Here is a 181198-nt window from a genome sequence, read left to right on the forward strand (position 1 = left end):
CCGGGGCGGGGGCGGGGGTTTCAGCCATCGGAGCCGCCGGCTCGGTCACCGTGGTGGTGGTTTCTTCGGTCTTCGTCTCGGCCGGCTTGCCGCAGGCGGCGACGGACAGGGCGGCGAGGGCCGCGCTGACGATGAGGAGTTTACGCATTCCTGGTAGTCCCCTTTGAGGTTCTCGTTGGCGCGCCCTTGATGGGCGCTGGGGGGACTATGGACCGGCGATCACGGCGCGCAAGCCGGATTCTCACGCGGACGTGATCACGAATTCTGTCCGGTGGCCGACACTGGAGCGCAACCCCTTGCTTCGTCAGCCCTCGGCGGGAATTGCCGACAGGGCCTCTTCCAGTTCCAGGAAGCTGGGCTGGGCGCCGCTGGGCACGCTGCCGCGGCCGATCTCAACGCTGATCTGGGCGGCGTTGCCGTGCAGGTGGGCCACCAGCACCGACTGGATGATTCGGTAGAAGGCCCCCTCCTCGTTGACCACGTCGCCCAGGCGGGCGGCCAGCGGTCCGACGATGCCGTAGGCCAGGAACACCCCCAGGAAGGTGCCGACCAGGGCGCCGCCGATCATCCCGCCCAGCACTTCCGGCGGCTCGGTGATCGAGCCCATGGTCTTGATGACCCCCAGCACGGCCGCGACGATGCCCAGGGCGGGCAGGGCGTCGGCCAGGTTCTGCAGGGCGTGGGCCGGGGCGTGGGCCTCGTGGTGATGCTTCTCCAGCTGCTTTTCCATGGCGTCCTCGACCTGGTGCGGGTCTTCGAGGTTCATGGTCATCATCCGCAGGGTGTCGCAGATGAAGTCGACGGCGAAGTGATCCTTGGTGATCTTCGGAAAGCGGCTGAAGATGGCGCTCTCGCCCGGCTTTTCGATGTGGCTTTCCAGGGCGATCACGCCCTTGGACTTCATCGTCTTGGTCAGCAGGAACAGCAGGCTGAGCAGGTCCTTGTAGTCGCTCGCCTTCCATTTCGGCCCCGCGAAGGCCTTTGCCAGCCCGCCGCCGGAGGCCTTGATGGTGGTCATCGAGTTGGAGATCAGGAAGGCCGCGATGCCGGCCCCGCCGATGGCCATCATCTCGTGCGGCAGCGCGTGCATGATCACGTTCATGTTGCCGCCACTGATGATGTAGCTGCCGAACACCAGCGCAAAGAGCAGCACGAGGCCGATGATCTGGAACATGAAGGGTCGCCGCGAGGAATGAGAGTCTCGGGTCGAAGATGGCCGTTAATGCTTAATGGGGCGTGAGGATTGCGAACCCAACCGACGCGCCTTAACAGCGTTCAGATGCCTCGCCGCCCGGATCAGGATCCGAAACTGACGCTGGAGCCGCGCTCCTTTTACATCCTGTTCGCCGTGTCGATCGTGGTGGCGATCGGCAACACCGGGCTGATGGCGGTGCTGCCGGCGATCGCGCGGGAAACGCGGATCGCCGACTGGATGATCTCGGCGGTGTTCGGCCTCTCGGCCCTGCTGTGGGCGATCATGAGCCCGATCTGGGCGCGGGTTTCGGACCGGCGGGGGCGCAAGCCGCTGATCATCCTGGGACTGGCCGGGTTCGCGGTGTCGATGCTCCTCTGCGCCTGCGTGGTGACGCTGGGGCTGTATCACCTGATCCCGCCGCTGGCGGTGTTCCTGCTGTTCCTTGTCTGCCGGGCGCTGTTCGGGCTGATCGGCTCCTCCTCCAACCCCGCGACCCAGGCCTATCTGGCTGAGCGGACATCCCGAGCCGACCGCACCCAGCAGATGGCGGCCCTGGCCGGCGCCTTTGGCTTGGGCACCGTGGTCGGACCCTTCCTGGCGCCGCTGCTGATCGTGCCGTTCGTCACCCTGGCCGGGCCGATGTTCGCCTTCGCCCTGCTGGCGGGCGGTATGCTGCTCGTGGTGCGGCGGATGCTGCCCGAGGAGTGGACGCCGCCGGTCAAGGCCCGGGCCTATCCCAAGGCGGTGGGCAAGCCCGCCTGGCGCAAGGCCCGCGGGCGGGGAATCCTGATCTGGCGGTTCATCAGCGGTCTGTTCCGCCTGCCGCTGCGGCCGTTCCTGATCTACGGCTTCCTGGTCGCCTGCTGCCAGACGGCCCAGGGCTACACGCTGGGCTTCATGATCATCGACAAGCTTAAGGTGGAGCCCACGGCGGCGCTGGGGCCTACGGCGGTGGCCATGGGGGCAGGCGCGCTGTCGGGCCTGCTGGCCCAGTGGGGGCTGATCCGGGTGTTCCAGATGGGGCCGAGGGCCCTGCTGCGCTGGGGGGTGGGCCTGGCGGCGCTGGGCAACGTCGTGACGGTGTTCGCGCCTGACTACATGACCATGGTGGCCGGCTTCGCCATCTCCTCGCTGGGCTACGGGTTCGCCCGGCCGGGGTTCACCGCCGGCGCCTCGCTGACGGTGAAGATGAGCGAACAGGCGCGGGCCGCCGGGGCGATCGCGGCGGTCAACGGGCTGAACGTGATCCTGGCGCCGCTGTTCGTGGCCCTCTACGGCCTGATGCACGCCGCGCCCTTCGCGCTGAATGCGGTGATCTGCTCGGCCCTGCTGATCTACGCCTTCAAGAACGCCATCCTGCGCGACGCCGGCGAAACCCCGCCCGACGACGAGGAAACCGCTCAGGCCCTGATGGGCCGCCGCGACGAGGGCGGGGGGTAGAGGGGCGCCGAGCGTGGGGACCGGTTCGCCGCTCGCGGCGTACCTCTCCCCGATCTGCGCAGCGGGTGGATCACAGGCGCGGTCCAGCCGTCGCGGAAACCGTCTGGAGTAAGGGCTACAGAAAGGCTGGCGCTGATCGGGGACAGGTACGCCTACGGCGAACCAGTCCCCCGCGCCTGCGCCGCCAGTCGCTGGATCAGCGCGGGCGTCAGGTAGCCGTCCGCCGGCAGGCCGCTGGCCTTCTGCCAGGCGCGGATGGCAACGCGGCTCTTCGGGCCGATGGCGCCGTCGACCCCGCCGGTGTCGTAGCCCAGCTTGACCAGGCTTTCCTGGGCCAGGATGCGATCGGCGCGGGACAGGGGCGTCTCGGCCGGCCAGGGGGTGACCACCCCGTCCTCGCCCTGGAACCGTTGGGCCAGGCCGCCGACGCCCAGCGCATAAGCCGTGGAGTTGTTGTAGCGCATGATGGCGCTGTGGTTCGGGAAGATCAGGAAGGCCGGACCATTGGCGCCCGACGGCAGGATCAGGCTGGCGGCGCTGGCCTGGTCGGCCGTGCTCCAGGGCAGGCCATCGGCCCGGCGAACGCCCCGCTGGGTCCAGACGGACAGCGGCTCGCGGTCCTGTTCCGACAGGCTGTAGTCGAAGCCCGGCGGCAGCCGAACCTCGCGCGACCAGCTCTCGCCCTTCCGCCAGCCGGCCTTGGCCATGTAGTTGGCGGTCGAGGCCAGGGCGTCGTGGGTGCTGCCCCAGATGTCGGGGTGCCCATCACCGTCCGCGTCGATGGCGGTGGAGAGATAGACGCCCGGCAGGAACTGGGTTTGGCCCATGGCTCCGGCCCAGCTGCCTTTCAGGCCCACGCGGGTCTGCTTGCCGCTGGCGATGATCTTCAGGGCGCTGATCAGCTCGGCCTCGGCCCAGGCGCGACGGCGGCCGTCGGCGGCCAGGGTGGCCATCGAGCGGACCACGTCCTTGTCACCCTGGATGCGGCCGAAATCGCTCTCCATGGCCCAGATGGCCAGGATGATCTCGCGCGGCACGCCATAGGTCTGTTCCAACCCGGCGAGGTAGGGCAGCGAGGTGCGGTACTGGCGGCCCTGCTGGATGCGCCGGTCGCTGACCACCCCCTTTACGTAGTCGCCCACCGGCTTGGAGAATTCCGGTTGCCGGCCATCCGACGTCACCACGCCGGTGTCGGGCGTCAGCCCGGCCAGCTCGCGATCGAGGAAGGCCGGGTCCAGGCCGGCGGCAATGGCCTTGGGCCGGAAGCTTTGCAGCCAGGCGTCGAAAGCCGGATCGCCGGAGACCACCGGCGGCGGGGTCGGGGCGGCGTAGACCGGCGGAGGCGGCGCCGGCTGGGCGGTCCCCAAGGCGGCGTTGAGGGTCGGCTCGATCTGCGGATCGGCGCAGCCGGCGAGGGCCAGGATGATGAGGGCGCGGTAATGCATGGCGGCGAAGCTAGCGGGCTAAGCATGAAGGCTTCAATCACAAGCGTGCGACCCGCCGGAGACATTGACTCACAGGCCGTCCGCCCCTATAGCCGCGCGCTCAATTTGAATAAGGGCCTCGCGTGCGCGGGTTCCCCGCAACGCCACGGTAGAGACCATGAAGGTTCGCAGCTCCCTCAAGTCGCTCAAGTCGCGCCACCGCGACTGCAAGCTGGTGCGCCGCAAGGGCGTGCTCTACGTGATCAACAAGACCGATCCGCGCTTCAAGGCGAAGCAGGGCTGATGACTAGGCCCGTCGGTGTCCTCTGGGACGTCGGCAATGTGATCGTTCGCTGGGATCCACGAACGCTCTACGCGAAGATTTTCCAGGAACCGGCCGCTTGCGACCGGTTCCTTTCGCATGTCTGCACTATGGCCTGGCACGGGGAAACCGACCGGGGCATTCCGGCCGAGGAAAACACCCGCCGGCTGGTTGAGCAGTTTCCAGAGCACGAGGCGGAAATCCGCGCTTGGTGGGACCGCTGGGACGAAATGTTCAGCGGCCGCATCGAGGAAACCCATGAGGCCATGGAGGCCTTGGCGGCGCGTGGCGTGCCGCAGTTCGGCCTGACCAACATGGCCGGCCCGGTCTGGCCGACGGTCGAGCCGATGGCGCCGGCGGTGCGCCATCTGAAAGCTGTGGTCGTCTCGGGCGACGAAGGGCTGATCAAGCCCGACCCGGCCATCTATCGCCTGGCCTGCGCGCGGTCCGGGCTTAAGCCCGAACAGCTGCTGTTCGTGGACGATAGCGCCGCCAACATCGCGGCGGCCGACGCGCTGGGCTTCCATACCCTGCATTTCACCGACCCGGCGATGCTCACCCCGACCCTGAAAGCGCACGGCCTGTTGTAGCCGCCGGTCGGGAGGGCTAGAGCATCGCCCTTCCCGTTTCCGCCATCCCGTGAGAGCCTCCAGCGTCATGTCCGACGAGCAAGCCACTATCGACGTCCTCAACGCCTCGGCCCAGACCCAGCTGCGCACCATCATCGAGCGTATCGAGCGGCTGGAAGAGGACAAGGCCGGCGTCATGGCCGACCTCAAGGAGGTCTACGCCGAGGCCAAGGGCAACGGCTTCGACACCAAGATCCTGCGCAAGGTCGTGCGCATGCGCAAACAGGACAAGGCCAAGCTCAGCGAGGAGGAAGCGCTGATCGACCTCTACCTGTCGGCGATCGGCGGGCTGTAGTCCGTGGCGGGTCTTTGAAACGGAAGGACCCTCCGGATTTCAAGGCGCTGGCCAAGAAGGCCGCGCAGCGCTCGGCGCTGAATGCGTTGCGCAAGACAAGGCGCGCGGCCGACAAGGCCGGCGTCAAGCTCAGCGACTGGGAAGGCGAGTTCCTGGGCTCGGTCGAGGACCGGGTGAAGACCTATGGCCGCGCCTTCGGCGACCCGGAGCTGGGCGGGCCGGGCCAGGCTCTGTCGGCCATGCAGAACCGAAAACTCAAGGAGATCGCCGCCAAGGCGAAAGGGGAGGAACCGCGCAAGCGGTTCCCGACCCGTAAGAAACCCTAAGGAACTCGCGCCGAAGCCACGAAGCTGTGGATGGTGTTCAGGTCGGCCGTGTCGAAGAAGAAGCCGGCGCTGGAGGTGCAGACCGCCACAAAGCGATGGTTGGCGCTCAGCATCGAGGCGGCGTTGATGGCCGTCTGGTTGTTCTTGGTCGCGCCGTTGGTGCGGTCGTACCAAAAGAAGTAGCCGGCCCAGCCGGCCCGCGAGCTGAAGGGGCGCGACCCGCCGAACTTCAGGAAGGTGTGGCCGGCCCGCTCGGCGGCGCCCTTGGCCTCGCCCGCCGGATCGTCGTTGTAGGTCTTGGCCACCTGGGCCCAGACGTCCTGCGTGACCACGGTTCCGGGCGTGGCGGCGCTGGCCACGCAGATGCCGACATCGGTGGTCCCGCGGCGAACCACGAACTGGCCCTTGTCGGCGTTCACCGCACCCAGGGGGTGAGTGGCCATGTTGGCCGGCAGCGTCACGGTCCAGCCGCCGGTCGGATGGCTGAAATTGGTCTGGGCCGCGGCCGGCGCGGCGATGGCCAGGACAGCGACGGCGGCGGCCGCAGCGACGAAACGCAGGATCATGAGACAGCACCCCTCAATGTGAGGAGCCCAGGCTAGGACCTGGCGCGGCCGCTCGCGCCCTCAGGAAAGGGGGGTCAGTCCGCCCGCGCCGATGTCGCCAGCGCCTTGAACCGGACATAGTCGGCAGGCTCGAGGAGATGGCCGGCGGTGGAGCTGCAGGCCAACGACAGACGTTGGGTGGGGCTGAGCATGGTGCTGGCGAGGTAAGCGCTCTGCAGCTGTCCGCTGGTCTTGTTGGTGCGCTCGTACCAGAAGCTGAACCCGCTCCACCCCGCCGCGCTGCGGATCGGCGCCGAGCCCAGATGGCGGATGAAAGCGTGGCCGCTGCGGGTCGCCGCCTCCCGTCCTTCGCCTTCCGCATTGGCCAGGAAGCTATTTGCGGTGCGATCCCAGACCGTGGCCGTAAGCGCCGTCGGCTGGGTGTTGACCGTGACGGAGCAGGCGCCGGCGGCTGTGTTTCCGCGAACCAGCATCAGGGTGATCAAGTCCCCTTGGACGGCATTGGGCGCGGCCCGCATTCCCGCCGGCAGGGTGACGCTCCAGCCCTTGGGGTGCCTCACCGATGCCGGCGCGCCGGCGGGCTGAGCCATGGCGGGGAGAGCAAGCCCGAAGGCGAGCGTCAGGGACAGCAGAAGGCGACGGGCCACAACAGATCTCCGGATGAAAGGCTTCCAGTCTAGCCCTCACCCTTCGAAAGGCTTCCCCAAATTGGGGGGCTGTCCGGTTTGCTTAGCCGACATCCTTCAAGTCGACGTCGATCCCCTGCTCGCGGACCTTGCGGTAGAGGGTCGAGCGGCCGATGCCCAGGCGCCGGGCGACCTCCGACATATGGCCGGCATAGACCTCGATGGCGTGCTGAATGAGGTCGCGCTCGATGTCTTCCAGGGTGCGCAGATGGCCCTTGCCGTCGAGGATGCGCACGGGCGCATCGGCCGGCATCTCGGCCAGCAGCTGCTGAGCCGTCGGGATGGCCTGGGGCAGCTGGCCGGCGACGGGTTGGACAACATCCTCCATCGGGGGGGCCTTGACCCCGCTGATGGCCGGGAAGTCATGCGGCTGCAGGTAGGGGGCGTCGGCCAGGACGATGGCCCGGTAGACGGCGTTCTCCAGCTGGCGAACGTTGCCGGGCCAGTCGAAGGCGGTGAGGAAGTTCAGGGTCTCCGGCGCCGCTCCGACCACCCGCTTGCCTTCCTCGACATTGAACCGCTTGATGAAGGCTTCGACCAGGGCCGGAATGTCCTCGCGCCGTTCGCGCAGGGACGGGGCCTCGATGGGGAAGACGTTCAGGCGATAATAGAGGTCCTCGCGGAAGCGGCCTTCCTTGATGGCGTCCTGCAGGTCACGGTTGGTGGCCGAGACGATGCGGACGTCGACCTTGACCGAACGCTTGGCGCCGATCGGATCGATTTCGCTCTCCTGCAGAGCGCGCAGCAGCTTGACCTGGACGTCGAGGGGCAGCTCGCCGACCTCGTCGAGGAACAGGGTGCCGCCGTTGGCCTCCTGGAACTTGCCCAGGTGCTTGTCGGACGCGCCGGTGAAGCTGCCCTTCTCGTGGCCGAACAGGATGCTTTCGACCAGGTTCTCCGGAATGGCGCCGCAGTTGACCGCCACGAAGGGCTTGCCCGCCCGGTCGCTGCTGCCGTGAACGGCGCGGGCGATGACCTCCTTGCCGACGCCGCTCTCGCCGGTGATCAGCACCGGGATGCCGGACTTGGCGGCCCGCTCGCCCATGCGCTTGACGATCCGCATGTGGGGGCTCTCGCCGATCAGGTCGGCAAAGGTGGTCTTGCCGTTCGAATGCTTCTTGAGCCGCTCGACCTCGCCCTTCAGTTCCCCGAGGGACAGGGCGTTGCGGACGGAGGCGATGATGCGCTCAGGGCTGGCCGGCTTGACGAAGAAGTCGCAGGCGCCGGCCTGCATCGCCTTGACCACCGTGTCGACGCCGCCGGACGCGGTCAGCACGATCACCGGCTGCATCAGGCTGCGGGCGCGCATCTCCTTCAGGGCGTCATGGCCCGACAGGCCGGGCATCTGCAGGTCGAGCAGCACCACGTCGGCGGGCTTTCCAGCCTGCAGATGGCTCATCGCCACGTCGCCGCTCTCGGCCTGGGCGACGGCGAAACCCTCGCGCTCCAGAACCGCCTGGATCAGCCGCCGTTGAGTCGGGTCGTCATCGACGACCAGGACCGTCTTGGTCATGTTGAAGTCATCCCACCAGAACCGGCGTGCGGCCATCGTGGGCCGCCGCTCGTTGATCCGTATTGAAACAGAGGTGGGTAAAGGTCGGGTGTAGGAGACCTGAGTCGGGGGTTAATTTTGGCCGCCGTCAGGCGACCACGGCGCGGTCCGGTTGGCGGTCGGCCAACCCCGCGATCTCGGCCATCAACACCGAAACCTGCACCGGCTTGCTGACCTGGCCATCGAAACCCAGACCCATGAAGCCATGGCGATCGTGGGTCAGGACGTCTGCGGTGACGGCCAGGACGGGGACGTCCCGGTTGGGGCCGGGCCGGCGGCGCAGCTGGCTGAGCGCCTCAATGCCGGTCATGCCGGGCATCTGGACGTCCATCAGCACCAGGTCGAAGGGGGTGATGGCGAGGGCCGCCAGGGCTTCGGGACCGCTGGCGGCGGTGCTGATCCGGTGGCCGAAGGCGGCGAGGATCTGTTCGAGAACCAGCAGGTTCACCGGGTTGTCGTCCACCGCCAGGATCGACAGGGCCGCGTCCAGTTCGCCAGGCCGGGCGACGGGGGCCTCGTCGTTGGCGGCGGACGGCTCGCAGACCGGCGCGGTCAGGGCCAGGTGGAAGACCGAACCTTCGCCCGGCGTACTCTCGGCCCACAGGCGGCCGTCCATCAACTCGCTGAGCTGGCGGCAGATCGACAGGCCCAGGCCCGCGCCGCCGAAGGCCCGCTCGGAGGACTCGTCGGCCTGGGTGAAGCTGTCGAACAGGGTCGGCAGCACGGCCGGGTCGATGCCGACGCCGGTGTCGCGGACGCTGAACCGTGCGCTGATCTGGCCGCAGGGTTGCGTCTCGCAGGCCAGGGTCAGGGTCACCCCGCCGGCCGGGGTGAACTTGAGCGCATTGCCGATCAGGTTGAACAGCACCTGACGCACCCGCCGGCCGTCGATCATCACCAGGGCCGGCAGGTTATCGGCCAGCTCCAGGGTCAGGCTCAGGCCCTTGGCCTGGGCGGTCGGGTCCCAGAACCGAACCAGCTCCTCGGCCAGGGCCCGCGGGTCCTGCGGGGCGGCGACGATACTCATCTTGCCGGCGTCGATGCGGCTGATGTCGAGGATGTCGTTGAGGATCGACATCAGGAATTCGCCGCTCTGGATCAGGGTGTCGACCTGGCCCTTCTGCTGTCCCCGTGCCGAAGCCTTGAGCAGCTGGGCCATGCCCAGAACCCCGTTCATCGGGGTGCGGATCTCGTGGCTCATGGTGGCCAGGAAGCTCGACTTAGCCAGGGTGGCGCGGCGGGCCTCCTCGCGGGCGGCCTCCGCCTCGGCGCGCTCGGCGCGCAGCCGCTCGATCAGCCGGTTGTTGCGCTCGCGCATCTCCGCCCATTCGCCCAGCATTCGGGCGACCCCGCCGCTCATGAACGACAGCAGCGTGGCCAGGAGGCCGATGGCCACCAGCAGGCCGGCCGCCGCCTGGACCGGGAAGGCGGCGATGGAGACTACCGCCATGCCGACCAGGATCGGCCCGGCCGACATCCAGTATAGCCGCGGCGACAGGCTGCCCTGGGCGACCCCGACGCTGATCAGCATGGCCGCGGTGACGCCGAAGAACATCAGGTCGGCCGGATCGCCACGCACCAGCACGGCGGCGACCGGCCAGATGATGGCCACAAGGGCGCGAAGGGCCACCACCACGGCGATCCCGCGCTCGAGTGGCCCCGGGTCCGCATCGGCGGCGTCGGGCGCCCAGCGGCGGTAGAAGCTCTGGGCCAGGGCGTCGGCCAGCATATTGGTCAGGACGGAACCGACCCCCAGGATCGGATGGCCGAGCACGGCGAACACCACCCCGAACGGCAGGGTCACCAGCCAGAGACCGGCCAGGGGCGCGATCAGGATGTTGAGCAGCACCTGAGGCACGTTGATCGTCGGCACCACGCCATCTTCGTCCGCGGCCAGGCTGGGGCCGGGCGGGCTGGCGGTGACAAAAAGATGCGACGACAGCTTCATGGCTCCCCATAGTCGGCGCCAGGACTTAACGTCGCCTAACCGCGTTCTGAGCCCATCGAGAGTGCCCCCATGCTGAGCCGCCGCCGCCTGGTCCAGATCGCCGCCGCGACCCCCTTGATCATGGGCTCCGCAATCCCCCGGATGGGGTCGGCGACGCCTCTGTGGCCGGGCCGGCCTCCGGGCGGGGCGGGAGTCACCGTCACCGAGGAGGAGGTCGAGCGATCTCCGCCGCCGTCCATCTATCGCGACCGCATCGTCAAGGGCGTGCGCAACCCGACCCTGACGATCTTTCGGCCGGATGCCCCCAACGGCGCCTCGCTGCTGATCGCCCCGGGCGGCGGCTACAAATGGGTGGTCCGCGACAAGGAGGGCTATGAATGCGCCAACCTTTTCGCGGCCGAGGGGCTGACGGTCTATGTGATGAGCTACCGGCTCCCCGGCGACGGCTGGGCGGCCGGGCCGATGACGCCCCTGCAGGATGCCCAGCGGGCCCTGCGGCTGGTGCGGCGTGAGGCTGGGCGCAAGGGCTCCGGCCTGGACCCGGCGAAGGTCGGGGTGATGGGCTTCTCGGCCGGCGGCCATGTGGCCGGCTCGCTCAGCCTGATGTGGGACGAGCCGGCCTATGAGCCGGTCGACGCGGTCGACAAGCTGTCGGCCCGTCCGGACATCTCGGCGCTGATCTATCCGGTCGTCACCATGCGCCCGCCGCTGGCCCATGCCGGGTCACGCACCCAGCTGCTGGGCGCTGCGCCCACGTCGGACCTGGAGGCGCGCTGGTCGCTGGAAACTCGCGGCCGAGCCGACGCTCCGGCCACCTTCCTGCTTCACGCGACCGACGACACATCCGTGCCGGTGGAGAACAGCCTCCAGCTCGAGGCGGCCCTGCGGGCGGCAAAGGTCCCGACCGAGATGCACGTCTTCCAGGAAGGCGGCCACGGCTTCGGCCTGCGGTTCGCCAAGGACAAGCCGGTGGAGGCCTGGCCCGAGCTGGTGCTGGCCTGGTGGAAGCGGCGCGGCTTCATCTGAGGGCCTACCCTTCGCCACATCGCTGGCCTACATGCCGGCCATGACCGCGCTTTCCAAGATCACCGCCGACCTCCCCGAGTGGAGCCTCTCCGACCTCTATGCCGACCGGGCCGACCCGCGCATCGAGGCCGATATCGCCGCCGCCCGCGCCGCCAACGACGCCCTGGCGGCGCTGGAGGGCCAGTTCATCGCCGCCCGCGCCGAGCCGGCGAAGCTGGGCGAGCTGATCGATCGGGGGATCGTGCTCTACGAACAGGCGACCGACGGGCTTTGGTCGGTGGGGGCCTATGCCTCCCTGGCCGCCTCGACCTCGCGGGACGACCCGCGCTGGGCCAAGTTCGAGGCCGACTTCCGGATGAAGAGCGCCGAGATCGCGTCCAAGAGCCTGTTCTTCACCCTGGAGCTCAACCAGCTGGAGGACGGCGAGATCGCCGCCGCGCTTGAGGCCCATCCGGCGGCTGCCCGCTGGACGCCCTGGCTGCGGCGGGTGCGGCTCAGCCGGCCTCATGAACTGTCGCAGGAGCTGGAAAGCCTGCTGCTCGACCGCTCGCCGGCGGTGGCCAACTGGAGCCGTCTCTATGACGACACCCTGGCCAAGCTGCGCGCCAGGATCGGCCGCGAAAACCTGACCCTGCCCGAGACGCTGAACCGCCTGTCGGACCCCGAGGTGAAGAAGCGCAAGGCCGCGGCGAATGCCCTGGCCGACGCCCTGGCCGAGCGGAGCGAGACCCTGGCCCTGTGCCTCAACACCATGGCCTTGGAAAAACAGGTCGAGGATCGCTGGCGCAAGTACGAGAGCCCGGCCCACGGCCGCCACCTGAGCAATGAGGTCCACGCCGAGAGCGTCGCGGCCATGGTCGAGGCGGTCACCGACGCCTATGCGACCACCTCGCACCGCTATTACGCCCTGAAGGCGCGGGTGCTGGGCAAGAAGACCCTCGACCACTGGGATCGCAACGCCCCCCTGACCGCCGCCCAGCCCCGGCTCTATGACTGGACCGAAGCGCGCGGCATCGTGCTGGAAAGCTTCAGCGCCCTGGCGCCCAAGTTCGCCGACGGCGCGCGGGTGTTTTTCGACCGGCCCTGGATCGACGCCCGGCCCCGCCCCGGCAAGCAGTCGGGCGCCTACAGCCACCCGGTCACCGCCGGTCGCCACCCCTATGTATTCATGAACTACATGGGCGAGCGGCGCGATGTGCTGACCCTGGCCCATGAGCTCGGCCACGCGGTGCACCAGACCCTGGCCTCCCCGCTCGGCACCCTCTTGGCCGACACCCCGCTGACCCTGGCCGAGACGGCGTCGATCTTCGGCGAGGGGCTGGTGTTCGAACGGCTCCTGGCCGAGGCCAAGCCGGAGGAGAAGCTGGGCCTGCTGGCCGGCCGGATCGAGGATGGCCTCAACACCGTGGTCCGCCAGATCGCCTTTCACCAGTTCGAGACCCGCTTCCACGACGCCCGTCAGCAGGGCGAGCTGAGCCCCGAAGAGCTGGGCGGCATCTGGCTGGAGGTGATGGGCGCCAGCCTCGGCCCCGCCGTGCGGCTCAATCCGGGCTATGAACACTACTGGGCCTACGTCAGCCACTTCGCCCACGCCCCCTTCTATGTCTACGCCTACGCCTTCGGGGACCTGCTGGTCCGGGCGCTGATGGAAAAGCGCCGCGAGGACCCAGCCGGCTTCGCGCCCGTCTATGAGCGGCTGCTGGCCGCCGGCGGCACCCGAACCTACGTCGAGGCGCTTGAGCCGTTCGGCCTGGATCCCCGCCAGAAGAGCTTCTGGGCGGCCGGCTGCGCCGGCATCGAGCGGCTGGTCGACGAGTTCGACGCCCTGGTGAAATAAGAAGGCGCTGGCTAGAGTCCCTTCGTGGACAAACCCATCGTCGACATCCTGATTGAGGAGCGGGCGCCGAAGCTGGCGGCGTCCTGGGCATGGCCGGTGTTGCGCCCGCCGCTGTACCGGGCGCTGCACTATCCTCAGGCGCGGGCGATGGCCGACGCCATCGCCCCGATGGGCGGGGCCGATGCGATGGAGCATATCTCCGCGCTGCTGGCGCTCGACGTGGCGGCGCGGGGGCTGGAGCATGTGCCGACGTCGGGCCGACTGATCGTGGTGGCCAACCACCCCACCGGGATTGCCGACGGCATCGCCCTGTATGACGTGCTGAAAGGGCCGCGCCCGGACCTGCTATTCTACGCCAACTCCGACGCCCACCGGGTCTGCCCCCGTTTCGACGAGGCCCTCATTCCGGTCGAATGGGTCAAGGCCAAGCGGACCCGCGAACGCACCCGCCTGACGCTGCAGATGACGCGCGAGGCCATGGAAGCCGAACGCTGCCTGGCCATCTTCCCGGCCGGGGTGCTGGCCCGGCGGGACGCCCAGGGCTTCCTGACCGACAAGCCCTGGATGCCCACCGCCATCTCGGTGGCCCAGAAGTACCAGGCGCCGGTGGTTCCGGTGCATGTTGACGGACCCTGGTCGACCCTCTTCCACTTCTTCAACGGCTTCTCTCCCGAGCTGAGGGACATCACCCTGTTTCACGAGCTGCTCAACAAGAAGGGCCGGCGCTTCTCCCTGACCTTCGGCCGGGTGATCCCTCCGGGCCGGCTGGCGGGCGAGGCCGAGACCGTGAGCGACGCCCTGAAGCATTTCGTCGAGCGTGTGCTGCCGACCGATCCGGAGGCGGTATTCTGAACGCTTCGGTGATCCTTCCCGACGAGCCCGCCACCCAGGCGCTCGGCCAATCCCTGGCGGCGCTGATCCGCCCCGGCGAGGCCATCTGCCTGTCTGGACCGCTGGGGGCGGGGAAGTCGACCCTGGCGCGGGCTCTGGTGCGGGCGCTGACCACGCCGGACGAGGAGGTGCCGAGCCCGACCTTCACCCTTGTCCAGTTCTACGACACTGCCGCCTTCCCCCTAGCCCATTTCGACCTCTACCGATTGAGCGACCCGGACGAAGCCTATGAGATCGGGCTGGACGAGGCGCTGGACGGCGGGGCGGCGCTGATCGAATGGCCGCAGCGGCTGGAGGGTCGCCTTCCGCCCGACAGACTGGATATAGAGATCGGGATGGATGGAGAGGGCCGCACCGCCCGCCTCACCCCCCACGGCGCCTGGAAGGACCGACCGCTTGAGTTCTGATCGCGACGCCCTGAAAGCGGATTTCCTGGCCGCCAACGGTCTGGGCCAGGCGCGGCGCCAGCCGCTGACCGGCGATGCCTCCACGCGCGCCTATGAGCGGCTGTTCCCGATCACCGGGCCCAGCCTGATCTTCATGGACCAGCCGCCCAAGGCCGAAACTGCCCCCTGCCCGCCGGACGCCACCGTCGAGGAGCGGAGGGCGCTGGGCTTCAACGCCGCCTACCGGCTGGCGGCCGGCCGGGTGGACGCCTTTGTCGCCTGCGCCCGGCACCTGACGGGGCTGGGCCTCTCCGCGCCCCGGATCGTGGCGTTCGACGCCGGCGCCGGGCTGGCGGTGCTGGAGGACCTGGGCGATGGGCTGTTCGCCAACGCCATTGCCGATGGGGCGGACGAGGCGGCGCTTTACGACGCTGCCGTCGACGCCCTGGCGGTTCTCCACGCCTCGCCGCCGCCGACGGTCCTGGGCGGCGAGGACGCCCGCTGGCCCCTGCTGACCTACGACGGCCTGGCCCTGACCTCGGCGGCGGAGCTGTTCGTCGAATGGCTGCCGAAACTTCGCACCGAACTGGCGTTCGACGCCGCCGCCCTCGCCGAGTGGGAGGCCGCCTGGGCGCCGGTCCTGCGCACCGCCGAGGACGGCGCCGAGGTGTTCTGCCACCGCGACTATCACGCCGAGAACCTGATCTGGCTGCCAGAGCGCGACGGTCCGGCGCGGGTCGGGATGATCGACTTCCAGGACGCGGTGAAGGCCCACCGCGTCTGGGATCTCTCCATGCTCCTCCACGACGCCCGCCGGCAGGTGACGCCGGAGCGGGAGGCGGTCGCGCTGGATCGTTATCTCGCCGCCCATCCCTGGCTGGAGCGGGAGCGGTTCCTGGCCGACTACCATGCGCTGGGGGCGCTCAATGTCGCCCGTATCATCGGCATCTTCGCCCGGCTGGTGGTCCGCGACGGCAAGCCGAAATACGAGGGCTTCCTGCCCCGGCTCTGGGCCTATCTGGAAAGCTGCGTGGCCGACCCGGCGCTGGGGACCCTGAGGGACTGGTTCGACCGGCATGTCCCGGCGGAGGCGCGTCGATGAAAGCCCCGAATACCGCCATGGTGCTGGCCGCGGGCCTGGGCACCCGGATGCGGCCCCTGACCAACGACCGGCCCAAGGCCCTGGTCGAGGTCGGCGGCCAGGCCCTGATGGACCATATGCTGGACCGCCTGGCCGCCGCCGGGGTCGAGACGGCCGTGGTCAACGTCCACTATTTCGCCGACCTGGTTGAGGCGCATGTCGGCAGGCGGACCGCCGCCCCGCGCATCGTCATCTCCGACGAACGGCCGCAGGCCCTGGAGACGGGCGGCGGGGTCAAGCAGGCGCTGCCCCTGCTCCCCGACGGCCCCTTCTTCGTGGCCAACATCGATTCGGTGTGGATCGAGGACGACGCTTCGGCGGTGGAGGCGGTGGCGCGGGCCTGGGATCCGGCGCGGATGGACGTCTGCCTGATGCTGGCCCCCACCGCCACCTCGATGGGTTTCCACGATACGGGCGACGTCTTCCTCGAAGCCGATGGCCGGGTGCGGTTCAAGGCGCCGGGCGAGACGGCGCCTTACGTCTATGTCGGGGTCCACATCACCAAGCCCTCCGTGGTGGCGGACGGGCCGGAGGGGCCGTTCTCCCTGCTGCCGCTGTGGAAAGCCCTGGCCGAACAGGGCCGGGTGCACGGGGTCAGCCCTCCGGGCCTGTGGATGCACGTCGGCGACCCGGTCGCCCGCGACGTCGCCGAGGCGAAGCTGGCCGGGTAGCGACTCATTCGACGTGTCATACTGACCGCGATGTCCGAGCCCTCCGCCAACTGGTTCTCGATCCCCGCCCACCGGCCGTTTCTCGACGACCTGGCGGCGGGGCTGATCGATTCCCTCCCTGGGCCGGAGGATACGCCGGGCGCCCTCTTGCTGGTGCCGACCCGGCGGGCGGCGCGGGCGCTGGGCGAGTCCTTCCTCAAGGCGGCCGGCGGCCGGGCCGTGCTGTTGCCGCAGATCCGGGCGCTGGGGGACCTGGACGAAGGCGAGCCGCCGTTCGAGCCGGGGGACGCGGGGCTGGACCTGCCGCCGGCGATCGACGCGATGCGGCGGCGGTTCGAACTGGCGGCGATGGTCGATGGCCTGTCGAAGGGAAAACTCGGGACCCTGCATGCCCTTGACCTGGCCGACGCCCTGGCCGAGTTCATGGACGCGGCGGCCATCGAGGAGGCGCCGGTCTCCGAGCGGATCGGCGAGCTGGTGGCGATGGACCAGGCCCGGCACTGGGAGGTGTCGGCGGCGGTGCTGAGCGTGGCGGTCGAGGCCTGGCCGGAGCGGCTGAAGGCGCTTGGGCTGATGGATGTGGCCGAACGGCGGGTGCGGCTGCTCGATCACCTGACGAAGAGCTGGACCGACCGTCCGCCGCAGGGGCCGGTCATCGCCGCCGGCTCGACGGGCGCCCAACCGGCGACGGCGCGGCTGCTGGAGGTGGTCGCCGGCCTGCCGCGCGGGGCGGTGATCCTGCCCGGCCTCGACCAGGACCTGGCCGACCGGGCCTGGGCCGAGATCGAGGACCAGCATCCGCAAGCGGCGATGAAGCGGCTGCTGGAACTGGCCCGCGTGCCGCGGGCGACAGTGAGGCCCTGGCGGACGGAGGTGACGCCCGGCGAGATGAAGGGCCGCTGGCGGCGGCGGGTGATCAACGAAGCGCTGAGGCCGGCCGAGGCCACCGCCGACTGGCTGGACGTCATTGCCGACCTGCGGGCTGAGGGCGCGGCGGCGGGAGTCGATCCGTTCGAGGTGGGGCTGGAAGGACTGTCGGCGGTGACCGGCGCCCATGAGGAGGAGACGGCCAGCCTCTGCGCCCTGCTGCTGCGCGAGACCCTGGAGACGCCGGGCAAGACCTGCGCCCTGATCACTCCCGACCAGACCCTGGCCCGGAGGGTTTCAGCCCGGCTGGCCCGCTGGGGCGTGACGGCGGACAGCACGGCGGGGGTCAGTCTGGCGCTGAAACCGGCCGGCGCCCTGGCGATCACCCTGGCGGAACTGGTGCTCGACCCGGCTGACCCCGTGGCGCGGCTGTCGTTGCTGAAGAGCCCGCTGGCCCGGCTGGGGCGGGCGCCGGAGGCGCTGGCCGCCGCCGCCGAACTGCTGGAGGCGCGGGCGCTGCGGGGGCCCCGGCCGCTGGGACCTGAAGCGGTGATCGCGCGGCTCGCCAAGCGGGCCAGGCCGGAAGAGGCCGAGGCGCTGGCGGCCGCGCGGGCGCTGTCGGAGGCGCTCGACGAGGTCATCGCCCTGGCGACAGACCCGTTCGCGGACGGAGAGGCCGATCCGGCCTCCGCGGCGGCCGGTCTGGCGGCGGCCCTGGAGCGACTGGGCGAGGGCGGCGAGCTGTGGGCCGGGCCGGAGGGAGAGGCGCTGTCGCGGCTCCTCGCCGGGCTGATCGCCGAGGGTAGGCGGCTGGTTCCGGTGAATCCGCTCGGCTTCCGCACCCTGATCCACAGGATGGTCTCGGCGGAGAGCGTGCGCGGCGGGGAGGCGACCCATCCGCGCCTGCTGATCATGGGAACCCTGGAATCGCGGATGACCCGCGCCGACCGGCTGGTGCTGGCCGGTCTGGAAGAAGGGGTCTGGCCGCGCGGCGCGCCAATCGATCCCTTCCTGTCGCGGGCGATGCGCAAGACCTTGGGTCTTCCGAGTCCAGAGCGACGCATCGGCCTGTCGGCCCATGACTTCGCCCAGGCGGCCTGCGCGCCCGAGGTGGTGCTGGTCAGCTCGGCCCGGCGCGAGGGGGCGCCGGCGACCGAGAGCCGCTGGCTGTGGCGGCTGCGCACCCTGGCCAAGGGGGCGGGTAAGGCGCTGCCGGGACGGCCGGACCTGCTGGATTGGGCGCGGAGCCTGGATGTCGGCCATGGCGACCGCTGGATCGGCCGGCCGGAGCCCAAGCCGCCGGTCGAGGACCGGCCGACCCGGCTGGCGGTGACCCGGTTGGAGACCCTGACCCGCGATCCCTACGCCGTCTGGGCGCGGGATATCCTCAAGCTGTTCCCGATGGAGCGGCCCGACCAGCTGGTCGAGAACACGGCGCGGGGCACGGCCATCCACACCGCCTTCGAGGCCTTGGCGCGGCAATGGAACACCGCGCAGCCAGCCGATCCGGTGGCTGTCTTCGAAGCGCGGTACATCGCCGAACTGCAGGCGCTGGGGTTGTCGGAAGCTGCGCTGACCCGCGAGCGGGTGCTGGCGCGGGAGACGGCCGCCTGGGTCGCCGATTTCGAGCGCCGGCGGCGGGCCGGCGGGGCCAGGGTGCATGTCGAGGCCTCGGGCGAGATGAGCCTGAACGCCGGCGGCGTTCCTCATACCCTGACCGCCAAGGCGGACCGCATCGAGATCGCCCCAGACGGGACGGGGCACATCCTCGACTACAAGACCGGCGCCGCCCCCACGGCCAAGATGATCGACACCGGCTTCTCGCCGCAGCTGACCCTGACCGCCGCCATCCTGGCCGCCGGCGGCTTCGATAACTTCAAGGGCGGGTTCGGCGACCTGGCCTATGTGCGGATCACTGGCCGTGATCCGGCCGGGGAACTGGTGGTGCGCAAGACCGCCGGCGACGAGAGCAAAGAGGCCGCCGATGCGGCGGTGGAGGGGGCGATGCGGCTGCTGGCCGCCTACCAGAACCCCGACCAGCCCTATGCCAGCCGCACGGCGCCGCAGTTCGTGAAGACCTACGCCGGCGACTACGACCACCTGGCGCGGGTCATGGAATGGTCGACCGGAGCGGACGGGGAGGAGGGAGAATGAGCCTCCAGCTCGACACCGCCCAGGCGCTCGCCGCCGATCCGGAGATCAACGCCTTCGTCACGGCCAACGCCGGTTCCGGCAAGACCAAGACCCTGATCGACCGGGTGGCGCGGCTGCTGCTGGCCGGGGCGGCGCCCTCGGCCATCCTCTGCGTCACCTACACCAAGGCGGCGGCGGCGGAGATGCAGGGGCGGCTGTTCGGCCTCCTGGGCGACTGGGCGGTGACGCCGGACGCGGCCCTGTCGGCGGCGCTGGACCGGCTGCTGGGCGAAGGGCATGGGCGCGACCTGGCCGACGCCCGGCGGCTGTTCGCCCGCGCCCTGGAGACGCCCGGCGGCTTGAAGATCCAGACCATCCACGCCTTCTGCGAACAGCTGCTGCGGCGCTTCCCGATGGAGGCGGAGGTCTCGCCCCGGTTCACGGTGATGGACGACGCGGCCGCCGCCCTGGCGGCGCGGGACGCCCGCGAGCGGCTGGCCGGGGCGGCAGGCGAGGATGGGACGCCGGTGTCTTTGGCCTATGCGCGGCTGGCCATCGGCCTCGACTACCTCAGTTTCGAGGGGCTGTTCCGCACGGTGCAGGAGCGGCGGGGGGCGATCGGCGACTACCTGGCCGCGGTCGGGGGCTACGAGGGGGCAGAGCGCGATGTCTGGGCGCGCGTCGGCTTCCCGGACGGGCCGGCCAGCCCCGACGACATCGCGCGGCGGGCCGGGATGGAGACCGATGTCGCCCTCTGGCGGTCGGCGGCCGCGGTGCTGGGCCAGGGCGGCAAGACCGACATGAAGTGCGCGGAACAGATGCTGGGCGCTGTGGCGGAGGCGCCGGATCTTTCGCGGATGCTGGCGGCGCTGTTCACCCAGGGGGGGGCGGGGACGCCCGCCGCCTGGGTCGGCAAGACCAGTGGGCTGAGGGCCCGCGAGGACCTGCGCGAACGGCTGCTGGAAGAGCAGGATCGCCTGGCCATCGCCCGCGAGCGGATGCGCGGCGCGGTGGTGGCGCAGGACACCCTGGCGGTGCTCTGCCTGGCCCAGCAGTACGCGCAGGCCTATGAGGCGGCCAAGCGGGACCGGGGCGTCCTCGACTTCGCCGACCTGGTGGCCAAGGCCCGCGACCTGGTGGCGGCCTCGGAAGGCGCGGCCTGGGTGCTGTTCAAGCTGGACGGCGGGCTGGAGCACATCCTGATCGACGAGGCGCAGGACACCGCGCCCGAACAGTGGGCCATCGCCGAGGCCCTGACCCAGGAGTTCTTCTCTGGCGCCGGGGCCGTGCGCCCGGCCGGTGGGCCGCCGCGCAGCCTGTTCGTGGTCGGCGACGAGAAACAGTCGATCTACAGCTTCCAGGGGGCGGACCCCGACCGGCTGGTCTCCGAGACCGACCGCTACCTGGCGCTGATCACGGCGGCCGAGCGGCGGGCGGTTCGGGCTCCGCTGAATACCTCGTACCGCTCGGTGGCTACAGTGCTGGCTTTCGTCGACAGCCTGTTCGAGGACCCGCGCACCCAGGTCGGGGTCAAGCCGCCGGCCGGCGAGGACCGGCTGGTCCACCGCGCCTTCCGCGAGGGCCATCCCGGCTGTGTTGATCTCTGGCCGCTGGAGGTCGAGACCCCGGCCCAGGAGCGGGAAGCCTGGAGCGCCCCGCTCGACATCGAGTCGGAAGAGAGCGCCAACCGCCGCCTGGCCCGCCGCATCGCCCGCGAGATCAAGGCGCTCGTGACGCGCGGGGACACGGTCTACGACAAGGGCGGCCAGGCGCGCGCGGCCAGCTACGGCGACGTCATCGTGCTGGTCCGCCGCCGGCGGGCGCTGTTTGAGGACATCATCCGCGAGTTGCGCCGGGCCCAGGTCCCGGTGGCCGGCGCCGACCGACTGACCCTGTCGGAGCACATCGCCTTCGATGACCTGATGGCCCTGGCCCGGTTCGTCCAGTTCCCCGCCGACGACCTGAACCTGGCGGCGCTGTTGAAGAGCCCGCTCTGCGGCCTGAACGACGAAGACCTCTACGGCCTGGCCCTGCGGCGGAAGGAAAGCCTGTGGGCGCGCCTGCGGGCGTCCTGGGACCCGGCGGCGATCGCCGCGCGCGGCTGGCTGGAGACGGCCCTGGCCTTGGCGCCGGGCCGGCCGCCGTTCGAGTTCTACAGCCGGATGCTCGGCCTGCGCGACGAGGCTGGCCGCACGGCCCGCGCCCGTATGCTGGAGCGGCTGGGCTCGGAGGCCGGGGACGTGATGGACGAGTTCCTCGCCCGCACCCTGGAGGCCGAAGGGCGCGGGGTGCTGGACCTGGAGCGGCTGGCCGGCGCCTTCGAGGGGCTGGAGATTTCGGTCAAACGGGAGATGGAGGCCGGGGCCGGCGAGGTGCGGGTGATGACCGCCCACGGCGCCAAGGGGCTTGAGGCGCCGATCGTCTTCCTGCCCGAGACGACGGTGAAGACCGGGGCGCGGGGCTCGGCCCTGCTGGACACCGGGCCGGTTGGAGACCTTCCGAACGGCTTCCTCTGGGCGCCGCGCCAGGCCGACGATTGCGTGGACAGCGCGGCGGCTCGCGAGAGGCGCAAGCTGCGTGACGAGGGCGAGAGCTGGCGGCTGCTCTATGTCGGGCTGACGCGGGCCCGCGACCGGCTGGTGCTCTGCGGCCGGGCGCCGGCGCGGCTGAAGGAGGGGACGGTCCCGGAGGGCTGGTACGGGGCTATGGCCGGGGCCTTCGACCGGCTGGCGGCGGACGGCAAGGTCGAGACCGTGGCCGACGGGGACGTCCTCTTCCGCCGGTTCGGCACGGCCCCGGCGCCCTTCCGGGGCGAGGCGGCGGCTCTGGCCCCGGCGGCGGTCGCGGGGCCGGACTGGCTGGGAGAGCCGGCGCCGGTGGAGCCGCCGGCCACCGCCTGGTCCTCGCCCTCCCAGGCCGCCAGCCGCAGCCGCATGCCATCCCCGTCGCCCCTGGCGCGGCAGGGGGGGCTGGACCGGTTCCGGCGCGGCGACCTGATCCACAGGCTCCTGCAGTTGTTGCCGGATGTTTCCATCGCCGACCGGCGGGAGACGGCGCGGCGTATGCTGTCTCACGAACCGGACCTGACCGACGCCCAGCGCGGCGAAATGGCGGCGGCGGCGCTAGGGGTGCTCGAGCATCCGGACTTCGCCGAGGTGTTCGGACCGGGCTCGCGGGCCGAGGTGGCGCTGGCCGGCTCGGCGGCCAGCCTGCCGGCCGGGCTGGCGATTTCCGGCCGGGTCGACCGGCTGCTGGTGACCCCGGAACGGGTGCTGGTCGTCGACTACAAGACCAACCGGCCCGCCCCGGCCTCGGTCGAGGGGGCGGATCCGACCTATGTGGCCCAGCTGGCCATCTATGCGGCCGTGCTGGGCGAGGTGTTTCCCGGCCGGCGGATCGAGGCGGCCCTGGTCTGGACGGACGGTCCTAAGCTGATGCCCGTTCCAGAAAAGATGATGCTCGAAGCCCTGGCCGGACTGCCCGGCGCCCGTTGACGGGACTTGGGGGGCGCCTACATGGTGGGCTCAAACAAGGAGTATGCCATGAGCACCGTGAAGGTCACCGACGACACCTTCGAACAGGATGTGCTGCAGGCCGACAAGCCGGTCCTGGTGGATTTCTGGGCCGAATGGTGCGGCCCCTGCAAGCAGATCGCCCCCGCTCTCGACCAGATCGCCGAGGAGCTGGCCGACCATGTGACGGTCGCCAAGGTCAACGTCGAGGACAGCCCGATGGCCCCCTCGCGCTACGCGGTGCGCGGCATCCCCACCCTGATGCTGTTCCGCGGCGGCCAGATGGCCTCGATGATGCGCGGGGCGGTGACCAAGCAGAAGATCGTCGACTGGCTGGCCGAGGCGGGCGTCAAGGCGGCGTGATCGCCGAAAGACCGTGAGTTTGAAAGGGCGTCGTCCGAAGGGGCGGCGCCCTTTTGCTTAGAACGGCACTTCGGGCTGAGGGTCTGCCGGGGCGGTCCTTTCCTGGACCAGGTCGCCGATCGGGTCGGCTTTCGGCGCAGGGGTCTTGGCCGCAGGGGCTTTGGCGGGCGGGGTCGCCGGCTTGGCGGCGGGGGCCGCGGGCGTGCGCTCGGTGATGTCGGCGGTTTCGACAGGCGCGGCTTTCGGCGGCTCCTCGGTCTTGGCCTGGGCCTTGGGCGCGGGCGCCGGGGCGGGCGAGGTCAGCTTCACAGCATCGGGGTCGTAGGGCTTGGCCTCGGGCGGGCCAGACGTGGCGGCGACCGGGGCCGGGCCGCCGCCGGTCCAGTCCGGGGCGTCGCGCCGCAGGGAGCCGTCGAGCCCCATCCAAAGGCCGACCACGGCGCAGGCGCCGAGACCCAGAACGACAAGCCGCAGGGAGGAAGGGGATATCCGGTCCATGCGGCGACACTACCGGCAGTCGGCCAAACGGAAAAGCGCTGAGCGTGGATTGAAAACTGGACCCGTGCGTCCATTTATCTCTTGCGACGCGCTCGGCCCGGCGATAGGGCATTTTCGGACGCCGCCGTCCAATTTTGTCATTCGCGTCTCGGGGCTCTCCCTCCATGCCGTCCATCTCCAGGCAGAAACTCGTTCCCATGGCTGTCGCGGGGGTGGTCGGCGTCGCCATCCTGGTTGGCGGCGTCTTCTGGTGGCATGGCAAGCAGAGCTTCGAGGGCACCGACAACGCCTTCGTCCAGGCCGACACGGTGCAGATCAGCCCGCAGGTTTCCGGCTATGTGCTGGAGGTGCTGGTCGCCGACAACCAGCGGGTCGAGGCCGGCCAAGTGATCGCTCGCATCGATCCGGCAACCATCCAGGCCCGGCTCGACCAGGCCATCGCCAACCAGCAGGCGCTGGAGGCCGACGTCCAGGCGGTGGATGACCGGGCCATCCTCGAACAGGCGATGATCGCCCAGAAGGCGGCCGGGGTGCAGAGCGCCCGCGCCGACGCCGGCCGCCAGGCGGTCGATTCCAAGCGCTATGGCGAGCTGGCCGAGAAGGGCTGGGTCTCCGAACAGAAGCTGCAGCAGGTCAAGGCCGGGGAGACCCAGTCCAAGGCCTCGGTGGAGGCAGCCGAGGCCGCCCTGGTCGCCGAACAGCGCGCCGCCCAGTCGCTGGGCTCCGCCCGCGCCCAGAAGGTGGCCCAGGTCCAGGCCGCCCGCGCCCAGGTGCAGCAGGCCAGGCTCGATCTCGAGCGCACGGTGATCCGCGCCCCCGTCGCCGGGGTGGTCGGGGCCCGCTCGGTGCGGGTCGGCCAGCTGGTCCAGCCCGGTCAGACGATGATGGTCGTGGTGCCGCTGGGCGAGACCTATGTGCTGGCCAATTTCAAGGAGACGCAGCTGGCCCGCCTGCGCATCGGCCAGCCGGTGGAGATCAAGGCCGACGCCTTCGGAAAACAGGCCATCAAGGGCCATATCGACAGCTTCGCTCCGGCCACCGGCGCCGAGTTCGCCCTGATCCCGGTCGAGAACGCGGTCGGCAACTTCACCAAGATCGCCCAGCGGGTGCCGGTGCGGATCGTCGTGGACAAGGACCAGCCGATGGCCGGCGCCCTGCGCCCCGGGCTGTCGCTTGAGGTCAAGGTGGATGTCCGTGTCCGCTCGGGCCAGAGCTTCGCCGAGAGCGGCGCGGCCACGCCCCAGCTGGCCGCCAAGCCCGAGACCTCGGCCCCGCAATGACCGCCGCCGCCCTGACGGGGCCGGCCTCCACCGCCGAGCAGCCAGCGGTCAACTGGACCAAGCTGTTCCTCGGCTTCGGGGGCATGGCCATCGGCCAGTTCATGGCCATCCTCGACATCCAGATCGTGGCCGCCAGCCTGCCGCAAATCCAGGCCGGCATCGGGGCCAGCGCCGATCAGGTCAGCTGGATCCAGACCGCCTACCTGATCCCCGAGGTGGTGATGATCCCGCTGTCGGCCTACCTCAGCCGGCTGTGGGGCACCCAGAAGGTGTTCATGGTCAGCTGCGCCGGCTTCATCGTGATGAGCGTCATCGCGGGGATGTCGACCAGCATCGAGTTCATGATCGTGTCGCGGGCCCTGCAGGGGTTCATCGGCGGGGCCATGGTGCCGACGGTTTTCGCCATCGCCTTCACCGCCTTTCCCCCCGAAAAGCGGATCATGGCCAATGTCGCCACGGGGATGATCGTCACCCTGGCCCCAACCGTCGGCCCGACCATAGGCGGCCACCTGACCGAGGCGCTGAGCTGGCACTGGCTGTTCTTCATGAACGTCGGGCCGGGGTTGCTGTCGCTGTTCCTGGTCGGGCGCTACGGCAATTTCGACAAGGGCGACCCCAGCCTGTCCAAGGGCTTCGACTGGACGGCCCTGGCAGCCATGGCCGTCTTCCTGATGACCCTGACCTACGTCGTCGAGGAGGGCTCGAAGGATAATTGGTTCGCCGACGACATCATCCTCTGGCTGAGCGTGCTGTCGGCGGTCACCGGCGCGATCTTCGTCTGGCGCTGCCTGACCTACTACAAGCCGTTGGTGCAGCTGAAAGCCTTCAGCGACCGCAACTTCACCCTGGGCATCATCATGACCACGGTGTCGGGCGCCGCCCTCTATGGCGGCACCTTCCTGATGCCGCTCTACCTGGGGCGGGTGCGCGGCTACAATTCGGCGGAGATCGGCACGACGATGCTGGTCTCCGGGCTGGCGATGTTCATCACCGGACCGCTGGTCGGCAAGGTGGCGCGCACCGTCGATCCGCGCATCCCGATGTTCATCGGCTTCTGCATGGTCGCCTGGGGCATGTGGCTGGGCCACGACATAACCGGCGAATGGGGCTTCTGGGAGTTCGCCTGGCTGCAGGCCTTCCGCGGCTGCGGGGTGATGATCGCCATGATCGCGACCACCCAGATGACCATGTCCACCCTGCCGCAGGCGATGGTCAAGGACGCCTCGGGCCTGATCAACCTGTCCCGCAACACGGCCGGGGCCATGGCCATGGCCGCCCTGTCCACAACCCTGACCACCCAGACGGCGGTGCACTTCTCCAACCTGACATCGAAGATCGGCGTCTCCTCCCCCGACGCCCAGGCGATGATCGCCGCGCTGAGCCAGCGGATGGCGATGGGCGGCAGCCCCGACCCGGACGGGGCGGCGATGAAGGCGTTCCAGTATTTCATCAACCAGCAGGCCTCCATCCTGGCCTTCGGCGACGGCTTCACCCTGCTGGCCATTGCTGGCGGGATCGCCGCCTGCCTGGCCCTGCTGGCCCGGCCGGCCAAGGCGCCGCCGGACCCCGCCGCCCTCGCGGAGGCCCACTGACATGCCCCGTCTCGTCGGCCAGATCGACAGCAGCAAGACCGAAGCCATCCTCGACGCCGCCGCCGAGGTGCTGGCCGAACGCGGCCTGGCCGCCCCGATCGAGGAGATCGCCCGCCGCGCCGGGGTGTCGAAACAGACGATCTACAACCGCTACGGCGGCAAGACCGAGCTGATCCAGGCCCTGGTCGAAAAGCGGGTCGACAGCATCACCGCCCCCCTGCGCTCGCCCGGCGCCGAGGAGCATCCGGAAGAGACCCTGGCCGCCTATGCGCGCAGCCTGCTCGTGGTCATCGAGAAGGGCGGCTACAGCCTGATGCGGCTGACCATCCAGAGCGCCGGCGAGCTGCCGGAACTTGCGCGGGAGGTCTATGCCAATGGCCCGATGCGTTCCCGCGGCCAGTTGGCTGAGTATCTGGAGCTGGAAACCCGCGCCGGGCGGATGAAGGTCGAGGACCCCATGCAGGCGGCCGAATTCTTCGGCGGCATGGTAATGGCCAACCGCCAGATCCAGGCGTTGCTGCGGTTGCCGACCGGGCTGACGGAGGCGGAGATCGACCGGCTGGCGACAGAGGCGGCGCGGATATTCATGCGAGCGTATTCGGTTTAACGGGGGACTGGATCGCGGCGAAGCCGTGTTCCCGTCCCCGGCTTGCGCCGACCTTGAGCGCAAGCGCCCTCCGACCGAGTCCGGAACCGGTCGCCGGCGCTGACGGGGGACAGGTAGGCCGCAGAGCGGCCAACCAGTCCCCAGGTAGCTACCCCGCCTGGTTCGCGAACTCGTCCGGCAGGCCGATCATGTGGAAGCCGGCGTCGACGTGGATGACCTCGCCGGTGGTCGAGCGGCCCAGGTCCGACAGCAGCCACAGCGCGCAGCCGGCGACCCCCTCCATCGAGGTGTCTTCCTTCAGGGCGCTGAACATCCGGCCCTGGCTGAGCAGGCCGCGGCCACCGCTGATGCCGGCCAGGCTCAGGGTGCGCATGGCCCCGGCGCTGATGGCGTTGACCCGGATGCCCTTGGGACCGAGGTCGCGGGCGATGTAGCGGGTGGCCGCTTCCAGGGCCGCCTTGGCGACACCCATGGTGTTGTAGTTGGGAATGACCCGCTCGGACCCCAGGTAGGTCAGGGTGACCATCGCGCCGCCCGGCTTCATCATCTTGGCGGCGCGGTTGGCCGCGTCGACGAAGGAGAAGGCGCTGATGTTCATCGCGGTCAGGAAGCCTTCCCGCGTGGTGTTCTCGACGAAGCTGCCCTTCAGCTCGTCCTTGTTGGCGAAGGCGATGGAGTGGACCAGCACGTCCAGTTCGCCGAACCGGCTCTGCAGGTCGGTGAAGGCGGCGTCCATCGAGGCGTCGTCGGTGACCTCGCAGGGGATGAAGTCCTCCACCCCGATGGCTTCGCCCAGGGGCCGGACCCGCTTTTCCATATCCGGCAGGTAGGCGAAGGCCAGCTTTGCGCCCTGGGCGGCCAGCTGGGAGGCGATCCCGTAGGCGATGGAGTTGTGGTTGGCCACGCCCATGATCAGGGCCTTTTTGCCCGCCATCAGGTCGCCCTTGGGGAAGCTGTAGTCTTCGGCCATGCGCCGCGTCTCCTCGAAGCTTTCGGCGGGTTATAGGGCCTTGAACGCCGGAGGCTAGGCCTTGGGCGCCTCGAAAAGAGGGGCGATGGTGCGGATGGAGGCTTCCGCCTCGGCCAGGTCCGGCGTCTCGTCCTCGGAGCCATAGCCCCACATTTCGCTGTCGCCGCCGTACTGGACGACGATCCCGTCCGGCCGGGGCAGGACATTCACATGCCGATAGTAGAGCCCGTAGCGGACCTCCGGCTGGGGGGCGAGCCAGGTGATCTGGCCGCGCACGGGGATGACGGTCTCGTCTCTCCACAGGGCGCGGGCGCCGTAGCCGGTGCAGTTGACCACCACCCTTTCCTTCAGCCGGCCGAGATCGGCAGGGGTGTTGAAGGTGCGGGTCTCGATCCGGCCGCCCTCCAGCAGGAAGTCGCTGGTCAGCAGGTGGGCCAATTCGGCGACGTTGAACTGCATCGAGGTTCCGTGCCGGGCGCGGGCGACGGGGAAGGGGTGCTGCGACGGCTCCAGGTCGTTCCAATGCGGGGCGAGATTGCGCAGGGGCACGCCGAAGAAGCGGATGTCGGGGACGGTGGTCGGGCGCTGGGGGAAGGTGACCCCCGGGTCCGGTCCGTCGAACAGGGTGTATCGGTCGGTCCAGGCCACCGGCTCGCCGGGCAGTCCCAGCAGGGTCTGGAAGGCGGCGTAGGAGGTGCGGGCCATCTGCTCGTAGAGGGCGGGGAAGGCGGCATCCACCTTGGCGGCGTCGGCGACGCGGCTGTCTGGGCTCCAGGTGCCGGTGGCGCGGGCCGAGCGGGTGTAGGGCGCGCGGTCCTTGGCGTAGATGGTCACCTTGGCGCCGGCGCGCAGCAGGGTGAGCGCGGTGGTCAGGCCGATGGCCCCGCAGCCGATGACGGCCACCTCTTTGACCCCGCCTTCCAGGGCCTTGCCGGCGGCGATCTGGGCGCTGCCCCAGGAGAGGGACCAGCCGCTGCCGCCGTGGCCGTAGTTGTGAACCACCCGCTTGCCGGCGACGCGCTCGACGTCGAGGCGGGGGCCGGCGGCGCGGAACGGCCGGACACAGACGGTGATCTTGGTGATCCGGTCGACCTCCATGCGCAGCGGCGCCAGCGGCGGGACGACGAAGCGGGGCTGGGCAAGGACGCGGGGCGCGAGGCCGGCGGCGCCGAGGCCAAGCAGCAGGGTGCGACGATCAGGAGCGAGGCGCATGAGCGGAGGCTAGCGCGATATCGGTCCTGATAGGGAGTGCGGAGTTGATGCAGTTCGCTCTCCGCCCCCGAGAGGGGGCGGAGGACGGTTCGGAGCGCGAGCGACGGACCAGGAGGCGGGGCAGCGCCGGCGGTCAGGTATTAACGGTCCACCGGCGGTGGGGACCCCCTCGGTTTGGCTCGCTTGCAGCGCTCGCCAAATCCACTCCCCCATTTCATGGGGGAGAGCAATGAGCTAGCCGCCGCCTACACCCGGCTCATGATCAGGCAGCCGTTGGTGCCGCCGAAGCCGAAGCTGTTGCTCATCACCGTTTCCAGCGGCTTGTCCGACCGCGCGGTCAGGATCGGCAGGTCGGCGAATTCCGGGTCGAGGTTTTCGATGTTGGCGCTTTCGGCGGCGAAGCCGTTGTTCAGCATCAGGATCGAATAGATCGCCTCCTGCGCCCCGGCGGCGCCCAGGCTGTGGCCGGTCAGGGACTTGGTGGAGCTGATCAACGGGGCGTTCTTGCCGAACACGTTGCGGACCGCGGTGGTCTCCTTGGAGTCGCCGACCGGGGTCGAAGTGCCGTGCGGGTTGAGGTAGTCGATCTTGCGGTTGCCGGCGGTTTCCAGGGCCAGCTTCATGCAGCGCTCGGCGCCCTCGCCCGAGGGGGCAACCATGTCGAAGCCGTCGCTGTTGGCGGCATAGCCGACGATCTCTCCATAGATCTTGGCGCCTCGAGCCTTGGCCCGCTCATATTCCTCGAGCACCAGGATGCCGGCGCCGGCCGAGATGACGAACCCGTCCCGGTCCTTGTCGTAGGCGCGGCTCGCCGTCTTCGGCGTGTCGTTGAACTTCGAGGACATGGCGCCCATGGCGTCGAACAGGTTGGACAGGGTCCAGTCCTCCTCCTCCGTACCGCCGGCGAAGATGATGTCCTGCTTGCCGAAGGCGATCTGCTCGTAGGCCGAGCCGATGCAGTGGGTGGAGGTGGCGCAGGCCGAGCTGATCGAGAAGTTGAGGCCGCGAATCTTGAACCAGGTGGCGAGGACGGCCGAGGGGCCGCTGCTCATTGCCTTGGGCACGGCGAAGGGGCCGATGCGCTTGGGACCTTTTTCGCGGGTGATGGCCGCCGCCTCGACGATGACCTTGGTCGAGGGGCCGCCCGAGCCGACGATCAGGCCGGTGCGCTCATGGCTGATCTCGCCCTCTTCCAGGCCGGCGTCGGCGATCGCCTGTTCCATGGCGATGTGGCCATAGGCGGTGCCGGCGGCCAGGAACCGGGCGGCGCGACGGTCGACCATGGCTTCCCAGTCGATGTCTGGCACCGCCTTGACCTGGCAGCGGAAGCCCAGCTCGGCATAGTCCGACGCAAAGGTCGTGCCGGGTTTGGCCTCGCGCAGGGAGGCGAGCACCTCGTTGGCGTTGTTTCCGATCGACGAAACGATGCCGATGCCGGTGACGACAACACGCCGCATGCCTGCTCCTTAAGTTCCCTAAGACGACTGAACGTTCGTTCTTCTGTTTTGGACGCGTCAGACCATGGTCGCGGGGTCGAAAAGCCCCACGCGCAGGTCCTTGGCCTCATAGATAGGCTTGCCGTCGGCTTCCAGAACCCCGTCGGCGATCCCCATGACCAGTTTCCGCATGATCACCCGCTTGAGGTTGATGCGGTAGACCACCTTCTGGATGTTCGGGGTCACCTGGCCGGCGAACTTCACCTCGCCGACGCCAAGCGCCCGGCCCTTGCCCGGGGCGCCCGACCAGCCGAGGAAGAAGCCGACCAGCTGCCACATGGCGTCCAGGCCCAGGCAACCGGGCATCACCGGGTCGCCGATGAAGTGGCACTTGAAGAACCAGAGGTCCGGATTGATGTCGAGCTCGGCGACGATCTCGCCCTTGCCGTAGTGGCCGCCCTCGTTGGTGATCAGGTTGATCCGGTCCATCATCAGCATGGGGGGAGCCGGAAGCTGGGCGTTGGCGGGACCGAACATCTCGCCGAGGCCGCAGGCGATCAGGTCGTCGTAATCGAAGGAAGACTTGCGGTCCTGGGTCATGAACATCCAAAGCCGCGCCTGTGGCGGCGGTTCCTCAAAACAGACTGTTGGGGGCGCGGGGTAGCACGGCGCCCTTCCCGTCTCAACCTGCCGGAACCTTGACGCCCTCGCAGCCGGGTTCCGGCCCGCCGCCCCAGACCTCGCCCTCGGGGGCCCAGCCCTTTTCGCCCCCGGCCTGCAGCCGGCTCCAGCCCTTGGCGTTCTTGAGCTGCAGCGCCACGGCGCCGGATCGCAGGTAGGCCACGACCTTCGCCCCCGGCTTGGGCTCGGCCAGCAGCGGCAGCTCCCCCGGTTTCACCCGCATGACCGAACGGGCGGTATCGACCATCTGGGCCTTGACCCAGGCGGTCCCGCCCTGCGGGTCGCGAACCTTGCGCCATTCGCGGCTCTCGGCGACCACCAGCAGGGGCAGATTCTTCACCCGCCAGGTCCACAGGATGCGGTGATCTTCTCCGGGACCATTGCGGGCGTTGACCTCTCCGGACTTCAGGGAGACGAACCGGGGCACCGGAAAACCGGACTTGGTCTTGCAGCGGGTCGCCTGGGCCTCGCCGCAGCCGGCCAGGGCCAGGGCCAGGGCGGCCAGGGCCGCCAGAACGGCCGCTGCGCGCGGCTTCAGCATCGCGTCTCTCCGGCAATCGATGGTCCGCAAGTCGCTTGGCCCTCCCGGCCCCCTTTGATAAGGGTCAATCGACGCCCGCCCGGGCGGCGCCCCTTGCCTTCCAAAAGCGTCATGCCCGCCAAAAGACTCAAAGTCATTGTCACCCGCAAGCTGCCCGATCCGGTGGAAACCCGGATGCGGGAGCTGTTCGACACCGAATTGAACGTCGATGACAAGCCCATGGGCGGCGAACAGCTGCTCGATGCGCTCGGCCGCGCCGACGTGCTGGTGCCGACCATCACCGACCGGCTGGATTCGCGCCTGCTGTCGCGGGCCGGCGAGCGGATGAAGCTGATCGCCAATTTCGGCGCGGGCGTGGACAACATCGACGTGGCCACCGCCAACCAGCGCGGCATCATCGTGACCAACACGCCCGGCGTGCTGACCGAGGACACGGCCGACCTGAACATGGGGCTGATCATGGCCGCCAGCCGCCGGGTGGTGGAGGGCGCCAACGTTGTCCAGTCGGGGGATTTCCACGGCTGGTCGCCGACCTGGATGCTGGGCCGCCGGATCTGGGGCAAGCGGCTGGGGATCATCGGCATGGGCCGCATCGGCCAGGCCCTGGCCCGCCGCGCCAAGGCCTTCGGCCTGTCGATCCATTATCATAACCGCAAGCCCGTCAGCCCCCGGATCGCCGAGGAGCTGGAGGCCACCTACTGGGAAAGCCTCGACCAGATGCTGGCCCGGATGGACGTCATCTCGGTCAACTGCCCGCACACCCCGGCCACCTATCATCTGCTGTCGGCCCGCCGGCTGAAGCTGCTGCAGAGCCATGCCATCGTGGTCAACACGGCGCGGGGCGAGGTGATCGATGAGGGCGCCCTGGCCAATATGCTGGCCCGCGGTGACATCGCCGGCGCCGGCCTGGACGTCTATGAGCACGAGCCGGCGATCAATCCCAAGCTCCTGAAGCTGCCCAACGTCGTGCTGCTGCCCCACATGGGGTCGGCCACGGTCGAGGGGCGGATCGACATGGGCGAGAAGGTGATCGTCAACATCAAGACCTTCATGGACGGCCACCGGCCCCCGGATCGGGTCATTCCGTCGATGCTGTAGCGCCGATCGCGCTCCGCGCTTGACGGCGGACATTACAGAACAGCAATCTTCGCTCCCAGGGTATCGGGAGCGCCCCCTTGCAGCTCACTCGCCGCCAGCTCGCGGCCGGGATCCTCGGCGCGGGCTTTGCTATTCCGCCTCTCAGCCTGGAGGGCGTGAGGGCGGCCGAGCCCATGGCGGCCGCGCCGTCCGCATCGGCCAAGCCGCCGGAACTGGACGAGCTGTTCAAGCCGGCCGGCCTGCTGGACGTGGCCCTGTCGCCGGACGGGACCCAGATCGCCTCCCTGCGGGTGGTGCATGAACAGGTTCCCAACCCCAACACCGCCCGGGGCGAGCCGAAGACGATCCGCAAGAACACCGCCTTCGTTCTGCTCAACCGCTCCGCCGACCTGACCGCCAAGCCGACCTATGTGCGGGTCGGGGAATTCGAGGTGGAACAGGTCGAATGGGCCAGCAACGCGCGGCTGTTGATCTGGGTGGTCATGCGGCATGACCAGAAGGGCAACCTCTACGGCCTGCAGTCGGGCTCCTACTTCTATCCGCTGCCCGTCCGGCGGGTGCTGTCGGTCGGGGTCGACGGCGCCTCGCCGGTGGTGCTGTTCGGCAACCAGCCCAAGGCGGTGAGGCGGGAATTCGACCTCGGCAACCTCGTCGACCGCCTGCCCAAGGAGGACAACTACGTTCTGATGCAGAAGTGGGAGTCGGGTCGGGGGTGTTATGGCCTCTACCGGGTTAATGTGATCACCGGCGAGGCCCAGCTGTCGGAGCTGGGCGTGAGGGCGACCGACGGCTGGTACATCCAGGATGGCGCCCCGGTGCTGCGCTTCGATTCCAACACCCGGGGCACCAGCTTCAGCGTCTACGGCCGGGCGCCGGGCGAGGAGCACTGGAAGCTGATCCGCAGGACGCGGCGCAACGAGATGCAGCGCTATACCGACATCGACGTGGTCGGCTCAACCCAGGAGCCGGGGGTGCTGCTGGTCTCGCACCGGGCGGAGGAGGAGGAGTTTTCCTCGATCAAGCTGTTCGATATCCGCACCCTGGCCATGGGCAAGCCGTTCAAGGCCATCGAGGGCGCGGACGTCACCGGCGTGGCGATGGACGAGGCCGATCGGCTGATCGGGGTGTCCTACAAGCGGGACCGCCAGGAGTACGGCTTCCAGGATCCGGACCTGGCCCGCCACTATCGGGCGCTGAACCGCTTCTACAAGGACGAGTGCAACCTGGCCCTCTACGACGCCAGCCTCGACCACAGCCACTTCCTGTTCCAGGTCACCGGGCCGCGCCAGCCGGGGCAGTTCGTCTACTACAACGTCAAAACCCGCCACGTGGACGTGCTGGGCGACCAGTATGAGCACCTCAAGCCCGAGCGGCTGGCGCGGATGGAGACGCTCCAGGTCGCCTGCCGCGACGGGGCGAAGATCACCGCCTTCCTGTCGCATCCGATCAATACGACCGGGCCGGCCCCGATGGTGGTGATGCCGCATGGCGGGCCGGAGGTTCGCGACTATTTCGACTACAACGTCTGGGTCCAGGCGCTGTGCGCCAAGGGCTGGCTGGTGCTGCAGCCCAACTTCCGGGGCTCGGGCGGCTACGGAAAGAGCTTTGGGGAGGCCGGCCGCAGGAACTGGGGCGACCGGATGCAGGCGGACGTCGAGGATGCGGTGGCGCAGGTGGTGGCTTCGGGCGTCGCCGACCCGAAGCGACTGGCGATCATGGGCGCCTCCTACGGCGGCTATGCGGCCATGATGGGGGTGGTGCGCCAGCCGGCGCTCTACCGCTGCGCCGTGGCCATCGCCGGGGATTTCGACCTGATCGACTCCCTGGCCTTCTCCCGCAAGGAGGACGGGGCCGACTCCGAGACCTATGCCTACTGGGTGTCCAGCATGGGCGACCCCAAGACCGACCAGGCGCTGCTGCGCGCCCACTCGCCACGGCAGCGGGCCGAGGAGATCCAGGCTCCGGTGCTGATGATCACCGGCACGGACGACACCATCGTGTCGCCGGAACAGTCGCGGGCCATGGCCAAGACCCTGAAGAAGGCCGGCAAGCTCTACGAACTGATCGAGCTGGAAGGCGAGGGCCACAGCGGCTGGTCGGAGAGCAACCGCAAGAAGGTGCTGGCCGAGTCGATTCGGTTCATCGGCAAGGCCTTCAGTTGAGGCCACAGTTGTAAATCTCCCCGGTTGACGACACCGTGCGGTGCGGGGCAACCTCGCCGTCGGATTCCTCGATGGCGTCCTGAAATAGTCAGGGCCTGGCCACGGGCAGCGCCTTGAGCCAGGCGTCCAGATCGGCGGCGGAGCGGTCGGGGATCTGTTCCATGGGAACGTGGCCGACCTTTTCGTAGACGATGACCTTCGATCCGGGGATGGCCTCGCCGAACTTGCCGGCCGCGGCGACGGGGATCAGCAGGTCGGTGTCGCCGTGGAGGACCAGGGTGGGGACCGTGATCTTGGACAGCTCGGCCTTGGTGGCGTAGCGACGGCGGTCGGGGCCAGAGTTCATGCCGATGATGATCTCCTTGTGGCCGGGGGCGCGGGACATCTCGACATAGCGGGCGACCATGGCGTCGGTGGCCATGTCCGGGGTCGGCTCGAAGGCCGAGCGCAGGCCCTGGCGGGTGATCGAGGTGGTGTCGATATCCTTCAACAGGAAACGACCGACCGGATTAGCGAGGATCTTGAAGGCGATGGGCGAGCCCTTGCGGTCGCCCTCGGCAGGCCAGCCGGCGGCGTTGACCAGCACCAGGCCATTGAGCCGCTCAGGGTGGTTGAGAGCGTACTGCCAGGCGACGCCGCCGCCCATCGAGTTGCCGGCCAGGGTGAACTTGCCAAGCTTCAGATGGTCGGCGACCCCGGTGACCGCGTCGTCGAAGGCGGTTTCGGTGAGCAGGTAGCCCTTGGGCGATCGGGTCAGGCCGAAACCCGGCAGGTCGAGGGTGACGATCCGATAGTCTTTGCCCAGCCGCGCCACCCAGGGCTCCCAGGTCTCCAGGTTGGCCGCGAAGCCGTGGACCAGCACCAGCACCGGTCCGTCCGGATTGCCCTGGTCGCGGTAGTGGACCCGGTGGCCGCCGGGCAGATCGACCCATTGGCTCTCGGCGTTGGCGTACTTCTTTTCCAGCGTCTCCCAGGGGATCTCGCCGCGCCGCAGGCTGAGCCAGCCGACAACGGCCACCACGAGGATGAGGGCGACGAGGCCCAGCAGGATCCTGCCCAACAGTTTCATGGCTCGCCCTCCCCAGAGCATTGGTTTGGCGGGAGGGTATGTCGGATGGCGATTGTCGGGTAGCCGCTTTCGCCGGAGGCGATGTGCCGATAGGTTGTCGCCAGGCCCCTTTGGCGCGAGCACCTCCCTGTCCGACCCCTCGAACGATGCGCGTCTGGAAGCGGTGCTGGAGGCGATCTCCGACGCCTTCTACGCGGTCAGTCCGGACTGGAAGTACGTCATCTTCAACGGCGCGGCGGAGGCCTATTTCGGGGTCTCGCGGCGGGATGTGCTGGGCAAGGACATGTGGGAGGTGTTCCCGCAAGGCGTCGGCACACCGTTCGAGATGGTCTGCCGCCGGGCCATGGACCAGCGCAAGAAGGCGGCGTTCGAGAGCCCCTCACGATGGCGCCCCGACAGGACGGTGGAGATTCGCATCACCCCGATGACCGACGGCGGCATCGGCGTGTCCCTGCACGACATCACCGAGCGCAAGCGGGCGGAGGAGGCGCGGGAGCTGCTGGCGCGGGAGGTGGACCATCGCAGCCGCAACGCCCTGGCCGTGGTGCAGGCCATCGTGCGGCTGACCGACGCCCCGGACATCGAGAGCTACAAGGAGGCGGTGTTCGGCCGGGTGGCGGCGCTGGCGAGGGCCCAGGGGGCGCTGGCCGACCGGCGCTGGGAAGGGGCGCCGCTGGACATGCTGGTCGGGGAGTCGATGAGCGTGCTGACCACGCCCGAGCGGTTCAGCATCGCCGGGCCGGCGGCGCATCTGCGCCCCCAGAACACCCAGCCGGTCAGCATGCTGATCCATGAGCTGGCCACCAACGCCAGCAAGTATGGGGCGCTGTCGACTCAGGACGGCCGGGTGGCGATCAGCTGGGCGGTCGACGCGGACGGAGCCCTGACCCTCGACTGGATGGAGACCGGCGGGCCGCCGCTCAGCGGTCCGGGCCAGCCGGGGTTCGGCTCGCGGCTGATGACCCAGCTGGCCCGCCAGATGGCGGCGAGTCTGACCCAGACCTGGGCCCCGGAGGGCTTGCGGGTGCGGTTGGCGATTCCGGCGCCCCAACCACGGGATTGAGAGCCGTCCGGGTCACCACGGCCCGTTCGCGCGGCAGGCCATGGCCGGTGTCCGGCGCCTCGCCGCCGGGCGAGCGGTCGTCGAGCATCCGCGCCTGTTTCCAGCGGCCGGCCTTGTAGTAGGCGGCCGACAGGGCCAGGGCCACCGCCGACCCGAAGGCGAAGCTCCACCAGACCGCGTCCGCCCCCCAGACCGGCTCCAGCAGGTAGGCGAAGGGGATGCGGACGAGGATGATCGACAGGGCCAGGATGACCAGCGGCGGCCAGACATCGCCCGTCGCCCGCACGGTGGCGAACAGCACGATGGTCACGCCGAAGGGAATGAAGGTCCACACCGCCAGGGCGTTGATATGGACGGCGATCGCCACCGCCTGGGGGTCGGTCGGCAGGAACAGGCTCATGGCCGGACCGGCCACCGCATAGAGCACAGCCACCATGGTCCCGGTCAGCAACAGGTTGAAGCCGATCCCGGCGCGGGTGACGCGGGCCACCCGATCCCAGCGGCCGGCGCCGACATTCTGGGCCGCCATCGAGGATACCGCCGCCCCGATAGCCAGGGCCGGCATCTGCACATAGGTCCACAGCTGGGCCGCCACCCCGTAGGCGGCGGCGGTGCGCGAGCCGAAGCTGTTGACCAGGCTCATCACCACCAGCGCCGAGGCGGAGATGACGATCATCTGCAGCCCCATCGGCAGGCCCTTGGCCACCAGGGTGCGCAGCAGGACGGGATCGGGCTTGAGGTAGGCGAGGTCGGGGCCGACCAGCCGCAGGGGGTGCTTGCGGACGTAGAGCAGGATCAGGAGGGCGACGAGCGCGATGGCCTGGGAGATCAGGGTGGCCATGGCGGCGCCGGCGATACCCATCTCCGGGAAGGGCCCAAGGCCCAGGATCAGCACCGGGTTGAAGGCCAGGTCCAGCACCACCGACAGGCCCATGAACTGGAAGGGGGTGGTGGAGTCGCCGGCCCCCCGCAGGATGGTCATCAGCAGGGCCGAGAAGTTCATCAGCGGCAGGGCCAGGAAGATGACCCGCAGATACGCCCCGGCCAACGGCAGGGCGTCGTGCGGCGTGCCCATCAGGCTGAGGATGGCGTCGGTCCCCAGCCAGCCGCCGACGGCGAAGATCACCGAGATGGCGAAGAAGAAGGTCAGGCTGGTCCCGACCACCCGCCGGGCCAGCACCTCGTCGTCGCGCCCGTAGGCCTGGCCGACCAGGATGGTGGCCGCCATGCCGATGCCGAACACTGTGCCCAGCAGCAGGAACAGCACCAGGTTGGCGTTGGAGGTCGCGGCCAGCGCCGCCTCCCCCAGGAAGCGCCCGACCCAGACGGCGTTGATCGAGGCGCTGAGCGACTGGAGGACGTTGGTCCCCAGCACCGGCAGGGCGAAAACCGCCAGGGTCCGCGCGATGGGACCCTCGGTCAGGTCTCCGGCGCGGTGGTGGGGAGGGGGCATCCTTTCCCAATACGCCGCATCGGTCCGAAGTTCCTACCCCCTGGCGGGCTTGATCCGCACCTGATGGGCCAGGATCAGATCCGTGGCGTTGAGGCGGCCGAGACCGTCGCGGCTGATTTCCAGGTGCACATGGTCTGTGATGCCGGGGTAATGGGACTGCAAGCTGACCACCGTGCCGATGCGTTCCCCCAGCCGCAGGGCCTGGCCGACGGTGACCGTCGGATCGACGTAGAAGGCGCGGGCGACATAGCCGAGTGCGGGGTTGCTGATCTCCACGAACCGCAGGGAGTCATCGCCGGCGTAGGCGAGGCCGATCTTGGTGACGAAGCCGCTGATCGGACTCAGCACCGCCTGGCCGGCGGTGGCCGCATAGTCGACCCCCTCGTGCTGGCGAACGCCGCCGTCCCGCGAGGCGCCGAAGCCGCCGCCGCCGAAGTCGTCATGGCCGCGCGGGGCCATGCCGGTGGGGTTGGCGAAGTCCGGGGCGCCGTCTCCATCGATATCGAGACCGCGCCAGACGATCTTCATGGCGGGCTGGGTGACTTGTGGTGCGGTCTTCTTCATCAGTCGCTTGACCGGGGCGAGGATCCCGCCGTCCTGGCGGGCCAGGGCGGTGGGGGCGCCGGCCAGGGCGAGCGCGGCCACCGGGCTGAAAATCAGCGCAAGGCCGATCACCTGGGCCGGCGCAGAGCGCCAGCCCTTCGAGATATTACGCGGCACTGGAAATCCAATTCTCGGGGGAGGGGAAGGATGATGCAAGGCGGCCAATACCCCCAAATTGAGGCGCTCATCCGGCCACATTGTTGCGACCTAACGCCGCTTTCCGAGTTAGATCAGCGGTTTAGGTGTGGTGAGGCGTCGCGGACGATGGCCACGCCGGCGATCCGGTCGCCCTCGTGGAAGACCCTTGCGGCGGGGTGATGGCGCAGGCGGAGGGTGCGCGGTCCGATCCATCGCATCTCGACCTCCGGCCCGCCCCAGGCTTCGGTCGGCGCGGCGCCATGGTCGGCGTCAATGACCAGAGCGTTCCCGCCTACGGGATCGAGCGCGGCGCCGGCGGCCAGAATGGACACCTGGCTGCTGAAGCCTGTTGTCGCGCCGCAGTTTCGCTCGAACAGAACCGCCTCGAGCCGCCCGTCCGGAGACGCCAGACGCCGGATTTCCGTGTTGACGCAGAGGCCCGTCTCGCCGCAACCGGCGGTCAGAACCAGTGCAAGAAGACAAAGGTATCGCATCGCCCACCCCTTTTCCGGCTGAAAGGATGCGCAATGCCGAAGCAGGCGCGGTCGGCCGACCGGCGCCGATCCCGACTACCTTTGATGCAGCATCGCCATCCCGACCACCGGGCTGCGGGCCTTCAGCACATAGGGGGCGCGGATCGAGCCGATGTAGAGGTCCTTCAGGTCCGCGCCGCCCCAGGTGACGTTGGTGGGGTGGTTGATGACCTGGCCGGAGGGGTCGTGGCACACGGTTTCGACCGCGCCGGAGGTGGTGATCGCCACCACCTTGTTGGCGGCGGGCAGGCAGACCCAGAGGTTGCCGTCGGCATCCATGCCCACTCCGTCGGTATAGCCGAGATCGTCCTCGTGACCGCTGGAGGCGGCGGCGTCGACCACCGCCTCGGCGCCCAGCAGGCGGCCGAGTTGGGGACCGTAGCGCTTGCCCTCGCCCAGCCAGCCGCCGGGCAGGACCTCGAAAGCCATGACGTCGGCGGCGCTGGTCTGGGCGCAGTAGAGGGTGCTGTCGTCGGCGCTCAGGGCCAGGCCGTTGGGGAATTTCAGCCCCTCGGCGACCACGCTGGCCGAGCCGTCCGGGCGCAGTACGAACAGGAAGCCGTCGGCGCGGCCGTCCAGCGCCTGGGGCCAGGTTTCAGCGTGGGTGGAGTTGGCGCACCAGATGTTTCCCGCCCGGTCGACGACCGGATAGTTGGCGCTGGTCAGTCGTCGGCCCTCGACCTCGGTGAGCAGGGTTTCGTGGAGGCCGCTGACCGGGTCGAACCGCTGCAGCGGGCCGTCCTCGCGGTCATAGATGCCGAAGTTGGCGATCAGCACCCGGCCCTGGGCGTCCAGGTTGATGCCGTTGGGGGCGCCCCCCTTGGGGCCCAGGCGGGTGAAGGACCCGTCTGGGTGGATCTCAGCGACCGCGCACTGGTGGTCGGAGGCGAAGATGCGGCCGTCGTGAGAGACCACCACGTCCTCGGGCCGGTCGATGCCCTCGGCGATCCTGCTGAAGGCGGCGGTCTCGATCCAGGCCATGCGGCGCTCCCTGTGTGGTCCGCCTCTGCGGGCGGCGGCGGCGGCACTATTCCCGCTGGGCGCAGTGTTCACCAGAGGTCTTCGACCGGCCGGTCCAGCAGGGCCTCTTCCACGCGGCGGCGGTGACCGGGCTTGAGCCCCTCCGGCAGGGCGTCCAGCGCGAACCAGCCGACCTGCGAGACCTCGCCCCGGCTGGTGGCCAGGCAGGGTTCCCAGTCGGGGCAGCGGTAGACCAGGACGTGGTCGTTGGGATGGTGGGCGTGGTTGGAGTGCAGCGACAGCAGTTTCGGCGGCCCGGTGAGGCGGACGCCCGCCTCCTCGACCAGTTCCCGCTTCAGGGCCGTGATCGCCGTCTCGCCCTTCTCCACCCCGCCGCCGGGCAGGTACCAGCCGTGGACATAGGTGTGCTCGATCAGCAGCACCCGGCCCTCGGCGTCGGTGACTACGCCGCGCACGCCGAGGGTCAAGCCACGCGCCAGCTTGAACCAGGCGTAGACGAAGGGGCGGAGGAAGGGCTCGACCGTGCGGCGCCAGGACATCGGCGCAGCTTGAGGCAGGCGGCCGGCGCGCGCAATTGCGCTCTGGCGGTCCGGCTTGCCCTGGCGGTCTGGCGGGGCTAGGACCGCCATAACAGACTTCGGAGTTCTCCATGACCGGCTACATCGCCATTGGCGTGATCGTCCTGTTCATCGCCGTCCTCGGCGCCCTGAACCTCTACGAGTTCGGCAGCTTCGACTGAGCCGACCGTGCGGGGCGTCGCGCTCGTCACCGGGGCGGCCCGGCGTATAGGCCGCGCCCTGTCCCTGGCCGCCGCCGAGGCCGGCTATGACCTGGCCCTGCACCACCGCGCCGCGGCCAAGGACGCGGAGGCCCTGGCCCGCGAGTGCGCTGAGCGGGGGGCCAACTCTGTCATCCTGCCGGCCGAGCTGACCGAACCGGGCGCGCCGCAAGCCCTGATCGAAGCGGCGTTGCGGCTCGGCCCCCTGACCCTGCTGGTCAACAACGCCTCCCTGTTCGAGGACGACACCGCTCACAGCGCCACGGTCACGAGCCTGTCGGACCATATGGCGGTCAACCTCAACGCCCCCGTGCTGCTGGCTCAAACCTTCGCCGCCCGCGCCCCGGCCGGCAGCCTGATCGTCAACATCCTCGACCAGCGGGTCCTGCGGCCTAATCCGCAGTTCTTCAGCTACAGCCTCAGCAAGGCCGCCCTCTGGCGGGCTACGCAAATCATGGCCCAGGCCTTCGCCCCCGATATCCGCGTTAACGGCATCGGGCCGGGGCCGACCCTGGCGTCGATCCACCAGGCGCCGGGGGAGTTCGAGCGTGAGGTCGAGGGCACGCCGCTGGGCCGCGCCGTCGATCCGGGCGAGATCGCCGCCGCCCTGCGCTATCTGATTGACGCGCCCTCGGTGACCGGCCAGATGATCGCCGTGGACAGCGGCCAGCACCTGGGCTGGCGCACCCCCGATTTCCTTGACTAGAGGGGCCGTGATGGCCTTGACGCCCGCCAGCATTCCGACCGAACCGTCCGCCACGCTTTCCGGAAAGGTCGTGGTCAGCAAGATCTTCGTCCACGGGGTGCGCCTCGAGGCCGAGGTCGGGGTCTATCCCCATGAGCGGGGCCGCACCCAGCCGCTGATCGTCGATGTCGAGCTGGACGTCGCCTGGGCCGGCGCCGACCGGCTGGCCGACACCGTCAACTACGAGACCATCGTGGCGGCCGCGCGCGCCGTGGTCGCCGAAGGCCATATCGAGCTGGTCGAAATCTTCGCCGAACACCTCGCCGGCCGCTGCATGACCGATCCTCGGGTCACCCGAGCCCGCATCCGGGTGGAGAAGCCCGAGGCCTTGGCCCCGCACGCCGCCGGGGCGGGGGTCGAGATCACCGTGGTGCGCGGCTGAGCGGGCCACAAACAACAGGGTTGATCCATTCGGCGAAGCTGGGGCCGATCCAGCCGACAACCGTCTGGCGGCTCGAGGCCGGCGTGCTTGTCGAGGAGCAGGGCCGCCGCAGCCGACGCATCGACCTTTCCACCGTTCGCCGCCTGCACCTGACCCCGGCGCGGGGCCGGCTTGCGGCGGGCGCCATTCTCGGCCTTCCGCGTGGCAACCTGGGCGTCTATTCGGGCCAGGCCCTATCGCTGCGCCCCGGCCCGGCCCCGGACAGCTACGCCCCCTTCATCGCCGCCCTGGCCCGTGAGGTGGCGGAGGCCAGCCCCACGGCCCGGTTCACCGTGCCCGCCGTGGCCACCCAGGGGACGGTGGTCGGGGCCGCCGCTTTGCTGGGCGGCGGGGTGCTGGCGGTGGGCGGGTTCGCGGCGGCCGCGGGACAGCTGGACATTGGCCTGACCCTGGCCAGCCACATGGCCTTCGTCGCCATCCTGGCCCTGGCCCTCTTGCCCTGGCTGGACCGGGGCGCGGGGCGGTTCGATCCGCTGGCGATCCCGAAGGGGTTGCTGAGCTAACAGGGTTTTCATTTGCGGAACGGGTCCGCGCACCCAACATTCAGCTCATGCGCCATTCCGGCGCCGGAAGGACAAGAACCACAATGACCGACAGCGTCACCGTCGCGCGCCCGCACGAAGATCGGGTCGTCCCGGCCGTGATCTACGGCCTTTACCTGTTCGGGGCGTTCAGCGTCCTGCTGACCGTCTTCATCGGCCTGATCGTCGCCTATGCCCAGCGCGGCTCGGCGGGAGAGCGGATGGAAACCCACTACACCTTCCTGATCCGCACCTTCTGGCTGACCATCTGGTGGTTCGTCATCGGGATCGCCCTGATCCTGTTCGGCATCCCGCTGCTGATCGTGCTGATCGGCCTTCCGATGATCATAGTCGGCGGGGTGATCGTCAGCGTCGTGGGGATCTGGTTCATCGTCCGGACCTGCGTCGGCCTCTACTACCTGAGCCGGGACGAAGCCTATCCTCGCCCCATGAGCTGGCTGTTTTAAAGGCATATCGGCCGTCCGGCGCCCGTCGGACGGTCTTGCCTGACGCCCCCGTTCCCCCGACAGTTGTGGGGTTTTGACGTTGGCCTTCCGGCGCCGTCCGGATCGCCCGTCGGGACCCCTTCACGGGGAGCGGGGAGCGCTGGGTCATGGTTTCACGATTGATCGGACTGATGCTGGGGCTGCTGATCGCCGCCGCCGGCTGGATCATCGTCCGCCCGTTGGGCGAGATCGGGCCGGCCCTGCCGGTCGTCGACCTGGCGCAGTTCGAGGGCTTGCGCGCCCTGATCGGCTGGGGCGCCCTGGCGCTCGGCGGGCTGGCGGTGGTGGTCAACCTCTGGCCGGGTCGTGATAAGCCGCGCCGCCGGGCCGCATCTGGACCCTCCGCGACCATCACCTTCGCCGACGACCCGCCCGCGCCGCAGCCGGTCGCCAACCCGGCGCCGGAGCGACCGCTGCAGTTGATCGCCACGCCGATCGTCACCCCGACCGCCGCGACGGCTACGGCCGAACCGCTGGTGTTCGCGCCCGGCGCGCCGGCTCCGACGCTCGCGCCGGTTCCGCCCGCGCCCGTCACTGTCGCGCCGGTCGCCCAGAAGCCGCTGGCCGACGGCCCGGCCCAGGAAACCTTCGGCCAGCTGCGGGAGATGCTGCGCGGCAAGGTCCGCGCCGAGGCGTGGGGCGAAGCCGGCCAGATTCTCCAGCGCCTGCCCAAGCTGGCCCTCACCCACCGCGACCGCATGGCCGCCGCACAGGATCTGGGTGACTTCTGCCGCAGCCAGGGCCGGGTCGAGGACGCCTCCGAGGCTTATGGCCAGGCCCTGTCCTACGCCCGGCTGCTGCACGAGATCGAACCGGCCGACCCGGTCGGCGCCTCCGACCTGGCCGGCGCCCTGGTCAGTGTCGGCGACATGGCCGCAGACGAGGGCCGGCTGGACGCCGCCCTGGGGGCCTATGAGGAGGCGGTGTCCCTGCGCCGCCGCCTGGTCGCCGACCATGGCGCGCGTCGTCTCGACCGCCGGGCGCTCAGCCTCGCCCTGGAGCGCTTGGCCGACGCCCGCGAGGACCGCGGCCACCGGGTGAGGGCGCTGGACCTCTACCGCGAGAGCGCTGAGATCGCCGGCGCTCTGGCGGCGGAGGACCCGCAGCGCTACGGCGCGGATCTGCAGGGCACGCGGACGCGGCTGAGCGAGCTGGAAGCGCGGTTGAGCGTGTAGACGCGAACAACCCCAAAGCCCGTCATCCTCGGCCTTGTGCCGAGGACCCATTGGTCCGCGTGATGGAACGGTCGGGGTGCGTCTCCGGCCCGCGTGCAATCCCGCAGGCTCGTGCGAGCTGAACAGTGGGTCCTCGGCACAAGGCCGAGGATGACGGAGTGTGGGGGTGGATTGGGGTAGGGGAGGGGCGCTGGGCGATCCCTCCCCTAGTTTCACGACCTAGGCCGCCGCGGTCGCCAGGGCTTCGCCGCGCACCAGGCGGGCGTAGTCGTCCATCAGGGTCAGCGAGATCGTGCCCGGGGTGAAGGTGAACTCGCCCACCTCGGCCACCGGGGTCACCTCGGCGGCGGTGCCGGTGATGAACAGCTCGCTGAACGTGCCCAGCTCCTCGAACGGGATGTGCCGCTCGATGATCTGGTAGCCGCGCTGCCGGGCCAGCTTCATCACCGTGCGACGGGTGATGCCGTCCAGGAAGCAGTCGGGGGTGGGCGTATGGATCACCCCGTCGCGCACCAGGAAGACGTTGGCGCCGGTCGCCTCGGCGATATAGCCCCGGTAGTCCTGCATCAGGGCGTCCGCATAGCCGTCGCGCTCGGCGGCGTGCTTGGAGATGGTGCAGATCATGTAGAGGCCGGCGGCCTTGGCGTCGGTCGGGGCGGTCTTCGGGTCCGGCCGGCGATAGAGGGCGTGCGCCAGGCGAATGCCCTTCTTCTTCTGCTCGGGGTCGAAGTAGCTGGGCCAGTCCCACACGGCGATGGCCACGTGGATCTTGGTCTGCTGGGCGGAAACCCCGATCATCTCGCTGCCGCGCCAGGCGATGGGGCGCAGATAGCAGTCGGTCAGGCCGTTGCGGGCGCAGGTTTCCTTGCAGGCGGCGTCGATCTCCGCCACCGTGTAGGGGATTTTGAAATCCAGGATCTCGGCCGACTTGAACAGACGCTCGGTATGGGCCGTGAGCTCGAAAATTTCCCCGTTGTACATCCGCTCGCCTTCGAACACGGCGGAGGCGTAATGAAGGCCATGGGTCAGTACGTGCACCTTCGCGTCGCGCCAGGGCACGAATTGCCCGTCAAACCAAATGACGCCGTCACGATCGTCGAAGGGAACCAGGGACATAGGGTTGTTTTCTCCTGTTCAGAAACGTCTTATCCCGGACCTGGCCCAGGGGTCCAAGGAAAAGCGCGGGGCCTCATAGCATGAATTCGCCCGCTGATCCCCGGCTGATCCTCAGCGAATCTGAACTCGATCTGGGGCTGGAGCTGGTGCTGCTGGCCCAGACCGGCATCTGGACCGCGGTCGATGCAGCCCTGGAGGGGGAGGCCAAGGGGCTGGGACGCGGCCATTGGCGAGTGGCCTTCCTGGTCCGGCGACGGCCGGGCGTGGGGGTGAAGGAGCTGGCCCGGCTCACCGGCCTGACCAAACAGGCGGCCAGCAAGACCCTGGCGGACCTGGAGGCGCTCGGCCTGGTGGAAAAGACGCCCGGCGAACTCGACACCCGCCGTCGCCCGGCCAGCCTGACCGCCGAGGGATTGGCCTTCGAGGCCCGGGTCGGCGAGCGGCTGCGGGGGCTGGTGGCGATGGCCTATCGCGACGGGGGCCTTGACGGCGTGGGCGCGGCGCGGCGCATTCTGGCCTCCCTGGCCGGGCCTCGCCTGACCGTGCGGCGGGAGGAGCCATGAGCGACAGACATCTCCTCGTCGTGGATGACGATGACCGCATCCGCGACCTGCTCAAGCAGTTCCTCAACCGGGGCGGCTTTCGAGTGACCACGGCGGCCAATGCGGAAGGCGCCGAGCGGCTGCTGGGCACGCTCGACTTCGACCTGGTGATTCTCGACGTGATGATGCCGGGCGAGGACGGGATGAGTTTCGCCCGCCGGCTGCGCGCCACGCCCGGACCCACGGCCAAGGCGCCGATCCTGATGCTGACCGCCCGGGGCGAGACCGCCGACCGCATCGAGGGGCTGAGCGCCGGGGTCGACGACTATCTGGCCAAGCCGTTCGAGCCGCAGGAGCTGATGCTGCGGATCGAGGCCATCCTGCGCCGCGCCGGTCCTCGCGCCAGCGGCGAGGCGCCCCTGTCGCTGGGCCGCTGCAAGTTCGACCCGGTGCGGGGCGAACTGACCCGCGACGGCGCCCCGGTTCGGCTGACCGAGGCCGAGGTCGACCTGTTGCGCACCCTGGCCAAGGCCCCGCATGCGCCGATCGACCGCTACACCCTGGCCCGCGATGACGCCGACGCGGCCGGCCGGGCGGTGGACGTGCAGGTCACCCGCCTGCGCCGCAAGATCGAGGATGACCCCAAGACGCCGCGCTACCTGCAGACGGTGCGCGGCGTGGGCTACCTGCTGGCGCCCGATTGATGGCCACGCAGCACGACTTTCCCCTCTCCCGCGAGGGAGAGGGAGGGGCCCGCGACGCGAAGCAGCGTGGGAGGGAGAGGGTTTACGAACGCCAACCTTCGACCCTCCGTAAACCCTCCCCCTACCCCCTCCCTCAGGGAGGGGGGCGCCTAGGCCTGCCAACGGCGGATGTGGCCGCATGAAAATCCGCGCCCTTCGCATCTTCGTGCCGCGGGCCATCAAGCGGTGGCTGCCGCAGTCGCTGTTCGCCCGCACCCTGCTGATCATCGTGCTGCCGGTGGCGATCATGCAGGGGCTGATCACCTGGATTTTTTTCGACCTGCACTGGCAGGCGGTGTCCTCAGGGCTGACCGACAGTCTGGCCGGCGACGTGGCCTGGATTACCGAGACCTATGAGGGGGCCCCGGCCGACCTGCCGCGTCTGGCGGCCCGCGCCGAAAGGAACCTGTCGCTCTCAGTCGCCTTCAAGCCGGGCGAAACCCTGTCGACCAATCGCAAGCAGGCCTACTTCGCCCCGGAGGACCGGGCGCTGGAGGCGGCGCTGGACCGGCGGCTGGACCGGCCCTTCTGGTTCAACAACCGGTCCTACAACAGCTGGGTCCAGATCGAGGCGCCGGTGCGCGGCGGGGTGCTGCGCATCTATGCGCCGCGTGAGCGGGCCTTCGCGGCCTCGGGCTGGATCTTCATCATCTGGATGAGCAGCGCCACCCTGCTGCTGACCGCCATCGCCATCCTGTTCATCCGCAATCAGGTCCGCGCCATCGAGCGGCTGGCCGAGGCGGCCGAGGCGTTCGGCAAGGGGGTGGAGGGGCCCGAACCCTTCAAGCCCTATGGCGCCAAGGAGGTCCGCCAGGCCGCCCAGGCCTTCCTGTCGATGAAGGCTCGCATCCAGCGCCACCTGGAGCAGCGCACCGTGCTGCTGGCCAGCGTCAGTCACGACCTGCGCACGCCGCTGACCCGGCTGAAACTGGAAATGGCCCTGGCCGAACCGACCAGCCAGACCGAGGCGATCAAGCGCGACCTTTCCGAAATGGAGCATATGATCGACGAATACCTCGACTTCGCCCGAGGCGAGGGGACCGAGGCGGTCGAGCCCACCGATCTGGCCGCTTTGCTGGCCCAGGCGCGGGACGATGCGGCGCGCGGCGGGGCGAAGGTGACCTTGACCGTCGAGCCCGGCCTGATGGCCGAGGTGCGACCCAATGCGATTAAGCGGGCGCTGGACAACCTGGTTTCGAACGCCGCGGGCCATGGGACGACCGTGGCGATTTCCGCCGCCCGCACCCCGGCCGGCAGCCTGGAGATCGCGGTCGAGGATGACGGGCCCGGGATCGCCGAGGACAGGTACGAGGAAGCCTTCAAGCCGTTCAGCCGGCTGGACGAGTCGCGCAACCAGAACCGCAAGGGGGTGGGCCTGGGTTTGGCCATCGTCCGCGACGTGGCGCGAAGCCACGGGGGCGAGGTGTTCCTGGCGCGATCGACGCTGGGCGGCCTGAAGGCGACGATCCGGTTGCCGGGGTAGGATGTCTCACCCGCTTGCGGGGGAGGACGAGGACTACTCAGGCCAGAGGTCGGTGACGCCGCCTTTGCGGTTGAGCATGTGGGTGGCGCGTTTGATCACCGTCAGCAGGCGTTCGATCCGCGCATCGCCATCATAGCTCAGGTCGGCGCGGGCCAGGCCCTCGAGCATGAAGCGGGCAAGGTCGCGGCTGGCCTGGAAGCGGGGGCCGGCGCCGGCGTGGAGCATCTTCAGGAAATGATCGCCGATCTGAGCCCGGTCGAACTCGGCACGGGCCGGAGCGATCAGGGCGGCGACTGTCGGATCCGTCCGCGCCGCGGCCTCCAGCTCCATGAAGGCGGTGAAGGCCGGGTGGCGCAGCAGCTCCCAATAGCTGTCGATGGCGTGCTCGGTTACGTCTGCGCCGGACGGAAGGTCCTCGGCCGCGCGACGGAACAGCTCGGCCCGCTCGGCCTGGAGGTGTTCGATCACCGCCTCCAGCAGGTCCTCGCGGGTGGGGAAGTGGTAGAGCATGGCGCCGCGCGTGATGCCGGCGGCCTCGGCCACGGCGGCATTGGTCGCAGCCGCGTAGCCGCCGGCGGCGATCACCGCCACCGCCTCGTCGAGAATTCGCGCCCGGGTCCGACGCGACTTTGGCGTGTCCCGATCCTTACGCAGTACTTCCATGCGCTCGATCTAGGTAACCGCTGTTCATGTCGCAATGCACAATCATCCCACTGCAACCGGTTTCATTGCAGTGACACGAAATCAGCCTACCGGCCGGGCATTTCAGGCGGATTGCAGTGGATCAAAAATGAGCAGCCCGACCCCGGTTCGCCGCTATCGCAGCCTGTTCATCAGCGACGTCCACCTGGGCACGGCCGGCTGTCAGGCCGAACTGCTGCTCGACTTCATCCGCCATGTGGAGTGCGACCAACTCTTCCTGGTCGGGGACATCGTCGATGGCTGGAAGCTGAAGGGCGGCTGGTACTGGCCCCAGGCCCATAACGACGTGGTCCAGAAGATCCTGCGGATGGCCCGCAAGGGGACGCAGGTCACCTACATCCCCGGCAACCACGACGAGTTCGGGCGCGACTTCTGCGGCGTGCACTTCGGCGGGGTGGTGGTGGCCCGCGACTGCCTGCATGAGACGGCCGACGGGCGGCGATTCCTGGTGACGCACGGGGACGAGTTCGATGGCGTCGTGCAACACGCCCGCTGGCTCGCCTTCCTCGGCGATTGGTCCTATAGAACGCTCCTGATGCTGAACACCCTGCTCAACCGCGCCCGGCGCCGGATGGGTCTGGGCTACTGGAGCCTGTCGGCTTTCCTGAAGGTCAAGGTGAAGAACGCCCTGCAGTTCATCGAGCGGTTCGAAGAGGCCGTTGCCGAGGAGGCCCGCAGGCGCGGCGCCGACGGCGTCATCTGTGGCCATATCCACAAGGCCGAGATGCGGATGATCGGGGACATTCTCTACATCAACGATGGGGACTGGGTGGAAAGCTGTACCGCGCTCGCCGAGGATTTCGACGGGACCCTGCACATCATCGACTGGGCCAAGGAGCGGTCCTGGTCCATGATCGAGCGGGCGAAGATCGAATCCCTGCCGGAGCCTGCCGCCGCCTGATGCGAATTCTGTTGGCCACCGACGCCTGGGAACCCCAGGTCAACGGCGTCGTCCGCACCCTGACGCGGACGATCGCCGAGCTTCAGGCCATGGGCCATGAGGTCGAGGTGATCAGCCCCGACCAGTTCAAGACCATCCCCTTGCCCACCTATTCGGAAATCCGCCTGGCCATCGGGGCGGACGAGGCGGTGCGGGAGAAGTTCAAGGCCTTCGAGCCCGAAGCCATCCACATCGCCACCGAGGGCACGCTGGGCCTGGCCGCCCGGCGGGTGTGCCTCGAATGGAAGCTGCCGTTCACCACCAGCTACCACACCCGGTTCCCCGAATACGTCAGCGCCCGGCTGCCGCTGCCGCTGGCGGCGGGCTATGCCTACATGAAGTGGTTCCACAAGCCGTCGGGCCGGCTGATGGTGGCCACGCCGACCATGCGCGACGAACTGTTGGCCCATGGCTTTCGCAACATATCGCCCTGGTCGCGGGGGGTGGACACAGAACTATTCCATCCGCGCCTGCGCGAGCAGGACATCTTCAAGGACCTGCCGAAGCCCATCTTCCTGAACGTCGGGCGGGTGGCGGTTGAGAAGAATATCGAGGCCTTCGCCTGCCTCGACCTGCCCGGCACAAAGGTGGTGGTCGGCGATGGGCCGCAGCGCGAGGAACTGGCCACCAAGTATCCCGAGGTGGTCTTCGCCGGCGCCAAGTTCGGCGAGGAGCTGGCCGCCTATTTCGCCTGCGCCGATGTCTTCGTCTTCCCCTCGCTGACCGACACCTTCGGCCTGGTGATCCTGGAGGCCATGGCCACCGGCACCCCGGTGGTGGGTTTCAGCGCGCCAGGGCCCATCGACATCATCCCGGGCTCCGGCGCGGGCGCCCTGGCCCCCGGCAAGACCGACGGGCTGAAGGAGGCCTGCTTGGCCTGCCTTGAGCTGGACCGAGCCGAGGTGCGGACCTTCGCCGAGAAGTTCAGCTGGCGGGCCTGCGCCGAGGAATTCCTGAAGAACCTGCAGCCCTATCCCGAGCCGGAGAAGACGCGGTTCTGGCGGCGGCTGCGGCGGCTGGCGCGGCTGCGGCGGCGGGAAAAGCCGGCGGCCTGATCCAGCCGTGACGGGCGTCACGCCCCGGGATGGACTCACCCTGTTAAGACGCGAACACTGTTCGCTCACAACACAGGGTGGAATCCATGTTCAATTCGGATGTGCTGGAGGTCGGCATAGGCCTCATCCTGTTCTTCCTACTCGCCAGTCTGATCGCCAGCGCCGTGCGGGAGATCATCGAGACAAAGCTGAAGACCCGGGCATTGGACCTGGAGCGGGGCATTCGCGAACTGCTCGACGATCCGAAAGGCCAGGGGTTCGCCAAGGCCTTCTTCGAGCATGCCAACATCTTTTCCCTGTTCGCCGGCGCCTATGAGCCGGCCAAGCTGGTCACCCGGGGCGGCGCCCTGGAAATGCCGCTAGAGGGAAGAGCCAGCCTGCCGACCTATATCCCGGCCGGCCAGTTCGCTACGGCGATCATCGACCTGGTCGGGCGCGGGGTCGATGCGACAGGCAAGATCGACAGCGCCCCGATCACCCTGACCACGCTGCGCGCCCGCGCCGCCGAGCTGCCCAGTCGCCGGCTGCAACAGGCGGTCCTGTCGGCTATCGATCACGCGGGGGATGATCTGGGTCAGGTGAAGAAGAACCTGGAGACCTGGTTCAACGGCACGATGGATCGGGTATCGGGCTGGTACAAGCGCCGCACCCAATACTGGCTGATGGTCATCGGCGTCCTGGCGGCGGTGCTTTTCAACCTCGACGCCCTGACAGTGGCCGACCGGCTGGTCAACGACCACGCCCTGCGCGCCGCGGCGGTCGGCTATGCCGAGAAGATCAGCGGGGACGACAAGCCGCTGCCCGCCGCCGACCTGACCCAGCTGCGCAAGGATCTGGGGTCGATGGGCTATCCGGTCGGTTGGCGATACGACGTCTGGAGGAAGGCGGACGGCCAGCCGGTGGTGACCCTATGGAACTACGATCTTCAGGTGCCGCTCCCGGCCCCGCAGAGCTGCCTGAAGTCCGCCGGCAACGGCTGCGAAATCCAGCGCTACGTCGGGTTTGGCGAGATTCTCAGCATGATCACCGGCTGGCTGATCACCGCGGCCGCCATCTCCTTCGGCGCCCCCTTCTGGTTTGATGTGCTCAACAAGATCATGGTCATCCGCTCGACCGTGAAGCCCCGCGAGAAGAGCCGCGAAGAAGGGTCGGCGGACGCCAAGTAGTGACGCCCCCCCGACCGCGCCTCACCTCGGCGCGGTCGTGGAGCGGTCGAACAGTTCTTCAAGGATCATGATCTTCTGCCAGACCTCGCGGCCCAGGTCGGTGCAAAGGTTTTCCACGTCGCTGGCGGCGGCCACGATCACATGATCGTCGGCCTCGCCGGCCATCACCGCGGCCAGCTTGCCGGTCAGGGCCAGCATCTCGGCGCAGTATTCCAGGTAGCGAACCAGCTGGAACTTGGTCATCGTCCGCTCCGGCGAGGCGCGGGTGCGCTGTTCCGGTGGGGTCAGGATCACCGTCGGGTCCTTGGTCAGCTGGTGCATGTCGATGACATGGGCCAGGGCGCGCAGCTGGTGCAGCCAGGCCTGCACCCGGCCCCGCCGCACCCGCTCCTCCAGGGTCAGCAGGAACCACACCCCGCCGGCCACCAGCAGCAGGATGTTCAGCGCCGATTCCAGCACCGGGGTGAATTCCAACGGGTCGTCGGCGTCCTTCAACGCCGACCAGTCCACGAGGGTGAAGCCCCAGACCTGGGCGGCTATGCCCCCGAAGATGATCAGGAAGACCAGGGCGCGAAGACCGTAGTAGGGCCGGGTCAGGGCGCGGGTCCGCTTGCCGGCATCCTCGGCGGTCAGGGCCAGTTCGGCCGCCACCCGCGACAGGCCGGAGTCTGGGAACCGCTCGCTGATGCGCTCGAACAATCGGTGGGCGGTCTTGGCCACCAACCCCGAGTCCAGCCTGCGATAGATGTCGTCCCGCTCGCGCTCGGCCACAGCCCCCTCCGTTGACCCGATCAGATCACGGAAGGGGCCGGGCCGTCCATGCTCAGGCGCCGGTGTCGAGGGGCGGCGGCCTGGCGGCGCGGGCCGCCTTGGCCTGACGCGACCGGCGCATCAGCCACCAGACGACCGGCGCGGCGACCAGGCCGAGCGGCAGCAGGAAGGAGAGGATGGTCACCAGCCCGGCCAGGACAAGCAAGACATTGCCCAGGAAGCCTTCGAAGGCTCCCGCCAGGGGCGAGGCCACATCGTCCGGAGCGGCCACCCCGCGCGAGACATAGTCGATGGTCAGCTTCGAGGTCGCCACTCGGCCGCGCATGACCTCCAGGGACGAGCGGGTGGCGTCGATCGTGCCGCGCACCCGGGCCAGTTCCTGCTCGATGGCCAGGGCGTCGGCCAAGGTTCCCGGCCGTTCGGCCAGCAGCCGCTCGAGCCGGTCCTGCAGCGCCGTCTGGGCTCGCAGCGCCGCCTCGGTGTCGACCATGGACCGGGTCAAATCCTCTGTCTCCAGGCCGCTCTCCAGCACCTTGCCGCCGGCCCCGACGGTCTCACCCTCCAGCCGTTCGCGGAACCGTTTCAGCCAGGCCGGCTGAGCGCGAATCTCCAGCCGGCCGCGCGCCTGGTCGCGGCCCTCGGCGCTGCTGGTCGAGGCGACGACCTGGCACAGGCCCGGCCCCGCCGCCTCGCAGGTTTGCTGATGGGCGTTCAGCATCCCACGCGCCTTGTCGGCCGGCAGTTCAAGGCGATAGCTGTAGGCATAGGCCAGCATGGGGGCGGCCGGCGCCGGCGCCGGGTCCGCCTTGGAGGGTTCGCCGGCCTTGCTGGGCGCCCCAGGCTGGTCCACCCGGCCTGCCATCACTTGTTGGGGCTGCGGCGAAGCCGCTTCACCGACCGCATTGCCGTCGACGGCCTGGTTGCAGGCGGCCAGCAGCAGCGGGATGGCCGCCCAGACGACGAACTTGGCGCGCATCGATGTCCCTCACGATTCTCACGGTTCTGTGAGGGATGGTGACGTCGGCGTGATGGTCTAAATGTGGCCCACCGGTGTTCGCCCAGCGGCGGCCGGTTAGGTTTCCTCTTCCTCGTAGCCGACCAGCGCCAGGGCCCGCGCCGGCTGTCCGCGCAGTTCGCACCAGCGCAGCAGGCCTTCCTCCCGCCCGTGGGTAATCCACACCTCGCCGGGCGAGACCTCGGTCAGGGTGGCGGTCAGCTCGTCCCAGTCGGCGTGGTCGCTGATGATCAGGGGCAGTTCCACCGCCCGCTGCCGGGCCCGTGCGCGGACGCTCATCCAGCCGGAGCAGAAGGCGCTGACCGGGTCGGCGAACCGGCGGCTCCAGCGGTCGGCCAGGGCCGAGGGCGGGCAGATGACGATCTCGCCGGCAAAGTCCCGGCCCTTTTCGATGGTCGCCGGTTCCAGGGGGCCAAGGTCGACGCCGTGGTCCTCGTAGAGCCGGTTTAACCGCTCCAGGGCGCCGTGGACATAGATCGGCCGCTCCCAGCCGCCCTCGCGCAGCAGGCGGATCACCCGTTGCGCCTTGCCCAGGGCATAGGCGCCCAGCATGTGGGTCCGGCCGGGAAACTGGACGAGGCTGGCCAGCACCTTGCCGACCTCGCCGGCGTCGTCCGGATGGCGGAAGACGGGCAGGCCGAAGGTCGCTTCGGTGATGAAGACGTCGCAGGGGACCGGCTCGAACCCCTGACAGGTCGGGTCGCGCCGCCGCTTATAGTCCCCGCTGACCACCATGGTCAGGCCGTTCCAGCGCACCACGGCCTGGGCTGAACCCAGCACATGGCCGGCCGGGACGAGGCGGATCTCCACCCCGTTGTGCGTCACCGTCTCGCCATAAGGGGCGGCTTGGCGAGTCGCAGTGAACTCTTCACCATAGCGGGTGGCCATGATGTCCAGGGTCGCGGGGGTGGCCAGCACCGTGCCGTGGCCGGAGCGGGCGTGGTCGGCGTGGCCGTGGGTGATCACCGCCCGGTCCACCGGGACCACCGGATCGACATAGAAGTCGCCCGGCGGGCAGTAGAGCCCTTTCGGCGTCGGGCAGAGCAGCTGTTCGGGTCTGATCACGAAGGACCTTACGTTTGGCGCGCGGGAAGGCTCCCCCACACTGGATATAGGGCACTGGATATAGGGCGTTCGCCGCCGTATGACCGAGGGATGAGCGACAAAGACGCCGTCATGCACAACATCGCCCAAGGCATGAGCCAGGGCAGCCCCTACGCCCGCGAGATGGGGTTTGAGCTGGTCAGCATGGAGGGCGGCGCCGCCCTGATGCGGGCGCCCTACAAGGAGATCATGGTCGGCGACCCGGACACCGGGGTGATCGCCGGCGGGGTGGTCACCGGCCTGCTGGACCATTGCTGCGGTTCGGCGGTGCACCTGTCGATGACCGAGTTCAAGATCATTGCCACCCTCGACCTGCGGATCGACTACATGCGGGCGGCCAAGCCCCGGATGCCGATCTTCGCCAGGGCCGAATGCTACAAGGTCACCCGCTCGGTGGCCTTCGTACGGGCCGTGGCCTACGACGAGACGCCGGACGATCCGGTCGCCTCGGCCGCCGCCGCCTTCATGCTGGACTCCAGCAAGGGTCGGCCGTTCATGGCCAACATGAAGGCCGGCCAATGAGCGGCGCCCAGACCGAAGCCCAGGCCGCGCTGTCCGCGATGCTGGAGCGGATTCCCTACGCTCGCTTCCTGGGTGTTCGGGCCGAGCTGGCCGGCGACGAGATGACCATGGTTATGCCCTTCGGCCAGCACATCATCGGCAACCCCACCCTGCCGGCCATCCACGGCGGGGTGCTCGGCAGCTTCATGGAAATGACCGCCCTGGCCCAGCTTCAGGTCAAGGAAGGCGCTGCGCGCCAGCCGCGGGTGATCGACGTGTCCATCGAATACCTGCGATCGGGCCGGCCGCTGACCACCTATGCCAGGGCCGAGATCAAGAAGGTCGGGCGGCGGATCGCCAACGTCCACGTCGAGGCCTGGCAGGAACAGCGAGCCTCCCCGATCGCCGCGTTGAGAGCGCATTTCCTGTTGGCGCAGGGAGAGAGCTGATCTCCCTCGCCGTCATCCTAGGCCTTGTGCCTAGGATCCATTTGTCCGCTTGCAGGAATCGTAGGGTGGAGGCGCGGCGCGCCTCCAAGGCAGTCGCTCGCGGCGAGCCGCACCATGGATCCTAGGCACAAGGCCTAGGGTGACGGAAGTAACGAGCAGGTCGAGCCTTAATTACATTTCCGTAACTTCCTTACACCTGAGTTATTCTCTTAAAAGCACGTCATGACGCAGGCTTAACAAGCATTATCCAAGCAACCGGCCTACACCTCTAATCACAGGCCGCGGACATCTCCGCCGCCAAGCAAACCTAGAGGGACAACTTCGATGACCACCCGTTTCGCCAACCTGGCCAGCCTCATCCTGGCCGCCCTGCCGATCGTCGCCATTTCCGGCATCGCCCAGATGGAAACCGCCGCCCGCGCGATCGGTCTGTGAGCCGCCGCGCCATGCTTCACCGGGTCTAGTTCTTCCCCCAGCAGGCCCGGTGGAGCCGATGCGCTCCAACCGAATGTTCGACAGAGGCGCCCTTCGGGACGCCTTTTTCGTTTGGCCACAACCAGGTTATGCAAGGCTCATGATCGCTCCTGGCCCCACCCTGACCACCGCCCGCCTGATCCTGCGCCCGACGGCGAGGGAGGATTTCGACGGCTGGGCCGAACTGATGGCGGACGAGGAGAACAGTGGATTCATCGGCGGCCCGCAATCACGGCCTGCCGCCTGGCGCGGGATGATGAGCATGGCCGGCGCCTGGGCGCTGGAGGGCTATGCGATGTTCAGCGTGCTGGACAAGGAGACCGGCGAGTGGCTGGGCCGCATCGGCCCTTGGGTTCCCGAGGGCTGGCCGGGCACCGAAGTGGGCTGGGCCCTGCTGAAGAAGGCCTGGGGCAAGGGCTATGCGGTCGAGGCCGCCGAGGCGACCATCGACTGGGCCTTCGACACCCTGGGCTGGACCGAGGTCATCCACACCATCGACCCGGCCAATACGGCGAGCCAGGTTGTTGCTAAGCGCCTCGGCTCGACCAACTGGGGGCCGAGCAAGCTTCCGCCGCCGTTTGAGGACAAGCCGGTCGACGCCTGGGGACAGACCCGCGAGCAGTGGCGCGCGCGGGTCCGCTAGACCTTAGGCCCACGCCCCGTAAGGATCCACGAACGGCTTGCCCAAGGCCTCGGCCACGGCCGGGTGGGTCAGCTCGCCCGTCAGGACATTGAGCCCCTTGGCCAGGTGCTTGTCCTTGGCCAGCGCCTCCAGCCCATGGTCGGCCAGCGCCAGGCCGAAGGGCAGGGTGGCGTGGACCAGCGCTTCCGAGGACGTGCGCGGGGCCGCGCCCGGCATGTTGGCGACGCAATAGTGCACGACGCCGTCGACCGTGTAGGTCGGCTCGGCGTGGGTGGTCGGGTGGCTGGTCTCGAAACAGCCGCCCTGGTCGATGGAGACATCGACCAGCACGCTCCCGGGCTTCATGCGGGCAAGATCGCCGCGCTTGATCAGCTTCGGCGCGGCGGCGCCGGCGGTCAGTACCGCTCCGATGACCACGTCGGCTTTCAGGATCTCTTCCTCGATGGCGTCGAGGGTCGAGTATCGTGTCAGCACCCGGCCCATGAAGATGTCGTCCAGCTCGCGCATCCGGGGGATGGAGCGTTCCAGCACCACCACCTCGGCGTTGAGGCCCATGGCCATGCGGGCGGCGTTCATGCCGACCACGCCGCCGCCGAGCACGGCGACGCGGGCCGGGGGCACGCCAGGGACGCCGCATAGCAGCAGGCCCATGCCGCCGTTATGCTTCAGCAGGGTTTCGGCCGCCGAGAAGACGGCGATCCGGCCGGCCACCTCGCTCATCGGGGCCAGCAGCGGCAGGCCGCCCTTGGCGTCCGTGACGGTCTCATAGGCAATGGCCGCGCAGCCCGAGGCGATCAGGCCCTCGGTCTGGGCCGGATCGGGCGCGAGATGCAGGTAGGTGAACAGGATGTGGCGCGGCTCCAGCCGCTCCCACTCAACCTTCTGGGGTTCCTTGACCTTGACGATCATGTCGCTGCCCGCGAACACCGCCGCCGCGTCGGGGGCGATGGTCGCGCCGGCCCGCATATAGGTCTCGTCGCTGTAGCCGGCGCCGAGGCCCGCGGTGGTCTCGACCAGCACCTGGTGACCGCGCGCGACATATTCACGGACCGCCGTGGGCGGCAGTCCCACGCGGTGTTCGCCAGGTTTGATCTCCTTGGGCACGCCAACGCGCATGAGCTTTTCTCCCTATGGCCGTTTCGGGGGCCGTTTGCCCCCTCCCTACCGCAAGGTCAAGAACGCGTCTTGCGCGAATTCGTCTACGGACGCAGGTCGGCCGCCTCGCAGACGGCCACGCGCGACTCGCCGATGGCGGCCCGCTTGGTCCGGAATTCGCGCATCAGCCCTTCCAGGGTGACCTGATCCTGGCCGCCCAGCGCCAGGCCCTCGCAGACGGTCAGGTTGCGGGCGTGGTCCGCCAGCGCGGTCTCATGGCTCTTCATCTTGCCGCACAACGCCGGATAGTCGGCGCCCGGCTGGTCCAGGGTCGCGCCCAGGGCCATGGCGGCCTCGGCCTCGTCCAGCGCGGGCTCGACGATCTTCAGGCATTGAGCTTCGCGGTCCTGGGAAAAGGCTGGGGCCGGGACGACCGTCATCGGTCCGCCCAGCCCCGCCAGTGCGATCCCCACGGCGGCCAGCCCCAACAGGTTCCGACCCGCCATTTTCGCCTTGATCATCCGACACCTTTGCCAAGGCCCAATCCGATGACCGGGACCCACTCTATCCAAGGGTGGCCCAGCTTGCGTCCCATGAAAAGGGGGCGTCGAAGCCCTTGGGATTCCCCGGAAAAGAGAATTTGAACGGGCTCATTGACCGCCGTTCGTAACTGGCCTCATCCTGTGGAAAACCAGCCTAATTTCGGGGAGACCGGCCATGGCGCCGAGCGACGAAACCTCCGGTGAACCCGGCGCGGAGACGCGCGCCAAAAGCTCCCCCTCCCGGTTCAATTTCCAGATGCCCAAAGGCGTCTCTCCGTCCGTGGCGATCGTCGCGGCGGCGGCCCTGGCGCTCGGTTTCGGCGGCGGTTGGGTGGCGGCCAGCGGCGGCCTGCCCTTCCTGGGCGGCACGGGCCCCAACACCTCCGTCGCCAGCGCGTCCAAGGATGGCCGCACGCCCGGCGCCCTGCCCTGGAACCTGTTCGGCAAGCCGCGAGGCGCCAATGCGCCCCGGCGCGGCATTCCCAAGCCCGAAGGCTTCGCCGTGTGGCGGACCCGGCTGGACACCAGCGCCGCCGAGCCCAAGGCCTGCGTGGAGCTGTCCCGCCCGCTCGACGAATCGAAATCCTACAGCGACTTCGTGCTGGTCTCGCCGGACCTCGGCGGCACCCCCGCGGTCAGCGTGAACCCGAAGAACAAGGCCGAGCTCTGCATCGCCGGCATGGGCTTCACCGACCGCCGCGTGACCCTGCTCAAGGGCCTGCCCGGCCGGGGCGGCGACAAGCTGGCCGCCAATTCCGACGTCGACTTCACCTTCGGTGAGAAACCCCCGTACGTCGGCTTCGCCGGCAACGGCGTCATCCTGCCCCGCCAGGACAGCGACGGGGTCGGCATCGAGACGGTCAATGTCTCCAAGCTCTATGTCGAGGTCTGGCGCGTGTCGGACCGCAACCTGGTCCGCAAGTCGATCAGCGCGCCGGATCCGACCGGCGAGGGCGACTGGCCGGGCGACTATGGGGATGACAGCCCCAATGACGAGGGCCGGGTGGTCTGGAAGGGCGAGGTGCCGGTGCGCGGCGGCCAGGGCGACCGGGTCACCACCGTCTTTCCGCTGGGCGCCGTGCTGAAGGAAATGAAGCCGGGCGGCTATGTCATCAAGGCCCGCGACGCCTCGGCCGGAACCCGCAACGAAGACGACGAGAGCGAGGGCGTGCAGCCCGCCCAGGCCCGCCGCTGGATCATGTTCACCGACATGGCCCTGGCCGGCTACGACGGGGCCGAGAGCCTGGACGTGGTGGTCCGCAGCCTGAAGTCGGCCAAGACCATGGCCGGGATGCGGGTGGTGCTGGTCGCCGCCAACGGCGAGGACCTCGCCGAGGCCAAGTCCGACGCCAGCGGCCGGGTCCGCTTCTTGCGCCCGCTGCTCAAGGGCGAGAACGCCATGCGGCCGAAGATGGTCATGGCCTATGGGCCGCAGGGGGACCTGGCGGTGCTGGACCTCGACCGCTCGCCGGTGGACCTGTCGAAACAGGGCGTTGGCGGCCGCAGCGGCCCCGCGCCGGACGAGGATGAGACCGGCGGCCGGGTGGCCGGCTCGGAGGTGGATGGCTACCTCTACGCCGACCGCGGCATCTACCGTCCCGGCGAGACCGTCCACCTGACCGCCATGGTCCGCGACCTGCAGTCGAAGGCGGTGAAGGACCGCAAGGGCGAGATCATCATCCGCCGCCCCTCCGGCGTGGAGTTCAAGCGCTACGGCTTCGACGGCGCGCCCAAGGGGGCGGTCAGCATCGATGTGGCCCTGCCAAAGAGCTCGCCGCGCGGCCGCTGGACCGCCGTGCTCAAGATCGAGGGTCTGGAGGGTGACGCCGGCAATCTCTCCTTCTCGGTCGAGGACTTCGCGCCGCAGCGTCTGGCCGTCGACACCAACGGCAATGACAAGGTTCCGGTCGCCGCCGGCGAGACCCGCCAGGTGGCGGTCACCGCCCGCTTCCTATACGGCGCGGCCGGCGCCGGCCTGCAGACGCAAGGCGAGGCCCGGCTGGCGGCGGACACCAACCCCTTCCCGGCCTTCAAGGACTTCCGCTGGGGGAACGAGAAGGACGGCTTCCAGGAGAAGTTCCTCGAGCTCGGCTCCTCGGTCACCGACGGCGAGGGCAAGGCGATCCTGTCCCTGGCCTCCAGTGAGGCCGGCGAGACCACCGCGCCGCTGAAGGCCACGGTCACCGCCAGCGTTTTCGAACCCGGCGGCCGGCCGGTGCGCGAAAGCCTGTTCCTCAAGGTCCGCACCAAGCCGGTCTATCTGGGGGTCAAGGTCGATGAAGGTGAGGGCGGCGGCTCGAAGCCTACTGTCGGGATCGATGTGATCGCCGTGGACGCGGCCGGCAATCGCATCGCCGCGCCGGGGTCCACCTACACCCTGATCTCCGAGAACTGGGACTATGACTGGTTCCAGCAGGACGGCCGCTGGCAATGGCGGCGCACCAGCCGCGACGCGGTCATCGTGCGCCAGACGATCAACATCGGCGCCGGCGCCCCTGCCAAGATCGGCCGCCGCCTCGACTGGGGCGACTACCGCCTGGAGATCGAGGGCCCGAGCGGGGCCAAGACGGTGATCCGCTTCGCCGCCGGCTGGGGCAGCCCGGCCCGCGACGGCGAGGCGCCCGACTTCGTCCGCATCGGCCTGACCAACAAGGCCCCGGCTCAGGGTGACACCGTCGACCTGACCATCAAGAGCCCCTACGCCGGTGAGGCCCAGGTGGCGGTGGCCACCGACCGGGTGATCGACTTCAAGACCTTCAGCGTGCCGGAAGGCGGCACGACCCTGAAACTCAAGACCAACCCCGCCTGGGGCGGCGGCGCCTATGTGCTGGTCAGCGTGGTCCAGCCGCGAGATCCGGTCGCCACGCCCAAGCCCCGCCGGGCGCTCGGCCTGCTCTATGTCCCGCTCGATCCCAAGAACCGCAAGCTGACGGTCGAGCTCGGCACCCCTGAGAAGCTGCACGCCAAAGCCGCCGTCGAGGTGCCGGTGGAGGTCAAGGGCCTCGGCGTCGGGCAGCGTGCCAAGGTGACGGTCGCGGCCGTCGATGAAGGTATCCTGCGCCTGACCAAGTTCTCCAGTCCCGATCCGGCCAAATGGTATTTCGGCAAGCGGGCCCTGACGCTCGACTACCGTGATGACTACGGCCGCCTGCTCGACCCCAACCTCGGCGCCCCCGCCAACGTCAACTTCGGCGGCGACCAGCTGGGCGGCGAGGGGCTGACGGTCACCCCGATCAAGTCGGTGGCCCTGTGGAGCGGCATCGTCGAGACCGACGTGTTCGGCAAGGCCCGCATCAAGCTGCCGGCCGCCGACTTCAATGGCGAGCTGCGGGTCATGGCCGTGGCCTGGACCGACGAGGCCGTCGGCTCGGCCTCCAAGCCGATGACCGTGCGCGAGCCGGTGGTGGCCGACCTCAACCTGCCCCGGTTCCTGAGCCCCGGCGACAAGCCGGTGGCCACTCTCGAACTGCACAATGTCGAGGGCAAGCCGGGCGACTACGCGGTCGAGACACGGGCCAGCAACGGCATCGTCATGACCTTCAAGAAGATCTTCCGGCTGATCCTCGGCCAGCGGATCGCCGAGCGGATTCCCTTCCTGGCGCCGGACCGCATCGGCGTCGGCGAGGTCGGCTTCAAGGTCACCGGTCCCGACTTCTCGACCGACAAGACCTATCCCATCCAGAGCCGCCTCGGCTGGGGACCGGTCACCCGCACCTTCACAGCCGAACAGGCGCCCGGGGCTGTCTGGACCCCGTCCGGCGACCTGCTGGCCGGCATGGCGGCGGGCGATGTGACGCTCCAGGTCAGCTACTCGCCGTTCCGCGGCTTCGACCCGGCGGCCATCGCCGCAGCCCTGTCGCGCTACCCCTATGGCTGCACCGAGCAGACGGTGTCGGTGGCCTATCCGCTGCTCTACGCGGCGGAGGTGGCCCCCGACCCGAAGCAGCGCCGCTCCAGCGCCGCCCTCAACGAGGCGGTGGGCAAGCTGCTTGACCGCCAGACCCTCGACGGCGCCTTCGGCCTCTGGCGGGTCGGCGACGGGGAGGCGGACGCCTGGCTCGGCGCCTACGCCACCGACTTCCTCTGGGAAGCCAAGCAGCGCGGCGCCCCGGTGCCGGACGCGGCCATGGACAAGGCGCTGAACGCCATGAAGGCGATCAGCCGTCCCGACGGTTGGGTCTCGGTCGGCTACCGCACCGAATACCCCGCCTGGTGGGGCCGCAACGAGGACGAGGCCAAGGCCGCGACCCAGCGGATGCGGTCCCGCGCCTCGGCCTACGCCCTCTATGTCCTGGCCAAGTCCGGACGTGGCGATCTGGCGCGGCTGCGCTGGTGGCACGACGTCCAGATGAAGAAGGACGACAACCCCATCGCCCGCGCCCAGGTCGGCGCAGCCTTGGCCCTGATGGGCGACAAGGCCCGGGCCCGCTCGGCCCTGCGGGGCGCGGTGGCCAAGCTTGGCTACCGCGACGAGCAGGACTGGTACCAGAGCCCGCTGCGCGACATCGCCGCGGTCATCGCCTACGCCTACGAGGCCGGCGAGCAGGACCTGGCCCGGCCGCTGATCGAGCGGCTGGACGGGGTGGTGCGTGATCCGGACGCCCTCAACACCCAGGAACAGGCCCAGCTGCTGCATGCCGCCTCGGCGATCATGAAGCGGACCGGCCCGGTGAAGATCCAGGCGACCGGGGTCACGGCGCTTGAGCCGGCCGGCGGGGTTCCGCGCTGGGCGGTGGGCAAGCTGGCCGACGCCCGCTTCACCAACAACGGCGGGGCGCGCATCTGGCGGACGGTGACGGTGCGCGGCACGCCCATCGCCGCCCCCGGCGCGGCCAGTAACGGGGTCAGCGTCGACAAGCGGCTGTTCACCCTGCAGGGCGGCGGCGTTGATCTGGCCAACATCCGCCAGGGGGACCGGGTCATCGTGCTGCTCTCGGGCCGCTCGGCCCAGGGCCGCACCATCAGCCTGGTGGTCGACGACGCCCTGCCGGCCGGCTTCGAGGTGGAGACGGTGCTGTCGCCGGAAGACGCCAAGGACGGTCCGTTCAAGTTCCTGGGCGAACTGACCGGCGCGGACATCCAGGAGGCCCGCGACGACCGCTTCATCGCGGCCATGGACCTGGGCGGCAACCGCCCCTACGCGCTGGCCTACATCGCCCGCGCCGTCACCCCCGGGGACTTCTTCTTCCCTGGCGCGGAGGCGAGGGACATGTACCGCCCGGCGGTCAACGCGCGCGGCGGGGCGAGCCGGGTGGTGATCGGGTATCAGTGAGCGTTCGTGATTGGCCGCCAGTGGTCCCTTCTCCCCTTGCGGGATAAGGTGGCCCGAAGGGCCGGATGAGGGGTCGATGACTCTCAAAGCTGCGTGGAGGCGGAGAGTTCGGGCTGTGTCCGGGCCGGTGCGACCCCTCATCCGTCGCCTACGGCGACACCTTCTCCCGCAAGGGGAGAAGGGAACCCTCACGGCGGCTGAAACGCCATGACCTTCTCCGCCACCCTCGGCGCCTGGCGGTCCCGCCTGCCGCCGCTCGACCGCCACATCCCCCTTCTCGTCAAAGCCCTGATCGTCCTGGTCGCCGTCCAGGCGGGGCTCACTGTCCTCGACCTCGCCCTTCCGCCGGACCTCGGCCGCGCCGAACGCTCCTCCCCCGTCGCTCTCGACCGCAGCGGGGCCTGGCTGCGCGCCCTGCCGGTGGAGAACGGCCGCTGGCGCATCCGCGCCGACCTCGAGCGCACCGACCCCAGCTTCCGCAAGCGGCTCATCGCCATCGAGGACAGGCGGTTCTGGCTCCACCCCGGTGTCGATCCGATCTCGCTGGTCCGCGCCACCGGCGGCGCCATCGTGCGGGGGCATGCGACCAGCGGCGCCTCGACCCTGACCATGCAGACCGCCCGGTTGCTGGAGCCCCGTCCCCGCACCATCGGCTCGAAGCTGATCGAAATTCTCCGCGCCTTCCAGCTCGAAGCGCGGATGTCCAAGCGCGAGATTCTCGCCCTCTACCTGACTCTGGCCCCATACGGCGGCAATCTGGAGGGCGTCCGCGCCGCCAGCCTCTCCTACTTCGGCCATGAGCCCGAAAGCCTGACCAACGGCGAACAGGCCCTGCTGATCGCCCTGCCCCAATCGCCGGAGGCCCGTCGCCCCGACCGTTTCCCCGACGAGGCCCGCCGCGCCCGGGCCCGGGTGCTGACCAAGATGATCCGCGCCGGCCTGATCGCCGAGCCCGGCGCCATGGAGGCCGAGGGCGAGCCGCTGCCCGGCCGCGCCGTCTTCCCCGCCCGCGCCTGGCACGCGTCGGGCGAACTGGCCCGCAACGCCCCCGGCGACGCCGCCACCGTCCACTCCACCCTCGATGCAGGCCTGCAAGCCAGGCTCGAACCCCTCGCGGCCGCCTACGCCAAGACCCAGGGGCCGGAAGCCACCGCCGCCATCCTGGTGGTCGAGATCGAGGGCCGGGCCGTGCGCGCGCTGGTCGGGTCCGGCGGCCTGGACCGCCCCGGCGGCTGGATCGACATGACCCGCGCCGTCCGCTCGCCGGGCTCGGCGCTGAAGCCCTTCATCTACGCCATGGCCTTCGACGACGGCTCGGCGGCGCCCGACACCAAGATCCAGGACGTCGCCACCCGCTTCAAGGACTACCAGCCGGAGAACTTCGACCGCGTCTTCCGGGGCGAGGTGACCGCCGCCGAGGCCCTGGCCCACAGCCTTAACGTCCCCGCCGTGGCCATGATGGAGAAGATCGGCCCGCGCAGTTTCATGGGCCGGTTGGAGAACGCCGGCGTCACCCTGGTCCGCCCCCGCAGCGCGCGGCCCGACCCGGGCCTGGCCATCGCGCTCGGCGGCGAGGGCATCACCCTGCGCGACCTCGCCGTTCTCTACTGCGCCCTGGGTGACGAGGGCCTGGCCAAGCCCCTGGCCTTCACCCGCGAGGCGGAGCAGCGCAACCAGCAATCCTCCGGCCGCCGCCTGGTCGGCGCCAAGGCGGCCGGCGAGGTGCTCGACATCCTGCGCGACGCCCCCGGCCCCAAAGGGCGCATTCCCAGCGCCCTGACCCGGGGCGGGCCGGGCCTGGCCTTCAAGACCGGCACCTCCTACGGCTTCCGCGACGCGGTCGCCGCCGGGGTGGCCGGCGGCTATGTGATCATCGTTTGGACCGGCCGCGCCGACGGCGGCGCACGTGGGGGGCTTACCGGCCGGGAGGCCGCTCTGCCCCTGCTGTTCGATGTCGCAGACCTGGTCTCCTCCGGCCCCAGCGCTCCACCGCCGATCGCCCCCAAAGCCGCCCCAACGGCCTTGCAGCGGCTGGAGCGGGCGGAGGCCGGCCCCCGCCTGATCTTCCCGCCGGACAGGGCGACGGTCCAGGTCGACGCCTTCGGACCGGGCTCGCGCGGCCTGGTGCTGGCGGCCGGCGGGGAGAATTTGAGCTGGTACGTGGATGGGCGGCCCGTGCCGCTGGAGCCGGTGAGCAACCGCCCGATCTGGCGGCCGGAGGCGCCGGGGTTCTATGCGGTGACCGTGATCGATGCCGAGGGTCGCGAGGCGAAGGCGCGGGTGCGGATCAAGGGGGGCTAACCGATCCTTCTCCCGCTTGCCGGGAGAAGGAGCATCAAAGCAAAAGGGCCGCCCCGAGGGACGGCCCTTTCGAACTTCAGCAGAAACCTAGACCTACCGGCCCGGCGGCTTCTTCGGCGCGGCGATCAGGCCTTCACGCTGGGCGCGCTTGCGGGCCAGCTTGCGGGCGCGACGGACGGCTTCCGCCTTCTGGCGGGCGCGCTTTTCCGAGGGCTTCTCGTAATGCACGTGACGCTTCATCTCCCGGAAGGAGCCTTCGCGCTGCATCTTCTTCTTCAGGGCCTTCAGCGCCTGGTCGACGTTGTTGTCGCGGACGAAAATCTGAACCAGGGGTATCTCTCCTTCGGCTGCCCGCCGCACGCCTGCGCGGCAGGGCGGTCGAAAACAAATATCGGTGTCCCCGACAGGGAGACCCTGGCGGAGCAAGGCGCGCGGGATAGCAGAGGCGGCCTGGCTTGTCCACCGCTCCGCCATCACAAGATGAATCGGATCAACGGCTTGGCGCCGAACCCTGTCGCCGGTGTAGGATGAGGTCATGACCGATTGGGCCGAGACCACCGAACAGGCCGTCCTCGATGAGGCTCTGGCCCTGAGCGCCCACATGGGCTGGACCCGCCCGATGACGCTGGCCGCCGCCCGCAAGGCCGGTCTCACGCCCGGAGAGGCGGACCTGCTGCTGCCCCACGGCGCCCGCGACCTGGCCGCCCTGCTGTCGCGCCGCCATGACGCCGCCGCCCTGGCCGCCCTGCCCGATCCCGCGTCCCTGAAAATCCGCCAGCGCATCCGCGCCGCCGTCGAAGCCCGGCTGGAGGCCGCGTCCGCCGACCGCGAGGCCCTGCGCCGCTGGGCCGGCTTCCTGTCCTTGCCGCTGAACCTGCCCCTGGCCCTGCGTCTGGTCTGGGAGAGCGCGGACAAGCTGTGGCGCTGGGCCGGCGACACAGCCACCGACGAGAACCACTACTCGAAGCGTGCCATCCTGTCGGGCATCCTGGTCTCGACCACCGCCATCGACCTGGCCTCGGGCCGGGAGGCGGCGCTGGCCCACCTCGATGCCCGCATCCAGAACGTCATGGACTTCGAGAAGTGGAAGGCCGGGATCAAACCCGCGGACTTCCCCCGCGAAATCGCCGGCGCCCTGGCCGCCATCCGCTACGGACGGGCGTGAGGCTTGGGGACCGGTTCGGCGTGAAACGCCGTACCTGTCCCCGGTCAGCGCCGAAGGTCGAGAAAGGCTCGGTCCAGACGGTTGGCATTCCGGCTGGACCGGGGTGGCGGAACGGTCCGCGCTGACCGGGGACAGGTACGCCGCAAGCGGCGAACCAGTCCCCAGCTAAACCGGCCCCCTAAGCCGGTTCACATGCCCCATCTTGCGGCCGGCCACCGTCTCCCGTTTGCCGTACAGGTGAATCTTCGTGTCCGGCTCCGACGCCAGCTTCGCCCAGGCGTCGGCGTCCTCGCCCAGCAGGTTGAGCATCTCGACCCGCCGCAGGGCGTCGGTCGGGCCCAACGGCCAGCCGGCCACGGCGCGGATGTGTTGCTCGAACTGGTCGGTCACCGCCCCGTCCTGGGTCCAGTGGCCGGTGTTGTGGACGCGGGGGGCGATCTCGTTGACCAGCAGGCGGCCGTCGGCCAGCTCGAACAACTCCACCCCCATCACCCCCACATAGTCGAGGCCGGTGAGGATCTGGATGGCGATGCGTTCTGCCTGCTCGGCGGTGGCGCGGGAGACCTCGGCCGGCGCCAGGGTGCGGCGCAGGACGCCGCCCTCATGGTGGTTGTCACTCAGGGGATAGAGGGCGATCTCGCCGTCGCGGCCGCGGGCGGCGATCACCGACAGCTCGCGCACGAAATCGGCCCGGCCCTCCAGGATGGCCGGTTTGCCGCCGATGGTGGAGAAGGCGTCCGTCTCGCCTTCGGATCGCTCGATCCACACCTGACCCTTGCCGTCGTAGCCCTCGCGGCGGGTCTTCAGCAGGGCGGGGTGGCCGAGCGCCTTGGCGGCGGCGGGAATGTCGCCCGCCCGGTCGATGGCTTCGAACGGTACGGTCGGGGCGCCCACCGCATTGAGGAAGGTCTTTTCCGACACCCGGTCCTGGGCCACGGCCAGGGCCATGGGACCGGGCGCCACCTCGGCCCCCAGGTCCATCAGGGCGTCAACCGTGTCGGCCGGCACGTTCTCGAACTCGTAGGTGATCACGTCGCAGGCGGCCGCGAAGGCCTTCAGCGCGACGGGATCATCATAAGCGCCGACGATCGTCTGCTTCACCACCCGCGAGGCCGGGCTGTCCTCGTCCGGGGTCAGCACCACGACATCGAGGCCCAGTCGCGCGGCGGCGAGGGCCAGCATCCGCCCCAGCTGTCCTCCGCCGAGGATGCCGACCGTCGAGCCGGGGGGAAGGGGCGTGGCCATCAGTCTTCCACTGTTTCGGCGACCGCGCTGGTCTGGCGCTCGCGATAGGCGGCCAGCCGCTGGGCCAGGCCGTCATCCGACAGGGCGAGGATCTGCGCCGCCAGCAGGCCGGCGTTCTTGGCCCCCGCCGCACCGACCGCCAGGGTCCCCACCGGCACCCCGCCCGGCATCTGGACGATCGACAGCAGGCTATCGAGCCCGTTCTGCAGCTTGCTCTCCACCGGCACGCCCAGCACCGGCAGGTCGGTCATCGAGGCGGTCATGCCTGGCAGGTGCGCCGCGCCCCCGGCCCCGGCGATGATCACCTTGAATCCCGCCGCCTTGGCCCCCTTGGCGAAGGCCCATAGCCTGTCGGGCGTCCGGTGGGCGGAGACCACCTTGGCCTCGTAGGCGACGCCCAGGGCATCCAGGCTTTCGGCCGCGCCCTTCATGGTCGGCCAGTCGGATCGACTGCCCATGATGATCGCAACCGGCGCCGCCATGCGGGAATCCCCTGTGTCGGAAAGGCGCGGAGTATAGGCGCCACTTGTTGCGCCGCAACCGATGGGCAAGAATCACCGTTGGGTGGGTAGCGAGTGATTCTGACATGAAGATATCCGGCGCCAGAGCGGAGGCTTTTTCGGCCATCCGGCGCCGTGCGCTCACGGCGGCGGGCGCGCAGGCCACGGGTCAGGCCAGCGCCGCCGACAAGGCTGGCTTCCTCGGCCTGACCGAAGCCGAGCTGACTCCCCAGGTGCAGGGCGCGCTGAAGACCCTGCTGGGTGAGATAGACGACCTGCGCGGCGAAGTCGCCAAGCTGAAGGCCCAGTTGACTGAGATGGAGGGCCTGGCCGACCGCGATGTGCTGACCCCCGTGCTCAACCGCCGCGCCTTCATGCGCGAGCTTGGCCGCATCTCCACCTTCTCGGCCCGGTACGGGGCGTCCGCCAGCCTGGTCTATCTCGACCTCGACGGCTTCAAGAGCGTCAATGACCGCTTCGGCCACGCAGCCGGCGACGCGGCCCTGCGCGCGGTGGCGGAGCGCCTGGTCGCCAACGTTCGCGACAGCGACATCGTTGGACGAATGGGCGGCGACGAGTTCGCCGTGATCCTGGTCCAGGCCGACCTGGAAACGGCGAAAGCCAAGGCCGACAGCCTGGTCCGACTGATCGAGACGACGCCCGTCCAGTGCGGCGACTGGTCGGTGCCCCTGCATATCAGCGCCGGCGTCCGCGCCATCGACCCCGGGGCCGATCCGGAAACTGCCCTGGCCGAGGCCGACGCTACCATGTTCGTGCGCAAGCGCGACCGCTCGGCCCCCTAACGCCTTTCGGGGTCGAGCAGTACGATCCGGTTCGAAAGTTCGTTCGGATTGTCGCCCCGTGGCGGCGCATGCTGGCGGAGCACCTGCCCAGCTCGATCGACGGCCGCCAAGAATCCGCCAGCCGCGTCGCCGCGCCTCAGGCCTTCGGTGAGCCGATCGACCACCTCGATCCAGACCTGCGGCGGAACGGCGGCGTGCAGGCCCTCGTCGGCGATCACCTCCGCCCAGCGTTCTTCCAAGGCGGCGAAGATCAGCACCCCCGTGCGGTCCTTCGTCAGGTGCAGGCCGTGCGCCAGGAACTGGTCCATCGCCGCGCGACGCACCCGCTCGGCCTTCAGCCCAGGCGGGGTGGCCAGCCGCCGGACGGCGGGCAGGGAGACCAGCAGCAGCACCGTGACCAGCACCACCGCCTGGATCAGGATGTAGACCAGCAGGGCCGAGAGGATGGTCCCGCCCGTCGCCCCGTCCTGGCCGATCGTCCATCCGCCGAACAGGGCCTCCAGACCGCGCGGCCGGAACCCCAGCAGCAGGGCCAGCGGCGGCAGCGCCAAGGCGCAAAGCGTCGCCCAGGCCAGGGGAACCTCGCGATAGTCGGAGGCGCGGGGCGACAGCACACAGTAAATCTCGCCGGCGGTGTTCGCCTCGGCCGCCGCCACCGCCTGGGCGATGCGGGCCTGGTCCTGCGTATTGAGCATTGGGGTCACCATCGGCCGGTCGCGCCTCCGCCGCCGAACGAGCCGCCGCCGCCCGAGAAACCACCCCCGCCGGAGAATCCACCACCTCCGCCGCCGCCCCAGCTTCGCCCGGCGCCGCTCATCAGGATCCAGGGCAGGGCGCTGGCCAGGCCCGAGCGTCGCCGGCGCCGGCCGCCCATCCGACTGAGCAACAGGAACACCACGATCAGGATGATCGGTATCACCCAGGCCGGGAATCCGCCCCCCCTGTCGGCCACCGGGGCCTGCTCGGCCTGGCGCACCCGGCCACGGGCCTCGGCCACCGGCAGGCTGAGCTGGGTGATCAGTTCCTCGGTCCCGGCCACCACCCCGGCCTCCATCTCGCCGTCCCGAAACTTCGGCAGCACGGCGCTTTCCAGGATCACCCGCGACAGGGCGTCGGTGAGGAAGGGCTCCAGGCCATAGCCGACCTCGATCCGCACCGCCCGCTGGTTGGGGGCGACGATCAGCATGGCGCCGGTGTTGGCCTTGGCTTCGCCGATGCCCCACTTGCGACCCAGCCGGTAGCCGTAATCCTCGATCTCCAGCCCCTGCAGATCGGTCAGGGTTACGACCACCAGCTGTCGGCCGGTCGAGGTTTCCAGCGCCTCGAGCTTGGTCGTGAGTTGGGTCTCGGTGACCGGCGACAGCAGATTGGCCTGATCGACCACCCGGCCGGTCAGCGGCGGGAAGGTCGGCTCGGCCGCCGCAACGGCGCCCGTCCACAGGAACAGAAACGCGAGAGCGGTCAGCAGTCGCCGCGCCGAACCGATCATCAGGGGTTCACGACCGGCGGGGCCGGGGTGTCGAAGTTGACGCTCGGCGCGGTCTGGGCCGACGGGGCGGCGTTGAACGGCAGGGCCGGCTTGGACCCGCCATGGATGGTCTTGGCCCAGATCACCGTCGGGAAGGTGCGCAGGGAGGTGTTATAGGTCTGAACCGCCGCATTGTAGTCTGTGCGGGCCACGGCGATCCGGTTCTCCGTCCCCTCCAGCTGGCTCTGCAGGGCCAGGAAGTTGGCGTTGGATTTCAGGTCCGGATACTGCTCCTGGATCATCATCAGCCGCCCCAGCACCCCGCTCAGATTGTCCTGCGCGGCCTGGTATTCGGCGAACTTCTGCGGATCGGTGATGGTCGAGGCGTCGACCCGCACCTGGGTGGCGCTGGCCCGGGCCTCGGTCACCGCAACCAGCACCTCGCGCTCCTGCGCCGCATAGCCCTTCACCGTCGCCACCAGGTTGGGGATCAGGTCGGCGCGCCGCTGGTACTGGTTCTGCACATTGCCCCAGGAGGCCTTCACCGCCTCGTCCTGGGTCGGGATGGTGTTGATGCCGCAACCGGCCAGCGCTGCGGCGAGCAAGGCGACCGGCGCCAGCCGGGCGATGGACTTCAGTAGTTTCATGGTGCGAGCCTCCCAGGCCGACGCGATCGGCGCCGGCGACCATACAGCATCAAACGCCGATCCCCGACTTGCGCTGCATCAAGCGCGGCGGCTTTCCGCCGGGGCGGCGCGGCGGTATGAAGAGCCATGGCCGACGGCGAAGCCCCCAAATCCCAAAAAGCCCCGCCGACGAAGTTCGGGACCGGCTTCCTGCGCGACATCTGGTACTTCGCGGCGCTCGCGACCGACGTGAAACCGGGGGCGATGGCCCGACACGAACTGCTCGGCGAGCCGGTGCTGATCGGCCGCGATCGAAAGGGCGGTCTGTTCGCCCTACGCGACGTCTGCCCTCACCGGGCCGCGCCGCTTTCGGCGGGGAAGATCGTCTCTGAACCCGACGGCCGCCCGTCCGTCGAATGCCCCTATCACGGCTGGCGGTTCGGCAAGGATGGAGGCTGTACGGCCATTCCCTCGCTGGTCTCGGACCAGGCGATGGACGTCTCCCGCATCCGGGTGCGACGCTACCCGGTGGCCGAGAGCCAGGGGATGGTGTTCGTTTGGGTCCCCAGCGACCCCCGCTTCGACGGCGAACCGCCCGAGCCGCCGCCGCAATTCCCCGGCGTGGTCGGCGGCGGTCCTAAAATCGTCGACCGGATGGTGTTCGACAGCCATATCGACCACGCGGTCGTCGGGCTGATGGACCCCGCCCACGGCCCCTATGTCCATCAGCAGTGGTGGTGGCGTTCCAGCGGCAGCCAGCACGACAAGGCCAAGAAGTTCGAGCCGCGCGAGGCCGGCTTCTCCATGGTCCGCCACGAGCCTTCGAAGAACTCCAGAGCCTACGCCATCCTCGGCGGCGAGCCGCTGACCGAGATCACCTTCCGCCTGCCCGGCCTGCGCTGGGAGCACATCACCATCGGCCCGCGCCAGGTGCTGTCGCTGACCTGCCTGACCCCCATCCACGACACGGCGACGAAGATCACCCAGATCGTCTGGTCCGACCACCCGGCCTTCCTGTTCCTGCGGCCCTTTGTGGCGGCGGGCGCCCGCGCCTTCCTGCGCCAGGACGCCGGCATGGTGAACCTGCAGAACGAGGGGCTGAAGTACGACCCTTCGCTGCTGTGGATCGACGACGCCGACACCCAGGCCAAGTGGTACCAGCAGCTGAAGAAGGAGTGGGCCGCCGCGACGGCCGCGGGCCGCCCCTTCGCCAATCCGGTGCAGCCCGTCACCTTGCGCTGGCGCAGCTAGCGGCGGGTCTTCACCGCCGCCACGGTCTGCGCCAGCATCTCATCGGCCGGGGTCTGGACGATGGGCGAGCGGATCGGAATGTCCGGCGTCACCCCGCGCGAGCGCCGGTCCCCGTTCGGGCGGATGATGCGCGCCTTGGGAAAGCCGACCGACAGGCCGGTGTTGGCCAGGGTGAACCGCTCCATCGCCCCATAGGTGCTGGCCATGTCGCTGGTCGGCTCGCCCAGCACCTTGCCGAAACCATAGTCCTGAACCAGGGCCGCCACCGAGACGGTGTTGGAATAGGACTGCCGGTCGATCAGCAGCCAGACCCGGCCCTTGAACCGCCGCCCGGTTCTCGGCTGGGCCTGGGGCATGGGGAAGTCGACGATGTCGCCCGGCTTCGCGCTGGCATAAAGCCGGGCGTAGATCTGCGAGACATCCCCGGCCGTGACCGGGTCGTGGTCGATCCGCGCCTGGTTGGCGGCGATGGCCTCGAGGCTGACCTTGACCTTGAAGCTGGAGAAGAAGCGGAACGGCCGGTCGGCGAACCAGGCGATCATCGGGTCGCTGAAGGCGTTGTCGCCGCCGGGATTGCCGCGCAGGTCGATGATCAGGTCGGTCGCCCGCGCCGCAATGAAGTCCTCGAAGGCCTTGTCGGTAAAGGCGATGAAGCCACGGGCGTCATACATGTCCGCCTCGACCTGGGCCTCGGCGTTGTAGAAGGGCCCCGGCCGCAGATAGGCGATGCCGCCCCGCAGCATTCGCGCCTGACGCATGGGCGTATCGAGGTCCAGGGTCGGTGGCTGGGCGGCAGCGAAGGCGGCGGCCTCTTCCCGCGTGCGGGCGGCCAGCGCCACATCGAAGGTCCGGTCGCCTCGGCGCAGGGTGACGGTGAACCGGTCCTTCTGGCCGATCTCCAGCCACAGCAGCCGGGCGAAATCGAACTCCAGCAGGGAGTCGCGCATGTAGGTCGTCTCGGCCGAGACATGCCGGCCAGTGCGGGAAAGCCAGGCGCCGATGGGCTGGCCCTCCAGCGCCAGCAGTTCGTCGCCGCGCGCCACCTGGTCCGAGCCGCTCATGTTGCCGCTGACCCAGACGCGGCTTCCCACCGGCCGGATGACCAGGGGAAAGGCCTTGCCGCCCCCGGCCCGAAAGGCCGACCAGGCCTGATGCGGGAAGTCGATTCGCGTGTGGCCCATCCGCGCCCTGGCCAGGAAGGTCTGGAACAGGACCTGCGCCTGCATTTGGGTCATCGGCCTGTCGAGCCGGGCCAGGGTCGCCGCATAGGCCTGGTCCATCTCGGCCTTGGGGGTGAAGGCGTAGAGGTCGACGTGCGCCCCCTTGAGCCGGCGGTACATCTCCTCGAAGTCCGCCCGCAGCGCCGCCGGCTGATAGAGCTGCGAATCCGGCGAGGCCGGCGGCGCGGCCGCCAGCAGCAACAGCCCGATCAGCGCCAGCGCCACCGTTCGAATCCCCTTGATCATCTCTCACTCCAAAACGTCCTGGCGGCCTCGCCTTGTGGCTAGCGTGGCGGGCGCTAGAGTTGAACGACGCAATCCTCCCGCCTTCCTGACTTTTTCCTGACCAGGCTCCCAATGACCGCCGCCGACCAGCTGACCGTGGGACCCTGGCGGGCGTCGCGCATGAGCGGGCGGATCGAGCGGCCCGGCCAGGCCCGCGACGTCGAGCCCAAGGTGATGGACCTGCTGTTCCTGCTCGCCGCCCACCGGGGCCAGGTGGTTGGCCGCGACGACATCCTCGCCGCTGTCTGGCCGGGCGTCACGGTCGGCGAGGACGCCCTCTCCCGCTGCGTGTTCAAGCTGCGCCGCGCCCTGGACGACGATCCCAAGGCGCCCCGCTTTATCGAGACCGTCCCCAAGCGCGGCTACCGCCTGATCGCCGAGGCCGACGCGCCGTCGCGTCGGCAAACCCGCCCACTGGTCTATGTCGGCCTGGTCGCCCTGCTGGTCCTCGCGGCCATCGCTGCCGCCCTGCTCACTGCCCGCGCGCCCCGCGACAGCGAGGCCGACCGCCTGGTCCGCCGGGCCGACGACCTCTATTTCCAGTTCGACCGCCGCAACAATGAGGCCGCCGTCACCCTCTACGAGCGGGCCATCGAGGCCGAGCCGGGCTCGGTCGCCGCGCGGGCCGGCCTGGCCAACGCCCTGGTCCAGCAGGTGATCCGCTATATCGGCCCGTCACCCCCGCGCACCCAACTGTCGGAAGCCCTGGCGCGCGGCGTGGGCAAGACGCCGGAAGGCGCCGACCGCCTGGCCCGCGCCCGGGCGGTGGCCGAAGGCGCCGTGCGCGACGCGCCCCAGGATCCGGTCGCCCTCAAGGCGCTCGGCTTCGTCCTCGCCGCCCAGGGCGACCTTGCCGCCGCCGAGGCCGTCTATCGCCGGGCCCTGGCCGCCGACCCCGACGCCTGGGGGGTGATGATCAACCTCGGCGAAACGGTCGAGCTGCGGGGCGACCGCGCCGCCGCGCTGCCGCTGTTCGAACGGGCCTACGCCGCCATGAGCCGGCTGTACGGACAGGAGGCGCAGCGGATCAGCCCCTGGCAGTCGGAACTCGGCGTCGAGATCGCCCGTCGCCAAGCCACCGCCGGTCGCCCCGCCGAGGCGCAGACATGGTACCGCCGTGTCCTCGCCGACACCCCGCTGCACCCGGCCGCCACCGCCGGCCTGGCGGTCCTGTTGGCCCGTCAGGGCGACCGCCCCGCCGCCATCCGCCTGTGCCGCGAACTGGTTGAGCGGGCGGGGCCGTCAGCCGGTTGCGCGCCCTTCCTCTAGGCCCGCTGGCTCCACAGGTCGGCATCCTCCTCCGCCCCGATCAGCGCCAGGCCGGTGGCGATCGACACCAGTTCGGCGCCGCTCTCCAGCTTGGCCGCGCCGAACCGCCGCTCGAAGATGGCCCGCACCGCCGGCACGAAGGACGAGCCACCGGTCAGGAACACCCGGTCGACCCCCGTCTCCGACAGGCCGGCGCGGGACAGGGCCTCGTCCACGGCGCCCTCGATGGCGGCCAACTCCGGGGCGATCCAGCCGTTGAAGTCGGCCCGCTTCACGTCCTGCTCCAGCCGGATCGAGCCGGCCTCGAACAGGAACCGAGCCTCCTCGTGGGCCGACAGGGCCTCTTTCAACCGCGAGACCGCCTGGTAGAGGCGGTAGCCGTGGTTGTCGTCGAGCATCTCGACCAGCCGCTCGATCTTCTCCGGCTCCTGGGCGGTGCGGACCAGGCCGCGGATGTCGCGCATGTCGCGGCTGGCCCTAAGGATCGCCAGCTGCTCCCAGCGGGCGAAGGCGGTGAAGTAGCGGTTGGGAATGGGCAGCAGGTTGTCGAAGGCCCGGTAGCTGGACCCCTTGCCGAGCGCAGGCGAGACCAGATGCTCGATGATCCGATAGTCGAAGGCGTCGCCCGCCACCCCGACCCCGCTGTTGGCTAGGCCCTGGGAGCGGATGCGCCCGCCCTCCCGCTCGAACCGCACCAGGGAAAAGTCGCTGGTGCCGCCCCCGAAGTCGGCGACCAGCACGGTGGCGTCCTGCTTCAGCTGGCGGGCGAAGAAGAAGGCCGCCGCCACCGGCTCAAAAGCATAGCGGATGTCGGTGAAGCCCAGCCGCCCGAAGGCCTCCTGATAGCGACGAAGCGCCAGGTCCGGATCGGGCCGCAGCCCCGCGAAATTGACCGGCCGGCCCACAATGACCCGGCTGGGCAGGTCGTCGAGTTCACCGCCGGCATGGTCGCGCACCTTCAGCAGGAAGGCGCTCAGCAGGTCCTCGAAGGCGAACTTCTTCCGTAGGATCTCGGTGTCGGTGAACAGCGGGCTGGCCGCATAGGACTTGAAGGACTGGATGAACCGCGTCTCCAGCGGCTCCTCCAGATAGGTCTCGATCGCCCAGGGCCCGGCCTCGACCTCGCGACCGGCCGGGTCGTGAATCGGGGCGTGGAAGCTGAGCGCCGAGCGGAAGGCGACGATCTCCGCGTCGTCTTTGGGGAAGTGGATCAGGCGGGCGTCGCCGTCCCCTGTGGTGATCGAGACGACCGTGTTGGTCGTCCCGAAGTCGATTCCGAGTACGGGTTGGGTGGGCATGGTGTGGTCCAACGCAAAATGGCCCCTGCCTGAAAAAGGAAGGGGTGAGTTGATGGGATGAGGATGCGCGTCACGGGCGTTGGGCCGTGAGGAGCACGGCTAGGCCTGGCGCAGGATGTCCATGATCATGAAGCCATAACCCTCATCCTTCCCCTCATCAGCTCTCTTGGGCCGCGGGCTGCTCGTAAGCCGCCATCATGGCCATGTTCAGAATCCGCGAAACCGAAGCGCTCAGCGGGCAGATCTGCACCGACTTCGACATCCCCAGCAGGATCGGCCCGATCACTGTCGCCCCGCCCAGCGTCTGCACCAGCTTGGTGGAGATCGAGGCGGAGTGGATGGCCGGCATGATCAGCACATTGGCCGGGCCGGTCAGCCGCATGAACGGGTAGTTGACGTGCTGGTCGGGGTCGAGGGCCAGTTCGGGCGGCATTTCGCCCTCGTATTCGAAGTCGACGCCCATGGCGTCGAGCATGGCGACCGCCTCGCGCACCTTCTCCGACCGCTCGCCCATCGGGTTGCCGAAGGCCGAGTAGCTCATGAAGGCCACCCGCGGCTTGAAGCCCAGCTGCTTGACCGACCGGGCGCTCTCCATGGCGATCTCGACCAGATCGTTGGCGTCGGGCATCTCGGTGACGTTGGTGTCGGCGATGAACAGGGTCCGGCCCTTGGTGAGAAGGATGCTCATCCCCAGCACCCGGCCGTCCGGCGCCGGATCGATCACTCGCATCACGTCATCCAGCGCCTGGTCGAAGCTGCGGGTCACCCCGGTGACCATCCCGTCCGCATCGCCGAACGCCACCATCGAGGCGGCGAAGCTGTTGCGGTCCTGGTTGATCAACCGCTGTACGTCGCGGCGCAGATAGCCATCGCGCTGCAGCCGTGCGTAGAGGGCGTCCACATAGTCCGGATTACGATCCGACAGCCGGGCGTTGACGATCTCCAGCCCCGACTCGGCCGGGTCCATCCCGACCAGCCGCATGTTGCTGTGCACCAGCTCCTCACGGCCGCAGAGGATGGCCGTGCCCAGGCCCTGCTGCTGGAAGGCGTAGGCGGCGCGGATGACGCTGGGCTCCTCGCCTTCGGCGAAAACGATGCGCTTGGCCGGCTGGGCCTGCACCCCGTCGCTGATCCGCTGCAGGAAGGCCGCCGTCGGGTCCAGCCGCTGGGCCAGGCTGTCCTTGTAGGCGTTCATGTCGATGATCGGCCGGCGGGCCACGCCGGTGTCCATCGCCGCCTGCGCCACGAACGGCGGGATGTACCAGATCAGCCGGGGATCGAAGGGCGTCGGGATGATGTATTCCCGTCCGAACTTGAGCTGCCGTCCATGATAGGCGGCGGCCACCTCATCCGGCACGTCCTCGCGGGCCAGGGCGGCCAACGCTTTGGCGCAGGCGATCTTCATTTCCATGTTCACCCGCCGGGCCCGCACGTCGAGCGCGCCCCGGAAGATGTAGGGAAAGCCCAGCACATTGTTGACCTGGTTGGCGTAGTCGCTGCGCCCCGTGCCCACAATCGCGTCCGAGCGCACCTCGGCCACCTCTTCCGGGGTGATCTCAGGGTCGGGATTGGCCATGGCGAAGATCAGCGGATTGGGCGCCATGGTGGCGACCATCTCCTTGGTCACCGCCCCCTTGGCGCTGAGGCCGATGAACACGTCCGCCCCGACCATCGCCTCGGCCAGCGTCCGGTGCGGCGTGTCGGTGGCGTGGGCGCTTTTCCACTGGTTCATGTCCTCGGTGCGGCCCCGATAGAGGACGCCCTTGCGGTCCACCGCGATGACGTTCGACGGCGTCACCCCCATGGCCTTGATCAGCTCCAGGGTGGCGATGCCCGCCGCGCCCGGGCCGTTCAGCACCACCTTGACGTCCTTCAGCTCACGCCCGCTGATCTCGCAGGCGTTGATCAGGCCGGCGGCGGTAATGATCGCGGTGCCGTGCTGGTCGTCGTGGAACACCGGGATGTCGAGCAGCTCCTGCAGCTCGGTCTCGATGCGGAAGCACTCGGGGCTCTTGATGTCTTCCAGATTGATGCCGCCGAAAGTCACCCCGATGTTCTTGACCACTGTGATGATCTCGTCGGGGTCCTCGGTGCTGACCTCGATGTCGATGGCGTCCACGTCGGCGAACCGCTTGAACAGCACCCCCTTGCCCTCCATCACCGGCTTGGAGGCCAGGGCGCCCAGGTTGCCGAGACCCAGGATGGCCGTGCCGTTGGAGATCACCGCCACCAGATTGCCCTTGGAGGTGTAGTCGTAGGCCAGCTCCGGATTCTCGGCGATGGCCAGCACCGGCACGGCGACGCCCGGCGAATAGGCGAGCGACAGATCCCGCTGGGTGGCCATCGGCTTGGTGGCCTGGATGGCGATCTTCCCCGGCGTCGGAAACTGGTGGAAGGCCAGCGCCTCCTCGTCGGTGAAGGTCTTCTTCTCGGATTCGTTCATGGGAGCCTTCGGGCTGGCCGTGGCGCACGCGCGGGCGCCGTTATGTCGGAAAGGCGCGCAACCTAGCGACCGAGGGTCGCGGGAACAACCGCCTGCGGTCGATCGCAAAAATTAGATTTGTAGTCTGTTTACGGTTGGGGCGGATGGTGCCCTATGGCTCGTGTGCTCCGGCTCCTCCTTCCGATCCTGCTGTTGCTCGGCTGTGAGCCCCCTAAGCCGACTCCGGACACGCAGCCGCTTGTGGACGGGGCTCGAAATGAGAGCTGGCGAAAGCAGCCCCGGCCGATTTCCAAACCGGACTCCGAGACATGCGAGCATGGGACCGAGGGACGTTTGGCGGCAAAGGAGGCGGATAGGTCCCGTCTCACTGAGCGGCTGGCGCGGGGCGAGGCGGATGCTGAACGCGAGGCGCGCGAAGCCGCTTCGAAGGGAGCCTTCGGCCTGATCTGGCTCCGTCGTTGGGGCGACAGCCAGCCCAGCGGCATGCTCTGCCGAGGACCGGATAACGCCCACATGGGACCCGACATGCCTCTGGAGCGCTTCGGGCTGCACATCGACCACAACCCCTTGCCGCCCGGACACGCTCCGCCGAAGACTGAGGCGGCGATGGCCGACTACGCCCTGCGCTACAACCGGGCCATGCTGGCCGATCCCCGGTTTCCCTATGCTGACATCTGCGCCCAGGCGAAGCCGCGCCCGCAGTTTACGCAGAACGATATCCGCCAACCCGATGAATGGGCGGGCCCGCCACCCGCGCCGCCGACCAGCCGCCCGCTCAGCCTGGGCGAAGCCGCTCGGCATGGAACCCCCGCCTCTCTGGATCAGTGGATCGCTCGCCGAGCCGACCGGCTCGACGAGCCCGACGACTTTGCCCTGACGCCGCTGGCCTGGGCGGTGCTCCATGACCGGCCGGAGGCGGTCCGCAGCCTGCTGGCGGCCGGGGCTGACCCTTATCCCACCCTCTGCAACCACCATCCCGAGGCCCCGGCGCTGGTTCTGGCCATGCGGCTGCGGCGGCCGTATGTGATCGAGATGGCGCGCGCCGGCGGCTTGGGAACCCGGCGCCCCTGGCCCCGTCGGCTGATGGTGATCGCCGTGGAAACTGATCAGGTCGCTTTGGTCCGCCTGATGCTGAGCCAGCCCAACCAAGCTGGCGACGGCCCCCTGCACCGTCGAGACGAGCCGCTTTCACCGGCCATGAAACGGGCGCTCGACGCCCGGAGCAAAGACTAGGCTTCCGCCTTTGCCCGCGCCGCCACCTTGGCGATGGCATCGACAATCTCATCCCAGAACACCGCCGGCACGTCGTGGCCCATGCCGGGGATGACCATCAGCTCGGCGCCGGGGATGTTTTCCGCCGTGTCCTTGCCGCCGGCCAGGGGCACCAGCGGATCGACCTCGCCATGGATCACCACGGTCGGCGCCCTGACGCCCGCCAGCTTCGGCCGCCGGTCGGGCGAGGCCAGCACGCCGACGTACTGGCGCAGGAACCCGGCCGGCGCATAGGCGCGATTGAAGTCTCCGGCGATCCGCTCGCGCAGGGCGGCCTCGTCGATATGGCCCGGCGAGCCGACCACATGGCCCATCTTCACCCCATGGGCCAGGAAAGCCTCGAAATCCTCATGCGGGTTCGGCGCCGGGGTGCTCAGCGCCGCCATGGCTTCGGGCGTGCCCGGCGGCAGCGTGCGGTTGCCGGTGGTCGACATGATCGATGTCAGCGACAGGGTGCGCTCCGGGAAATCGGCCGCCACCAGCTGGGCGATCATCCCGCCCATCGAGGCCCCGACGATATGGGCCCGGTCGATGTCCAGCGCGTCCAGCACCCCGACCGCGTCCCGCGCCATGTCGTCCAGGGTATAGGCGGACGGAACCGCCGTGCCGCTGACAAAGGCCGTCAGGGCCGCGGCCATGTCGGCGGGCCCGGCGGCGTCGAACTTTTCCGACAGCCCGACATCCCGGTTGTCGAACCGGATCACCCGGAAGCCCCGGCCGGCCAGCCGGTCGCAGAACCCCTCCGGCCACCGCGTCATCTGGGCGCCCAGCCCCATGATCAGCAGCAACGGCTCGCCGGCGCCTCGCTCGTCGTACTCGATGGCGATACCGTTGGCGGTCAGCTGGGGCATGGGTGTTTCCTTCCGTTTGTTGACCGCACTGTCGGCGGGCGGCGCTGGGTCCGTCAACGATCTGTGCTCAGATCGCACGGGCTCTCCCTTGATTCCCCGCCCGTCTGTGCTTTTCTCCGCCCCCGTCTCCAGGAGCCGCCCGTGACCCAAGCCCCCGTCCGACTGGCCATAGCCGGCGCGCTGGGACGCATGGGCCAGGCCATCGCCCGTTCCGCCGAGGACCGTTCCGATATCACGGTGAACGCGCGCTTCGACCGACCGGACGCCGGCGATCCCGCCCTGGTCACCGCCGCCCAGGCTCTCGCCGCCGCCGATGTGGTCATCGATTTCACCGTGCCGGAGGCGTCCGTCGCCCTGGCCGAGCAGGCGGCCGGGCGTGGGGGCGTGGCCCTGATCATCGGCTCGACCGGCTTCTCACCCGACCAGCTGCGCCGCATCGACCAGGCGGCCCAGCGGATCGCCATCGTCCGCTCGGGCAACTTCAGCCTGGGGGTCAACATGCTGCTGGGCCTGGTCGAGCGCGCGGCGCGCGGCCTGCCCCCCGAGTTCGACATCGAAGTCTTCGAGGCCCACCACCGCCGCAAGGTCGACGCCCCCTCGGGCACCGCCCTGATGCTGGGCGAGGCCGCCGCCAAGGGGCGCGGAACGCCCCTCTCTGAAGCCCGCCTGCCGCCGCACGACGGCATCACCGGTCCCCGGCCGGACGGCATCGGGTTTTCGGTGGTGCGCGGCGGCGGGATCGTCGGCGAGCACAGCGTGATCTTCGCCGGCGAGGAGGAGGTGCTGACCCTGTCGCACAGCGCCCGCGACCGGGGGCTGTTCGCGCGCGGGGCCCTGGCCGCGGCGCTCTGGGCGGCCGGGCGGCCAGCGGGCCTCTACGACATGCAGGATGTTCTGGGCCTGAAGGACTGACGTTTGAAAAAGCTGGGGAGCTTAAAGAGTTGAAGAAGATCGTTTTGCTGGCGGCCGCCGCCGCCCTCGGTTTCGGCCCCATGGCGACGGCCCAGTCCTCGCGCGGCTTCACCCCCGCCGACCTGTTCACCCTGGAGCAGGCCACCGATCCGCAGGTCCGCCCGGACGGCAAACAGGTGGTCTATGTCCGCGCCAGCGCCGACGTGACCACCGACCGCACCCGCCGCACGATCTGGATCGTTGACGCCGCCAGCGGCGCCCAGCAGCCCCTAGTGGCCGGGCCCGGGGCCCACATGTCGCCCCGCTGGTCGCCAGACGGCAAGCGTCTGGCCTATATCTCCACCGCCGAGGGCGGCTCGCCCCAGCTGTTCGTCCGCTGGATGGAGACCGGCGCGACCAGCCGCATCGCCACCCTGGAGTCGGCGCCGGACGCCATCGCCTGGTCGCCCGACGGCCGCTCCATCGCCTTCCTGGGCTTCGTCGGCGCCGACGGGCTGAAGCTCAGCTATGGCGCGCCGCCGACCAGGCCCGAGGGGGCCACCTGGGCCGAGCCGCTGAAGGTGATCACCGGCCTGCGCTACCGCACCGATTCCGAAGGTCTGCTGTCGCCGGGCGCGTCGCAGATCTTCGTGGTCTCGGCCGAGGGCGGCACGCCGCGCCAGCTGACCACCGGCGCCTTCGACACCATCGGCCAGCTGAGCTGGACCCCGGACGGAGCGAAAATCCTGTTCGGCGGCTCGCGCGAGGTCGGCTGGGAGCATGACCCGGGCCTCGTTGACCTCTACGAGGTGGCGGTGGCCGACGGCGCGATCCGGCGGCTGACCGATCGCTATGGCCCGGACGCCTTCCCGCGCGTCTCGCCGGACGGCAAGCTGGTCGCCTACCTGGGCTATGACGACAAGAAGACCGCCTATCACGACGTCCACCTCTATGTGGCCAATGTCGATGGCTCCAATCCGCGCCGGCTGGCCCCGGCGCTGGACCGGTCGGTGGACGACCTGCGGTGGTCGGCCGACAGCCGCTCGATCACCTTCCAGTACGTCGACCGGGCGGTGACCCGGCTGGCGCGGGTGGACCTGACCGGCAGGATGACCCCGATCACCGCCCAACTTGGCGGCGGCGGGCTGGACCGGCCCTACAGCGGCGGCGCCTTCGACATGGCCGGCGGCACGCTCGCCTACACCGGCGCGAACGAATACCGCCCCGCCGACCTGTTCATCAGCCGGGGCGCCGCGGCGACCCAGGTGACCCGCCTGAACGAGGACGTGCTGGCCCACAAGACGCTGGCCAAGGTCGAATACCTGCCGGTGAAGTCCAGCCTAGATGGCCGCGAGGTGCCGGCCTGGATCGCCTACCCGCCTGGCTTTGACCCAGCGAAGAAGTACCCGCTGATCCTCGAGATCCATGGCGGGCCGAACACGTCCTACGGCCCCTACTTCGCCACCGATGTGCAGCTGTATGCGGCCGCCGGCTACATCGTGCTCTACACCAACCCGCGCGGCTCGACCTCGTATGGCGAGGAGTTCGCCAACCTGATCGACAAGAAGTATCCGGGCCCCGACTACGATGACCTGATCAGCGCCGTGGACGCCGCGATCGCCACGGGCCATGTCGATGAGCGCAACCTGTTCGTCACCGGCGGGTCGGGCGGCGGGGTGCTGACCAGCTGGATCATCGGCAAGACCGACCGCTTCCGCGCCGCCGCCACCCAGAAGCCGGTGATCAATTGGACCACCGAGGCCCTGACCAGCGACATCCCCACCGTCACGGCGGGCTATTGGTTCGCCAAGATGCCCTGGGAGGACCAGGAGAGCTACTGGGCCCGCTCGCCCCTGTCGCTGGTCGGCAACGTCAAGACCCCGACCCTGGTCGTGGTCGGCGAGAAGGACTACCGCACCCCTGTCAGCGAGAGTGAGCAGTACTACCAGGCGCTGCAGCTGCGGCAGGTGCCGTCGGCCCTCGTGATCGTCCCCGGAGCCAGCCACGGCGGCATCGCCGCCCGGCCCAGCCAGTCGGGGGCCAAGGCCGGGGCGATCATCGCCTGGTTCGAGAAGTACCGGGTCAAATAGTGCATCCCTCGCCGATCTTCCGGCAGGACGACGAGGCGGCCCTGGCCGCCCTCGTCGCCGCCCACCCCTTCGCCCTGATTGTCGGTGTGGTGGAGGGGCGACCGGTGGCGGTCCATGCGCCGGTGCTGCTGCGGGGGCGCACCCTGCGGTTCCATGTGTCGCGGGCCAATGCTCTCGTCCCCGCCCTGGTCGGCGGCGGCCGGGTCCTGGCGGTGGTCACCGGCCCCCACGCCTACATCAGCCCCGACTGGTACGGCCTCGACGACCAGGTCCCGACCTGGAACTACCTGTCGGCCGAGATGGAGGGGCCGGTCACGGTCCTTGACGAGGCTGGCGCCGCCACCTTGGTCGACGAGCTTTCCGACCATTTCGAAGCCGACCTCGCGCCTAAGCCGGTGTGGAAGCGGAGCAAGATGACGCCCGGCCGGTTCGAGGCCCTGCTGCGCGGCATCGTCGCCTGCGAGGTGGCGTTGGACCGTTTCGAAGGCATCTGGAAGCTGGGCCAGCACAAGCCCGACGCCGCCCGAGAGGCCGTGGCCGACGCGTTGGGGGATCACCAGTTGGCTGAGATCAGCCGTCCGCCCCGATGAGCACGTCGTCGATCTGCGGTGGCGGGACGGCCTCGACCCTTTCCGGCGGCGGGGGCGTGCGACGGTCCACTTGCCAGGTGCGGTAGGGCTCGTAGCGCGTGCCCGTCCATTGCTGGGCGGTCACCGTGACAGACCCCGCCTCAATGTCGATGGCATTGAAGCTGGGCGCCACGCCCCGCTCGCGGATCGAGAGCGTTCCCGCCCCCACCGCATAGGTGCGGCCGTCGCCGAACGGGTAGGGCTGGACAAAGGGGGTGTGGATGTGGCCGGTCAGCACCAGATCCACCTTGGAGGCGGTAAAGGCCTCGGCCGCGCCGGCGCCGCCCCAGACATTGCCGGTCATTGGCCCGCCGAGCACCTCGACCAGCGGGTGGTGACATGTCACGAGCCTCAGTGTCCCCTCCGGCCCAGTGCTGATCCGGGCGATGGCGCGGCGCACCTGGGCGCGGCTGATCTGGCCCTTGGACCAGTTTGCCCGGGGTTGCACGCCGCGCGCCGTGTTGACCCCGGCATAGGCCAGGCCCTCGACCGGCGGCGGGGTCACCAGGTGGCCCAGCCAGCGCTTGAAGCGGGTCCAGGGCATCAAGGCGCGGTAGGGGATGTTGAAATAGGGGACGTCGTGGTTGCCCGCAGTCACCACGACGGGGACGGGCAGGGCGTCCAGCCAGGCCCTGGCGGCGGCGAATTCCTTCGGCATGCCTTCGCGCGTCAGGTCGCCGCTGATGATGGCCAGGTCCACAGGATTGTCGACCAGCCACCGGGCCGCGCCGGCCACGGCCGCCTCGTTCTCTCCGCCGAAATGAATATCGGAGGCGTGGAAAAGCCGGAGTGGCCTCATGCGGTCGCCTTGGAGGCCGGGTCTCGGGGGACCAGGGCGCGGAAGGCGTTGGGCTTGAAGCGCACCAGGGCGGTGCGGCCAAGCTTCACCGACTCCCCGTCGAGGATGGCGGGGATCTGACCGCCAGCCCAGCAATAGGCCTGCCGCGCCAGGGTCACCTGCACCGACTGGTCCTGGCGCCACTGTCCCGCCGCCGCGGCCAGGGCCAGGCGAAAGACGTCGATGGCGCCGCTGGGATCCAAAGCGGCGGCCTCAAGGCCGGCGGCGTCGTTGTCCAGTTCCTTGGAGACGATCGGGCACATGAAAGTCAGGGCTTCCGACTTCAGCCGCGCCCCGCCGTCCAGGGTGAAGCGCAGCCGACCGCTGAAAGCCTGGCCCCAGGCTCGCTTGGCCCGGGCGATGGCCAGCCACAGCCGGCCCATTCGCACCGCCTCCCGCGCCCGCGCCCAGAGTGCCGGCGAGCCGAGGATGGCGGCCACATAGAAGCTGTGATTCTCCACCGTGCCGCCGGAAATCCGCTTTTCGACCCCGTCGGTCAGGATGGCCTCAAGCGCCTGCGGCCAGGTCGTCTGGCCGTAGATCGCGAAGGGCAGCATGTTCATCGTGCCGCCCGGCAGCGGCGCGACCATCGGCCCATCCGGCCCGGCCGCCTCGGCCACGGCGCGGGCGGTTCCGTCGCCTGCGATCACGATGATCAGATCCGGCTTGGCGTCCAGGGCGTTACGGATGATCTCGCCCAGCTTGCCGGCCTGGCAACGCTGGACATTGGCCTCCAAGTCGTAACCCTCCAGGATGGCGGTGACCTCCTCGCAGGCGTTCGGCCCGACGCTGCCCGACAGGGGGTTGGCGATGACCTCCACCTTGCGAACACCGTCGACCTTGCGTTTCGGCGAGGCGGTTTCAACGGCCGTCTCGGCCGTCGGTTTGCTCTTCACGGGTGTCTTGCCCCCCACCATGCGTCAGCCCGCCGGCTGGCTGTTATCGACCGGTTCGGCCTCGGTGGACAGCGTGTCCTGCACGGCGGCGGCGCCCTTCTTCAAGGTCGGCACGGCTTCGCGCGCGGCGGAGGAGACGCCGCGGTCCATCAGGGCGCCGCCCTCGCTGAACGAACCCTTGTAGGCCGCCAGCGCCAGCGACGTCCCACCGATCAAGGCCACAGCCACAAGGGCCAGCGCCATGAACGGGGAGCGCTTGTGACGAGCCCTCTCCTCGCGGCGTCCACGCTCATAGGCTGCCTTCAGCTCGGCGTCGGAATGGCCGTGGTGGCCGGCGTCATGGACGGCCGTCGGACTCTGCTTGGGGCGAAAAAGGGTAACCATGGCTTGCCTCTGGACGATGGCGGGTTCGCTGGCAGAACGGAAGGGGGCGACGGCGGTTCCGAACCGGTTCCACGAGGGAACTTTTTAACGGGTAACAACGTTGCCTGACGGTAGGGGTTCGCCGTGTGGGCGAATCCCGGCGCTTGCCTGGAGGCCTCCTTGCGCAGTCTGCCGGCCTTGCTGATCGCCGCCACCCTGGTGGGGTGCGCCAGCGTTCCGCCGCCGCCCCCGCCACCGCCTGGCGAGACTATGCGGTCGGCGCCGAAGCCGGTCTCACGGCCAGGGGTCAATCGGCGCCAGTACTTCGACCAGAAGACAGGTCGCTACTATTATTTCGACACAAGCCGCGGCGCCTATTTCTGGGAAAATGGCCAGCCGCGGAGTTGAGGTTCAGCCCGAAAACGGGCCAATGAGGGGTGAGGTCATGAAGACGAGAATTCTGATGGTCATGCTGGCGGGGGCCGCCCTGGCCGCCTGCGCCAGCACCAATACGCCGAAGACGCAGGTGGCGCGGTTCACGCCCTGCGAGGACATCAATGTCGCAATCTACTTCGACAGCGGGTCCGCGGCGGTGAGCCGCGATGGTCGCGCCGTGCTGCGCGGGGCGGCCAAGCAGGCCGAGGGCTGCAAGGTCAATGGCGTCGACGTGATCGGCCTTGCCGACGCGGTCGGGGCCCCGGACGCCAACCTGGCCCTGTCCGAAAAGCGTGCGGCCAGCGTGACCAAGACGCTGCAGAGCTACGGGCTGACCAATGTGCGGGTCGCCGCCGCCGGCGATGCTGGGGCGGTCATCCCGACCGGTTCGCAAACGACCGTCGCCGCGCCTATGCGGCGCCGGGCCGACGTTATCCTGCGCCTGTCTGCCAATCCGTAGGAGAGAGGGCGGCCCGGTCACCTCACAGCGGCCGGGCGGTTTTCCACAAGGAAAGGGCGGGTCCGAATTTTCGGACCCGCCCTTTGAAGTTTGCATCATCGAGAATTGGGGTGCGGAGACGGCAGGCTGACTGTGGTCAGCCTCAAGTCGGGGGGGGCGTCGCCGCCTCCGCAAAGAGAAAATGCGGAAGGCGAAAACGCGTTCCCGCTATTGGCGATTTTTTTCTGATTCTTTTGCCCTAAGACTCATCATGTCACGAAGTCGTTGATCCATCTGCCATTTTGCCGGGAACGCGGGCGCTGTTCGGCACGTTTTCGAATCGATGGCGCGCAACCGCGTCTGCCGATTTCGTAAGGAGCCCTCTCATGGCCGAAGTGATTCACGACGCCGATGGCGATCACACCACCATCCAGACCACCGAGGCTCGCCAGGGCCGGTGGGGTCGTCATGTCTTCTGGGTGTTGGTCGTCTCGACCCTCCTGGCCGCCTTGGTGCTGTTCGTCAGCTGGGGCATGCGCTCCGGTGACCTGGCCGCCGCCGACGCCACCGAAACCAACCGGGTGACCCAGACCACCCCGCAATCGCCGCCGCCGGCGGCCGACCCCGGCCCGACCTACACCGCGCCTTAAGCCGCGTCGGACATCAAAAAAAGGGCCGCCCGAAAGGGCGGCCCTTCTTCTTTGTTCGTTGGTCCGGCCTGAGCGGCAATCTGAGCCGTCAGCCCGGAGATCGCCTAAGCGGCGATCTTTTGGCGACCCGGATGGAAGAACAGCGCCTGGCCGATCGCCGCCTTCACCGTTTCCGGCTGGAAGGGCTTGGTGATCAGGAAGGTCGGTTCCGGGCGCTCGCCGGTCAGCAGCCGCTCGGGGAAGGCGGTGATGAAGATCACCGGCACGTTGAACTGGCCCAGGATGTCCTTGACCGCATCGATGCCGGAAGACCCGTCGGCCAGTTGGATATCAGCCAGCACAAGCCCCGGCTGCTTCTTGGCAATGGCCTCGACCGCCTCAGTGCGCGTGGCGGCGATATCCACCACGTTGTGGCCGAGCTCGCGGACCAGCGCCTCGATATCGGCCGCGATCACCGGCTCGTCCTCGATGATGAGAACGTCGGTGGCCAGTTCGGCGTCAATGTCGGCCTGGGCCTGGGCGATCAGCCGCTCGACTTCCGGATAACCGGTATCGAGGATCTGGGCCGCCTCGCTGGGGGTGAAGCCCTCCAGCGCGGTCAGCAGGAAAGCCTGCCGAGAGCGCGGGGTCATCCGCATCAGCCGGTCGGCGGGCGCGCCGCCACCAACGTCCTCGGGATTGCGGTCCTCCAGCCGGGCGCCCGAGGACCCCCAAATGGCATGGAATACATGATACAGCGCCACACGCGGCGACAGCTGGTCATTCAGTGACTGTTCGCCGGCCGCCAAGGCTTCCAGCGCGATGCGCACATACTGGTCGCCGGTCTGCTGGCTGCCGGTAAGGGCGCGCGCGTAGCGGCGAACATAGGGAAGATGCGGCGCCAGTCGGGCGAGAAGACTCATGACCCCTCCGTCTCAATCGGTCTTCGGTGCTATGTCTCAAGGACATTCTTAAGGGCGCACCGGTGGGCGCGCGGAAACGCGCACACATGTGAACCTGGGCATGCAACGCGCGGAACGCAAGCACGGTTCCCTGCGTTCGGAGATGGCGCCATGATGGGCGTGGGGAAGGTTCCATTCATCGGGAACCGGAAGGGTCACACTGCGTTGAAGCGGGACAGAACCACCAAGTACGGGGAAGAGGTGCGTCCGCGCGCCGATGGCATGATCGATCAGCAACAAAATTCCGCCGGGCAGCGGCCCGCCGAGGGGCTCGATGAAGCTCGTCTTCGCCAACGCGCCATTGGCGTGAAACTGCGACAGATGTTCGACGAGGTAGTCAACGAGCCGGTGCCCGACGAATTCCTCGAAATCCTGCGCCGCGCCGATGGCGGCCAGAGCGGGGAGCGCTGAGCTTGAGCGCCGTCGATGACGTCAGCGGCCTGACTGGGCCCGCTCGCGACAAGGTGTTCCAGAAGGAACTGGTCACCTTGATCCCCCACCTGCGCGCCTTTGCCCGCACCCTGACCGGGGATGCGACCCAGGCCGACGACTTGGCTCAGGACGCCCTGATCAAGGCCTGGGACGCTCGTCTGTCCTTCCAATTGGGCACGAATATGAAGGCTTGGACCTTCATGATCCTGCGCAACCAGTTCTATTCCGACAAACGCCGGTCCTGGCGCTCGACCCAGCTTGATCAGGAAGCGGCCGAACGCACCCTGATGGCGGTGGATGATCCGGAATCGCCGGTCGCCCTGGACGAACTGCGCCAGGCCATGGCCGTGCTGCCCGCCGAACAGCGGGAAGCCCTGATCCTGGTCGGCGCCGGCGGCTTTGCCTACGAAGAGGCGGCTGAGATCTGCGGCTGCGCGGTCGGCACGGTGAAGAGCCGGGTCAGCCGGGCGCGCAAGGCCGTGCAGGGTATCCTGGAGGCCGGCGCCTATGACCGTGACGGCCGGGCGGCCGGCGAGGCGATGGGCCACATCCTCGGCGAAGCGGAACGGCTGAGCGCTTCCGTCCGGTGAAGCGGTTGTTCAGGGGGCGGCTCGGCCGGAAGGTCGGAGCCGAAGACGCCGCGTCGGGCCAGAGCGCGGGTGGCGGCACGATCCGCGCCCGCCTGGCCGGTGCGGTCACGCTCGCCCTGTTGCCCGTGCTGGTGCTCGGCGCCATTCAGTCAGCCTTGTCCTTCCGCGCCGAGGCCGCCGACCAGCGGGCAGCGCTTCAGGGCGCGGCCCAGCGCAGCGTGGCCAGCGCCAAGGCGCGGATGGCCGCCTCCAGCATCCTGCTCGAAACCCTGGCGCCCGGCGTCATCCAGCTCGACTGCGCCCAGCGGCTGGCCAGCGTCCGCGAGCGGGTCCAGGGCTATGCCAACCTGATCCGCTTCGACGCCTCCGGCCGGGTCGTCTGTTCTGCGGCCAGCGTGCCGGCCGACCTGCAACGCGGTCAGCGCGCCTGGTTCAAGGCCGCGGCCGGGTCGGATGAGGTGACCGTCACCACCAACCCCGGCGGCCCAGCCTACGCCTCCGAGCCCGCCCTGCTGGCTTCCGTCGCCGCCGGAGACAGCGGCCATGTGCTGACCGCCGTCATAGCCCTGAGCAGTCTGCGACCCGAGACCGCCGATCGCGCCCTGCCGCGGGACGCGGAGGTCGCGCTGGTCGACGGCCAGGGACGCGTCCTGACCGTCACCGACCCCAAGGCTTTCCCGACGATTCCCGCCGACTGGCTGAGCCGCTCGCGCGGCGGCGAAGGCGCCCTGATCACGACCGGCGGCGCCAGGGACGGCGAGCGGGTCTATTCCATCGCGCCCCTGCTGGGGGATGTCTATGTGGTGCTGTCGGCGCCGTCGGGCAGCCTGCTGTCGAGCAACTGGCTGGATCCGCTGTCGGGCCTGCTGTTCCCGCTTCTGGCCTTCAGCGTCACCCTGATCGCGGTTTTCATGGCCGCCGATCGGGCGGTGCTGCAGTGGATCGGCTACCTGCAGAGGGTGGCCGACCTCTACGCCCGCGGCCGGTTCTCGGTCCGATCTGTGCAGGCCGAATCGGCTCCGGTTGAAATCCGCATTCTGGCCGAGACGCTCGACCAGATGGCCGGCGCCATCGTGGCCCGCGACACCACCCTGCAGGACAACCTGGCCCAGAAGGATGATCTGCTCCGCGAAATCCACCATCGGGTGAAGAACAACCTGCAGGTCATCTCCTCCCTGCTGTCGATGCAGGAGCGGGCCCTCACCGACCCCGGCGCCCGCCAGGCGATCAACGACACTCGCCAGCGGATCACCGCCCTGGCCCTCATCTATCGCGCCCTCTACCAGGGCACGGACCTGCGCCACGCCGACCTGCGCCCCTTCCTCGAGGAGCTGTCCGCCCAGCTGCTGATGAGCGAGACCGCCCAGGGAACGGTGAAGCTGGAGGTTCATGCCGAACCCCTGATCATCGATCCCGACAAGCTGGCGCCCGTGGCCCTGTTCGCCGTCGAAGCCATCACCAACGCCCAGAAGCACGGGCTGGCGGCGCGGGGCGGCGCCCTGACCGTCACCTTCCGCATCGAGGGGCCCGAGGCCATTCTGGACATCGCCGACGATGGGGGCGGCCAACGCCCGCCCGCTGAGACTCTGGAGGCCAAGGGGGTCGGCCGCACCCTGATGAACGCCTTCGCCCGCCAGCTGCGCGGCCGCACCGAGATGGCGGTCAATCCCGAGGGCGGCCTGACCGTGACCCTGGTTTTCCCCACCCCCGAGGCGCAGGCCTGATTTGATCCTCGTGGCGCGGAACCGGCGACCCGGACCGACGTTGTTTGCGGGCTAGTTATCCCCGTCGCCCGCGTATCGAGGGGCGCCTCAAAGGAGAAGTCCGTATGCGTAAGCTGATCGTCCTGGCCGCCCTTGCCGCCGCCCTCACCACCACCGCCGCCTGCAACACCGTCAAGGGCGCCGGCGAAGACGTCTCGGCCGCCGGCGACGCCGTGTCCGACACCGCTGAAAAGGCGAAGCCCAACTAAGGTTGGCGCAGACCCTGACGAAGGCGGCCCCGGAGCGATCCGGGGCCGTTTTTCTTTTGGGGTAATGCCGGAGGGGGCGAGCTGTGGCCTTGGCCGATCACGCCATCTCGTACTTGATCGGCAGGGTCTTGGGCCCGCCGACGAAGCTGGCCTGGGCCAATTTCGGCTCGCCGTTAAGCGCAAGGCATTTCAGGCGCGGCAGCAGTTCCTCGAACAGAATCCGCATCTCCATCTTCGCCAGGTGCTGGCCCAGGCACAGGTGGGCGCCGTAGCCGAAGGCCAGGTGCTTGCCTTCCTTGCGATCGACGCGGAATGCATCGGCGTCGGTGAACACCGCCTCGTCGCGGTTGCCGGACGGATAGGCCAGCCACAGCCAGTCGCCCTTGGCGATCTTGCGTCCGCCCAGCTCCGTGTCGGCGGTGGCCGAGCGCATGAAGTGCTTCACCGGCGTCATCCAGCGGATCGCCTCGTCCACCAGGCCAGGGATCAGCGAGGGGTCGGCCTTCACCTTGGCGAACTCGCCGGGGTTGGCGGCCAGGCCCCAGATCGCCGCGGCGGTCGAGGAGGAGGTGGTGTCGTGGCCGGCCGTGGCGACGATCACATAGTAGCTCATCGCCTCGAAATCGTTGATCGGTTGGCCGTCCAGCTGGCCGTTGGCGATCACACTGGCCACGTCGTCGCGCGGGTTGGCCTTGCGGTCGTCGGTGATGCCTTTGAAGTACATGAAGAAGTCGGCGATCACCGCCTGGATGGCGGCCATCGCCTCTGGGGTGCCCATCTCAGCCTGCTTGTTACGGTTCAGCTCAGGGTCCTGGGCGCCGAACAGCTCCTGAGTCAGCTTCAGCATGCGCGGCTCGTCCTCAGCCGGCACGCCCAGGATCTCCATGATCACCCGCAGCGGATAGTAGAGGGCGATCTCGTTGACGAAGTCGCATTCGCCGCCCAGCGCCGCCATCCGGTCGACGTGGTCGCGGGCGATCTGGCGGATGCGATCCTCCAGCTTGCGGATGTTCTGAGGCAGGAACCAGGCCTGGGTCATCACCCGGTACTTGGGGTGATCGGGGGCGTCCATCTGCACCAGGGTGCGCACCAGGTGCGGGCTGCCGCCAGTCATGCTGCGAACCTTCTCGTCGGCCTCTTTGGTCGTGAAGGTGGTCGGCATGTCGCCGGAGTGGAACAGGTCGTTCTGGCGGCTGACCTCCAGGATGTCGGCGTGCCGGGTCACCAGCCAGAAGGGATAGACCCCCTCCAGTTCCGCCTTGCCCAGCGGGTTGTTGGCCCGCAGCCAGCGAAACGCCTCATGCACGCTGTCGTCGGCATAGGCCTTGGGGTCGATGGCCTTGAAGGCGATCTCGTCCGGAATCCTCACGCTGTCGGTCATGGCCGCCTCTTCTCCCTATTGAGGTCAACATGCGCCGGTTACGTGGCGGAAGAAAAGGGACCGGGCGGTCCGAAAACTTCTCCCCTCGCAAGAACCCGAATGATCCGGTCGGCGTTAAATCCGATGGTGCGCAAGGGGACTGGAGGGGCAATGATAGACCGTGAAGCAGGCTTGAGCCGTCGCCGACTGCTGGCCGGGACGGGGGTCGCCCTGGCAGGGTCCGCCATGGCGTCCGTGGCGCGCGCCCAGGCCCCGGCCGAGCCGCCGCCCGAAAGCGACCCCGACTTCGCCGGGCCGGACCACCATCCGCCCGAGGCGACGACCCCCGCGCCCGAGACGCTGAAGGCCGTCGACTGGAACTGGGTGCGCGGCCAGTGGGCGCTGGACTGGAGCTGGGTCAACCTGTCGGCGATGCTGTTCGCCTCCAACCCCCGGCTGGTCCGCACCGCCATCGCCCGGCACCGGGACGGCTTGGACGCCAACCCGGTCACCTATCTGGAGGCCAACAACCGGCCTCTGCAGAACGCCGCCCGCCAGGCGGCCGGTCAGTATTTCGGGGCGGCCTGGGAGTCCATCGCCCTGGTCGAGAGCACCACCAGCGGGGTGGGGCTGATGTATGCCGGCCTGCTGGTCGGTTACGGCGACGAGATCCTCACCACCACCCACGACTACTATGTCACCCACGAGGCCCTGCGGCTGGCGGCCCAGCGCAACGGGGCGATGGTCAAGAAGATCAGCCTGTTCGACGAGGCTCGCACCGCCACCATTCCCCAGATCGTCGGCCGCCTGATGGGGGCGGTGACCGACAAGACACGGGTGCTGGCCCTGACCTGGGTGCACAGCTCCACCGGCCTGAAGATGCCGATCGGGGCCATCGCCCAGGCGCTGAAAAGCGTCAACGCCACCCGCGAGCCTCATCGCCGGGTGCTGCTCTGCGTCGACGGAGTCCACGGCTTCGGGGTCGAGAACGAGACCCTGGAGAGTCTGGGCGCCGACGCCCTGGCGGCCGGCTGTCACAAATGGCTGTTCGGGCCGCGCGGCACCGGGGTGGTGTTCTTCCGGCCGGACGCCATCGGTCGGTTCGCCCCGACCATCCCCAGCTTCCTGGCCCCGAACGCCTATGGCGCCTGGCTGGGCAACTACGATCCCGGCGCCAATACCGGCGCGCGGATGACGCCGGGCGGCTTCAAGGCCTTTGAGCATGTCTGGGCCCTGACCGAGGCCTTCCAGTTCCACAACATGGTCGGCAAGGCGGCCATCGCCGCCCGCACCCGCGCCCTGGCCGGTCGGCTGAAGATGGGCCTGTCCCAGATGCCGCACATCGCCGTACGCACCCCCATGGACCCCAACCTGTCGGCCGGCATCGTCAGCTTCGACGTGGTGGGCCAGTCGGCCGACGCGGTGGTCCGCAAGCTGCGTGGGGCCCGGGTGATCGGCTCGGCCGCACCCTACGCTCGCCGCCACGTTCGCCTGACCCCCAGTTTCCGCAACACCGAGGCGGACGTGGATTTTGCCCTCCAGGCCCTGTCCCAGATCAAGGGCTGACCCAGGCGAGCCGACGTTGTCTTGCCAAACTGCGACGTTACTCTGGCCGGGAACTGGGAGACCGCCATGCACCGCCGCACCGTCCTGACCGGCCTTGCCGTCCTGTCCGCCTCTCCTGCCTTGGCCCAGACGGGCGCGCCGGGGGTGGTGAAGGTCGAGCTGACCACCCCGGAGGGCCGCTTCCTGCTGGAGCTGGCCGGGGACAAGGCCCCCCTGACCGTGGCCAATTTCCTGAAATACCTCGACGCCGGCCGCTACACCGGCGGCAGCTTCTATCGCGGCGTCACCGTACCGAACGCTCCGCAGTTGGGCCTGGTGCAGTTCGGCCCCAAGCCCGGCAGATACTTCGCCCCGGTCCAGCATGAGCCGACCACCCAGACCGGCCTCAAGCATCTGGAAGGGACAATCTCGCTGGCTCGGGGCGCTCTCAACAGCGGCACCTGCGATATCTTCATCTGCCTGGCGGACTCGCCCTACCTCGACGCCAACCCGGCCGCGCCGGGCGACAACCAGGGCTTCGCCGCCTTCGGCCGGGTGGTGGAGGGGCTCGACATCGCCCGCCGCATCCAGGTGATGCCGAAATCGGCCACCGCCGAGAACCCCACGATGGTCGGCCAGATGCTGGAAAAGCCGGTGCCGATCCTGACCGCGAAACGGGCCTGAAAAAACTTCGCGAAAAAAATGTCGGCCCTTGTCGGCGCCGGCCGTCCTTGGGGCGAACCGGCCGCCCGCCTTGGCGGCCCCTTAGGGAGATGAGACCATGCGCGTTCTGATGATCGTCAAAGCCAACGCCGAGACCGAGGCCGGGGTCATGCCCACCACCGAACAGGTCGAGGCGATGGGGGTCTACAACAACGAGCTGATCGCCGCCGGCGTGCTGGTCGACGGCGCAGGGCTGCACCCCTCCAGCAAGGGCGCTCGCCTCAGCTATCGGGGCGGCAAGCCGGTGATCACCGACGGGCCCTTCACCGAGACCAAGGAGCTGATCGCCGGCTACTGGGTGCTCAACGTCAAGGACTGGGACGAGGCGCTGATGTGGCTCAGCAAGGTCCCCCGCCCCGACTTCAAGGACGGCGACGTCGAGGACATGATCGAACTGCGCCGCTTCTTCGAACCGGAAGATTTCGCCGGCATCGCCTCGCAGGAGATGATCGACCAGGAGATCGGCTGGCGCGAGGAGCAGCTGGGGAAGGCGCCGAAGGGCTGATCGCGGGACGGGCCGCCCCCAGTCAGCTCTTGCGCGGGCGGCGTGGCCTATCGAGGTAGGCCAGCCGCTTGCGCGGCCGACCGGTCTCTACAGCGGCCCGCTCAGTTCCTGCACTTCCTCGAAAGTCCTCAGGCCCGGCTTCTGGGCGCAGACCAGCACGGCCATGTTGCCGGGCGGGTGCTTGTTGGCCAGCATCTTCTCATGGGCGTCGGGGATGGCGTCCCAGGTGAAGACTTCCGACAGGGCCGGATCGACCCGGCGATCGATGACCAGCTGGTTGGCCGCGCTGGCCTGGGCCAGGTTGGCGAAGTGGCTGCCCTGCACCCGCTTCTGGCGCATCCACAGGAAGCGGGCGTCCATGGTCAGGTTGTAGCCGGTGGTGCCGGCGCAGATCACCACCATGCCGCCGCGCTTCACCAGGAAGACCGAGACCGGGAAGGTCGCTTCGCCCGGATGTTCGAACACCATGTCGACGTCGCGCTTGCCGGTGATGTTCCAGATCGCCTTACCGAATTTGCGGCTTTCCTTCATGTAGTCGTCGAACTCGGGCCCGTTCACCGTCGGCAGCTGGCCCCAGCAGTTGAAGTCGTTGCGGTTCAGCACCGCCTTGGCGCCCTGGCTGAGCACGTAGTCGACCTTGTCCTCGCTGGAGACCACGCCGATGGCGTTGGCCCCGGCGACGGCGGCCAGCTGCACGGCGAAGACACCGAGACCCCCCGAGGCGCCCCAGACCAGCACGTTCTGGCCAGGCTTCAGCTCATGCGGCTTGTGGCCGAACAGCATCCGGTAGGCGGTGGCGAGGGTCAGGGTGTAGCAGGCGGCCTCTTCCCAGGTCAGGTGCATGGGACGCGGCATCAATTGTCGGGATTGAACCCGGCAGAACTGGGCGAAGCTGCCGTCCGGGGTCTCATAGCCCCAGATCCGCTGGCTGGAGGAGAACATCGGATCGCCCCCGTTGCACTCCTCATCGTCCCCGTCATCCTGGTTGCAGTGGATGACCACCTCGTCGCCGACCTTCCAGCGCTTCACCTTGGCGCCGACCTTGTAGACGATGCCCGAGGCGTCGGAGCCGGCAATGTGGATTGAATTCTTGTGCCCGTCGAAGGGACTGACTGGGGTGCCCAGGGCCGCCCAGACGCCGTTGTAGTTCACGCCGGCGGCCATCACGAGCACCAGCACCTCGTCCTCGCCGATCTCCCAGGTGGGCACCACCTCGACCTGCATGGCGCTGGACGGGGGCCCGTGGCGCTCCTTGCGGATGGCCCAGGCGTACATCTTCGAAGGCACGTGGCCGAGCGGCGGGATTTCGCCGATCTCGTACAGATCCTTCAGTTCGGTCTTGTCGAGGGTGTCGGTGGTCATCGGCGGGTCCCCATAACGTTCTGCTGCAATGCGGCAGCCACCGCCTCCGTTCCAGGCGGGCCGCCGTGCAATCTTGATGACGGATCGTGTAACGGCCGCCGGAACCTGGCAAGTGCTTTTTGTGCGCCGCAACATGGGCCGGTTGCTGATTTACACACTGGCGCGAAGACCGCAGTTTCGCCGGATGCCCGTCCACAGCTCCAGGCCCTCGCCCAGCGTCGCCCTGCTCGAACTCGACCATCCGCCGGTCAACGCCCTCAGCCTAGCCATGCGAGCGGAGCTTGAGGCGGCCCTGACCGAGATCGACGCCGACCTCGCCATTCGCGCCGTGGTTCTCACCGGACGTGGCCAGGCCTTCTGCGCCGGCGACGACCTGATCGAAGCGGCGGGCCGGGGCGAGGCGGGGCTGGAGGCCATCTTCGGCTTCAACGCCCTGATGAACCGCGTCGAGGCGACCCGTGTCCCGATCATCGCGGCGATCAACGGCTTCTGCCTGGGCGGCGGGCTGGAACTGGCGCTGGCCTGCGACATCCGCCTCTCCAGCCCGGACGCCATCTTCACCGCCTCGGGCGTCAACGTCGGCCTGATGGCCTCGGTCCGCCGCCTGCCCCGCCTGATCGGCGAGGGCCCGGCCAAGGCCCTCCTGCTCACCGGCGCCCCGGTCGATGCCGAAACGGCCCTGATCCGAGGCCTGGTCACCGGCCTGCACAAATCGGTCGTCAAGGACGCCCTGGCCCTCGCTGACCGCATCGCCACCCGCGCGCCGCTGTCGGTCGAAGCCGTCAAGCGCGTCGTCGGCCGCCCCTTCGACGAGCGGGCGGAATTGACGGCCCTATTCCACAGCGAAGACCACCAATCGGCGCTAAAATCGTTCGCCGTGAAGCAGACGCCGAAGTTCGAACGGCGCTAGGCGGTGGGGACCGGTTGCGCGCAACGCGCGCTACCTGTCCCCGTTCAGCGCCGAAGCTGGCCTTCCCTCCGCTCCAGACTGCTTCCGCAACTGCTCTAGAAACTCCCGGTCCCCAACCGGCTCGTTCCCCTTCACCGCCGCCCGGATCGCCGCAACCTCCCGCGCCCATCGCGCATCGATCCTCTCATCCGGCGCGAAAAACCCCTCAACATCGACAACCCGATTCAGCAGCGGCGACACGCGCACGAGTCGGCCATCCCGCCGCAACAGGTGCGCGTGCACGCTCGACCATGGCCAATCCTGAGCTCGACTGACCAAACCGGCTCTCACTGGATTCATCGCCACGTATCGAAACGCGGCGATGAGGTGCCGCTCGTCCATCACGCTCGATGCAAAGCGGTCCTGAAAGAGATGGCCCCGCCACTTCTCTCGGCCGTTGATGAAGCTGGTGTACTGGCGGTGTGTCTCGCCGATAACCTTGGCCAAACTGTTCTCGCACTCCGGCGCCATCACCAGATGCACGTGGTTATGCATCAGACAGTAGGCCCAGACTTCCACGCCTGCCTCGAGGCATCGCTCCCTCAGCATGTGCAGATACTGGGTTTCATCGCCTGCCTTCAGGAAGATTGGCTGGCGGCGGTTGCCACGTTGGGTCACGTGGTGCGGCAGGCCGGGGATGATGAGGCGGGCGGTTCTGGGCATAGCGACCATGGAGAACAAATAAAGAACATTGTTCGTGCGGCTGGATCGAGTCAAGCCCAGCCGCCGGCGCTGATCGGGGACAGGCAGCTCGCCGCGCGAGCAACCGGTCCCCATTCCGATATTGCGCCGCACAAATCCCGCGCTCATGATCCCCGCCCGATGAGCCAGACCCCTTTCCAGCACGCCCCGGACGCCCCGTGGATCTTCCGCACCTATGCGGGCCACTCGACGGCGGCCAAGTCCAACGCCCTCTATCGGCGCAACCTCAGCGCCGGGCAGACCGGCCTGTCGGTGGCTTTCGATCTGCCGACCCAGACGGGCTACGACGCCGACCACATCCTGGCGCGGGGCGAGGTAGGCAAGGTGGGCGTGCCGGTCGGGCATCTGGGCGACATGCGGACCCTGTTCGAGGAGATTCCGCTCGACCGGATGAACACCTCGATGACCATCAACGCCCCGGCCGCATGGCTGCTGGCGATGTATGTGGCGCTGGCGGACGAGCAGGGGGCGGCGCGGACCAAGCTTCAGGGCACCACCCAGAACGATCTGATCAAGGAATACCTTTCCCGCGGCACCTACATCTTCCCGCCGGAACCCTCGCTCAAGCTGATCGGCGACATGGTCGCCTGGTGCTATCGGGAGACGCCCAAGTGGAACCCGATCAACGTCTGCAGCTACCATCTGCAGGAGGCCGGGGCGACGCCGGAGCAGGAGCTGGCCTATGCGCTGGCCACCGCCATCTCGGTGCTCGACACCGTGCGGGCCGGCGGCCAGGCGCCCGAGGCCGACTTCGAGATCGTCGCCTCGCGGATCAGCTTCTTCGTCAATGCCGGGGTGCGGTTCGTCACCGAGCTTTGCAAGATGCGGTCGTTCACCCAGCTGTGGGACGAGATCCTGAAAGACCGCTACGGCGTTCAGGACCCCAAGGCCCGCCGCTTCCGCTATGGGGTGCAGGTAAACAGCCTGGGCCTCACCGAGCAGCAGCCGGAGAACAACCCCTACCGCATCCTGCTGGAGGCCCTGGCGGTCACCCTGTCCAAGGACGCCCGCTGCCGCGCCCTGCAGCTGCCGGCCTGGAACGAGGCCCTGGGCCTGCCCCGGCCGTGGGACCAGCAATGGTCCCTGCGGATGCAGCAGGTCTTGGCCTATGAGACCGACCTGCTGGAATACGAGGACCTGTTCGCCGGCAGCCATGTGGTCGAGGCCAAGGTCACCGAACTGAAGACCGGCGCCCTGGCCGAACTGGCCCGCATCGACGAGATGGGCGGGGCCGCCGCCGCCATCGGCTACATGAAGGAACAGCTGGTCGGCTCCAACGCCGTGCGGTTCCGGGGCATCGAGACTGGAGAGATGACGGTGGTCGGCGTCAACCGCTGGACCGATACCGAAGAAAGCCCCCTGTCGGCCGGCGAGGGATCCATCGAGACTGTCGATCCCCGGCTGGAGGCCGAGGTGGTGGGTAAGCTCAAGGCCTGGCGGGCCGAGCGCGACCAGGGCGCCGCCGACGCTGCCCTGGCCGAGCTGAAGGCCGCCGCCGCCGAGGGCCGCAATATCATGGAGCCCTCCATCGCCGCCGCCCGCGCCGGCGTCACCACCGGCGAATGGAGCTTCGCCCTGCGCGAGGTGTTCGGCGAATATCGCGGCCCGACCGGCGTGGCCGTGGCGGTCGCTTCCGGCGACGCCGAAGACATCGAGGCGGTGAAGGCCGAGGTCGAACGCGTGTCCCAGGCGCTCGGCCGCACCCTCTCCTACCTGGTGGGCAAGCCCGGCCTCGACGGCCACAGCAACGGCGCCGAACAGATCGCCACCCGCGCCCGCGCCTGCGGCATGGAGGTGGTCTACGACGGCATCCGCTCGACCCCCGAAGAGATCGTCCGCCGCGCCAAGGAGGCCAGGAGCCACGTTGTCGGCCTCTCCATCCTTTCGGGCTCCCACCTGGACCTGGTGCAGGAGGTGGTCCGGCTGATGCGGGCCGAGGGCCTCGGCGACATCCCCGTGGTGGTCGGCGGCATCATCCCGCCGGAAGACGCGCTGATCCTCAAGCAGATGGGCGTGCGCCGGGTCTATACGCCCAAGGACTTCAAGCTGACCCAGATCATGGCGGACGTCGTCAGGGTGGTGGAAGAGGGCCTGCTCGCCGAGACCCGCTAGGCATCTTGGGAAATGCTCGCTAGGGTCGCGCCATGAGCGAGGCCGAGACGAAGACCGACTGGCTGGGCCTGGTACGCGCCTGGTTCATCGCTCTGCTGATCATTGGCCTGGCCGGGGTCGGAATCTGGTATCTGATCGAAGCGCCCTATCCCGTCGAGACGCCCGACTGGTTCTACGGGTCGTTCGGACTGGTGATCGTCGGCCTGCTGGTCCTGTGCGTGATCGCTGGCAGCTCCTCGATGATCGATCAGTTCAACTGGCATGGACTAATTCCGGCCGACGTCCCGGAGGGCTATGCCTGGCGACGCTCGATCCGTTCGCGTCTGGAGCGCCTGGGCAACCTCGTCGGCTTGGTGCTGTCCTACTACTTCGTGTTCACCGCCATGGCGGCCTGGCAGCACCAGGATTGGGGGCGACTGGCGGTGACAAGCCTGTTCCTGGCGATGACCCTGTACGTTGCGGCAACGCATCTGCTCTCCGCGATCAGCGGCAAGATCGTCCTGACCATCGACCGTGAGGGCATGCGCGGCCTGGGGCTACCCAAGGGCGGCCTCGCCTGGGACAGCATCGAACGCCTGGCGATCGGCGACCGTCCGGAGGCGCCGCACGTGACGGCGTTCATGGTGGGAGCTGACGGCCGATCGGGCCGCGCCCATTCCATCGGCCTCGACGCCGCGGGGATTTCGGCGCGCCGTTTCGCCGAAAAGGTCTCGGAGCTGGCGCCGCAGGTGGAGATCAGCTGGCCGACCCCCCGCTTCGCCGACTTCAGCGCCGCGTGAGAGCATGATCGCCGAGATGTCCGTCTGCAGGCCTACTCGAGATTGTCGGCAACGGTTGGCGCCATGAGTGAGACTGCCGCCCCGCCCGCAAAGAAGTCGCTTCTGAGGAAGGTTGGCCGCTGGGCCGGCTTTGCCGTCTTTATGGTCGTTGGCTTGGCCGCCTGGGATTATCTCAAGGACGGCCGCGAGCCGATAGACGTGGGGGTCATTCCCGGCGCCGGGTGGCTCACGATCGTCGCCGGCATCTGTATCTGGGTGGGCGTTCTTCTGCTCAACACAAGGCTCTTCGATCTCATCCCCCGGCACGGCCCCTTGTCATTCCCCTACGACGCTGGCCTCGCCTGGACCTATTCGATCGCCTACCGAATAGCGTTTATGCTCTTCGGCCTGGGAGTCCTAGCAACCGCCGCCGCCTGCGCCGGCATGGCGTTCCAGGCGGGGCTACTGGCTGACTGGGGGAGGTTGGCGATCGGCGTCGTGTTCACAATCCTCGCCGCCGCCACAGTCGCAATGTTCGGCTGCCTCATCTTCCTTCGCATTCCCGTCCTGGGTTTCGACCCCGAGGGGCTGGAGAACGACGACCATCGCCTGGAATGGAGCGAGATCGAGAAGATCGGTGTCAAGCGACGCCTGTCCGACCGGCGGATCGAGCTGTTTCTCGTCGACGGCCATCCCCTGGGGCCGATCTACCGTTTCTCTCTGAAGGAGGTTGGCCTGACTGCTGGTGAGTTCCTGGACAAGGTCGAGGCCATGGCGCCCCAGGTCAGGATCGAACGTCCAGCCAACTGACCGGCGCCTTCAGCCTTAGGTCGTCACCCGGCGCCCCAACCGCCAGGCCGCGGCCCACCCGATCACCGCAAGCGGCGCGAACAGGGCGAACAGCCAGAGGCCTCGGGTCTGCGCCACCGCCGGGTCGATCCCCTCGCCGAAGCCCAGCGCATTGGCCGCCGCGCCCACCGCCGCCGAACCGACCGCACCCCCGATCAGCTGGGCTGTCGGCACGGCCGAGGAGGCCAGGGCCTGTTGTTCCTCGTCGAGACCCGAGAGGATGCGGCGGGTGGCGAAGGCCCAGCTGAGGCCGAAGCCGGCGCCGATGACCAGCATGCCCAGGGTGATAGCGACCAGGCCGCCGCGTGGCATGGCCCAGATGCTGAAGAGGATGCCGACCAGCAGGGTCGCCGCCCCCAGCCGGATCATCAGCCCGTCGCGGTTCTGAACCCCCGCCACGGCCAGGGCCGTCACAGTCCAGCCGCCGGCAATGGCTGTGATCACATAGCCGGCGACCAAGGGGGTGACCCCGTGGCGGGCCTGGATCAGGGCCGGGCCATAGACGGTGAAGGCCACCGAAGCCGCCTCGAAAGCGAAGATCATCAGGTAGCCGGCTGCCGCCACCCCGGCGATGTCGCCGATCGCCTTGGGCAGCAACGCGCCGGGCGTGCGGCCGTTGACGGCGATCATCCAGGCCAGGGCGGCCACGCCGCCGACCCCCAGCGCCGCCGCCTGCCAACCCTCGCTGACGACCCCGGCCAGGGCGATGCCGCTGACCGCCAGGGTCAGGGCGATGAGCTGGCTCCAGGCGATGGGGGCTGGCGCGGCGTCCGCTTTCGGCTGGCGGGCGATCATGGTCAGGGCGGCCAGGATGAAGACCATGGCCTGGCCCGCGAACAGCCAGAAGGTCCAGCGCCACAGGCCCGGCCCCGCCAGCAGGCCTCCCAGCAGCGGCCCGATGATGGTCGCCACCCCCCAAACCCCGGCGATGGCCCCGAACACCCGCGCCCACAGCCGCTCGGGGAACAGGGCGGTGGTCGCCACATAGCAGAGCGCCATGATCGCCCCGGCCCCGAACCCCTGGATCAGGCGGCCGGCCACGAAGATCAGGAAGTCGGGCGCCACCGCGCTCATCACGCAGCCGGCCGAATAGACGATGGCCGAGGCGGTCAGCGCGCCGCGCAGGCCGAGCCGCAGCGATAGTCGCCCCGACACCGCCCCTGACAGGATCGAGGCCAGAAGGAAGGCCGCCACGCTCCAGGCGAAATAGCGGAAGCCGCCGATGTCCTGGGCGATGCTGGGGGTGATGGTCACCGTCACCAGGCTGTCGGCCGCGTTCAGCCAGACCCCCAGGCAGAGGAACAGGAACCGGGTCAGGTACTGCGGCGCCAGGATCTCGCGCCAGCCGGGGGCGCTTTGGGCGTCGTCTGTCATGGGCCCCACTTGGCCACCGCCACCGGCCGGGTCAAGCCGGCGATCTGAACCGTCAACGTTCCCACCCGTTGCTGTCAGTCGTGAAGCTCACCCTCCCAACTCTTCCACCCGCCACGCCGGGCCAACTGGCCTGGGCGGCGTTTGGCTCAGCCCTGCTGGAGCTCAGCCTGGCGGCCATCCTGCTGGCGGCCTTCGTCGAGAAGGCCGCCCCGCCGCAGGACCTGCCCTGGAAGCCGTTTTCGCTGAACCATCCGCTGGGCCTGGCCACCGACGCCAAGCTGGCGCTGATCACCGCCGATCCCGCCCGCTGCCGCGCCGTGCTGCTGGCCGAGGATGTGGGATTCGCCGCTGCTCCCGACCGTACCGAGGGCTTCTGCACCACGGCAGGCAGTGTTCGGCTGGGCGATGCGAAGCTCAGCCCCAACGGGCCGGTGATGCGGTGCGACCTGGCGCTGACCTACGAGGTCTGGCGTCGCCACGTCGTCGAGCCGGCAGCGCGCAAAACCCTGGGCTCCGACCTGTCGCGGGTCGAGCATCTGGGCACCTACGCCTGCCGCAACATCTATGGAAAGTCCGACGCCCGGCCGAGTAACCACGCCACCGCCTCGGCCCTCGACGTCGCCGGCTTCCGCCTGGCCGACGGACGGCAGGTCAGCGTGCTCCGCGACTATGATGGCGAAGACCCCGAGGCCGCCTTCCTGCAGGAGGTCCGCCGGGGCGCCTGCCGCCTGTTCGGCGCCACCCTGGGGCCGGACTACAACGCCGCCCATGCCGATCACTTTCACCTGGACATGAGCCCCTACAGCCTTTGCCGGTAGGGGGCCGGTAGGGGAAAGGGGCGCCGGACAACGCCGACCCGTGCTATGGGCCGTCAACCCTTGCCCCTGTCGACCTCATGGCCGGATACCGCGTACCCCACCCGGACAAGCCGCACATCGCTCACCACGCCCGCCGCCAGACCATCGCGGCGCGTCTGGTGGGGGTGGCCTTGCTGTGGTCGCTGGTGGCGGTCATGGCCTTCGTCGCCGACCGGGCCGTGCCGCGCCAGCACCTGCCGTGGAAGAAGCTGACCCTGGTCGATCCGGTGGGCGCGGCGACGCGGGTGAAGGCCGCCCGCGCCGGCGCCGATCCGGCCGCCTGCCGCGCCGTGCTGGCCGCGGGCGGCATCGCCTATGCCGAGGCGCCGGCCAGCACCCAAAGTTGGTGCGTGGTGAAGGACGCGGTGCGGATCACCTCCGGCATGGCCCCGCTGAAGCCCGCCGACGCCCAGATGACCTGCAAGCAGGCCCTGGCCGTCGCCCTGTGGGAGCGGCAGGTGGTGCAGCCGGCCGCCTTCGCCGAGCTGGACCAGGCGGTGGTCGGGATCGATCACTACGGCAGCTACAGCTGCCGCCGGATCTACGGCCAGGACGAGGGCCCGGTCAGTGAGCACGCCCTGGCCAACGCCCTCGACGTCGCCGGCTTCCGACTGGCCGACGGCACCACCATCTCGGTGCTGAACGACTGGAAGGATCCGGGCCCCAGGGGCCGCTTCCTGCGCAAGGTCCGCGACGGCGGCTGCAAGGTGTTCCTCACCGTGCTCAGCCCCGACTACAACGCCGAGCATGCCAATCACCTGCACATGGACATGGGCGGCTGGCCCAAGTGTAGCTGACCTGAACTTTCCCGGCCGGCGCCCTTGGGTAAGCCGGTTGTCGCCGCTCCCCGCCCTGACTTAGGGTCGATCCAACCGGCGAGAGACCGGAACAGGGAGGGCCGCATGGCCGATTTCAGCGCCTTCGCCGGCCGGCCGGTTCCGGACTGGTATGCCGAGCCGCAGTTCGGCATCTTCATCCACTGGGGCATCTTCTCCGTGCCGGCCTTCGCTCCGGCCGGGGCGTCGATCACCAGCCTGTTCGAAACCGACTACGACCGCGCCTTCATCCTCGGCCCCTACGCCGAGTGGTACCAGAACGCCCTGCGCGACGAGACCAGCCCGACGGCGATCCGCCACAAGGCGCTCTATGGCGATGCCCCCTACGACAGCTTCCGCCAGCCGTTCGAGGAGGCGTCCCGGAGTTTCGACGCCAACCTCTGGGCCGACCTGTTTCAGTCCGCCGGGGCGAAGTACGTGGTCTTCGTCACCAAACATCACGATGGCTATTGTTTGTGGCCCACCGCCGTGGAGAACCCCCACAAGCCCGGCTGGCACAGCGAGCGCGACTTCGTCGGCGAACTGGCCCAGGCGGTGCGGGCACGCGGCATGCGGTTTGGGGTCTACTACTCAGGCGGCCTGGACTGGACCTTCCGCGACAGCCTGATCGGCAACATGGGCTCGATGTTCGCCGCCGTGCCGACCGATGAGGACTACCGCGCCTATGCCCTGGCCCAGGCCAAGGAACTGATCGACCGCTACAAGCCCTCGGTGCTGTGGAACGACATCGCCTGGCCCAGCGCCGAGGACCTGCCCGACCTGTTCGCCTACTACTACGACGCCGTTCCGGACGGGGTGATCAACGACCGCTGGCTGGGGATCACGCCCCTGTTCGAGGGCCTCCGCGAGCCGGCCGCCTGCGCGGCGTTCAACGACCGGATCAAGGACAGCATCCAGAAGAACGGAGTCCACTTCAACGGCGGCTCGCCTCCGCCCCACTGCGACTTCCGCACCGTGGAATACGGCTCGGGCGCGCACCTGAAGGGGGTCAAGTGGGAGTCGACCCGGGGGCTGGGCCTGGCCTTCGCCTACAATACCGACGAGCCGACCGACAACTACATGACCGGTCCGCAGATCGCCGCCCTGTTCGAGGAGGTAAGGGCCGATGGCGGCAATCTGCTGCTCAACGTCGGGCCGCGCGCCGACGGCTCGATCCCCCAGGTGCAGTCCAACGCCCTGCTCGACTTCGCCAGGATCACCTCCGCTTGACGTAAGGCCAGTCGCCGGTCAGTTTCGCTTCAAACAACTGTTTGAGAGGGAAACAACATGGCCGCCGAAGGCACGCTGTTCGATCTTACCGGCAAGGTCGCCGTCATTACCGGCTCGTCGCGCGGCATCGGCAAGGCCATCGCCGAGCGCATGGCCCAGCACGGCGCCAAGGTGACCATCTCCTCGCGCAAGGCCGGGCCTTGCGAAGAGGTCGCCGCCGAGATCAACGCCAAGCACCCGGGTTCGGCCATCGCCGTGCCGGCCAACATCTCCTCGAAGGAAGACCTGCAGCGCCTGGTCGACGAGACCCGCAAGGCGTTCGGCAAGGTCGACATCGTGGTCTGCAACGCCGCCTCCAACCCCTACTACGGCCCGATGGCCGGGATCGAGGACGACCAGTTCCGCAAGATCCTCGAGAACAATGTGATCGCCAACCACTGGCTGATCTCGATGTGCATCCCGGAGATGAAGGAGCGCAAGGACGGCTCGGTGATCATCGTTTCGTCCATCGGCGGCCTGCGCGGCAGCCCGGTGATCGGGGCCTACAACGTCTCCAAGGCGGCCGACTTCCAGCTGGCCCGCAACCTGGCGCATGAATACGGCCAGTATGGCATTCGGGTGAACTGCATCGCCCCCGGCCTGGTCAAGACCGACTTCGCCAAGGCCCTGTGGTCCAACCCCGAGACCCTGCGCCGCGCCACCGAGCCGGTGCCCCTGCGCCGCATCGGCGAGCCGGACGAGATCGCCGGGGCGGCGGTCTACCTGGCCAGCGCGGCGGGTAGCTTCATGACCGGCCAAGCGCTGGTGGTGGACGGCGGGGCGACGATCTAGGCCCCTGTTCCTCAGCCGATGGGGACAGGTTCGCCGCCACGCCGGCGTCACCAGACCTGGCGTAGTCTTTTCCCGGCGTACCTGTCCCCGACCGGACCTGGCCGGACCGTCGGGGACAGGTACGCCGGGGGGCGATTTTGCCCAGACCTTTGGCGTCAGCGACGCGGCGAACCAGTCCCCTTTGCCCGCGCCAGTCGCTCGATCCCCGCATCCAGCGTCTCGTCCCGCTTGGCGAAGCACAGGCGGATCAGGTGGATCGGGGCTTCCGTCTCGTAGAAGGCCGAGATCGGGATGGCGGCGATGCCGTGGTCCTTGACCGCCCGCAGGCAGAAATCGGCGTCGCCCTCGTCGATGCCGGAGGCGGCCAGGTCGACGTTCAGGAAGTAGGTGCCGGCGGCGGGCAGCACCTTGAACCCCTCCGCCTCCAGCCCCGAGGCCAGCCGATCCCGCGAGCGTTGCAGGTCCACCGGCATTTGCGCGAACCAGTCCGGACTGTTGTCCAGCCCCCAGGCCACCGCCGCCTGCAGGTTGGGCGGGGTGGTGAAGGTCAGGAACTGGTGGGCCCCGGCCAGGGCCTTCATCAACGCGGGCGCGGCGCAGAGGAAGCCGACCTTCCAGCCGGTCAGCGCGAACATCTTGCCGGCCGAACCGATCTTCACCGTCCGCTCGCGCATGCCGGGAAAGGCCATCAGGGGCTTGAACCGGCGTCCGTCGAAGGTGATCTGTTCCCAGACCTCGTCACAGACCGCGATGGCGTCATGTCGCACGCAGTACTCGGCCAGCAGCGCCAGATCCTCGTCGGCCCACAGGGTGGCGGCGGGATTGACCGGGTTGTTCAGCACCACCAACTTCGTGCGTTCGCTGAACACGCCGTCCAGCATCGGCCGGTCGATTCGGAAGTGCGGCGGCTGTAGCGTGGCCAGGCGGGGAATACCGCCGCAACGGCGCACCATCGGCAGGTAGGCGTCATAGAGCGGCTGGAACAGCACCACCTCGTCGCCCGGCGAGATCAGCGACAGGAAGGCCGCCGCCAGGGCCTCCGTCGCGCCCGAAGTGACGGTGATCTCCGCCAGGCCGTCGAGATCGAGGCCCTGAAACGCCGCGTAGTGACGGGCGGCGGCTTCGCGAAGCTGCGGCAGGCCGCGCATCGGCGGATACTGGTTGTAGCCCTCCACCGCCTCCAGCGCCGCCCGTTCGCGCACTGCCCGTGGTCCCGGTTCGTCGGGAAATCCCTGGCCCAGGTTGATCGCGCCATTGTCCCGCGCCAGTCCGCTCATCACCTCGAAGATGGTGGTCGGCAGGTCGGCGTAGACGGGATGGACCATGGGACTCTCGGGACGTTGCAAGCACGGCGGCGGGCGCCCATGCTTCATGCCATGCGCATCGTCGATTTCGAACCCCGTCACGCCGAGGCCTGGAAGGCGCTCAATGAAGCCTGGATCGGCCGCCACTTCGCCATCGAGCCCAGCGACCGCGAGGTGCTGGACGACCCGGTCGGCAAGGTGATCGGCATCGGCGGCGTCGTGCTGATGGCCGAGGACGCCGAGGGCGAGGCCATCGGCTGCGCCGGCCTCAAGCCCGTGGCGGCCCAGCAGGGCGGCGGGCTGGAAGTGATCAAGATGACGGTCAGCGAGGCGGCGCGGGGCTCGGGGCTGGGCCGGGCCTTGATGCAGGCCTGCATCGACCGGGCGACGGCCATGGGGGCGCGCCGGCTCTACCTGGAGACCAACAGCGCGCTGGGGCCCGCGCTCGGCCTCTATCGGGCCATGGGCTTCGAGGACCTGCCGGCCCAGGCGACACCCTACCAGCGCTGCGACGTCTGGATGCAGCGGCCGCTTCCTTGACGTCGCCGACGCCGCTAGGAAGAACCGTGGCGTAGAGGGGCGAGCTTTGGGGGCCTGGGAAACACTCGGGATAGAGCGGACCCGCGAGGAGCGAGACATCCGCCGCGCCTATGCCCGCAAGCTGAAGCTGACCAATCCGGAGGACGATCCGGCCGGCTTCCAGAGCCTGCGCGAGGCCTATGAGCAGGCCCTGAGCTATGCCGAACGCGGCTTCGAATTCGCCGACGGCATGTTCTTCAGCGACGGCTCGGAAGACGCCGGGGACGAGGACGTGGACGAGACGGAAGAGGCGCCGTTCGAGCCTGCCGCATCGCTGCGTCGCCCGCCCGCGCCTCGGCCCGACATGCCGGCCCAGCCCATCGATCCGGTCGCCGAGGCCATCGCGCGGGAGATCGACGAAGCCCATGCGGCCCTGGCGCGGTTGGCCGAACTGGTCGCGGCCGACCCGCCGGCCAGCGACGCGGCCCTGGCGCTGGGGCTGGAGGCCCTGGTCGCCGCCCCGGCGATGCAGAACCTGGACATGCGCGCCCGCGTCGAGCGGCGCCTGGCGCAGCTGATCCTCGACAATCCCCCGCGCGCCGACGGCCTGATCCCGGCCGCGATCCGGGCCATGGGCTGGAAACCCCATGGGCGCGGCCCCCTCGCCTCGACCATCGACGAGGTGTTCGATCGCCAGGCGGCGCTGGGCTACCTGCGGGAGTTGAAGCTCAAGCGCCATCCGCACCATGACGGCTATCGGGCCCTGCAAGCGCCGCCGCCGAAATCGGTTCTCGCCTTCACCTTCCGTCCCGGCTCGCTGAAGTCGGCGCGGTTGATCATCGAGCGGCTGGAGAACGAGTTTCCGGCGCTGGAAGACGATTTTCCGCATCTGGCGGCCTGGAGCGACTGGCTGGAGACGCCGAGGCTCAGTCCGATGGCGCTGTGGTTCGCCGCCGTGGCGGCGCCGGTAATCGGCGCCATGGCCATGGTCTCTCTGGCCGGTCCCGGACCTTGGGGCTTTCCAGCCGGCGCCGTGGCCGGGGGCCTCGGAACCCTCCTCCTCGCCTTCGCCCATCTCTACCTGATTCTCTGGCCGCGCCGTCTGTGGCGCACGCGGTGGTCCTGGCGCCTGCCGGGTTGGCTGGGGCTGGGTTGGATCGTCGGCGGCAGTTTCCTGGTCTGGGCCTCGCCGTTGGCGGTGGACGCTCCGGTCTTCTTCTGGGGGTTGATCGGCCTTGGCGTCCTAATGGTGCTCTGGACGGCGGTCACCGGCGATATCGACCGGCGCGAAGCCGGCCAGGCCTGGTGGCTGCGCCTGCCGATGCTGCATGGCTACTACCTGGTCTGGCTGATGGCCATGGCGATCCTCGCCCCGGCGGTGATGCTGCCCATGGGACCGGTCCTGCTGCTGGCCGGACTGGTCGCGCTGCTGGGGTCGGGGTCCCTGGCGGAGTTCTGGCTGTACCGGCTCAGCGCCAGCGCGCGGATCATCGGCGCGGGACTGTTGCTTGGGGTGACGTTGCTTGGGCTGGTCTTTCTGTGGGGACTGTTCCGCTCGCTGGAGCACCTGCCCATGGTCGCGGCGCTGGCGGCCATGGCCACGATCGCCGCCCGGCCGATGGCTGACACCTTGGGCGATGGAATAACGCGGGTGCGCCACTGGGTCGGCTGGATCGGGCTGATCGGGGTGACCAATCTGGGCCTCGCCGGCTCCCCCTTCGGCGTCCAGGCTTTTTGCGCCTGGCTGCTGGCGGGCCCGCTGATCGTCGGCGTCGGCGCCCTGATCTCCGCTAACCAGGACCGCCGCGGCCTCTGAAACACGAAAGAGCCCCCGAGGCGTCCGCTCCGGGGGCTCGATCATTCGGCTTTGTGACTCGGTCTATTCGAACAGGTCGAAGACGACCGAGGCGATCAGGCCGGTGGCGATGGCCGTCAGGATGACGTCATCCCCGTGGCGATAGTAGCCGTAGCCGCGCGGGGGCGGGGGCAGGCGGTAGGCCCGGTAGTCGACGTAGTAGCCGCGGCCGCGGTAGGCCGGCGGCAGGTACTGGCCACGAGCCCAGCGACGGTTGGCCTGGTATCCACGCGGGGCGTAGTAGCGTCCGGCGCTGTAGCGACGGTCGGCCCGGCGCTCCCAGCGGCTGTCGCGGCGGTCGTCACGGCGGTCATACCGGTCGTCGCGACGGTCATCCCGGCGGTCATACCGGTCATCCCGGCGCTCGTCGCGGCGGTCGTAGCGGTCGTCACGGCGTTCGTCGCGACGGTCGTATCCACCGCCACCGTAGGGCTGGGCCGCGGCGGCGCCGGCGGTCCCCAGGACCGACAGGGCAATGGCGGCGATCAGGAACTTCTTCATGGGTCACTCTCTCCTCGGCGGGTGAAAGGACGATCCCGTCCCCGACGTTGGAGAGGGTTATGAAGGGCGCCGGCTGATCCCAACCTGAACGGCTTTGGTCATCCGCCGTTCATCTTCGCAAACACCAGGCTGAGATTGTTGGCCGGCATGGCGATGCGGGCTCGCAAGGCAAGGCCGTACCGGTCCGCCAACGCCTCGACATCCTCGCGCCGGCGCAGGCCCCAAGCCGGGTTCCGGCTCTTCAGGCTGTGGTCAAAGTCCAGGTTTGACGGGGCGGTTTCGACCAAGCCCTCCAGATAGGGACCGTAGAGATAGAGCACGCCACCCTTGGGGAGGACGGCGCCGGCCCCCGCCAGAAGGCCCTCCGTCGCCGCCCAGGGCGAGATGTGGACCATGTTGATGCAGACCATGGCGTCGGCCGCCTGAACCGGCCAGTCGTCCGGACGCGAGGCGTCCAGGCGCAAGGGCTCCAGCAGGTTGGGCAGGCCGGCCTCGGCGCGCCAGGCGGCGATGCTGGCTAGGGCGGTCTCGTCGGGATCGGTCGGTTGCCAGGTCAGGTCCGGCAGGTGGCCGGCCATGTGCACGGCGTGCTCTCCGGCCCCGGCGGCGATCTCCAGGACCAGGCCGGTGGCCGGCAGATGTTCGCGCAGCACAGCCAGGATCGGATCGCGGTTGCGGGCGGTGGAGGGCGAGGTCCGGGCGGTCATCGGGGCAAGCTAACCCATTCCGCCAAACGGGGAACACGGGTTAGGGTCGTCGCATGGCCGACCCCTCCGCGATCGACTTCGACACCGTCTCAAAGGCCTACGCCGGTCGCGCGGCGGTGGATGGCGTATCGCTGGCGATCCCGGCGGGACAGTTCGTGGCGGTGGTCGGCGCCTCTGGCTCGGGCAAGACCACCCTGCTGAAGATGGTCAATCGCCTTGCGGAGCCTTCCCAGGGCGGGGTCCGGATCGAAGGCCAGGATGTGGCGGCGCAGGACGCCGTCCAGCTGCGCCGGCGGATCGGCTACGTCTTCCAGGGCGTCGGGCTGTTTCCGCACATGACCGTGGCCGAGAACATAGCCATCACCCCCCGCCTGCTCGGCTGGGTGAAGGCGGACATCGCCGCGCGCGTGGATGAGCTGCTCGACCTCGTCGCCCTGCCCAGGACCTATGCCGAACGGTTCCCGGACCAACTGTCCGGCGGCGAGCGCCAGCGGGTCGGGGTGGCGCGGGCCCTGGCGGCCCGGCCCTCGATCCTGCTGATGGACGAGCCCTTCGGGGCGCTGGACCCGATTACCCGCGAGGCGCTGGGCCAGGCGACGCGCGCGCTGCACGACCAGCTGGGCCTGACCACCCTGATGGTCACCCATGACGTACAGGAGGCGGTGCTGCTGGCCGACCGGATCGTGGTGATGGCGAACGGGAAGGTGCTGGCGGACGATACGCCCCGCGCCCTGCTCGCCGGCCATTCCGACCCGGACGTGGCGGCCCTGATGGCCACGCCTGCCCGCCAGGCGCGGGCCATCGCCGCCCTGATGGAGGCCCGGTGATGGAGGGGCAGGTCGCCGCCGCCTGGGCCTTGCTGCCCGACTATCTGGCCCAGCACGTGCTGCTCAGCGCCGCCGCCCTGGCGCTCGGGGTGGCGATCAGCCTGCCGCTCAGCGTGCTGGCGGCGCGCAACACCGTGGTGCGCTGGCCGCTGGTGACCCTTGCCGGGATGGTGCAGACCATTCCGGGCCTGGCCCTGCTGGCGCTGTTCTATCCCCTGTTGCTGGCCCTGTCGGCGGTGACCGAAGGGGCCTTCGGCTTCAAGCTCCAGGCCCTGGGCTTCCTGCCAGCGCTGCTGGCGCTCACCCTCTACGCCATGCTGCCGATCCTGCGGAACGGGGTCGCCGGATTGACCGGCATCGATCCGGCAGTGCGCGAGGCGGCCGACGGGGTGGGGATGACGCCGGCCCAGAGGCTGCTGCGTGTCGAGGCGCCGCTGGCCGCGCCGGTGGTGATGGCCGGGGTGCGCACGGCTGCGGTCTGGACCATCGGGGCGGCCACCCTGTCGACACCAGTCGGTCAGACGAGCCTGGGCAACTACATCTTCTCGGGCCTGCAGACCGAGAACTGGGTGTTCGTGCTGTTCGGCTGCGCGGCGGCCGGCGGACTGGCCCTGATCGTCGACCAGCTGCTGGGCCTGATCGAGTGGGGGGCGGGCCGCCGGCGCCTGCTGCCGGCGGCCGCCGGGCTGGCGCTGCTGGGCCTGGGGACCGCGGCGGCGGCGGTTCCACCGCTGCTGGCGGCCACGGCGCCGGCCTATGTGGTCGGGGCCAAGAACTTTTCCGAGCAGTACATCCTGGCCGAGTTGATCTCCGGCCGTCTGACGGCCCAAGGCGCCGACGTCGCCCGCCGCGACGGCCTGGGTTCGGCCATCGTCTTCCGCGCCCTCGAGGCCGGCGAGATCGACGTCTATGTCGACTACAGCGGCACCCTGTGGACCAACGTCATCGGCCGTAAGGACAACCCGCCCCGCGCCCAGCTGCTGGCCGAACTGACCCGCTGGATGAAGGACGAGAAGGGGGTGGTGGTGCTGGGCTCGCTCGGCTTCGAGAACGCCTACGCCCTGGCCATGGAGCGCAAGCTGGCCAACTCACTGGGGGTAGCCAGCCTCGACGACCTCACCGCCCGGGCGCCGCGCCTGACCCTGGGCGGGGACCTCGAATTCCTGTCGCGCCCGGAATGGGCGGCGATCGAGGGCGCCTATGGCCTGCGCTTCGCCAGGGAAAAGTCGTTCAACCCGACCTTCATGTACCGCGCCCTGTCCAGCGGAGACGCCGACGTCATCTCCGCCTTCTCGAGCGACGGCCGGATCGCCGCCCAGGATTTGGTGGTTCTGGCCGACCCGCGCGGGGCGGTGCCGAGCTATGACGCGGTCATCCTGATCTCACCCCGGCGGGCGAAAGACCGTCGACTGATCGAGGCGCTGACACCCCTGATCGGGGCAATCCCCGTGGAGCGGATGCGCGAGGCCAACTACGCGGTCGACCGGGATGAGGGGAAGGTGTCGCCCGCCGAGGCGGCGCGGATGCTGGGAGTTGGGTCGAAGCCATAGACATTGACCCCAATCGGTTCAGCCGCCGTGAGTGTCCCTTCTCCCCTTGCGGGAGAAGGTGGCGCGAAGCGCCGGATGAGGGGTCGATAGGTCTTCAAGCTGCTTCGCGAGGGATGCTACAGGCTGAGTTGGAGGACGGTGCGCCCCCTCATCCGTCGCCTTCGGCGACACCTTCTCCCGCGAGGGGAGAAGGGCGCCCAGAGGCGAATTCCCAAGCACCGGCTCGTTAGAAAGGCACCTCTTCAGGCGGTCTCGCCGGCTCCGGTGCGGGCGTCGGGGCCCTCGGCTGTGGTTCCGGCGGCTCTTCCCCACCGATGCCAATTCCCGACAGGATATCGTCGATCGGGCCCTGGTTTTCCGGCTCGGGCGGGGCGATGCGGCCGCCCGGGATGGGGCCGGCCTTCAGCCTCGGCAGGGCCTGGCCCATGAACCCTTTCCAGATCTGGGCCGGGGCGCCGCCGCCGGTGACCCGGCGCATAGGGGTGTTGTCGTCCTTGCCGGTCCAGACGGCGACCACGAAGCCGCCGGTGTAGCCGACGAACCAGGCGTCGCGATAATCGCTGGTGGTGCCGGTCTTTCCGGCGATGTCGAAGCCGGGCACGCGAGCGGCCGTGCCCGTGCCGCCGGTCACCACGGTGCGCATCATCTGGTTCATGTAGGGCAGGGCCGGGCTGCCGATCACCGACTGGCGGCCGCGCTTTTCGATGTTGTGGTCGTAGAGCACCTTGCCCGAAGCGGTGCGGATACGGCTGATGCCCCAGGCGCGGGCCCGGAAGCCGCCGTTGGAGAAGGGGGCATAGGCCTGGGCCATCTCCAGCGGACTGACCTCCACGGCGCCCAGCGCCATCGAGGGGTCGAGCTGGATCTTGCTGCTGATCCCCAGGCGTCGGGCGGTGGAGGCGACGTTGCCGGTGCCGACCTCGTTGGCCAGCCGGGCGGCCACTGTGTTGGTCGACTTGGCCAGCGCCGTCTCCAGGGTCATGGCGCCTGCGAAGCGGCCGTCGTAGTTGCGCGGCTCCCAGTTTCCGATCTTTAGCGGCTCGTCGACCACCACCACGCCGGGATTGCGGCCCTGCTCCATGGCGGTCAGGTAGACGAAGGGCTTGAAGGCGGAGCCCGCCTGCCGCTTGGCCACCGAGGCGCGGTCGAACTGGCTTTCGCTGTAGTCCACCCCGCCGACATAGGCCCGCACCCGGCCCTCGGCGTCGAGGGCGACCAGGGCGGCCTGCTGCACCCCGGCGGCCTTGTTCCGGGCGACGCCGGCCCGCACCGCCTGTTCGGCGGCGGCCTGGATCGGCAGGTCCAGGGTGGTTTCGACGTAGAGGTCCTCGGTCGGTTCGCCGACCAGGGCGCGGACCTGGCCGTCCATCCAGTCGGTGAAATACTGCGCCCGCTGGTTGGCCAGCACGGCGCTGACCCGCACGGGGGTCTTGACCGCGGCTTCGCGTTCCTCCGGCGTGATCGCCTTGGTGCGCACCATCTCGTCCAGCACGATGGTGGCGCGGCGGGCGGCGCGTTCCTTGGCCGAGACCGGCGAATAGCGCGACGGGCCCTTCATCATCCCGGCGAGCAGTGAGGCTTCGCCGAGGGTGAGTTTCGAAGCGGGCTTGTTGAAATAGCGCTGCGAGGCGGCCTCGATGCCGTAGGCGCCAGCCCCGAAATAGACCCTGTTCAGATAGAGGGCGAGGATCTCCTTTTTGGAGAACTTGATCTCCAGCCAGACGGCCAGAATCAGCTCCTGCACCTTGCGCCGCCAGTTCTGGTCCAGGGTCAGGAACAGGTTGCGGGCCAGCTGCTGGGTGATGGTCGAGCCGCCGGCCACCACCTTGCCGGCCTTGACGTTGGCGACCCCGGCTCGGGCGATGCCGATCGGATCGAACCCCGGATGCCAGTAGAACCGCCGGTCCTCGATAGCCAGGAAGGCCTCGGGCACATATTCGGGCAGTTTCTCCAGATCGACGGGCGGCGCGTACTGGCTGCCGCGCACGGCGATCAGCGCCCCGGATCGGTCCAGATAGGAGATCGACGGCTGGCGGGTGACGTCGTTGAGCTTGGAGACGTCCGGCAGGTCGATGGCGAACACCGCCAGGAAGGCGACCAGGAAGATCAGCCCCCAGACGCCGATGACCGTTCCCCAATAGAGAAAGGCTTGCAGCGGGGTGCGTCTGGCGCCGGTTCCGCCCGCCTGTGGGTTGGCCATCTCGTCTTTACCCTGTTCGCACGCTTGCGCGCCGTGTGTAGCGCAGCCGCCTGTCTGCCTCCATCCCGATCAACGGGGGATGAACGCGGCCTTTTCTGGGCCTCGATGTCGTAACGCCGTGCAGGTCGCTTGGGGCCCGCGGCAAGCCTGACGAAAAGGCCATGGTTTTCATTCATGCGCCGGTCAGCTTGGCTCTGGCGAACTGCGTTCATCGACAACCTAGACCGTCAGGGAGGACGGGGATCATGAGCGCGATGGATTATGCGGGATCAGCAGGGGCGGCTCCACGGGGTCGTAGGGCGCCGATCGGGATGGCCCTGGAGCGATTGCGTGCCATGCTCGTCAGCCGAAGCGCCGACAAGCGTCAGCGGCAGATGAATGAGCGGCGGGCCCGTGACATGGAATTGGAGATCGAGCGGCTGCGGGCCGTGGGTGGCTTTTAGCGGTTGCCGATTTCCATCGTCGGAATCGACGAGGGCGCCGGCTGCGAACGGGCGCCGGGGACGGGCAGCACGATCGCCAGGGTGATGGCGAGCAGGGCGGCGGCGGTGAGAAGGCCTTTGAGGGCCATGGCGGTCGGTTCCGTTGTACGCAGGCGCCACAATGGCGCCCACACCCTTAACGGTACGACAACGACCGGGTTCCAGATGCGGTGTTCGATGAATTTAGTTTGGTGAATCCGAGCAGGATTCGCAGACTTTCCAGGTATCCGGGCTGTCGGATGACCGACAGCCCGGTCCCCGACGGCCTTAGTTGAAGACCTCGAAGAGGCCTGCGGCGCCCATCCCGCCGCCAATGCACATGGTGACCACCGCATGCTTGGCCTTGCGGCGCTGGCCTTCCATCAGCACGTGGCCCACGCAGCGGGCGCCGGTCATGCCGAAGGGGTGGCCAATGGCGATGGAGCCGCCGTTGACGTTGTACTTCTCCGGATCGATGCCCAGCTTGTCGCGGCTGTAGAGGCATTGCGAGGCGAAGGCTTCGTTCAACTCCCACAGGTCGATGTCGTCGACCTTCAGGCCATGACGCTCGAGCAGGCGGGGGACGGCGAACACCGGGCCGATGCCCATCTCGTCCGGCTCGCAGCCGGCGACCGCGAAGCCCTTGAAACGACCCAGCGGCTTGAGACCCCGGCGCTCGGCTTCCTTGGCTTCCATCAGCACCACGGCGGCGGCGCCGTCCGACAGCTGGCTGGCGTTGCCGGCGGTGACGAAGTTGCCTTCGCCCATCACCGGCTGCAGCGAGGCCAGGCCTTCGAGCGTGGTGTCGGGGCGGTTGCATTCGTCGCGATCGACCACGTAGTCGACGAAGCTCTCTTCCTTGGTCTCCTTGTTGACCACCTTCATCTTGGTGGCCATCGGCACGATCTCGTCCTTGAACAGGCCGGCGGCCTGGGCGGCGGCGATCCGCTGCTGGCTGCGCAGGGCGTATTCGTCCTGGTAGTCGCGGGCGACGTTGTAGCGCTTGGCCACGATGTCTGCGGTGTTGATCATCGCCATCCACAGGGCCGGCTTGATCTCCATCAGCTTCTCTTCGGTGATGTGATAGCGGTTCATGTGGCCGCTGGCGTTGACCAGGGAGATGGATTCCACCCCGCCGCCCACGGCGACATCAGCGCCTTCGTTCTTGATGTAGTGGGCGGCCGAGGCGATGGCCTGCAGGCCCGAGGAGCAGAAGCGGTTGATGGTCGTGCCGCTGGTGGTCACCGGCAGGCCGGCCCAGATGGCGGCGTTGCGGGCCACGTTCATCCCGGTGGCGCCTTCGGGCCCGCCACAGCCGATGATCACGTCCTCGACCTCCGCGCCTTCCAGCCCGGCGCGCGACACCGCGTGCTGGATGGCATGGCCGGCCATGGCCGCGCCGTGGGTGTTGTTGAAGCCGCCGCGGACGGACTTGGCCAGTCCGGTGCGGGCGTAGGAAACGATGACGGCGTCGCGCATGAGGGTCCTCAGGGAAGGTTTCAAACGGTGGTTTGAAAATCGCGGGCGACCCTAGGGCAACCTTCGCGCCCGCGAAAGATCACGCGCGCGTCAACCAGGGTCCGGCCATTGACGAAGTCGAAGGCCGGGGCGACGGTCTGCCCATGAAACGCCTGCTGCTTGCCGCCGCCCTGGTCGCCCTGCCCCTGCCCGCCGTCGCCCAGAAGGCGCCCGAGGGCGGAAGCTGGACCGAATGCATGGTCGGCGAGATCTTCGCCGATCGTGACCGGCTGGAGATCGGATGCGCCGGCAAGGCGGGGGGTCCAAGTCGCTTTGCCATAGAAAGCCGCGATCCGCTGGCGGAGTCGCTGCTGCGCCTGGCCCTGACGGCCAAGGACAGGGCCCGGCCCCTCGGCGTGCTCTACGTGATTGCGCCGGAGGCCAATCCCGAGGGGTGCGATCCGGCGGTCTGTCGGCGGCTCGCGGCCGTGAGCCTGAAATAGGCTGACCCAGCGTCGCCCTTGACGCCCGCGTCATCGAGTCCGACCCTTGGCTTAACAACGATAAGTCAGAGGAACGGCCATGGCGGACTACGATCTGGTGCTGCGCGGCGGCACGGTGGTGGACGGCACGGGGGCGGCGCCCTTCACGGCGGATGTGGCGATCAAGGACGGGCTGATCGCGGCCGTTGGGCCGAACCTGGGCGCTGGCGCCGACGAGATCGACGCGACGGGCCGGCTGGTGACGCCGGGGTTCGTCGACATCCACACCCACTACGACGGCCAGGCGACCTGGGACAACCGGCTGAACCCCTCCAGCGGCCATGGGGTGACCACGGTGGTCATGGGCAACTGCGGGGTCGGATTCGCCCCCTGTCGGCCGGAGGATCACGACCGGCTGATCAAGCTGATGGAGGGGGTGGAGGACATTCCCTTCCCGGTGCTGACCGAAGGCCTGCCCTGGAACTGGGAAAGCTTCCCCGACTATCTCGACGCCCTGGACAAGCGATCCTTCGATATCGACCTGGCGGCCCAGCTGCCGCACGCGGCCCTGCGGGTCTATGTGATGGGCGAGCGCGGGGCCAACCGCGAGCCGGCCACGCCAGAGGACATCGCCCAGATGGCGGCCATCGCCGAGCGGGCGATGCAGGCCGGCGCCATCGGCTTTTCGACCAGCCGCACCCTCAACCACCGCACCAGCGACGGCGAGCCGACCCCGACCCTCAATGCGGGCGAGGACGAGCTGACCGGCATCGCCATGGGCATGGCTGCTGCGGGCAAGGGGGTGCTGCAGCTGGTCAGCGACTTCGCCCCCGACCCGGCCGAGGAGGTGGCGATGTTCCGCCGCATCGCCGAGGCCAGCGGCCGGCCGTTGAGCTTCACCCTGGCGCAAAGTCCCAAGGCGCCGGAGCTGTGGAAGATGCTGCTCGGCAAGGTCGAGGCGGCGGTTGATGACGGGGTGGCGATGAAGGCCCAGGTCTGCGGCCGCCCCGTCGGGGTGCTGTTCGGGCTGGAGCTGACGCTCAATCCGTTCAGCGGGTCGGAGACTTACAAGGCGATCGCCCACCTGCCGCTGGCCGAGCGGGCGGCGGCGATGGCCGATCCGGACTTCCGCGCCCGGCTGCTCAGCGAGACTGGCGCCGCCAAGGGGCCCTTCGGCGGCAGCATGCTGCAGGCCTGGGACCGGATGTGGCTGCTGGACGAGGTTCCCGACTACGAGCAGCCGGCCAGCAAGACCATCGCCGCCCTGGCCGCCGGCCGAGGCATCTGGCCGGAGGACCTGGCCATCGATCACATGCTGAGCAATGGCGGACGCGGGATGCTCTACCACCCGTTCCTCAACTACGCCGACAACAGCCTGGACCCCAGCTACGCCATGCTCGGCCATCGCGACACCGTGCCGGGCCTGTCCGACGGCGGGGCGCATGTGGGGATGATCTGTGACGGCTCCTTCCCGACCAGCATGCTGACCCACTGGACGCGGGATCGCACGCGGGGGCCGAAGTACCGCGTCGAAGAGATTGTGCGGATGCAGACGCGGGATACCGCCGCGGCGGTCGGGTTGATGGATCGGGGGACGATTACGCCGGGCCTGCGGGCGGACCTCAACGTCATCGACTACGAGGGGCTGAAGCTGCATGCGCCGGGGGTGTCGTACGACCTGCCGGCCGGCGGGCGGCGGCTGACCCAGAAGGCGGAGGGCTATGTCGCGACGGTGGTGGCCGGGGTGGTGACCTATCGCGACGGGCAGCCGACCGGGGCCTTGCCGGGGCGGCTGGTGCGCGGGGCGCAGCCGGCGCCGGTCGCGATGGCGGCGGAGTAGGCGAGCGAGCGAGGCTTCGCTCTCCGCCCCCGAGAGGGGGCGGAGGACGGTTCGGAGCGATAGCGACGGACCAGGAGGCGGGGCAGCGCCGGCGGTTTAGAGGTTCCTCCTTCACCGGCGGTGGGGACCCCCTCGGTTTGGCTCGCTTGCAGCGCTCGCCAAATCCACTCCCCCATTTCATGGGGGAGAGCGAACCACTTATGACCGGCTCGCCTTTTCCTCGACCCCTGAATTTCCCTCGCGGGCCTTCAGCGCCGCCGCCACCTCATCCGGTGTCACCCCGCTCGCGGCCAGCACGGCCAGCAGGTGGTACAGCACGTCCGCCGCTTCTGCCGTGAGCGCTGCCTTGTCGCCGACAGCTGCGGCAATCGCCGCCTCCACCGCCTCTTCGCCCAGCTTCTTCGCCGCCAGCTTCGGATCGGCCAGCAGTTTCGCCGTCCAGCTCGCCGCCGGATCTCCGCCGCGCCGGCTGTCGATCACCGCCCACAGCCGATCGAGGGTGTCGCCAAGCTCGCTCATGCCGCCTCCTGCCGCACCGGCACGCCGGCCGCCGCCATGGCAGCCTTGGCCTCACCGATACTGACCTCGCCGAAGTGGAAGATCGAGGCGGCCAGCACGGCGTCGGCGTGGCCATCACGAACGGCCTCTACCAGATGCTGAACGTTGCCGGCTCCGCCGCTGGCGATTACCGGCACGGAAGCCGCCGCCGTCACCGCCCGCAGCAGGGGCAGGTCATAGCCGGTCTTGGCGCCGTCGCGGTCCATGGACGTCAGCAGGATTTCCCCCGCGCCCTTCTCCACCGCCAGGGCGGCGAATTCCACGGCGTCCTTGCCGGTGTCGGTGCGGCCGCCGTGGGTGAAGATGTTCCAGCCGCCATTGCCGGTCGATTTGGCATCGACGGCGCAGACCACCGCCTGACTGCCGAAGGCGTCGGCCAGGCGCGATAGGAGATCGGGGTCGTTCACAGCCGCCGTATTGACGCTGACCTTGTCGGCCCCGGCGCGCAGCAGGCGCCGCGCATCGTCAACCGAGCGCACCCCTCCGCCGACCGACAGGGGCATGAAGCAGACGTCGGCGGTGCGGGCGATGACGTCGAGGATCAGGCCGCGGTTGTCGCTGCTGGCGGTGATGTCGAGGAACATCAGCTCGTCGGCCCCGGCCGCGTCATAAGCGGCGGCCTGTTCCACCGGATCGCCGGCGTCGCGCAGGGCGACGAAGTTGACGCCCTTCACCACGCGGCCGTCCTTGACGTCCAGGCAGGGGATGACGCGAACCTTCAGCATTCAGCCCGCCGCCAGGGTCAGGGCGCGGGCCGGGTCAATGGCCCCTTCATAGAGCGAGCGGCCGAGGATGCAGCCGGCGATGGCCACGCCCTCCCGGGCCTTCAACGCCTCGATGTCGGCGACGCTGGCCACCCCGCCCGAGGCGATCACCGGGATCGACACGGCGTCGGCCACCTCGCCGACCTGGGCGACATTGACCCCGGTCATGGCCCCGTCGCGGCCGATGTCGGTGACGATCAGGGCGGCGACCCCTGCGTCCTCGAACCGTCGGGCCAACTCAACGGCCTCCAGCTCGGAGGTTTCCAGCCAGCCCTGAGTGGCGACTTTGCCGTCGCGGGCGTCGATGCCCACGGCGATCTGTTCGGGCCACAGCCGGGCGGCCTTCTTCACCAGTTCGGGCTCGCGCACCGCCACGGTGCCGAGGATGACCCGGCTGACCCCCGCCTCGATCCAGGTCTCGATCTGCGCCAGGGTGCGGATGCCGCCGCCCAGCTGCACCGGGATCGACACGGCCTGGAGGATGTCGGCGACCGCCTCGACATTGACCGCCCGGCCCTCGACGGCGCCGTTGAGGTCGACCACGTGCAGCCAGGTGAAGCCCTGCTTCTGGAACTGGTCGGCCTGGTCGGCGGGGGAGGCGTTGAACACCGTCTCCTTGGCGAGGTCGCCGTGCAGCAGCCGCACGCAGCGGCCGTCCTTCAGGTCGATGGCCGGGTAGAGGATCACAGGGCAAGCTCCAGGAAGTTGGCCAGCAGCCGCTGTCCGGCCCCTTGGGATTTCTCAGGGTGGAACTGTACGCCCATGACGTTGTCCCTCGCCACCGCCGCGACGAACGGGCCGCCGTGGTCGCAGGTGGCGGCGATATCGCCGGGATCAGCCGGATCGAAGGCAAAGCTGTGGGTGAAGTACATGTGCGGCGCAAACCCCAGGCCGGCGAACAGCGGGCTGGCCGGGCGCACCGTGTTCCACCCCATGTGGGGGACCTTGGCGGCCGGGTCGCGCGGTTCGAGCCGGCGGACCTGGCCTGGGATCCAGCCGAGTCCCGGAGTGACGCCGAACTCCAGGCCGCTGTCGGCCAGCAGCTGCATGCCTACGCAGACGCCGAGGAAGGGCGCGCCACGGGTCTGGGTCGCCTCGGTTATCGCCGCGACCAGGCCGTCACTGGCCTTCAGCAGGCCCATGCAGGCGGCGAAGGCCCCGACGCCGGGCAGCACCAGCCGGTCGGCCTTGGCGACCACGTCGGGGTCGGCGGTGACCGTGATCGTCGGGGGGGACTTCAGGGTGAAGGCGGCCTTGAGCAGCGCCTTCTCGGCGGAGCGCAGGTTGCCTGAGCCGTAGTCGATGAGGGCGACGGTAGACATTTTCGACCCTCCTCTCTGTTCGGGGTCAATCCGCTAGTGGTCCCTTCTCCCCTCGCGGGAGAAGGTGTCGGCGAAGCCGACGGATGAGGGGGCGCACCGGCTGATGGGGAAGGGCGAGGGCCGCCAGCGATGGCAGCGTCTTCTGTCTTCGACCCCTCATCCGGCACTTCGCGCCACCTTCTCCCGCAAGGGGAGAAGGAAGCCCCGAGGCGAACCCGGCTAGAGAACGCCTTTCGTTGAAACAGCCTGGCCGCCGGCCTTGGGATCGATCTCCACCGCCGCCCGCAGCGCCCGCGCCAGGGCCTTGAAGCCGCTTTCGGCGATGTGGTGGGTGTTGTCGCCGTAGAGGGTTTCCAGGTGCACGCAGGCGCCGGCGTTCATGGCGAAGGCGTGGTGGAATTCCTTGAACAGCTCGGTGTCCATCTCGCCGACCTTGGGCCGGCTGAAGTCGACCTTCCAGATCAGGTAGGGGCGATTGGAGAGGTCCAGGGCGCAGCGGGTCAGGGTCTCGTCCATCGGGATGTAGGCGCTGCCGAAGCGCTTGATGCCCTTGAAGCCGTCCAGCGCCTGCTTCACCGCCTGGCCCAGCACGATGCCGGTATCCTCGACCGTGTGGTGCATGTCGATATGCAGGTCGCCCTTGGTCTCGACCTTCAGGTCGAAACCGCCATGGCGGGCGAAGCTCTCCAGCATGTGGTCGTAGAAGCCGATGCCGGTCGAGATCGTCGAGGCGCCGGTGCCGTCCAGGTCGATCCAGACCTTGATCTGGGTCTCCTTGGTGTCGCGGGTGATTTCCGCAGTGCGGTTCATTTCAGCAAACCCTTGGAGATGGCCAGGTCGCGCAGGTTGACCTCCGGGCGCGGGCCATAGTGGGTGATGACCTCGGCCGCCGCCATCGAGCCCAGCCGCCCACAGATGTCGAAGCCGAGGCCCTGGGACAGGCCATAGAGGAAGCCGGCGGCGTACTGGTCGCCCGCCCCGGTGGTGTCGACCACCTTGTCCACCGGATCGGCGGCGATGCGGTGGCTGTCGGTTCCGGCCAGGATCAGCGAGCCCTGCTCGCCCCTGGTGATGGCAGCGATCTTGGTGATCGCGCCCAGCTTGGCGGCGGCGGTGTCGAAGTCGTCAGTCTGGAACAAGGCCTTCACCTCGTCCTCGTTGGCGAAGACGATGTCGGCCTGGCCTTCGATGAAGCCGAGCAGCTCGCCCCGGTGCCGCTCGACCACGAAGCTGTCCGACAGGGTGATGCCGATCAGCCGGCTGGAGGCATGGGCCAGGCCGGCGGCCTTGGCGAAGGCGCGGCGGGCGTCCGACGGGTCGAACAGATAGCCTTCCAGATAGACGATGGCCGACTGCTCGACGATCTCGGCGGGCACGTCCTCGGGGGTCAGTTCGGTGGAGGCGCCCAGATAAGTGCACATGGTCCGCTGGCCGTCCGGGGTTACGTTGATCAGGCAGCGGGCGGTGGCCGGCCCGCCCTGCAGCGGGGCCGTGTCGAAATGCACCCCAATGGCGCGCATGTCCTTGGCGAAGGTGTCGCCCAAGCCGTCCGGGGCCACCTTGCCCAGATAGGCTGCGCGCCCGCCCAGGCTGGCGATCCCGGCGATGGTGTTGCCGGCCGAACCGCCGCTGGTCTCCAGCCCCTTGGCCATGCGGCCATAGAGCTCGACCCCGCGGGCCTCGTCGATCAGCTGCATCGAGCCCTTCACCAGGCCTTCGGCATGCAGAAAGCCTTCCTCCGCCGGGGCGATCACATCGACAATGGCGTTGCCGATCGCGGCGACGTCGTACTGGGCGGTCATGAGCGGTCTTTCAGTTGGGCAAACGCGTGGGTCGTTACAGGAGGCGGGGTCAAACGCCAATCCCCACCGGGTCTCGGAAACTGTGGGAGGCGCAGAGGGTACCGAAAAGCGGCGAGGCGGCTTAGACCCTGCCTCATGCAAGTCGCCATCCTGACCCCCGCCGCCGACGAGGCCGCCTACCTGCAGTTCGCGCCGGAATGGTTCGCCAAGCTGGAGGCCGGGCTGGCCGCCGCCGGCGTGACCGCCACGGCGCATGACTGGACCCAGCCGCTGGAGGCTAAGTTCGACGCCGTCCTGCCGATGATCGCCTGGGGCTATCACAAGAAGCCGGAGCAGTGGCTGGCCAGGCTGGACGCCTTCGAGGCGGCAGGTCAGCGGATGATCAACCCGGCCCAGGTGCTGCGCTGGAACACTGACAAGGCTTATCTGGCCGAACTGGGCGCCAAGGGCGCGCCGGTGGTGCCGACAATCAGTGTGGAGACGCTGACCGCCGACGACATCGCGGCGGCCCGCGAGACCTTCGGCGTCAAGACCGTGGTCGCCAAGCCGCGGATCAGCGGCGGCTCGCACCAGACCTTGAAGTTGACCCCCGGCGACGAGCTCGGCGAAGGGGTCGACGGCCCGGCCCTGATCCAGCCCTTCCTGCCGGCGGTCGGCAAGGAGGGGGAAATCTCGCTGCTCTATTTCGCCGGCAAGTTCAGCCACGCGGTGACAAAGGTCGCCGCCAAGGGCGACTTCCGGGTGCAGCCACAGTTCGGCGGGCAGGTGTCTCGGGTCAAGCCGTGGGACGGGGCCGAAGCGGTGGCCCAGGAGATATTGGCCGCCGTACCGCCGCTGGCCTATGCGCGGGTCGACCTGCTGCGGGGGTTGGACGGGACGCTTCAGCTGATGGAGCTGGAGGCCATCGAGCCGGACCTGTTCCTGCAGTACGCGCCGAAAGCCGGCGGCCGGTTCGGGGCGGCGGTGCGGGACGCGCTGGAGGGCTAATCCTCATGCCGCATCGGGACGGCGCTATTGAGATACATGTAGGCGTCGAACAGGGCGTCTTCCAAGGCCACCCCCGGACAATAGCGCGTTCGTTCGAACCGACCCTCCCGGTCTCCCAGCAGCAGCCGGTACAGGCCATCACGCTCCACCGCATAGCCTGCAAGCCCTGGGAAGTTCAGGTCGTGCGGGACGAAATTGAACCGGGCCGCCATCTCCACCACCTCGAAGGGCTCGTCGCCGTGCATATGCTCGTCGATGAGGCGAAAGGCCTCGGCGTCCGGCAGGTGGTCAAGGGCATCGTCGAATCGACGACCGCCGTCTTTAACGATGGAGACAAATTGCGAGACCATCGAGAGAACCTCGACGGGCTGTAGAGGGTCTCCGAACGGCTCGCCGTCGATCCAGTAGAAGACGCGGCAGTCCCGGATTTCACTCTCGACTTCCAGGTCGACCTGGACGGCAAAGGCCTGGGGATTGCCGAACATCATGGTCTCAGCCGCCCATGAATAGTTCGCGCGAGGGACAGAGGTCGGCCACCTGGCAAATCTCGCACTTCGGCTTGCGGGCCAGACACACATAGCGGCCGTGCAGGATCAGCCAGTGGTGGGCGCGGGTCAGGTAGGGGGCCGGGACGATGGCCATGAGGTCGTCCTCGACCGCGTCCGGCGTCTTGCCGGCCGACAGCTTCAGCCGGTGGGAGACGCGGAACACATGGGTGTCCACCGCTATGGCCGGCTCGATGTCCAGTTCGTTGAGGACGACCGAGGCGGTCTTTCGGCCAACGCCGGGCAGGGCCTGCAGCGCTTCGCGATTGAGCGGGGTTTGGCCGCCGTGCTCCTCCAGGATGATGCGGGATAGCTCGATGACGTTCTTGGCCTTGTTGCGGAACAGGCCGATGGAGTTGATCCAGGGGATCAGGCCCTCGACGCCCAGCTCGTAGATCTGCCGGGGCGTGTTGTAGACCGCGAACAGCTTGTCGGTGGCCTTGTTGACCTGCACGTCGGTGGCCTGGGCCGACAGGGCCACGGCGACCACCAGGGTGTAGGGACTGGTGAAGTGCAGCTCGGTCTTTGGATTGTCCGACAGGGTCGAGAACCGCTCGAACAGCGCCTCGACCCGCGCCCGCTCCTTGGGAGAGAGGCGTTTCCTGCGGCCGGGCTTCTTCGGAGTCGGCATTGAGGCGCCGGCCCTAGCCCAGCTTCTCGTCGATCAGCGCGATCGTGCGCGGCAGGGTGAAGATCGCCGCGAAGGAGCCGAACCTCGGCCCCTGGCTCTGGCCCAGCAGCACCTCGTACAGCGCCTGGAACCAGGACCGCAGCGGCTCGAACCCGGCCTCGTTGCCGGCCGAATAGACCTCGTTCTGGATCAGCTCGGCGTCCTGGCAGTCGGCCGGCAGGGCCGCCAGCCGCGCCCGCAGATCGAGCATCGCCGCGCGTTCCTTCTCGTCGGGCGCGCGGAACGCCTTATGCGGCTTCACGAAGTCCTCGTAGTAGTTCAGCGCATAGCCGGCCAGTCGGTCGAGCAGGGGGTGGCTTTCCGGGGTGGCGCCGGGGACGTAGCGGCTCAGGAAACCCCAGAGGATGGCCTTCTCCGAGGCGTCCGCCGCCGAGACCACGTTGAGCATCAGCGAAAAGCTGATCGGTGAGCCCTCCTGCGGCGGGCGGCCGGTGTGGACGTGCCAGGCGGGGTTGTTCAGCCGCTGGGCCTCGTCCTGGCGCTGGTAGGCGTCCAGCTGCTGCAGATACTCGTCCGTCGCCTTGGGAATGACGTCGAAATACAGCTTCTTGGCCGACTTGGGGCTCTGGAACATGTAGTAGGCCAGGCTCTCGGGCGCGCCGTAGCGCAGCCACTCCTCCATGGTCAGGCCGTTGCCCTTGGACTTGGAGATCTTCTGGTTGTTCTCGTCCATGAAGAGCTCGTAGTGGAAGGCCTCGGGCGGCGTGCCGCCCAGCACCTTGCACACCTGGTTCGACACCCGGACGGAATCGATCAGGTCCTTGCCGCTCATCTCGTAGTCGACCTCGAGGGCCGTCCAGCGGGTGGCCCAGTCGGGGCGCCACTGCATCTTCACATGGCCGCCGGTGACCGGGACCTCGGCGATGGAGCCGTCCTCGTCGTGGAAGGTGATGGTCCCCTTCTCGAGGTTGCGACCCAGGGTCGGCACCTGAAGCACCCGGCCGGTCGTCGGGCTGATCGGCAGGAAGGGGGAATAGGTGGCGCGGCGCTCTTCACCGAGCGTGGGCAGCATGACCTTCTGGATGGCGTCGAACCGCTCCAGCGCCCGCAGCAGCACGGCGTCGAACACCCCGCCCTTGTAGCAGGCGGTCGAGGACATGAATTCGTAGTCGAAGCCGAAGCTGTCCAGGAAGGCCAGCAGCCGGGCGTTGTTGTGGGCGCCGAAGCTGTCGTACTCGCCGAACGGGTCGCGCACGTCTGTGACCGGCTTGTCGTGATCCTCCTCCAGGATATGGCGGTTGGGGACGTTGGTCGGGATCTTGCGCAGGCCGTCCATGTCGTCGCTGAAGACGATCAGACGGGTGGGCAGGGCGTCGTCGGTCAGGGCGCGCAGGGCGGTGCGCACCATGGTCGGTCGGGCCACCTCGCCGAAGGTGCCCATGTGCGGCAGGCCCGAGGCGCCATAGCCGCACTGGAAGGTCACCGGCTTCGCCAGCGCCGGGAAGGTCGCGACCGCCTCGGCCGCCTTGCCGGAGTTGATCAGGGTGGACGCCAGATCGCGCTCGGCGTCGGTCAGGCGGACGCGCAGGATGCGGCCCAGCAGGTTGCGGGCCTGCTCGAACGGCCAGGCCTTGGCGTCGCGGGCGAGGGGGGAGAGACCTTCAAACATGCCGGGGCGATTAGGCGTCGCAGGCCTTGGGGTCAATGTTGGAAGGCGTGGATCAACCGCTCTGCCTCGCCCCAATCGGCCACCACCCGCGCCGCCCCGGCGGCCAGCAGGCCCGGCGCATAGCCGTCGTCCAGATGGGTCCCGCCGGTGAAGCCCCAGACGGTCATGCCGGCCGCGACGGCGGCGCGCACGCCGTTGACGCTGTCCTCGATGGCCAGGCACCGGGTCGGATCAACGCTGAGGGCGTCGGCGGCGTGAAGGAAGATGTCGGGATGCGGCTTGCCGTGGGGAACCAGGTCGGCGGAGTAGATGTGGGGGTCGAACAGGGGCGCCAGTTCGACCTTGGTCAGCTTGCGGCGCAGAGCCTCGGCGTCGGAACTGCTGGCCACGGCGCGGGGTGTCTTCACCGCCATCACGGCGGCATGGGCGCCGGCGACGCATTCCAGCCGCTCGTCACAGGCGATGCGCGACAGGCCTCGGACGGTGGGCAGGAAGTCGGCCGGGAGCGGGGTCCCGAGCTTGGCGCGATGCTCTTCGTCGAGAGCGGCGACATAGGTCCGCTCATGCATGCCCATGAACCGGCCGCGATAGTCGCGGGGGTCGTAGGTCAGGCCGTAGCCACCCAGCACCTCCATCTCGATGACATGATAGATGGCCTCGGAGTCGAGCAGCACCCCGTCGGCGTCGAAGATGACGGCGTCGTACATGGCGGGGGTTTAGCGGCGCGCGCGTGGACCGCAACCCAAGTCCGGTTGCCGATTGTTAGCGGGCCCAATCATGGAGCAGTCGCGGGACCTCGCCGGCGATTTCCCGCGCCAGGAAGCCGAGGGGACCGACGGTGCCGCTCAGCCGCCGGCCGGCGGCGCCGTGTATGGCCACACCCCAGCAGGCGGCCTGAGCCGGCGCCGCGCCTCGGGCCAGCAGCCCCCCGATCAGACCGGCCAGGACGTCGCCAGAGCCTGAGGTTCCAAGACCCTCAACCCCGCCCTCGTGGACCCAACAGCGGTCGGGGGCGAGGATGTGGGTGACCTGCCCCTTCATGACCACCACGGCGCCCAGGGCATCGGAGAGGCGGCGGCCGGCGTCGATCGGATCGGCCAGCACCCGGTCCTTGTCGATCTCCAGCACGGCGGCCATCTCGCCGGCGTGAGGGGTCAGCACCAGCTGCTCGCCCTTGCCGGCCAAGCGGGTCAACAGGGGCGCAAGCCCGGTCACCGCGCCGGCGTCGAGCACGAAGGCGGCCAGCGGCGCGGCGGCCACCATCCGCGCGGCCAGCGGGCAGGCGACGGCATCGTCCATCATGCCGGGGCCGACCACCACCGCATCGGAGCGCGCTGCCAGCTTGTTCAGCGTTCGGGCGGCGCCGGCGGCGATCTCGCCCTCCGCCGTGGCGGCCACCGGCACCACCCTCGCCTCTGGCAGGGCAAAGGCCAGCGCCTGGGCCCAGGGGGTCGCCGCCGCCATCTGCAACTTTCCGGCCCCAGCCCGCAGGGCGGCGATCCCGGCAAGCACCGCCGCGCCGGGGGTCTGGGCGCCGCCCGCCACGACCAGGGCGCGGCCCCGCGCATCCTTGTCGGAGCCCGGCGGCGGGGCCGGCAGAGGCCAGCCGGCCAGCAGGTCCGGCGTCAGAGGGGTCGGCGTCATCGGGCGGCGACGTTGGCGTCGGGGGCGCTGGTCACCGGGGCGCCGGCCTCGCGCAGCGGGGCAACGAAATTGTAGCGGACCAGCCGCATGGAGCGCCGGGAGTCCGGGTCGATCTCGTATTCCGTCACGCCGCAGTTGGAGACGTCCTTCTCCGCGTCGATGGCCAGGATCGCCGTCTCGTCGAGGTTCTCCAACAAATAGCGCAGGCAGAGCACCACCACCTGGTGACAGACGATCAGCACCCGCTGGCCCTCGTGGTGGAGGCTGAGGGTGTCGAGCATGCTCCGCAGCCGCAGAATGACGTCGGCCCAGCTCTCCCCGCCGGGTGGGCGGTGATAGAACTTGCCCAGGAAGGTCCGCCGCTCAGCCTCCTCCGGGAAATGCTCAAGGATGCCGGCGCGGGTCAGCCGGTCCAGAACCCCGAACTCCCGCTCACGCAGCCGCTCGTCGATGCAGGGGGCGAAGGTGTCGGCAACCACGCCCCCGGCCTCGGCGATCAGCTCGGCGGTATGCCGGGCCCTAAGGTAGGGCGAGGCGAGGAGCACCTGTGGCCGCCGGTCCTCCGGCTGGTCGGCGAGCCAGGCGCCGAGCGCGAGGGCCTGGTCACGGCCGGCGTGGCTGAGCGGCACCTCCACGTCGCGCATGGCGATATCGATGCGGCCCAGGCCCGCGGCGTCGGCCCTGTCGCGGGCGACGTTGCCGGCGCTCTCGCCGTGGCGGACGATCCAGAGTCGGGCGGGCCAACGGTTGCTCATGCGCCCCAAACGCGGGGCGTGGCCTGGGGTTCAGGCCTTGGCGGCGTTGAGGCATTCCTTCCGCAATCCCTTGAGGGCGCGGATCATGTCGCTCTTCAGCGCCTCGCGCGTCAGGGCGTTGGGCAGGCTGGGGAAGGGGGAGGAGGCGCGGTTGGTGTAGTGGACCCGAGTGCCGCCGCCGGGCAGGGCGACCAGCCGCCACTCGCCCTCGCAGACCTTCACGTCGCCGCTGGTGCATTTGAACGTGATCCGCTTCAGCGGATCGTAGCTGGAGCGGAAGACCGACCGCACCTTGGGCACCAGCGGCGGGGCCACCACCATCTCGCGCACGTCCCAACTGCCATCACCGGCCCGGTCCAGCACCTTGCAGCTCTGGACGTTGGGGGCCATCCGCCGGGCGCGGCTACAGTCGAGAATGACCTTCCACACCACCGCCGGCGGGGCTTCGATATCCACCCGGCCGCGCACGACGCCGGCCGTGCCGCCGGGGTCCGGAGACACCTCGGCGTACACGCTGCTGGCCAGCGCAAGGATGAGAACGGCCCACATGGTGGTTAACGCTAACCCCTTTTCAAAGAAGGGAAACCTCCTTTTGTGGGGGTAACGCGGGGTCGCCTCAGCCGATCCGGTTCTTCACCAGGTCGTCGACAACCGCCGGGTCGGCCAGGGTGGTAGTGTCACCCAGGTTGGAGACGTCGCCCTCGGCCACCTTGCGCAGGATACGGCGCATGATCTTACCCGAGCGGGTCTTGGGAAGGCCGGGCGCCCACTGGATGGCGTCAGGCGCGGCGAAGGGGCCGATCTCCTTGCGCACCCAGAGCACCAGCGCCTTGCGCAGTTCTTCGCTCGGCGCCGTGTCGGCGTTGAGGGTGACATAGGCGTAGATGCCCTGGCCCTTCACATCGTGCGGCCGGCCGACCACCGCCGCCTCGGCCACGTCATGGTGGGCGACCAGGGCGCTCTCGACCTCCGCGGTGCCGAGCCGGTGGCCGGAGACGTTGATCACATCGTCCACCCGGCCGGTGATCCAGTAGTAGCCGTCCTCGTCGCGGCGGCAGCCGTCGCCGGTGAAATACTTCCCGGGATAGGTCGAGAAGTAGGTGTCGAAGAACCGCCGGTGGTCGCCATAGACGGTGCGCATCTGGCCGGGCCAGCTGTCGGTGATGCAGAGGTTGCCGCTGGTCGCGCCCTCCAGAACCTGGCCTTCGGCGTCGACCAGCTGCAGCTTCACCCCCGGCAGGGGCTTGCTGGCCGAGCCGGGTTTCAGGGCCGTGGCGCCGGGCAGGGGGCTGACCAGGCAGGCGCCGGTCTCGGTCTGCCACCAGGTATCGACGATCGGGCACCGGCCCTCGCCGACCACCCGGTGGTACCAGAGCCAGGCCTCCGGATTGATCGGCTCGCCGACGCTGCCCAGCAGCCGCAGGCTCTTGCGGGACGTCTTCTTCACCGGCTCCTCGCCCTCGCGCATCAGAGCCCGCAAGGCCGTGGGGGCGGTGTAGAAGATCTCCACCTGATGTTTGTCGATCACCTCCCAGAAGCGGGAAGAGGTCGGATAGTTGGGCACTCCCTCGAAGATCAGGGACGTTGCCGCATTGGAGAGCGGGCCGTAGACGATATAGCTGTGGCCGGTGACCCAGCCCACGTCGGCGGTGCACCAAAAGATCTCGCCGGGCCGATAATCGAACACCAGCTCATGGGTCCAGCTGGCCCAGGCCAGATAGCCTCCGGTGGTGTGCAGGACCCCCTTGGGCTTCCCCGTCGAGCCGGAGGTGTAGAGGATGAACAGCGGATCCTCGGCGTTCATCGGTTCGGGCGGGCAGTCGGGGCTGGCGGCGTCGCGCAGCGGCTCATAGGCGACGTCACGGCCATTGTGGGTCAGCCACTTGGCCCCCGTGCGGCGCACGACCAGCACCTTCTCCACCTGCGGGCAGTGGGTCAGGGCCAGGTCGACGTTCATCTTCAGCGGAATGATCCGGCCGCCGCGCAACCCTTCGTCGGCGGTGATCACAAAGCGGCTGTCGCAGTCCTGGATGCGGCCGGCGATGCTGTCGGGCGAGAAGCCGCCGAAGATCACCGAATGCACCGCCCCGATGCGGGCGCAGGCCAGCATGGCGTAGGCGGCTTCCGCGATCATCGGCATGTAGATGGTCACCCGGTCGCCCTTGCGGACCCCCAGGTCCTTCAGGACGTTGGCCATCCGGCAGACCTCTTCATGGGCCTCCCGATAGGTGATCCTGCGGCTCTCGGACGGATCATCCCCCTCCCAGATGAAGGCGACCTGATCGCCGCGCTCGGCCAGATGCCGGTCCAAGCAGTTGACGCTGACATTCAGCACCCCGTCCTCGAACCAGCGGATGCGGAAGTCGTCCTTGGCGAAGGAGACGTCCTTGATCTTCGTCGGCGGGGTGATCCAGTCGAGGCGGGCGGCGACGCCAGCCCAGAAGGCGTCCGGATTCTTCTCCACCGCCTCCCAGGCCGCTTCGTAGCCGGCGGCGTCCATGTGCGCCCGGGCCGCCCACTCGGCCGGGACCGGAAAAATCTGTTCCTCGCTCATGGCGCACTCCCTCTTTTGGCCGGGAGTATGCGGATGGAAGGGGGCCGCGCAAGGCGATCACAAAGGTGACGCCGCCGTCATTTTTTGTTGACGTAAGGGCGCTAAGTGAGCAGTGTTCACATTGCAGAGGCCCGGCACAGGGTCCGCACCCCTTTTGGCCGGAGGATGAAGCTGATGACCGACAAGAACATCACCAAGGACGCCATGTACGACGCGGTGGCGCCGAACGACTTCGAGTCGATGCTCGAACTCGACCGCTACAACAACCGCTCGACCGCCTTCGACAAGATCATCAGCGCCACCCACGACCACTTCTGGGATCCGCTCGACAAGGCCTACATCGACTTCGACGAGCCCTTCGACATGGAGAACCAGGCCCTGGTTCCCGAGGAATTCGTCGTCGCGCTGCAGACCGAATACGTCTCCAACCACCTGTCGGACCCCAAGACCCGCATCCGCTTCATCAACGACAGCACCCTGCGGATCTTCTCCTCCATCCTGCACGGCGAGCAGGGCGCGCTGAACCTGTCGGCCAGCCTCTGCCACGTGCTGAAGGACCAGGGCGCGCAGGAATACGCCGCCAACCAGACCCGCGAAGAAGCCCGTCACGTCACCGCCTTCGCCAAATACATCAAGGCGCGCTGGGGCCGTCCGGTCGAGTGCGGCCCGACCCTGAAGGCCCTGCTGGTCGAGATCATCGACGCGCCGGAGGTCTACAAGAAGATCATCGGCATGCAGATGCTGGTCGAGGGCCTGGCCATGGGCGCCTTCGCCAGCCTGTTCAACGCCATCAACGATCCGCTCGGCAAGAAGCTGCTGCAGCTGGTGATGACCGACGAGGCCTTCCACCACAAGTTCGGGAAGATCTGGGCCGACCGCACCGTGCCCAAGCTGAGCGCCGAAGAGCATGCGATCATCGAGGACTGGGCCGCCCACTGCTTCCAGGCGGTGCTGTTCAACCTCGTCGGCCCGACCCAGCAGCGCGACCTCTACGAGGCCTACGGTCTGGACCCGGAAAAGGTCATCGCCGAGTTCGCCCAGATCATGACGGACGACGCCCGCCGCGAGAACATGAAGGAACAGACCAACATCTTCCGGGTGCTGGTCAAGACGCTGCTCAACGCCGGCATCATCACCGAGCGGACCAAGGCCTTCTACGGCATGTATGTCGACCTGGAAGAGCTGAAGGCCGAGGGCGACCGGATGGTCGGCGACGATATTGCCGAGGACGGCATCCGCTATCTGCAGGCGATCAACTTCAAGGACAACCCGCGCCCGGTCAGCCTGGCCGCCGAGTAACATCCTCTCAGGCCACGACTTTTTGAGCGCCCCGGCGAAAGCCGGGGCGTTTTCTTTTTCGGCGTCCGGACTAGATTGCCGACCATGAAAACCGCAATCGTCATTTCCGGCGCCCTGCTGCTCGCCGCCCTTCCGGCGGTCGCCGCCGCGCCCCAACCGACCAAGCCCATCTCCGCCAGCTTCTATTCCGGGACCTGGTACGAGGTCGCCCGCACCCCCAATGGCAACCAGAAGGACTGCCACGCCCCGACCAGCCAGTTCTCCTCGGCCAAGGGCGGCAAGTACCTGATGACCCAGACCTGCCGCCGGGGCTCGCCTGCCGGCCCGACCAAGGTGTGGAAGGCCGAGGGGCAGATCGTCCCGGGCAGCGGCAACGCCAAGTTCAAGGCCAGGTTCTTCGGGCTGGTGAACCAGGAGTACTGGATCCTCGACACGGCCGGCGACGGCAGCTGGGGGATCATGGCCACTCCGGGGGGCAACTACGTCTGGCTGATGAGCCGTAAGGCGGTGATGACCCCGGCGGCCAAGGCGGCCGCGATCGGCCGGATCAAGGCGCTGGGCTACAATACCGCGAAGCTGGAACAGCCCAAGCAGCCGCCGGCCTGACCCGGCGAGTCTTGACCCGGAACACAACCGGAACATAAATGGCGGCCATGGAGGCCGTGCTCACCCTTGTCACCCTGACCCGCCCGGAGACCACCTCGGTGGTGACCCGGGGCGCGGCGCGGCTGCTGGTGTCGATGGGCTATGCGCCGCTGGCCGAGGTGGGACTGCCGAACGGACGGCGGGCGGACCTGATGGCGCTTGGGCCGAAGGGCGAGATTGTCATTGTCGAGGTCAAGTCGAGCCCCGAGGACTATCTCTGCGACCGCAAATGGGGGGACTACCTGCCCTATTGCGACAGCTTCTTCTTCGCGGTCGGGCCGGAGTTTCCGCAGACCCTTCTGCCGGAGGAGCCGGGACTGATGGTGGCCGACGGGTTCGGTGGGGCGGTGGTGCGGGACGCGCCCTGGACGCCCCTCGTCGCGGCCCGGCGTAAAGCCTTGACCCTGGCCTTTGGTCGCCTGGCGGCGATGCGGGCTGGGAGCCTGTAGAACCCGGCAAGTGGCCCCCTCCCTTTCGAGAGGGAGCACCGCAAACCCTACTCGTCGATCTCGACTTCGAGTTCGAGATCCTCACCATCCAGCAAGGCCAGCTCGTCCGGCCCCTCCATCATGACGATCCGGTCCTCGCCCGGCGCGCCGCCGGGACCCGGACGGCCCGGTCCGCCCATGCGCATCACCTTCATGCGGCGATGCCCCGACCCACCGACGTGCAGCACGTCGAAGGCCTTCTGCTGGCTGGGGCTCAACGAGGCGTAGAAGGCGCGGGTGGCGGCGGCGCGTTTCTGGAAGGCGGCCTGGTGGTCGGCCATGCGTCTGGCCTGGAGGTCGAGGCGCTCGGGCGTGGTCAGCATCCTGGGTTTTTCAGGCGGGGCGCCCTCCTGGCCCGGTCCGACCTTGCGCTCGATCTTGACGATCTGCGGCTTGGTCGCCTCAAGATAGGCCTTCAGGGCCGGCTCCTGGTCGGGACGCAGCTGCAGGGTGTCGCGCAGGTGCTGGGCGCGGGCTTCGGGGTCGTGATGCCGGCCCATCGGCCCGCCGGCCCGGTGGACGATCACCTTGCGCTCGACCTTGACCTCGCCCTCCTTCCTGGCGGCGGGCTCGCCCGCGACGGCGGCGCCGGCGGCGGTCAGGACGAAGGCGGCGCTGGCCAGAAGGCCGGCGTGGCGGAGGATGAGTTTCATAAGGGGTCCCTTCCCGAGTGTGACGATGGAACCTTGCCCGGCGCTTGTGGCCGCCGAATGTCGGAAAACCCCGGATTTGTTGCGGGACTGTAGCGTTCAGCCAACAGCGTTACGGCAAGCGGCGCCCATGGCTAGCGGCGACAGCCCAACCGCCGCCAGGGTCCAGCCGAGCAACAGCAACAGGCCGCCAGAGGCGCCCGAGCCCAACGCCGCCGCCTGCAAGGCCGCTCCCCCGAAGATCACGGGCGGGCTGAACAGCGGCAGGACGATCATCGCAACCAGCAGGCCCCCCCGCCGCGACCCCAGCGCCAGCGCCGCCCCGATCCCGCCGACGAAGGCGAAGGCCAGCCCCCCGGCCAGGGCGCAGGCCAGCACCAGGGGCGCGGTCTCCAGCGGCGCCCCCAGCATCACCGCCGCGACCGGCGCGGCCAGGGCCAGGGGCAGGCCCGTGGTCACCCACTGGGCCAGGCATTTGACCGCGCAGACCAGCTCCAGCGGCGCCGGCCCGGTCATCAACAGGTCCAGGCCGCCGTCCTCGTAGTCACGCTCGAACAATCGCTCCAGGGACAGCAGGCTGGCCAGGGCCAGGGCCATCCAGGCCACCCCCGCCGCCACCGGCGCCAGCCGGCCGGTGTCGGAGCCGCCGGCCAGGGGCAGCAACACGGTGATCGCCGCATAGAAGCCAAGGGCGGGGAGCGGCCCGCCGCCCCGACCCCAGCCGAGCGCCAGCTCCCGTTCGATCAGGGCGATCAGCGGCCTCATGCCCCGATCTCCAGCCCGGTCGCGTCGATGGGCAGGGGATCGTGCACCGCCGCCACGATCAGACCGCCGCCGCTCAGGTGCTCACGCATCATGCCCGCCAGCAGCGTTCGCCGGGCCGCATCGAGCGGCGCCATCGGCTCGTCCAGCAGCCACAGGGGCCGCGGCGCCGAGACCAGCCGCGCCAAGGCCAGCCGCCGCCGCTGACCGGCCGACAACCGCCGCACCTCCAGGTCCAGCAGGGGCTTCAGCGCCAGCGTCTCGATGGCCGCCGCCACCCCATGGTCGTCGCCGCCCAGCCAGGCGGCCTGGAACCGCAGTTCCTCCAGCGCCGTGCGCCCGCCCTTGAGCCCGTCGGCATGGCCGATCAGATGCACCGCCTCATGCCGCGCCGCGTCGGCGTCGACCGCCCCCTCGAAGGCGATCCTGCCCGCCTCCGGTCGCAACAGCCCGGCCAGGGCCCGCAGCAGGCTGGTCTTTCCCGACCCGTTGGCCCCGGTCAGGGCCAGGGCCTCGCCGGCCCCCAGCCGGAATGCCAGATCCCTGAACAGAACCCGCTCCCCGCGCCGGATCGCCAGCCCTTCGACCCTCAGACCCGTGATCACAGCGCCACCCCGCTTGAAATTCCTCGAGGGGGCGAAATGTCCATGGCGCCTGCATGGACGTTTGCGCCGACCGGGAGTAGACACCCCCCGACCGACCTCCCGCGCCCGCGCGGGATGGTACGCGGCGCCGTCTGGGACCCTGTGTGTCCCCTACGAGTTGCGCGCGATCCCGGGAGCGGTTCTCGGGCGGTCCTGAACAGAAAGGTAACTCCCCAAAATGGCGTCCATCGACAGCCTGCAAACCCGCCGGACCCTCTCGGTCGGCGGCAAGACCTACGTCTACTACAGCCTGCCCGTCGCGGAAGAGGCTGGTCTGGCCGGAATTTCGCGCCTGCCCGTCTCGATGAAGGTTCTGCTCGAAAACCTGCTGCGCAATGAAGACGGCGCCGAGACCGACGCCGAGGACTTCAAGGCCATGGCCGCCTGGGTCCAGAACCGGGGTTCGGTCCAACACGAGATCGCCTTCCGCCCCGCCCGCGTCCTGATGCAGGACTTCACCGGCGTGCCCGCCGTGGTCGACCTGGCCGCCATGCGCGACGCCATGACCGCGCTCGGCGGCGATCCGACCAAGATCAACCCGCTGATCCCCGTCGACCTGGTCATCGACCACTCGGTCATGGTCGACCACTTCGGCAACGCCAAGGCCTTCGCCGACAACGTGGCCATCGAGTACCAGCGCAATCTGGAGCGCTACAACTTCCTGCGCTGGGGCTCCTCGGCCTTCAATAACTTCCGCGTCGTGCCCCCCGGCACCGGCATCTGCCACCAGGTGAACCTGGAATACCTGGCCCAGACCGTATGGACCGCCAATGACGCCGGCCTCGACAGCGAAGTCGCCTATCCCGACACCGTGGTCGGCACCGACAGCCACACCACCATGGTCAACGGTCTGGCCGTGCTCGGCTGGGGCGTCGGCGGCATCGAGGCGGAAGCCGCCATGCTCGGCCAGGCCATCCCGATGCTGATCCCCGAAGTGATCGGCTTCCGTCTGACCGGCGCCCTGCCGGAAGGCGCGACCGCCACCGACCTGGTGCTGACCGTCACCCAGATGCTGCGCAAGAAGGGCGTGGTCGGCAAGTTCGTCGAGTTCTTCGGCAACGGTCTGGCGAACCTGACCATCGAGGACCAGGCGACCATCGCCAACATGGCCCCCGAATACGGCGCCACCTGCGGCTTCTTCCCGGTGTCGCAAGCCACTGTCGACTACCTGAAGGCCACCGGCCGCGACGCCGCCCGCGTCAACCTGGTGGAAGCCTATGCCAAGGCCCAGGGCATGTGGTTCGATCCGGAAGCGCCCGAGCCGGAATTCACCGACATCCTCGAACTGGCCCTGGACGACGTCCTGCCCTCGCTGGCCGGCCCCAAGCGCCCGCAGGACAAGGTGCTGCTGTCCAGCGCCGCCTCGGCCTTCGCCGAATCCCTGGCCGGTGAGTTCGGCAAGAAGGAAGGCGCCGATGTGCGCGTTCCGGTCGCCGGTGAGAAGTTCGACGTCGGCCACGGCGACGTGGTCATCGCGGCGATCACCAGCTGCACCAACACCTCCAACCCCTCGGTGCTGATCGCCGCCGGCCTGCTGGCCAAGAACGCGATCGCCAAGGGCCTGTCGGTCAAGCCCTGGGTGAAGACCTCCCTGGCGCCCGGCTCGCAGGTGGTCACCGACTACCTGGCCAAGGCCGGCCTGCAGAAGCACCTGGACGCGCTGGGCTTCAACCTGGTCGGCTACGGCTGCACCACCTGCATCGGCAACAGCGGCCCGCTGCCGGAAGCCATCTCGGCGGCCATCTCCGAGGGTGACCTGGTCGCGGCCTCGGTGCTGTCCGGGAACCGCAACTTCGAAGGCCGGGTGAACCCCGACGTCCGCGCCAACTACCTGGCCAGCCCGCCGCTGGTTGTGGCCTACGCCCTGGCCGGGTCGATGAAGATCGACCTGCTGACCCAGCCGATCGGCCAGGACAAGAAGGGCAAGGACGTCTTCCTGAAGGACATCTGGCCGACCAACGCCGATATCGCCGCCCTGCAGAAGAAGTCTGTGACCAGCAAGATGTTCGCCGAACGCTATGGCGACGTGTTCACCGGCGACAAGAACTGGCAGGCGATCAAGGTCGCCGGTGGCCAGACGTACGCCTGGGACATGGGCTCCACCTACGTGCAGAACCCGCCCTACTTCGAGGGCATGACCATGACCCCCTCCCCGGTGACCGACGTCATTGAGGCGCGGATCCTGGGCGTGTTCGGCGACAGCATCACCACCGACCACATCAGCCCCGCCGGTTCGATCAAGAAGGCCTCGCCCGCCGGTGAGTATCTTCTGAGCCACCAGGTCCGCTTCGAGGACTTCAACGGCTACGGCAGCCGCCGTGGCAACCACGAAGTGATGATGCGCGGCACCTTCGCCAACATCCGCATCCGCAACAAGATCACCCCGGACATCGAGGGCGGGGTGACCAAGCACTTCCCCTCCGGCCAGACCATGCCGATCTACGACGCGGCCATGCGCTACCAGCAGGAAGGCCGCCCGGCGGTGGTCTTCGCCGGCAAGGAGTACGGCACCGGGTCGTCGCGCGACTGGGCGGCCAAGGGCGCCAAGCTGCTCGGCGTCCGGGCGGTGATCGCCGAGACCTTCGAGCGCATCCACCGCTCCAACCTGGTCGGGATGGGCGTCCTGCCGCTGCAGTTCCTCAACGACGGCTGGCAGCGCCTGGGCCTCACCGGTGAAGAGATCGTCTCGATCCGCGGACTGCAGGACCTGGCGCCCCGCAAGCAACTGATCGTCGAACTCTACCGCCCGTCGGACGGCCGCATCGCCCGCTTCCCGGTCCGCTGCCGCATCGATACCCCGACCGAGCTTGAGTACTTCAAGAATGGCGGCGTGCTGAACTACGTGCTGCGCAACCTGGCCAAGCCGGCTGCCTGAATCGCGACCTGACCTGCGGAAGCCCCCTCCATCGGAGGGGGCTTTTGCTTGTCCGCGACGGTTTCACGGCCTCGTGAAGCCCCTTATCGCCTGGGTTCCGCTTAAGTGCGCGCCATGAGGCGCATCCTGTTGTTTCTCGCCCTGGCGGCGCTTGTCCCAGGCATGGCCCCGATCGCGGCATCGGCCGCCCAGCCGTCCAGGCCACCCGTGGTGGTCGAGCTCTTCACCGCCCAGGGCTGCTCCTCCTGCCGGGCCGCCAACGACCATCTGGCTGAGATTGCCGACGATCCGGGCGTGCTGGCCCTGACCTTCGCCGTCGACTACTGGGACTACCTCGGCTGGCGGGACACCTTCGCCCAGCCGGCCTTCGTCGAGCGCCAGCGGGCCTATGCCCGAAAGCTGGCCATCCGCGAGGTCTACACCCCCCAGGTGGTCGTCGACGGCCGCTATCAGACCGGCGGCGGGCGCGCCGACAAGGTCGACGCCCTGGTGACGCAGGCCGCCAAGGCGCCGCGCAATCCGCCCGACATGCAGTTCCTGGGAACCACCAGGGTCGCCGTCGGCTCCGGCCCGGTCCCGCGCGGCGGGGCCGAGGTCTGGCTGATCCGCTATGATCCCCGCGCGCAGGAAGTCACCCCCCGCAAGGGCGACAACCGCGGCGAGACCCTGGTCCACAAGAACGTCGTCCGCCAGGTCGCCCGCCTCGGCGGCTGGGCCGGCCGCCCGACCGCCTACCGCACGCCCAAGGCGACGGAGGACGGGCTGAAGACGGTGGTCATCCTGCAGGCGGCCAAGGGCGGCCGCATCCTGGCCGTGCTGACCGAGCCGGCCTCTTAGTTTGTCGCGCGTTTGATCCGATAACCGGTTCCCACTTACCGGAACGCGCTTCACACCCTGAGCATCAACCCGCCATCGACCCCGAGCGCCTGGCCGGTGACGAAGCCACCGTCTTCGCTGGCCAGGAACAGGGCCGCGCGGGCGATGTCGATCGGCTGGCCCAGACGCTTCAGCGCCGCCTTCTTGGCCCAGACGGCCTGGATGTCTTCGCGTTGGAAGCTGGCGGCGGTCATGCCGGTGGCGATCGCGCCGGGCAGGATGGCGTTGCTGGTCACCGCGTGGCGACCGAGCTCCAGGGCGAAGGTGCGCATCATCCCCACCACCCCGGCCTTGGCGGCCGAATAGGCGACCAGGCCGTTGTCGGTGTGGCGGGCCATAATCGAGGCGGTGAAGATCAGCCGGCCGTGGCCGGACTTCACCAGATGCGGGACCGACTGGCGGGCGATGCGGAAGGCGGCCCGCAGGTTGACGGCGATCTGGCGGTCGAACTGATCGTCGGTGGTGTCGGCCACCGGGGCGCTGAAGCCGACGCCCGCATTGTTGTAGACGATGTCCAGCCCGCCGAAGGTCTCCACCGCCTTGCAGACGATGGCGTCCGGGGCGGCGTCCTCGGTGATGTCCTGGGCCAGGGTCAGGATGGCGGGGTTGTCGAAGGCGAGGTCCGCACCCGGCCGGTCGACGGCCAGCACCTGGGCGCCTTCGCCTGCGAACAGTTGGGCAGTGGCGCGGCCGATACCGCTGGCGGCTCCGGTGACGATGGCCCTGCGGCCGGACAGTCTTCCCATGGTCTGCTCCCTTTTTTCCTATGGAAGCAGGCCACCCCAACGTCATGCAAAGAAAAGGATCGGGCAAAGAAAAAGCCCGCGTCGCCAGGGGGGGAGGGTGCGACGCGGGCTTCATTTTAGGTGTCGGCCGATCCAGGGGACCCCACGAATCCGGGGGGGGGCTGGGGGGCTGTTCAAGTCCGAACCCGCTGGGCCCGTCGATCAGCCGACACTCAGGTTATCGTTGGGGAAACGGGCGGCGGTTGGACCCAATCGCGGTCATTTCGGGGCCTGATGTTTCGGCGTTCGCACAATCGCTGCTCCCCTCTCGCCAAGCTCTGGAAATTGGGGCAGGCTGACGATTGTCGATGAGCCTCGATCCGACATACCCGTCCCCGCCCGGCGTGCAGGTCTTCTTCGAGCGCCGGGAGCTGGACCAGCTGATGCGCCTGTACGGCCGCATGGTGGCGGCGGGCGAGTGGCGGGACTACGCCATCGCGGGCCTGAGCGACAAGGCGGTGTTCTGCGTCTTCCGCCGCGCCTCCGAACAGCCGCTCTATCGCATCGAGAAACAGCCTGACCTGGCGCGGCGCCAGGGGGCCTGGTCGGTCAAGGGCCAGGGCGGGATGATCCTGCGGCGGGGCCATGAGCTGGCCCAGGTGCTGCGGCTGTTCGAGGCCAAGAAGTTTCAGGTAGTGGAATAGCAAAAGGCCCCGGCGAACCGGGGCCTTCCACTTTTTCAGCCTGTCGCTGACCGCTATTCGCGGCGGCCGCCGAACAGGGCGAGCAGGAACTGGAACATGTTGATGAAGTCCAGGTACAGGCTCAGGGCGCCGTAGTTGGTGGCCACGGCCAGACCGTTCTGGTCGCCGCCCATCTCATAGTAGGTCATCTTCAGGCGCTGGGTGTCGTAGGCGGTGAGGCCCGCGAAGATCAGCACGCCGATGATGTTGAAGCCGAAGAAGAAGATCGGGTTCGAGCCCAGCCCCGGCAGCAGGAAGGTGGCCAGGCCGGCGGCGATCAGACCCCACACGCCCATGATCAGGAACGAGCCCATGCCGGACAGGTTCTTCTTGGTCGTGTAGCCGAACAGGCTCAGCGCGCCGAAGGCGGTGGCCGTGATCAGGAAGGTCGAAGCCAGCGAGGGCAGGTTGTAGCGCAGCACCCAGACCGCGCCGCTGACGCCGATCACCGAGACGATGGTCCAGTACAGGCCGGCGGCGGCCGCCGGGCTGGGGTTCTTCATCACAAAGCCGGCCACCAGAAGCAGGACCAGGGGTGCGAAGGACAGGACCAGGCCTAGGATGGTATAGCCCGCGAAGGCTCCCGAGGCGGTGGTGGCGTACAGCAGGTCGCGCATGGGCGGGAAATTGGCCACGCCAAAGGCCAGGACGGCCGACAGCAAGAGGCCCAGGGCCATCTTGTTGTAGACGCCGAGCATGAAGGCGCGCAGTCCAGCGTCGACCGACATGTCGCCGGTGTGCGGGATCGAGCGCGCGTAGCCGCGTTCGAAGTCGCTCATCGTAAATCTATCCTTTCATGGCCCCGAAATGGGGTCGTGCGGCTGAATATCGGGTGCGCGACCGGATGACGCAAGTACTTCGGGCGACTCATTCGGTGCGCAGCACGGGCGCCGGTCGCCGCGACAGGGCCTGGGCGGCGGCCAGCAGCCCACCGACGGCCGCCAGCCCGGACGCGCCGCCGACCAGGGCGGCGACGCCGCTCCAGTCGACACTCCAGCCGGCCTCGAAGATCAGTACCACCACCGGCCACGCCGCCGCATAGCCCAGCGCCACCCCGCAGACCCCGGCGATCAGGCCCACGGCGCCATACTCCACTGCATAGGCCGACAGGATCTGAAGGCGCGATCCGCCCAGCACCTTGAGCGTCGCCGCCTCGCGCGCACGGGCCCGCGCCCCGGCCGCGATGGCCCCGGCCAGCACCAGCAACCCGGCCAAGGCGGCCACGGCGGCGGCCCCCTGCACCGCCAGCTTCAGGCGATCGAACATCTCCACCGCCTGGGCCAGGCCTTCGCGGACGCTGATCACGTTGACCTCTGGAAAATCACGTCCGAGAGCCCGTGTCACCGCCCGCTCCTCGGTCGCCCCACCCTTGGCGATCGCGATGTAGCGGAGACCCGCGCCCTCCAGGGCCGACGGGTTCATGATCACGGTAAAGGCGGGACCGAAGCTGCCCCACTCCACCTTGCGCAAGGCGGCCAGACGGGCGTCGATCTCGCGGCCGAGGATGGAGACGGTCACCATGTCGCCGACCTTCAGGCCCGCCCCCTTGGCGGAATCGACCTCCATGACCAGCTGCGGCGGACCGCGATAGCCGGCCGGCCACCAGGCGCCCTCGACGACGCCCGCGTCGCTGGGGGCGGCGTCGAACACCGACATCTGCAGGTCGTTGTCATAGGCCCAGCGCTCGCCGGGGCTGACCTTCTCCAGGTCCACTGGCTCGCCCTTCAGCCGCACGATACGGCCGGTGACGAACGGGAATCGCCGGTAGGCATCCTCGGTCAGGGGGCGGCCGAAGGCGGCCTGCACCGTCCTGTCGAAGTCGGCGATCCGTTCGCCGGGGACGTCGAGGAACACCATGGAGGGGGCGGTGCGGGGGGCGACCTCGCCGATCTGGGCCAGCAGGCTGGACTGGATCAGCACCACCGAGGCCAGCAGGGCGACCCCCAGGCCGATGGCGGGGGCAGCGGTGCGGGCGGCCGAGCGCGGCCCGGCGAGGTTGGCCAAGCCGATACGCAGGGGCCCCCTGGCAAACCGGCGCAGGCGTCCGGCGCCCCAGGCCGCCCCGCGTCCGAGCAGGGCCAGCAGGCCGAAGGCGACGGCCACCCCGCCGATCATGATCACCGCCGACAGCGGCGTCGGGGCGGTAACCACGGCCAGGGCGGCCAGGCCCAGCCCCGCCGCGATGGTGACCCACAGCTCCAGCCCCCAGCCGACCCGGCCAGCCAGATCGCGCCGGAACAGGGCCGAGGGCGGGGTCGAGCGGGCGCGGGCCAGGGGGATCAGGGAGAAGGCGGCCGCCGCCAGCAGGCCGAAGGCGGCGGCTTTCAGCAGCGGCATTGGATAGACGGCGAACAGGGCCGGGATCGGCAGCTGGTCCCTGGCAATCTGGCCGAGGATCAGCGGAGCGACGGCCCCGACCGCCAGGCCGATGGCGACGCCCAGCGCCGCCAGCACGGCGATCTGGATCAGGTAGAGGTTGCGGATCAGCACCCCCTCCGCGCCCAACGCCTTGAGGGCGGCGATGGAGGGCTTGCGGGCCTCCAGATAGGCGCTGACCGCCCCGGCGACGCCCAGGCCCCCCGCGACCAGTGAGGCCAGGCCGATAAAGCCAAGGAAGTATTCCAGCTGGTCGATCAGCCGCTTGATGCCGTTGGCCGCCTCGTTGCGGGTGGCGATTTCCAGCCCGTTGGGGGGACGGGCGATGCGGCGCTGGCCCCGGGGCTGGTCGCCGTCCCGCTTCACGCGGGTCGGGTCGAGGCCGCGGGCGGCGCCGTCTACGTCCGCGCCGGCGGGCAGGGCGATGCGAGCGGTCTCACCCCGGTCGGGCAGGCCCTCGGCCAGGAAGCCGCCCTTCTCGACCGCCTCCAGGCTGGTCAGCACCCGCGGTGACAGAGCGAAGCCGCGACCCAGGCGATCCGGCTCGCTGAGCAGGACGGCGCGCAGCACGAAGGGCGCCTCGCCGACCAGGAAGCGGTCGCCGATCTTCAGGCCCAGTTTGTCGATCAGCGCCTGTTCAGCCACCGCGCCGGCGACCTCGCCGTCCCAGCGCAGGGCGGCGGCGAGATCCGGGGCGCCGGAGAGTTCGACCTTGCCGAGCAGGGGATAGCCGGGGCTGACCCCGCGCAGCTCGGTCAGGGTGCGCTCCCCGTTGGGAGCCTCGGCCATCGCCCTCTGGCCGGCGGAGAACACCACCTTGCCAAGCGCGGCGAACCGGGCGCGCTCGGCGTCGGTGAACCGGCGGTCCTCGACATTGACCCTGAGGTCGCCGCCGAGGATCTCCCGGCCCTGGGTCGCCAGCCCGGCGCGGAAGGCCTCCGCCGTAGAGCCGGCGGCGGCGATCGCCGCCACCCCCAGCGCCAGGCAGGCCAGGAAGATGCGGAACCCGGCGACGCCGGAGCGCAGCTCGCGGGCGGCGAAGCGGAAGGAGAGGGGGCTCACCCCACCACCTTGCCGCTGCCCATGGTCACGGTGCGGTCGGCCCTGGCGGCCAGGGCGGGGTCGTGGGTGACCAGCACCAGGGCGGCGGTCGTCTGGGCCACCAGGTCGAACATCAGGTCGGCGACGGCGCCGGCGTTGGGGCCGTCGAGGTTGCCGGTCGGCTCGTCCGCGAACAGCAGCTTGGGTTGGACCGAGAGGGCGCGGGCCAGGGCCACGCGCTGCTGCTCGCCGCCGCTGAGCTGGTGCGGGTAGTGGGTCAGGCGGGAGGAGAGGCCGACGCGGTCAAGCCACTGGCGGGCCATGGCCGTGGCGTCCGCACGGCGGGCGATCTCCAGCGGGGCGGAGACGTTTTCCTCGGCGGTCATGTTCGGCAGCAGGTGGAAGCTCTGGAACACCAGGCTGACCCGCCCGCGCCGCAGTTTTGCCCGACCGTCTTCCGACAGTGGGCCCATGTCCTGGCCGAACAGCCGAACCGTCCCCGATGTCGGCCGCTCCAGCCCCGCCGCCACGGCGATCAGCGACGACTTGCCCGACCCCGATGGCCCGACCACCGCCACCCGTTCGCCCGGCCCGACGGTCAGGTCGACGCCTTTCAGGATCTCCACCGGCCCCGCCGCCGAGGGCAGGGTCAGGGTCACCCCCTGGAGGGCCAGGGGGGCGGTCTCTGCTGAGGTATCGAACATGCTTGGGCGGCTCGGGAAATTTCAGGGGGAGGAAGCGTTTGTCGCGGCGATCTCCTCACCTACATAGGGCGCTCGAATGGCAATGACACCTGAACGATTCTTAAGCCGGCGCGCGGTGCTGGCCGGGGCTGTGCTGGCCGCGCCGGGCGTGGCGCTGGCGCAGCCGAAGCCGCGCATCGTCACCCTGCTGGGCGACAGCATCACCGCGGGGCTGGGCCTGCCCTCGCGGTCGGCGCTGCCTTTCGTGCTTGAGACCGAACTCAACCGGCTGGGCGGACGGGCGCGGGTGCGCGGGGCGGGGGTCAGCGGCGATACCTCGGCCGCCGGTCTGGCGCGGGTGGACTTCTCGGTCCAGGCTGACACCACCGTCTGCGTCGTGGCCCTGGGCGGCAACGACCTGCTGCAGGGGCTGGACCCCCGGCGCACCAGCCAGAACCTCGACCGGATCGTGGCCAGGCTGAAGGCCCGCCGCATCAAGGTGGTGTTGGCCGGAATGCGGCCGCCGCCGGCCCTGGGCCGCAGCTATGCGAGGGACTTCGCGGCCATCTTCCCGACCCTGGCGCGCAAGCATGGGGCGGTGCTGTATCCGGACCTGCTGGCTGGTGTCGCCGGGGTGCCGCGCCTGAACCAGCGCGACGGCATCCACCCCAACACCGAAGGGGTGAAGATCATCGCCCGGGGCCTGGCGCCGACGGTGGTGCGGGCGCTGGGGTAAGAAATCAGGGGACTGGTTGCTCGGTGTGCTGACGGAACAGAATGAAACTCGGTCTGGCCCAAGCTACCTGTCCCCGATCTGGCGCCGGTGGCCCGTCGGGGACAGGTAGCCCGGGAGAGGGCATAGAGAGTTCGGAACGAGCGGCGCGGCGGGCAACCAGTCCCCGGCTGAAGAGGGGACGGAATGCAATATTCAGAGTTGGGCCGGACCGGCATCCGGGTGTCGCGCTGCTGCCTGGGCACCATGACCTGGGGCTCGCAGAACAGCGAGGCGCAGGCGCACGAGCAGATGGACTACGCCCTCGAGCGCGGGGTGAATTTCTGGGACACGGCCGAGATGTACGCCTCGCCGCCGACGCCGGAGACGCAAGGGGCGACCGAGCGGCATATCGGCTCCTGGTTCGCCAAGACCGGCCGTCGGGCCGAGGTGGTGCTGGCCTCCAAGGTGGCGGGGCGTTCGCCGATGAGCTGGCTGCGGGCCGACGGCTCGCCCACGCGGCTGACCAAGGGCCAGATCGACGAGGCGGTGGAGGCCTCCCTCAAGCGTCTCAACACCGACTATATCGACCTCTACCAGCTGCACTGGCCTGACCGATCGGTGCGCATCTTCGGCGGCATGACCTTCAAGGACTATGACGCCGACTACGAAGGCTTCGAGGCCATCCTCTCGGCGCTCGACACCCATGTGAAGGCCGGGCGGATCCGGGCTGTCGGGGTGTCGAACGAGACGCCCTGGGGGGTGATGAAGTTCGTGGAGGCGGCCGACCGGTTGGGTCTGCCGCGCATGGCCTCGATCCAGAACGCCTACAGCCTGGTCAACCGGGTGTTCGAATACGGCCTGGCCGAGATCGCCATGCGCGAGGATGTCGGCCTGCTGGCCTATTCGCCGCTGGCCCAGGGGGCGCTGACCGGCAAATACCTGGATGGGGCGCTGCCGCCCGGCGCGCGTAAGACCCTGTACAATCGCATGCAGCGCTATGACGGGCCGGGTTCGCAGGAGGCCATCCGATCCTACGTCGACCTGGCCGCCGCGCATGGGCTGACCCCCGAAGGTCTGGCTCTGCGGTTCTGCGACAGCAAGCCGTTCGTGACCGCCACCATTATCGGGGCGACCACCATGGACCAGCTGAAGAGCGACATCGACGCCTTCGACATCGACTGGACCGAGGCGCTCGACAAGGCGGTGGACGAGCTGCACGTTCAGCGGCCCAACCCCTGTCCGTAAGGCCCATGCTTCGCCTGTTCGCCGCCATCGGTATTCCCTGGGACATCGCCCAGGGTCTGAAGTCTCACCAGCAGGACCTGCCGGGCGCTGGCTGGCGGACGGAGGAGCAGCTTCACATCACGCTGCGGTTCTGCGGCGAGGTGCGGGAGGATGTAGCCGACGACCTCGACGCCGAACTGTCGGCCATCGCCCCGCCGGCCTTCGACCTGGAGCTGACCGGGGTCGGCCATTTCGGCGACGGCCAGGATATCCACGCCATCTGGGCGGGCGTTGCTGAGAGCGAGCCGTTGCGGGCGCTGGCCAAGCGGTGCGAGGCGGCGGCGCGGCGGGCCGGGCTGGCGGCGGAGACGCGGGTCTACCATCCGCACGTGACACTGGCCTATCTGAACCGGCCTGATCCCGGCCGGGTGATCGCCTGGGAGCAGGCGCACAACCTGCTGCACTCCCCGCCGTTCCGGGTGACGCGGTTCGGGCTCTATTCAAGCCACCGGACGCGGGACGGGTCGGCCTATCGGCTGGAACGGGACTACCGGCTGGAGTGAGAGGCCTCAGGCCTCCACCGCATAGTCCTTCAACACGCCAAGCGGGACGATGGCCAAGGTCTCTTCATGGGTCGATTCCAGCACCAGCTGGGGCGCGCAACCCTCGTCCAGCGCCTCCTTCCAGCGGGGCGCGCAGAGACACCAGCGGTCTCCGGGCTTGAGGCCGGGGAAGGCGAACTCCGGGCGCGGGGTGGACAGGTCGTTCCCCTGGCGCTGGCTGTAGGCCAGGAAGTCGGCGGTCATCACCGCGCAGACGGTGTGCAGGCCAAGGTCCTGTGGCCCGGTCTCGCAGCAACCGTTGCGGTAGAAGCCGGTCACCGGGTCGAGCGAACAGGGAATGAGCTCGCCGCCGAGGACGTTCTTCGCGGTGGGATCGTAGCGGGTCATACGGCCATCCTGACGCCAACCGGGCGCACGCGCCAGTGCGGCGAGCCGGCTTGGCGCGAGGCGGGAATGTTGCCACCATGGCTGACCATTCCATGGAGCCACGACCGTGAAGACCCTGACCCGCGCCCTCCTGGCCCTGACCCTAGCGGCCGCGCCCCTCGCCGCCCTGGCCCAGGACGGCGGCAAGCCCAAGCCGCTGATGGCGCGGCCCGCCATCCATTCCGTCGCCGACTGCGATACCCCAGCCAAGCGGACGGAGATCGTCGCCCGCTCCGAGACCACCCTGGAGGGGGTGATGGCCTATATGGAGGACTACAATCGCCATGCCCAAGCCACCGCCAGGTGGCGGATGGACCAGATGGTCGCCAAGGGCGCCTGGACCCAGCAGGAAGCCGGCGCCTTCGCCTCCGGCATGCTGAAGGACCCAACCTTCGAGGCCCTGGGCAAGGACAACATGAAGTCCCTGGAAGGCCTCATGGCGGCCATGGCGCCGTTCATGGAGGCGACCAAGAGCCAGGACGATCTCAAGACCTGCCGCGCCATGGCCGACTTCGTGGGCGCCGCCTTCGGGGTGATCGACACCACCGAAAAGCAGTGGCGCTACATGAACGGCAGGATCGACGCCGCCGCCAAGGCCGAAGGCGTGACGCTCGACTGATTTCCGCCGGGCCGCTATCACCGCGCCTTCCCCTGCCCTCGCCGGAAGACCATGACCGACATTCCCCGCCCCCGCCGCAGCGCCCTCTACCTGCCCGCCTCCAACGCCAAGGCGCTCGACAAGGCCCGCACCCTGGCCTGCGACGTGGTGATCCTCGATCTGGAGGACGCGGTGGCGCCGGAGGCCAAGGAAGCCGCGCGGGGCCAGGCGGTGGAGGCGGTGAAGGCCGGCGGGTTCGGGCGGCGCGAGCTGGTCATCCGGACCAACGGGCTGGACACCCCCTGGGGGGCCGAGGACCTGGCGGCGGTGGCCCTGGCGGGGCCGGACGCCATCCTGGTTCCAAAGGTCAGCAGCGGGGCCGATGTCGCCGCCTACGACGCCGCCATCGAAAAGGCGCCGGCGACCACGAAGCTGTGGGCGATGATCGAGACCTGCGCGGCCCTGTTCGCCCTTGATGAGATCGCCAAGGCGGCGAAGACCACCCGCATGACCACCTGGGTCATGGGCACCAACGACCTGGCCAAGGAGATGCGCTGTCGCCAGACGGCTGACCGCGCGCCGTTCTGGGGTCCCTTGAGCCTTTCGGTGGCGGCGGCGCGGGGCGCGGGGCTGACCATTCTTGATGGGGTCTACAACGACATCGAGAACATCGAAGGCCTGGTGAACGTCTGCGAACAGGGGGTCGACTTTGGCTTCGACGGCAAGACCCTGATCCATCCCAAACAGGTCGAGCCCTGCAACCTCGTGTTCAGCCCTGCGCCGGGCGAGGTGGACTGGGCCCGCGCGGTGATCGCCGCCTTCGCCCTGCCCGAAAACGCCGGCAAGGGCGCGATCCGGGTCGAAGGCCGGATGGCCGAACTGCTGCACCTGGCCCAGGCCGAGCGGCTGGTGGCGGTGTCCGAAGCCATCGCGGAGGCGCAGGCCGCATGAGGCGTCTGGCGATCCTGTCCGGGGCCGCGTCGCTGGTGCTGCTGGCCGGGCCGGCGCTGGCTGAACCGACCCCGCCGCCCACCGAGGATCCGATCGCCGACCTGCTGTCGGGCGTGGCGGCCGAGCAGGGAATGGATGACGATGCGGCCGAGTCCGCGCCGGCCAGCGAGAGTTTGATCGGCGGCGAGGTCGAGCCCGCCGAGGCCGACGAGGCGGTCGATACCGGGGCGGCGACGGCCGACGGGGATGACGAGGCGCCGACGGAGACGGCCGCCCCGACGCCTCGGCCCGCGCCGCCTCCGGCCTCAACACCGAGCTATGTCGCCCCCGCCCCCTTCATCCCGCCGCCGCCGGTCTCTCGCCTCCCGCAGCTGGACCGGCCGGTGATGATCGACGAGCTGTGGCGCACGCCCGAGGCGCCGCCCACGGCCAGCGAGCAGAGCTACGAGAGCCGGATCCGGGGCGGGTCCAACTCCGCCCAGGGCCTGCAGGGTCCGCTGGACGGCGGCTGGGTGCTGCGCGGCGCGGACGGCGGCACGCTGTATGGGCTGCAGCTGGTGGACAAGGGAAACGGGCTGGTCGAGGGCGGCGCCTTCCGCAGCCTCCGCCAGGGCAAGGGGGCGGGCCAGGTCGGGCTGATCGACAGCGTCGACCGGATGGTCGACGGCAGCGTCCAACTGCGCTTCAGACTGCGCGGGCAAAGCCAACCGGCGGTGATCACCCTGCGCCCCGCCGGCGGCGGCTGGAGCGGCGAGATCTGGGAAGGCGGCGCGACCCGCCAGGTGACGATGCGGCGCCAGTGACGGCGGGCGGCCGGCTAAGCCGTCCGCTTCCCGAACAGCGCCTGTGCACCGGTCCCCGCCGCCAGGTACAGCGCCACCGTCAGCCCCACGAACCAGAACGGGTGCGGGATCATGAACATCGTCGCGACGCTCATCGCGAAGAGCACCCCCACAGCCACCCATCCGGCCGCCAGCCGTCCCTGCGCCACGATGTTCGCCACACTGGCCCCGCCGAACGCCGCCAGCCCATAGGCCACCGCCACCCAGGCGACCGCCATCACCGGCATCTTGCCGATCAGGCCCTTCACCTGTTCCGGATCGTGGGTGTCCACCCCGGCCGGCAGCGGCCAGATCGCATGCCCCAGCATCTGCAGTCCCCAGACCAACGCCACCCCGACCACCAGCCCGGCGACGATTCCCAGGATCAAACGAAGCATTTCGAAGGCCTCCCCGCTTTCGATCTGGCCCGACCCTAACTAGATTGATCCCATGCTCAAGACCGCCACGCGCCGGGTCGCTTCAGGAGCGGGCCGGGCGAGCGCGGCCCTGGTCCTGTTTCTCGCCCTTGCCATCTCCCTGGGATCCGTCGTGACCGCCATCGCCTCCGCCCATCCGCCCGGTCGCCTGGTCGATATCGGCGGCCGCCGCCTGAACCTGGTTTGCGCGGGCCCCGCCGACGCGCCCGGGCCCCTGGTGGTGTTCGAGGCCGGCGCCTTCGGGCTGTCGGCCGACTTCGGGGCCGTGCAGGAGGGGCTTGCCGCCAAGGGTGTGCGCAGCTGCGCCTACGACCGGGCGGGCCTGGGGCGCTCAGACCCCGGCCCGGCCCCGCGCGACAGCGCCGCTATTGTCGGCGACCTGGAAAAGCTGCTGGCCGCCTCGGGCGAGGCCGGCCCCTATGTGATGGTCGGCCATTCGATGGCCGGGCTGCACCTGCGGCTGTTCACCGCCCGCAACCGCGACAAGATCGCCGGCCTGGTGCTGCTCGACGCCGCCCCGCCGGAAGCCGCCGACCTGCCGGTGGCCAAAACCTGGATCGGCCGCTTCGCCGCGGTCTCAAACGTCGCTGGCGTCGGCGCCACCCTGGGCCTCTTCGCCCCGCTGGGCCCCACCATCGGCGACCGCATCGGCCTGCCGCCCGAGGCGGCCAAGGAAAAGCGCCGCGCCTTTGCCTCCGGCCGCCACAACCGCTGGGCCGCCCGCGAGGTCTCCGCCTGGCTGGCCAGCTCGGAGCAGGGCAAGGCGGTGGCGCCCTACGATCCGGACCTGCCGGTGGGAGTGGTCACCGCCGGGCCGCAGCGCCAGGGCGCTCTGTCGGACTGGAAAAAATTCCAGTCGGCTCCGGCGCGGGTCAGCAAGACCGGCTTTCACATCAACATCGACGAGGCCGGGCACGCGAACATGCTGGGGCTCAAGCACCGCGATGTGATCGTGGACGCGATCCTGCGGGTGCGGAGCGCCGCGGATTAGGCCGGGTCGGCCTCAGCCTCGTCCGCGTTGAACTCATCCGCCGGCACGAAGCCGGCGCCGTCCTCGTCCAGCACCCAGGCGCCGACGAAGGCCGGGTGGGTCGGATCGAGTTCCTCATCGATCAGGTCGCCTTCGTAGAGGCCGATGGTGCTGTAGTCGAAGTCCAGGGACAGCTGGCTCGCATAGCCCACCATCTCCTCGGCCATGCGGCGCGAGTAGCCGAGGGCCTCGCTTTGATCGGCGAAGTCGTCGGCCAGGGTACTGACCTCCGCCGCATCGCTGCCCTGGGTGGCGCTGGTCGTGACGATGGTGAATGCGGGCATGGTCGCCTCTCTTGAGTCAGGAAGCCCACCCCTAGCCTGTTCCCCGGCGGAAGCGGCCCAGTTTCTTCAAAAAAAAATCGGTTCAGTCCCCGTCCCGGTCCGCCTGCTTGCTGGCGCGGTGCTGCTTGCGGGCGCGGCGCTGGGCGTCCTTCGCCGCCTGGTCGGCCTTGGCCTCGACCGCCGCCAGCTCGAGGCCCAGCTTCTGGAAATGCGCCCAGCGGGCCGGATCGAGCTCACCGCTCTCCAGGGCGGCGCGGACGGCGCAGCCCGGCTCACCCCCATGACCGCAGTCGCTGAACCGGCATTGCCCGACCAGCGCCTCGACGTCCTCGAACACCGCGGTGACGCCCTCGTCCTCGCCGATCAGCCCCACTTCCCGCATGCCGGGGGTGTCGATGATCAGCCCGCCGCCCGCCAGCCGCACCAGTTCGCGGTGACTGGTGGTGTGGCGGCCCTTGTCGTCGCCTTCGCGCACCGCCTTGGTCGCCATCCGGGCCTCGCCCAGGAAGGCGTTCACCAGGGTCGACTTGCCCGCCCCGGACGAGCCGATCAGTACGCAGGTCTCGCCAGGCTCCAGGTGCGCCAGCAGGCCCTCCAGCCCCTGGCCCTGGCGCGCCGACACCACGACCACCGGGCAGTCCGTCGCCAGGGCGGCGATCTCGGCGGCTCTTGCCTCGGGGTCGTCGCAGAGGTCGGCCTTGGTCAGCACCACCACCGGCCGCGCGCCGCTCTGCCAGGCGGCGGCCAGGTAGCGTTCGATGCGCCGGGGATTGAGGTCGGCGTTCAGCGAGGCGACCACGAAGGCCACGTCGATGTTGCTGGCGATCACCTGCACCGTCGCCGCGCTGGCGACCGCGAGGCGCACGAAGGCGGTGCGGCGCGGCAGGATGGCGTGGAGGGTCGCGGTCCGCTCGCCGGGGTTCAGCGACAGGGCCACCCAGTCGCCGACCGCCGGCCGGCCGTCCTCGACGGTCTCATGCATCAGCCGGCCGGAAGGCTTGGCGCGCAGCTCGCCCTGGTCGGTGACCACCAGGTATCCGTTGCGCTGCTGGACGACGATGCGGCCCGGCATGTGGCCGGCGCGGGCGTGCGGCGTGAAGCTCTCCGCCAGCAGGTCAGACCATCCGTAGTGGGCGATCAATGTCCCGGCCGCCGGGCCATCGGCGCCTTAAGCACCCGTCTCGTCCACGACGATGGCCACGGTCTTGCCCCGCGAATGCGGTTCCCAGCCGACCGCCAGGGCCGAGGCGATGGCCCTGGCCACCAGCGCCGGATCGATCTGCTCGGGCTTCAGCTGAGGCGCGCCATAGCGGGGTTGAGGCCCCGCCGGGAACTCCACGACCGCCTCGCGCTGGCCCTCGCTGTGGCGCACGGCGATCGCCATCCCGCGAAACGCGTTGGCGTCGCTCGACCACTGGGGCCGTCGCTGGAGCCGCCAGATGTAGGGGTCACCATCGACCTCGATCTCGAACTCCGGGCCTTGCTTGGTCTTTGCCATGGGGAGGGAATTAGCCCGCCGCGCCCGGCGAGGCCACCCTCAGCGTGGGCCAGGGCCTTGACGACATCCCCTGCAGACTAACTTAACCCTACCCCGCCCATCCTCTACCGCTGTACGGGAGACCGCATGCAAGCCGCGTTAGAGCTCGAGCGGGTGACCAAGCGCTATGGCGCCTTCACCGCCGTCGACGACCTGTCCTTCTCCGCCCGCCAGGGGCGGATCCTGGGGTTCCTGGGACCGAACGGGGCGGGGAAGACCTCGACCCTGCGGATGGTCCTGGGGCTGAGCGAGCCGACCTCCGGGCGGCTCAGCGTGCTGGGGGCTCCGGATGGGCGCAGCGTGCGGGACCGGATCGGCTTCCTGCCCGAGGAGCGCGGGCTGTATCGGCGGATGACGCCGGTGGAGGCCATCGTCTTTCTGGCCGGCTTGAAGGGGCTTCCCGCCGGCGAGGCGCGCAAGCGGGCGCGGGCGATGCTCGAGCAGCAGGGGCTGGGCGAGGCCCAGAACCGGCAGATCCGCCAGCTGTCCAAGGGGATGGCCCAGAAGGTGCAGCTGATCGCGGCCATCGCCCATGAGCCGGAGCTGGTCATCCTCGACGAGCCGTTCAGTGGCCTCGACCCCGTCAACCAGCAGGCGCTGGAGGCGATGATCCGGGGGCTGGCCGAGCGCGGGGCGACGGTGGTGTTCTCCACCCACGTCATGCAGCACGCCGAGCGGCTCTGCGAACACGTCGTCCTGCTGGCCAAGGGCCGCAAGGCCTTCGACGGCACGGTCAGCGAGGCCAAGGCCCGCGCGCCCCGCGCCCTGGTCCTGGAGGGCTCGCTCGAGGCCGCGGACGCCGGCGCCCTGCCAGGCGTGGCCGAAGTGACCAGCCAGCCGCTCGACAGCGGCCATGTGCGGCACAGTTGCGCGCTCAAGCCCGGCGCTTCGGGCCAGGAGGCGCTCAAGGCCGCCTTCGCCCAGGGGCTGGACATCCAGCGGTTCGAACTGCGCGAGCCCAGCCTGCACGACGCCTTCATCGTCTTGACCGGCGAGTCTCTCGATGAGGAGGCCGCCGCATGAGACGCCTGCTGCGCATCGCCGTTCGCGAGTATGTCGCCTATGTCCGCACCGTCGGCTTCTGGCTGTCGATGCTGGCCCTGCCACTGGGCATGGGCCTGGTGATGGCCGCCAGCGGCTGGATGGAGGCCAGCGCCCCGCCGCCGGCCCTGGTGGTGGTCGATCTGACCCCGGACCAGGGCTATCTGCCCGCGGTCAGCGAGGCGGTGGAGACCCGCAACAGCCTCGGCCGGCTTCGCAATGAGATCGTCCCCTCCCCGGTCGCCTTGCCGCGCGACCCCGCCGCCATCGGGGCGGCGCTGAAGCCCTGGCTTAGCGGCGAGGCCAGGCTGGAGGGCAAGCGCCGTCTGGCGGGCGCCCTGGTCATCCATGGGGCCGGCGAACGGGTGGCCCTCGACGTGTGGACCGACAGCCCCCTGCTGGGCGCCAGTGAGACCGTCCGCACGACGATCGCCACGCGCATGCAGCGGGAAAAGCTGGTCGCGGCCGGAGTCGACCCGAGTCTCGTGACCGCCACCCAGGCGCTCCAGCCGACGGTCACCGACTATTCGCCCAAGACCGCCGGCAAGGCTTCGCTGCTCACCCGGCTACCCGGGCTGATCGGCTTTGCGGCGGCCATGCTGCTGTGGAGCGTGATCTTCACCGGAGCCGGCATCCTGCTGAACGGGGTGATCGAGGAGAAGTCGTCCAAGGTGCTGGAAGTGCTGCTGTCCTCGGCCACGGTGCCGGAAATCCTGTTCGGCAAGATTCTGGGCGTGGCGGGGGTGACCTTCACCGTGCTGGGCGTCTGGGGCACGGTAAGCACGGTGCTGCTCAACGTCTTCGCCCCGGCCCAGGCGGCCGGCATCGGCCAGGTGTTGTTCAGCGGCGGGCTGGTCTTCTACTTCGCCTTCTACCTGATCTGCGGCTACCTGATGTACGCCAGCATCTTCACCGCCATCGGCAGCTTCTGCGAGACCACGCGGGAGGCCCAGACCCTGCTGGGGCCGATCATGATCCTGCTGACCATCCCGGTGATCTTCCTCAGCCAGGCCCTGCGCCGGCCAGACACCCCGGCCCTCGACATCCTTTCCTGGGTGCCGCCCTTCACCCCCTTCATGATGACCGCCCGCGCCGCCTCCAACCCGCCGATATGGCAGGTGGCGGGCACGGGCGTTCTGATGCTGGCGACCGTGGCCCTGGTGGTGTGGATCGCCGGCCGGGCGTTCCGCGCCGGGGCGCTCTCGACCGGCAAGGTCGACTTCAAGGGGCTGGTGGCGAAGCTGCGAGGCGGGGAGTAGCGGTCAGAAGTCGCCCAGCACCTCGGGAACGTCGTCGATCTTGCGGACGGTGACGTTGAGGTCGTTGGCGATGCCGTTGCTGAGCGAATAGACCCAGCCGTGCACCGACAGCGCCTGGCCGCGCGCCCAGGCGTCCTGCACGAAGATGTCGCTGGCCACGTTCTTCACCTGGCGGATGACATTCAGTTCGACCAGCCGGTCCCAGCGCGCCCGGTCGTTCTCGATGGCCTCCAGCTCGCCGCGGTGATGGGCATGCACCTCGCGGATCGGGTGCAGCCAGTGGTCGATCAGCCCGCGCCGCTGGCCGTCGACCGCCGCCGCCACCCCGCCACAGCCGTAATGGCCGACCACCATGATGTGCCGCACCTTCAGCACATCGACCGAATACTGCAGCACGCTGAGGTAGTTGGCGTCCTGGGGCGGGGCCAGGTTGGCGACGTTGCGGTGGACGAACAGCTCGCCCGGATCCAGGCCGACGATCTCGTTGGCCGGCACGCGGGAGTCGGAGCAGCCGATCCACAGGTATTGCGGGGCCTGCTGGTTCTCCAGGCGGGTGAAGAAATCCGGGTCGACCTGGGTCTTGCGTTCCGACCAGGCGCGGTTGTTGGCCTTGAGGTGATCCAGCACGTCAGATGATCTCCTTGGCGTCGGGATGGTGGTTGGGGTGGGCGGCCTCGAAGGCCGGATGGGCGCGGGCCCGCATCGCCACGGCGGAGAGACGGGGGAAGGGCGCCAGGTCCACGCCGAAGCGGGCGGCGTTGTAGACCTGGGGGACCAGCAGGCAGTCGGCCAGGGTTGGCGTTTCGCCAAAGGCAAAGTCGCCGCCATGGCGGGCGATCATCGCTTCAAGGGCGGTGAAGCCGTCGCCGATCCAGCGCCGCGCCCAGTCGTCCCGCGCCGCCTGGTCGGCGCCGAGGGCGGTCAGGGCTTTTAGGATGCGCAGGTTGTTCACCGGATGGATGTCGCAGGCGATGACGCCGCACATGGCCCGCACGCGGGCCCGCGCCAGGGCGTCGCCGGGCAGCAGGGCCGGCTCGGGATGGGTCTCCTCCAGCCATTCGAGGATGGCCATCGACTGGGTCAGTTCGGCGCCGCCGACATCCAGGGTCGGAACCAGGGCCTGGGGATTGTGGGCGCGGTAGTCTTCGCCGCCCTGTTCATTGGCCAACAGGTCGATGGGGACTATCTCGAACGGTAGGCCTTTGAGGTTCAGGGCAATACGGACCCGGTAGGGCGCCGAGGCCCGCCAGGCGCTGTAGAGCTTCAGCATCAGACGATCTCGAAGCTGAGCGAGCCGATCCCCTCGACCGACCCTTCGACCAGGTCGCCCTTCTGCAACGGGCCGACCCCTTCGGGCGTGCCGGTGAAGATCAGGTCACCCGGCTGCAGGCTCCAGAGCAGGCCCGCCTGCTCGACGATCTCCGGGACCGACCAGAGCATGTCGCCGATGCGGGCCTTCTGGCGCACTTCACCGTTGACCGACAGGCTGATGGCCGCGTCACCCAGGCTGTCCAGCTTGCTGATGGCGCTGATCGGGGCCGACTGGTCGAAGCCCTTGGCCGCGTCCCAGGGCTGGCCCTTGTCCTTGGCCGCCGATTGCAGGTCCCGCCGGGTCAGGTCGACGCCGACCGCGTAGCCGAAGATGCCGTCCGGCCCGATGGCCACCACCAGCTCGATCTCATGGTGCAGGTTGGCCGTGGCCGACGGATAGGCGACGTTCTGTCCCGGCGGCACGATGGCGTCGGCCGGCTTGGCGAAGAAGAAGGGCGGATCGCGATCGTCCCCGCCCATCTCGGCCCGATGGGCGGCGTAGTTGCGGCCGACACAGAGGATGCGGCGCACGGGAAACGGCTTGTCCCCATCGACCGGAACCGTGGGCGTGGGGCGGAGGGGAAAGGCGTGGTCGGGCATGGCGCTTGAGTTAGCGCCGCGGGGTCTCGCGCGCCACCCCTACCTTTTTCGTCTCAGCAAGATGTCCGAAGGGTAGTAGTCCGTGACTTCCCTCAAGGGGCCCGATCCGGCCCTTACTTCCTCCAGGCTGCGCACAAGCCAAGGAAAGGCCTTCTCCGGCCTGCCGGTGTAAATCCGGTCCCGGGTAAGCTCGATCGTCACCTTGAGAACCATGATGCCGTCGACGCCGGCACTCGCGAGAACTTCGGGGTCGCGAACGATCCCGGTCGACTGCCGCCGATCCGGGAATTCGATGAACATGGGCTGACGCGGGGCCGGAACGTCAATCGGCCCAAGAGACCGTCGCCCTGCTATGTGGGCGTAGGCGGGGTTCTGGCCATCTACCCATTTGTTCGCGCTGTCAGACGGCCCTGCCAGCGCGCTCAACGAAGACCAAGCATCGTAGCTGGGGTGGCCATCATGAAAGCCCCGAAGGCCGGCCACCAGGACACGATCGCCGCCAAGCATCAGGATTACGCCTTCCCCCCGGACCCGTGAGCCGACCCCGCCAGCGGTCGGCAGCCACCCTGGTTGGTCGGAAGTGACCTGTTCCCGCACCGCAGAGGCGGTGACCTGGCGGCCATCGACATTGGCGGTAACCGTCAGGCGGCAACGGGCCTTGTACGTCGGCGGCATACACCCAGACAGGCCTGCTGACGCCAGGCCAATCAGTGCCGCTCGTCGAGAAAAGCTGTTTGGAATCACGACGCCCTATCCTGCAGTCAGAGTGTAGGTGCGGACCGTGTACTGGGCGTTAGCGCCGCGTCCCCTTGCGTCAGCATAAGGAGCGCCAGCGCTAAGGCCGAGTGATCCCCAGATGCAAAGCGACCCTCCCTCCGTTTCCGGAAGGAGGGTCGCTGAAAACGCTCAAATCGACCAGTCAGCTCAGGCCAACGAGGTCTCGATGCCCTTGCAGGCTTCGATCAGGCCCTGCACGGACTCGACCGACTTCTTGAACATCGCCTTCTCCTCGTCGTTGGTGGAGAATTCGATGATCTTCTCGACGCCACCGGCGCCGATCACCACCGGCACCCCGACGTAGAGGTCGTTCAGCCCGTACTGGCCATTCAGGTAGGCGGCGCAGGGCAGGACGCGCTTCTTGTCCTTCAGATAGCTGGTGGCCATGGCGATGGCGCTCTCGGCCGGGGCGTAGAAGGCGCTGCCGGTCTTCAAGAGGGCGACGATCTCGCCGCCGCCGCCGCGGGTGCGCTTGACGATGCCGTCGAGCTCTTCCTGGGTCATCCAGCCCTGGGCGACCAGGTCCGGCAGCGGCAGGCCGCCGACCGTGGAGTGGCGCACCATCGGCACCATGTCGTCCCCGTGACCGCCGAGGGTCCAGGCGTGGATGTCCTCGACCGAGACGCCGGTCTTCTCGGCCAGGAAGTAGGCGAAGCGGGCGCTGTCGAGAACGCCGGCCATGCCGACCACCTTCTCGTGCGGCAGGCCGCTGAACTCGCGCAAGGCCCAGACCATGGCGTCCAGCGGGTTGGTGATGCAGATGACGAAGGCGTTGGGGGCATGGGCCTTGATGCCCTCGCCGACGGCCTTCATGACCTTCAGGTTGATGCCCAGCAAGTCATCGCGGCTCATGCCCGGCTTGCGCGGCACACCGGCGGTGACGATGCAGACGTCGGCGCCGGCGATGTCAGCATAGTCGCTGGCGCCCTTCAGCGAGACGTCCTTGCCGAACACCGAGGAGGCCTCGGCGATGTCCAGAGCCTTGCCCTGCGGCGTGCCCTCGGCGATGTCGAACAGGATGACGTCGCCCAGCTCTTCGCGCGCGGCGATGTGGGCCAGGGTGCCGCCGATCATGCCGGCGCCGATAAGGGCGATCTTGGCTCGGGCCATGGATGCGTCTCTCGTGCTGTGAAAAAAGGGTCGGGCGCGGTCTAGACCCGCAGCCCCCGGCCCTCAAGCCCCCTTTCGCAGATGCGAAGGGCGCGGCATTACGATGATCAGCCGAACGCGGGGAGCCAAGCCATGTCCAAGACCGATCCGGGCAACTACTTCGAGGACTTCCGCCTCGGTCAGGTGATCCGCCACGCCACCCCGCGCACGGTGACGGTCGGCGACGTCGCCCTCTACACCGCCCTGCACGGCCCGCGCTTTGCCCTGTTCAGCTCCGACGAGTTCGCGCGGTCCTGCGGCCTTGGCGGCGCGCCGGTCGATCCGCTGATCGCCTTCCACATCGTCTTCGGCAAGACGGTGCCGGACATCAGCCTCAACGCCGTGGCCAACCTGGGCTACGCCGAGGGCCTGTTCCTCAGGCCGGTGTTTCCCGGTGACACCCTGATCGCGACCAGCGAGGTCATCGGGCTGAAGGAAAACTCCAACAAGAAGACCGGGGTCGTCTACGTCCGCACCACCGGCGAGAACCAGCACGGCGAGCCGGTGCTGAGCTACGTGCGCTGGGTGATGGTCCGCAAGCGGGACGACGCCGCCGAGATCCCCGAGCAGAAGGTCCCTGACCTGAAGTCGGCCGTCGCCGCCTCCGACCTGCTCATTCCGAAGACCCTGGACTTCAGCCGGTACGACTTCGCCCTAGCCGGCGCCCCGCACGCCTTCGAGGACTATGCGGTGGGCGAAAAGATCGACCATGTCGACGGCATGGCCATCGAGGAGGCCGAGCACCAGCAGGCCACGCGCCTCTACCAGAACACCGCCAAAGTCCACTTCAACCAATATGAGAGGGCCAAGGACCCGTCGGGCCGGCGGCTGGTCTACGGCGGGGTGGTGATCTCCACCGCCAAGGCGCTCAGCTTCAACGGGCTGCAGAACGCCGGCCTGATCATGGGCATCAACGGCGGCCGCCACGTGAACCCCTATTTCGCTGGCGGCACGGTGTTCGCCTGGAGCCAGGTGCTCGACAAGGCGCTGCTGGAGCCGGGCATCGGCGCGCTGCGGCTGCGGCTTGTGGCGACCAAGGACCGGCCCTGTACGGACCTGCCGTACAAGGACGACACCGGCGCCTATCCGCCCGAGGTGATCCTCGATTTCGACTACTGGGCGGCGGTTCCGGCGCGCTCCTGAACCACTTCCTCCGTCATCCTCGGGCTTGTCCCGAGGACCCATCGTTCAGCCCGCAGGACAGGCGAAGGTTGGCCGGGCGGCGCGACGCCCCCTAAAGTCTGTGCGGCGGATGCATGGGTCCTCGGGACAAGCCCGAGGATGACGGGGATTGGGGGTTTGGACGGTGTTTCAGCTTCACGAGGCGTTCGGCCCCACAAGCCACCTGGTCGGCGACCTGCCCCTCTGCCATGTCCGCCTGCAGGACGATGCCCGTTATCCCTGGCTGGTGCTGATCCCGCGCGGCCCGGAGCTGGTCGAGATCGAGGACCTCTCCCCGGCCGACCGCGTCCGGCTCGTCGAGGAGACGGTGATGGCCGGCCGGGCGGTTCACGCCCTGGGGGCCGTGCTCGGCTTCGAGGTGGCCAAGCTGAACATCGGGGCGCTCGGCAACGTCACTCCGCAGCTGCATGTGCATGTGGTCGGTCGCCGACCGGGCGATCCGGCCTGGCCGGGTCCGGTCTGGGGCCACAGCGCCGGGCAACCCCATGGCGATCGCGCGGCGGAGCGGGTGCTGCTCGCCCGGATTCAGCTGGGGCTATAGATAGCGGCGCCCGGCTTTAAGCCGCCGGGGTAGCCGTGCGGACCGGGCCGTCCTCGTCATCCGCGGCCTTCGCGGGCGCCGCCGCCTTCGGCTTGTTGACTTCCTTGACCATCAGTTCGGGCCCGCCGGCCTCCTGCATGGCGCGGAGCCTGGCGCGGGCTTCGGCGGCCTTGACCGGGTCGCGGGCGACGATCTCGATGGGGCCGGCCGGCTGGATGACGGCGCGGACGCGGCCGTCGGCGGCGGGCGTGACCGTGACCCCGGCGGCGGGCTTGGCGGTGGGCTTCACCGAGGCGGGCCAGTTGGCGACCACGGCCACCCGGGTCCGGCCTACCTTGGCCGCGTCCTTGAGCGGCAGCTGGTCGGCGGAGGCGAAGGTGCGGCCGATGAACATGGCCGGGTTCAGCGGCTTGTCGTGGCGGCGGATCTCGAAATGCAGGTGCGAGCCGGTCGAGCGGCCCGAGTTGCCGACGAAGCCGATGTGCTGGCCGGCGGTGACCATCGACCCGGCCTTGATGCCTTTTGGCCAGCCACCAAGGTGGGCGTAGAAGGACACCAGGCCACCCTCGTGCTGCACCTCCACATAGCGGCCGTAGGAGAAGCTGAGGCCCGTCCGCGTCACCGTGCCGGGCAGGGTGGCGGCCACCTTGGCGCCCGCCGGGGCGGCGATATCGACGCCCTCGTGCAGCCGGCCACCCTCTTCCCAGGGCATGCGGCGCATGCCGAACGGCGAGTTGATGGCGAAACCGGGCACCGGCATGTTGAACGCCAGCATCTTCAGGGCCGGGTCCTGCGAGGCGGGCGCCAGGTGGGCGGCCACGGCGGTGGCGGTCTGGGTCTTGGACGGGGCGGCGATCGCGACAGGGCGGTCCGGACGGCCGGTCGCCGTCATGGCGAAAGCGGCGCTCATCGCGAAGGCGCCGCCAACGACGCCAACGATCACGGGAACGGCCGCGCCGTATGGGCCCTTGAGGGCCGGAAAGCTGTTTTGCACTAGTCAACCTCGTAGGGGCCGCGCCGGGGGGAGTTCGATCGCCGAGGTTGGACGACCGGGGACGCGGACTTTGACGCTTACTCAGAACCGGAGACGGGCATTAGCCTCGCCAATCGGGCGATAAGAGGGCGGCGTCTTACGAGGTTGATGTCGGGAAGGCAACCTTTCGGCCCGCGGCGCATTGCCCGCGGGCCTCAAGGGGCAGGGGTTCAGTGCACCGAAACCGGGGCCAGTTCGTGGGCCAGGGCGGCGGCCACGGCGGTGTCGTAGTCGCTCATCACGGCCAGCCGCTCACCGTCCGCGCGGTGCACGGCATAGAGAGTCTGTTCGGGGTCGAGCTCCACATGGGCCAGGGCGGCGGCCGGGGACGAGGCGATGATCTCTGCGCCCGACACGGGGCGCACATAGACCAGGCTCGGTCCGCCCAGGGCGGCGAAAGCTTCGTTGGTCAGTCTCACGGGCGTCATCATTGACCACCTCCTTCGATAAGCGAACGCAGGACGGGCGCTAAAAGTTCAGCCGCCAGTCCGGATGGGAATACGCTGGACGATCCGCTCGGGCCGGGGCCGGGACAGGTCGACGTGCAGAAGGCCGTGTTCGAGGGTCGCCCCCTCGACCACCATGCCGTCGGCCAGGACGAAGGCCCGCACGAACCCGCGCGCGGCGATGCCGCGATGCAGGAAGGCGCGATCCTGGCCCTCGGGCTCGCCGCCGCGCTTGCCGGCCACCGTCAGCTGCTCGCCCTCAACGGTCACCTCCAGCTGGTCCGGCGAGAAGCCGGCCACCGCCAGGGTGATGCGCAGGCCGCCGTCTTCGCGGGCCTCGACGTTGTAGGGGGGATAGCCTTCGGTCGCCGCCCTCTGGGCCCGTTCGATCAGACCACGGGTGTGATCGAAACCGAGCAGGAAGGGGCTGTCGAACAGCAGGGCGCGGGTCGTCATATCTTTGCCTCGAGTCCTTTCAAGCGACTCCCGCAAAGCCTGGCCCGAGATCGGCGCCACCCCTTGCGGCTGTGCCATTAGGTGGCGATTGTGGGGGCAGTTCGCAAGACGGAGTTGGGCTATGCGCAAGGTGGCGATTGCAGTGCTGGCGATGCTGGCCCTGAGCATGGGGGCGGCGGCGGCGGCCCAGCCGGTCAAGCCCGAGGTTGAGGCGACCCTGAAGCGCCACGACACCGACCCGGTCCGCGCCGCCCGCGACATGGGCGACCTGGCCGAGGACGGCGATCCCGTCGCCCAATGGTACTACGGCATGTACCTGCTGAACGGCGACGGCGTGGACCGTGACCAGCAGGCGGCCTGGATCTGGGTCAAGCGGTCGGCCGAAGGCGGCTTCGTCAACGGCCAGATCAGCGCCGCGGTGATGCTGGCCACCGGCGAGGGCGTCGCCGAGGACGATGTCGCCGCCCGCGAATGGTACCGCAAGGCCTCCGAACAGCCGTCGGCCCACGCCCTGCGGGGCCTGGGCACGATGCTGCTGACCGGCGAGGGCGGCGCTCAGGATCCGTTTCGCGGCTATGCCTATATCGAGATGGCGCGGGACGGCGGCGACCGGAACGCCGGCCTGATCATGCAGCGGCTGCCCGCGCTGACGTCCGAAGAGCGGCAGAAGGTCGAGGCGATCAAGGTCGAGTGGAAGCGGGCGTTCGGCGACCCGCGCTGAGACCCCCGACGAGGCCTACCCGGCGTGCACCACGACCACCTGTCCATCTTCGCCGTGCTCGCCGTCCTGGTGGCGGTGTTCGGCTCGTGGACGGCGCTGGACCTGTTTCGGCGGGTGCGCAGTCATTCAGGCAGCGCCCGGCTGACCTGGCTGATCATTGCCGCCCTGGCGATGGGGTCCAGCGTCTGGTCGATGCATTTCATCGCCATGCTGGGGTTCGATCCGGGGTCGGCGGTCAGCTACGACCTGGCGTTGACCGCCCTGTCGCTGGTGCTGGCCGTGGGCGGAACCGGGGTGGCCTTCCTGGTCGCGGCCGGCGGCGACGGCGGGCCGGCGCGCGTGGTGGTCGCCGGGGCCAGCATGGGGATGTCGATCTGCGTCATGCACTATGTCGGCATGGCGGCGGTGCGGACGTCGGCGGCATTCGGCTACGACCCGGTCCTGGTCGGGGTCTCCTTCCTGGTGGCCATCGGGGCGGCCACGGCGGCCCTGGTGGCGGCCAGCCTGGACCGCTCCCCCCTGTGGCGAGCCGGGGCGGCCACGGCGCTCGGGCTGGCCATCGTCGGCATGCACTACATCGCCATGATGGCGCTCAGGCTGACCCCGCTGCCGGGGTCCGAGGCCCAGGCGCCCGGCGCGCCGCCGGTGGTGCTGGCCTTGGCGGTGGCGGCGGGAACCTTCTTCATCCTGATCCTGGCCCTGGGGGCGGCCCTGCACGACCAGCGCGCCAGCGTCCTGGCCGCCCTGGACGCGGGCGGGGCCGGCTATTGGGAACTGACCCTGCCGGGGCGGCAGCTGATCGCCTCGCCCGGCGCCAAGACCCTGCTTGGCCTGCCCCCCGACGCGCCGGTGACCCAGGCCGACGTCGAAGGCCGGCTGTCGCCGGAGGCGCGCGAAGAGCGGCGTAAGGCGCTGGAGGCCGCGCTCAACGGTGAAAGCGACTATGATGTCGAGTACGGCCTCATCGACGGCCGCTGGCTACAGGTGCGCGGCCGGATGTTCCGCAGCCGCACCGGACGGCCGCTCAAGCTGGCCGGGGTGATCCTCGACGTCACCGACCGTCACGGGGCCATCGCCGAGCTGAACGCCGGGGTCCGCCGCCAACAGCTGTTGATGAACGAGCTGAACCATCGGGTGAAGAACACCCTGGCCACCATCCAGTCGATCGCCGCCGCCACCGCCCGACAGAGCCAGGACATCCCCGACTTCCGCGCCCGCTTCGAGGCCCGGCTGATCGCCCTGTCCAAGACCCACAACGTCCTGACCGCCCAAGGCTGGGACGGGGCCGCCATGCGCGACCTGCTGAACCAGGAATTCGCCCCCTACGCCCCGAACCAGGTGGCGCTGTCCGGGCCGGAGGTGCAGCTGAACGCCCAGGACGCCCTGGCGCTGGGCATGGTGTTCCACGAACTGGCCACCAACGCCGCAAAATACGGGGCGCTCAGCCGCGCCGAGGGAGTGGTGACGGTGGACTGGGCGAGGACGGAAGATGGGACCGTCGCCATGACCTGGACCGAACGGGGCGGCCCGCCGGTCTCGCCGCCCGCCCGCACGGGCTTCGGCTCGCGGCTGATCCGGATGAGCCTGGAGAGCGGGATGAAGGGGGCGGTGGAGATGAGCTATGCGCCGGAGGGGCTGACGGCGCGGCTGCGGTTCGAGACGGCTTAGCCGACGACCCGCTTCAAGCGCCTGCGCCGCTGGTCCGGCGGCCGAGGCCGCCTTTCGCCGAGGCCACAAATGGAAAGGCCCGCATCCTCGTCGGATGCGGGCCTTATGGTGGAGCTAAGCGGAGTCGAACCGCTGACCTCTTGAATGCCATTCAAGCGCTCTACCAGCTGAGCTATAGCCCCGAAGTTCGGGATCGCGTCCGGCGGGCCGGAAGCGAGGGCGGGGTATTAGTCCGTCGGCTTTCGCCGATCAAGCCTCCCCGCCGGTTTTTTTACCGCCTCGCCGAAGCGGGGATCACCCCGCCCCGGCGCGCCGGCAGTCATCAGACGTCCTCGTCGCCCTCGCCGGGCAGACCGTCGATCTCGTCGTCGGGGAAGTCGTCTTCGTCCTCGTCCTCAAGGAACGGCACGTCGTCGGCTTCGTCTTCGGCCAGGTCCTCGTCTTCGGCGAAGTCGACGCCCAGGTCGTCGGCCGGAGCGGCGGGGGCGGCGTCGCCTTCCTCGTCGTCCGTCTCGATAGGCTCGGCGGCGGCTTCGTCGTCGATTTCCGGGGTCAGGTCCGGTTCTTCTTCGAAGCCGTCCTCATCCTCGGTCGCGACCTTCTTCTTGGTGTCGACGGCGTCTTCGTCCTTCTCGTCGTCGGTCTCGTAGTCGGCCGGGGCGGCGCGGGCGCGGACGCGGCGGTTACGGACGGCCTCTTCGGGGTCGAAGGATTCCCCGCATTTGGGGCAGGTCGCCGGGCGGCGGTTGAGATCGTAGAATTTCGCCGAGCAGTTCGGGCAGAGCTGCTTGACGCCAAGTTCTGGGCTGGCCAAGGCGGGCGGCCTCTCTATGAGAAGGGTGTGGAAAAGCGGCGGCTCCCTTGCCACGCGCCAGGGGCGCTGTCAAAAGGCTTTCCCCCAAACGACCCCGCCAATCGGAGCCTGTCGCCCCGGCATGTCGACCGCCGACCTTTCGGCCCGCCCCGGCGCGGCCCTGACCGGAACGATCCGCGTCCCCGGCGACAAGTCGATTTCCCACCGTTCGCTGATCCTCGGCGCGCTCGCCAACGGCGTGACCACGGTCGAGGGTCTGCTGGAAGGGGACGACGTCCTGGCGACCGCCGCGGCCATGCGGGCCTTCGGCGCCAGCGTCACCCGCACCGGCCCGGGCGCCTGGACCATCGAGGGCCAGGGGCGGTTCGTGGAGCCGGGCGACATCGTCGACTGCGGCAACGCGGGCACCGGGGTGCGGCTGATCATGGGGGCGGCCGCCGGGTTCGATCTCAAAGCCACCTTCACCGGCGACGCCTCGCTGAAGAAGCGGCCGATGGGCCGGGTGCTTACCCCCCTGGGCCTGATGGGCGCGACATGGCTCAGCCGCGAGGGCGGCCGGCTGCCTCTGACCCTCAGCGGCGGGGGGTTGAAGGGCGTCCGCTACGTCCTCCCGATGGCCTCGGCCCAGGTTAAGTCGGCGGTGCTGCTGGCCGGTCTCAATGCCTCGGGCGAGACGGTGGTGGCCGAGCCGGAAGCCACCCGCGATCACACCGAACGCATGCTGCGCGCCTTCGGGGCGAGCGTGGACGTCACCGACGCCAGCGAAGGCCGCACCATCCGGCTGCAAGGCGGCCAGTCGCTGACCGGCTGTCACGTGGCCGTGCCGGGCGATCCCTCCTCGGCGGCCTTCCCGCTGGTGGCGGCCCTGATCACCCCCAGCTCGACGGTGACGGTCGAGGGGGTGATGCTCAACCCCCTGCGCACCGGCCTGTTCGACACCCTGATCGAGATGGGCGCCGACCTGACCATCGCCAACCGCCGCGACGCCGGCGGGGAGGAGGTCGGCGACATCACCGCCCGCTACTCCCCCCTCAAAGGTGTCGTGGTCCCGCCGGAGCGGGCCCCGGCGATGATCGACGAGTACCCCATCCTGGCGGTCGCCGCCGCCTTCGCCTCGGGCTCGACGGTGATGCGCGGCATCGGCGAGATGCGGGTCAAGGAAAGCGACCGGATCGCCTTGATGGCGGCCGGTCTGTCCGCCTGCGGCGTGGGCGTCGAGGAGGAGCCGGAGGGCTTCACCGTGGTCGGCACGGCCGGTGGCAACCATCCGGTGCGCGGCGAAACGCGCGTCACCACCCACGGCGATCACCGTATCGCCATGAGCCACCTGGTGCTGGGCTTGGCGGCGCAGGGCAGCGTGACCGTGGACGAGCCCGGCATGATCGCCACCAGTTTCCCGGGCTTTGTGGAGCTGATGCAGGGCCTGGGAGGGGAGATCGGATGAATCCCGCCTCTCTTGCATCAGCGGATAATAGCGCGCCCCTCCCTGAGGGAGGGGGTAGGGGGAGGGTTTACGGTGCTGGCAGCGTAAATCCTCTCCCTCCCACCGCTGCGCGGCGGGTCCCTCCCTCTACCTCGCGGGAGAGGGTCAAGATGGTTCGCTCCGGCGGCGACGCCCCTTCAATGTCGCGTGGGGTGTAGGATGGGCTTCGTGATCGCGGTCGACGGCCCCGCGGCCTCGGGCAAGGGCACCATCGCCACCAAGCTGGCGGCCCTCTACGGCTACCCCGTCCTAGACTCCGGCCTGCTCTACCGCGCCGTCGGCATGCGGGTGCTGGCCGAGGGGGGCGATCTGGGGGATGCCGAGCACGCCACCCGCGTGGCCCGCACCCTTGATCCGGCCAGTCTGGAAAACCCCGAGGTCCGCACCCGCGCCGCCGGCGAAGCAGCCAGCCGGGTGGCGGCCTACACCCCCGTCCGCGAGGCCCTGCGCGACTTCCAGCGCACCTTCGCGGCCCAGGAGCCAGGCGCGGTGATCGACGGCCGCGACATCGGCACCGTCATTGCGCCTCAGGCCCCCGCCAAGCTGTTCGTCACCGCCACGCCGGAGGTCCGCGCCACCCGGCGTTGGAAGCAGCTGACCGGCCAGGGCGAGGCGGTGAGCTTCGAGGATATCCTCGCTGACATTCGCATCCGCGACGAACGCGACAGCGGCCGCAGCGACAGCCCGATGGTCATCGCGCCCGACGCGGTCTTGCTCGACACCACGCAAATGGATATAGACCGCGCCTTCGATGCGGCCCGCCGCATTGTCGAAGCCGCGCGCGCCTCACGCCCCTAACCGGGCAGGGCTAATCCAACCGCGCGGCAAGCGGGCCAACCAAACAGCTGAAAATCAACCGAACGCCCGGACTCCGCACTCGCGCGTCCTCGTTCCCCAACAGAGACGTAAGTAGCCACATGGCTGATGATATGAACTTCAACCCGACCCGCGACGATTTCGCGGCCCTCCTCGACGAAAGCCTCGGCGGCGCCAGCGACTTCGCTGAAGGCACCGTGATCAAGGGCCTGGTGGTCGGGGTCGAAAAGGACGTCGCGATCATCGACATCGGTCTGAAGACCGAAGGCCGGATCGACGTTAAGGAATTCGGCGTCGACGAAGCCGGCAAGCCCACCGTCAAGGTCGGCGACACTGTCGAAGTCTTCCTCGAGCGCATCGAGAACGCGCTGGGCCAGGCTGTCATCAGCCGCGAGAAGGCCAAGCGCGAAGAAGCCTGGACCCGTCTGGAAGAAGTCTTCGCCCGCAACGAGCCGGTCAACGGCGCCATCGTCGGCCGCGTCAAGGGCGGCTTCACCGTCGACCTGGGCGGCGCCAGCGCCTTCCTGCCGGGTTCGCAGGTGGACATCCGTCCGGTCCGCGACGTCGGTCCGCTGATGGGCAAGGAACAGCCCTTCGCCATCCTGAAGATGGACCGTCCGCGCGGCAACATCGTCGTTTCGCGTCGCGCCATCCTGGAAGAAGCCCGCGCCGAACAGCGCACCGAGCTGGTCAGCCAGCTGCAAGAGGGCGAAATCCGCGAAGGCGTGGTCAAGAACATCACCGACTACGGCGCCTTCGTGGACCTGGGCGGCATCGACGGCCTGCTGCACGTCACCGACATGAGCTGGAAGCGCGTCAACCACCCGAGCCAGGTGCTGGCCGTGGGCGACACGGTGAAAGTGCAGATCGTCAAGATCAACCCCGACACCCAGCGCATCAGCCTCGGCATGAAGCAGCTGCAGTCGGACCCGTGGGACGGCGTCGAAGCCAAATACCCGGTCGGCGCCAAGTTCACCGGCCGCATCACCAACATCACCGACTACGGCGCGTTTGTTGAGCTGGAAGCCGGCGTTGAAGGCCTGGTGCACGTCTCGGAAATGTCCTGGACCAAGAAGAACGTCCACCCCGGCAAGATCGTCTCCACCAGCCAAGAAGTGGACGTCATCGTGCTGGACGTCGACAGCTCCAAGCGCCGGGTCAGCCTGGGCCTCAAGCAGGCCGCGGCCAACCCGTGGGAGAAGTTCCTGGCCGATCACCCGATCGGTTCGAACGTCGAAGGCGAAGTCAAGAACGCCACCGAGTTCGGCCTGTTCATCGGCCTGGACGGCGAAATCGACGGCATGGTCCACCTGTCGGACCTGGACTGGGCCGTCTCGGGCGAAGAAGCCCTGGCCAAGTACAAGAAGGGCGATGTCGTGAAGGCGCGCGTCCTCGACGTCGACGTCGAGAAGGAACGCATCAGCCTGGGCGTCAAGCAACTGGCCGGCGACCCGCTGGCCGGCGACACCTTCCGCCGTGGCCAGACCGTCACCTGCACCGTCACCGAGGTCACCTCGGGCGGCATCGAGGTGAAGTTCGGTGAAGACGACGCCCCGATGACCGCCTTCATCCGTAAGTCGGACCTGTCGCGCGACCGTCAGGAGCAGCGTCCGGAACGCTTCGCCGTCGGCGACCGCGTGGACGCCCAGGTGACCACCGTCGACAAGGCCGCCCGCCGGGTGTCCGTGTCGATCAAGGCCCTGGAAATGGCCGACGAGAAGGAAGCCATCGAGCAGTACGGGTCTTCGGACTCGGGCGCCTCGCTGGGCGACATCCTCGGCGCGGCCCTGCGCGAGAAGGCCAAGAACGACTAAGTCCTTCTGAGCCACTGACGAGACGAGGCGGCGGCCGGGGTGACCCGGCCGCCGTTTTCGTATGTGGCGGGTGGGAACCGGTGTCGCGCAAAAGCAAACACCGGCGCTGAATTTGCGGGCGCCGGGCCCGCAGTTCGGGCGCAAACCTCATGCAACCCCTTGAAGACTCAAGGCGAGTTGGGCAAAGGTCGCGGCGCCGAAAGGCGGGGTTCCCCGGGGATAGAGAATGATCAAGTCCGAGTTGATCGCCAGCCTGGCGGCCGAAAATCCCCACCTGACCCAGAAGGACGTCGAGCGTGTCGTCGGCGTGATTCTCGAAAAGATGATCGTGGCGCTGGAAGAGGGCGGCCGCGTCGAGCTGCGCGGCTTCGGCGCCTTCTCGGTGCGTTCGCGCCCGGCCCGCTCGGGCCGCAACCCGCGCACCGGCGAGACGGTGGACGTGCGGGCCAAACATGTGCCCTTCTTCAAGAGCGGCAAGGAACTGCGGGCCCGGCTGAACGCCGACTAAGCTCCGACCGCCAAACCACAAGCGGAGCTCGGCCAATGAGTGTCGTCAGCGAATTTCGTCAGTTCATCTCACGCGGCAATGTCATCGACCTCGCGGTCGGGGTGATCATCGGCGCGGCCTTCGGCAAGATCGTAACGGTGCTGGTCGATGGCATCATCATGCCGCCGATCGGGTTGATCCTCGGCAAGGTGGACTTCTCCGACCTGAAGCTGGTCCTGGCCCCCAAGGTCGGCGACACCGCCGAGGTGGCCATCGCCTATGGCGCCTTCATCAACACCATCATCCAGTTCATGATCGTGGCCTTCGCGGTGTTCCTGCTGGTCAAGCTGGTCAACGCCGCCCGGCGCAAGGAAGCCGAGGCCCCCGCTCCGTCGGCGCCCCCGGCCCCGACGCCCAGCGAGGCCCTGCTGACCGAGATTCGCGACCTGCTGGCCGCCCAGAAGGCCGCTGCGCCGGCGCCGAAGGTGGTTCCGGTCAAGGCCGAGGCGGCGCCCGCCAAAGCCGTGGTCCGCAAGCCGGCGGCGAAGAAGCCCCCGGCGACGAAGAAGACCTGACATGAGGCGATTTGGACCGGTCCTCGCCGGGCTGCTGACAGCTGCCCTGCTGGCTGCGACGCCTGCGTCTGGTCAGCCGGCCCCGTCAGTGGAGCTGAAGAACCCCAAGGGCGGGATCGTCGAGACCCAGCAGCGGCCATTCCGTCAGGGCGACCGCTACCGGTTCGTCAGCGAGACGGTCTCGACCATGACCGGCGGAGATTTCGACGGCCGCCAGACCAATCGCCAGATGTTCGACGTCGAGATCATCGGCGGCGGCCCCGACTTCCTGGTCCTGCGCTACACCCTGCGCGAGGCGACCATCGACGATCCGCGCCAACCGGGCATCGACAAGGTGCTTCGGGCGATGGTCGGGGTGCCGGTGGAGTTCAAGGCCTATCCGAGCGTCACCCCGCGTGAGATGGTCAACGGCGAGGCGGCCAAGGCCCATTTCTTCCGCAACCTGGAACAGACCGCCCCGGGCGACTCCGCCCTGCGCAAGGGGATGGAAGACCAGTTCGCGCGGCTGGAGAAACGGCCCGAGGGGCTCGCCGCCCTGTTCGCCGGCGACCTGGGGGTGATGGCCGGCATGCAGATCCCGGCCATTACCATCGAGCGGACGGTGATCCCGGACCAGATCTACACCCCGGCCCCCGGGGTGACGGTGACCAAGAAGGCCTATCTAGGCCTGGATAACCTGGCCGCCGGCCGATGCGAGGCGACCTACAGCCGGGGCACGGTTAGCACCGTCACGGGCGCGCCGGAGCCTCAGTCGGAAGACCTGAAGACTACGGCCACCCTGTCGATCCACGATGGCTGGGTGCTGCGGCTGTCCGAGGTCTCGATCCACACGGTCGGGCCGGCGACCACCCGCCGGGAACTGAAGATCACCCGCCAGGGCGACCCGCCGGGCTGCGGCTGATGGCCGACGTCAAGATCTGCGGGCTGTCCACGCCCGAGACCGTCGAGGCCGCCGTGGCTGGTGGCGCGGCCTGGCTCGGGCTGAACTTCTTTGAGAGGAGCCCGCGCTACGTGACGCCGCAGGCGGCAGGCCGGCTGGCGGCCCAGGCGCGCCGCGACGGCCCGCGCCGACCGCCGGCCATCGTGGCGGTGACGGTCGACCCGTCCGACGCCCTGGTCGATGACATCGTCTCCAACCTGCGACCGGACTTCATCCAGCTGCATGGCGAGGAAACCCAGGCCCGCGCCCAGGCCATCCGGACCCGCACCGGGGTGGGCATCATCAAGGTGCTGTCCGTCTCCGATGCCTCCGACATCGCCCAGGCCGAAAAGTGGGATGGGCTGGCCGATCATCTGATGTTCGACGCCCGACCGCCGACGGGCAGCGACCTGCCCGGCGGCATGGGCGCGAGGTTCGACTGGACGCTTCTGGCCGGCAAGCGATACGCCCGGCCGCACTTCCTGGCCGGCGGCCTCGATCCCTGGAACGTCAAGGAGGCTTTGGGCCAGTCAAACGCCCCGATCGCGGACGTTTCCTCTGGCGTGGAGCGGGGCCGGGGGATAAAGGACAGCGCCTTGATCACGGCCTTCCTGGACGCCGTGCGCAGCCTGTGAGCCGTCAGTGAACGCCCCCGCAAAGCCCAACGACTGGAACTCCCTTCCCGACGCGCGCGGCAAGTTCGGCGAGTTCGGCGGCCTCTATGTGGCCGAGACCCTGATGCCGCTGGTCCTCGATCTCGGCGAGGCCTACGCCGCCGCCAAGGCCGACCCGGGGTACCAGGCCGAGCTGGCCCGCTTCCACCGCCACTACACCGGCCGGCCCAGCCCGATGTATTTCGCCGAGCGGCTGACCGACCATTTCGGCGGGGCGAAGATCTACTTCAAGCGCGACGAGCTCAATCACACCGGCAGCCACAAGATCAACAATGCGCTGGGCCAGATCCTGCTGGCCCGCCGCATGGGCAAGACCCGGATCATCGCCGAGACCGGCGCCGGCCAACACGGCGTGGCCACGGCCACCGTCTGCGCCCGCTTCGGCCTGCCCTGCGTGGTCTACATGGGCGCCACCGATGTGGAGCGGCAGAAGCCCAACGTCTTCCGCATGAACCTGCTGGGCGCGGAAGTGCGCCCCGTCACCTCCGGCACCGGCACCCTCAAGGACGCCATGAACGAGGCGATGCGCGACTGGGTGACCAATGTCGAGGACACCTACTACCTGATCGGCACCGCCGCCGGCCCCCACCCCTATCCGGCCATGGTCCGCGACTTCCAGTCGATCATCGGCATCGAGGCCCGCGCCCAGATCCTAGAGATGGAAGGCCGCCTGCCCGACGCGGTCGTCGCCTGCATCGGCGGCGGATCGAACGCCATCGGCCTGTTCCATCCCTTCCTGGCCGATGAGGGCGTGCGCCTGATCGGCGTCGAGGCCGCCGGCCACGGCATCGAAACCGGCGCCCATGCCGCCAGCCTCACCGGCGGCCGCCCCGGCGTCCTGCACGGCAACAAGACCTACTTGCTGCAGGATGACGACGGCCAGATCATCGACGCCCACTCGATCAGCGCCGGCCTCGACTATCCCGGCATCGGCCCCGAGCACAGCTTCCTGCACGAGACCGGCCGCGCCGAATACCTCAGCGCCACCGACAAGGAGGCCCTGGCCGCCTTCCAGCTCTGCGCCGAGCAGGAGGGGATCATCCCGGCCCTGGAACCGGCCCACGCCCTGGCCCGCGTCGCGGACTTGGCCAAGGAACTGGGCAAGGACGGCGTGATCGTGATGAATCTGTGCGGCCGCGGCGACAAGGACATCTTCACCGTCGCCGAAGCCCTGGGGCGGACGATTTGAGCAATACCCGTATCGACAAGCGGTTCGCGGCCGTGGCTGCGGAGGGCCGCGCCGCCTTCGTTGCCTACGTCATGGGCGGCGATCCCGATTTCGACCGTTCGCTGGAGATCGTCAGCGGCCTGCCGGGCGCCGGGGTGGACATCATCGAGCTGGGCTTCGCCTTCTCCGACCCGATGGCCGAGGGCCCGCCGATCCAGCGCGCCGCCCTGCGGGCGCTGAAGGCCGGGATGACTCTGAACCGGACGCTCGAACTGGTCGCCGCCTTCCGCAAGACCGACAGGGACACCCCCATCGTGCTGATGGGCTACCTCAATCCGCTGTTCAGCGCCGGCTATGAGAAGTTCGCCGCCCGAGCCGCCGACGCCGGGGTCGATGGCCTGATCTGCGTCGACTGCCCGCCGGAAGAGGCCGACGAGCTGACCGACGCCCTTGAGGCCAACGGCATCAGCCTGATCCGCCTGACCGCCCCGACCACCGACGACAAACGCCTGGAGACCGTGGTCAAGCGCACCAGCGGCTTCGTCTACTACGTCTCCGTCGCCGGGGTGACCGGGGTGAAGTCAGCCGACGCCTCGGCCGTGGCTCCGGCGGTGGCGCGGGTCAAGGCGGCGTCGGGCCTGCCGGTCGCCGTGGGCTTTGGCATCCGCACGCCGGAACAGGCAGCGGCCGTGGCGAAAGTGGCCGACGGCGTGGTCGTCGGCTCCGCCTTCGTCGACGCGGTCCAGGACGCCCTGGAAGGCAAAACGAACGAAAACGTGACCGAGAGCGTTCTTTCCAAAGCCGCGGCATTGGCGAAAGCTGTGCGTTCGGCGAGAGTCGGTCAGGCTTGAGGCTTTAAAGACGATGGCTATGGCAGAATCCAAGGGCGACAAG

The 181198-nt window shown here is 69.1% G+C and carries 179 protein-coding genes, 1 tRNA gene and 1 pseudogene; 96 read left to right on the forward strand and 85 right to left on the reverse strand.

What is annotated here, in order from left to right:
• Positions 1 to 304 precede the first annotated feature (304 nt).
• Positions 305 to 1174 carry a flagellar motor stator protein MotA gene (motA, locus tag GVN21_RS01230; RefSeq protein ID WP_166572884.1) on the reverse strand — a complete coding sequence of 290 codons (870 nt, stop codon included), beginning with the start codon at positions 1172 to 1174 and terminating at the stop codon, positions 305 to 307.
• 105 nt (positions 1175 to 1279) lie between these two features.
• Here motA and GVN21_RS01235 point away from each other — a divergent pair, with 105 nt between their 5' ends.
• Positions 1280 to 2635, forward strand: coding sequence for an MFS transporter (locus GVN21_RS01235; RefSeq protein WP_166572885.1), 1356 nt, complete (start codon positions 1280 to 1282; stop codon positions 2633 to 2635).
• A gap of 152 nt (positions 2636 to 2787) precedes the next feature.
• Here the strand turns inward: GVN21_RS01235 and GVN21_RS01240 are convergent, their stop codons facing one another.
• Positions 2788 to 4080, reverse strand: coding sequence for a lytic murein transglycosylase (locus GVN21_RS01240; protein WP_166572886.1), 1293 nt, complete (start codon positions 4078 to 4080; stop codon positions 2788 to 2790).
• A gap of 157 nt (positions 4081 to 4237) precedes the next feature.
• Here GVN21_RS01240 and ykgO point away from each other — a divergent pair, with 157 nt between their 5' ends.
• The 4 genes from ykgO to GVN21_RS01260 all read left to right on the forward strand — a co-directional run bounded on the left by ykgO (position 4238) and on the right by GVN21_RS01260 (position 5631).
• Positions 4238 to 4363, forward strand: a complete 126-nt coding sequence (ykgO, locus tag GVN21_RS01245) for a type B 50S ribosomal protein L36 (protein WP_166572887.1) — start codon at positions 4238 to 4240, stop codon at positions 4361 to 4363.
• Positions 4363 to 4971 carry an HAD-IA family hydrolase gene (locus GVN21_RS01250; protein ID WP_166572888.1) on the forward strand — a complete coding sequence of 203 codons (609 nt, stop codon included), beginning with the start codon at positions 4363 to 4365 and terminating at the stop codon, positions 4969 to 4971. The genes ykgO and GVN21_RS01250 overlap by 1 nt, the downstream gene beginning before the upstream one ends.
• Before the next feature lie 67 nt (positions 4972 to 5038).
• The gene (locus tag GVN21_RS01255) at positions 5039 to 5305 is read left to right on the forward strand and encodes a DUF2312 domain-containing protein (protein WP_166572889.1); all 267 of its coding nucleotides are present in this window, start codon (positions 5039 to 5041) and stop codon (positions 5303 to 5305) included.
• 14 nt (positions 5306 to 5319) lie between these two features.
• Complete coding sequence (locus GVN21_RS01260) at positions 5320 to 5631, forward strand: hypothetical protein (protein WP_166572890.1); 312 nt, start codon at positions 5320 to 5322, stop codon at positions 5629 to 5631.
• Here the strand turns inward: GVN21_RS01260 and GVN21_RS01265 are convergent.
• From GVN21_RS01265 to GVN21_RS01280, 4 genes are all read right to left on the reverse strand, one after another.
• Complete coding sequence (locus GVN21_RS01265) at positions 5628 to 6197, reverse strand: hypothetical protein (protein WP_166572891.1); 570 nt, start codon at positions 6195 to 6197, stop codon at positions 5628 to 5630. The two genes, GVN21_RS01260 and GVN21_RS01265, sit on opposite strands and share 4 nt — an antisense overlap.
• A 74-nt stretch (positions 6198 to 6271) precedes the next feature.
• Complete coding sequence (locus tag GVN21_RS01270; protein ID WP_166572892.1) at positions 6272 to 6844, reverse strand: hypothetical protein; 573 nt, start codon at positions 6842 to 6844, stop codon at positions 6272 to 6274.
• Between the two features lie 82 nt (positions 6845 to 6926).
• A complete protein-coding gene (locus tag GVN21_RS01275; RefSeq protein WP_166572893.1) occupies positions 6927 to 8396 on the reverse strand; it encodes a sigma-54 dependent transcriptional regulator in 1470 nt (489 codons plus the stop codon).
• A 127-nt stretch (positions 8397 to 8523) separates the two neighbouring features.
• The gene (locus GVN21_RS01280; RefSeq protein ID WP_166572894.1) at positions 8524 to 10383 is read right to left on the reverse strand and encodes an ATP-binding protein; all 1860 of its coding nucleotides are present in this window, start codon (positions 10381 to 10383) and stop codon (positions 8524 to 8526) included.
• A gap of 69 nt (positions 10384 to 10452) precedes the next feature.
• On the opposite strand from GVN21_RS01280, the gene GVN21_RS01285 reads away from it, so the two are divergent.
• Genes GVN21_RS01285 through trxA form a run of 9 tightly spaced genes read left to right on the forward strand, consistent with a single transcriptional unit; the run spans position 10453 to position 23210 of the window.
• Positions 10453 to 11409, forward strand: a complete 957-nt coding sequence (locus GVN21_RS01285; protein ID WP_166572895.1) for an alpha/beta hydrolase — start codon at positions 10453 to 10455, stop codon at positions 11407 to 11409.
• Between the two features lie 40 nt (positions 11410 to 11449).
• Positions 11450 to 13246 carry a M3 family oligoendopeptidase gene (locus GVN21_RS01290; protein WP_166572896.1) on the forward strand — a complete coding sequence of 599 codons (1797 nt, stop codon included), beginning with the start codon at positions 11450 to 11452 and terminating at the stop codon, positions 13244 to 13246.
• A gap of 24 nt (positions 13247 to 13270) precedes the next feature.
• The gene (locus GVN21_RS01295) at positions 13271 to 14098 is read left to right on the forward strand and encodes a 1-acyl-sn-glycerol-3-phosphate acyltransferase (protein ID WP_346764198.1); all 828 of its coding nucleotides are present in this window, start codon (positions 13271 to 13273) and stop codon (positions 14096 to 14098) included.
• The gene (gene tsaE, locus GVN21_RS01300) at positions 14095 to 14544 is read left to right on the forward strand and encodes a tRNA (adenosine(37)-N6)-threonylcarbamoyltransferase complex ATPase subunit type 1 TsaE (RefSeq protein WP_166573045.1); all 450 of its coding nucleotides are present in this window, start codon (positions 14095 to 14097) and stop codon (positions 14542 to 14544) included. Before GVN21_RS01295 ends, tsaE begins: the two co-directional genes overlap by 4 nt.
• Positions 14534 to 15625: an N-acetylmuramate/N-acetylglucosamine kinase AmgK gene (gene amgK, locus GVN21_RS01305; protein ID WP_240902702.1), complete on the forward strand. Its 1092-nt coding sequence runs from the start codon at positions 14534 to 14536 to the stop codon at positions 15623 to 15625. The genes tsaE and amgK overlap by 11 nt, the downstream gene beginning before the upstream one ends.
• Positions 15622 to 16335 carry an N-acetylmuramate alpha-1-phosphate uridylyltransferase MurU gene (murU, locus tag GVN21_RS01310; protein ID WP_166572898.1) on the forward strand — a complete coding sequence of 238 codons (714 nt, stop codon included), beginning with the start codon at positions 15622 to 15624 and terminating at the stop codon, positions 16333 to 16335. The genes amgK and murU overlap by 4 nt, the downstream gene beginning before the upstream one ends.
• 30 nt (positions 16336 to 16365) lie before the next feature.
• Entirely contained in the window at positions 16366 to 19356 is a 2991-nt protein-coding gene (addB, locus tag GVN21_RS01315; protein ID WP_166572899.1) for a double-strand break repair protein AddB, read from the forward strand.
• Entirely contained in the window at positions 19353 to 22829 is a 3477-nt protein-coding gene (gene addA, locus GVN21_RS01320) for a double-strand break repair helicase AddA (protein WP_166572900.1), read from the forward strand. Before addB ends, addA begins: the two co-directional genes overlap by 4 nt.
• A gap of 48 nt (positions 22830 to 22877) precedes the next feature.
• Positions 22878 to 23210 carry a thioredoxin gene (gene trxA / locus GVN21_RS01325; protein ID WP_166572901.1) on the forward strand — a complete coding sequence of 111 codons (333 nt, stop codon included), beginning with the start codon at positions 22878 to 22880 and terminating at the stop codon, positions 23208 to 23210.
• A gap of 57 nt (positions 23211 to 23267) precedes the next feature.
• Here the strand turns inward: trxA and GVN21_RS01330 are convergent, their stop codons facing one another.
• On the reverse strand, positions 23268 to 23708 hold the full coding sequence (locus GVN21_RS01330) for a hypothetical protein (protein WP_166572902.1): 441 nt from the start codon (positions 23706 to 23708) through the stop codon (positions 23268 to 23270).
• Between the two features lie 164 nt (positions 23709 to 23872).
• Here GVN21_RS01330 and GVN21_RS01335 point away from each other — a divergent pair, with 164 nt between their 5' ends.
• The 3 genes from GVN21_RS01335 to GVN21_RS01345 are packed head-to-tail and all read left to right on the forward strand — an operon-like array spanning position 23873 to position 27187.
• Complete coding sequence (locus tag GVN21_RS01335; RefSeq protein WP_166572903.1) at positions 23873 to 24988, forward strand: HlyD family secretion protein; 1116 nt, start codon at positions 23873 to 23875, stop codon at positions 24986 to 24988.
• Positions 24985 to 26580: a DHA2 family efflux MFS transporter permease subunit gene (locus tag GVN21_RS01340; RefSeq protein ID WP_166572904.1), complete on the forward strand. Its 1596-nt coding sequence runs from the start codon at positions 24985 to 24987 to the stop codon at positions 26578 to 26580. The genes GVN21_RS01335 and GVN21_RS01340 overlap by 4 nt, the downstream gene beginning before the upstream one ends.
• 1 nt (position 26581) lies before the next feature.
• The gene (locus GVN21_RS01345; protein WP_166572905.1) at positions 26582 to 27187 is read left to right on the forward strand and encodes a TetR/AcrR family transcriptional regulator; all 606 of its coding nucleotides are present in this window, start codon (positions 26582 to 26584) and stop codon (positions 27185 to 27187) included.
• Positions 27188 to 27335: 148 nt separating this feature from the next.
• On the opposite strand, the gene GVN21_RS01350 is transcribed toward GVN21_RS01345, so the two are convergent.
• The 5 genes from GVN21_RS01350 to GVN21_RS01370 all read right to left on the reverse strand — a co-directional run bounded on the left by GVN21_RS01350 (position 27336) and on the right by GVN21_RS01370 (position 32027).
• Positions 27336 to 28157, reverse strand: coding sequence for an enoyl-ACP reductase (locus tag GVN21_RS01350; RefSeq protein WP_166572906.1), 822 nt, complete (start codon positions 28155 to 28157; stop codon positions 27336 to 27338).
• Positions 28158 to 28211: 54 nt separating this feature from the next.
• The gene (locus tag GVN21_RS01355; RefSeq protein WP_166572907.1) at positions 28212 to 29369 is read right to left on the reverse strand and encodes an FAD-dependent oxidoreductase; all 1158 of its coding nucleotides are present in this window, start codon (positions 29367 to 29369) and stop codon (positions 28212 to 28214) included.
• 245 nt (positions 29370 to 29614) lie between these two features.
• Positions 29615 to 30826 (reverse strand): beta-ketoacyl-ACP synthase I, encoded by a 1212-nt coding sequence (gene fabB / locus GVN21_RS01360; protein ID WP_166572908.1) that lies wholly within the window; start codon positions 30824 to 30826, stop codon positions 29615 to 29617.
• Positions 30827 to 30883: 57 nt separating this feature from the next.
• Positions 30884 to 31405, reverse strand: coding sequence for a 3-hydroxyacyl-[acyl-carrier-protein] dehydratase FabA (gene fabA / locus GVN21_RS01365; protein ID WP_166573047.1), 522 nt, complete (start codon positions 31403 to 31405; stop codon positions 30884 to 30886).
• Positions 31406 to 31487: 82 nt separating this feature from the next.
• Positions 31488 to 32027 carry an SH3 domain-containing protein gene (locus GVN21_RS01370; RefSeq protein ID WP_166572909.1) on the reverse strand — a complete coding sequence of 180 codons (540 nt, stop codon included), beginning with the start codon at positions 32025 to 32027 and terminating at the stop codon, positions 31488 to 31490.
• A gap of 111 nt (positions 32028 to 32138) precedes the next feature.
• Between GVN21_RS01370 and GVN21_RS01375 the strand changes: the two genes are divergently transcribed.
• Positions 32139 to 33125 (forward strand): D-glycerate dehydrogenase, encoded by a 987-nt coding sequence (locus GVN21_RS01375; protein WP_166572910.1) that lies wholly within the window; start codon positions 32139 to 32141, stop codon positions 33123 to 33125.
• A gap of 77 nt (positions 33126 to 33202) precedes the next feature.
• Positions 33203 to 35287 (forward strand): alpha/beta fold hydrolase, encoded by a 2085-nt coding sequence (locus GVN21_RS01380; protein WP_166572911.1) that lies wholly within the window; start codon positions 33203 to 33205, stop codon positions 35285 to 35287.
• Positions 35288 to 35375: 88 nt separating this feature from the next.
• Here GVN21_RS01380 and GVN21_RS01385 read toward each other — a convergent pair whose 3' ends face one another.
• On the reverse strand, positions 35376 to 36356 hold the full coding sequence (locus tag GVN21_RS01385; RefSeq protein WP_166572912.1) for an alpha/beta hydrolase: 981 nt from the start codon (positions 36354 to 36356) through the stop codon (positions 35376 to 35378).
• Here GVN21_RS01385 and GVN21_RS20650 point away from each other — a divergent pair.
• Positions 36355 to 37086, forward strand: a pseudogene (locus GVN21_RS20650) (HWE histidine kinase domain-containing protein); the annotation flags it as partial. The gene GVN21_RS01385 and the pseudogene GVN21_RS20650 sit on opposite strands and share 2 nt — an antisense overlap.
• Before the next feature lie 190 nt (positions 37087 to 37276).
• Here GVN21_RS20650 and GVN21_RS20655 read toward each other — a convergent pair.
• From GVN21_RS20655 to GVN21_RS01410, 5 genes are all read right to left on the reverse strand, one after another.
• The gene (locus tag GVN21_RS20655; RefSeq protein WP_240902703.1) at positions 37277 to 38872 is read right to left on the reverse strand and encodes an MATE family efflux transporter; all 1596 of its coding nucleotides are present in this window, start codon (positions 38870 to 38872) and stop codon (positions 37277 to 37279) included.
• 33 nt (positions 38873 to 38905) lie between these two features.
• Complete coding sequence (locus GVN21_RS01395; RefSeq protein WP_346764199.1) at positions 38906 to 39592, reverse strand: M23 family metallopeptidase; 687 nt, start codon at positions 39590 to 39592, stop codon at positions 38906 to 38908.
• Positions 39593 to 39705: 113 nt separating this feature from the next.
• Complete coding sequence (locus tag GVN21_RS01400) at positions 39706 to 40107, reverse strand: hypothetical protein (protein WP_166572915.1); 402 nt, start codon at positions 40105 to 40107, stop codon at positions 39706 to 39708.
• A gap of 75 nt (positions 40108 to 40182) precedes the next feature.
• Entirely contained in the window at positions 40183 to 41127 is a 945-nt protein-coding gene (locus tag GVN21_RS01405; protein WP_166572916.1) for an SMP-30/gluconolactonase/LRE family protein, read from the reverse strand.
• 68 nt (positions 41128 to 41195) lie between these two features.
• Positions 41196 to 41666, reverse strand: coding sequence for an NUDIX domain-containing protein (locus tag GVN21_RS01410; protein WP_166573048.1), 471 nt, complete (start codon positions 41664 to 41666; stop codon positions 41196 to 41198).
• 207 nt (positions 41667 to 41873) lie between these two features.
• Here GVN21_RS01410 and GVN21_RS01415 point away from each other — a divergent pair, with 207 nt between their 5' ends.
• The 5 genes from GVN21_RS01415 to GVN21_RS01435 all read left to right on the forward strand — a co-directional run bounded on the left by GVN21_RS01415 (position 41874) and on the right by GVN21_RS01435 (position 45294).
• Positions 41874 to 42611: an SDR family oxidoreductase gene (locus GVN21_RS01415; protein WP_166572917.1), complete on the forward strand. Its 738-nt coding sequence runs from the start codon at positions 41874 to 41876 to the stop codon at positions 42609 to 42611.
• A gap of 10 nt (positions 42612 to 42621) precedes the next feature.
• Entirely contained in the window at positions 42622 to 43032 is a 411-nt protein-coding gene (folB, locus tag GVN21_RS01420) for a dihydroneopterin aldolase (protein ID WP_166572918.1), read from the forward strand.
• 20 nt (positions 43033 to 43052) lie between these two features.
• Positions 43053 to 43595, forward strand: coding sequence for a hypothetical protein (locus GVN21_RS01425; protein WP_166572919.1), 543 nt, complete (start codon positions 43053 to 43055; stop codon positions 43593 to 43595).
• Positions 43596 to 43678: 83 nt separating this feature from the next.
• On the forward strand, positions 43679 to 44080 hold the full coding sequence (locus GVN21_RS01430; RefSeq protein ID WP_166572920.1) for a hypothetical protein: 402 nt from the start codon (positions 43679 to 43681) through the stop codon (positions 44078 to 44080).
• A gap of 146 nt (positions 44081 to 44226) precedes the next feature.
• On the forward strand, positions 44227 to 45294 hold the full coding sequence (locus GVN21_RS01435; RefSeq protein WP_166572921.1) for a tetratricopeptide repeat protein: 1068 nt from the start codon (positions 44227 to 44229) through the stop codon (positions 45292 to 45294).
• A 219-nt stretch (positions 45295 to 45513) separates the two neighbouring features.
• Here the strand turns inward: GVN21_RS01435 and GVN21_RS01440 are convergent, their stop codons facing one another.
• Positions 45514 to 46410, reverse strand: coding sequence for a branched-chain amino acid aminotransferase (locus GVN21_RS01440; RefSeq protein ID WP_166572922.1), 897 nt, complete (start codon positions 46408 to 46410; stop codon positions 45514 to 45516).
• Between the two features lie 80 nt (positions 46411 to 46490).
• Here GVN21_RS01440 and GVN21_RS01445 point away from each other — a divergent pair, with 80 nt between their 5' ends.
• From GVN21_RS01445 to GVN21_RS01455, 3 genes are all read left to right on the forward strand, one after another.
• On the forward strand, positions 46491 to 46973 hold the full coding sequence (locus GVN21_RS01445; protein WP_166572923.1) for a helix-turn-helix domain-containing protein: 483 nt from the start codon (positions 46491 to 46493) through the stop codon (positions 46971 to 46973).
• Entirely contained in the window at positions 46970 to 47656 is a 687-nt protein-coding gene (locus tag GVN21_RS01450) for a response regulator (protein WP_166572924.1), read from the forward strand. Before GVN21_RS01445 ends, GVN21_RS01450 begins: the two co-directional genes overlap by 4 nt.
• A gap of 178 nt (positions 47657 to 47834) precedes the next feature.
• On the forward strand, positions 47835 to 49178 hold the full coding sequence (locus tag GVN21_RS01455) for an ATP-binding protein (RefSeq protein ID WP_166572925.1): 1344 nt from the start codon (positions 47835 to 47837) through the stop codon (positions 49176 to 49178).
• 33 nt (positions 49179 to 49211) lie between these two features.
• Here GVN21_RS01455 and GVN21_RS01460 read toward each other — a convergent pair whose 3' ends face one another.
• Complete coding sequence (locus tag GVN21_RS01460) at positions 49212 to 49841, reverse strand: TetR/AcrR family transcriptional regulator (protein WP_166572926.1); 630 nt, start codon at positions 49839 to 49841, stop codon at positions 49212 to 49214.
• A 127-nt stretch (positions 49842 to 49968) separates the two neighbouring features.
• On the opposite strand from GVN21_RS01460, the gene GVN21_RS01465 reads away from it, so the two are divergent.
• From GVN21_RS01465 to GVN21_RS01475, 3 genes are all read left to right on the forward strand, one after another.
• On the forward strand, positions 49969 to 50781 hold the full coding sequence (locus GVN21_RS01465) for a UDP-2,3-diacylglucosamine diphosphatase (RefSeq protein WP_166572927.1): 813 nt from the start codon (positions 49969 to 49971) through the stop codon (positions 50779 to 50781).
• Positions 50781 to 51875: a glycosyltransferase family 1 protein gene (locus GVN21_RS01470; protein ID WP_166572928.1), complete on the forward strand. Its 1095-nt coding sequence runs from the start codon at positions 50781 to 50783 to the stop codon at positions 51873 to 51875. The genes GVN21_RS01465 and GVN21_RS01470 overlap by 1 nt, the downstream gene beginning before the upstream one ends.
• Positions 51876 to 51961: 86 nt before the next feature.
• Entirely contained in the window at positions 51962 to 53041 is a 1080-nt protein-coding gene (locus GVN21_RS01475) for a hypothetical protein (RefSeq protein ID WP_166572882.1), read from the forward strand.
• A gap of 21 nt (positions 53042 to 53062) precedes the next feature.
• On the opposite strand, the gene GVN21_RS01480 is transcribed toward GVN21_RS01475, so the two are convergent.
• The 3 genes from GVN21_RS01480 to GVN21_RS01490 form a co-directional block, all read right to left on the reverse strand.
• A complete protein-coding gene (locus GVN21_RS01480; protein ID WP_346764200.1) occupies positions 53063 to 53812 on the reverse strand; it encodes a hypothetical protein in 750 nt (249 codons plus the stop codon).
• 52 nt (positions 53813 to 53864) lie between these two features.
• Positions 53865 to 54788 (reverse strand): DUF4349 domain-containing protein, encoded by a 924-nt coding sequence (locus tag GVN21_RS01485; RefSeq protein WP_166572929.1) that lies wholly within the window; start codon positions 54786 to 54788, stop codon positions 53865 to 53867.
• A 96-nt stretch (positions 54789 to 54884) separates the two neighbouring features.
• Positions 54885 to 55931 (reverse strand): ligase-associated DNA damage response exonuclease, encoded by a 1047-nt coding sequence (locus GVN21_RS01490; protein WP_346764201.1) that lies wholly within the window; start codon positions 55929 to 55931, stop codon positions 54885 to 54887.
• A gap of 51 nt (positions 55932 to 55982) precedes the next feature.
• Here GVN21_RS01490 and GVN21_RS01495 point away from each other — a divergent pair, with 51 nt between their 5' ends.
• From GVN21_RS01495 to GVN21_RS01505, 3 genes are all read left to right on the forward strand, one after another.
• Positions 55983 to 56453, forward strand: a complete 471-nt coding sequence (locus tag GVN21_RS01495; protein ID WP_166572931.1) for a PaaI family thioesterase — start codon at positions 55983 to 55985, stop codon at positions 56451 to 56453.
• Positions 56450 to 56881 carry a PaaI family thioesterase gene (locus tag GVN21_RS01500; RefSeq protein WP_166572932.1) on the forward strand — a complete coding sequence of 144 codons (432 nt, stop codon included), beginning with the start codon at positions 56450 to 56452 and terminating at the stop codon, positions 56879 to 56881. Before GVN21_RS01495 ends, GVN21_RS01500 begins: the two co-directional genes overlap by 4 nt.
• Before the next feature lie 574 nt (positions 56882 to 57455).
• On the forward strand, positions 57456 to 57998 hold the full coding sequence (locus tag GVN21_RS01505) for a GNAT family N-acetyltransferase (protein ID WP_166572933.1): 543 nt from the start codon (positions 57456 to 57458) through the stop codon (positions 57996 to 57998).
• Between the two features lie 3 nt (positions 57999 to 58001).
• On the opposite strand, the gene ald is transcribed toward GVN21_RS01505, so the two are convergent.
• Both ald and GVN21_RS01515 read right to left on the reverse strand, forming a co-directional pair.
• Positions 58002 to 59114, reverse strand: coding sequence for an alanine dehydrogenase (gene ald / locus GVN21_RS01510; RefSeq protein WP_166572934.1), 1113 nt, complete (start codon positions 59112 to 59114; stop codon positions 58002 to 58004).
• Between the two features lie 83 nt (positions 59115 to 59197).
• Positions 59198 to 59614: a hypothetical protein gene (locus GVN21_RS01515; RefSeq protein ID WP_166572935.1), complete on the reverse strand. Its 417-nt coding sequence runs from the start codon at positions 59612 to 59614 to the stop codon at positions 59198 to 59200.
• Positions 59615 to 59810: 196 nt separating this feature from the next.
• Between GVN21_RS01515 and GVN21_RS01520 the strand changes: the two genes are divergently transcribed.
• Both GVN21_RS01520 and pbpC read left to right on the forward strand, forming a co-directional pair.
• Positions 59811 to 64907, forward strand: coding sequence for an alpha-2-macroglobulin (locus tag GVN21_RS01520; protein ID WP_166572936.1), 5097 nt, complete (start codon positions 59811 to 59813; stop codon positions 64905 to 64907).
• 207 nt (positions 64908 to 65114) lie between these two features.
• Positions 65115 to 67208 carry a penicillin-binding protein 1C gene (pbpC, locus tag GVN21_RS01525; RefSeq protein WP_166572937.1) on the forward strand — a complete coding sequence of 698 codons (2094 nt, stop codon included), beginning with the start codon at positions 65115 to 65117 and terminating at the stop codon, positions 67206 to 67208.
• 93 nt (positions 67209 to 67301) lie between these two features.
• Here pbpC and rpsU read toward each other — a convergent pair whose 3' ends face one another.
• Positions 67302 to 67538 carry a 30S ribosomal protein S21 gene (rpsU, locus tag GVN21_RS01530; RefSeq protein ID WP_166573050.1) on the reverse strand — a complete coding sequence of 79 codons (237 nt, stop codon included), beginning with the start codon at positions 67536 to 67538 and terminating at the stop codon, positions 67302 to 67304.
• Between the two features lie 205 nt (positions 67539 to 67743).
• Between rpsU and GVN21_RS01535 the strand changes: the two genes are divergently transcribed.
• Positions 67744 to 68373 carry a COQ9 family protein gene (locus GVN21_RS01535; protein ID WP_166572938.1) on the forward strand — a complete coding sequence of 210 codons (630 nt, stop codon included), beginning with the start codon at positions 67744 to 67746 and terminating at the stop codon, positions 68371 to 68373.
• A gap of 165 nt (positions 68374 to 68538) precedes the next feature.
• On the opposite strand, the gene GVN21_RS01540 is transcribed toward GVN21_RS01535, so the two are convergent.
• Positions 68539 to 69621, reverse strand: a complete 1083-nt coding sequence (locus tag GVN21_RS01540; protein WP_166573051.1) for a 5-(carboxyamino)imidazole ribonucleotide synthase — start codon at positions 69619 to 69621, stop codon at positions 68539 to 68541.
• Complete coding sequence (gene purE / locus GVN21_RS01545; protein WP_166572939.1) at positions 69618 to 70100, reverse strand: 5-(carboxyamino)imidazole ribonucleotide mutase; 483 nt, start codon at positions 70098 to 70100, stop codon at positions 69618 to 69620. Before purE ends, GVN21_RS01540 begins: the two co-directional genes overlap by 4 nt.
• 104 nt (positions 70101 to 70204) lie before the next feature.
• Between purE and GVN21_RS01550 the strand changes: the two genes are divergently transcribed.
• A complete protein-coding gene (locus GVN21_RS01550) occupies positions 70205 to 70921 on the forward strand; it encodes a GGDEF domain-containing protein (protein WP_166572940.1) in 717 nt (238 codons plus the stop codon).
• Here the strand turns inward: GVN21_RS01550 and GVN21_RS01555 are convergent.
• From GVN21_RS01555 to GVN21_RS01565, 3 genes are read right to left on the reverse strand one after another with little or no spacing between them, the layout of a single operon-like run.
• Positions 70918 to 71616, reverse strand: coding sequence for a TPM domain-containing protein (locus tag GVN21_RS01555; RefSeq protein ID WP_240902704.1), 699 nt, complete (start codon positions 71614 to 71616; stop codon positions 70918 to 70920). The genes GVN21_RS01550 and GVN21_RS01555 overlap by 4 nt on opposite strands.
• A 5-nt stretch (positions 71617 to 71621) precedes the next feature.
• Positions 71622 to 72410, reverse strand: coding sequence for a TPM domain-containing protein (locus GVN21_RS01560; protein ID WP_166572942.1), 789 nt, complete (start codon positions 72408 to 72410; stop codon positions 71622 to 71624).
• Complete coding sequence (locus tag GVN21_RS01565; RefSeq protein ID WP_166572943.1) at positions 72410 to 73036, reverse strand: LemA family protein; 627 nt, start codon at positions 73034 to 73036, stop codon at positions 72410 to 72412. The genes GVN21_RS01560 and GVN21_RS01565 overlap by 1 nt, the downstream gene beginning before the upstream one ends.
• 126 nt (positions 73037 to 73162) lie before the next feature.
• Here GVN21_RS01565 and GVN21_RS01570 point away from each other — a divergent pair, with 126 nt between their 5' ends.
• The gene (locus tag GVN21_RS01570) at positions 73163 to 74266 is read left to right on the forward strand and encodes an aromatic ring-hydroxylating dioxygenase subunit alpha (RefSeq protein WP_166572944.1); all 1104 of its coding nucleotides are present in this window, start codon (positions 73163 to 73165) and stop codon (positions 74264 to 74266) included.
• On the opposite strand, the gene GVN21_RS01575 is transcribed toward GVN21_RS01570, so the two are convergent.
• Positions 74263 to 75732: a S41 family peptidase gene (locus tag GVN21_RS01575; protein ID WP_166572945.1), complete on the reverse strand. Its 1470-nt coding sequence runs from the start codon at positions 75730 to 75732 to the stop codon at positions 74263 to 74265. The two genes, GVN21_RS01570 and GVN21_RS01575, sit on opposite strands and share 4 nt — an antisense overlap.
• Positions 75733 to 75843: 111 nt before the next feature.
• Between GVN21_RS01575 and GVN21_RS01580 the strand changes: the two genes are divergently transcribed.
• Positions 75844 to 77040 carry a winged helix-turn-helix domain-containing protein gene (locus GVN21_RS01580; RefSeq protein ID WP_166572946.1) on the forward strand — a complete coding sequence of 399 codons (1197 nt, stop codon included), beginning with the start codon at positions 75844 to 75846 and terminating at the stop codon, positions 77038 to 77040.
• Here the strand turns inward: GVN21_RS01580 and GVN21_RS01585 are convergent.
• Positions 77037 to 78338, reverse strand: coding sequence for an Hsp70 family protein (locus GVN21_RS01585; protein ID WP_166572947.1), 1302 nt, complete (start codon positions 78336 to 78338; stop codon positions 77037 to 77039). The two genes, GVN21_RS01580 and GVN21_RS01585, sit on opposite strands and share 4 nt — an antisense overlap.
• A 157-nt stretch (positions 78339 to 78495) precedes the next feature.
• Complete coding sequence (locus tag GVN21_RS01590; protein WP_166572948.1) at positions 78496 to 80781, reverse strand: NADP-dependent malic enzyme; 2286 nt, start codon at positions 80779 to 80781, stop codon at positions 78496 to 78498.
• Between the two features lie 525 nt (positions 80782 to 81306).
• On the opposite strand from GVN21_RS01590, the gene GVN21_RS01595 reads away from it, so the two are divergent.
• Entirely contained in the window at positions 81307 to 82014 is a 708-nt protein-coding gene (locus GVN21_RS01595) for a hypothetical protein (protein ID WP_166572949.1), read from the forward strand.
• On the opposite strand, the gene GVN21_RS01600 is transcribed toward GVN21_RS01595, so the two are convergent.
• Positions 82011 to 82904, reverse strand: a complete 894-nt coding sequence (locus tag GVN21_RS01600; RefSeq protein WP_166572950.1) for an alpha/beta hydrolase — start codon at positions 82902 to 82904, stop codon at positions 82011 to 82013. The genes GVN21_RS01595 and GVN21_RS01600 overlap by 4 nt on opposite strands.
• A 141-nt stretch (positions 82905 to 83045) precedes the next feature.
• On the opposite strand from GVN21_RS01600, the gene dapB reads away from it, so the two are divergent.
• From dapB to GVN21_RS01615, 3 genes are read left to right on the forward strand one after another with little or no spacing between them, the layout of a single operon-like run.
• Positions 83046 to 83816, forward strand: coding sequence for a 4-hydroxy-tetrahydrodipicolinate reductase (gene dapB, locus GVN21_RS01605; RefSeq protein ID WP_166572951.1), 771 nt, complete (start codon positions 83046 to 83048; stop codon positions 83814 to 83816).
• A gap of 29 nt (positions 83817 to 83845) precedes the next feature.
• Positions 83846 to 85885, forward strand: a complete 2040-nt coding sequence (locus GVN21_RS01610) for a S9 family peptidase (protein ID WP_240902705.1) — start codon at positions 83846 to 83848, stop codon at positions 85883 to 85885.
• Positions 85885 to 86475 carry an FMN-binding negative transcriptional regulator gene (locus GVN21_RS01615; RefSeq protein WP_166572952.1) on the forward strand — a complete coding sequence of 197 codons (591 nt, stop codon included), beginning with the start codon at positions 85885 to 85887 and terminating at the stop codon, positions 86473 to 86475. Before GVN21_RS01610 ends, GVN21_RS01615 begins: the two co-directional genes overlap by 1 nt.
• Here the strand turns inward: GVN21_RS01615 and GVN21_RS01620 are convergent.
• The 3 genes from GVN21_RS01620 to GVN21_RS01630 are packed head-to-tail and all read right to left on the reverse strand — an operon-like array spanning position 86456 to position 88632.
• Positions 86456 to 87313: a metallophosphoesterase gene (locus GVN21_RS01620; protein ID WP_166572953.1), complete on the reverse strand. Its 858-nt coding sequence runs from the start codon at positions 87311 to 87313 to the stop codon at positions 86456 to 86458. The genes GVN21_RS01615 and GVN21_RS01620 overlap by 20 nt on opposite strands.
• Positions 87310 to 88248 (reverse strand): diacylglycerol kinase family protein, encoded by a 939-nt coding sequence (locus GVN21_RS01625; RefSeq protein WP_346764202.1) that lies wholly within the window; start codon positions 88246 to 88248, stop codon positions 87310 to 87312. The genes GVN21_RS01620 and GVN21_RS01625 overlap by 4 nt, the downstream gene beginning before the upstream one ends.
• Before the next feature lie 24 nt (positions 88249 to 88272).
• Complete coding sequence (locus GVN21_RS01630) at positions 88273 to 88632, reverse strand: hypothetical protein (protein ID WP_166572955.1); 360 nt, start codon at positions 88630 to 88632, stop codon at positions 88273 to 88275.
• A gap of 424 nt (positions 88633 to 89056) precedes the next feature.
• Between GVN21_RS01630 and GVN21_RS01635 the strand changes: the two genes are divergently transcribed.
• Both GVN21_RS01635 and GVN21_RS01640 read left to right on the forward strand, forming a co-directional pair.
• Positions 89057 to 89506: an OmpA family protein gene (locus GVN21_RS01635; RefSeq protein ID WP_240902706.1), complete on the forward strand. Its 450-nt coding sequence runs from the start codon at positions 89057 to 89059 to the stop codon at positions 89504 to 89506.
• 365 nt (positions 89507 to 89871) lie between these two features.
• Positions 89872 to 90135: a hypothetical protein gene (locus tag GVN21_RS01640; protein ID WP_166572883.1), complete on the forward strand. Its 264-nt coding sequence runs from the start codon at positions 89872 to 89874 to the stop codon at positions 90133 to 90135.
• A 104-nt stretch (positions 90136 to 90239) separates the two neighbouring features.
• On the opposite strand, the gene GVN21_RS01645 is transcribed toward GVN21_RS01640, so the two are convergent.
• Positions 90240 to 91037, reverse strand: coding sequence for a response regulator (locus GVN21_RS01645; RefSeq protein ID WP_166572957.1), 798 nt, complete (start codon positions 91035 to 91037; stop codon positions 90240 to 90242).
• A 261-nt stretch (positions 91038 to 91298) separates the two neighbouring features.
• Here GVN21_RS01645 and GVN21_RS01650 point away from each other — a divergent pair, with 261 nt between their 5' ends.
• From GVN21_RS01650 to GVN21_RS01665, 4 genes are all read left to right on the forward strand, one after another.
• A complete protein-coding gene (locus GVN21_RS01650) occupies positions 91299 to 91487 on the forward strand; it encodes a NepR family anti-sigma factor (protein WP_166573053.1) in 189 nt (62 codons plus the stop codon).
• Between the two features lie 2 nt (positions 91488 to 91489).
• Entirely contained in the window at positions 91490 to 92098 is a 609-nt protein-coding gene (locus GVN21_RS01655) for a sigma-70 family RNA polymerase sigma factor (protein WP_166572958.1), read from the forward strand.
• The gene (locus tag GVN21_RS01660; protein WP_346764203.1) at positions 92095 to 93822 is read left to right on the forward strand and encodes a sensor histidine kinase; all 1728 of its coding nucleotides are present in this window, start codon (positions 92095 to 92097) and stop codon (positions 93820 to 93822) included. Before GVN21_RS01655 ends, GVN21_RS01660 begins: the two co-directional genes overlap by 4 nt.
• 104 nt (positions 93823 to 93926) lie before the next feature.
• Complete coding sequence (locus GVN21_RS01665; protein WP_166572959.1) at positions 93927 to 94070, forward strand: entericidin A/B family lipoprotein; 144 nt, start codon at positions 93927 to 93929, stop codon at positions 94068 to 94070.
• A 97-nt stretch (positions 94071 to 94167) separates the two neighbouring features.
• Here the strand turns inward: GVN21_RS01665 and GVN21_RS01670 are convergent, their stop codons facing one another.
• Positions 94168 to 95451, reverse strand: coding sequence for a cytochrome P450 (locus GVN21_RS01670; RefSeq protein WP_166572960.1), 1284 nt, complete (start codon positions 95449 to 95451; stop codon positions 94168 to 94170).
• Positions 95452 to 95622: 171 nt separating this feature from the next.
• Here GVN21_RS01670 and GVN21_RS01675 point away from each other — a divergent pair, with 171 nt between their 5' ends.
• From GVN21_RS01675 to GVN21_RS01685, 3 genes are all read left to right on the forward strand, one after another.
• The gene (locus GVN21_RS01675) at positions 95623 to 96996 is read left to right on the forward strand and encodes an aminotransferase class V-fold PLP-dependent enzyme (RefSeq protein WP_166572961.1); all 1374 of its coding nucleotides are present in this window, start codon (positions 95623 to 95625) and stop codon (positions 96994 to 96996) included.
• A 66-nt stretch (positions 96997 to 97062) separates the two neighbouring features.
• Positions 97063 to 97659: a peptidylprolyl isomerase gene (locus tag GVN21_RS01680; RefSeq protein WP_166572962.1), complete on the forward strand. Its 597-nt coding sequence runs from the start codon at positions 97063 to 97065 to the stop codon at positions 97657 to 97659.
• Between the two features lie 97 nt (positions 97660 to 97756).
• Complete coding sequence (locus GVN21_RS01685) at positions 97757 to 98203, forward strand: YciI family protein (protein ID WP_166572963.1); 447 nt, start codon at positions 97757 to 97759, stop codon at positions 98201 to 98203.
• An 87-nt stretch (positions 98204 to 98290) separates the two neighbouring features.
• On the opposite strand, the gene ccrA is transcribed toward GVN21_RS01685, so the two are convergent.
• Positions 98291 to 99565 (reverse strand): crotonyl-CoA carboxylase/reductase, encoded by a 1275-nt coding sequence (gene ccrA, locus GVN21_RS01690; protein WP_166572964.1) that lies wholly within the window; start codon positions 99563 to 99565, stop codon positions 98291 to 98293.
• Between the two features lie 184 nt (positions 99566 to 99749).
• Here ccrA and GVN21_RS01695 point away from each other — a divergent pair, with 184 nt between their 5' ends.
• Positions 99750 to 100475, forward strand: a complete 726-nt coding sequence (locus tag GVN21_RS01695; RefSeq protein WP_166572965.1) for an enoyl-CoA hydratase/isomerase family protein — start codon at positions 99750 to 99752, stop codon at positions 100473 to 100475.
• A 30-nt stretch (positions 100476 to 100505) separates the two neighbouring features.
• Here the strand turns inward: GVN21_RS01695 and GVN21_RS01700 are convergent, their stop codons facing one another.
• Positions 100506 to 101324, reverse strand: a complete 819-nt coding sequence (locus GVN21_RS01700; RefSeq protein WP_166572966.1) for a transposase — start codon at positions 101322 to 101324, stop codon at positions 100506 to 100508.
• Positions 101325 to 101336: 12 nt separating this feature from the next.
• Here GVN21_RS01700 and GVN21_RS01705 point away from each other — a divergent pair, with 12 nt between their 5' ends.
• The 3 genes from GVN21_RS01705 to GVN21_RS01715 all read left to right on the forward strand — a co-directional run bounded on the left by GVN21_RS01705 (position 101337) and on the right by GVN21_RS01715 (position 104896).
• Positions 101337 to 103328 (forward strand): protein meaA, encoded by a 1992-nt coding sequence (locus GVN21_RS01705; RefSeq protein ID WP_166572967.1) that lies wholly within the window; start codon positions 101337 to 101339, stop codon positions 103326 to 103328.
• Between the two features lie 32 nt (positions 103329 to 103360).
• The gene (locus tag GVN21_RS01710) at positions 103361 to 104107 is read left to right on the forward strand and encodes a hypothetical protein (protein ID WP_166572968.1); all 747 of its coding nucleotides are present in this window, start codon (positions 103361 to 103363) and stop codon (positions 104105 to 104107) included.
• Between the two features lie 63 nt (positions 104108 to 104170).
• The gene (locus GVN21_RS01715; protein WP_166572969.1) at positions 104171 to 104896 is read left to right on the forward strand and encodes a hypothetical protein; all 726 of its coding nucleotides are present in this window, start codon (positions 104171 to 104173) and stop codon (positions 104894 to 104896) included.
• A gap of 15 nt (positions 104897 to 104911) precedes the next feature.
• On the opposite strand, the gene GVN21_RS01720 is transcribed toward GVN21_RS01715, so the two are convergent.
• Complete coding sequence (locus tag GVN21_RS01720; RefSeq protein WP_166572970.1) at positions 104912 to 106309, reverse strand: MFS transporter; 1398 nt, start codon at positions 106307 to 106309, stop codon at positions 104912 to 104914.
• Positions 106310 to 106389: 80 nt separating this feature from the next.
• On the opposite strand from GVN21_RS01720, the gene GVN21_RS01725 reads away from it, so the two are divergent.
• From GVN21_RS01725 to GVN21_RS01740, 4 genes are all read left to right on the forward strand, one after another.
• Entirely contained in the window at positions 106390 to 107127 is a 738-nt protein-coding gene (locus tag GVN21_RS01725; RefSeq protein ID WP_166572971.1) for an extensin family protein, read from the forward strand.
• Between the two features lie 77 nt (positions 107128 to 107204).
• Positions 107205 to 107963: an extensin family protein gene (locus GVN21_RS01730; RefSeq protein ID WP_166572972.1), complete on the forward strand. Its 759-nt coding sequence runs from the start codon at positions 107205 to 107207 to the stop codon at positions 107961 to 107963.
• 105 nt (positions 107964 to 108068) lie between these two features.
• Complete coding sequence (locus tag GVN21_RS01735; RefSeq protein ID WP_166572973.1) at positions 108069 to 109211, forward strand: alpha-L-fucosidase; 1143 nt, start codon at positions 108069 to 108071, stop codon at positions 109209 to 109211.
• A gap of 57 nt (positions 109212 to 109268) precedes the next feature.
• Positions 109269 to 110042, forward strand: coding sequence for an SDR family oxidoreductase (locus GVN21_RS01740; RefSeq protein WP_166572974.1), 774 nt, complete (start codon positions 109269 to 109271; stop codon positions 110040 to 110042).
• Between the two features lie 155 nt (positions 110043 to 110197).
• On the opposite strand, the gene GVN21_RS01745 is transcribed toward GVN21_RS01740, so the two are convergent.
• Positions 110198 to 111367, reverse strand: a complete 1170-nt coding sequence (locus tag GVN21_RS01745) for an aminotransferase (protein ID WP_166572975.1) — start codon at positions 111365 to 111367, stop codon at positions 110198 to 110200.
• Between the two features lie 39 nt (positions 111368 to 111406).
• Here GVN21_RS01745 and GVN21_RS01750 point away from each other — a divergent pair, with 39 nt between their 5' ends.
• Positions 111407 to 111886 carry a GNAT family N-acetyltransferase gene (locus GVN21_RS01750; RefSeq protein ID WP_166572976.1) on the forward strand — a complete coding sequence of 160 codons (480 nt, stop codon included), beginning with the start codon at positions 111407 to 111409 and terminating at the stop codon, positions 111884 to 111886.
• 46 nt (positions 111887 to 111932) lie between these two features.
• The gene (locus GVN21_RS01755) at positions 111933 to 113681 is read left to right on the forward strand and encodes a hypothetical protein (RefSeq protein ID WP_166572977.1); all 1749 of its coding nucleotides are present in this window, start codon (positions 111933 to 111935) and stop codon (positions 113679 to 113681) included.
• A gap of 63 nt (positions 113682 to 113744) precedes the next feature.
• Here the strand turns inward: GVN21_RS01755 and GVN21_RS01760 are convergent, their stop codons facing one another.
• Positions 113745 to 114221, reverse strand: coding sequence for an RcnB family protein (locus GVN21_RS01760; protein WP_166572978.1), 477 nt, complete (start codon positions 114219 to 114221; stop codon positions 113745 to 113747).
• Between the two features lie 98 nt (positions 114222 to 114319).
• Positions 114320 to 114928, reverse strand: coding sequence for a DUF938 domain-containing protein (locus tag GVN21_RS01765; RefSeq protein ID WP_166572979.1), 609 nt, complete (start codon positions 114926 to 114928; stop codon positions 114320 to 114322).
• Between the two features lie 53 nt (positions 114929 to 114981).
• On the opposite strand from GVN21_RS01765, the gene GVN21_RS01770 reads away from it, so the two are divergent.
• Entirely contained in the window at positions 114982 to 115755 is a 774-nt protein-coding gene (locus GVN21_RS01770) for an ABC transporter ATP-binding protein (RefSeq protein WP_166572980.1), read from the forward strand.
• Entirely contained in the window at positions 115755 to 117305 is a 1551-nt protein-coding gene (locus tag GVN21_RS01775; RefSeq protein WP_166572981.1) for an ABC transporter permease/substrate-binding protein, read from the forward strand. The genes GVN21_RS01770 and GVN21_RS01775 overlap by 1 nt, the downstream gene beginning before the upstream one ends.
• Before the next feature lie 226 nt (positions 117306 to 117531).
• Here GVN21_RS01775 and GVN21_RS01780 read toward each other — a convergent pair whose 3' ends face one another.
• The 3 genes from GVN21_RS01780 to GVN21_RS01785 all read right to left on the reverse strand — a co-directional run bounded on the left by GVN21_RS01780 (position 117532) and on the right by GVN21_RS01785 (position 121445).
• Entirely contained in the window at positions 117532 to 119505 is a 1974-nt protein-coding gene (locus GVN21_RS01780; protein WP_166572982.1) for a penicillin-binding protein 1A, read from the reverse strand.
• A gap of 439 nt (positions 119506 to 119944) precedes the next feature.
• On the reverse strand, positions 119945 to 120076 hold the full coding sequence (locus tag GVN21_RS21100; RefSeq protein ID WP_276608472.1) for a hypothetical protein: 132 nt from the start codon (positions 120074 to 120076) through the stop codon (positions 119945 to 119947).
• Between the two features lie 178 nt (positions 120077 to 120254).
• Positions 120255 to 121445, reverse strand: coding sequence for an acetyl-CoA C-acyltransferase (locus tag GVN21_RS01785; protein ID WP_166572983.1), 1191 nt, complete (start codon positions 121443 to 121445; stop codon positions 120255 to 120257).
• A gap of 143 nt (positions 121446 to 121588) precedes the next feature.
• Between GVN21_RS01785 and GVN21_RS01790 the strand changes: the two genes are divergently transcribed.
• Together GVN21_RS01790 and GVN21_RS01795 are read left to right on the forward strand one after the other, a co-directional pair.
• Positions 121589 to 121927: a hypothetical protein gene (locus tag GVN21_RS01790; RefSeq protein ID WP_166572984.1), complete on the forward strand. Its 339-nt coding sequence runs from the start codon at positions 121589 to 121591 to the stop codon at positions 121925 to 121927.
• 79 nt (positions 121928 to 122006) lie between these two features.
• Positions 122007 to 123746: an amidohydrolase family protein gene (locus tag GVN21_RS01795; protein ID WP_166572985.1), complete on the forward strand. Its 1740-nt coding sequence runs from the start codon at positions 122007 to 122009 to the stop codon at positions 123744 to 123746.
• A gap of 198 nt (positions 123747 to 123944) precedes the next feature.
• Here GVN21_RS01795 and GVN21_RS01800 read toward each other — a convergent pair whose 3' ends face one another.
• From GVN21_RS01800 to GVN21_RS01825, 6 genes are all read right to left on the reverse strand, one after another.
• Positions 123945 to 124265, reverse strand: a complete 321-nt coding sequence (locus GVN21_RS01800; RefSeq protein ID WP_166572986.1) for a phosphoribosyl-ATP diphosphatase — start codon at positions 124263 to 124265, stop codon at positions 123945 to 123947.
• Positions 124262 to 125029: an imidazole glycerol phosphate synthase subunit HisF gene (gene hisF, locus GVN21_RS01805; protein WP_166572987.1), complete on the reverse strand. Its 768-nt coding sequence runs from the start codon at positions 125027 to 125029 to the stop codon at positions 124262 to 124264. Before hisF ends, GVN21_RS01800 begins: the two co-directional genes overlap by 4 nt.
• A complete protein-coding gene (gene hisA, locus GVN21_RS01810) occupies positions 125030 to 125806 on the reverse strand; it encodes a 1-(5-phosphoribosyl)-5-[(5-phosphoribosylamino)methylideneamino]imidazole-4-carboxamide isomerase (RefSeq protein ID WP_346764205.1) in 777 nt (258 codons plus the stop codon). It abuts the gene before it with no gap.
• Positions 125752 to 126390 carry an imidazole glycerol phosphate synthase subunit HisH gene (gene hisH / locus GVN21_RS01815; protein ID WP_166572989.1) on the reverse strand — a complete coding sequence of 213 codons (639 nt, stop codon included), beginning with the start codon at positions 126388 to 126390 and terminating at the stop codon, positions 125752 to 125754. Before hisH ends, hisA begins: the two co-directional genes overlap by 55 nt.
• A 219-nt stretch (positions 126391 to 126609) precedes the next feature.
• The gene (hisB, locus tag GVN21_RS01820) at positions 126610 to 127200 is read right to left on the reverse strand and encodes an imidazoleglycerol-phosphate dehydratase HisB (RefSeq protein WP_166572990.1); all 591 of its coding nucleotides are present in this window, start codon (positions 127198 to 127200) and stop codon (positions 126610 to 126612) included.
• Positions 127197 to 128192 (reverse strand): adenosine kinase, encoded by a 996-nt coding sequence (locus GVN21_RS01825; protein WP_166572991.1) that lies wholly within the window; start codon positions 128190 to 128192, stop codon positions 127197 to 127199. The genes hisB and GVN21_RS01825 overlap by 4 nt, the downstream gene beginning before the upstream one ends.
• A 135-nt stretch (positions 128193 to 128327) precedes the next feature.
• Here GVN21_RS01825 and GVN21_RS01830 point away from each other — a divergent pair, with 135 nt between their 5' ends.
• A complete protein-coding gene (locus GVN21_RS01830; RefSeq protein WP_240902707.1) occupies positions 128328 to 129179 on the forward strand; it encodes a transporter in 852 nt (283 codons plus the stop codon).
• Here GVN21_RS01830 and GVN21_RS01835 read toward each other — a convergent pair.
• From GVN21_RS01835 to acs, 8 genes are all read right to left on the reverse strand, one after another.
• The gene (locus GVN21_RS01835; RefSeq protein WP_166572992.1) at positions 129176 to 129664 is read right to left on the reverse strand and encodes an Imm42 family immunity protein; all 489 of its coding nucleotides are present in this window, start codon (positions 129662 to 129664) and stop codon (positions 129176 to 129178) included. The two genes, GVN21_RS01830 and GVN21_RS01835, sit on opposite strands and share 4 nt — an antisense overlap.
• Before the next feature lie 7 nt (positions 129665 to 129671).
• A complete protein-coding gene (nth, locus tag GVN21_RS01840; protein WP_166572993.1) occupies positions 129672 to 130355 on the reverse strand; it encodes an endonuclease III in 684 nt (227 codons plus the stop codon).
• A 13-nt stretch (positions 130356 to 130368) separates the two neighbouring features.
• The gene (locus GVN21_RS01845; protein WP_166572994.1) at positions 130369 to 132024 is read right to left on the reverse strand and encodes a lysine--tRNA ligase; all 1656 of its coding nucleotides are present in this window, start codon (positions 132022 to 132024) and stop codon (positions 130369 to 130371) included.
• Positions 132025 to 132056: 32 nt separating this feature from the next.
• Positions 132057 to 132731: an HAD-IA family hydrolase gene (locus tag GVN21_RS01850; RefSeq protein WP_166572995.1), complete on the reverse strand. Its 675-nt coding sequence runs from the start codon at positions 132729 to 132731 to the stop codon at positions 132057 to 132059.
• Positions 132732 to 132786: 55 nt separating this feature from the next.
• Complete coding sequence (locus GVN21_RS01855) at positions 132787 to 133668, reverse strand: NAD(P)H-hydrate dehydratase (protein ID WP_166572996.1); 882 nt, start codon at positions 133666 to 133668, stop codon at positions 132787 to 132789.
• Complete coding sequence (locus tag GVN21_RS01860) at positions 133665 to 134423, reverse strand: histidine phosphatase family protein (protein ID WP_166572997.1); 759 nt, start codon at positions 134421 to 134423, stop codon at positions 133665 to 133667. Before GVN21_RS01860 ends, GVN21_RS01855 begins: the two co-directional genes overlap by 4 nt.
• A gap of 30 nt (positions 134424 to 134453) precedes the next feature.
• Positions 134454 to 134972, reverse strand: coding sequence for an SRPBCC family protein (locus GVN21_RS01865; protein ID WP_166572998.1), 519 nt, complete (start codon positions 134970 to 134972; stop codon positions 134454 to 134456).
• A gap of 67 nt (positions 134973 to 135039) precedes the next feature.
• Positions 135040 to 136977 carry an acetate--CoA ligase gene (gene acs / locus GVN21_RS01870; protein ID WP_166572999.1) on the reverse strand — a complete coding sequence of 646 codons (1938 nt, stop codon included), beginning with the start codon at positions 136975 to 136977 and terminating at the stop codon, positions 135040 to 135042.
• Between the two features lie 174 nt (positions 136978 to 137151).
• Here acs and GVN21_RS01875 point away from each other — a divergent pair, with 174 nt between their 5' ends.
• The 3 genes from GVN21_RS01875 (at position 137152) to mmcB (ending at position 139370) form a co-directional block, all read left to right on the forward strand.
• Positions 137152 to 138276 carry a ferritin-like domain-containing protein gene (locus GVN21_RS01875; RefSeq protein ID WP_166573000.1) on the forward strand — a complete coding sequence of 375 codons (1125 nt, stop codon included), beginning with the start codon at positions 137152 to 137154 and terminating at the stop codon, positions 138274 to 138276.
• 84 nt (positions 138277 to 138360) lie between these two features.
• Positions 138361 to 138882, forward strand: coding sequence for a lipocalin family protein (locus GVN21_RS01880; RefSeq protein ID WP_166573001.1), 522 nt, complete (start codon positions 138361 to 138363; stop codon positions 138880 to 138882).
• 47 nt (positions 138883 to 138929) lie between these two features.
• On the forward strand, positions 138930 to 139370 hold the full coding sequence (mmcB, locus tag GVN21_RS01885; protein ID WP_166573056.1) for a DNA repair putative endonuclease MmcB: 441 nt from the start codon (positions 138930 to 138932) through the stop codon (positions 139368 to 139370).
• Positions 139371 to 139417: 47 nt separating this feature from the next.
• Here mmcB and GVN21_RS01890 read toward each other — a convergent pair whose 3' ends face one another.
• The 3 genes from GVN21_RS01890 to ccmA all read right to left on the reverse strand — a co-directional run bounded on the left by GVN21_RS01890 (position 139418) and on the right by ccmA (position 141426).
• A complete protein-coding gene (locus tag GVN21_RS01890) occupies positions 139418 to 140062 on the reverse strand; it encodes a Spy/CpxP family protein refolding chaperone (protein ID WP_166573002.1) in 645 nt (214 codons plus the stop codon).
• 96 nt (positions 140063 to 140158) lie between these two features.
• Positions 140159 to 140824, reverse strand: coding sequence for a heme exporter protein CcmB (gene ccmB, locus GVN21_RS01895; RefSeq protein WP_166573003.1), 666 nt, complete (start codon positions 140822 to 140824; stop codon positions 140159 to 140161).
• Positions 140821 to 141426 carry a heme ABC exporter ATP-binding protein CcmA gene (gene ccmA, locus GVN21_RS01900; protein WP_166573004.1) on the reverse strand — a complete coding sequence of 202 codons (606 nt, stop codon included), beginning with the start codon at positions 141424 to 141426 and terminating at the stop codon, positions 140821 to 140823. Before ccmA ends, ccmB begins: the two co-directional genes overlap by 4 nt.
• A 217-nt stretch (positions 141427 to 141643) precedes the next feature.
• Between ccmA and acnA the strand changes: the two genes are divergently transcribed.
• Positions 141644 to 144340 (forward strand): aconitate hydratase AcnA, encoded by a 2697-nt coding sequence (gene acnA, locus GVN21_RS01905; protein ID WP_166573005.1) that lies wholly within the window; start codon positions 141644 to 141646, stop codon positions 144338 to 144340.
• A gap of 114 nt (positions 144341 to 144454) precedes the next feature.
• On the forward strand, positions 144455 to 145177 hold the full coding sequence (locus GVN21_RS01910; RefSeq protein WP_166573006.1) for a DUF1223 domain-containing protein: 723 nt from the start codon (positions 144455 to 144457) through the stop codon (positions 145175 to 145177).
• Positions 145178 to 145227: 50 nt separating this feature from the next.
• Here the strand turns inward: GVN21_RS01910 and GVN21_RS01915 are convergent, their stop codons facing one another.
• The gene (locus GVN21_RS01915; protein WP_166573007.1) at positions 145228 to 145962 is read right to left on the reverse strand and encodes an SDR family NAD(P)-dependent oxidoreductase; all 735 of its coding nucleotides are present in this window, start codon (positions 145960 to 145962) and stop codon (positions 145228 to 145230) included.
• A gap of 347 nt (positions 145963 to 146309) precedes the next feature.
• On the opposite strand from GVN21_RS01915, the gene GVN21_RS01920 reads away from it, so the two are divergent.
• Positions 146310 to 146645 (forward strand): DUF2794 domain-containing protein, encoded by a 336-nt coding sequence (locus GVN21_RS01920; RefSeq protein WP_166573008.1) that lies wholly within the window; start codon positions 146310 to 146312, stop codon positions 146643 to 146645.
• A gap of 53 nt (positions 146646 to 146698) precedes the next feature.
• On the opposite strand, the gene GVN21_RS01925 is transcribed toward GVN21_RS01920, so the two are convergent.
• From GVN21_RS01925 to GVN21_RS01935, 3 genes are all read right to left on the reverse strand, one after another.
• Positions 146699 to 147463: a Bax inhibitor-1/YccA family protein gene (locus tag GVN21_RS01925; RefSeq protein WP_166573009.1), complete on the reverse strand. Its 765-nt coding sequence runs from the start codon at positions 147461 to 147463 to the stop codon at positions 146699 to 146701.
• A gap of 88 nt (positions 147464 to 147551) precedes the next feature.
• On the reverse strand, positions 147552 to 150122 hold the full coding sequence (locus GVN21_RS01930; protein WP_166573010.1) for an FtsX-like permease family protein: 2571 nt from the start codon (positions 150120 to 150122) through the stop codon (positions 147552 to 147554).
• Positions 150119 to 150805 (reverse strand): ABC transporter ATP-binding protein, encoded by a 687-nt coding sequence (locus GVN21_RS01935; protein ID WP_166573011.1) that lies wholly within the window; start codon positions 150803 to 150805, stop codon positions 150119 to 150121. The genes GVN21_RS01930 and GVN21_RS01935 overlap by 4 nt, the downstream gene beginning before the upstream one ends.
• 82 nt (positions 150806 to 150887) lie before the next feature.
• Here GVN21_RS01935 and GVN21_RS01940 point away from each other — a divergent pair, with 82 nt between their 5' ends.
• The 3 genes from GVN21_RS01940 (at position 150888) to thpR (ending at position 153286) form a co-directional block, all read left to right on the forward strand.
• Positions 150888 to 151520, forward strand: coding sequence for an arylesterase (locus tag GVN21_RS01940; RefSeq protein WP_346764204.1), 633 nt, complete (start codon positions 150888 to 150890; stop codon positions 151518 to 151520).
• Positions 151521 to 151703: 183 nt separating this feature from the next.
• Complete coding sequence (locus tag GVN21_RS01945) at positions 151704 to 152744, forward strand: aldo/keto reductase (protein WP_166573013.1); 1041 nt, start codon at positions 151704 to 151706, stop codon at positions 152742 to 152744.
• Positions 152745 to 152749: 5 nt separating this feature from the next.
• Positions 152750 to 153286, forward strand: a complete 537-nt coding sequence (thpR, locus tag GVN21_RS01950) for an RNA 2',3'-cyclic phosphodiesterase (protein WP_166573014.1) — start codon at positions 152750 to 152752, stop codon at positions 153284 to 153286.
• A gap of 6 nt (positions 153287 to 153292) precedes the next feature.
• Here the strand turns inward: thpR and GVN21_RS01955 are convergent, their stop codons facing one another.
• The gene (locus GVN21_RS01955; protein WP_166573015.1) at positions 153293 to 153673 is read right to left on the reverse strand and encodes a DUF2237 domain-containing protein; all 381 of its coding nucleotides are present in this window, start codon (positions 153671 to 153673) and stop codon (positions 153293 to 153295) included.
• A gap of 106 nt (positions 153674 to 153779) precedes the next feature.
• Here GVN21_RS01955 and GVN21_RS01960 point away from each other — a divergent pair, with 106 nt between their 5' ends.
• The 3 genes from GVN21_RS01960 to GVN21_RS01970 are packed head-to-tail and all read left to right on the forward strand — an operon-like array spanning position 153780 to position 156064.
• Positions 153780 to 154331, forward strand: a complete 552-nt coding sequence (locus GVN21_RS01960) for a hypothetical protein (RefSeq protein ID WP_166573016.1) — start codon at positions 153780 to 153782, stop codon at positions 154329 to 154331.
• Between the two features lie 51 nt (positions 154332 to 154382).
• The gene (locus GVN21_RS01965) at positions 154383 to 155261 is read left to right on the forward strand and encodes a CoA ester lyase (RefSeq protein WP_166573017.1); all 879 of its coding nucleotides are present in this window, start codon (positions 154383 to 154385) and stop codon (positions 155259 to 155261) included.
• Complete coding sequence (locus tag GVN21_RS01970; RefSeq protein ID WP_166573018.1) at positions 155258 to 156064, forward strand: hypothetical protein; 807 nt, start codon at positions 155258 to 155260, stop codon at positions 156062 to 156064. The genes GVN21_RS01965 and GVN21_RS01970 overlap by 4 nt, the downstream gene beginning before the upstream one ends.
• 14 nt (positions 156065 to 156078) lie before the next feature.
• On the opposite strand, the gene GVN21_RS01975 is transcribed toward GVN21_RS01970, so the two are convergent.
• Positions 156079 to 156480 carry a hypothetical protein gene (locus GVN21_RS01975; RefSeq protein WP_166573019.1) on the reverse strand — a complete coding sequence of 134 codons (402 nt, stop codon included), beginning with the start codon at positions 156478 to 156480 and terminating at the stop codon, positions 156079 to 156081.
• A gap of 52 nt (positions 156481 to 156532) precedes the next feature.
• Between GVN21_RS01975 and GVN21_RS01980 the strand changes: the two genes are divergently transcribed.
• On the forward strand, positions 156533 to 157510 hold the full coding sequence (locus tag GVN21_RS01980; protein WP_166573020.1) for an alpha/beta hydrolase family protein: 978 nt from the start codon (positions 156533 to 156535) through the stop codon (positions 157508 to 157510).
• Here GVN21_RS01980 and GVN21_RS01985 read toward each other — a convergent pair.
• The 3 genes from GVN21_RS01985 to GVN21_RS01995 form a co-directional block, all read right to left on the reverse strand.
• Positions 157507 to 157833: a hypothetical protein gene (locus GVN21_RS01985; RefSeq protein WP_166573021.1), complete on the reverse strand. Its 327-nt coding sequence runs from the start codon at positions 157831 to 157833 to the stop codon at positions 157507 to 157509. The genes GVN21_RS01980 and GVN21_RS01985 overlap by 4 nt on opposite strands.
• Positions 157834 to 157915: 82 nt before the next feature.
• Positions 157916 to 158974 (reverse strand): ribosome small subunit-dependent GTPase A, encoded by a 1059-nt coding sequence (gene rsgA / locus GVN21_RS01990; RefSeq protein WP_166573022.1) that lies wholly within the window; start codon positions 158972 to 158974, stop codon positions 157916 to 157918.
• A 27-nt stretch (positions 158975 to 159001) separates the two neighbouring features.
• Positions 159002 to 159331: a hypothetical protein gene (locus GVN21_RS01995; RefSeq protein ID WP_166573023.1), complete on the reverse strand. Its 330-nt coding sequence runs from the start codon at positions 159329 to 159331 to the stop codon at positions 159002 to 159004.
• A 126-nt stretch (positions 159332 to 159457) separates the two neighbouring features.
• On the opposite strand from GVN21_RS01995, the gene GVN21_RS02000 reads away from it, so the two are divergent.
• Both GVN21_RS02000 and GVN21_RS02005 read left to right on the forward strand, forming a co-directional pair.
• Positions 159458 to 160393 (forward strand): ABC transporter ATP-binding protein, encoded by a 936-nt coding sequence (locus tag GVN21_RS02000; RefSeq protein ID WP_166573024.1) that lies wholly within the window; start codon positions 159458 to 159460, stop codon positions 160391 to 160393.
• On the forward strand, positions 160390 to 161670 hold the full coding sequence (locus GVN21_RS02005) for an ABC transporter permease (RefSeq protein ID WP_166573025.1): 1281 nt from the start codon (positions 160390 to 160392) through the stop codon (positions 161668 to 161670). The genes GVN21_RS02000 and GVN21_RS02005 overlap by 4 nt, the downstream gene beginning before the upstream one ends.
• A gap of 3 nt (positions 161671 to 161673) precedes the next feature.
• Here the strand turns inward: GVN21_RS02005 and GVN21_RS02010 are convergent, their stop codons facing one another.
• The 5 genes from GVN21_RS02010 to mdh all read right to left on the reverse strand — a co-directional run bounded on the left by GVN21_RS02010 (position 161674) and on the right by mdh (position 165468).
• The gene (locus tag GVN21_RS02010; protein ID WP_166573026.1) at positions 161674 to 162297 is read right to left on the reverse strand and encodes a carbonic anhydrase; all 624 of its coding nucleotides are present in this window, start codon (positions 162295 to 162297) and stop codon (positions 161674 to 161676) included.
• Position 162298: 1 nt separating this feature from the next.
• Positions 162299 to 162943, reverse strand: a complete 645-nt coding sequence (gene maiA / locus GVN21_RS02015) for a maleylacetoacetate isomerase (RefSeq protein WP_166573057.1) — start codon at positions 162941 to 162943, stop codon at positions 162299 to 162301.
• Positions 162940 to 163581: a fumarylacetoacetate hydrolase family protein gene (locus GVN21_RS02020; RefSeq protein ID WP_166573027.1), complete on the reverse strand. Its 642-nt coding sequence runs from the start codon at positions 163579 to 163581 to the stop codon at positions 162940 to 162942. Before GVN21_RS02020 ends, maiA begins: the two co-directional genes overlap by 4 nt.
• 39 nt (positions 163582 to 163620) lie before the next feature.
• Positions 163621 to 163881 carry a hypothetical protein gene (locus GVN21_RS02025; protein WP_166573028.1) on the reverse strand — a complete coding sequence of 87 codons (261 nt, stop codon included), beginning with the start codon at positions 163879 to 163881 and terminating at the stop codon, positions 163621 to 163623.
• A 624-nt stretch (positions 163882 to 164505) separates the two neighbouring features.
• Positions 164506 to 165468, reverse strand: a complete 963-nt coding sequence (gene mdh / locus GVN21_RS02030) for a malate dehydrogenase (protein WP_166573029.1) — start codon at positions 165466 to 165468, stop codon at positions 164506 to 164508.
• Between the two features lie 132 nt (positions 165469 to 165600).
• On the opposite strand from mdh, the gene GVN21_RS02035 reads away from it, so the two are divergent.
• A complete protein-coding gene (locus GVN21_RS02035; RefSeq protein WP_166573030.1) occupies positions 165601 to 166650 on the forward strand; it encodes a MaoC family dehydratase in 1050 nt (349 codons plus the stop codon).
• A 163-nt stretch (positions 166651 to 166813) separates the two neighbouring features.
• Complete coding sequence (locus GVN21_RS02040; RefSeq protein ID WP_166573031.1) at positions 166814 to 167230, forward strand: HIT domain-containing protein; 417 nt, start codon at positions 166814 to 166816, stop codon at positions 167228 to 167230.
• Positions 167231 to 167246: 16 nt separating this feature from the next.
• On the opposite strand, the gene GVN21_RS02045 is transcribed toward GVN21_RS02040, so the two are convergent.
• The 3 genes from GVN21_RS02045 to GVN21_RS02055 all read right to left on the reverse strand — a co-directional run bounded on the left by GVN21_RS02045 (position 167247) and on the right by GVN21_RS02055 (position 169165).
• A complete protein-coding gene (locus GVN21_RS02045; RefSeq protein WP_205689871.1) occupies positions 167247 to 168140 on the reverse strand; it encodes a M23 family metallopeptidase in 894 nt (297 codons plus the stop codon).
• A gap of 293 nt (positions 168141 to 168433) precedes the next feature.
• Positions 168434 to 168691 (reverse strand): DUF1150 family protein, encoded by a 258-nt coding sequence (locus GVN21_RS02050; RefSeq protein ID WP_166573058.1) that lies wholly within the window; start codon positions 168689 to 168691, stop codon positions 168434 to 168436.
• Positions 168692 to 168739: 48 nt separating this feature from the next.
• Positions 168740 to 169165, reverse strand: coding sequence for an Hsp20 family protein (locus GVN21_RS02055; protein WP_166573032.1), 426 nt, complete (start codon positions 169163 to 169165; stop codon positions 168740 to 168742).
• A gap of 121 nt (positions 169166 to 169286) precedes the next feature.
• Between GVN21_RS02055 and GVN21_RS02060 the strand changes: the two genes are divergently transcribed.
• Entirely contained in the window at positions 169287 to 169886 is a 600-nt protein-coding gene (locus tag GVN21_RS02060) for a tetratricopeptide repeat protein (RefSeq protein WP_166573033.1), read from the forward strand.
• 24 nt (positions 169887 to 169910) lie between these two features.
• Positions 169911 to 171554, forward strand: coding sequence for an MHYT domain-containing protein (locus GVN21_RS02065; RefSeq protein WP_166573034.1), 1644 nt, complete (start codon positions 169911 to 169913; stop codon positions 171552 to 171554).
• Positions 171555 to 171660: 106 nt separating this feature from the next.
• Here the strand turns inward: GVN21_RS02065 and GVN21_RS02070 are convergent.
• Both GVN21_RS02070 and GVN21_RS02075 read right to left on the reverse strand, forming a co-directional pair.
• Positions 171661 to 171736: transfer RNA gene (locus tag GVN21_RS02070), tRNA-Ala, on the reverse strand.
• 140 nt (positions 171737 to 171876) lie between these two features.
• Positions 171877 to 172368: a TIGR02300 family protein gene (locus tag GVN21_RS02075; RefSeq protein ID WP_166573035.1), complete on the reverse strand. Its 492-nt coding sequence runs from the start codon at positions 172366 to 172368 to the stop codon at positions 171877 to 171879.
• Between the two features lie 121 nt (positions 172369 to 172489).
• On the opposite strand from GVN21_RS02075, the gene aroA reads away from it, so the two are divergent.
• The 9 genes from aroA to trpA all read left to right on the forward strand — a co-directional run bounded on the left by aroA (position 172490) and on the right by trpA (position 181155).
• The gene (aroA, locus tag GVN21_RS02080) at positions 172490 to 173812 is read left to right on the forward strand and encodes a 3-phosphoshikimate 1-carboxyvinyltransferase (protein ID WP_166573036.1); all 1323 of its coding nucleotides are present in this window, start codon (positions 172490 to 172492) and stop codon (positions 173810 to 173812) included.
• A 198-nt stretch (positions 173813 to 174010) separates the two neighbouring features.
• Complete coding sequence (gene cmk, locus GVN21_RS02085) at positions 174011 to 174649, forward strand: (d)CMP kinase (protein ID WP_166573037.1); 639 nt, start codon at positions 174011 to 174013, stop codon at positions 174647 to 174649.
• Between the two features lie 119 nt (positions 174650 to 174768).
• Positions 174769 to 176481, forward strand: a complete 1713-nt coding sequence (gene rpsA, locus GVN21_RS02090) for a 30S ribosomal protein S1 (RefSeq protein ID WP_166573038.1) — start codon at positions 174769 to 174771, stop codon at positions 176479 to 176481.
• A 226-nt stretch (positions 176482 to 176707) separates the two neighbouring features.
• Positions 176708 to 176989, forward strand: coding sequence for an integration host factor subunit beta (locus GVN21_RS02095; protein WP_166573039.1), 282 nt, complete (start codon positions 176708 to 176710; stop codon positions 176987 to 176989).
• Positions 176990 to 177024: 35 nt separating this feature from the next.
• Complete coding sequence (mscL, locus tag GVN21_RS02100) at positions 177025 to 177543, forward strand: large-conductance mechanosensitive channel protein MscL (RefSeq protein WP_166573040.1); 519 nt, start codon at positions 177025 to 177027, stop codon at positions 177541 to 177543.
• A 1-nt stretch (position 177544) separates the two neighbouring features.
• Positions 177545 to 178444: a hypothetical protein gene (locus GVN21_RS02105; RefSeq protein ID WP_166573041.1), complete on the forward strand. Its 900-nt coding sequence runs from the start codon at positions 177545 to 177547 to the stop codon at positions 178442 to 178444.
• The gene (locus GVN21_RS02110; RefSeq protein WP_166573042.1) at positions 178444 to 179097 is read left to right on the forward strand and encodes a phosphoribosylanthranilate isomerase; all 654 of its coding nucleotides are present in this window, start codon (positions 178444 to 178446) and stop codon (positions 179095 to 179097) included. Before GVN21_RS02105 ends, GVN21_RS02110 begins: the two co-directional genes overlap by 1 nt.
• A gap of 7 nt (positions 179098 to 179104) precedes the next feature.
• A complete protein-coding gene (gene trpB / locus GVN21_RS02115) occupies positions 179105 to 180325 on the forward strand; it encodes a tryptophan synthase subunit beta (RefSeq protein WP_166573043.1) in 1221 nt (406 codons plus the stop codon).
• The gene (gene trpA, locus GVN21_RS02120; RefSeq protein ID WP_166573044.1) at positions 180322 to 181155 is read left to right on the forward strand and encodes a tryptophan synthase subunit alpha; all 834 of its coding nucleotides are present in this window, start codon (positions 180322 to 180324) and stop codon (positions 181153 to 181155) included. The genes trpB and trpA overlap by 4 nt, the downstream gene beginning before the upstream one ends.
• Positions 181156 to 181198: the final 43 nt, after the last annotated feature.

The organism is Caulobacter sp. SLTY (assembly GCF_009905535.1).
Lineage (GTDB): Bacteria > Pseudomonadota > Alphaproteobacteria > Caulobacterales > Caulobacteraceae > Caulobacter.

Excerpts from the sequence above, each read along its gene's own strand:
- GVN21_RS01445 (WP_166572923.1), top strand. The coding sequence starts at position 46,491 with ATGAATTCGCCCGCTGATCCCCGGCTGATCCTCAGCGAATCTGAACTC.
- GVN21_RS01850 (WP_166572995.1), bottom strand. The coding sequence starts at position 132,731 with ATGTACGACGCCGTCATCTTCGACGCCGACGGGGTGCTGCTCGACTCC.
- pbpC (WP_166572937.1), top strand. The coding sequence starts at position 65,115 with ATGACCTTCTCCGCCACCCTCGGCGCCTGGCGGTCCCGCCTGCCGCCG.
- GVN21_RS01515 (WP_166572935.1), bottom strand. The coding sequence starts at position 59,614 with ATGATCAAGGCGAAAATGGCGGGTCGGAACCTGTTGGGGCTGGCCGCC.
- mdh (WP_166573029.1), bottom strand. The coding sequence starts at position 165,468 with ATGGCCCGAGCCAAGATCGCCCTTATCGGCGCCGGCATGATCGGCGGC.
- GVN21_RS01640 (WP_166572883.1), top strand. The coding sequence starts at position 89,872 with ATGGCCGAAGTGATTCACGACGCCGATGGCGATCACACCACCATCCAG.
- GVN21_RS01435 (WP_166572921.1), top strand. The coding sequence starts at position 44,227 with ATGGTTTCACGATTGATCGGACTGATGCTGGGGCTGCTGATCGCCGCC.
- GVN21_RS01580 (WP_166572946.1), top strand. The coding sequence starts at position 75,844 with ATGACCGCCGCCGACCAGCTGACCGTGGGACCCTGGCGGGCGTCGCGC.
- GVN21_RS01550 (WP_166572940.1), top strand. The coding sequence starts at position 70,205 with ATGAAGATATCCGGCGCCAGAGCGGAGGCTTTTTCGGCCATCCGGCGC.
- GVN21_RS01915 (WP_166573007.1), bottom strand. The coding sequence starts at position 145,962 with ATGGGAAGACTGTCCGGCCGCAGGGCCATCGTCACCGGAGCCGCCAGC.
- GVN21_RS01585 (WP_166572947.1), bottom strand. The coding sequence starts at position 78,338 with ATGCCCACCCAACCCGTACTCGGAATCGACTTCGGGACGACCAACACG.
- addB (WP_166572899.1), top strand. The coding sequence starts at position 16,366 with ATGTCCGAGCCCTCCGCCAACTGGTTCTCGATCCCCGCCCACCGGCCG.
- GVN21_RS01650 (WP_166573053.1), top strand. The coding sequence starts at position 91,299 with ATGATCGATCAGCAACAAAATTCCGCCGGGCAGCGGCCCGCCGAGGGG.
- GVN21_RS01745 (WP_166572975.1), bottom strand. The coding sequence starts at position 111,367 with ATGGTCCATCCCGTCTACGCCGACCTGCCGACCACCATCTTCGAGGTG.
- GVN21_RS01860 (WP_166572997.1), bottom strand. The coding sequence starts at position 134,423 with ATGAGCAACCGTTGGCCCGCCCGACTCTGGATCGTCCGCCACGGCGAG.
- GVN21_RS01890 (WP_166573002.1), bottom strand. The coding sequence starts at position 140,062 with ATGAAACTCATCCTCCGCCACGCCGGCCTTCTGGCCAGCGCCGCCTTC.
- nth (WP_166572993.1), bottom strand. The coding sequence starts at position 130,355 with ATGCCGACTCCGAAGAAGCCCGGCCGCAGGAAACGCCTCTCTCCCAAG.
- GVN21_RS01475 (WP_166572882.1), top strand. The coding sequence starts at position 51,962 with ATGTTCAATTCGGATGTGCTGGAGGTCGGCATAGGCCTCATCCTGTTC.
- GVN21_RS01750 (WP_166572976.1), top strand. The coding sequence starts at position 111,407 with ATGCTTCATGCCATGCGCATCGTCGATTTCGAACCCCGTCACGCCGAG.
- GVN21_RS01250 (WP_166572888.1), top strand. The coding sequence starts at position 4,363 with ATGACTAGGCCCGTCGGTGTCCTCTGGGACGTCGGCAATGTGATCGTT.
- GVN21_RS01685 (WP_166572963.1), top strand. The coding sequence starts at position 97,757 with ATGCGCGTTCTGATGATCGTCAAAGCCAACGCCGAGACCGAGGCCGGG.
- ccrA (WP_166572964.1), bottom strand. The coding sequence starts at position 99,565 with ATGACCACCGACACCCTCGACAAGACCGAACTGAAGGATCTGTACGAG.
- GVN21_RS01505 (WP_166572933.1), top strand. The coding sequence starts at position 57,456 with ATGATCGCTCCTGGCCCCACCCTGACCACCGCCCGCCTGATCCTGCGC.
- GVN21_RS01760 (WP_166572978.1), bottom strand. The coding sequence starts at position 114,221 with ATGAAGAAGTTCCTGATCGCCGCCATTGCCCTGTCGGTCCTGGGGACC.
- GVN21_RS01645 (WP_166572957.1), bottom strand. The coding sequence starts at position 91,037 with ATGAGTCTTCTCGCCCGACTGGCGCCGCATCTTCCCTATGTTCGCCGC.
- GVN21_RS01370 (WP_166572909.1), bottom strand. The coding sequence starts at position 32,027 with ATGCTGAAGCCGCGCGCAGCGGCCGTTCTGGCGGCCCTGGCCGCCCTG.
- GVN21_RS01730 (WP_166572972.1), top strand. The coding sequence starts at position 107,205 with ATGGCCGGATACCGCGTACCCCACCCGGACAAGCCGCACATCGCTCAC.
- fabB (WP_166572908.1), bottom strand. The coding sequence starts at position 30,826 with ATGCGGCGTGTTGTCGTCACCGGCATCGGCATCGTTTCGTCGATCGGA.
- GVN21_RS01785 (WP_166572983.1), bottom strand. The coding sequence starts at position 121,445 with ATGCGCGACGCCGTCATCGTTTCCTACGCCCGCACCGGACTGGCCAAG.
- GVN21_RS01385 (WP_166572912.1), bottom strand. The coding sequence starts at position 36,356 with ATGAAACTGTTGGGCAGGATCCTGCTGGGCCTCGTCGCCCTCATCCTC.
- GVN21_RS01565 (WP_166572943.1), bottom strand. The coding sequence starts at position 73,036 with ATGAAACTACTGAAGTCCATCGCCCGGCTGGCGCCGGTCGCCTTGCTC.
- aroA (WP_166573036.1), top strand. The coding sequence starts at position 172,490 with ATGTCGACCGCCGACCTTTCGGCCCGCCCCGGCGCGGCCCTGACCGGA.
- GVN21_RS02035 (WP_166573030.1), top strand. The coding sequence starts at position 165,601 with ATGTCCAAGACCGATCCGGGCAACTACTTCGAGGACTTCCGCCTCGGT.
- GVN21_RS01720 (WP_166572970.1), bottom strand. The coding sequence starts at position 106,309 with ATGACAGACGACGCCCAAAGCGCCCCCGGCTGGCGCGAGATCCTGGCG.
- GVN21_RS01450 (WP_166572924.1), top strand. The coding sequence starts at position 46,970 with ATGAGCGACAGACATCTCCTCGTCGTGGATGACGATGACCGCATCCGC.
- GVN21_RS01935 (WP_166573011.1), bottom strand. The coding sequence starts at position 150,805 with ATGTTCGATACCTCAGCAGAGACCGCCCCCCTGGCCCTCCAGGGGGTG.
- acs (WP_166572999.1), bottom strand. The coding sequence starts at position 136,977 with ATGAGCGAGGAACAGATTTTTCCGGTCCCGGCCGAGTGGGCGGCCCGG.
- GVN21_RS01910 (WP_166573006.1), top strand. The coding sequence starts at position 144,455 with ATGAGGCGCATCCTGTTGTTTCTCGCCCTGGCGGCGCTTGTCCCAGGC.
- GVN21_RS01290 (WP_166572896.1), top strand. The coding sequence starts at position 11,450 with ATGACCGCGCTTTCCAAGATCACCGCCGACCTCCCCGAGTGGAGCCTC.
- GVN21_RS01255 (WP_166572889.1), top strand. The coding sequence starts at position 5,039 with ATGTCCGACGAGCAAGCCACTATCGACGTCCTCAACGCCTCGGCCCAG.
- GVN21_RS01985 (WP_166573021.1), bottom strand. The coding sequence starts at position 157,833 with ATGCCCGCATTCACCATCGTCACGACCAGCGCCACCCAGGGCAGCGAT.
- GVN21_RS01595 (WP_166572949.1), top strand. The coding sequence starts at position 81,307 with ATGCCTCTGGAGCGCTTCGGGCTGCACATCGACCACAACCCCTTGCCG.
- GVN21_RS01455 (WP_166572925.1), top strand. The coding sequence starts at position 47,835 with ATGAAAATCCGCGCCCTTCGCATCTTCGTGCCGCGGGCCATCAAGCGG.
- GVN21_RS01770 (WP_166572980.1), top strand. The coding sequence starts at position 114,982 with ATGGCCGACCCCTCCGCGATCGACTTCGACACCGTCTCAAAGGCCTAC.
- fabA (WP_166573047.1), bottom strand. The coding sequence starts at position 31,405 with ATGACCCAGGACCGCAAGTCTTCCTTCGATTACGACGACCTGATCGCC.
- hisF (WP_166572987.1), bottom strand. The coding sequence starts at position 125,029 with ATGCTGAAGGTTCGCGTCATCCCCTGCCTGGACGTCAAGGACGGCCGC.
- GVN21_RS01340 (WP_166572904.1), top strand. The coding sequence starts at position 24,985 with ATGACCGCCGCCGCCCTGACGGGGCCGGCCTCCACCGCCGAGCAGCCA.
- GVN21_RS01620 (WP_166572953.1), bottom strand. The coding sequence starts at position 87,313 with ATGAGGCCACTCCGGCTTTTCCACGCCTCCGATATTCATTTCGGCGGA.
- GVN21_RS02000 (WP_166573024.1), top strand. The coding sequence starts at position 159,458 with ATGCAAGCCGCGTTAGAGCTCGAGCGGGTGACCAAGCGCTATGGCGCC.
- GVN21_RS01925 (WP_166573009.1), bottom strand. The coding sequence starts at position 147,463 with ATGAGCGACTTCGAACGCGGCTACGCGCGCTCGATCCCGCACACCGGC.
- purE (WP_166572939.1), bottom strand. The coding sequence starts at position 70,100 with ATGGCGGCGCCGGTTGCGATCATCATGGGCAGTCGATCCGACTGGCCG.
- acnA (WP_166573005.1), top strand. The coding sequence starts at position 141,644 with ATGGCGTCCATCGACAGCCTGCAAACCCGCCGGACCCTCTCGGTCGGC.
- folB (WP_166572918.1), top strand. The coding sequence starts at position 42,622 with ATGGCCTTGACGCCCGCCAGCATTCCGACCGAACCGTCCGCCACGCTT.
- mscL (WP_166573040.1), top strand. The coding sequence starts at position 177,025 with ATGAGTGTCGTCAGCGAATTTCGTCAGTTCATCTCACGCGGCAATGTC.
- GVN21_RS01275 (WP_166572893.1), bottom strand. The coding sequence starts at position 8,396 with ATGACCAAGACGGTCCTGGTCGTCGATGACGACCCGACTCAACGGCGG.
- thpR (WP_166573014.1), top strand. The coding sequence starts at position 152,750 with ATGCTTCGCCTGTTCGCCGCCATCGGTATTCCCTGGGACATCGCCCAG.
- GVN21_RS01335 (WP_166572903.1), top strand. The coding sequence starts at position 23,873 with ATGCCGTCCATCTCCAGGCAGAAACTCGTTCCCATGGCTGTCGCGGGG.
- GVN21_RS01240 (WP_166572886.1), bottom strand. The coding sequence starts at position 4,080 with ATGCATTACCGCGCCCTCATCATCCTGGCCCTCGCCGGCTGCGCCGAT.
- GVN21_RS01495 (WP_166572931.1), top strand. The coding sequence starts at position 55,983 with ATGAGCGACAAAGACGCCGTCATGCACAACATCGCCCAAGGCATGAGC.
- GVN21_RS01430 (WP_166572920.1), top strand. The coding sequence starts at position 43,679 with ATGACCGACAGCGTCACCGTCGCGCGCCCGCACGAAGATCGGGTCGTC.
- GVN21_RS01465 (WP_166572927.1), top strand. The coding sequence starts at position 49,969 with ATGAGCAGCCCGACCCCGGTTCGCCGCTATCGCAGCCTGTTCATCAGC.
- GVN21_RS01470 (WP_166572928.1), top strand. The coding sequence starts at position 50,781 with ATGCGAATTCTGTTGGCCACCGACGCCTGGGAACCCCAGGTCAACGGC.
- GVN21_RS01575 (WP_166572945.1), bottom strand. The coding sequence starts at position 75,732 with ATGATCAAGGGGATTCGAACGGTGGCGCTGGCGCTGATCGGGCTGTTG.
- GVN21_RS01345 (WP_166572905.1), top strand. The coding sequence starts at position 26,582 with ATGCCCCGTCTCGTCGGCCAGATCGACAGCAGCAAGACCGAAGCCATC.
- GVN21_RS01920 (WP_166573008.1), top strand. The coding sequence starts at position 146,310 with ATGAGCCTCGATCCGACATACCCGTCCCCGCCCGGCGTGCAGGTCTTC.
- GVN21_RS01800 (WP_166572986.1), bottom strand. The coding sequence starts at position 124,265 with ATGAGCGAGCTTGGCGACACCCTCGATCGGCTGTGGGCGGTGATCGAC.
- GVN21_RS01440 (WP_166572922.1), bottom strand. The coding sequence starts at position 46,410 with ATGTCCCTGGTTCCCTTCGACGATCGTGACGGCGTCATTTGGTTTGAC.
- GVN21_RS21100 (WP_276608472.1), bottom strand. The coding sequence starts at position 120,076 with ATGGCCCTCAAAGGCCTTCTCACCGCCGCCGCCCTGCTCGCCATCACC.
- GVN21_RS01665 (WP_166572959.1), top strand. The coding sequence starts at position 93,927 with ATGCGTAAGCTGATCGTCCTGGCCGCCCTTGCCGCCGCCCTCACCACC.
- hisH (WP_166572989.1), bottom strand. The coding sequence starts at position 126,390 with ATGTCTACCGTCGCCCTCATCGACTACGGCTCAGGCAACCTGCGCTCC.
- GVN21_RS01855 (WP_166572996.1), bottom strand. The coding sequence starts at position 133,668 with ATGACGCCGACCCCTCTGACGCCGGACCTGCTGGCCGGCTGGCCTCTG.
- GVN21_RS01830 (WP_240902707.1), top strand. The coding sequence starts at position 128,328 with ATGCAAGTCGCCATCCTGACCCCCGCCGCCGACGAGGCCGCCTACCTG.
- GVN21_RS20655 (WP_240902703.1), bottom strand. The coding sequence starts at position 38,872 with ATGCCCCCTCCCCACCACCGCGCCGGAGACCTGACCGAGGGTCCCATC.
- GVN21_RS01845 (WP_166572994.1), bottom strand. The coding sequence starts at position 132,024 with ATGTTTGAAGGTCTCTCCCCCCTCGCCCGCGACGCCAAGGCCTGGCCG.
- GVN21_RS01735 (WP_166572973.1), top strand. The coding sequence starts at position 108,069 with ATGGCCGATTTCAGCGCCTTCGCCGGCCGGCCGGTTCCGGACTGGTAT.
- GVN21_RS01995 (WP_166573023.1), bottom strand. The coding sequence starts at position 159,331 with ATGGCAAAGACCAAGCAAGGCCCGGAGTTCGAGATCGAGGTCGATGGT.
- GVN21_RS01695 (WP_166572965.1), top strand. The coding sequence starts at position 99,750 with ATGCCCGTCCACAGCTCCAGGCCCTCGCCCAGCGTCGCCCTGCTCGAA.
- rpsA (WP_166573038.1), top strand. The coding sequence starts at position 174,769 with ATGGCTGATGATATGAACTTCAACCCGACCCGCGACGATTTCGCGGCC.
- GVN21_RS01680 (WP_166572962.1), top strand. The coding sequence starts at position 97,063 with ATGCACCGCCGCACCGTCCTGACCGGCCTTGCCGTCCTGTCCGCCTCT.
- GVN21_RS01705 (WP_166572967.1), top strand. The coding sequence starts at position 101,337 with ATGAGCCAGACCCCTTTCCAGCACGCCCCGGACGCCCCGTGGATCTTC.
- GVN21_RS01965 (WP_166573017.1), top strand. The coding sequence starts at position 154,383 with ATGACCGACATTCCCCGCCCCCGCCGCAGCGCCCTCTACCTGCCCGCC.
- GVN21_RS01500 (WP_166572932.1), top strand. The coding sequence starts at position 56,450 with ATGAGCGGCGCCCAGACCGAAGCCCAGGCCGCGCTGTCCGCGATGCTG.
- GVN21_RS01355 (WP_166572907.1), bottom strand. The coding sequence starts at position 29,369 with ATGCGCCTCGCTCCTGATCGTCGCACCCTGCTGCTTGGCCTCGGCGCC.
- mmcB (WP_166573056.1), top strand. The coding sequence starts at position 138,930 with ATGGAGGCCGTGCTCACCCTTGTCACCCTGACCCGCCCGGAGACCACC.
- GVN21_RS01410 (WP_166573048.1), bottom strand. The coding sequence starts at position 41,666 with ATGTCCTGGCGCCGCACGGTCGAGCCCTTCCTCCGCCCCTTCGTCTAC.
- GVN21_RS01835 (WP_166572992.1), bottom strand. The coding sequence starts at position 129,664 with ATGTTCGGCAATCCCCAGGCCTTTGCCGTCCAGGTCGACCTGGAAGTC.
- GVN21_RS01285 (WP_166572895.1), top strand. The coding sequence starts at position 10,453 with ATGCTGAGCCGCCGCCGCCTGGTCCAGATCGCCGCCGCGACCCCCTTG.
- GVN21_RS01590 (WP_166572948.1), bottom strand. The coding sequence starts at position 80,781 with ATGAACGAATCCGAGAAGAAGACCTTCACCGACGAGGAGGCGCTGGCC.
- GVN21_RS01775 (WP_166572981.1), top strand. The coding sequence starts at position 115,755 with ATGGAGGGGCAGGTCGCCGCCGCCTGGGCCTTGCTGCCCGACTATCTG.
- GVN21_RS01235 (WP_166572885.1), top strand. The coding sequence starts at position 1,280 with ATGCCTCGCCGCCCGGATCAGGATCCGAAACTGACGCTGGAGCCGCGC.
- GVN21_RS01715 (WP_166572969.1), top strand. The coding sequence starts at position 104,171 with ATGAGTGAGACTGCCGCCCCGCCCGCAAAGAAGTCGCTTCTGAGGAAG.
- GVN21_RS01875 (WP_166573000.1), top strand. The coding sequence starts at position 137,152 with ATGACCGACAAGAACATCACCAAGGACGCCATGTACGACGCGGTGGCG.
- GVN21_RS01980 (WP_166573020.1), top strand. The coding sequence starts at position 156,533 with ATGCTCAAGACCGCCACGCGCCGGGTCGCTTCAGGAGCGGGCCGGGCG.
- ykgO (WP_166572887.1), top strand. The coding sequence starts at position 4,238 with ATGAAGGTTCGCAGCTCCCTCAAGTCGCTCAAGTCGCGCCACCGCGAC.
- GVN21_RS01600 (WP_166572950.1), bottom strand. The coding sequence starts at position 82,904 with ATGCCCCAGCTGACCGCCAACGGTATCGCCATCGAGTACGACGAGCGA.
- GVN21_RS01570 (WP_166572944.1), top strand. The coding sequence starts at position 73,163 with ATGGCCGACGGCGAAGCCCCCAAATCCCAAAAAGCCCCGCCGACGAAG.
- GVN21_RS01635 (WP_240902706.1), top strand. The coding sequence starts at position 89,057 with ATGAAGACGAGAATTCTGATGGTCATGCTGGCGGGGGCCGCCCTGGCC.
- GVN21_RS02110 (WP_166573042.1), top strand. The coding sequence starts at position 178,444 with ATGGCCGACGTCAAGATCTGCGGGCTGTCCACGCCCGAGACCGTCGAG.
- GVN21_RS01405 (WP_166572916.1), bottom strand. The coding sequence starts at position 41,127 with ATGGCCTGGATCGAGACCGCCGCCTTCAGCAGGATCGCCGAGGGCATC.
- GVN21_RS01825 (WP_166572991.1), bottom strand. The coding sequence starts at position 128,192 with ATGACCGCCCAGTACGACGTCGCCGCGATCGGCAACGCCATTGTCGAT.
- GVN21_RS02095 (WP_166573039.1), top strand. The coding sequence starts at position 176,708 with ATGATCAAGTCCGAGTTGATCGCCAGCCTGGCGGCCGAAAATCCCCAC.
- GVN21_RS01400 (WP_166572915.1), bottom strand. The coding sequence starts at position 40,107 with ATGCGATACCTTTGTCTTCTTGCACTGGTTCTGACCGCCGGTTGCGGC.
- GVN21_RS01265 (WP_166572891.1), bottom strand. The coding sequence starts at position 6,197 with ATGATCCTGCGTTTCGTCGCTGCGGCCGCCGCCGTCGCTGTCCTGGCC.
- GVN21_RS01330 (WP_166572902.1), bottom strand. The coding sequence starts at position 23,708 with ATGGACCGGATATCCCCTTCCTCCCTGCGGCTTGTCGTTCTGGGTCTC.
- GVN21_RS01700 (WP_166572966.1), bottom strand. The coding sequence starts at position 101,324 with ATGAGCGCGGGATTTGTGCGGCGCAATATCGGAATGGGGACCGGTTGC.
- GVN21_RS01485 (WP_166572929.1), bottom strand. The coding sequence starts at position 54,788 with ATGCGCGCCAAGTTCGTCGTCTGGGCGGCCATCCCGCTGCTGCTGGCC.
- cmk (WP_166573037.1), top strand. The coding sequence starts at position 174,011 with ATGGGCTTCGTGATCGCGGTCGACGGCCCCGCGGCCTCGGGCAAGGGC.
- murU (WP_166572898.1), top strand. The coding sequence starts at position 15,622 with ATGAAAGCCCCGAATACCGCCATGGTGCTGGCCGCGGGCCTGGGCACC.
- ald (WP_166572934.1), bottom strand. The coding sequence starts at position 59,114 with ATGCGCGTTGGCGTGCCCAAGGAGATCAAACCTGGCGAACACCGCGTG.
- GVN21_RS01955 (WP_166573015.1), bottom strand. The coding sequence starts at position 153,673 with ATGACCCGCTACGATCCCACCGCGAAGAACGTCCTCGGCGGCGAGCTC.
- GVN21_RS01765 (WP_166572979.1), bottom strand. The coding sequence starts at position 114,928 with ATGACCGCCCGGACCTCGCCCTCCACCGCCCGCAACCGCGATCCGATC.
- GVN21_RS01630 (WP_166572955.1), bottom strand. The coding sequence starts at position 88,632 with ATGGTTACCCTTTTTCGCCCCAAGCAGAGTCCGACGGCCGTCCATGAC.
- GVN21_RS01350 (WP_166572906.1), bottom strand. The coding sequence starts at position 28,157 with ATGGCCGAAGACTACAGCTTCCCCAAGGGCGACCTGATGGCGGGCAAA.
- GVN21_RS01520 (WP_166572936.1), top strand. The coding sequence starts at position 59,811 with ATGGCGCCGAGCGACGAAACCTCCGGTGAACCCGGCGCGGAGACGCGC.
- hisB (WP_166572990.1), bottom strand. The coding sequence starts at position 127,200 with ATGAACCGCACTGCGGAAATCACCCGCGACACCAAGGAGACCCAGATC.
- GVN21_RS01975 (WP_166573019.1), bottom strand. The coding sequence starts at position 156,480 with ATGCTTCGTTTGATCCTGGGAATCGTCGCCGGGCTGGTGGTCGGGGTG.
- ccmB (WP_166573003.1), bottom strand. The coding sequence starts at position 140,824 with ATGAGGCCGCTGATCGCCCTGATCGAACGGGAGCTGGCGCTCGGCTGG.
- GVN21_RS01670 (WP_166572960.1), bottom strand. The coding sequence starts at position 95,451 with ATGACCGACAGCGTGAGGATTCCGGACGAGATCGCCTTCAAGGCCATC.
- GVN21_RS02050 (WP_166573058.1), bottom strand. The coding sequence starts at position 168,691 with ATGACGCCCGTGAGACTGACCAACGAAGCTTTCGCCGCCCTGGGCGGA.
- GVN21_RS01460 (WP_166572926.1), bottom strand. The coding sequence starts at position 49,841 with ATGGAAGTACTGCGTAAGGATCGGGACACGCCAAAGTCGCGTCGGACC.
- trxA (WP_166572901.1), top strand. The coding sequence starts at position 22,878 with ATGAGCACCGTGAAGGTCACCGACGACACCTTCGAACAGGATGTGCTG.
- GVN21_RS01970 (WP_166573018.1), top strand. The coding sequence starts at position 155,258 with ATGAGGCGTCTGGCGATCCTGTCCGGGGCCGCGTCGCTGGTGCTGCTG.
- GVN21_RS02025 (WP_166573028.1), bottom strand. The coding sequence starts at position 163,881 with ATGTTCATCGAATTCCCGGATCGGCGGCAGTCGACCGGGATCGTTCGC.
- GVN21_RS01740 (WP_166572974.1), top strand. The coding sequence starts at position 109,269 with ATGGCCGCCGAAGGCACGCTGTTCGATCTTACCGGCAAGGTCGCCGTC.
- GVN21_RS01795 (WP_166572985.1), top strand. The coding sequence starts at position 122,007 with ATGGCGGACTACGATCTGGTGCTGCGCGGCGGCACGGTGGTGGACGGC.
- GVN21_RS01535 (WP_166572938.1), top strand. The coding sequence starts at position 67,744 with ATGACCGATTGGGCCGAGACCACCGAACAGGCCGTCCTCGATGAGGCT.
- GVN21_RS02060 (WP_166573033.1), top strand. The coding sequence starts at position 169,287 with ATGCGCAAGGTGGCGATTGCAGTGCTGGCGATGCTGGCCCTGAGCATG.
- GVN21_RS01710 (WP_166572968.1), top strand. The coding sequence starts at position 103,361 with ATGAGCGAGGCCGAGACGAAGACCGACTGGCTGGGCCTGGTACGCGCC.
- GVN21_RS01945 (WP_166573013.1), top strand. The coding sequence starts at position 151,704 with ATGCAATATTCAGAGTTGGGCCGGACCGGCATCCGGGTGTCGCGCTGC.
- GVN21_RS01375 (WP_166572910.1), top strand. The coding sequence starts at position 32,139 with ATGCCCGCCAAAAGACTCAAAGTCATTGTCACCCGCAAGCTGCCCGAT.
- GVN21_RS02105 (WP_166573041.1), top strand. The coding sequence starts at position 177,545 with ATGAGGCGATTTGGACCGGTCCTCGCCGGGCTGCTGACAGCTGCCCTG.
- GVN21_RS02045 (WP_205689871.1), bottom strand. The coding sequence starts at position 168,140 with ATGAGCGCCGCTTTCGCCATGACGGCGACCGGCCGTCCGGACCGCCCT.
- GVN21_RS01280 (WP_166572894.1), bottom strand. The coding sequence starts at position 10,383 with ATGAAGCTGTCGTCGCATCTTTTTGTCACCGCCAGCCCGCCCGGCCCC.
- GVN21_RS01780 (WP_166572982.1), bottom strand. The coding sequence starts at position 119,505 with ATGGCCAACCCACAGGCGGGCGGAACCGGCGCCAGACGCACCCCGCTG.
- addA (WP_166572900.1), top strand. The coding sequence starts at position 19,353 with ATGAGCCTCCAGCTCGACACCGCCCAGGCGCTCGCCGCCGATCCGGAG.
- GVN21_RS01940 (WP_346764204.1), top strand. The coding sequence starts at position 150,888 with ATGACACCTGAACGATTCTTAAGCCGGCGCGCGGTGCTGGCCGGGGCT.
- GVN21_RS01560 (WP_166572942.1), bottom strand. The coding sequence starts at position 72,410 with ATGATCGGTTCGGCGCGGCGACTGCTGACCGCTCTCGCGTTTCTGTTC.
- GVN21_RS02020 (WP_166573027.1), bottom strand. The coding sequence starts at position 163,581 with ATGCCCGACCACGCCTTTCCCCTCCGCCCCACGCCCACGGTTCCGGTC.
- GVN21_RS01790 (WP_166572984.1), top strand. The coding sequence starts at position 121,589 with ATGAAACGCCTGCTGCTTGCCGCCGCCCTGGTCGCCCTGCCCCTGCCC.
- motA (WP_166572884.1), bottom strand. The coding sequence starts at position 1,174 with ATGTTCCAGATCATCGGCCTCGTGCTGCTCTTTGCGCTGGTGTTCGGC.
- GVN21_RS01865 (WP_166572998.1), bottom strand. The coding sequence starts at position 134,972 with ATGTGGGCCGTTCTCATCCTTGCGCTGGCCAGCAGCGTGTACGCCGAG.
- GVN21_RS01555 (WP_240902704.1), bottom strand. The coding sequence starts at position 71,616 with ATGCTCAATACGCAGGACCAGGCCCGCATCGCCCAGGCGGTGGCGGCG.
- GVN21_RS02005 (WP_166573025.1), top strand. The coding sequence starts at position 160,390 with ATGAGACGCCTGCTGCGCATCGCCGTTCGCGAGTATGTCGCCTATGTC.
- GVN21_RS01880 (WP_166573001.1), top strand. The coding sequence starts at position 138,361 with ATGAAAACCGCAATCGTCATTTCCGGCGCCCTGCTGCTCGCCGCCCTT.
- GVN21_RS02055 (WP_166573032.1), bottom strand. The coding sequence starts at position 169,165 with ATGACGACCCGCGCCCTGCTGTTCGACAGCCCCTTCCTGCTCGGTTTC.